Source organism: uncultured Bradyrhizobium sp. (genome assembly GCF_936943645.1).
Lineage (GTDB): Bacteria > Pseudomonadota > Alphaproteobacteria > Rhizobiales > Xanthobacteraceae > Bradyrhizobium.
Genome location: NZ_CAKZJO010000051.1, coordinates 1 through 230686, shown reverse-complemented (window position 1 = coordinate 230686; position 230686 = coordinate 1). Strand labels below are relative to the sequence as shown.

Below are 230686 nucleotides of genomic sequence, written 5' to 3'. Positions count from 1 at the left end.
CGTCGCCAGCACGCGCAGCGAGGGCGAGGACAGGCCGCGCTCGATCTGGCTGAGGAAGCCGATCGACAGATCCGTGCGCGCCGCGACCGTCTCCAGCGAGAATTGCCTGACGCGCCGGAGATCCCGGATGCGGCGCCCGACCGCGACGTCCATCGCGGGCTCTGCCCGCTTGGTGACGGCTTTGGACTTCGCTCGCTTCGCCGGCTTGCTTGCCGCCGGTTTGCGCATTCTTTTGCCACCGCTCACGTCAAACCGCTTCCTTCATGTGCATGAAAACCGCTTGCATCGTCCGCGAAAGTGTGACCAAATTTTCATATTGGTGAAAATAGGCCGAAACGGCGCGGCCCGCAACGTCTGATCACGACAGCGCGGCGCCGACATCGGCCAGACCCAAAGGGGGATGCGATGAAGCGTATTGTTCGGGCCGCTATGGCGGCACTCGCGATTGCAGCGGTGACGCCGGCCTCGGCGCAACAGGTGCTGAAGGTGGGCTCGACGCCGACGGGCATTCCCTTCACCTTCCTCGACACCAAGACCAACACCATCCAGGGCATCATGGTCGATCTCATCACCGAGGTCGGCAAGGATGCCGGCTTCAACGTGCAGATCGAACCGATGCAATTCTCGGCACTGATCCCCTCGCTGACCTCGAGCAAGATCGACATCATTGCCGCCGCGATGTTCATCACGGCGCCGCGCAAGGAGGTCGTCGACTTCTCCGACCCGATCTACACCTATGGCGAGGGCCTCGTCGTGCCGAAGGCCGACACCAAGGCCTATGCCACACAGGACGATTTGAAGGGTGAGACCGTCGGCGCCCAGGTCGGCACCGCCTTCGTCGACGCGCTGAAGAAGTCCGGCCTGTTCGCCGACGTCAAGGCCTACGACACCATTCCGGACATCCTGCGCGATGTGAACACCGGCCGTCTCAAGGCCGGCTATGCCGACTATCCGATCCTGGCCTACAATCTGAAGCAGGGCGGCTTTCCCGAGGTGCGTCTCGTCGATGGCTACAAGCCCGTTACCGTCGGCTCGGTCGGCATCGGCGTGCGCAAGGGCGAGGCCGCACTGCTCAGCAAGATCAACGCCTCGCTGACCAAGCTGAAGGCCAACGGCACCATCGACAAGATCCTCGATAAATGGGGCCTGAAGGCTCAGGGCTGATCGAGAGAAGCTGATCGAAGAAGTGTTTCGATGAAGGCTTGCCGATGAAAGGCTTCTGGCACGACGCTGCCGAGTTCTTCCCGATCCTGATGAACGGCGTCGCGCTGACGATCGTCGTCACCATCGGCTCGCTGCTGCTCTCGACGGTGCTCGGCCTGATCTGGGCGATGATGCGGGTCTCCGGCATCAGGGCGCTGTCGATGATCAGCGCCAGCCTGATCAACGTGATCCGCGGCATCCCGATCATCGTCCTCTTGTTCTACCTCTACTTCGTGATGCCTGATCTCGGCGTCACGCTGTCGGCACTGCAGGCCGCCATCCTCGGGCTCGGCATTGCCTATTCGGCCTATCAGGCGGAAAATTTCCGCGCCGGCATCGAGGCGATCGACAAGGGCCAGATCGAGGCCGCGCAGTCGATCGGCATGGGCTGGTGGCTGACCATGCGCCGCGTGGTGCTGCCGCAGGCGGTGCGCATCGTGCTGCCGCCTTACGGCAACGTCATGATCATGATGTTGAAGGATTCCTCGCAGGCCTCCACGATCACGGTCGCCGAGCTCGCGCTGCAGGGCAAGCTGATCGCGTCCTCGACCTTCAAGAACACCAACGTGTTCACGTTGGTGGCGCTGATGTATCTCACCATGAGCATCCCGCTGATCCTGCTGGTCCGTCACTTCGAGAAGCGGGCGGGCAAGAAATGATCGAGCTCAGCGACGTCCACAAGAGCTTTGGCCAAAACGAGGTGCTCAAGGGCATCACGGCCTCCGTCGAGAAGGGCGAGGTGGTCTGCATCGTCGGTCCCTCCGGCTCGGGCAAATCCACCATCCTGCGCTGTATCAACGGGCTCGAAAGCTACGACCGCGGCGAGATCAGCATCGAAGGCCTCAAGGTCGACCGCGACACGCCGTCGATCGTGAACATTCGCACTCAGGTCTCGATGGTGTTCCAGCGCTTCAACCTGTTCCCACACCGCACCGCGCTGGAGAACGTGATCGAAGGACCGCTCTATGTGAAGAAGGAGCCGCGTGCCCAGGCGTTGGAGCGCGGCCGTGCGCTGCTCGCCCAGGTCGGGCTCGCCGAGAAGGCCGACGCGCATCCGCCACAGCTCTCCGGCGGCCAGCAGCAGCGCGTCGCCATCGCGCGGGCGCTGGCGATGCAGCCCAAGGCGATCCTGTTCGACGAGCCGACCTCGGCGCTCGATCCCGAGCTCGTCGGCGACGTCCTCGGCGTGATGCGCAAACTCGCCGACGACGGCATGACCATGGTCGTCGTCACCCACGAAATGGGCTTTGCCCGCGACGTCGCCGACCGCGTGCTCTTCATCGACGGCGGCGTCATCGTCGAGCAGGGTCCGGCCAAGGCGCTGCTCAACCAACCCCAGCATCCGCGCACGCAGGACTTTCTACGCCGCGTGCTGCATCCGCTCTGACCGGTCTTCGCCATGACGCGCCTGCCACTGCCGCCCTCGCTCTACGCCGACACCGCCGTCGCGCCGGTCGAGACGCCGCCGCTCGACGTCGACAAGAATGTCTCCGTCGCCATCGTCGGCGGCGGCTACACCGGCCTCTCCACCGCGCTGCATCTGGCGGAGCAGGGCGTCGAGGCGCTGGTGCTGGAGGCGCAGGAGCCGGGCTGGGGCGCGTCGGGCAACAATGGCGGCCACACCAATCCCGGCCTGAAGCACGACCCTGATCAGATCGAGGCGGATTTCGGCGCTGAGCTCGGCCGCCGCATGATCGACTTCGCCTACGGCACCACTGACTTCACGCATGAGCTGATCCGTCGCTACCAGATCCCCTGCGAGGCGCGGCAGAACGGCACGCTGCGTGCGGCGTACAACGAGGCCAGCGCCGCCGCGATCGAGAAGACCGCGCAGCAATGCATCCGCCGCGGCATGCCGGTGTCCTATCTGAACCGCGAGCAGTTGCGCGAGATGACCGGCAGCGATCGCTATATCGGCGCCATGCTGGACGCGCGCGGCGGCGATCTGCATCCTCTCAGCTACGCCCGCGGCCTTGCGCGCGCCGCGATCTCGGCGGGCGCGAAGGTGCATGGCGAGACGCCGGCGCTGTCGCTGCGCCGCGACGGCAATCGCTGGCGTATCGAGACCTCGCGCGCGGTGGTGCATGCCGACAAGGTCCTGCTCGCCACCAACGGCTTTACCGACGATCTCTGGCCGGCGCTCCGCCGCACCATCGTGCCGGTGTTCTCCTCGATCGCCGCCACCGCGCCGCTCTCGGATGCCGTTGCGCGTTCGATCATGCCGACGCGTCCGGTGCTCTACGAGAGCGGCCACATCACCGTCTATTACCGCATCGATCAGCAGAATCGCTTGTTGATGGGCGGCCGCGGCCCGATGCGCTGGATCAAGTCGCCGCACGACGTCGCCTATCTCATGAGGTATGCCGAGCGGCTATGGCCGCAGCTTAGGGGCGTTGCCTGGACGCACGGCTGGAACAGCCGGCTCGCCATCACCGCGGATCATTACCCGCATCTCCATGAGCCCGCCGAGGGCATCCTGATCTCGCTCGGCTGCAACGGCCGCGGTGTCGCGCTCGCGACCGCGATGGGCGCGCAGCTCGCTCGACGGATGATCGGCGGCGCCAAGGCCGAGATCGACATGCCCGTGACCGGCATCAAGCCGATCCCGATGCATGCGTTCTGGCCGGTGGGCGTGACGACCGCCGTGGTCGCGGGCCGCGTGCGCGACCGGCTCGGAATGTAGCTTCAGCCTTCCGCCACCGCATCCGCCCAGGGCTGGAAGATCTCGACCGCGCCGGAATTGACGTCGCCCTCGCGCATCACCACGCTCGGGCAGGCGAATTTCTGCGGCAGGGCTTGCACGCGGCTCTCTTCATAGTCGAAGCGCGTGGCCAGCGCCTTGCGCACGTCCGCCGGCAGGCGGGCGTCACCGATCACCACTGCGCCCTCGCTGGCGTCGATGCGCGGCTGGTGGATGGCGGCGTCGAGGTCCATGCCGTAATCCATCGCGAAGGAAACGAGCTGCATCACCGACGGCAGGATGCGGCGTCCGCCGGAGGCGCCGACGGCGAGTCGCCTGCCGTCCTTGGTCTCGGCGATCACAGGCGTGTAGTTGCAAAGGCAGCGCTTGCCCGACGCCAGCGAGTTGGTGGTGCCCGGCGTCGGGTCGAACCACATGATGCCGTTGTTCATGGTGATGCCGGTGTGCGGCGTCACGTAGCGCGAGCCGAACGACGAGAGCAGCGTCTGCGTCACGGCGGCGATGTTGCCGTGACGGTCGACCACCGAGAAATGCGTGGTGCAGGCGGGCGCCAGATATTCGGCGCCGAGCGAGCGCTTGCCGTCGGCATCGCCCATGTCCTTGAGCCGCTCGCGGAAGGCTGCCTGCAAGGCGAGTGCATATTCGACATAGGCGCCGGCATCCGGCGCGCCCGTGGGCGTCAGGCTCTGCTGCAACAGGCGCAGCGCATGCGCCATCGTCGGTCCCGCCGTGAGCTCCGGCGTCGCATACACCTTGCCCTCGCGATAGGGGATCGCCAGCGGCGCGCGCAGATGGGCGCGGAAGGCGGCGAGGTCCTCGACCGACAGCGAGCCGCCGTCGGCCTTGATGTCGGAGGCGATGCTCCTGGCGAGATCGCCCTGGTAGAAATCGCGGGGGCCAGCCTCGGCGAGATGCGAGAGCGTCGCCTTCAGGGTGTCCTGCGGCAGCCGCGTCTCGGCCTTGACGCCCCAGGGCGGGGTCGGCGGCAGGCCGTCCTTCAGGTAGGCGGCCGCGCTTGCCGGATAGCGCCGGAGATCGGCGGCCGAGCCGGAGATCGTCACCGTGGTCCACCAATCGACCAGCAGGCCTTCGCCGGCGAGCACGGCAGATGGTGCCACCAGATCCTTCCACGGCATTCTTGCGTAGCGGCGATGCGCCTCTTCCATGCCGGCGACGACGCCGGGAACGGCAATCGAGCCGGGGCCATGGACGTTGCGGTCGTCCTTCACGCGCGGCCAGGGAAACAGGTCGGAGGCGGCGCCGGCGCCGCTGAGCGGATAGTCCGCAGGGCGCAGGCTCTGCGGCGCGCACATGCCGTAGTCGATCACCTCGGTGCGATTTTCCTTCGCGCGGTAAAGCACCATCGCACCGCCGCCGCCGATACCGCTATTCCAGGGCTCCAGCACGTTCAGGGCAAACGTGGTCGCGACGATCGCGTCGACGCAGTCGCCACCCGCGGCCAGCACCTGCGCCCCGATCTCAGCCGCCCGTCGCGATTGCGAGGCGACGATGCCGCCCTTGGACGTGACGGCGGGTTTGCGGACGGTTTGGTTGAGGCTGAACTGATGAGGCATGATGTCGTCTTGATCTCTGGATTCAGTTGCGTCGTTGCAACCGAGGTTGAAGCGCCGCAATTGGCGAAGCCCGCGGACAATGGCACATTGCAGCCAACGAGAACATCGAAAGGGAGACGCGGCATGGCTGGTGTGAAACAGGCGCGGGATGGCGCCGTCGGGATATTGACGCTCGACGAACCGGCAAGCCTCAACGCGATGACGCCGGACCTGCTCGGCGCATTGGCCGGCGCTGTCACAGAGATGACCGCGGACGACAATATCCGCGCGCTGATCCTCACCGGCGCCGGGCGCGGATTTTGCTCAGGACAGAATTTGAAGGCATCGGAAGCGCTCGGCGAGGACATCGCGGCCGGTGTGATGCGCTTCTACTGGCCGGCCTTCAAGGCGCTACGCGATTGCGCCGTGCCCGTGGTCGTCGCGGTGAACGGGGTGGCGGCCGGCGGCGGTTTCAGCCTCGCCATGGCCGGCGACATGATCGTCGCGGCGCGGTCGGCGAGCTTCATCCAGGTGTTCAGCCGCATCGCGCTGGTGCCGGATCTCGGCTCGACCTGGCTGTTGCCCCGGCTGATCGGGCGGCAGCGCGCGCTCGAGCTGATGCTGCTCAACGAGCCGCTGACGGCAGAACGCGCCCAGGAGATCGGCCTGGTGCGGCAGGTCGTCGCCGATGGCAAGCTGATGGACGAAGCGCTCGCCCTGGCGCGGCGCCTGGCCGAAGGGCCGACGCGGGCTTTGGTGGCAACGCGCCTGCTGGTCGAGGAGAGCGAGCACGCCACCTATGAGGCCCAGTTCCGCCGCGAGATCGAGCTCCAGGCCACGGTCCGCAAGAGCGCCGACGCCATCGAAGGCCGCAATGCCTTCGTGGAGAAACGCAAGGCGAGTTTTACGGGGAAGTGAGGTAGGGCACGTTACCTCCCCGTCAACGTTCTCAGTCGTGGCCAGAAACGTGGATGCCCGGGACGAGCCCGGGCATGACGAGTGGAGAGACCGTTGGAAATCTGCGAAGCGCTCAGAGCCCGCGGTTCAGCCGGCTGGCCTGATACTTGGCGCGCCATTTCGGGCCGGGCCCGCGCATATAGTGAAGCTCGGGACGGTAGGGGTCACCTGCGACCCGGATCAGCGTCTGCCATTTGGCGGCGACGAAGCTCAGGGGCTGGCGGAAGAGGCTGAGGGAAGCGATCAACATGGCATCACCTCAATGCGGCTTGCCGAGCATGGCGGTGAAGGGAAGGTCGAAAATCTCTTCGCCATCGTCGTCGCTGACATGGATCACCCAGTCGCGCCAGTCTTCGTTGCTCGGCGTCAGGATCATCGACCGCATGATCTGGGACGCACGGTCGCGGGCCTCGGTGAGGTTGGACACGGCGGCGCCGTAGCGGTCGATCAGCGTGCCCTCGGTGTTGGAGCAGTGAAAATAGACCTGGACCATGTGCGTCTCCTATCGGGAGCAACTGGGATGGCAAATCGATACCACCCGAAGCCTTCGCGAAACATTCGGGTCGAACCCGGTAAGGGAATGTACGGATATTGGTCGGCTCGAAGATCGTTACAGGTTTAATCACAGGCGAGTGATGTTCTGCTGGACGGCGTTTTCCCGGCATGAAACAGCTTTTCGCGGAAAATCCGGGAGGCCGCCGTGAGCTACTTCACATCTGGGCGCGAACGCCGAAGGCTGCGCGCATGTGCGGGCGTCTTGGTGCCGGTCTTGGTGTCGGTCTTGGCGGTCGTGCCCGGGCTCACCTCAGCGGCGTCATCGGAGCCGCTTCGCCTGAGCGGCTATGCGATTGGCGGGGACACCTGCGGCAGCGGGGATCTCGCTTTTCCCCGGATCCAGATCGACATGAAGGCCGGATTTTGCGCCGGGCTCGTCGCCAGCGAGGCGGATCGCCTCAAGTTTCCGCGCGCGATCGTCCAGGTGCCGGGGCGCGACCTGTTCGTGGTGGCCGACATGGGCGGCTGGGGCCACGCCGACGGACGGCTGCTGCTGCTCGATCCGCGCGCGCCGCAGGGCGGGCGACTCAAGGAGCTTCTGGCGGGGGTCGAATATCCGTTCGGTCTCGCGATCGGTCCGGACAGGAAGCTCTACGCTTCGACTGCCGAGACCATCTTCCGGTTCGATCCGCTCGCCGACAATCCGCGCGCTACGGTCGAGACCATCATCCGTCACATGCCCGGCCGCCGGATCACGCTGCCTGACGGCACCAGGGTCGAGGAGAGCGCGCATCCGCTCAAGCCATTCGTCTTCGACAGGAAGGGACGGCTGTTCGTCAATGTCGGCTCGCACAGCGACGATTGCATCACGCCGGCGCCGATCACGAAGCCTTGCGCGGCCGCCGAGGGCGCGTCCGCCATGGCGTCGATCTGGCTGTTCACGCCGCCCGCGAGCGGCGTCTTCCCGGCGTTGAATCCGAATGACCCGGATCCGCCGCACACCGTCTATGCGCGCGGCTTGCGCAACTCGATGGCGCTGGTGCTGCATCCGAATTTTCCCGATGCCGGCTACGCCTTCCTGCAGGGCGAGAACAGCCGTGACTTGCCCGACATTTTCAAGCCGAACGAGGAGATCAACGCGATCGAGCAGGGCAGGCATTACGGCTGGCCCTATTGTTACGATCTGTCGACGCCGAGCCCCGAATTCAGGAACGTGCTGCAAGGCGGGGTCTACAAGTCGCTCTGCACGGCCGGCGCGCTCTACAAGCCGCCGCTCTCGCTGATGCCGCCGCACGGTGCTCCGCTGGGGATGCTGTATTATCACGGCAGCAAGTTTCCGGAGCTGGAGGGCAAGCTGCTGGTCGGCCTGCACGGCTATCGCCCGACCGGCAGCCGCGTGCTGGTCTACGACGTCGATGACCACGGCTTCCCCAGGCCTGTTACGGCACCGGTGCGTTATCGCGTCAGTTGCGCGGCCGAGCCGTCGCGCAGCTTTCGGACCGACGCCGGCGAGGTGGCGGCGGCGCCGTTCGACGAGCTGATCGCAGGCTGGCACCGCGTCAACGGCGCGCGGCCGCAAGGCGCCCCCGTCGGCATGACGGTCGCGGAGGACGGCGCGATCTGGCTGGTCGAGGACAAGAACCAGACGGTGATCCGCATCGATCGTGCCGCGGGCGATCCGCCGCCGCCGCTGCCCTGCGACATGCGCAGCCAGGCGATGATCGACCAACTCGCCACCTTCGTCGCGGCAGATGCGCAGGGCAGCGCCCGGTTGACCACGCTGCGCAAGGGCCTCGTCGAGAGGCACTGCGTCGGTTGCCATTCCGATTTCGGCTTGAAGAGCGGCCAATCGGACGCGGAGAAGGACAGGGCAGTGCTCCGCTTCATGCTCGCGCAGGACGGCTGGATTTATCCGGGGGATCCTTCGTCCGGCAAGCTGCGCACCCGCCTGCGCGGCATCGGTGCCGAGAAGCTGATGCCGCCGGGCGGCGAGAGCCTGCCGAAGACCGAGCCCGGTTACACGCGCCTGCTCGACACCATGGATCTACTCGTCGCGAAGATGGTTCCGGGCACGCGGATGCGGATCAAGCCCGGTCCGCCCCAGCGCAAGTTCTTTGGCAAAGCCGCCAGGGAATGCGGCGAAATACCGGCCGCAAAGGTCGTTGTCGTGACACAAAGGAGCGCTGTAGACAAACCCGGCTTCAGCCGATTCTTCCGGCCGGCCGATCCCTATCTGAATGGCGAGTGCACCGACGACGATGGCTATTACATCCGGCAGGAATTTCTGGTGCCTGTGCAGTAGCATCCTGCTTGTCGCGACGCCGCTGGCCGCCGCCGACACCAAGCTGTTCGACAGTGTGCAGGTGACGCCCGCAAGCGAATATACCTTCGGCATCGAAGGGCCTGCCGCCGATCTCGATGGCAATCTGTTCGTCGTCAATCTCGGCAAGCCCGGCACCATCGGCAAATTGCCCGCGGGCGGCGCCGCCTCGGAGCTGTTCACGACCCTGCCCGAGGGCAGTGTCGGCAACGCCATCCGCTTCGATCGCAGCGGCACCATGTTCATCGCCGACTACAAGAAGCACAACATCCTCGCGATCCCGAAGGGATCGACGGAGCCGTCCCTCTGGTTTCACTCCGACGAGATGAACCAGCCCAACGACATCACGATCGCCCGCGACGGCACGATCTATGCGAGCGATCCGAACTGGAAGGGCAGGGAAGGCCACATCTGGCGGATTGCGAAAGCCGCCGACGGCACGGTGCAGGGCCAGGTGATGGCGTCACCGCGCGCGATGGGCACCACCAACGGCATCGATCTCAGCCCCGACGGCAAGACGCTCTATGTCGGGGAATCCAGCAGCGGCCAGATCTGGTCCTATGCCATCAACGGCAACGAGCTGACGGCTGCAAAGCTGGTCAAGGCATTTCAGCCCGACACCGTCGACGGGCTGCGCACCGACGTGGCCGGCCGTCTCTATGTCGCCCGCATCCTCAAGGGCACCGTTGCGCTGATGAAGCCCAATGGCGCGGTCGAGCGCGAGATCGCGCTGAAAGCCAAGGAGCCGACCAACCTCGCCTTCGGCGGCAGCGACGGCAAGAGCGTCTTCGTCACCCAGCGTCAGGGCGGCTTCATCGAATCCTTCCGCACCGATCAGCAGGGCCGCGAGCACTGCCTCCAGCGCGGGCGCTGCTGAACGGCGCAGGCGCTCTGCTTCCGGTGCAGGGCAGTCGAGACGGCATTCTTCTTGCTTGCATCCAGCGACCGCAGCGATCAAGACTCTGCGGCAAAGCCTGAACAGCGTTTTCGAGCGAAGTGGATGCCGGTTCGCGTGAAGAAAATGCGTCAAAACCAGAGCATGCGAGCACGGAGTGTTTGAGTGAAAGCCGTCCATACCGAACTGCACCGCAGCCACGATCCGCAATTCTTCCTGGTCCGCGGCGTCGTCAAGCGCACCACCGAGCAGCCCGAGCGCGCCGACCGGCTGCTCAAGGGGCTGAAGGACGGCAAGCACCAGCTGGTCGAGCCGACCACGTTCGGGCAGGGGCCTCGCGCGCGCATTCACAGCCCGGAATATCTGTCGTTCCTGAGCGAAGCCTGGGATGCCTGGACGGCGCTCGGTGATGCCGGCCCGGAGATGATCGGCAACATCCACCCGGTCCGGCATGCCGCGACCTATCCGACCCACATCGTCGGCAAGCTCGGCTGGCACACCGCCGACACCGCGGCGCCGATCGGTCCGGGCACCTGGGCCGCGGCCTGCGCCGCCACCGACGTTGCGGTCACTGCCGCGCAGATGGTGATGGACGGTGAGGACGCGGTCTATGCGCTCTGCCGTCCGCCCGGTCATCACGCCTATCGCGACATGGCCGGCGGCTTCTGCTTCCTCAACAACAGCGCGATCGCCGCGGCGCATCTGCGGCAGAAGCACGAGCGCGTCGTCATCCTCGACGTCGATGTCCACCACGGCAACGGCACGCAGGGCATCTTCTACGCCCGGCCGGACGTCTACACGATCTCGATCCATGCCGATCCCGTCGCGTATTATCCCTATGTTTGGGGCTATGCGCCTGAGCGGGGCGAGGGTCCGGGCCTCGGCACCAATCTCAACATTCCCTTGGCGATCGGCACCGGCGATGACGGCTACATGCAGGCGATGGAGGTCGCGCGCAAGGCCATCGAGTCCTTTGCCCCCGGCGCGCTCGTCATCGCGCTCGGCCTCGACGCGTCCGAACATGATCCGCTCAAGGGGCTCGCCGTCACCACGCCCGGCTTCCGCCGCATCGGCCAGGCCCTTGCCAGGCTGGGCCTGCCGACCGTGCTTGTGCAGGAGGGCGGCTATCTCTCGGATATTCTGGGCGCGAACCTGACCTCGGTGCTGGCAGGATTCGAAGAGGCGAGGTGATCTTTCACCTCCCTCCGTAAGAACGGGGAGAGGGAGTAGCGCGGCGCACTATTCAGCCGCTTGCTGCAGCGGCCAGGCATTCCGGCTGATGGGAAGGCCACCGCCCGCACGGGAGCCGTCGGCGATCGCGAGACGATGCGATGGCGATGGCGAGCACAGCGAGAAGCGCCAGCCATCGGGATCGTCGGCGATATCGGGCTTGAAGCTGATCTCGATGGCCTCGCGCGACACCTGCATCGCGAAGGCGTCGAGCGGCAGATTGAGGCCAAAGCCCCTGGCCTTCAGATAGGCCTCCTTGAGCGTCCAGTAGTCGAAGAAGCGCTCGGTGGCGGCGGGCTCCGGCAGTCCGCGCAACGTTTCGACCTCCTCCGGCGCAAAGAAGCGAAGCGCGGTGGACAGCGGCGCCACCCGTCGCGACACGGTTTCGACGTCGATGCCGACGGTCTCGTGCCGCGATACCACGCAGGCGACGCAGCCATCGGCGTGAGACAGGCTGAAATGCAGCGCGGTCGAGGTCTCGGGCGCCGCGACGAACGGCCGCCCGTAGCGACCGGCTCCAAAGGACCAGTCGGACGGCGCGACGTTGGGGGCGACCTGCGACAGCGCCAGGCGCAGCATGGCATGCGCGAAAATATACTGCCGCCGATGCCGCTCGAACATGAAGCGGTCGGCCCGGAGCCGTTCGTCGACCGAGAGCAGCCGCCGGCACGTCTCGACCGCGCCCGGCGCGTCAATGGACTCGATCAGTCCGACAAAGAGTTCGATTCTGTCGTCCGCCATCAATTGGGCCTTTTGCGTCAGGCCGAGGGCAAATCCCGGTCCCGACGGAAGAAACAACTGAGCAAGAATCAACCAACCAGACCGGTTCTACCGATCCACTCAGGCGAATTCTTGTCGATTTGCCGGCCGGTTTACAGGCGCAAGCTTGTGCGAGACCTCAACTCGGCGCGCGAGTGGTCTTTGGAAACGTGAAGCTTGACGATTCGTACGGCGCCCCGGCCGATGAAGCCTACTTTTTCTCGGCGACCAGCAAGTCTTGCAGGTCCTTGCGACCCTCGTCGCTCAACGAGGTACCCCCAAAAAATTCGATCACACCCATAACGACCCCCCAGTCGAAAAATATTCGTCCAAATCAAAACGCAGGAACAATCTTGCGCGGTGGCGCCAAATAATCAAGCTGCAACTGGGTCATTCACAGCTTTGGCGAGTGAACCCGTATTCGTCCGTGATGGCTGACGAGCTCGCTCCAGGCGGGCATGGTCCTCCCTGCCGGATGGCTAACGCTTCGTTTCATTTTACCTTGATTCCGTTTGTGAGTTTCCCCGGTCTCGCCGCGCGGATATGAGTGCGGCCTGATGGCCATTCGAGCGCGCTTCCCATGCATTCCGTTGCCCTGCTGACTGCCAGCTACGCCAAGGATATCGAACGCTTTTCGCTGCTCAGCGAGAGCATCGACACCTGGCTTTCGGGATACACGCGGCATTATGTTCTCGTTAACGATGAGGACGTGCCGCTGTTCGATCGCTTCGCGTCCGACAAGCGGGTCATCGTTCCGGCCTCGCGGTACTTGCCGAAATGGCTGTTCGCGCTGCCGCCGGCGCTTCAGTTCATCAGCAAGCGGCGCGTCTGGCTGTCGCTGCTGTCGTCTCCCGTCCACGGCTGGCACATCCAGCAGATTCTCAAGATCGCCGGCGTGCTCGACGCGCCCGAGCAGCGCGTCTGCATCCTGGATTCGGACAATTTGTTCTTCCGCGAATTCGATGTCGGCCAATATGCCGGGGCCGAGAAGACGCCGCTGTTCGTCACGCCGAAGGACATCGGCGCCGACCACCCCTTGCATGGGCTGTGGCTGCGCACCGTCGATCAGCTGCTTGGCATCAAGGAGCGCACCTTCCCCGCCGACGATTACGTCGGTAATGCCCTGGTCTGGGACAAGGACACCGCGCGTGCGATGACCGCGCAAATCAAGTCGGCGACGGGTTTGAACTGGGTCCTGGCGCTGTGCCGGAAGAAGAAGTTCTCGGAATATCTGATGTACGGCCATTTCGTCGCGAGCTCGCCCGCGCATCTGGCGACCCATCGGGTCACGGAGGACAGCATCGCGGTCTCGCATTGGGACGACACGCCGCTCGATCGTCCAGCCATCGAAGCGATGATGCGCGCCGCGTCGCCCGAGCAGGTCGCGCTCTGCATCCAGTCCTATTCGTCGACCTCCGTCGACGACATCCGCGACGTGTTTCGCCTCAATTCGCGCGATCGCCGGGCGCCGAGCCTTGTACCCGACCACGTGGACGCGGCGGCCGAATCCGTCGCGCCGGAGGCGCGCTGAGATCCAGCGCCCTCAAGCGTCCTTCGTGAACTTGCTGATCACGTCCAGGAACGGCTTCGGCTTGAACTCGCCGTCGAGCGGCAGCGGCCGGTTCGGCTGCTTGTCGGCGCGGGCGAAGACGCCGTTGATCCAGCTATAGCGGTCCGACAGTCCCCAGGTCAGGATCGAGCGCACCGGGCCGCTGGTCGAGATCGCGGTCAGGAGATCGTCGACGCGCTTGGCGACGATGGCGTCGCGCTGCGCAGGAGTTCCGCTCAGCTTCTGGTCGTCGACATCGAGCTCGGTGACGAGCACTTCGAGGCCCCAGGAGCGCAGCTCGGTGACGAACTCGGCGAGCCCGTGGGTGTCGATCTCGAGCTCGGCATGCAGATGCGATTGCAAGCCGACGGCGTGCAGCGGGACGCCCTGGTCGAGCAGGTCCATGATCAAATTGCGATAGGCCGCGCGCTTGGCGATGAACGAGTCCTTGGCGGACTCGATGTCATATTCGTTGATCGCGAGCTTGACGAAGGGATCGGCCGCAGCCGCCGTGCGGAACGCCAGCGGGATCCAGCTCTGGCCGAGATGCTGGGTCCAGAACGTATCGCGTCGATCCTTCGGGCTGCGGGGATTGTCCGGGATTGGTTCGTTGACGACGTCCCACGAGGTCAGCTTGTCCTTGTAGTAGGAGACGACAGTGCCGATGTGGTCGACATAGGCGCGCTCGACGCCGCGGGCGTCCTTGATCTGCTTGGTCCAGTCGGGAATGTCGTGATACCAGGCCAGCGCGTGGCCGCGCATCGTCAGGTCGTTGTCACGCGCAAAATCCAGGATCGCGTCGGCGCGCTCGAAATTGAACGTGTGCGCATTCGGCCGCAGCATCGGCCATTTCAGCTCGAGCACCGGCACCACCTGCGTGCAATAGGTGCTGATGGCTTCGCCGAGCCGCGGGTCGGCCTGCAGATCCCAGAGCGTTGCGGCCGCGCCGAAACCCGGACGGCGCTGGGCGAGCTTTGAAGCCGGTGCCGCCGACGCAGACGCGCCCACCGCGAGGGCTGCGGCGCCGCCAAGAAGGAATTCGCGTCTATCGAGCCTGGTCACGACGATCCTTTTCGAGCCAACGCAGCATCGTACCAAGCGGCGCCTTGCGACGCCGGGGTTTCGCGGTGTTGGGTTAACCTCCGCCGCCCGCAGGCCATTGTCTCCTTTCGTGATTGCGCCTGACTGTTCGAGGAAGGGCAAATTTAACGCTAATGCGCAAAAGCGGCTGCGAAGCCGCATTCGCGGCCCGATCTGCAGACTTATGTGACACTCTTCAGCGATGCTGCGGCGTAGTTCCTTCGCCCGGCCAAGGTCGCATTGATTAACCGCCGTCATATTCGCAAGACCGCTGCCGGTCCCGTGCTCGCATGCTGAACCGCCATTTCTCGATCTATCTGATCGCCTATATCCTGCCTGCGGCGGTGGGCTTCTTTGCCGTCACGGCCTATACGCGGCTGCTGACGCCGGCGGAGTATGGCGTCTATGTCGTCGGCCTCAGCCTCGCCGGCATCCTGGGCGCGATCTTCTTCGCCTGGATCAAGCTCTCGGTGTCGCGCTATCAGGCGATGTCGGCGGAGGTGGATTTTCGCGGCACGGCGATGGTCGCCTTCGGCCTGACCGTCGCGGTGCTCTGCGCCACCACGCCGCTGGTGTTCCTGTTCCGCAGCGACGTCAGCGTCGAGCTGCTGCTCGCCAGCATGTTCGTCGCGATCATGGCCAATGCGGTCGATGTCGGCCAGGAGTTCGAACGCGCCAAGTTGCGTCCCTACCGGTTTGCCGCGATCTCGATCGTGCGCAGCGTGTCCAGTGTCGGATTCGGCCTCGTCGGCATCTGGCTCGGCTGGGGCGGATTGGGGCTGCTCGCGGCGTTCGGCCTGGGGTCCCTCACCGGGATCATCCTCAATCTCGTCGGCGACCGCACCAGGATCGCGCGCTTCGAGCGCAGCCAGTTCATGCAGCTGGCGCGCTACGGCCTGCCGCTGACGCTCGCCGGCCTCTCCGTTGCGGTCTATTCGGCCTGCGACCGGCTCATCGTCGCTTACCTGCTCGGCAAGGACGCCGCCGGCATTTTTGGCGTTGCTGCCGACTTGCCGCGCCAGTTCATGGTCATGATCGCATCCAGCGTCGCCGCGGCCACCGTGCCGCTGGTGTTCCGGTCCTTGTCCGAGAATAACAGGGAGACGACGCGGGAGCGGCTGACCGAGAGCCTCGAGCTTCTGCTCGTCGTCGTCACGCCCGTTGCGGTCTGGCTCGCGCTGGCGGCGGATCAGGTCGCCGGCACGCTCGTCGGCGTCGACTTCCGCGCCGGCGTGTCAGCGCTGCTTCCGACCCTGGTGCTCGCCCGCTTCTTCGGGATCGCCAATCAGTTCTACGTCCAGATCAGCTTCCAGCTCGCCGAGCGCCCCTTCATGCTGGCGGCGCAGTCCTTCGCCACGCTGGTCGTCAGCGTGGTCCTGATGGTCGCGCTGGTCGCCGGCTACGGCATCTATGGTGCGGCGCTGGCAACGCTGGCGACCGAGGCGATCGGTCTCGTCGTTGCCGTCGTCCTGATGCACCGCGCTCATCCCGTGCCGTTCGATGTCAACCGGCTTGCCGGGGTTGCCGTTTCGGCCGCGGCGATGGCGGCCGCCATTCTGGTTGCGCGTTCGCAGGTCAGCGGCACCGGCCTTGTCGCGCTCGTCATCGTCAGTCTCGCCGGCGGCCTCGCTTATGCCGCGACGGCCTGGCTCCTCAACGTCGCAAATATCCGGACGCTGTCGCTGCGGTTCCTGCGGGGCTTCAACTCCCGAGGCACTGGGCGCCTGACGGGCGCGTCCTCGCCGGCAGAGGCGGACATTCTGCCGCAGTGACCGCCGCCAGCTTCGGACCAGCCCGGGCTGCAACCGACCTTCCGCCGGCTCAGGCCGTCGTATATGAGGGGTTTACCGCCGGGCCGTGCCGAATATCGCCACAGACGGAACGTAAGGCGGCTGCGATTTCTTAATTCAATGATCGCAATCTGATACATGATCGGCACGAGCGGGCCGGCATTTCGACCGAGGATGGCATGAAAAACCTGATGACGACGGCGCAACCCACCAAGGCGATGCGGCGTCGGGGGCCTCCCGGAATTGTGACATTGGCGGCGATGGCGGTTTCTGCGGCGGTGCTGGCGTCAGTCGCGCCGGCGAGCGCGGCCAAGCAGGCGCGCCAGCCGGCCGAGGCGGTGGCCCCGCGCCAGGCCGGCGAACCGATCATGGCGATCGTCTCGATCAAGAGCCAGCAGGTCACTTTCTACGACGCCGATGGCTGGATCCTGCGGGCGCCGGTGTCCACCGGCACTACGGGACGCGAGACGCCGGCCGGCGTCTTCGCCATCGTCGAGAAGGACAAGGACCATCGCTCGACCATGTATGACGATGCCTGGATGCCGAACATGCAGCGCATCACCTGGAACGGCATCGCTCTGCATGGCGGACCGCTACCCGGCTACGCCGCCTCACACGGCTGCGTACGCATGCCGTTTGGCTTCGCCGAGAACCTGTTCGACAAGACCTATATCGGGATGCGCGTCATCATCTCGCCCCACGATTCAGTCCCGACCGAGATATCTCACCCCTCGCTGTTCGTACCGAAGCCGGAAGCCATCGCCGCGGCCCCGAGCCGGGCAAACGAGCTCTCCGCCGAGGCCGCCGAGGCGACAAGGGCTGCGGACGAGGCCAAGAAGGCTGCTTCCGTCGCCGCAAAAGAAGCTTCATCGCTCCCCGCTTTGCTGCGCAAGCTGGAGCAGCAGAAGGCCCGCGCTGACGCCGAGCTCGCCTTCGCCGACAAGACGCTTGCGAATGCCAAAACCGATCAGGCCCGCGCCAAGGCCGAGGAGCTGAAGCAGAAGACCGCGACCAAGGCCGCTGACGCGGCGACGCAGCTCGACGCCGCCAAGGCTGCCGCGCAGCCGAAGCGCGATGCCGTGGCTGCGACGAAGGACGCCGCCAAGGCCGCGGCGGCCAGGAAGGCCGATGCCGTCAAGGCCGCAACCGACGCAAAGCTCGCGGGCGAGCCGGTCTCGGTCTACATCAGCCGTTCGACGCAGAAGCTCTATGTGCGGCGAAACACGCACAAGCCGGCCCCCGATGGCGGCGGCGAGGTGTTCGACACCAGCATCGAGGTCCCCGTCACGATCCGCAATCCCGAGCAGCCGCTCGGCACCCATATCTTCACGGCGATGGCCAAGACCGACACGGGGCTGCGCTGGAGCGTGGTCACGATCGAGAACGGCGACGAGGCCCGCAATGCGCTCGACCGCATCACCATCCCGCAAGACGTGTGGGACCGCATCGGGCCGACCGCATTGCCGCGCTCCTCGATCATCATCTCGGACGAGCCGCTGAGCGCCGAGACCAATTACCGGACCGAGTTCGTCGCGGTGCTGAGCGATCAGCCGCAAGGCGGCTTCATCACGCGCAAGCCGACCGCGCCTGCCATGATCGCCAGCGATGACGGCTGGGACAATGGCGGCAACGGCTTCGGCTTCTTCTTCCAGCAGCGCGATCCCTACGTCCAGCAGGCCAATCCGCGCCGGCAGCGTGGCCAGTACCAGTATTATCAGTCGACGCAGCCGATGCAGCGGAGCTGGTGGTAGCTATCGGCCCGCCAAGGCAGGCCGAGGTAACCTCTACGCCCGCGCTTCGATCACGATCGCCTGGATCTTGCCGTCGACCGCCCCGGATCCATGCCGGGTTCGGAGCGCCTCGGCGACGAGGTCGGTTGCAGCCTGAAGCTTGCTGGCGTCCCTTGCCTCGATCTCGCTGCGTAGCGGCGTGCCCTGGCACAGCGCGGTCGCAGCATATTCGGCCGACGGTGCGCGGCTGATTTCGGACAGCGTTTCGATCGTGATGTCGCGGAAGCCCGCGCGTTCGAGGTCGGATCGGATCAGCGCCTTGTCGTGATAGCCGTGCGGCGTCCGGGTCATGAAACGCGGCGGATCGTCGGGAAACATCCTGGCGAGTGCGGTCGTCGCCTCGTGCGTGACGACGTTGTCCTCGATGCGGTCCCAGACGTTGAACACGAACGTGCCGCCGCCCCTGAGCACGCGCTTCACCTCGCCATACGCCTTGACGCGGTCCGGAAAGAACATCGCGCCGAACTGGCAGCAGACCACATCGAACCCGGCGTCGCCGAAGGGCAGCGCCATCCCGTCCGCCTGTCGGAAGGTGATGCGATCATCGTCCGCCTGCCTCTGCGCGGCGACGGCGAGCATCGGCTCGTTGAGATCGGTCGCGACATAACGTACGCCGCGCGGCAGCGCCGCCGCCACCGCGCGCGTCACTGCGCCGGTGCCCGCGGCAATCTCGAGCAGCGTCGAGGGAGCGCGTGCCGCGACGCGTCTGGCGATGTCCTCCGCATAGACGGAGAAGATCATCGGGACGAGATACTCGTCATAGAGCTTTGGGATCGAGCCGGCGAAAACCTTGTCAGTGCTGGACATGCTTGCCTCGCTGAAGGTTCGGACGCGAGGCCTATGCTAGCACAGCTCGCCGCCTACCGCGCCAGCAACGACGTGAACCCCGCCGGCTCCTGCATCGCCTTGCGCGCTTCCAGCGACATCGGCTCGAAGCGGCTGCCGCTGGAGATGCTGAGCCGGCTTTCAATGCCGTTCGAACCGGTGTAGCAGCCCTCCGGCGTGTAGCTGACATAGCCGTCATCGCCGAATCCGATCGCAGTGAGAAGCACGCGCCGCTCGGCGATGTCCCACACCTTGATGGTCTTGTCCTCGCTCGCCGAGATCAGCCGCGTGCCGCCCGGGAAGAACGCGACCGCCTCGACATCCTCCTGATGGCCCGCGAAGCTGGCGAGCAATCGGCCGCTGTCGGCGTCCCACAGATTCACCGATTTGTCGCGCCCGCCGCCGCCGGTCACGATGCGCTTGCTGTCCGCGGACCAGCTCGCCGACACCACATAATCCCGATGGCCGGCGAGGAGCCGCGATGCGCCGCTCCTGACGTCCCATACCTTTGCCGAGCCGAGCTCCGCATCCGAGCCGGCGGTGACCACGCGCAAGCCGTTGGGCGAATAGGCCACGCGCAGCGCCTTGCGGCCATAGGCGTCCTTTGCGTCGATGGCACCGCTGGTGCGATAGAACCTGATCTTGCCGTCATAGCCGGCCGAGACGAATTCACCCGAGCCGGAGGGCGCATAGCTCAAGGAGCGAACCGCGGCGCGCGCGGGATCGCCGCTCTGGTGATCGAGCTTGCTCTTGGCGAGCTCGCGGGTCGCGAGGTTCCAGATCCGCACGACGCCATCCTCGCCGGCCGAGGCCAGGTATTTGAGCGATGGCTCCGGCGCGAAGGCGACGGCGAACTGCTTTGCGCCGGCGTCGAAGCTCAAGCTGCGACCGTCGCTTCCGAGGTCCCATACCCTCACCTTGCCGTCCCACCCGGCGGAGGCAAGTTGTTTGCCGTCGGTCCAGTAGTCGAGCGCATAGACCGCCCCGGCGTGTCCCCGCAGCACCCGCGTCAGTCGAAATGAGGCGGCGTCCCAGAGCCGGATCACGCCGTCGTCGCCCGCGGTGGCGACCTCCCGGCCGTTCGGCGATACCGCGATCGTGCGCACGCTCGCGCCCTCGACATTCGGCTTGATCGAGACCGGAATGAACGGGCCGCCGACAGCATCGTTGCCGCGGCGCGCGGTTCGCGTGGTGCAAGTCGAGACCGGCACGGCGGCAACGCTCTTCGTCTCGCCTGCCGGGACGCCCGTGAGCGCGAGCGGGACGACGGTGGCCGGAGCAGCCGCCATTTTGGGTGCAGCCATGGGCTTTGCGGCCTCCGGCTGCGGCGGCAGGACAGGTGAGGTCTGCACCTTCTTCGGCTCGTTCTCCGCCATGGCCGGAGGCGTGCGGGGCGTTGCCGCGGCGAGCTTGTTGCGCTGAACCTTTGCCAGATCTGTGTAGAACCCGCTCGGATGCGCCGCGATGTAGAGATCCCAGGCCTCCGCGGTCCCGACGCGCTCGGCAAATTCATAGTCGCGCGATGCGCTCGCATCGCCGGAGCCCGCGGACGCGGCCGGCGGCGAAGCAATCGCAGCCGCAGGCGCCAGTACGACGTCGTCGCCGCCGAGCGAGCCGTAGATGAACGGCTCCTGCCTGTTGGTCGTGGCCTGCAGCACCTCGTCGCGGACGTAGCCGAACGCCTTGCGCAGATCGAGGCCGGGCGTTGCGAGGTGATGCGCCAGCGCGGTGGCGAAGGGGCTGTTCCTGCCGTCGCCGTCGAGCGCCGTGAGCCCGGCCTTGGCGGCAAAGGCCACCAGCGTGTTCGGGCTCGACGGTTCGACCTTGGCAAGGCCGCGCGCGACCGCCCGCGATGCCATCGTCCGCTTCATGTTCTTGGCGAACGGATTGTCGCGGCAGGCATCGAGAATGACGAGGCGCAGCCGCTTCGCCGGCTCGATGGCGATCAGCACGCGGTCGAGGCCGATGGTCTCGTCATAGACATCGGTGTCGTTCTCGAGCTGGGCATCGACGGGAACGAGATAATTGTTGCCGTCGATCTCGATGCCGTGGCCGGCATAGTAGATCACGGCGATGTCGGCGCCACGTGCCTTCGCGCCGAAATCGCGCAAGGTGCGGCGCATGTCCTGTGCGGAAAGATCGTTGCGTGCTTCGACGACGGTGAAGCCGGCCTTCTTGAAGGTTTCGACCAGGAGGCCCGCGTCGTTGGTGGCATTGGCGAGCTTGGGCGCGCGCTGATAGGCCGAATTGCCCATCACCAGCGCCATGCGCTGGTCGGCGAGTGCTGCGGCGGGCTCCAGGACAAGCGCCAATGTGCCGAGAATAAAGAGAAAAAGAAATTTCATCACGGCCCCCAAAAGCCGGGATCTGCAATGCTGCGAGAATAGCCGACCCTCGCCGCAAAACAAACTCTATTTGGGCTTGTCCGGCGATTGCGGCGTTTGCGCCGCTCTGAGGCAGGCCAGCAATCGCTTGCCGGTCCGGAGGATCGGGCCCGACTGCTGGCGAAGCCGTTGTTCGGACAGACGTCCTGCGACCACCGTGCGTGCGCCTTCCCAGTCTTCCTGCGTGTCGCTGAAGTAAGGTGCCAGCTTGTTGCGGCCGTTGCCGAAAAAGAATGCGAAGGTCGCCCGGGCATCGATGCTGGCGTTGAACAGCAGGTCTGGTTCGTCAGCGAGCGGCTCGCCGATCAGCGCTCCTATCTCCTGGTATCCCTCGCGGCGGGACAGCTGCACGAAGCCCCTGCCACGATAGAGCCCGCCTGCTGCCGTCCTGTTGCCCGCGTATTCGGACAGCACCCTGAAATCCAGAGTCTCGTACGCCGCGGTCGCAAGGACATAGGCGAGCTGTCGGAGATCGGTGATCTCCGGATGGCGATCCCACTCCTTCACCAGCGCTTGCAGCGAGCGGATCTGGAACAGCTTGACCGGGAGGGCGGACCCGTCGGCATAGCAGCGGCTGATTGCCCGCATGTCGAGACGCGATGGAGCATCCTGGCGGGCATCTCCGAGCTCGCGGTAATGGTTCGCGATGGCGATCTCGTGCGCGGCCTGGTCGACCGTGTCGTTCAGTTCGCGCGCGAGCAGCACCTGGATGCAATCGGCCGTCGCGCCGCTGGGATCGTCCTGGGTGAAATCCCGTTTCGCTTCACAGTCCCAGAAACGCCCGCTCTGCTTGTCGATGATCTCGCGGGTCTTGTCCGACATGGTCCAGCCGAGCGGCAGCGGATAATAGGGATTCGTCAGCGTGGCGAGGCGGAGATCCCTGACCGTGCTGATCTCCTGCGTGCCGTGGACCTCGTTGACGAGCGATCGTGAGGGCATTGCGCGCGCGGCGCGATTGATCGCGATGTAGCCGCGGGAATCGCGGGTATTCAGCAGGGCGTTGATCGGCTCGAGGATCTCCCCGAATCCGAACGAGCCGCGCTCGGGATAGCTGCCGCCGCCGAGCACGATCAACTTGATCGAGACATGCGCCTGCTGTTTCGTCTCGGTGTTCTGCGCATCGTCGATGGACTTGTTGATCTCGGCAACGGTTCCTCGCAGCGCGTCGATCAGGTCCATCGCGGTGTCGACGCCCGAGTTCTCGAAATAGCCGCCGTCGACGAGCCGCATCTTGTTCGCGCGCGGCGACAAAGGGTCCGTGGCAAGAACAGTCGCGGCCGGCGAGACCCACGGAAACCGCGCGCTGACGAAGGCGGCGGTGCTCAGGCGGACGTTGATGGGGATGGAGCTCGCTTGCCCACTGTCCGAGGATTTGAGCGATTGAAAGAACGAGAGGGAATCGACGTTGCCTCCGCTCGTTTCGGTCCCGAAGGTGAACGGAGAAAACACCACGCGTCGCCCGCTAGCCGCATCGGTCGAGTTGAGGAGCAGCGCCGGCCTGCTGCCGTTCGCCTGCCAGTGCGACATGAAAGGCTGCTCCAGCGGTCCAGGCATCGCGCCGGATCGTGCCGCACTTTCGAGCGAGAGTTCGAGGGCGCGGGCGCGGTCGAACGGCCCTATGGGGTGGAAGATGAAGCGCTGAAGGAAGTCGCCGAACAGCGTCGATGCAAGAAGAGGCGACAGCAGATCGGCGGACAGGACGTTCCGAACGTACTGCTCATTCGGTCCGGGCTCCTCAAGCCCCGCGTTCAGAGCGGACTTCTGATCGAGATAGGCGGCAATCTTCGGGCATGCCGTCGTGCCGGCCTCTTTCTGCGGGACGGTGGCCAGCGCCGACGAGAGCACCGAAGCGCCGATGCTGCCGCCGGAGACGCCGCTGATGGCGAAGAGGTGATGACGAAAGGCCGGACAGAGGTCTTGCAGCCGGGCCAGGAAGATCGCGCTTTGATAGGCGGCATAGATGCCGCCGCCGCGAGCGGCCACGACGTAGACCGGATAGTCCTGCTTGAACTGGTCACGGTCGGGCCGAAGGGAGAGCCATCGCGTGAATTCGGACGTCGCCGAATCCAGCCCGGATGCCGGCGGCGGCCCGTCCAGTGTCCGGATGGTGTGATTGTCGTTGCAGTCGATCCAGGACAGCACGATGGCGAGGCCGATCAGCAGCGGCATCCAGGGCAGGCGCGAACGAACGGTCAGCAGGCTTGCATAAGTGCAGGACGCGGTGACGCAGACCGCGAAGAGAGCGAGGATGACGAAGGGCCCGAGATGCCCGGCGAGGCTCGCCGGACCGGCAGCGAAGATCACGGTGGTCGCAACGATCAGGCCGATCGTGACGAACAGAAATCGCCGGCCGCGAAAGCGTTGAACGTAGGAGGGGTTCTTCGCGTATTGCCTGGCCACGAAGTACCAGCACCAGGCAGCAAGAACGGTGAGAATGAGGACGATGAAGCCGCTCCAGCGCAGCCATTGCCCCACCGAGATCGCGAGCGAGGCGTCGAACTTGTCGAAGGCGCTTCCCGGCGCATTGTAGATCTCGCTCAGCCTGGCGTCGGCTTCGCCGAGCCGCAACGGGATTGCGCTGAAATGTCCGGCGACACTTGCGATCAGCGGGAGCACCCCCAGCACGATCGGCGCGAACCTGGCGGTCCGGTCGAACGCTCTGGTCGGTTCGGCGGCGAGCCGGGCCCGGGTCTCCAGAGCCACCATGGCGGACCCGAACCATGTCAGGCTGCCGATGAAAAGGAGCGTCAGCCACAGCAAGGCGAGGTTCAGGAACTTCAGATCGGCGTAGCTGATGCGATAAAGCTCGACGATCTGCGCCGGCAGCGACAGGATCGCGGAAAAGACCAGGCTGAGGACCACGAACCATTTGAGATTGCGGAGCAACCCAAAGACCTGGTCTCGGCTCATCTTGCGCCCCTGATGATATCCCCGTCGGGCCGTCTCCGGCCCGCGCGTTTTCAATCAGCAGACCCTACCACACAGCTGTGCAAGTGCCGCGCCGGCCTTGCCGGCTACGATTTCGCCCCGCCGACCTCGCGGATCGGCCGCGTGCCGTCCCAGCTCATCGCGGCTTGCCGGACCTTCTCGAAGAACGGCCCCTTGGTGCCGCTGATGTCCGAGATCTCGATCACCGTGCCCGGATGGGTCTGCGTGTCAAAATAGGCAAAGCGCCCCTTGTCGCCGCCGATCTGCCCCTCATGCCCGATCCTGTAGCCGAGCCCGATCGCCTTGTCGTACAGCGCCTGGTAGTCGTGGCTCCAGTAGGACATGTGCTGCAGGCCTTCGTGGCCGGCATCGAGGAACTCCTTGTACAGCGAGGGCGCGTCGTTGCGCTGCTGGATCAATTCGATCTGGAGATCGCCGGAATTGGCGAGCGCAATGCTCATCTCGACGGACGAGTCCTGCCCGCGATGACGGAACCAGTCGGTCTTGACGCGATCCATGTAGTACCAGGGGCCGACACCCATCACCTCGATCCAGTGCGTCATCGCGGCCTGGATGTCCCGCACCACATATCCGTTCTGGCGTACCGCGCCGAAGATGCGGCTCATGCCCGCGCTCCCTTGCTCAACTTGCTCACTTGACCTCGATGCCCGCATCCTTGGCAACCTGCTTCCAGGCCAGTATGTCGCGGGCGTTGATGTCGCGCTGCTCCTCGCCCGGGACGAATTGCGGCGTGATGCCGAGCTTCAGTAGCTTCTCCTTGACCTCGGCATCGCCAAGCGCGTCCTTCAACGCGGCCGACAGCTTCTGCGCAATCGGCGGCGCAAGGCCCGCGGGCGCATACATCGCCCAGGACAGGCTGCGGTCGAACGGCACGCCCTGTTCCGCGTAGCTTGCGACATCGGGCAGGCTTGGCGAACGCTCGCCGCAGGCGGCCAGCGCCTTGATCGAGCCGTCCTTCACCAGCGGCGTCGCGGTCGCGACGTCGAGCGTTGCGAGCGAAATGTGGCCGCCGAGCAGGTCGCCCGCAAGCTTGGCAATGCCGTTGAACGGCACATGCTCGATCTTGATGCCGGTCTGCTGCATCAGGATCTCCGCGCAGAACTGGCCGGTGGAGCCGATGCCCCAGCTGCCATACTGGATCGGCTCGCCCTTCTTGGCGAGCGCGATCAGGCTCCTGATGTCGTTGGCGGCAAAATCCTTGGTCGCCACCAGGATGATCGAGGAGACGCCGACGCGGCCGATCGTCGTGAAGTCCTTGATCGAATCATAGGGCAGTTTCGGATAGATCGCCGGGGCCAGCACGTGGGTGGTCATGCCGCCGACGGTGATGGTGTAGCCGTCATTCGCTGATGTCGCGACCATCTGCGTGCCCAGCGTGCCGGCAGCGCCCGTGTGGTTCTCGATATAGATGCTCTGCCCCAGCGTCTTGCCCATCCTGTCCGCGAGCAGCCGGCCGACCACGTCGCCGCCGCCGCCGGCCGCGTAAGGCAGCAGCATCTTGATCTTGCGGGAAGGATAGGCGGCGGGCTCTTCGGCGCGCGCCGCGGGCGCGGCCGAGAGCAATGCAAGAAGCGAAAGCGTGATGGTGCGCAGCATCATGATGGCATTCCCTAATCTGTGAAACGAAATCTGTAGGCATCGCCGTGCCTGACAACGTGGCCCGCGGTCGGCGCCGGAAAATGGCCGGTCAGCAGATAGCTCGGCGTGTCCGCGAGCTCCTCCAGCAGTGCCATCCGCGTTGCAACCGCCGCGGCCGGGTCGACATCGGCGGCATTCGAGAGCCACGGTGCCGCGCACTGGATGGGATGATGGATGACGTCGCCGGACATCACCGCGTGATCGCGGCCGCCGTTGAGATGGATCTGCATGTTGCCGGCGGTGTGGCCCGGCGCCGGCGCAAAGCGCAAGGCTGCGTCGCGATCGTCAAACAGGCGGTGGTTGGTTTCGACCAGCTCGGCAAGGCCCGCTGCGACCACCGGGAGCACGGAATCCTCGAACGAGCCGTGGTTGACCGGGTTCTTTGGCGCTGCGTCATGCGCGGCCTCGAAATGCCGGTACTCCTCCCGTCCCATCAGGTAGCGCGCGTTGGGGAAGGTCGGCACCCAGCGGCCGTCGAGCAGGCGCGTGTTCCAGCCGACGTGATCGACGTGAAGATGGGTGCACATCACGAAGTCGACCTGCTCTGGCGCGACGCCCAACGCCTGCAGATTCTCCAGATAGGGCTGGTTGAGATCGTTCCAGACAGGCACGCGCGGCCGCTTCTTGTGGTTGCCGCAGCAGGTGTCGACGATCGCGGTCCAACGCGGCGTGCGGACCAGATAGGAGTGGTGGCTGAGAATGAAGCGGCCGGTCTCAGGCTCGATATAGCGATGATCGAGCCAGCTCCGGTTCTCCAAAATCACCTCGTCGGTGACATTGGCGAACAGCCAGGTCTTGTCGAAGGCAAGCGCGGGGATTTCGCTGACGAGATCCACCCGCATGCTGCCGATTTGCACCTGTCGCATGCTCTAGTTCTTCAGGAGATCGCCGAACGGCACCCAGCGCGTGCCGTCGAAGCGGATCAGCTGCAGGCTCGTCATCGGCGTGTAATGCTCCGGTGAGTTGTTCACCGCGGTGCCGTTGATCAGCATCGGCAGCTTGACATCCTTCAGGCTCGTCGCCTGCTTCATCACATTGGCGCGGGTGAGGTCGTTGCCGGAGGCTTTCAGCACCGTCACCAGCGTCTGCGCGATGGTGTAGCCATAGACGTTGAGCCAGTCGCTCTTGTTGGCGTCGGGCAGGTACTTGTCCATGAAGGCAAGCCATTCCTTGTAGCCGGCGTCATCCTTGTTGGCGGGATCAGTGGCGTCCTTCAGATACTGGCTGGAGATGACGCCGGTGGAATTGTCCTTGCCGGCCGGCTCGAGCACGCCGCTGATCGAGGCCGAGACGTTGGAGATGATGGTCACGGGCTTCCAGCCGATCTCGCCGATCTTGCGGATTGCCTGCGCGGCGAATTTCGGCGTTGCCGCGACCAGAACCACGTCGGAGCCCGCTGTCTTCAACTGCAGGATCTGGGTATCGACTGTGGGCGCCGAGGTCTCATAGGCGGTGCGCGCGACAATGGCTTCGCCGCTGCCGAGACCTTCTTCCAGCGCCTTCAGATAGTCCTTGCCGAGATCGTCGTTCTGGTAGAGCACGCCGATCTTGGCGTTGGCGTGGCTGGCCTTGATGTACCGGGCGTAGGCGATCGCCTCGTCGCGATAGGTCGGCTGCCAGCCGACGGTCCATGGAAAATTCCTGGGGTCGTCCCACTTCGCAGCGCCTGAGCCGAGGAAGAGCTGCGGCACCTTGCGATCGTTGAGATATTTGTGCACGGCGCTGTTGGTGGGCGTGCCGACGCCGCCGAAGATCAGCAGCACCTCTTCGCTTTCGACCAACTTGCGCGTCTGCTCCACCGTTTTCGGCGGGCTGTAGGCGTCGTCTGCGATGATCATCTGGATGCGCCGGCCGTTGACGCCGCCGTCGTCATTCACCTTCCGGAAATAGGCCTCGGCAGACTTGGCGATCTGCGCGAAGGCCGAGACCGGGCCGCTCAGCGGCGCGGTGGTGCCGATCTTGATGGTCTTGTCGTCGGCGCCGGGGTCGTACTTGCTTTGGGCGGAGGCGGTGCTGGCCGCGAGCAGCGGCAACAGGATGCTGGTCGCAACTACGCGAAGGCGGACAAAGCGCGCCATGAGGTGGTCTCCCCAAAATTGCTCTCCGCCTCTCGATGGAGCGGAGTTGAAACGCGAGAACCGCGCCCGAAGCAGGCTTGCGGGCCGCGACCGCTGCCGCCAGACTGGCAAACGAACGATCGTTCGTACGGTTGACTAGCGAACGATCGTTCGTTAGTCAAGTCGCCATGGCTGTCCACACCTCCAGCGCAGCGGAAGCGGCTGCGCCCACGACGCGCGAGCGCATCCTCACCGAAGCGCTCGATTTGTTCGCACAGAGCGGCTATGGCGGCGCCTCGATGCGCGAACTCGCGCGCCGCGTCGGCATTCGCGAGAGCAGCCTCTACAATCATTTCCCCGGCAAGGCCGCGATCCTGGAAGCGATCGTCAGCGAGCATGGCCCCGCGAGTTCTGCGAGCCGCCTCGAAGAGCCGCGCTACAAGCAGCTCGCGCGCCAGCCCGCCGCGTTCTGCCGGCAGTTCGCATTGGACCTCGTCGAACAATGGTCCGATCCGCGCGAGCATCAGTTCCAGAAGGTCATCACTGCCGAGCGTAACCGCGTGCCCGGCATCCGCGCCAAATTCGCCGATCATTTCTACGCGCGCGAGCAGAGCATGATGACGGACTATTTTCGCGGTTTTGCGCTGGCGGGGCTCGTCAAGACGCCCGATCCGCGCGAGACCGCCCGGCTGTTCGCCGCCGGCCTCATCTATATCCGCCTCGAGCATTACGTGATGGGCGCGGCGCCCTCGCCGCGGCCGAAGGTGATCGAGGCGATCGACCGCTATCTTGCCTTCTTCCTGTCGCTGATCGCGGCGGGGAATGACGACGACAACAAGAAACGAAAAGCAAAGGGAGAGAATCGTGGCAAGGCTGCCCCTGATTGATCCGGAGACGACGAGCGGCGACATCCGCGCCTCGTTCGACCGCATGCCGGTCAAGCTCAACATCTTCCGCATGATGGCCCATGCCGAGGCCAACATGATCCCGGCGATGCGGCTCGGCAATTCGATTCTGCACAAGCAGAAGCTCTCCGCCGTCAACCGCGAGCTGCTGATTCTCCAGGCGGCCCAGCTCGAGGGCGGCGCCTATGAATGGCGCCAGCACGTGCCGATCGCGCTCGGCGTCGGCTGTACGCAGGCGCAGGTCGATGCGGTCGAGCGCGGCGACTACGATGCCGCCGGCTTGGGCGAGGCCGAGCGCGCGCTGCTCAAGTTCGGGCGCGAGGTCGTCGAGAACGTCCGCGTTCCCGAGGCGACCTTCGCGGCAGCACGCAAGCACTTCAGCGACCAGGAGATCGTCGAATCGATCGTCGCGCTCGGCTTCTACATGATGATGGCGCGGCTGACCGAAGCCACCGAGACAGATCTCGACCCCGCCGCCGGCATGAAGGTCTATGACGGCGGCAAGAAATAGGTGGCCGCGATGAGCGAGACCGATACCAAGCCGGAACGCTACGTCCGCCCGCCGAGCGCGGAGTCACTGGGCGAAGCGCCGGGCAGGGGGCGTCTGAAGGGGCGCCGCATCCTCATCGTCGGCGGTGGGCAGCGGGTGTTCGACGCTGCCACCGATCCGATCGGCAACGGCCGCGCCATGAGCATCTTGTGTGCACGCGAGGGCGCCAGTGTCGCGGTCGCCGATCTCAACCGCAGCTCTGCCGAGCAGACAGTCAAGCGCATCACCGACGAAGGCGGCGAGGCCTTTGCGATTGCCGCCGACATCACGTCCGAAGCCGATATTATCCGGATGATCGAGGAAGCACATCGCGCCATGGGCGGTCTCGACGGCATGGTGCTGAACGTCGGCACTTTCGGCAAGACCGGGCTCGACAATGTCAGCCCCGAAGAGTGGAACAGGATCTACGACGTCAATGTTCGCGGCCCGATGCTGTGCTGCCGCGCCGCGCTGCCGAAATTCGGCGATGGCGGTGCCATTGTCTTCATCTCCTCGATCGCCGCGCTGAAGGCGGGTTCGCAGATGGCGGTGTATGATTCCTCGAAGGCCGCACTCGGGGGCCTGATGCGCAACATCGCCCATTTCGGATCGCGCCGCGGCATCCGCGCCAATCTCGTCTATCCCGGCCTGGTCGACACCCCCAACGGCCGAGAAGCCGGCGCCGGCCGTCCCAATCGCGGCAAGGGCCACGTGCCGTTCGGCCGCCAGGCCACGGCATGGGAAATCGCCTATGCCGTGCTGTTCTTCCTGTCGGACGAAAGCGTCTATGTCACCGCGCAGACGCTCGCCGTTGATAGCGGTCTGAGCGGGATGTGACCTCCAACCAGGCTACTGCTGACCACGCCCACAACCGTCATCCTGAGGTGTTCACCTTGTGATGCGATAGCATCGCAAGGTGAGCCTCGAAGGATGGGCCACAAGCGCTCGCGGCCCATCCTTCGAGGCGCGCAAGGGCGCGCACCTCAGGATGACGGCGTGCTTGTGGATCGATAAGATCGCGCGTCTATCGCGCGGACGATCGCGCGCGACAGATGAGGTGGTCGAGCGAGATGTTGCCGGGGCCGTAGGCCATGATGCCGAGTGCCATCGCCGCCCAGGTGAGATGAATCGGCCATCCGTCGGGCACCGTGAGCTCGACGATGACGGTCATGAACAGAAGTCCGAGCCCTGCGAACCGTGTGCCGAGCCCCAGCACCAGCAGGATCGGAAACATGATCTCGCCGCAGCCCGACAGGAACGCCATCAGCATCGGCGCCGGAAAGTGATAGGGCCCGCCCGGCAGATGCAGCATGAACTCGTCGCTGAACAGCGTCACGGCGGTGTCGTTCAGCCTCAGGAAGCCGTCCCATTTGAGCATGCCCGAGCGCCAGAACGGCACCGCCAGTGCGAAGCGCAGCACGAGCTGCACCAGCGAAGGGGTGGCAATCAGCTGCACCAGGCGATTGGCCCGGTCGACGAGCAACCAGGGCGACGGCAGGCCGTTTCCGGTGGTCATGTGCTGGTCCGTGATCATGATGGGTCTCCGCAGGCGAGCGAGATGAAGGCACCGGCTTCGATCAGCCCGGCGAGGTTCGCGGCAAGGTCGAACCCGGGCCCAGCGTCCAACGCTGAAGCCGCGGCCTCGCCGAGCGACTGTCCCGACATCAGGCTGTCGGCGAAGACGGCTCCGCCGGGCGGAAGGCGGTGCACGGTGACGTCGAATTCGGGCCGCGTGATCAGTGCGTCTTCCGGCGTCGAGGCATCGATGCGCATGACCGATGCATCGTCGCGATTGGCCGCAAAGATCGTCACGGCCGCGTATTGTGAACGAAGACAGCGCGCGGCTGGATGTGGAACGAACACCACATCGGCCAGACGATCGGGCGGCACCGCCGAGAGGCGGGCCGGCGACAGCGGCGAGGCATCGGCGGCATGATAGGCATCGAGCCAGGCCCGCTCGATGTGCGCGACATCGGCAAGCCAGGGCATATCCTGCGCATGCTCATAGGTTTCGATGAACGCCGGAAATTCGCGGCCATATTCGAACAGCAGCGGCGAGGTCGGTGGATTGCTGCGCACGTGGACGCGCGCCATGGCGCGAAAGAACTCGGTGCCGGTGATGCGCTGTACCGCCGGATAGACCGCGGCCAACGCGTCGATCAGGCTGACCGTGACGTTGTTGCGGTAGACGTCGTAGCGCCGGTTGGCGGATTTGCCGTTCGGGCCCGTCACGATCGCAGGCGTGCTGCGCGCGGGATCCAGCAGCGCCGGCGCAAACGCAGCCGCAAAGGACAGACCGGGTTCAGGCCGCATGACGTTCCTCCGCAAACGCAGTGGCCTGATGACGATCGAGGATCGCCTGCGCGGCCGCGGCTTCCGCTTGCAGCACCGGCCAGTTGGGGATCTTGCTGTCCCACTCGATCAGCGTCGGCACCGCGCCGCGGCGCTGGATGACGATCTCGTACAGCTTCCAGACGGCGTCTGCGACCGGGCCATCATGGCTGTCGATCAACAGCGCCTCGCCTTCGTCGTCGGCCTGTTCGGCATGGCCGGCAAGATGGATTTCCTGGACACGCGACAGCGGGAAATCGGCGAGGTAGTCGAGCGCCGAAGTGCCGTGATTGGTCGCGGAGACGAACACATTGTTGACGTCGAGCAGCAGCCCGCAGCCGGTACGCTCGGCAATGGCGCGGATGAACTCCGTCTCGCGCATCGCGGTTTCGCGGAAGGCGACATAGGTCGAGGGGTTTTCCAGCAGCAGCGGGCGGCGGATCGCCTCCTGCACCTGGTCGATGTGGTCGCAGACGCAAGCCAGCGTCGCCTCGGTGTAGGGCAGCGGCAGCAGATCGTTGAAGAAGCTGGTCTCATGCGTGGACCAGGCGAGATGCTCGGACACCAGCGCGGGCTGATAGCGCGCGACGAGCCCGCGGAAGCGTGCCAGATGCGCCTTGTCGAGCGGCCGCGGGCCGCCGATCGACATGCAGACGCCGTGCAGGGACAGCGGATGGTCGCGGCGGATCGCCTCCAGCGCACGATGCGGCGGGCCGCCATCGCCCATGTAGTTCTCGGCGTGGACCTCGAAGAAGCCACGCCGAGGTCCGGCCTCGAGGATATCAGCCAGATGCTCCGGCTTGAAACTCGTCCCGGCGACGCCGCCGATGGGCACTGCGAAGCGAAGCGGCATGGCTGCTGGTCCGGTCGGCTTGAACACCGTACTCATCGTGCTGCTCCGTTTCGTGCTGGCTGGCGGCGTCGCGCCGGCGGTCAGACCGGCTTGAGTGAACCCTTCTTGCCGTTCGGCAGGTCGATGCTGGTGCAGGTGCCGCCCTGCACGAATTTCCAGGCGTTGCCCTGGAAGTCGACCGTCGAGGTGCCCTGGCAGGTCGTGCCCGGTCCGGCCGCGCAATCGTTCTGGCCTTTCAGCGCGACGCCGAAGCACTTCTCCTTCTTGGCGGCCATGGCAGCTTCGCCTTCGGCCTTGGTCAGGGGGCCGGCGGCGGCGAGGGTGGCGAGCGCGGTCGACACGGCGCCGGCGAGGACGAGCGAGGTGACGGCATGTTTGGCAGACATCGAGATTCTCCTGTTCGAGATGGCATCCCCTGGCAGGCGATGCGCGCATGGTCTCCTTCGATGCGCGCGCAGCCCGCGTTACAAGAGGCTGCTCACGAACCCGTGAGACCTGATTGGATCAGGCGCACCGCCGGTGCGCTTGGGCCGGCATTAGCGGCCAAACCTCCGCTCAAGGCCAATGCCTAGGGTCTATCGAGACGGTAGCCATCGGGCATTGGCGGCAGGTATCCGTTTGCTGCCAGAGGTAACGGGCGAGCGCCGGCGGCGTAGAGCATGTCAGTGGCTCCAGCGGGCCGGCAGGCGGAAACAGCGATGAACGTGGATCCCGGACGGCAGTTTCGCGAAATTGCAAGGCTGACGGTCAGCATCCGTCTTGCGGTATCCGCGCTGGTCCTGGCGGCGATCCTGCTGACGGCCGCGCTCTCCAGCCTGCTGTGGTGGCGCACGGCGGAGGCGACCAGCCGGCAGCTCGCCTCGACCATCAACGAGCAGATCGTGGCGGCGGTGCGCAAGGAGGTCTCGGCCATCGTCGACGAGGCGCGCGCCGCGCATACCGCGATTCGCACGCTGTTCCTGCAGAACGTGCTCGACACCCGCGAGGCCGACAAGCGCGAGTTCGTGTTCCTGTCGCAATTGCAGTCGCAGGCGACGATCTCCTGGGTCGCCTTCGGCTGGCCCGACGGCTCCTTCTTCGCCGCGCACAAGCTCGGCGATCGGCGCCTCGAGATGATGGAGATCTCGCTGACGGATCATCCGGGCGAGCGCCGCGTCGATGAATACGACGTGGTGCCCGGCGACATCGAGTTCGCCAATCGCCGCTTCGAGCCGACCTCATTCCGCGTTGCCGATCAGGCCTGGTTCAAGGCGGGGCTCAGCGCGGACGATCCGCAATGGTTCAGGGTGATGGATCATGCCACCGGCGAGCGGCCCTCGATCGCCTTCGCAGGGCCGATCGACGTCTATCAGGAGCGCCAAGGCGTTCTGGCCGTCATCATCGAATATACCAGGCTTGCGCGCTTCCTGTCGCAGCTCGAGGTCGGGCGCACGGGGACTGCCTTCATCGTCGACGGCAGCGGCGAGCTCGTCGCGGCGCCGGACAAGGAGGCCGACGAGCTCCACCCCGCGCGCGGCGATACGAGGCTGCTGCCGCTGGCACGCCTTGCGCTCGACAAGGCCGGCGAGGCCGGCCGCAAGGAGGCCTGGCGAAGCCGGCTAACGTCGGGCGGCGCGGCCTACGAGGTCGCGCTGACGCCGCTGCCGTTTCCCGGCTGGTCACTCGCCACCGTGATTCCGGAGGCCGAGTTCCTCGGGCCCGTCGAGACGACGCTGCGGCGCCTGATCCTTGGCCTTGCCGTCGGCGCGGTGCTCGCAGCGCTGGCCTCGGCGATGCTGGCGCGCACCGTCATCGCCGCGCCGCTGTCGCGCGTGGTCGGCGAGCTCAGGCATGTCGAAGCCTTCGCGCTGGAGCAGGTGCGCCGCCACCCCTCGCGGCTCAAGGAGATCGCGAGCCTGTCGGGCGCGATCGCCGAGATGGCGTCCGGCCTGTCCGCGTTCCGCAAGTTCATCCCGGCCGATCTCGTCCGTGGCCTGCTGCGGCAGGGCGTCGAGGCGAGGCCCGGCGGCAGCGTCCAGGAGCTCAGCGTGATGTTCATCGACATTGCCGGCTTCACCGGCCTGTCCGAGCGGCTGGGCGATCGTGTCGTGCCGCTGCTGTCGCGCTATCTCGACGTCACCTCGGAGATCATCGTCGCCAATGGCGGCACCATCGACAAGTTCATCGGTGACGCCGTGATGGCGTTCTGGGGCGCGCCGCAGCCGCAGGACGATCACGCCGCGCGCTGCTGCCGGGCCGCGCTCGCCTGTCGCAAGGCCGTGCAAGAATCTGGCCTGGTCGACGATCTCGGTCAGCCGCTCCAGATCCGGATCGGCATCAATTCCGGCCGCATGCTGGTTGGCAATATCGGCTCGGAGTTGCGGCTGAACTACACCGTGATCGGCGATGCCGTGAACGTCGCCAGCCGGCTCGAAGGCGCCAACAAGTCCTATGGCACGCAGATCCTGGTCGGCGAGACGACCGAGCGCCTGGCGCGCGGCACCGTCGTCACGCGCGAGGTCGACAGCATCGCGGTCTATGGACGGGAGGAGGGATTGTCCGTTCACGAGCTGATCGGGATGGCGGGTGAGGGCACCATCGAGGGCGAGACGATTGGCTGGATCGCCGATTACGAGCGCGGCCTTGCCGCCTATCGCGCGCGGCGGTTCGCCGATGCGCTGGCCGATTTCGAGACGGTGTTGCAACGGCGCGGCCATGATCGTCCCGCCGAGCTGATGCGCGACCGCTGCCGGCAGCTCGCATCGGTTGAACCCGACCCCATGTGGCGGCCGGTAGCGGCATTGGCGACCAAATAGCGGCGTCGACCGGACGCCGCGCGGCCGGCAGATTCAGATTGCACGCGATAGCCAATCCGCCTAATAAAATTGTACAAATGAACAAATGGCATGGTCGAGCACCCGAAAGCTGCGGCCGTGGGAGAGAAAGCCGTCTTGCGGTTGGGCAGGCGGTCTGAGGATGGAAGCGCAGCATGCCGCAAGCGGATGGTTTTGGTTTGGCGGGCGTCATCGGCATGCCGGTTGCGCATTCGCGCTCGCCGGTCATTCATAATTACTGGCTGAAGGCGCACGGCATTCGCGGCGCCTATGTGCCGCTCGCGGTCAAGCCGGAGCGGCTGGAGGACGCGCTCGACGGCCTGATCGCGCTCGGTTTCCGCGGCTGCAACGTCACCATGCCGCACAAGCAGACGGCGATGCCGCTGCTCGACCGCGTCAACGAGACCGCAAAGCGCATCGGCGCGGTCAACACTGTCGTCGTCGAGGAGGACGGCACGCTTTCCGGCTTCAACAATGACGGCAACGGCTTTGTGCAGAGCCTGCGCGATGCCAGGGCGGATTGGCGCGGCGATGCCGGGCCGATCCTGCTGCTGGGCGCGGGCGGGGCCTCGCGCGCGGTGGTGGTGGCGCTGCTGGAGAACGGCGCGCGCGAGATCCGCATCGCCAACCGCACGGCGGAGAAAGCACAGGCGATCGCGGCCGAATTCGGGTCCGCGATCCGCACCGTCGCGTGGGACCACCGCAGCGCGGCGCTCGCCGATGTCGCGCTTCTCGTCAACTGCACCGATCGCGGCATGGTCGGCAAGGGCGCGCTGGAGATCGATTTGTCGCGCCTGCGGCCGGAGACGCTGGTCGCGGACCTGATCTACACGCCGTTGGAGACGCCTTTCCTGGCCGCGGCGCGCGCGCGCGGCTGCGTGACGGTGAACGGGCTCGGCCTGCTGCTCAATCAGGCCCGGCTCGCCTTCAAGGCCTGGTTCGGTGTCATGCCCGAGGTGACGCCCGAGCTGATCAAGGCGATCGAAGCGACATTCTGAACAGCCGGGGAGCTTTGCGCCATGACGCTGCCGGTGTCCCCCAGGATCGATTGCCACATCCACGCCATCGATCCCGTTCGCTTTCCCTATTCGGACGACACGCCGTACAGGCCGACCGGGCAGGAGATCGCGCCCGCGGCGCAGCTCCTTCGCGTGTTCGACGCCTTCGACGTTCGCCACGCGCTCGTCGTCGCCACCAACACCGGTTACGGCAGCGATAGCCGCATCCTGCTCGACACGCTCGCGCAGGGCGCCGGCCGCTTCAGGGGCGTTGCGGTGGTCGAGAACGACGTCGGCATCGGCGAGCTCGAACGCCTGAAGGCCGCCGGCGTGATCGGCGTTGCCTTCAACGTGCCGTTCCACGGCGCCGGCCATTACCTCGCGGCTGCACCGTTGCTGGAGAAGCTGGTCAGCCTCGGCCTGTTCCTGCAGATCCAGGTCGAGCACGACCAGTTGCTTGACCTGCTGCCGCTGATCGAAAAGTCCGACGTGCGCCTGGTGATCGACCATTGCGGCCGCCCGTCGGTCGCGCAGGGCGTGAGCGGCAGGGCATTTCAGACGCTGCTGGCGATCGGTCGCGAGCGCGACGCGCATGTCAAGCTGTCCGGCTATTACAAGTTCTCGCAAGTCCCGCATCCGTACGAAGACGTTTGGCCCTTCATTGCCGCGCTGGTCGAAGCCTTCACGCTCGATCGCTGCGTCTGGGGCTCGGACTATCCGTTCCTGCGCGCGACAGAAAGGCTCGACTACGGGCCGCTGCTCGCGGTGCTCTCACGATTGTTTCCGGATCCCGGCGATCAGCATCGCCTGCTTTGGCGAACGCCGGCACGGCTGCTCGGCATCGACGGCAGGACCGATCAAGCAAGATAACAACAGAGCAAAGTGGGAGGGAGTACGTCATGAGGCAGTTCGCAGGGCCGGCCGGCATCGCACTCGCGGTATCGCTATGGCTGAACGTCGCGCAGGCGCAGAATACGGTCTACGTCCCCGATGTCATCGAGCTGTCCGGGCCCGGCGCGGTTTCCGGCACCAATTGGCGCGACGGCGTCGCGCTCGCGGTCGACGAGATCAACAATGCCGGCGGCATTCTCGGGCGGAAAATCCAGACCGAGCATCTCGATACCCAGAGCAATCCCGGCGTCTCGCGCGCGCAGGTGCAGAAGGTCCTGGACAAGGATCCCTACGTCGTGCTCGGGCCGATCTATTCCGGCTCGGTCAAGGTCAACATGGCGCTGACACAGGCCGCCGAGGTGCCGCAGATCGTCGGTGCCGAAGCTGCGGACATCACCACGCAAGGCAACCCGTTCGTGTTCCGCACCGCCTTCGGCCAGCAATTCTCGATGCCCAAGATCGCCAACTACCTGCACGACAAGCTGAAGGTGAAGTCGGTCGCGGTTCTCTGGGTCAACAATGATTTCGGCAAGGGCGGTCACGATAATTTCCTGAAGGAAATGAAGACACGCGGCATCGAGATCGCCGCCGACATTTCCACCGAGCAGGGTCAGGTCGATTTCGGCTCCGACGTCATCAAGCTGAAGGGTGCCAAGGCCGATGCGATCTTCGTCTACACCAACGAGGAGGAGAGCGCCCGCTTCCTGATCGAGGCGAAGCGGCAGGGCCTTTCAGCGCCGTTGTTCGGCGAGACCACGCTGCTCAGCCAAAAGGTGGTCGAGCTCGCCGGCCCCGCCGCCAACGGTGTCCGCGGCCATGTCGGCCTGTCCGCCGACGCGCCGATTGCCGCCATCGAGGACTTCACCAGGAAGTTCACCGAGCGCTACAAGTACCGGCCCGATCACAACGGCATCAAGGGCTATACCGCGGTCTATCTCGTCAAATACGTCACCGAGAAGATCGGCAAGTTCGACAGCAAGGCCTTTGGCGCCGCCATGAAAGGCCTGACGCTGACGCCCGACAAGGTGCCGGGCATGCTGATGGAAGCAAGCTGGGACCAGAACGGCGACATCGACCGCGCCAGCTTCCTGGCCGAGATCGTCGATGGGAAGCAGAGGATCGTCGAGACTCTGCCGAAGCTGAAGAGCGGCAAGAGCGAGTGACGCGAACGCGTGACAGGCGCGAGTGAGAGTTGCGTGAATCCGGGTGGCAAAGTTGACCCAACCCGCGCATGATGGCGGGCCATGTCGACCACATGCCTTCCTGGACCGCCTCAGACCATGAAAACCACGCTGCTCAAATCCGAGACCTATACCCGCTCGCCCTGGAAGAACGGCGGCGGCATCTTCACCGACATTGCGGGCGCCTGGCGCGCCGACGCGGTGGCGAAGGATTGGAGCAGCCTGCTCTGGCGCCTCGCGTCGACGCCGATCGTGGCGCCCGGTCCGTTCTCTCATATGCCCGGCATCGACCGGCTCCAGATGGTCGTCGGCGGGCGCGGGCTGGTGCTGAAGTCGCCGACGCAGGAGTTCGACGAGCGTGAACCTTTCACGACGGTGCGCTTCACCGGCGAAATGGAGATCGTGACCGCGCTTGAAGACGGCCCCGTCGAAGTCGTCAATTTGATGGCCCGGCGCGGCGCGGCGGAGATCGAGCTCGTGGCGCTCCGCGAGCCCGGCGCGCGGCAGCTCAATGCCGGCACTCATCTGGTCTATGCCGCGCGCGGCGATTGCCGCGTCCGCCTCGATGGCGAGGAGTTTTCACTGTCGCACGAAGACACGCTGAAGGTGGAACTCGTCGCGGCCTCGCAGCTCGTGCTGGTGTCGGGGCTGGCGGTGCTGGGCTCGATCCGGCTGGTCGGCTAAAGCATGATCCGGAAAAGTGCGCAGCGGCTTTCCGAAAAGATCATGCTTAAACAACAACCTAAAGCGCGATGACGATTCAGCCTAATCGTATTGCGCTTTAGCGCCCTCACTCCTTGCGCACAATCCGGGCAACTGGCCAGGTTGACGGCGCGCGGCCGGAGTACGATATGTGCTGCGATGCAAACCGCCGCTGAAGGGCAAGCGATGACCGCGCCACCGACCAACAATGCCCCCACGCAGGCCGACGGCGTCATCGACTGGCTGACCAACGGGACGCGCGACGAACGCTTCATCGACAACATCTTCGCCCAGATGTGCATCCGCCTGCAGCAGGCCGGCGTTCCGCTCAAGCGGTCGACGCTTCACGTCCAGATCAATCATCCGCAATGGCTGGGCGCCCGGATGTTCTGGTCCGACGGAATGCAGGGATCGGAGATCGCGCGGGTGGATTACGACGTCCGCGAGCGATCCGAGTACATCGGAAGTCCCGCCAGCGAGATCATCGAGGGCGCCGACGAGCTGCGCGAAAATCTCGAGCGTGATCCCTCGCTCGGCCGAAAGCACGCGATCTATGGCGAGATGCGGGCCAACGGCTTGACCGACTATGTCGCCTGGCCGCTGTACCACACCCTCGGCAAGCAGCACGTCGTCACCTTCGCGACCGATCGGCCCGGCGGTTTCGATGCCGCGCATATCGCCGCCCTCAGGAAGGTCCTGCCGGTGCTGGCGCTGGTCAGCGAAATCCGCATCAAGAACCGCCTGGCGCGAACCCTGCTGGAGACCTATGTCGGCTCCCATGCCGGCGAGCTCATTTTGGCCGGGGCTACAAGGCGTGGCACCGGCACGACGGTGCGTGCCGCGATCATGATCTGCGACCTCAGGGATTTCACCAAGATCTCCGACAACTGGCCGCGCGACGACGTCATCGACCTGCTCAACGATTATTTCGACGCCATGTCGGAGCCGATCGCGCGGCACGGCGGCGAGATCCTGAAATTCATCGGCGACGGCCTGCTCGCGATCTTTCCGCTGCAAGCGCCCAACGCCTGCGCAAACCTGCTTCTCGCCGTATCAGAGGCGCGTGGGGCCATGGCGGCCTTGAACGAGCGGAACAATGGCACGGGCCGTGCGCCGCTGAACTACGGCATCGGTGTCCATGTCGGCGACGTCATGTACGGCAATATCGGATCGACCAGCCGGCTCGACTTCACCGTGATCGGGCCCGCCGTCAACATGGCCTCGCGCCTCGAGACCCTCACCAAGACATTGGGACGGACAGTGCTGCTGTCGCGCGACTTTGCCGAGCTGGTGGAAGGCAAGTGCGAGCTGGAGCGCGTCGGCAAGCACGAGGTGCGCGGCTTCAGTGATCCGATCGAGCTGTTCGCATATCACGGGTGAGGCGCTTCAAAGGCGGGACGGCGGAAGCTGCGGGCCAAAGGCAGGCGTCCCCACCCATGCTTGCCTTGTTGCCAATGTGGGAATGGGTGACTACGCTTCGGCCCAGCTCGTGCCCATGGTCCTTCGATTGCCTGCAGCGACATGCCCAAATTCCTACGCATCGGAGTTCATCAGTCGAACGTATCCGGATACACGTCGAAGGCGTGGTGTGTCAGGCGCGTAGGTTCGGCTGTCTTCCTGAAGTGGGGCGCCGTGGAGGTCCAGGGTGCCGGCGATGGGCGCAAGGTCTACTGGACGCGGCTGCCGCAGGAGAAGACCGTCCGTTGCGGCACGGCGCAGCGTGCCCAGGACTATGCCAAAGCCGCGATCGCCCGGCGTCGTAGCCATCGCTATGAGCCGCTCTCCGGATCAATCGCGCCCCGCCGCAGGACGGTGGAGGGTGGCGCCGAGCTCAAGCAAGTGCTGGCCACGATCCTGATCGTCGACATCGTCGGCTCCACGGCAAAAGCCGCCAAGCTCGGCGATGCGCGCTGGACCAAGGTCATGGGTCATTATTACGCCGCCGTGCGCAAGGAGCTGAAGAGTTCGCGCGGCAAGGAAGTCGTGACGACCGGCGACGGCATCCTGGCGACGTTCAAGGTGCCGGCGGCTGGAATCAATTGTGCGACTGCGATCCAGAAGGCCGTGCGCACGCTGGGGCTCGACATCAGGGTCGGGCTGCATGCCGGCGAATACAAGGTGAGCGGCGGCGAGATGGTGGGTCTTGCCTTTCACATCGGTACGCGCGTCGCCGCCAAGGCGCGGGCCGGCGAGGTGCTGGTGTCGAGCGCGGTCAGGGACCTCGTGGCAAAATCCGAGATCCGCTTCAGGGATCACGGCGTGCACCAGCTCAAGGGCGTGCCGGCGCGATGGCGGCTGTACCGGGTGGAGCATTGAGCAGGGAGATCGCGCCGAGGCGATGCATCCGTGGTTCCCCAGGCGGAACGCATGAAGGGCGCGGAACTCATTGACGGGACTGGCTTCTTTGAAGGCGTAACGGTCCCGTTAAGGTCGAAGACACCAAGCGCTTTTACGTGTCCTTCGCCTCTCTGTCCTAGCCTTTGAAGCGGCCGGGACAATCTTGATGAGCTTCTTCGCGCGGGTTCGTGACGCATTCGAGGTCGGTGACACGACCGACCCACTCGGCCGTTCGCTGCTCGTCGAGCAATTCCGGGTGCTGCGCGAGCAGGTGCCGGTTCTCTACGCCGTTCTTCTGGTCGACAGCATCAGCGTCGGCCTGGTCCTGCCGGATACGGTGTCGGCATGGCTGAGATTTGCCTTGCCGGGCGCGCTCCTTGCGATCTGTCTGTTTCGGCTGGCGCAGTGGCTGCGGCTGAAGAAGGCCGACTTCACCGCCGAGGAATCCTATCGCGAGCTTGCAAGAGCGCGTCTCGCCACCGTGGTGATCTGCTCCAGCTTCGTGATCTGGATCCTTGCGTTGTTCATGGCCGTCGATCCCGGCCTGCGCGCACCGATTGCGCTTCTCATCTTCATGGGATGCGTCGGAACCGCCTACTGCCTCGGCAGCTTCCCGCCGGCGTCGCGACTGACGATGCTGATCGCCGGTGCGCCGGTCGCCACGCTCCTGCTGCTCTCCGGCGACGGGATGATGATCTCGGTCGGCATCAATCTGATGGCGCTGCTGGCCCTGCTCGCCCGGATGATCAACACCAATTTCCGCTCCTTCGTGAAAATGGTCGAGACCCACGAACGGCTGGCCCTGGAAGGCGATCGCGCGCGGGCCGCGGAGCAGACTGCGACCGCGTTCGCGGAGCGCTTCGACCGGGCGCTCAACAACATGTCCCAGGGTCTGTGCTTCTTCGACGCCGATCAGCGCCTGATCGTCTGCAACCGGCAATATCTCGAGATTTACGATCTCGATCCGAAGCTGGTGCGACCGGGTATGAAGCTGAACGACATCGTCGACTTGCGCTATTCGATCGGCAGCGCACCGAAGATGGAGAAGACGGATTATCTGGTCTGGCGCAATAGCGTCCCGGTGGTTGCCAGCGATTCAGATACGACCGTGGAGCTGACCAACGGCCGGATCGTGCGGATCCGGCATCGTCCGATGGAGGACAACGGCTGGGTCGCCACCCACGAGGACATCACGGAGCGGCATCGAACCGCGATGGCTCTTGCGGAAGCGGAAGCCTCTTTCCGTCTCCTGTTCGAAGAGAACCCGCTTCCGATGTGGGTGGTCGATGCGAAGACGCGTCAGCTCATCGCCGTGAACGGGGCGATGTGCAGGCACTACGGCTATTCCCGCCAGGATCTTCTCGCCATGTCGGAGCATCAGCTCGCCTATGGCGAGCCGCAAGCCGGCGCCGAACGCGACTGCGAATTGCACAGGACCGCCGATGGCGAGGTGATCGAGGTGGTGATCGATTCCCGGCCGCTCGCTTATGAGGGGCAGTCCGCCCATGTCCGCGTCGCCTTCGACGTGACCGAACGGAACCGGGCACAGCAGAGGGTCAGCTACCTCGCGTGTCACGACGCGCTGACTGAGCTGCCCAACAGGGCCGCCCTCGACGAGCACCTCGGCGCCGCGATCGAGCGCGCGGAGATCACGGACAGCGCCTTCGCCGTGCTCTGCATCGATCTCGACCACTTCAAGGAGGTCAACGACCGGTTCGGCCATGCGGTCGGCGACGCCGTGCTGCGCGAGGCCTCGCGACGCCTGCAGAAAGCCGCGCAGGGATCTTACGTGGCGCGCGTCGGCGGCGACGAATTCATCGGCATCACCGATCAGTCGCCGCTGCCGGCGACCGCGGAGCTGCTCGCCTCGAGGATACGGGCTCAATTCGAGCAGCCGATCGAGGCCGATGGCCATGTGCTGAAGATCGATCTCTGCGTCGGTGTCGCGCTCTATCCGCGGGACGCCGACAATCCGGTGTCGCTGCTGGCGAATGCGGATGCCGCGCTGTATCGCGCCAAGCACGAGGGCAGAGGCGCCATCCGCTTGTTCACCAGCGCGATGGACCAGCAGCTGCGGGACCGCCGCGCGCTGGAGCACGATTTGCGGACGGCCGTCGAGCGGGGCGAGCTCTATCTGGAGTACCAGCCGCAACAGCACCGCGACGGCACGCTGAAGGCGTACGAGGCGCTGGTGCGCTGGCGGCATCCGGTGCGCGGGATCATCCCTCCGGGCGAGTTCATTCCGATCGCGGAGCAGAGCGGCTCCATTGCGCAGATCGACGATTGGGTGCTGATGGAGGCGTGTAGGGAAGCGGCATCATGGGATCAGCCGCTGCGGGTGGCCGTCAACGTCTCGGCGGCGCAGTTCCGCCGGGAAAATCTCGACCGTCAGGTCCGCCGGGCGCTGCGCGACAGCGGGCTTGCGGCCGCACGTCTCGAGCTTGAAATCACCGAGGGCGTCCTGATCGAGGATATGCCGCGCGCCAAGAGGACGATGCAGTCGCTCAAGGCGCTCGGCATCCTGATCGCACTCGACGATTTCGGAACGGGATACTCGTCGCTGTCATATCTCGAAGCGTTTCCACTGGACCGGATCAAGATCGATCGCTCCTTCGTCGCCTCGCTCGGCCAGAGCGAGCGATCGCTCGCTATCGTACGGGCCGTGATCGGCCTCGCCCATGGTCTCGGAGTGCCCGTCCTCGCGGAAGGCATCGAGACCGAGGCCCAGATGTCGCTGCTGGTGCAGGAGGGCTGCGACGAGATGCAGGGATATCTGATCGGGCGGCCGCGCAGCCTCGAGCCCTCCAGGTCAGGCAAGAGCGCTTCCAGACGCGCGGCATCCTGAACGGCGGACGGGGGCCGAGTGCCTAGCTGGCTGCACCGGTCCGGTCGCATTTGGGGCATCGGCCGTCCGCGGCGCGTGCAAGCTGACGGCCGATCTCGTCCCTGAGCGCGTCGGCCTCGAAGGCCGTTCCATCGCTCTTCACGATGCGCTTGACGCGTTCGTAGGCGTGGCTTTCGGCGGCATCGTCACACACGCGGATGATCACCTCGCCGTGGAAAGGGCAGACGGTGGTCGCACGGGTCGTCTCGAGCGCGTAGCGCACGGCCGCAGAGAGATCGTCGAGGTTGGCGGACATCATGGCTGCTCTCCTGATCGAGGCGGTCCAGATGGTGGCCTGTTGCCGGCGACGCACGGTCACCAAACCCAGTGTTCCGAAGCGGCGCCCGGAGTGCCTAGGAGTCCGGGCTCCGCTTCGTCCGGCACCGGACAGCGCGCCCGATCCCAGAGAGAGCATAGGCGCGGGAAGGCGGTTCGCCTTTGACCCATCGCAAACCTGGGAAAGGTCCGTAAGGGATCGTCCGCAATTTCGCCGGCCGCCGTTCGGGCGCATGTAAGGAGCATGCACCGGCAAATCCTATTCAGGTGCCCGCGCACCGGCATGAACGTCCAGCATCGGATCGATGATGAGCGGCCCGAGAGTTCCGAGCCGGCGGATAGCTATGTGCCGGTGAGATGCCCGGCCTGCATGTCGCTGCACTTCGTCAACACGACCACGGGCAAGCTGTTGAGCGAGCGAACCGGGCAGTCCGCCTCCAGATCGCGTTCTGCCTGATTTTTTCGCGTCGATCGTCCTGCGAAGTATCGACGGGAGCCGTCAGTGGATCGCCGCGTACATGATGGCCTCCTCCGTCGCCTCCAGCGCCGAGAACTCCTCGACCACCTTGCCTTGCCTGCAGACCAGGATGCGGTCCGACAGCGCCATGATCTCGGGCAGGTAGGAAGAGATCACGACCACCGCCTTGCCTTTGTCGGCCAGCGAATTGATCAGCTCGTGAATCTCGACGATGGCGCCGACATCGACGCCGCGCGTCGGCTCGTCGAAGATGATCAGCTCCGGATCCTGGATCAGCGATTTGGCGATCACGACTTTCTGCTGGTTGCCGCCGGACAATTCGACGACCTTGGCCTCGTCGCCGATGGCGCGCACCTTGAGGCGCTCGATCCAGGACTTTCCGGTCGACGTGCTTTCACGCCGTGACAGCCAGGCCCGTCCCCTCGGAAACTTGGCGAGCAGGCCGAGATAGATGTTGCGCGCAATGGACGCCGTCTCGAAGAATCCTTCGACCTTGCGATCCTCGGTCACGTAGGCGATGCCCGCCTGCACGGCCGGCGCGGGGACGCGGTAGCGGACCGGCTTGTCGTCGAGGATCACCTCGCCGCCATGGAAGAAGTCGCGCTTCATGACGCCCGCGACGATCTTGAACGTCTCGGTGCGCCCGGCGCCGACCAGGCCGAACACGCCGGTGATCTGGCCCGCGAACACCGACAGCGAATTGTTCTTCACCATCGGCGCCATCTTCAGGTTCTGCACCGTCAGCACCCGCTTGCCCGAGGGGCGCACCGTCGCCTTGCGCGCGCCATAGAGCGTGTTGGAGAGGTCCCGCCCCACCATGGCCTGCACGATGCGCGCCCGGTCGAAGCGTGCGGCGTCGTCGGTCACGACATGCTTGCCGTCGCGCAGCACCGTGATGCGGTCGGCGAGCAGCAGCGCCTCTTCGAGCGCGTGCGAGATGAAGATGATGGAGACGCCGCGCCGCTTCAGGTCCTTGACCAGATCGAAGAAGTATTTCTTCTCCTCCGGCGTCAGCGTCGCCGTCGGCTCGTCGAAGATGATCACCTTCGCCTTGTGCAGGACGGCGCGGGCGATCTCGACCATCTGCTTCTTGGCCGCGCCGAGCCCGCCGACCGTCGCCGTCGGCGTCACGTCGAAATTGAGCGATTGCAGGAACTGCTGGGCCGCGATGTAGATGCCGCGCAGGCGGTTGTAGAATTTCTCCTGGCCGAGGAACAGGTTCTGCGCCACCGTCATGGTCGGCACCAGGCTGTTCTCCTGGAACACCATGGCGATGCCGAGGTTGCGCGCTTCCAGCGGCGTCTTCGGGGTGACGTCGACGCCGTCGACCGTCATGCCGCCTGAGGTCAGCGTCACGACGCCGGCCATGACCTTGGTCAGCGTGGATTTCCCCGCGCCGTTCTCGCCGACGAGGGCGTGGATCTCGCCGCGCCTGAGGTCGAAATCGACGCCGTCGATGGCAGGCACGCCGGCGTAGAGCTTGGTCGCCTTCGACAGCGACAGGACGAGGTCGTTCATGCGAGGCCCTCCCCGCCGAGGGAGGCCAGCGGCAGCCTGATGACGCGGCCGGGTCCCTTTGCGATCATGACGAGGTCGTCGCCGTATTCTATGGCGGCGACGATGCCGTGGTTGACGCCATCCGCCCGGCTGTGCAGCGAATAGCGCGGCAGACCGTCGGCCCCAAGCCGGATGACGAGACCATACGACCGCGGCGGCGCCCAGGGCTTCATCACGCCCATGGTCTTGATGTGCGCGCCCTGCAGCGGCTCCTTGAAGGAATGGCCGGACCGCAGCCGCGGCGCGACCCAGAACTCCGGGTCGATCTCCGCGATCATGCGGCGGCGATAGGCCGGCTCGCGCAGCACGAATTCGACGAGCTGGGTGCGCGCGGTGAAGGCGGTGAGCCAGAAGCCGCCGCCGTTCGCCGGCGACAGCCGGGACGGGTAGACGGGCAGGTGGCGTAGCACATCCTTGCGGCTTCCGTCCGGCGCGATGGACACCACGCGATGCCGCCAGCTTTCGCTGACGAGCACGTTGCCGTTGCTCGCGATCGTGCCGAACGCATAGCCGAGCCCGCTGGCAAGCTGCGTGACCGCGCCGCTCTTCGGATCGAGCCGCAGCACCCGGCCGGTCTTGCCCAGCTCCATCAGATCGCGCGCCCAGTCGTCGACGCCGCGCAACGACGATCCGTCGGTTGCGATCAGCGTGCCGTCGGGTGCGGGCGCGAGCGCGTTGACGGCGCGCAGGCCTTGCGAGAACGTGGCCGCCGGCGTTTCGGCCGTAGCGTTGTCGTAGAGCCGAACTTCCGTGCCGCCCAGCGCGACGGCAAGGGCTCCGCCCGGCAGGGACGCGAGCGCTGAGATCGGCCGCTCGAAGCTGCGAACAATCGTTGCCGTACCTCCGCTCAGGCGTAGCAGCCGCACGCCGTCGGCAAGGAACAGCGACGTGCCGTCCGTCGCGAGATCCTCCGGCGCCTCGCAGGCGAGCAGGATCTCCGCCTGCTCGAGCGCCTGGTTGGGCTTTAACGCCCCGTCGAACGACGGGACGGTGATGGCCGCCTCGCCGCGGCCGAGGAAGCGGTTGGCGAATTCGCTGATGGCGGCGATCACGACGACTTCCCCCAGCGCCTGTCGTATTGCACGAAGTCGGGATCGGCATTGTCGAGCTTGAAGCGGCCGATCCGGTTGTTGGCGATGCCGCCGAGATAGAGATAGCCGCGATGCTCGCGCATCGAGGTGATCATGGGATGATTGAGGCCCTTGAGGTCCCAGAACGATTCCAGGATCTTGCCCTGCTCGTTGAACTTGACGACGCAACCGGTGTTGATGTTCGGGAACAGCCATTCGTCGACCGGTACGCGCTTGGCCATGCGCCGGCGGAAGCCGGGCATCTTCCAGGCGAGATCGAGCGAGGGGCTGCGCATGCCGACGAGCGCCAGCCAGTAATTGCCGTCCGAGGCGAGGTTGATGTTGTCGGGGTAACCCGGCAGATTGTCCATGACGATTTCGACGTCGCCTTTCTTCGGGCCTGCGAACCAGTAGCGCTTGATCGAGCAGCCGAAGGTCTCCGCGAACAGGATCGATTGCCCGTCGCTGGCGACCGCAACGCCATTCGGGAATTTGAGGCCGCGCAGCGCGGTGTGGGTCGCGCCCGTCTTGGTGTCGTAGCAGATGATGCGGCCGTTGCCGCGCGCTTCCAGCCCGTCGACCGGCCATTCGTCCATCTCGTAGCGCACGGTGGCCTCGGAGAAGAAGATCAGCCCGTCGTCGGTGATGTCGAGGTCGTCGGCAAGCCGCAGGCGGCTGTCGTCGTTCACCGAGTAGATGCTGCGGTTGGTTTCGTCGGTCGCCTTCTCCACGGTGCCGTCCGGCTTGATGCGATAGAGGCCCATGCCGCCGATGCAGACATAAAGGTTGTCCTCCTTGTCGAACGCCATGCCGAGCGGCTGGCCGCCGATATGGGCGAACACCTCCATCCGCTCGTAGTCCGGCGGAAAGAAGCGGATGATGTCGCCGTGCCGCGATCCCGCATAGAGCACGTCGTTGCGATCGAGGATGACGTCCTCGGGCGCCTCGATCCGGCCGAGCCCGATCAGCGAGACCTCGCGCAGCCTGTCGTTCTGCTCGAACGGCCCGCCCTGGCCGATCTCGGTCGGCGGCGGTGGCGGCAGTGCATGGTAGGTCGGGGCGACATAGACCTTGCTGATGATGCGGGTGCGGTTCTTCTGCCAGCGGATGTCGACCATCGCGGCGACCAGCAGGATCGACGCCAGCGCCATGCGGTTGACGCCGCCGCGCGCGTTCATGGCGGTCAGCCCGTTGGTGACGAGGAGAACGATGAGTACGCCGACCATGGACTTGACGACCGATCCCTTGCCGCCGCCGAGCGTGATGCCGCCGAGCACCGTTGCCGTCAGCACGATCACCTCGAGGCCGACGCCGATGTCGCCGCCGACCGTGCCGAGCCGTGCTGCGAAGAACAGCGCGCCGATGCTGGTCAGGACGCCACTCGCGACATAGCAGAGCGCGATGGTGCGGCGGACGGGAATGCCGGAATTGTAGGCCGAGCGCCGCGATCCGCCGATCGCGGTGATGTGCCAGCCGGGTCGCAGGCGCGTCAGGAAGATATGGCCGAAGATCGCGATCACGATGTAGACCAGCGCGACGCTGGGGATGCCGAGCACATCGCCGCCGCCGATGAAGTTCCAGGAGGGGATGTCGGGAAAGGCCGAGGCGATGGCGTTGGAATAGCGCTGGATCAGGAGATCGTAGGCCGAGCGGTAGATGATCAACGTGATCAGCGTGGTGATGAAGGCGCGCAGCCTGAGATAGCCGATCAGCACGCCGTTCACGGCGCCGAGCAGCCCGCCGACGATCATGGTGACGACCACGACGGCGGGGACCGGCCAGTTGAGCACGTCGAGCAGATAGAGCGCGCAGAAATCCGTCAGCGCAAAGATCGAGCCGACCGACAGGTCGATGCCGCCGACGATGACGACCAGCGCCATGCCGAGCCCGATGAAGCCGATCTCGCCGGCCTGCCGCGCGGTGTCGGCGAGGCTCGCCGGGGAGAGGAAGTGCTCGAGCGAGCGGCTGAGCGCGAAGCCGACGATCAGGAGCAGGATCACCGGAATGGCGGTTTCGGTCCAGCGTTTGGACAGGATCTCGCCAAGGAGATGGTCCGGCCAGTAGCGATATCGGAGCCTCGTCAGTGTCTCGCGCATCTGCCTTCCGCTGATTTATGTGCAAGGTTGCGCGTTCCGCAGGCGCGGAACGCGCAGCTTTCGTTGCGATCACTTCTTGAGGTCGGAGAGATTCCAGCACGCCGTCTGAGTGTCGGCGTTTTCCTTGGTGATCGGGATCAGCGTGGTGTATTCCGAGCCCTTGACCGAGCCCGGCTTGGCACCCGACGACAGCAGCCATTTGATGGTGCCGGCCATCTGGGCTGCCTGCGTCGGCACGTCGTAGCTCATGTCGAGATCGAACGAGCCGTTCTTGACGAGCTCGCAGGCGCCCTTGCGCTCGCCGCCGCCCGACGTTGCCAGGAACACCTTGCCGGTCAGGCCGGCTTCCTTGATCGCGGCGGCGGTGCCGATGTCCATGCCGTCCCAGAAGCCGACGATGCCGCAGAGGTCAGGGTTCTGCTTCAGCACGGTCTGGGTGATCGCCTTGGCCTTGGCGGCGTCCCAATCGGCGGCCTGGCTGGAGACGACCTTGATCTCGGGGTGCTTGGCGAGGACGTTCTCGACGCCCTTGAGCGTGTAGGCGCTGGCCGCCGCGGAGAGCGCGCCCTGGATGATCGCGATCTTGTTCGACTTGCCCTGGCAGGCCTTCACCACGCCCTCGGTCTGGCGCTCGCCGATCTCGATCCAGTTGGCGCCGACGAAGGCCGAGCTGCGATAGGCCGAGCCCATGTTGATCTGGATGACGTAGATGCCTTCGTTCTCGGCGCGCTGCAGCAGTTTGGCGTAGGTCTGGACGTCCGGATTGTGGATCACCATCACCGCCGGCTTCTCGGAGATCAGCGACGTCACGGCCTGCGCGCCCGCATTCGTATTCCAGTTGGGATCGCGAATGACGAACTTGACGCCGAACGGCTCGAGCTCCTTCTTGAGGCCCGCATACCAGCCTTCCGTCAGGTCGAAGTTCATCGCGACCGGCACATAGGCGACGGTCTTGCCGGCAAGTGCTTCCCGGAAGGTCTTCTGGAACGGCTCGTCGAGCCCCTGCTGGGCGAGGGCCGGAACGGTGCCGGCTGAAAGCGTGAGTGCGGCGATACTCGCGAGCGCGAACTTTTGCATGCAAGCCATTGTCTTCCTCCTTGTTGGACAGGCGTATTCTTCTGGCAAATCAGATGTCGCCCTGTTGGGCCGTTTCTTCGTTGCGCGGATTGAGGAACGTGTCGGTGATGACGGCGACCAGGAGCACGAGGCCCTTGATGAGGTTCTGGCCGGCATAGGGGATGTTCAGGATCGTCATGCCGTTCAGCATCGTTCCGATCAGCAGCGTGCCGATGATGACGTTGACGACACCGCCGCGTCCGCCCGACAGGCCGATGCCGCCGAGCACGACGACGAGGATGACGTCGTAGATCAGCGTGGAGTTGAAGATGCGGGTCGGCATGGAGTTGACGGACGCGGCCATCACGAGGCCGGCAAAGCAGCCGATCAGCGCGGCGACGACATATTGCAGAACGATGATGGGGCGCGACGGGATGCCGGTCACGCGCGCCGCGAACGGGTTGTCGCCGATCGCGTAGATGTAGGCGCCCCAGCGCGTCTTGCGCAGCAGGACGAACACCACGACGCAGGCGATCGCGAACATCACGATCGAGGTGGGGATGCCGAGGATGCTGCCCTGGCCGAGCCGCTCGAAGCCGGCCATGCCATCGCTCCATTGCACGACGTCGAGCTGGAACAGGGCGGCCTGGCCGAGACCGGCGACGAACAGGCCGCTCGCCAGCGTCGCGAACAAGGGCGGCACCTCCGCATAGGCGATCAGCCAGCCGTTGACGAGGCCGACCGCGATCGCGAGCAGGCCGGCCGCAACCAGCGAGGCCGGCAGCGAATGTCCGTTCTGCACCATCTGCAGCACGAGGCCGCCGGGGACCGCGAGCGCCGCGATCAGCGACAGGTCGATGCCGCGGCCGATCACGACGATCGCCATGCCGAGCCCGAGGATGCCGAGCACTGCCACGTTCTGCAGCAATGTCAGCATGTTGTCGGCGGAGAGAAAGCCGTTCAGGAAGATCGAGAAGCTCAGGAAGAGGGCGGCGAAGACCGCAAACACGATCTCCTGTTGGCTGATCCGAACGCGCTTCATCGCTTGCCATCCCCGAAGGATCGGCATTGCGCGTGCGGGATCGCCGTCTCCCCGCGCGCGCTTGCCTCCCCCCGTCCCAAGATTCGTTTTCAGCTTGATAGGCGAGAGACCTCGATGTGACTTGCGTCAACGCGCAAACCTTTTGCGCTGGCGCGCAAAGTGTCTTGCGCGAAGCTGACGGGAACCTAAGATCATCAGGCACGCTTTTGTGCGCTGCACAGACAACCTCGCTGCAACGGGCCGCCGATGGATCTGGTGTTCACGACCGAGGAGCTCGATCCCGCCAAACGCTTCGCGGCCTGGCAGGATGCGATCTGCGATCACTATGTCCATGTCGACGTGAACGCGGTGAAGCCGGCCGACTATCAGGGCTTTATCCGCGAGGCGCAATTTGGCCCTGTGACGATGAGCGACGTCTTCCTGTCGGAGCAGCGCATCTCGCGGCGCGAGCGGCACATCGCCAGGCTCGACAAGGATTGTTACTACGTTCAGTTCCTGCAACAGGGCAGCATGGACGTGCTCCAGGCCGGCCAGACGCTCGCGACCAGCCCGGGCATCGGCGCGATCTTCTCAGCCTCCGACGCCTACGATCTGGAGTGCTCGAACCAATTCCGGTCGTTGTATCTTGAAATTCCGCGCAAGGAATTTTCGTCGCGCTTCGCCGAAGGCAAGATGCCGCTGGCGGCGACGATCGCGACGGGCCGGGGCCTGGGGCGGATCGCCGCCGAATTCTGCGCGCTGCTGGCCTCGGAGGCCTCGAGCCTCGACGACACGGCGCGGGGCAAGCTCGGCCACGAGCTGATGGACGTTCTGGCGCTCGCCCTCGACATGGGTGACAAGGACGAGTTCTCGGAGGATGCCACCGCCCGGAACGCGCGGCTGCGCTCCGTCAAGGCCTGGATCGAGGAGCACATCACCGAGCCCGACCTGTCGCTGGAGAAGATCGCCCGGAGCAACGGCGTCTCGCTCCGGCATCTGCATTATCTGTTTCGGTCCACCGAGATGTCGGTGTCTGAATGGATTTTGAACCGCCGCCTGCAGCGCTGCTACGACGCGCTGATGCGCCCGGAGCTGCGTGCGCTCTCGGTGACCGAGATCGCCTATCGCCTCGGCTTCAGCAGCTCATCGCATTTCAGCACGGTGTTCCGCAGGAAGTTCGGCCACAGCCCGTCCGAGCTGCGCAGGCGGCAGACGATCGCGATGGAGTAGGGCGGCAGCTGGTTCATGGCCTGCCGACCGCCTTGCGTCTGCCGCTGCGGGCGAGAAGAAATGATGTCATGTCCGCTCCCTGCCAGGGGGCAGGCGGCCTCGGCGCTGGTCAGGGGGCTGGGACTTCGCGCCGAGGCCGCCATGTGCCGGGGTTCTGACACCCCGACGCGGCCCAATGCCCGACGCGGCGGCTCCGTTCCTATTTCTTGCTGTGACGCCAGACGGGCGTCACGCCGACCAGCGATCCTGCTCTTCCCGGTGAGCTTGCTCGTTCAGCCGATCGGCCAGCTCGTCCGCGATCTCTGCGGACTCCGCCGAGGCCACCGGCTCTCCCTTGTGCGTCCTGAGCTTGTCCTTGTCGGCCTCGAGCGGGAAGTCGTCGGGTGTCAGTCCGGCATCCTTCGCGTTAGGCTAGGTCATGGCGCGCCTCGCTAAATTCCTCTCTCCCCGGGAACAACACGCGACGAGGCCAATCGTTGCCTCGACGATGACGTCCCGGTCGAAAGGCTCCAGGCCGGGTATGACCCCGCCGCGAGACGAGGACCTCATCCTGAGGGCCCGCCGCAGGCGGGCGTCTCGAAGGATGCACCGCGGGCGAGATCTCAGTCGCGCCGTCCGGGCCGAGCTACTTCTCGACTGCGCCCGTCCAGTCCTTGAAGCCGCCGAGATTGTAGACCTTCTCGTAGCCCATATCCTTCAAGAGCTTGCCGGCCAGCGCCGAGCGGCCGCCGGACGCGCAGTAGAGAATGACGCTCTTGCTCTTGTCGAACGCCTTGTCGTGGGAGGGCAGCTCCGGGTCGGCGCGAAACTCCAGCATCCCGCGCGAGACGTGCACGGCGCCGGCGATCTTGCCGCTGGCGGCGATCTCGGGCGCGTCGCGCACGTCGACGACCAGCGCGTTGCCGCTTCTGATCATCTCGGCGGCCTGGTCCGAGGTGATCTTGGGGACGGCCGCGTTGGCGGCTTCGATCATTTGCTTGACGCTGATGGGCATGGGGTGTCTCCGTGACTGCTTTCCGGGCGGAGGATAGCATAGCGGCCGTGCCCCGCGTCATCCAATCGGATGAAGCTTCGCATGCGAAATAATGCATTTCGCCGAGCCCCTTCACGGCTTCAGCCGGGACATGCAGAGCTTCTTGTCCTGCTCCTTGTGCTGGAAGCCATAGTTGATGCAGGCCCGGTCTTCGTCCGGCGTATGCTTGGCAATCTCCAGATAGATGCGGGATGGCTTGCCCTCGCCATAATGGAGATCTCCCGAGACGTTGACCGTCCCGTCGCCGATGAACTGATGCCGATAGAACTCGCCGTCTTCCTTCACTGACCCGAAGCAGCCGCGGACGAGATTGAGCAGCCTGTCCGTGCGCTCCTCGAGCTCGCGGCGGTTGGTCTTGTCGTATCGCCAGTCGCAGGCATAGGTCGGCACGATGCGAACTGTGATGTCCTTGTCGGTGCCGACCTTGATGGCGCATTCCGGCTTGGATGCGAGAAAGTCCTGGGAGACGGTGATCGGCGTGGCGTATTCGTCGATCGCGACCATGTCGCTGATCTTGATGCCCTTGCTGCCGAGCGTGCCCGGTTCGATGAACCAAGTCTCCTTCTTTTCCTTCGTGATGGCGGCGAACAGGTTTGGCGCGTGGCCCGTCACGGCGCGGATCTGATCGCAGAACGGGGCGTTCTTCTGGCTGGCATCGACGGTCTTGACGGCCGGGGTGGACTTCTCCTCCTTGGCGAGCTTGTCGGCCTGGATCTCCTTCAGCTGCTTGACCGTCTGCGCCAGATATTCGAGATCCGCCTTTGCGCAGGCCTTGGCCTTGCGCGCCTCGCCTTCCTTCAGCCAGCCGACATACATCTTGTCGACGGGGGGCTTTTGGCAACCGGCCTCGATCAGCTTGGTCTGCTCGGTGTAGTAGGCCTGCTGATCCTTCAGATTGTTGTCGGCGTCGATGCAGTCGAGCGCGTCGTCCCGCTGTTTGGTGAGGCGATTGTACTCGTCGCGATCAATCTCCCGTTTGTCGAACTTCTCCCTGATCGGCGCCATGGTGGCGTATTTCAGGTCCTCGATGGCGGCGCGCTCGCGGGCGTTGAGATTGAGGGCGGCCTTCTGCTCGGCGTCCAGACGGTTCTCCACGCTGAAGTCCGGCGGACAGCGCTTGGCTGCGCGGGCCGTCGCTGGGGCGAGGCAGGCGGCGACGGCGAGAATGAGGCAGCAGGCGTGGACGCGCATGGAAATGTCCTTGGTTGAGGCAATGCGGTCAGAATAGCGGGGCGGTGCGGACTGGCAAGGCGGGGTGAGGCGCAAACCTCGGCAATCCCAGGTGATCAATCTCGTGTCGTAGCTGACATGATACTTGCGGGGCCTGCGAGGCGATGGGCAATATATTGGGGCGAAGATAATCGAGCTTTGAATGACCCATATGGGTCATGTTGATCCGGCCGCCGTCAATGAATGATCCGATGCAAGCCCGCCCGGTAGAGCGCCGACGTCGCCCGCAATCCGCAGCAGGAGATGACGATGACTTGCTCCATATCGACCGGTCGGCCCTGCGAGCACTGTCGTCCGCCCGCTGAGATCGAGCCGCTCGGCTTCCAGGCCGACTTTACTCCCGCCGAGCATGAACGGATCCTGCGCGGCTTCCAGCCAGACGAGATGGAGCAGAAGTGGTCCGTCTGCTGCGACGGCGACTGGGTGTATTTCTGCCGGAGCTGGACCAGGTACATGATATTTGCGCTTCGCCTGGAACGAACCGCATCCGGTGCGCGCGTTGCCGATTCCCTGGTCAGCAGGGATATCACCCAGTATCGCTCGACGGACCTCGATCACGATCGCCGCCTCGTCCGCGAGCTCATCGACGGATGGTTGCTTTGTCCCGATTGATGCCGGGCCTGGCTGGCGGACAAGTCTGCGGTAAGGGCACAAGATGCAAAGATGCCAAAATCGCACTTTTCTTCACAGGCCATGTCGGAACCCGGGCCGGCCGTTCGTCTTGAGTCCAAGCCGCCTCGAACCGGAGTTCTGCGTAAATGGCCCCGCGCGCCAATTGGAAAGGCTTCCTGAGACTGTCGCTCGTCACCTGTCCGGTGGCGCTCTTTCCGGCCACGTCCGAAAGCGAGAAGATCTCGTTCAACCAGCTCAACCGGCAGACCGGCCACCGCGTCAAATATCTGAAGGTGGACGCCGAGACCGGCGACGAGGTGCCGAACGAGGACATCGTCAAGGGCTATGAGCTGGACAAGGGCCAGTACATCGAGGTGTCCAAGGAAGAGCTCGAGGAGATCGCGCTGGAGTCCACGCGCACCATCGAGATCGACGAGTTCGTCGCAAGGTCGGACATCGACCCGCGCTACCTGATCCGTCCCTATTACATCCGCCCCGACGGCAAGGTCGGCCATGACGCCTTCGCGGTGATCCGCGAGACCATCCGCGAGATGGACAAGGTCGCGATCGGGCGGGTGGTCCTGACCAACCGCGAGCACATCATCGCGCTGGAGCCGATGGACAAGGGCCTCGTCGGCACGCTTCTGCGCTACCCCTACGAGGTGCGCAGCGAGCAGGACTATTTTGACGACATCCAGGACGTGAAGGTCACGAAGGACATGCTCGATCTCGCCCGGCACATCGTCAACCAGAAGGCCGGACGCTTCGAGCCCGAGAAGTTCGAGGACCATTACGAGAGCGCGCTGGTCGAGCTGATCAACGAAAAGCGCGCCGGCAAGGTGATCCGGCCGAAGGAGCGGCCGAAGGGCGAGAACGTCGTCGACCTCATGGAGGCGCTGCGACGCAGCGTCGGCAAGGAGGCCGGGAAAGAACTCAAGCAGGAGGCCGCGCCTGCGAAGGCCGGCAAGCCGGCGAAGAAGCCAAGGAAGGCGGCGGCCGGCCAGAAGGAGATGCTGATGCCGATCGCGGGCAAGAAGCAAGCGAAGGAAGCGGCGGCGAAAAAGCCGGCGACGGGAGCGCGGCGGAAATCGGCTTGAGCGTGAAACATCCGGTCACGCCGGACGGTCGATACTTCGTCGTGCGCGGACGGCTGTGGCGGATGGCGAACCCGCATCTGGGCGAGCGGGAAAGGTCGGAACTGGTCAAGCGCCTGATGACGGCGCGGCGCGCGGTCCGCGATGCCAAGGCGGCCGCCGATGCGGAGGCCGAAGCGGCGGGCCATCGCGCGGTCGACGACGCGAAGCGCGCCCTCGGCGAGCGCGGCCCGGTATGGTGGCCGGACGGCGCCCCGGACCTCAACCGGCACATGGCGAAGAACACGCCCTACGCCGAATGGTACGCCGAGGTGCAGCGGCGGAGAGGGGCCGCCAAGGACTAGTGATCGAATGGAAGCCGGCGGCTCGGATATCGCGATCGGTGCCGCGTCAGCAATCTCCGTCCGGGCATTCCGGACATCTGTCTCCGATGGAATCGAGGACGTCGCGTATCTCCGCGGTCGCCTCATCGGGAGAAACCCCGGCCGGCGGCTCCTCGCGGGCGAGATCGATGGCGCGTGCGCGACCGTGAGGATCGGCCCGGTCCTTTGCCCAGCCATGCTCCTCGCATTCGTGGATGGCGCCGGCGTCCTGCAGCACGCTGAGCGCCCATCCACGCAGCGTGCGGATCGCCGGCCGTCTGTCCCTGGTCATCAGCATCGAGATCGCTCCTCGCCGGGACGAATCCGCGCCGCCCCCAAATCGTTCCGCGCGTTAGCACGGATTAGGGATCCGGGTGCGCAGGGTAGTGCTGTCCTTGCAGGGGGTGGACATTATATGGTACATGTTCATTGTAAGGGACAGAAATGGCGGGTAGCGGCCCTCGCAAGGTACTCGTCGTGTTTTACCGCACGCAGGGCGGGGCCGAGGTCGTGCGGGACTGGTTGCGAAGTTTGGACGAAGCCGATCGCCGGGCCGTGGGTCTCGACCTCATGCGTGTTCAATACCGGTGGCCCGTGGGCATGCCGCTTTGCCGCGCACTGGGCGACGGCTTATGGGAGGTGCGCACGTCGTTGCCGAGCAACCGGATCGCCCGCGTCCTGTTCAGCGTGCAGCAGGGCCGCATTTTGGTCCTCCACGGGTTCATCAAGAAGACCCAGAGAACCCCGCCGGACGACTTGGCCCTTGCGCGCCGCAGAAGTCGTGAGTTCGAGAGATGAAGGAGGCCTATATGGCCGGCAAGAAGACCGTGACGAAGAAGAAGGCCGTTCGTTCCACCGCCAAGCTCACCACGCTCGATGACTTCCTCGGGGAGGAAGGCAAGCGCGACGAGTTCGAGGCCATCGCCGTCAAGGAAGTGCTCGCCTGGCAGATCGAGCAGGCGATGAAGGAGAACAACATATCCCGCAACAATCTGGCCCAGCGCATGAAGACCTCGCGCAGCCAGATCGGCCGCCTGCTCGATCCGAAGGACGGCAATGTCACCCTGGCCACGCTGCAGCGCGCGGCGCGGATGGTGGGGCGGTCGCTGAGGCTGGAGCTGGTTTGAGCGAGAGGCTGGTCGTTGGAATTGTGCTGACAGCGAGCGTTTCGCTAACCGTGGAGCGGCGGAAGTGACATTGAGTGCACTCTCACCGTAATCCAGCCTTCCATATCGACCACAAGTTACCAATAGCCAGAGGTGGTCTTCATCACCTCGAAAATTTTGTTCTTGCCTATATGCCCCGCAACCAAGAGAAACGTGCAAAGACTATCGGCGAGTATCGTGAATGGCGCCGGGATCGTGGTCTGTCAGTCAAGTTTTAGTCAGCAGAACCGCCGGTCTCTTTGAAGGTCTGCTTGTGCCTATACGCGGCGCGCGGCGGTAGCCAGTCGGCGAAAGTAGGGACTCTCCGCAAGATGCGGCGCAACTTGGCGGACCTGGTCCAACGCGTCAGCCAAATCTGTCGGAATGACAGAGGTCTCTGCGTCCCCAATGGTCAAATGTAGCAAGCGCAAAAACGCCTCAGCCTTCTCAGGGTCGTTGATATTCGCGAGCTTTGGCTCACCCATCTCATCGCCGTACAAGCCATAGTCAATCATCGACCAGCATTCAAACGGTACCAAGAACCGCTCAATAACATTCACCGCGTCGGCAAATGCATTTCGTGCTGTTGCTGGCAGGTCAGCCAATGCTCTGCTCACACCAGGTGTGGAGAGTGATCGCTCCTGCGGCCATACCTGCCTTAGAAAGGGCTTGGCCGCTCGTTCAAAAACACCCTCGGGGGTTGGCAGAGGTGACCGCTTGCTACTCGACATATCGCGAACGTACTGCTGAATAGTCCCAGCAGCGTGGGAACGAACTTCATCTTCGATTGATCGGATGAGCTGTTGAATTTGAGCGTACTGAACCTCCGGGGAGCGGTCGTCGTAGAATGAGTGCAAACATTCGACGACCAAACTGAAAACAAGTGATTGGCGAGTTTCACGGTCTAGCCTTGCATCGTTGGCGCGTCCGATCATGGCCCCACCGATAAACTCTAAGACCTCCTTGAAATGAAGCTTTCGCGCCACGGCCCGCCAGAGTGGCAGAGCATCGTCCTGCTCTGACATGAGCGGAGGGATGAGATATTGCTTTGTCCAGCTTGCATCAGCCAGAAGAAAATAAGACAGGTGTTCAATCAAACGATGCTTGACGATTAGGCCAGAGCGCCCCGGTGCAATGACGATTGTATCGCGCATTTCGCGAAGAAAATTATCCGACGAAAACGGCTTTTCGTTCGGTTTTATGCGCGGGCATCTTTCTAAGAATACACCCACGAGCTTTCCGGCGGGTGTGTTCAGTGTATCAAGGTCCATAGGCTGTTGCCCATTAGGGGAACTAGCCACGGTTTCCAAGTTCAGCTGTTGATCCTCCTCTGATTGGGTTGCATTGGTTGCGGTGACGGCAATAGGCCAAACTCTTCGCCAAACAACTTGCCCTTCTTCGAGGGTCAGTAACTGCGCTTGCCAGCGAGAAAGCCAATTACTGAGACCTTCGATGATCTCGCTTAGAACCTCGTCAGGTAGCTTGACGACTTGCAATAGCACCCGCTGGGCCATCGACTTGTCGCGAAGCTTTCCAGCATCGTCTTGCCCAGTTGGTGAATGGTCCCAGCCGAACCTGTTCCAGACGTTCAGAAACGTTGTCCCTCCATCATCCAAAGACTCTATGTCTTCTAGGAGTTTATGCTGGTTCTCTGCTTGTCCGATCCATTGAGATGCACGTCCAGCCGGATCGTCGTCCCAGCCGCGACGACTGGAAGACAATGCGGCTTCAAGTGCTCGTAGTCGCTCTAATCCAACTAAGTCATTGTACTTCGTATCCGGATTTGGTGCGATCCATCGGACAAACGGCCCTCCCATAAACCCATCGTGCACACTTGACATTTGTGCTAGGTCGGGAAAATCGTTCAAACTCATTTTTAGCCATTTGTCCTCGCGGCTTGGTAGGATGCCTCCCGCAAGCTCGATACGTCGAAGCTCTCTCGCTAGCCAAAAGTTGCGGGCGCTGTTAATTTGATCCTTCTCCGCGCCCTTTGGCCAAAGAGTTCGAGGTGGAAGCTTCCTCAAACGTTGAAGCGTGGCATTCTGGTCTTCGGAGGAAAATTCTGCGAAACGTAGTGCGCGAACCTCAGCAACCTCTGGAGCGCGGTTTTGATCCCAGAAGAGTTTGTCGCTCATTGAAGATAGGAATGCGGCGACGTCGCTCGCGTCAGTAACGCGCTTGTCGCGAGACATTGCGGCCCAAAGTCGGATGAACACCTCGGCACTGCTTTGCTTCCATTGTCGAACAAACGTAACTGCGAGTGGAGTATCAAGGTCAACAAGACGCGACACGACAAAATACAAAAGCTTCACAGAGGGGGCAATTCCTGAAAGGTACTCGTCAGGCTCACTCTCGTCTTCAGCGCGTTGGTTTTTAGGTACGTAATAGACGCGGCGAAGTTGCCCCATGCGCCAAGATTGATGGTTTTCCCATCCCAAACGCCGGGAAGTATCTAGTGCGTACGTGGTTGCCGCACTGAGAGCATGAGCTAACTCTACGAGGAACGTTGGTTCCTCAATTCTATTTAGGCCGAGATCATGTGGGTTCTGAACCTTGCTGCTTGTTAGGCTAATAGAACACACTTTATCGACTGATCTTGTCTGACCTGAGCGCTTTCTTACGCGGGCATTTGAAGCCATCGCTATCTTGAGTCGCGGCTTAACGAGATCAGTTATATCAGCAATGATGTTGCCGGATCGCTCCCCCTTTTTTATTCGCTCCGCAATGCGATAAGTTTGGGTAAGTGAGCGATCATCTGTTGGCGGCGCTTTCCAACTTTCCTCGATCAATCGCCAGATTGTTTGCCACGGTTCGCCGATTTTAGTTCCTTCTAGTCCATCAAGTAGGTCTAGCAAGGCGGCCTGCTTTACCCGATCGTGTTTTCCTGCCTGCAGTGCCCATTCAACTGTTGCGGCATCCTCCAATCTCGTGCGTAGAAATGCGACTGTTACGCGATAGGTCTTTCGCTCAAGGTCATTGAGAGTTGCCCAACGCGGCATCATCGGCGCCGCTCCTGTTCCGCATCCATCGCGATTGCCATGATCGCGTCGAGCCAACCAGTATCTGCGCCGCTGATCGACGCGACGGTGGATAGTCTGTCGCGTTCATTTGTGTCGGATCGTCGAATGAGATGATCGAATAGATCGCGGTCGGCATCATTTGATGCGGCTCTGCTCTTTTTGACGATGCGTTTGATCTCCGCGTCTATGCGACTGCGCTTGCCATTTACGGCTGATAACTCCGCCCAGCGTGCGAGTGTCCGGTCCAGCGAAAGATGATTGCTTGCTGAGTCATAGTGAATAGGGGTTATGCCTCTGCCTTTCCAATCTTCAAGGGCAATAGGGTCGAGTTCGTTAGCTCCAATAAAGGTAAATCGTTCTTTCAGGTCATCAAATCGAGTACCGTCAGCGGCCACTGCATTCAGTAGGTAGCGCATGGGCGGATCATTCGCGCTATAGCCGACAAGAACGAGATTAAACAATCTGGCGGCATCGTAGATGAAGTCGGGCACGGACTGCCTTCGCAGATAGAACTCTCCAAAGTCTTGATCAGAGACGATCAAGTCTGAGTCTCTTGATGGGTCACGATCTAGGGCGCCGTGTATATGAAGAACGCCTGCAAAATCGAGGCGTCGTCCGGGGCGAGGTATGCTGCCTAGGGCGTAGCTTTGAACTTTGGGACGTGCCGCCTTAGCCGCGACCTCCAACAACAGGTCGAAGTTTGTAGTCACGATCGTTTGAACGCCGCCGCGGTCCGCGAGGCGCATAAGTGACCGATGAATGGATGCGGGCTTCGCGGCTCGGCGCAGTTTCTGAGCAATGGTGCGTCTAACGCTGGTTGCGCCATGGCCGTGGCCGTCCATCCTGCGTTCAAGCATTCCTAGAACTACGTCATAGTCTCCATTGATGAAGCGCCGCACTTCAGCGGATTGGTTGTTGTTTAGGTGCGAAAGATCAACGGTCCACAGATTGCAAGCGCTTCGAGGTATCTTCGACATTACAAAATGGGCGCCAGCGTCAAGCTCCTCGTAAACTTGAAGAACAAGCTCACGAAAATCGGGCAGGTTCGCCGGACGAGAAATGCCGGCGCCTGCAATAAACAGAACCTCACCTCTTGAGTGAGCAAGGAGTAGCCGTTCTGGGATCGCAGCCAGACCGTTTCCTAAAGAAACAATTCGATCATTTACCTGGGAAGCCAACACGAGGATCCGACTTTTATTTCAAGTGCGATAGATGAAACAATTTTACGCGCATTTGAATAATGGTGGGCCCGGCAGGACTCGAACCTGCAACCAGACCGTTATGAGCGGCCGGCTCTAACCATTGAGCTACAGGCCCCGCCGCGAGGCAGCTCGCGGGAACGCGGCCGGCAACGGTGCGCGGTTCGTTTACAGGGATGGAGGCGGGGGTGCAATGCTGGCCCGAGCGGACGAGAACGCCGGCGCGGCATCGCCGGCGATTTCTAGATAACCGAAATTAGCGATGATGCCTGTATACCCTGTTTTGCCCGACGAAGCAAAACGACCTCGTCGAGGCCCGTTTTTCGAGCCCGCTAACCCATTGAAAAGACTGGCCTCGTCTACTGTGCATGGGGTTGTTTTGCGACTTTTGAGAGGAGGGGCCCTCCTGAACCCCTCCTGATGTCGAGCCGCCAGGCCCTTCGCTAATCCACCGAGACCCCGGCGAACTCCACCACCTTGCGCCACTTCTCGGTCTCGTCCGCGACCAGCTTGCCGAACTCGGCCGGCGTCATCGGCCTGGGGAGGCCGCCGACTTCGGTGAGGCGGGCGACCACCTTCGGGTCCTTCAGCACGTCGCCGACGGCCTTGTTGAGGGTCTCGATCACCTCGCCCGGCGTGCCCTTCGGCGCGGAGATGCCGTAGAAGCCGACCGATTCGAAGCCCGGCACGGTCTCGGCGATCGCGGGCACGTCAGGCACGCTCGGCCAGCGCTTCGGCGAGGTCACGCCCAGCGCGCGGACATTGCCGCCCTTGGCCTGCTCGAGCGCGGAGGGCAAATTGTCGAAGATCAGCTGCACCTTGTTGGAGATGATGTCGGGGAAGGCGATCGCCGAGCCCCGATAAGGCACGTGGATCATGTCGCACTTCGTCATCGCCTTGAACAGCTCGGCCGACATGTGCACCGAGGTGCCGTTGCCGGAGGAGGCATAGGAGATCTTGCCGGGATTGGCCTTGCAATAGTCGATGAACTCCTGAACCGACTTGGCCGGGAACGCGTTGGAGACGACCAGCATGTTGGTGAGCTGCATGATGCTCGCCACCGGCGCGGTGTCGCGGATGAAGTCGAACGGCAGCTTCTTGTAGAGCGAGGTCGAGATCGCGTTGTTGGGCGCGACGAACAGCAGCGTGTAGCCGTCGGGCGGCGAATTGATCGCGGCCGCGGCGGCGATGTTGCCGCCGGAGCCGGCCTTGTTCTCGACGATGAACTGCTGGCCGAGCTTGTCCGACAGCGCCTGCGCCATGATCCGCGCCACGATGTCGACCGGGCCGCCGGCGGCGAAGCCGATGAACCAGTGCACGGGGCGGTCGGGATAGGCGGCGGAAGCCGGAGGTGTCGTGCTGAAAAGACCCAAGACAACCGCGAGCCCGAAAACACCCCGACGCAAAATTCGCAACATGACGCCTCCCATTGTTCTTTTGTGGTTGGGGGCATGCTTTCACAAAATCGGCGCCCTGCCTACATCGCAGCAAGTCGGTGTTGACGCAGGCCGCACGGACATCACCATGAGATTCGCCATCATCGTTCTCGCAGCAGTGCTGCTCGCCGGCCCCGCTGCTGCCCAAACCGGAGGCACGGCCATTTCGACCACGATCAGTCTTGGCACCGCGACACCCGGCGGCGGCTTTCCGCTCTATGGCAATGCCTTTGCCGAGGTGATGAACGCGGCCGATCCGCAACTCGCCATCGCGCCGCGCAACACCAAGGGCAGCAACGAGAACATCCCGCTGCTGGAGAAGGGCGAGCTCGATCTCGCGCTGGTCGCGGGCGAGCCGGCCTATGAGGCCTTTGCCGGCATCGGCCGCGCGCCCGTGCGGCTGAAGATCTTGACGGCGATCTATTCCAACCCCGGCATGTTCGTGGTGCGCGCCGATAGCCCCTATAAGACCATTCGCGATCTCGTCGGCCAGCCTGTCGCGTTCGGCGCCAGGGGCTCCGGCCTGCCGATCCTGGCGCGCTATGTGCTCGATGGGCTCGGGCTCAAGCAGGACGAGGACTTCAAGGCGGTTTATCTCGACCGCGCCGGCGACGGCCCCGCGATGGTCGAGGACGGCCGCGTCGCCGCGCTGTGGGGCGCCGGCATCGGCTGGCCCGGCTTTGCCGCGGTGGCCTCGAGCGCTTCGGGTGCGCGCTTCATCGCGCCTGATGCCGACGAGATCACGCGCATCCGCGCCAAGCATGCCTTCCTGAAGCCGCTGCTGGTCCCCGCGCACAGCTATCCGAAGCAGGACGCGCCGATCGCCTCGCTGGGTTCGTGGAGTTTTGTCCTCACGCGCGAAGATCTGCCCGATGACGTCGCCTATCGCCTGGCGAAGACGCTGCACGGCGTCGAAGCGACCTTCTGCAAGAAGCTCGCCCAGGCCTGCGAGACCACGGCGTCGAACACGGTCGCGGCGGCGCCGAGGGCGGAGCTGATCCATCCCGGCGTCGCAAAGTACTTCCGCGAGATTGGCGTGATGAAATAGGACGCGGCTGCACCCACAGCCGTCATGGCCGGGCTTGACCCGGTCATCCACGCGTCACCGCGATCGAGGAAAGACGTGGATGCCCGGGTCAAGCCCGGGCATGACGACGCCGATGGATTTGGCGGTATCCTATTTCTTCACCAGCGAACACGCCGGGTCGGGCGGGCCGAACGCCTTGTCGCCGGAGATCGTGGTGAGGATCTTGTAATAGTCCCACGGATATTTGCTCTCCTCCGGCGTCTTGACCTGCACCAGCCAGAGGTCGTGCACCATCAGATTGTCCTCGCGCAGTCTGCCGTTGCGGGCGAAGAAATCCTCGATCGGCTTTTCGCGCATCTTGGCGGCCACCTTGAGCGGATCGTCGGTGCCGGTTTCCTTGATGGCGTTGAGATAGTGCATCACGCTGGAATAGACGCCGGCCTGCCACATCGACGGCATCTTGTTCATCTTGGCGTAATAGCGCTTCGACCATTCGCGGGTCTTGTCGTCCATGTCCCAGTAGAACGAGGTGGTCAGCAACAGGCCTTGCGCGGCCTGCAAACCGAGGCCGTGGATGTCGGTGATCAGCGCCAGCAGCGCCGCCATCTGCTGGCCGCCCTTGAACACGCCGAACTCCGAGCCGGTCTTGATCTCGTTCATGTTGTTGGGGGGACCTGCCGCAATGCCGATGATCTTGGCCTTGGAGGCCTGCGCCTGCAGCACGAAGGAGGAGAGGTCGGGCGTTGCCAGCGGCGGCCGCACCGAGCCCAGCACCTTGCCGCCATTGGCGGTGACGACGGCGGAGGCATCGCGCTCCAGCGAATGGCCGAAGGCGTAATCGTCGGTGATGAAGAACCAGCTGTCGCCGCCGCGCTTGACCACCGCGTCCGCGGTGCCGACCGCGAGCGCGCGGGTGTCGAACACCCACTGGATCGCGTAAGGCGAGCAGAACTTGCCGTGGAAATCCGCGGTGCCGGTGGAGTGGGTGATGAACAGCCGCTTCTTCTCGTTGGCGATGTTCTGCACCGCCAGGCCGACCGCCGAGACCGGCACGTCGACGATCAGGTCGACCTGCTCGACGTCGTACCAGCGCCGCGCGAGCGAGGCGCCGATGTCGGCCTTGAGCTGATGGTCGCCGACCACGACGCTGATCGGCTTGCCGAGCACCTTGCCGCCAAAATCGTCGATCGCCATCTGCGCGGCCGTCACCGAGCCCTGGCCGGTCGGCGCGGAGGCCGGGCCGTTCATGTCGGTGAGCACGCCGATCTTGACGACGTCGTCGGAAAGCTGGGCCATTGCGGCGCCCGACATCAGCGTCGCCGCCAGCGCGGCCGCGACCGGTAGTCCAAATCTCGTTGGATTCACGCTTGTCCTCCCCTGATCCGGCGCGTTGGCCGGTGTTGCCCCGGGTGTGCCCCCGGCTGAATTGGTTTCTTTTGCAACTATTTGGGGGCGGGCGTCAATGTCAGGCTGCGAAGCGGATCTGGCCAGCGGGCGAGGGATCGTAGCCGGTCAGCTCCTCGGCGCGCTGCCGCAGCCGTCTTTCGCCGAGAAACCGGAGCAGGGCCTGCATGGCGGGGCGGAAATAGCTGCGCTGCCGCATCGCAAGGTCGAAGTTTTCCCAGACCAGCGGCACGAAATCGAGGCCGGCGGAGCGCGCGGTGGCGCGCGTCGCGATGCCGCAATCGGCCTGTCCGGCGCGAACCAGTTCGGCAAGGTCCGGACCGGTCAGGCACGGAGCCTCGGCCCGGCGCAAATCGCGTGTCGAAGCGCCCGCGCGCTTCAAGAGCACGTCGAGCAGCATCTGCGCGCCCGTGCCCTGCTGCCGCATCGCCATCCTGGCGCCAAGCGCGAGCACGTCGGTCAGGCCGTGCAGATGCTTAGGATTGCCTTGCGGCAGCACGAGACCCTGCTCGCGGCGCACGAACGCGACCAGCACCGCATCATGCAGGTCGGGAGCTGCGCGCAGCGCTTCGACACTGGCATCGCCGGCGAGATCATCGGTTGCGTCGAGGCTGTGGAAGTGCACCGCCGCCGCCATCACCTCGTTACGCTGCAGGCGCTCGAGCCCGCGCACGCTGCCCTCGCTCATCGATCCCAGGCCCGAGCCGGATTCGCGCAAGGCCCAGTCCAGCAATTCGTCCTGGCTGCCGCCGACGACCGGCGGCGGCTCCGCGATCAGCATGCCGGCCGGACGCGCGAGGCCCGACAGCACCCAGAGATCGAGTTCGTGCCGCGGGAAGAGCCACTTCCCGGTCACCTTGGTGCAGGGGATCGCGCCGGTGGTGACGAGTTCGTAGAGCTTGCGTTCGCCGAGCCGAAGATAGTCGGCGGCTTCGCTGGTCGTCAGGAATTCCATCCTGCATTCCTATGCAAATTCTTGCTTCTTTTTGACGTTCGACGCAGGTGGAATTCTGCATTTCAATTCTCGTCCGTCAGGACCATGCCTGATGATCTCGTTGCTTTGCAACACATCCGCACGCGCGATTTTTGCTTTGGTGAACGATCTTGCAGCACGCGTTTGGTGCGCGCGATTGCGATCGGTATGCCGATCCGCGTTGCCGAAATTTCCCGAGTGTCACGATGGCGGCCACGCGGCGAAGTCCGCCGCCGGTAGTGGCTTGGCTTGCGCTCTATCTGTTGTTGTCCGCTTCACGCGCCGCGGCGCGCAAATGCGCAAAGGCGTCACGAGTGCGGCGCAATCGATGATCATCATGATCATGTCATAGCCAATGGGAACCTGATCATGGGCCGCCTGTCCGTTGCATTCGCGCTCTTCTGCGGCCTCACCGCAGGCGTTGCGGCCTCATCCGCGGAAGATCGCGACATCGTCCTCGCCACGACGACCGCGACACAGGAGTCCGGGCTGCTCGATGATCTGCTGCCGATCTTCCACGACAAGACCGGCATCGAGGTGACGGTGATCGCTCGGCGCGCTGATGAGGTGCTGAACGGGCCGCGCAGGGGCGAGGCCGACGTCGTGCTGATGCATGCCCGGCCGCAGGAGGAGAAGTTCGTCGCCGACGGATTGGGCGTGAAGCGCTTCGACGTGATGTACAACGACTATGTGCTGATCGGGCCGAAGAGCGATCCCGCGGCCGTGAAGGGCAAGGACATCGCGACGGCGTTGAAGGCGATCGAAGCCAAGGGCGCGCCGTTCGTGACGCGCGGCGACCGCTCCGGCACTCACGCCGCGGAGCTCGCGCTCTGGATCGTCGCCGGCATCGACATCGCGACCGCCAAGGGCGCCTGGTACCGCGAGGCCGGCCAGGGCATGGCCTCGGCTCTCGACGCCGCGCGCGCCGCCCATGCCTATGTCCTGTCGGATCGCGGCAGCTGGATCGCCTTCCGCGACCGCGGCGATCTCGACATCGTCGTCGAAGGCGACAAGCGGCTGCTCAATCAGTACGGCGTCATGCTGGTCAATCCGGAGAAATTTCCGAACGTGAAAAGAGAGCTGGCGCAAACCTTCATCGACTGGCTGATCTCGCCGGAAGGGCAGGCGGCGATCGCAGGCTACAAGGTCGACGGAGAGCAGCTGTTCTTCCCCAATGCGGGCAAGTCCGGCGGTTGACGTCCTCACCGCCAGCGGTTGCCAAACCGTGCGATGCATGGTCCATCATGGCGCATGACCCAGCCCCTGCCGCCATCGCTGACACCGCTCGACACTGCGCTCGCCGCCTTGCTGCACGGACTTGAGCCGCTTGCACCGATGGATTTGGTGCTGACCGACGCGGCCGGTTGCATCGCCGCGGGCACCCCGCTGCTTGCGGCCTATCCGCCGCACGACATTGCCGCCGCGGACGGCTGGGCGCTCTGCGCCAATGATCTCGTCGGCGCGTCCTCCTATTCGCCGTTGCCTTTGACGAAGCTGCCGGCATGGGTCGAGGCTGGCGACGCGATGCCGGCGGGATGCGACTGTGTGCTCGACGCTGACGCCGTGGAGGTGTCGGGGCCGCTCGTGCAGGTGTTGGCCGAAGGCGTGCCGGGACAAGGCGTCAGGCGTACCGGCAGCGACATCGCGGAACGCACGCCTGCTGCGACAGACGGCTATCCGGTCGGTACGGCTGATCTGCTGCTCGCACGCGTTGCCGGTTTGGAGCAACTCGGCGTGCGGCGGCCCCGGCTGCGCATCGTGAACGTGCCCGGCGCGACGGCGACGATGCATCTGATCGCCGGTCTCGCTCGTACAGAGGGAGCGGACGTGGACACGCGTCAAGCCGGTGCGCGCGATGAAGCCTCGATTGCCGAGGCGCTTGATGCGTCCGCTTGCGATCTCCTGCTGACGGTCGGCGGCAGCGGCGTCGGCCAACGGGATGCGGCCGTTGCGGCCCTGGCCCGGCGCGGCCAAGTGATGGCGCACGGCCTTGCGCTCCAGCCCGGACGTACCGCGGCGGTGGGCCGGCTCGGACGGGTTCCCGTGGTCGCCTTGCCTGGCTCGCCTGATCCGGCGCTCGCAGCCTGGTTCGCGCTCGTGCTTCCGCTCGTCGATCGCCTGTCGGCGCGGCAACCGCGCCGGCAGATCGCCCTGCCGCTGTCGCGCAAGATCGCCTCCAGCGTCGGCATCGCCGAGATCGTGCTGCTGGCTGAGGAACATAAGACATGGACGCCGCTTGCCGTGGGCGAATGGCCGCTTCAGGCGATTGCTCGTGCGGACGCATGGCTGCTCATTCCCGGTAATCACGAGGGATTTGCAGCAGGTGAGCTGGTCGATGCTTATCTGATGCGGGAGTGATATGGGTTCCGCATGACGATGATCCCGAAACCGCCAGAGCGCAGCGCGCTCGAACAGGAGCAATTCCTCAAAATCCTCTCGCGCGAGGAGGCGCTGGCGCGCTTCGAGGCCGCGCTGTTCCCGCGTGCGCTTCCGTCCGAAACGCGCAGGCTCGGTGCCGCGCTCGGCGCAGCGCTCGCGGAAAACATCACGGCGCCGATCGACGTTCCCCCGTTCGACCGTTCCAATGTCGATGGCTTTGCCGTGCGCTCTGCCGATCTTTCCGCGGCTGGCGAGGGTGCTCCTCGGTGCCTCCAGCTGAACGGCGAGACCATCCACTGCGGCACCGCGCCGGCGCTGCAAGTCGCGGCGGGGACCGCAACGGCAATCGCCACCGGCGGTCCGGTGCCGCGCGGTGCCGACGCCGTCGTCATGGTCGAGCACACCCAGCCGTCGGGCCCTGAATCAATCGACGTTCGGCGCGCCGTCTCGCCGGGACAATTCGTGTCCTATGCCGGATCCGACATTGCGCGTGGCGAGGCGCTGCTGCGCGCCGGCACGATCATCGGCTCGCGCGAGATCGGCATGCTCGCCGCTTGCGGCATTGCCGAGGTGACCGTCGCGCGCAAGCCGCGCGTGGCCGTGATTTCCACCGGCGATGAGCTGGTTCAGCCCGGCGGGACCCTTCCGCCCGCCGCGATCTACGACACCAACGGCGCAATCGTCGCCGCCGCGATCGACGAGAACGGCGGCGAGGCGGTTTTCCTCGGCGCCATCGCCGACGACGAAGCCAGGCTCGAGGCCGCCATGCGCAGCGCGCTGGCCGAGGCCGATATGCTCGTGCTGTCCGGCGGCACATCGAAGGGCGCGGGCGACCTGTCTCATCGCATCATCGGCCGGCTTGGCAAGCCCGGCATCATCGCGCATGGTGTTGCACTCAAACCCGGCAAGCCGCTGTGCCTTGCGGTGTGCGACGGCAAGCCGGTGGTGATCCTGCCGGGCTTTCCGACCTCGGCGATGTTCACCTTCCACGACATGATCGTGCCGGTGCTGCGCAGGCTGGCCGGCCTGCCGCCGCGCTCCGACGCCAAGGTGAGCGCGACCGTGCCGGTGCGCATTGCTTCCGAGCTCGGCCGCACCGAATTCGTCATGGTCTCGCTGGTCGCGGGCAAGGATGGCCTGATCGCCTATCCCTCCGGCAAGGGGTCCGGCGCGATCACGTCTTTCGCGCAGGCGGATGGCTTCCTGCGCATCGATGCGCTCGCCGACCAGATGCCGGCGGGGACCGAAACCGAGGTGACGCTGTTCACGCCGCATGTGCGCGTGCCCGATCTCGTCATCGTCGGCAGCCATTGCACCGGCCTCGATCTCGTCACCGCGCAGCTTGCCCATGCCGGCGTCACCGTGCGCTCGATTGCGGTCGGCAGCCTCGGCGGCCTCGCGGCGGCCAAGCGCGGCGAATGCGATCTTGCGCCGATCCATCTGTTCGACGACAAGACCGAAACCTACAACACGCCCTATCTCGCCGATGGGCTCGAGCTCGTGCCGGGCTGGCGGCGGATGCAGGGCATTGTCTTCCGCAAGGGCGACAAGCGTTTCGAAGGCCTTGATGCGAAGGACGCCGTCGCTGCGGCGCTCACTGACGCCGCCTGTATCATCGTCAACCGCAACCAGGGCGCCGGCACGCGCATCCTGATCGACCGGCTGCTCGGCGGTGCGCGCCCGGAAGGTTACTGGAACCAGCCGCGCTCGCACAATGCCGTGGCGGCGGCCGTCGCGCAGCACCGTGCCGATTGGGGCATGACCATTGCGCCGGTCGCCCATGCGGCCGGCCTTGGTTTCATTCCGCTGGCGGAGGAGCATTATGACTTCGCGCTGGTGACGGCGCGCAAGGGGAGGCCGGCCGTGCGGGCGTTTCTCGAGGCCCTCGGCTCGGACGAGGCGCGTGGCGCGCTGGCGCGGGCCGGCTTCCGGCCTGCGTAAGGGCAGACGACGACGCGGCGTTCAAGCCGCGCGACAGGGTGGGGACGCGATGGCAAGGCCGCTTTCGGTTGCGATCGTTGGTGCCGGCATGGGTGGGCTTGCGACCGCCGCGGCCCTCAGGCGCGTCGGCGTCGACGTCATGGTCTACGAGCAGGCCTCCCGATTTGCCCGCATCGGCGCCGGCATCCAGATCGGCTGCAACGCCATGAAGGTGCTGCGTGCGCTGGGCCTGGAGGCGCGGATGCGCGAGCATTCGTTCTATCCGCGCTCCTGGAACAATCGCGACTGGAAGAGCGGCGACATCAAGTTCGACATGATCTTCGGCGAGAGCGCGGAAGAAAAATTCGGTGCGCCCTATCTGCTTGCCCATCGCGGCGATCTGCATGCGGCACTGGCAAGCGTCGTTCCCTCCGAATTGGTCAAGCTCAATCACAAGCTGGTCGGTCTCGACGAGACCGGCGAGGGCGTCAGGCTGAGCTTTGCCGACGGCAGCAGAGCCGTTGCCGATGCCGTGGTTGGCGCGGACGGCGTCCATTCGATGGTGCGCGATATCCTGTTCGACACCGCACCGGCCAAATTCACCGGCCGCATCGCCTATCGCACCACCTATCCCGCGACGCTGCTCGGCGGGCAGACAATCGACGATTGCACGAAGTGGTGGGGCGAGGACCGCCACATCGTGGTCTATTACGTCAAGCCCGATCGCAGCGAGGTCTATCTCGTCACCAGCCAGCCCGAGCCCGACTTCCGCATCGAGTCGTGGTCGGCGAAGGGCGACGTGCGCGATCTCAGAGCTTCTTTCGAGGGCTTTCACCCCGAGGTCGGCAAGGTGCTCGCGGCGTGTCCCGACGTCCACAAATGGGCGATCATGGACCGCGAGGCACTCGACCGTTGGGCCGTCGGCAAGGTGACCTTGCTCGGCGATGCCTGTCACCCCATGACGCCCTACATGGCCCAGGGCGCGGCGATGGCGATCGAGGACGCAGCCGTGCTGTCACGCTGCCTCGAGGGTGTCGACCGCGATGGCGCCGCAAATGCATTCAGCCGCTTCGAGGCCACGCGCAAGGCGCGCACGACCCGGGTGCAGGAAACCTCGCGTGCCAATATCTGGCTGAGGGAGCGCAGCGATACCAGCTGGGTCTACGGCTACGATGCCTGGTCGGTGCCGCTCGCGGCGTAGCGGTCAGGAGGCGTCGGTCAGCGCCCGGCGCTGCTCGGCTTCCGCGAGTGCTCGCTCGGCGGCGGGGGGCAACGTCTTGGGATCGGCAGGCACGTCGACGAGCTTGTCGCTGCCGGTCGCTTGGGCGGCCAGGCGTTTGGCGTTGTTTGGGAAGAACACGAAATCCAGAAGCTCGGCGATCAACCGGAACACGAGGAGGACAAAGCCCCAGATGATCTCGACCAGGATGCTGATGAGGAGTTCGACCATGGTGAATCGGCTGTGAGATTGCCCGCGATCACCGTTAGTCGCACCCCGGCTTCAGCCGGTTCATGGGAGGGTCTACCGCCCGCCGGCCTCATCCAGCGCCGCCAACCGGTCAGCCTCCGCGATGTCGTCCATGGTATTGGCATTGAAGAAGGGATCGAGCGGCGTGGTCGGCCAGGTCACGGTGGCGAGCTTATATCGGGCGGTCCAGCGGTCGATTTTCCTGATGTCCTCCACGACCAGCGCGTGGCGGAGTTCGTCGCGCAGCGCGACGCTCCACAGGCCGATCACGGGATGCGATTGGCCGTCGGAGGCGGCGACGGCGAGCTGGGCGTTCTCATCGGTGAGCGCGCGATGCAGCCGCGCTACCAGATCACGCGGCAGGAACGGGCAGTCGGCGGCGGCACTGAGCACCAGCGGCACGTTCGGGCGATTGGCGGCCACCCAGTCGAGCGCAGCGAGGATGCCGGCCAGCGGGCCCGGAAAATCCGCGACGCCATCGGCGATCACGGGCAGGCCGAACGCGGCGAAGCGCGCGGGATCGCCATTGGCATTGAGCAGTAGCTCGGTGCATTGCGGCTTGAGGCGCATGATCACGCGCTCCAGGATAGTGCGCCCGCCGATGGTGCGCATCGGCTTGTCGCCGCCGCCCATGCGGCGGGCGAGACCGCCGGCGAGCAGCACGGCAGGGATTTCAGTCGTCACTCGCTTCACCCTTGCGCTTGTGCTTCGCCGATTCCTCCTCGACGTAAGCGAGATCCTGGTCGTAGACGATGCGTTCCTCGCCCGCGAGCGCGATGAAGCGCTTGCCGCGGGTACGGCCGACCAGCGTCAGGCCCACTTGCCTTGCGAGATCGACGCCCCAGGCGGTGAAGCCGGAGCGCGACACCAGGATCGGGATGCCCATGCGAACCGTCTTGATCACCATCTCCGAGGTGAGACGCCCGGTGGTGTAGAGGATCTTGTCGCCGGGATCGACGCCGTGGCGGTACATCCACCCCGCGATCTTGTCGACGGCGTTGTGGCGCCCGACATCCTCGGTATAGCAGAGCGGGCTGCCTTCCTTGCACAGCACGCAGCCATGGATGGCGCCGGCCTCGAGATAGAGCGAGGGCATGGTGTTGATGGTCTGCGTCATCTGGTAGAGCCAGGAGGTGCGCAGCTCCGCCTTCGGCAGCGCGACGCTCTCGACGGCTTCGAGCAGGTCGCCGAAGGCGGTGCCCTGCGCGCAGCCCGAGGTCTGCGTGCGCTTCTTCAGCTTGGCCTCGAAATTGGTGTGATGTGAGGTGCGCACCACCACCACCTGGAGATCGTCGTCGTATTCGACCTCGGTGACCGCGTCATTATATTTCAGCATGTTCTGGTTCAGCAAATAGCCGAGCGCCAGATATTCCGGATAGTCGCCGATCGTCATCATGGTGACGATCTCCTGCGCATTCAGATAGAGCGTCAGCGGCCGCTCCATCGGCACCTTGATCTCGACCCTGGCGCCGGTCTGGTCGGTGCCGGTCACGCTCTGGGTCAGGCGCGGATCGTCCGGATTGGGGATGATCAGGGGCACCGGAGCTTTGTCGATCTTCATCATGGCCGCGAGGTTAGCATGACATTCGGGTCAAGCCGATATAAGCATGTCGGCGAATGGGCAAAATGCCTCCATTCGTCATTGCGAGCGCAGCGAAGCAATCCAGAACTATATCAGCAGCGGCAGTCTGGATTGCTTCGCTGCGCTCGCAATGACGGGGAGGGAGCGGTGGTTCCACCGCAGATCATGCGGCTTGCCGAGACGGAGCTGGAATGAAAGTCATCGGCCTTGCAGGCTGGAGCGGTGCGGGCAAGACCACGTTGTTGACGCGGCTAATCCCGCATTTCAACGCGCAAGGTCTGCGCGTCTCGGTCATCAAGCATGCGCATCATCAGTTCGACGTCGACGTGCCGGGCAAGGATTCCTGGCGGCATCGCGAGGCCGGCGCGGCCGAGGTGCTGGTCGCCTCGTCAAACCGCTGGGCGCTGATGCACGAGCTGCGCGGTGCGGCGGAGCCGCGGCTGCCGGAACTTTTGGGCAAGCTGTCCGCTGTCGATCTCGTCGTGGTCGAGGGATTCAAGCGCGAGCCGCATCGCAAGATCGAGGTGCATCGCGCGGCGAACGGCAAGCCGCTGCTGTTTCCCGACGATCCCGGGATTGCCGGGATCGCGGCCGATACCGCCATTGACACGGCGCTGCCGACTGTCCATCTCGACGACATCGCGGCGGCCGCGGCCTTGCTGCTGCGCGCGGCGATGCCGGTCGAGGAAGCCGTGGCGAAGAGCGCCGCGATACGTTGACGAGGCTCCATGGCGCAACTCTCTGACGATTGCTTTGCCTTCGGCGGCCCGATGATGTCGGTCGACGAGGCCGTTGGTCTCATCACGACGCGCGTCAACGCCATCGCCGATCTGGAGACAGTGACGCTCACCGGCGCAGACGGCCGCGTGCTGGCGCGCGACGTCGCGGCGCCACTGCCGCTACCGCCCTTCACCAACTCGGCCGTCGACGGCTACGCCGTGCGTACCGCCGATCTTCCAAATCGTGCGGAGCAGGCGTTCCCGCTCGACGGGCGTATCCAGGCCGGCGGCCTTGCCCAGTCACCGATCAAGCCCGGCCACACCGCGCGCATCTTCACGGGCGCGCCGATGCCGCCGGGTGCCGAAACCGTCTTCATGCAGGAAGATGTCCGCGTCGATGCTTCGGGCAGGATCGTGCTGCCGCCGGGGCTGAAGCCTGGGGCCAATGTCCGGCCCGCGGGCGAGGACATCCCCCGAGGACAGGTCGCGCTGCGCGCCGGCCAGCGCCTGCGGCCGCAGCACGTCGCGCTTGCCGCCGCGTTCGGGCTTGTCAGTCTCGACGTCGTCAGGCGCATTCGCGTTGCGGTGTTCTCGACCGGCGACGAGCTGGCGTCTCCCGGCGAGCCGCGCGCCGCCTCGCAGCTGTTCGATTCCAACCGCTTCATGCTGATGGCGATGCTGCGCCGCCTCGGCTGCGAGGTTAGCGATCTCGGCATTCTCCGCGACGAGCGGACCTCGCTTGCGAACGGGCTGAAGCAGGTGGCGGGGCAGCACGATCTGATCCTCACCACCGGCGGGGTCTCGACCGGCGAGGAGGATCACGTCAAGGCCGCGGTCGAGAGCATCGGCTCGCTGGTGCTGTGGCGGATGGCGATCAAGCCCGGCCGGCCCGTTGCGATGGGCATCATCGACGGCACGCCGCTGATCGGACTGCCCGGCAATCCCGTCGCGAGTTTCGTGACCTTCGTCCATGTGGTGCGGCCGACGGTGCTGGCGCTGGCAGGTGGCTTGCCGGAGCCGCTGACGCCGATCCCGTTGCGCGCGGCGTTCACCTACAAGAAGAAGGCTGGGCGGCGCGAATATGTCCGCGTCTCCTTGCGGCGCGGGCAAGATGGCGGGCTCGAAGCCGTCAAGTTTCCGCGCGAAGGCGCGGGGCTGTTGTCCTCGCTGGTCGAGACCGACGGCCTCGTCGAGCTCGGTGAAGAGGTGACGCAGGTCGAGCCGGGGCAGAGCGTAGGCTTTCTGTCCTATGCGTGCGTGCTCTAGGGCCGCTGCGTTGACGCCATCACTTCGTCCCGCCATGTTGCGCCCATGACCAGAACGACGCTTGATCTCACCGGGCTGAAATGCCCGCTGCCCGCCCTGAAGACGCGCAAGGCGCTGAAACCGTTACAGCCGGGCGATCAGCTCGAGGTGCACTGCACTGATCCCCTGTCGGTGATTGACATTCCGAACCTGATCCGCGAGACGGGCGACACGGTGGAGATCACCGAGCGCAACGATGCGCGCATCGTGTTCTTGATAGAAAAAGCCAATGGTTCGATAGACGGTGCAAATGGTGCGCTGCGTTCTTGAGACGCGTTACTCCGCTGATACCGACCTTTTGTCTATCGACATCGATCACGGCTTCTGCCCCAATTGACTTTCTCCGTGCGGGCGCGGAGGTTGAGTCTTGTCTGCGATACGCGGATCAAACGGGCCACTCACGAAGCCTGCACGTCGTATCGGGCATAGCGCCCCGCGCGAGGGGTTAACAATTTCGGATGCGCGTGACGATCCTGGCGCGCGTCAGAAGATTGTGCGGAGCAGCAGGGACATTCGTCTGCACCGCAACGAGCTGAGGAACAGGATAGTAGCGGCAGGCTGCTCAGAAGGGCGGCTGAGGGGAGGAATGTATGGCTACAATCGAAGGCGCTGGACCCGTTTCAGGCGCTGGCGCGGGAATCTTTGATCGCGAACATACGGTGGCGAAGGCCGGCTTCAATCGCTGGCTGGTTCCGCCGGCGGCGCTGTGCATCCATCTTTGCATCGGCATGGCCTACGGCTTCTCGGTGTTCTGGCTGCCGCTGTCCCGCGCGATCGGCATCACGCAGAGCAAAGCCTGCCCTGACATGTCGCTGTGGCAGGAGCTGTTCACCACGACCTGCGACTGGAAGGTCGCGAGCCTCGGGTGGATGTACACGCTGTTCTTCGTTCTGCTCGGCGTCTCCGCCGCGATCTGGGGCGGCTGGCTCGAGCGGGCCGGGCCGCGCAAGGCAGGCGCCGTCGCCGCCTGCTGCTGGGGCGGCGGTCTTCTGATCGGCGCGTTCGGCGTCTACGTTCACCAGCTCTGGATCATGTGGCTTGGTTGCGGCGTGATCGGCGGCGTCGGTCTCGGCCTCGGCTACATCTCGCCGGTGTCGACATTGGTGAAGTGGTTCCCCGACCGCCGTGGCATGGCGACCGGCATGGCCATCATGGGCTTCGGCGGCGGCGCCATGATCGGCGCACCGCTCGCCAACCTCCTGATCAACTATTTCAAGACGCCGACCTCGGTCGGCGTCTGGGAGACGTTCGTCGCGATGGGCGTCATCTACTTCGTCTTCATGATGATCGGCGCCTTCGCCTATCGCGTGATCCCGGTCGGCTGGCAGCCCGAGGGCTGGACGCCGCCGAGCGAAAAGAAGTCGATGATCACCGAGCACCACGTTCATCTCAACAACGCGCACAAGACGCCGCAGTTCTGGCTGATCTGGTGGGTGCTGTGCCTCAACGTGTCGGCGGGCATCGGCGTGATCGGCATGGCTTCGCCGATGTTGCAGGAGATCTTCGCCGGCAAGCTGATCGGTCTGCCCGACGTGAGCTTCAGCCAGCTCTCGACCGAGCAGAAGACCGTCATCGCCGGCATCGCCGCAGGGTTCGCCGGTCTGTTGTCGCTGTTCAACATCGCCGGCAGGTTCTTCTGGGCCTCGCTGTCCGACTATATGGGCCGCAAGAACACCTATTACACGTTCTTCCTGCTCGGCATCGCACTCTACGCGCTGGCGCCGACCTTCGCGGCGATGGGCTCGAAGCTGCTGTTCGTGGTCGGCTTCGGCATCATCCTGTCGATGTATGGCGGCGGCTTCGCGACGGTGCCGGCCTATCTCGCCGACATGTTCGGAACCCAGTTCGTCGGCGCCATCCACGGCCGGTTGCTGACGGCCTGGTCGACGGCCGGCATCATCGGCCCCGTGGTGGTCAACTACATCCGCGAGTTCCAGCTCGCGGCCGGCGTGCCACGCGATCAGCTCTACAACACGACGATGTACATCCTCTGCGCAATGCTGATTGCTGGCTTGATCTGCAACTACATGATCAAGCCGGTCGACCCGAAGTGGAATATGAGCCCCGAGGAGGTTGCCCGATTGCAGGCGGCCAGCGCCAAGAGCGAGGCGTCGATCCAGCACGGCTCGTTCGGCATCGGCAAGGGCGGTCTGGATGCCAAGGCGGCGATGTTCTGGGCCTTCGTCGGCGTGCCGCTGGCCTGGGGCGTCTGGAAGACGCTCGAGAGCGCGGTGAAGATCTTCTGATCGCAAATCCACACCGGCGCGGGATGTCGTTGCTCGGCATCCCGCGCTGCTCGTCTTTCAAGTCACAGGATCTAGGGGGATTCCTATGCTTCGCACCCGTATCTGCCTCGCCGCCATGCTGCTGGCCGCAGGCCTTCACACCGCGTCGGCACAGACTGCCGCAACCACAGAAGCCAAGCCTGGCAAGATCAAGCTTTCCATGCAGAAGCTGAAGGACATGAAGGCCAAATGGGCCGCCAACAAGCCGAAGCTGAAGGCCTGCCGGGCCGAGGTGAAGTCCAAGGGCCTCGCCGGCGATGACCGCTGGTTCTACATTGAGGAGTGCATGAACAAGAGTTGAGGCGAAGTTCCGCCGGCGTTTGTTCGGAGGCGTGGCGGGGCAACTGCCCGCCTCCTAAATCATTATAGAGACGTTCTAAATTTACTTGCCCCTCTGGTATACCAGAGACTAGAGTTGAGCGGAATGAGGCTCGATTCAGGGCCGCGAAGAGCGCGCGGTTCCATCTGTTGAGCCTGGAAATGAAGGCAGGTCGCAGTGGCGATCCGGTCTGAAACCATCGCGGATGTAGGGAGAACGCGACGTTTCCATGAGCAGCAACGACGACGTTCACAAGGTCAGAGACTTCGAGCATCCGGGCGAGGGGCGCCGGCGCGCCAAGGCCACGCCCAAGGGCCGTCAGGTCGATCCCACCGCCGCGCATGAGATCGAGCAATTGCTCGGCGATCGCCCGCGGCGGCGCGATCTGTTGATCGAATATCTGCACCTGATCCAGGACAAATATCATCAGATCTCGGCCGCGCATTTGGCGGCGCTTGCCGACGAGATGAAGCTTGCCTTCGCCGAAGTGTTCGAGACCGCGACCTTCTACGCGCATTTCGACGTGGTGAAGGAGGGCGAGCCGAGCATCCCGCCGCTGACGATCCGCGTCTGCGACTCTCTCACCTGCGCAATGCTTGGCGGCGAGAAGCTGCTGGAAGATCTGCAGAGTTCATCGGGCCCCGGCATCCGCGTCGTGCGCGCGCCTTGCGTCGGCCGCTGCGACACCGCGCCGGCTGCGGAGGTCGGGCACAACTTCGTCGACCATGCGACCGTCGCCAAAGTGATGGCGGCGGCCAAGGGCGGTGACACCCACGCGCATCTGCCCAAATACATCGATTACGACGCCTATGTCGTGGGCGGCGGTTACAAGCTGCTGGGTCGCGTGCGCTCGGGTGAGCTGTCGACGGACGATCTGCTCAAGGGCCTCGATGACGCTTCGCTGCGCGGTCTCGGCGGCGCAGGCTTCCCGACGGGACGCAAATGGCGCGCCGTGCTCGGCGAGCCCGGTCCGCGGCTGATGGCGATCAACGGCGACGAGGGCGAGCCCGGCACGTTCAAGGACCGGGTCTATCTCGAGAGCGATCCGCACCGCTTCCTCGAAGGCATGCTGATCGGCGCGCATGTGGTGCAGGCCTCGGACGTCTACATCTACCTGCGCGACGAATATCCGGCCTCGCGCGAGATCCTGGAGCGCGAGATCGCAAAGCTGCCGCCGGGTGGTCCGACCCTGCATATGCGCCGCGGCGCCGGCGCCTATATCTGCGGCGAGGAATCCTCGCTGCTGGAAAGCATCGAAGGCAAGCGCGGCCTGCCCCGGCACAAGCCGCCTTACCCGTTCCAGGTCGGCCTGTTCGGCCTGCCGACGCTGATCAACAACATCGAGACGCTGTGGTGGGTGCGCGACATCGTCGAGAAGGGCGCCGACTGGTGGAAGGGTCACGGCCGGCATGAGCGGCACGGCCTGCGCAGCTTCTCGGTCTCGGGCCGCGTGAAGAATCCCGGCATGAAGCTGGCGCCGTCAGGCATCACCGTGCGCGAATTGATCGACGAATATTGCGGCGGCATGGCCGACGGCCACCAGTTCTACGCCTATCTTCCGGGCGGCGCGTCCGGCGGCATCCTGCCGGCGTCGATGGACGACATCCCGCTCGATTTCGGCACGCTGGAGAAATACGGCTGCTTCATCGGCTCGGCGGCGATCGTGATCCTGTCGCAGAAGGACAGCGTGCGCGCGGCTGCGCTCAACCTGATGAAGTTCTTCGAGGACGAGAGCTGCGGCCAGTGCACGCCGTGCCGGGTCGGAACCCAGAAGGCGGCGCAGCTGATGCAGAAACCGGTCTGGAACCGTGCTCTGCTGGAAGAATTGAGCCAGGCGATGCGCGATGCCTCGATCTGCGGGCTCGGACAGGCGGCATCGAATCCGCTGGCCACCGTGATCAAATATTTCCCTGACGAGTTCAAGGAAGCGGCCGAATGACCAAGATTACGTTCGAACTCGACGGCAAGCAGGTCGAAGCAAAACCCGGCGAGACGATCTGGCAGGTCGCCAAGCGGCAGGGCCGCGAGATCCCGCATCTCTGTTATTCGCCCGCGCCCGATTATCGCCCCGACGGCAATTGCCGCGCCTGCATGGTCGAGATCGAAGGCGAGCGCGTGCTGGCCGCGTCCTGCAAGCGCACGCCGTCGGTCGGCATGAAGGTGAAGACCGAATCCGCGCGCGCCGTCTCTGCGCAGAAGATGGTGATGGAGCTGCTGGTTGCCGACCAGCCGGCGCGCGAGACCAGCCACGATCCGGATTCGAAATTCTGGCACTGGGCGGAGACCACTGGCGTCACCGAGAGCCGCTTTCCCGCGGCCGAGCGCTGGGAGACCGACGCCAGCCATCCGGCGATGCGCGTCAACCTCGATGCCTGCATCCAGTGCGGCCTTTGCGTGCGCGCCTGCCGCGAGGTCCAGGTCAACGACGTCATCGGCATGGCCTATCGCAGCCATGGCTCGAAGATCGTATTCGACTTCGACGATCCCATGGGCGAATCCACCTGCGTTGCCTGCGGCGAATGCGTGCAGGCCTGCCCGACCGGCGCCTTGATGCCGGCCGTGATGCTCGACGACAAGCAGACCCGCGTGACTTACGCGGACAAGAAGGTGGATTCGCTCTGCCCGTTCTGCGGTGTCGGCTGCCAGGTGACTTACGAGGTCAAGGACGAGAAGGTGATCTATGCCGAGGGCCGCGACGGCCCCGCCAATCACAACCGTCTTTGCGTCAAGGGCCGTTTCGGCTTCGACTATATCCATCACCCGCATCGCCTGACCAAGCCGCTGGTGCGGCTGCCGAACGCGAAGAAGGATGCCAACGACCAGGTCGATCCCGCCAATCCGTTCACCCATTTCCGGGAAGCGAGCTGGGAAGAAGCGCTCGATATCGCCGCCAAGGGCCTCGTCAAGATTCGCGACGAGAAGGGCGTGAAGGCGCTGGCCGGCTTCGGCTCGGCCAAGGGCTCCAACGAAGAGGCCTATCTGTTCCAGAAGCTGGTGCGCACCGGCTTCGGCTCCAACAACGTCGACCACTGCACCCGTCTGTGCCACGCCTCGTCGGTGGCGGCGCTGTTCGAAGGCCTGAGCTCGGGCGCGGTGTCCGCGCCGTTTGCTGCCGCGATGGATGCCGAGGTCATCATCGTGATCGGCGCCAACCCGACCGTGAACCATCCGGTCGCCGCGACCTTCATCAAGAACGCGGTCAAGCAGAATGGCGCCAAGCTGTTCGTGATGGATCCGCGCCGGCAGACGCTGTCGCGCCACGCCACCAAGCATCTGCAGTTCAAGCCGGGCTCCGACGTCGCCATGCTGAACGCGATGATCAACACGATCATCACCGAAGGCCTCACCGACGACCAGTACATCGCCGGCTACACCGAGGGCTTCGAGGATCTCAAGGAAAAGATCAAGGAGTTCACCCCTGAAAAGATGGAGGCGATCTGCGGCATCCCCGCCCAGACGCTGCGCGAGGTCGCACGCACCTACGCGCGCGCAAAGTCGTCGATCATCTTCTGGGGCATGGGCATCAGCCAGCACGTCCACGGCACCGACAATGCGCGCTGCCTGATCGCGCTGGCGCTGATCACCGGACAGGTCGGTCGTCCCGGCACCGGCCTGCATCCGCTGCGCGGCCAGAACAACGTGCAAGGCGCCTCCGACGCCGGCCTGATCCCGATGTTCCTGCCGGATTACCAGCCGGTCAGCCGCGACGATCTGCGCGGCAATTTCGAGAAGATGTGGGGTGAGGACCTCGATCCCGTCCGCGGCCTGACCGTGGTCGAGATCATGAACGCGATCCATGCCGGCGAGATCACGGGCATGTATATCGAGGGCGAGAACCCCGCGATGTCCGACCCCGATCTGCAGCATGCGCGTCAGGCGCTCGCGATGCTCGACCATCTCGTGGTGCAGGATCTCTTCGTCACCGAGACCGCGTTCCACGCCGACGTCATCCTGCCGGCCTCGGCCTTCGCGGAGAAGGACGGCTCCTTCACCAACACCGATCGCCGCGTGCAGCTCGCCCGCCAGGTGATCAAGCCGCCGGGCGATGCGCGGCAGGATCTCTGGATCATCCAGGAGATCGGCAAGCGCATGGGCCTGCCGTGGAATTATGCCGGTCCCGGCGACGTCTTTACCGAGATGGCGGAGCTGATGCCGTCGCTGAAGAACATCACCTGGGAGCGGCTCGTGCGCGAAGGCGCGGTGACCTATCCGGTCGACGATCCGAACAAGCCCGGCAACGAGATCATCTTCACCACGGGTTTCCCGACCGCGAGCGGCCGCGGCAAGATCGTGCCGGCCAAGGTGATCCCGCCGGACGAGATCCCGGACGACGAATATCCCATGGTGCTGTCGACCGGCCGCGTGCTGGAGCACTGGCACACCGGCTCGATGACGCGCCGCGCCCAGGTGCTCGACCAGATCGAGCCCGAGGCAGTCGCGTTCATGTCGCCGAAGGACATGCGGAAGAAGAAGCTTGCGCCGGGCGATTTCATTCGCCTGGAGACCCGCCGTGGCGCCATCGAGGTCAAGGTTCGCTCCGATCGCGACGTGCCGGAGAACATGGTGTTCATGCCGTTCTGCTACGCGGAGGCGGCGGCGAACCTGTTGACCAACCCGGCGCTCGATCCGTTCGGCAAGATCCCGGAATTCAAGTTCTGCGCGGCGAGAGCCGAGCGCGCGGAGATGCGGGACGCGGCGGAGTAGGGTGAGGCGGGTTTCGGCGGTGCGTGGCCAAGCCACCGCCGTCGTCCCTGCGAAAGCAGGGACCCATACCGCGTGATCTCTCGATGGTTGGCGGTCGTAGTCCCGAACTGCCAGCCTTCGCGAAACCCCTCCCTGTGGTTATGGGTCCCCGCGTTCGCGGGGACGACAGCTGTGTATGTGGTTGGCGTCTGCCCCTACAATCGTCATTGCGAGCGAAGCAATCCAGAATCCCTCCGCGGAAAGAGCCTGGATTGCTTCGTCGCTTCGCTCCTCGCAATGACGGTGGTAGATACCATCCATGTCCAAAGTCACCCCCGCCACCCGCGCGCTGACGACCGCTCGCGTTGCCTTCACCGTCCACGGCTACGACTACGATCCCGACGCCGAAAGCATCGGGCTGCAGGCCGCTGCCGCACTCGGTGAAGACCCCGCGCGCGTGTTGAAGACGCTGATGGCCCAGGTCGACGGCAAGCCCGTCTGCGTGGTCGTGCCGTCCGATCAGGAGGTGTCGATGAAGAAGCTCGCCGCAGCCGCGGGCGGCAAGTCGGCGCAGATGATGAAGCCGCCCGAAGCCGAACGCGTCACCGGCTACAAGGTCGGCGGCATCAGCCCGTTCGGCCAGCGCAAGCAGGTGCCGACCGTGATCGAGCAGAGTGCGCTGACCCATGACCTCGTCTATCTCAATGGCGGACAGCGCGGCTTGCAGGTGCGGCTGAAGCCCGCCGACGTGCGCGATGTCCTCAAGGCGGTCGCCGCCGATGTGCTGGCGTGAGAGCGATGGAGCGCAATCATGATCCGGCCGCAGCTCCTGTGGCTCGCGGTTCTGCTCGGACTTGGCCTGCCGGCTGAGGCGCATCAGGTCAACCTTGTGACGGCCCGCGTGGCGCTGGCCGGAGATCGCATGGTGAGCGTCGAGTTGGGGCTGAAGGGCAGCGACATCGATCGCCTGATCGGCGCCAAGGTGTACGATGCGCGGCAGGACACGGTCGATCCGGCCGCGGTCGAAGCGGCCAAAGCCGCAATCCTCGCCTATCTCGACAAGCATCTGGCCGTCACGAGCGGCGGAATGCCCTGCCCGCGGAGCGTTGCCGCGATCCTGCCCGACGGCGACGGCGTTGTCTATCGCAGCAGCTTTGCCTGCGCCAACATCGCCGGCGACATTGTCTATCGCTCCAGCGTGCTGACCGAGACGGATCCGACCGGACGCCAGGTCGTGCTGATCGCGCGGGGCCAGTCCGAAACGCAAGCTTTGCTCGACGCGGGCCACACGACGGTGACGCTTTCGGCGACGCCGTCGTCGTGGTCGACCATCCAGCGCTATCTCCTCACCGGCATCGAGCACATCTTCCTTGGCTACGATCACATTGCCTTCCTGATCGCCGTGATGCTGTGGGCCCGCCGGCTGGTCCCCGTCATCAAGATCGTCACCGCTTTCACGATCGCGCACTCGATCACCTTGTCGCTGGCCGCGCTGGATCTCGTCGTCGTCACGGGCCGCATCGTGGAGCCGGCGATCGCAGCGTCGATCGTCTTCGTTTCCGTCGAAAATTTTGTCTCGCGCGACATCGACAGGCGCTGGCGCGTCGCCTTCCTGTTCGGACTGGTTCACGGATTTGGCTTTGCCGGCGTGCTTCGCGAGGTCGGCTTGCCGCCGAATGCGGTGGTGCCCGCTCTCGCTGCATTCAACGTCGGCGTCGAGATCGGGCAGATCGCGATCGTCGCGGTCGTGGTGCCGGTGCTGGCGTTGCTGGACCGGCTCACCATGGCCGGGCGCGGCGAACCGGTGAGGTCGGCAAGCCTGGTGTATGCGGTATCCGCGGCAATCAGCCTGCTCGGCAGCTGTTGGTTGATCATGCGCGTCTTCGAGGCTTGATCGCGCGCCACGCATTCGGCTCCAAATTCGATCGTTCGAGCGTCCGGCCTCTTGCCGTCCGCGGGCACCCAATTCCCATGGCGGTCGTGGCACTTGAGTTCACTCGCGAGCCCTGTATAGATCCTGATTAGAAATAGAATATCGTTCTATCCAATAGAACGATGGCCTTTGAGGGACGAAACGATGGAATCCGAACGCGTTCGTCGAGACACCGATCCACCGGTGCAGTTCACACCTGAGGCCGTGATCGCGGCCTTCAAGGAGATTCCCGATCTGTTGGCGGGCGACGCGGCGTTGACCGCGCGTGGCCGGTGGCTGGACGTCGACTGTCTGCTCGGGCCAAGCACGCAGCCCTTCCACGTCGCGATCCGCGCCGGACAGATCGTCGATATGATTCCGGCGCCGGTGCTGATGCGCTCATGGCGCTTCGCCTACCGTGCGACGCCCGCCGCGTTCGCCGCCTATTGGCAGACGATGCCGCCGGCCGGCTGGCATGACCTTCTGGCGTTGACCAAGCGCGGGCAGGCGACGCTCGAAGGCGAGATCCATCCCTTCATGACTCATCTCCAATATTTCAAGGATCTGCTTGCTCTGCCGCGCCGGAACGGCTTTGGAGGTGCGTCATGAGCGGCTTCATCGAGCCGATCATCGGCCGCTACGTCCATGTCGAGATCGACGGCGAGACCAACCGGATCTATTTCGAGGAGAACGGCAGCGGCATTCCCCTGGTCTGCCTGCACACCGCCGGCTCCGACGCGCGGCAGTGGCGCCATCTGCTGGCGGACGATGAATTCACCAAACATTTCCGCGTCATCGCCTTCGACATGCCCTGGCATGGCAAGTCCAACCCGCCCGATAGCCAATATGGCAGCGAATACCGGCTGACCACGGCCAGCTACACCGCGACCATCCGCGCGTTCTGCAAGGCGCTCGGGCTGGACAGGCCGGTAGTGATGGGTTGCTCGATCGGCGGCCGCATCGTCCTCAATCTCGCCATCGCGCATGCCAGCGAATTCCGCGCCTTGATCGGGCTCGAAGCCGCCGACTTCCAGCAACCCTGGTACGACACGGCGTGGCTGAATCGGCCCGACGTGCATGGCGGCGAGGTCTGCGCAGCCCTGGTGTCGGGATTGATCGCGCCGAACGGCCCCGAGGCCGCGCGCAACGAAACGCTGTGGGGCTACAAGCAGGGCGGTCCCGGTATCTTCAAGGGCGACCTCTATTTCTATCGCGTCGACGGCGATCTGCGCGGTCGCACCGGCAACATCGATGTCAACGCGTGCCCGCTCTACCTCCTGACCGGCGAATACGACTTCTCCTGTACGCCGGAGGACACGTTGCGCACCGCCGCCGGCATCCCCGGCGCGAAGGCGACCGTGATGGAGCGGCTCGGTCATTTTCCGATGAGCGAAAACCCGGATCAGTTCCGCCGCTACATCGCGCCGGTGCTGCAAGACATCCTCGATAAGCAAAGATTGTAAACGGGAGGCGTATGTTATGAAGTTGCGTTGGATGATGGCGGCCGTTCTGGCCGCGCAGGCGGGTGCCGCATTTGCAGCCGACAACGTCATCAGGATCGGCGTTCTCAACGACCAGTCCGGCGTATTCGCGGACAATGGCGGACGCGGCTCGGTCGCGGCCGCAAAGCTTGCCGCCGAAGATTTCGGCAACGAACTGCTCGGCAAGAAGATCGAGATCATCTCGGCCGATCACCAGAACAAGCCGGACATCGCTTCGGCCACGGCGCGAAAGTGGTTCGACAATGAAGGCGTCGACATGATCGCGGACGGCGCGGCATCGTCCGCCGGCTTTGCCATCCTCGAGGTCGCCAAGCAGAAGAACAAGATCTTCGTCATCTCCGGCCCCGGCTCGTCCGACTTCACGGGCAAGTCGTGCTCGCCCGTCAGCTTCCACTTCAATTACGACACCTATGCGCTGTCGAAGCTGACCAGCGACGCGATCACGCGGGCCGGCGGCAAGACCTGGTATTTCGTCACGGCCGATTATGCCTTCGGCCACGCGCTGCAGCGCGACGCCACGAAGTTCATCGAGGCGGCCGGCGGCAAGGTGATCGGCTCGGCCGCGCATCCGCTCGGCACCGCCGACTTCGCCTCCTTCCTGCTGCAAGCGCAGGGCTCCAAGGCCGACGTCGTTGGGCTCGCGACATCAGGCGCCGACGTGCAAACCGCAATCAAGCAGGCCGGTGAGTTCGGCGTCGTCGAGGGTGGCCAGAAGCTCGCCGGCCTGCTCGTCTTCATCACCGACGTGAATTCGCTCGGCCTGAAGGTCACGCAAGGCCTGCAGGTGACGACCTCGTTCTACTGGGATCTCGACGAGCAGACCCGCGCCTGGTCGAAGCGCTACGCTGGCCTGATGGACGGCAAGGTTGCCAGCATGGTGCAGGCCGGTGTCTACAGCGGCGTCCATCACTACCTTGCCGCCGTGAAGGCCGCCGGCACGACCGACACGACGGCCGTTGCCGCCAAGATGCACGAGCTGAAGGTCAACGACATGTACAACAAGGATGTCGCGATCCGCCCCGACGGGCGCGTGCTACTCACCATGTACCTGGTCCAGGTGAAAAAGCCGGAGGAGTCCAAGTACAAGTTCGACTACTACCGGATCGTCAGCTCCAAGGCGGGCGAAGAGGTGTTCCGGCCGATGAGCGAAGGCGGTTGCCCGCTGGTCAAGTAGCTGTGCCGGCCGGGCGGGATCAATTCTCGCCCGGCCGCGGGATTTCGAGGGAGAGTACGGAATGTCTGGTTCGATCGGGTTCATCGGTCTCGGTGTCATGGGCGAGCCGATCTGCCGCAACCTGTTGCGCAAGAGCGGGCGAACGGTGCTTGCGTTCGACCTTGCCGCGGAGCCGCTGGCGCGGATCGCTGCTGACGGTGCGGTCGCGGCGAAGTCGATCGCTGATGTCGTCGGCGGCAGCGAGACGATCTTCCTGTGCCTGCCCAGCGCCAGGCACGTGATGTCGGTATTCGCCGGGCTGTTGCCGGCGATCAGAAGCTGTCAGACCGTGATCGATCTCGGCACCTCCGATGTCGGTCAGACGCGCGCCTTCGCAAAACAGCTCTCCGACAAGGGCGCGCTCTGGATCGACGCGCCGATCGCGCGCACCCGGCAGGCGGCGCAGGACGGCACGCTCAGCGTCATGGTCGGCGCGACGCCCGCGCAGTTCGCCGTGGTCGAGCCGCTGATCCGGCATTTCGCCACCGATGTCACGCTCTGCGGCGGGACCGGTGCGGGGCAGGTGACGAAGATCCTGAACAACATGGTGCTGTTCGAGACGGTCAACGCGCTGGCCGAAGCCGTCGCGCTCGCCAAGCACAGCGGCGTCGAGCCGAAGCTGCTGCTGGAGACGCTGTCGAAGGGATCGGCGGACAGTTTTGCCCTGCGCAACCATGGCATGAAAGCGATCGTCGCCAAGGAGTTTCCGCTGCGGGCCTTCTCGACCGAATATGCCATGAAGGATCTGTCTTACGCGCTGGAGCTGGGCGCACAGGCTGGTCTGAGCCTTCGCGGCGCCGCGCTGATGCGCGAGATCTTCCAGGAGACGATCGACAAGGGCATGGGCGATGCGTACTTTCCTGTCATCGCCAAGCTGATCGATCCCTCCGGATTCCCGAACTAGGAGACCGCATGCCTTCGCCCGGTGTTGCCGCCGTCGACCGCGCCCTGAGCATTTTGGCGGCCTTCGAGGATGCGCCGGAGCCGATGACGCTGGCCGAGCTTGCCCGGCGCACGAAGATGTACAAGAGCACGCTGCTGCGGCTGATGGCATCGCTGCAGGAGTTCGGCTATCTCATTCAGCTTGCCGACGGCCGCTACCATCTCGGCCCGACGCCGTTCCGGCTCGGCGCGGTCTACCAGCGCAGCAACAACCTCCATGACCGTGTGATGCCGCTGCTGCGGCAGCTCGTGGCGGACGGGACCGAGAGTCCTTCGTTCCACGTGCGGCACGATGCCAGGCGCCGGCTGTGCGTCTTCCGCGTGGATTCCCAGCATTCGACGCTGGACCGCGTGGAAGCCGGCATGCTGCTGCCGCTCGATCGCGGCGCCGCCGGCCGGGTCATCCTCGCCTTCGACGGCGAGAGGGGCGACAGCTACGACGAGATTCGTGAAGACTGCATCGCCGTCTCCTTCGGCGAGCGCGATCCCGATTGCGCCGGGCTGGCCTGTCCGGTGTTCGGTCCCGGCGGCAAATGCGTCGGCGCGCTCTCGCTCTCGGGGCCGAAGCCGCGCTTCACGCGCGACAACATCAAGACGATGACGTCGCAACTGGTGAAGGCCGCCCTCCGCCTGACGCGCGCGCTGGGCGGGCCGACCGATCGGCTCGACGCCGCCTTGGCTGATACGGCCGAGGACGCGCGGCCCGCGCGCCGGGCACGGCGATAGAAGATTACTGCTTCTGCAGGAGCTTGAGCCGGCAGCGCAGTGCCTCGCGGATGTGGGCCCGCGCGAGTTGCTCGGCCTTGTCGCCATCACGCGCGGCGATGGCGGCGACGATGGCCTGATGCTCGTCATGGCTGGTCGAGGGACGTCCTGCGACCGTAAAGGTGGTTGGGCCGAGCAGGGCGATCCAGTCCTGCAATTCGCGCGAGGCGTTGTCGAGATAGCGGTTGCGCGCGGCGCGGCAGATCGCTTCGTGGAAGGCGCGGTTCAGCCTTGCCATGTCTCCTGCCGTCTCGGGGGTATCGGTCGCGGAGGCCGCGACGAAGGCCTGCTCGATGTCCCCGAGCGCTTCGATCTCGGTGGACGAGGCGTGCTCGGCGGCCAGCCGCGCGGCGGCGCCTTCCATGATCTCGCGCATGGCGTAGAGCTCGAGCACCTCCGAGATGTCGAGATTGCGCACGATCAGGCCGCGGCCGGCGGCGGGCTCGACGAAGCCGCGTGCCGCGAGGCGGCCCAACGCCTCGCGCACCGGCGTGCGGCTGACCTTCAGCCGCTGGGCGACCTCTTCCTCGCGCAGCCGATCGCCGGCACGATAGCTGCCGGCCTGCAACGCCTCGCAGAGCGAGCGGAACACGGCTTCTCCCAGCGCAACGCCACTGCTGCGCGCAATCGATCCGCCTGTCTTCGCCGGCCGTCTGGCCATGTTCCCTCGAGGCGCATCCTGCCCATGCAGAGATGCCGCTTGCACGATCTTTGTATATCTTTGTATACAAACGTGCGCAATGGCTGCCGGGCTTGACCGGGGCGGTCGGCGGGCAGAAAGTTTCCAATCTCGTCGCATCGGACAGACGGCATGAGCAGCAAGTACGACGTGCTGGTGATCGGGGGCGGCAATGCGGCGCTGTGCGCGGCGATCGCGGCGCGCCGCGGCGGTGCCTCGGTGCTGGTCCTGGAAGGCGCGCCGAAATTCTATCGCGGCGGCAACACGCGCCACACCCGCAACATGCGCTGCGCCCACGACGCCGCCACCGAAATCCTGACCGGCCCCTACGCCGAGGAGGAGTTCTGGGAGGATCTGCTGCGCGTCACCGGCGGCAAGACCGACGAGGTGCTCGCGCGGCACATGATCCGCGAGTCCAAGGACATCCTGAACTGGATCGTGGAGCAGGGCGTGCGCTGGCAGCCTTCGCTCGGCGGTACGCTGAGCCTCGGCCGGACCAACTCGTTCTTCCTCGGCGGCGGCCGCGCGATGCTGAACGCGCTCTATCTCACCGCCGAGCGACTCGGTGTTGACGTCGAATACGATGCCGAGGTCACCGACCTCGTGATCGAGGACGGCATGTTCCTCGCCGCGCGCCTGAAGCGGCCGGTGAATGGCGAGACCGAGATCCGTGCCACCTCATTGGTGGCCGCCGCCGGCGGGTTCGAGGCCAACATCGAATGGCTGAAGCAATATTGGGGCGAGGCCGCCGACAACTTCCTGATCCGCGGCACGCCCTATAACCGCGGCTCTATTCTCAAAATGTTGCTGGACAAGGGCGTGCAGCAGGTCGGCGATCCCACCCAGTGCCATGCGGTCGCGATCGACGCCCGCGCGCCGAAATTCGACGGCGGCATCATCACGCGGCATGACTCGGTCGTGTTCGGCATCGTCGTCAACAAGCATGCCCAGCGCTTCTACGACGAGGGCGAGGACATCTGGCCGAAGCGCTACGCCATCTGGGGCCGGCTGGTCGCGGCGCAGCCCGACCAGATCGCCTACATCATCTTCGATTCCACCGTCGTCACCAGCTTCATGCCGACGCTGTTCCCGCCGATCGCGGGGCAGACCGTCGCTGAGCTTGCCGGCAAGCTCGAGCTCGATCCGGCCGCGCTGGAGAAGACCATCGCCGAATTCAATGCCGCGGTACGCCCCGGCACCTTCGACCACACCGTCCTGGATGACTGCGTGACCGAGGGCATCATGCCGCCGAAGACGCACTGGGCGCGCAGGATCGAGACGCCGCCTTATCTCGCTTACCCGGTGCGGCCCGGTATCACCTTCACCTATCTCGGCACGCGCGTGAACAGGGAGGCGCGGATGCTGATGGCCGACGGCAAGCCGTCCGGCAACATGTTCGCGGCCGGCGAGATCATGGCCGGCAACGTGCTCGGCAAGGGTTACGCCGCCGGCATGGGCATGACCATCGGCAGCGTGTTCGGACGGATCGCAGGGCGGGAAGCGGCGAAACATGCACGGAACTAGGATTCTCGACGAGGCCGACCGTCTGATGACGGTCTGCAATTCCTGCCGCTACTGCGAGGGCCTGTGCGCGGTGTTTCCCGCCATGGAGATGCGGCGCGCCTTCTCCGACGGCGATCTCAACTATCTCGCCAATCTCTGCCATTCCTGCGGCGCTTGCTATGTCGACTGCCAGTTCTCGCCGCCGCACGAGTTCAACGTCAACGTTCCCAAGACACTCGCCGTCGCGCGCGCCGAGTCCTACGCGGCCTATGCCTGGCCGGGCGCGCTGTCCGGCGCCTTCGCGCGCAACGGCCTCGTCATCAGCATCGTCGCCGCGCTCAGCATGGCGGGTTTCATCCTCGGCTTTGCTGCCCTGCACGACCGCAGCGTGCTGTTTGGCGTGCACACCGGTCCCGGCGCCTTCTACAAGCTGATGCCGCACAATGCGATGGCCGCCTTGTTCAGCGCCGCATTCCTCTACGCCGTCCTGGCGCTGGTCATGAGCGTGCGCGCCTTCTGGCGCGACATCGGCCCCGCCGTCAGTGGCCGCGCCGACGGCGGCTCGATCTTCCAGGCGATCCGCGATGCCGGCGAGCTGCGCTATCTCCATGGCGGCGGCGTCGGCTGCTATAACGAGGACGACAAGCCGACCGACCGGCGCAGGCTGTATCACCACCTGACTTTCTACGGCTTCATCCTGTGCTTCGCCGCGACGTCGGTGGCGACGCTCTATCACTATCTGCTCGCGCGCGAGGCGCCGTATCCGTGGTGGGACCTGCCCGTCGTGCTCGGCACGCTCGGCGGCATTGGCCTCGTCGTGGGACCGGCCGGGCTGTTCTTGGCGAAGCTGCGCAGGGCGCCGGAATTGCTCGACGATAACAGCTACGGCATGGATGTCGGCTTCATTGCCATGCTGTTCCTGACCGGTCTCACGGGCATGCTGCTGCTGTTCATGCGCGAGACCGCCGCGATGGGGCCGCTGCTGGCGCTGCATCTCGGGGCGGTGTTCGCGCTGTTCATCACCATGCCCTATGGCAAGTTCGTGCACGGCATCTATCGTTTCGTCGCCCTGGTTCGCTATGCGCAGGAGCGCCGTACGGCATCGTGACGGCTACCCGGGCTTGAAGCGGCCGTCGTGCAGGAAGGCGATGGTCTGGTCGATCACGGTGGCATGACGCGGCAGCCCGGTATGGGACACCTTCACGACGATATGGTCGGCCATGCCTGAAAGCATCGCGCTTTGCACCGAGACACGTCCGTCATTCGGCTTCGGCAGAACCAGCAGGCCGGCGACGGGGTCGATGAAGCGGCTTCCCGCGATCACGCCGACGGGATAGTCCACGGCGGGCAGCGAGTCGGACCGAGAGCCCGTCGTGAGCTCGAGCCCTGCGGGCCCATAGAAGGCGCGGTAGACACGGGATCCGCTCAGGAGATCGGCGACTTCGCTGCCGTTGTTCGGCGTGCCCAGCATCACGACGCCGGCAAGCCGGTCCGGTCTGTATTTCGCGATATAGGCGCGCGCCACGAGGCCGCCCATCGAATGCGCAACGAAGTGCAGCGGCGCGTCACGTTGGGCAAAGCCGTCAACGGCTTCGTGAATGTCGCCCGCGAGCGCTGCGATCGGCTTTTTGCGGCTGGGATAGTCGATGTTGAGTGTCTTGAACCCGCTGGCCCGGAGCGCGCGTTCCAACTTCGTCAGGGATGCCGAGGTTCGCGCGATGCCGTGAAGCAGAACCACTCCCGGGCATCGCGCGTCGCCTGATCGAGGCACCTCGTGCATTCGTCTTACGCCACCTCGCGCTCCGGCGCGGAAGCCTGCTCGCGGGCCATCGTCGTTGCCGTGACATAGTCGGTCTTGCCGGTGCCGAGCAGCGGCACCTTGTCGATCACCATGATCGCCGCGGGAACGGTGAGCTCGCTTGCGCCGACCACCTTGGCCTGGGCCTGCATCGCGCTGCGCTCGGCGGTCTTCTCCGTCGTCAGCAGCACGATGCGCTCGCCCTTGCGCTGGTCGGGGATCGACACGGCGACCGAGCCGGCCTGCGGCCACAGCGCCGTCGCGATGGCCTCGACCGCCGACAGCGAGACCATTTCGCCCGCGATCTTGGCAAAGCGCTTGGCGCGACCCTTGATCGTGATGAAGCCGGCGGCGTCGATCGCCACGATGTCGCCGGTGTCGTGCCAGCCCTCGGGGAGCTTTTCGAGCACACCAGGATTTTCGGCCCTGAGGTAACCGAGCATCACGTTCGGGCCGCGCACGGAGAGACGCCCGCCTTCCTCGATGCCGGGAACCGGATCGAGGCGGCTTTCCATCAGCGGCGAGAGGCGGCCGACGGTGCCGGGGCGGTTGGCCATCGGCGTGTTCATCGCCAGCACCGGTGCCGTCTCGGTCACGCCATAACCTTCGAGGATGCGGATGCCGTAGCGCTCCATGAACACCTGCCGCGTGCGGTCCTTGACCGCCTCGGCGCCGGCAATCACGAGCCGCAGGGTGCGGAAGTCGTAGGCATGCGCCGAGCGGGCGTAACCGGTGAGGAACGTATCGGTACCGAACAGGATCGTGGCGCCGGTCTGGTAGATCAGCTCGGGCACGATCCGGTAATGCAGCGGCGAGGGGTACATGTAGATCGGGATGCCCGCCAGCATCGGCATCATCATGCCACCGGTCAGTCCGAACGAGTGGAACACCGGCAGCACGTTGAACACCTTGTCATTGGCATTGGCATCGACCCGCGCCAGCGCCTGCGCCGCGTTGGCGAGGATGTTGCGATGGGACAGCGCCACGCCCTTGGGCGTACCTTCCGAACCCGAGGTGAACAGCACCACGGCCGGATCGCTCGCCTGGCGAATGACGCGCGGCGTCGTGCCGGCGAGCAGGCCCTTGATCTTGTCGGCCACGCCGATCGAGGCGCGGACGTCTTCGAGGTAGACGACGCGCGCCTCCGTGGAGATCGCGGCCATCAGCTTGTCGAGCTTGCCCTTCTCGATGAAGGCCTTCGATGTCAGCACGGTCTTGACCTGCGCGGCCTTCATGGCGGCGAGGACGTTGACCGGGCCGGCCGAGAAGTTGAGCATCGCCGGCACCCGGCCGATGTTCTGCAGCGCCATGAAGACGACGGCGACGCCCGCGGAGTTCGGCAGCAGCACGCCGACATTCTCGCCGACGTCGGTGCCGATCTCGAGCTTGCGGCTGAGAACCTGCGCGCCGAGGATCAGCTTGCGATAGGTCAGCTTGGTGCCGAGCGCGTCCTCGATGATGACCTTGCCGGTGTCGCGGTCGCGATAGGCGTGCCCGAGCGCTTCGAACAGCGAGTGATCGAGCATGGCGTTCTTCACCAGGGCGTCGATCATCACGTCCTGGAGCGCAGCGCCTGCGGCATTGCGGCGTGCCTTGCCCTTCAGCGCGGCATCGACCGGCAGCTTCACAGGCGGCAGGATGGTGACCGTCACCCGCGGAAACCACGAGCGCTTGATCTGGCTGGAGTTGAGGTAGCTGAGATGCGAACGCTGCGCGCCTTCGATGCGCACGGGCACGACCACGGCGTCGGCCTTGTCCGCGATCATCGCGGTGCCGTCATAGACCTTCATCAGCGAACCGGAGACGGTGATGCGTCCCTCCGGGAAGATCACGACAGGCTCGCCGGCGGCGACCAGCTTGATCAGGTCGCGCGCGGCCAGCGGCTTGGTCGGGTCCATGGTGTAGTGCTTGACGACACGCAGGAACGGCTTGGCCCACCAGGCCTTGGCGATGCCGGTATCGACCGCGAAGCTCGCGTCGATCGGCAGCACGGCGTGCAGCAGCGGGCCGTCGATCAGGCTGACATGGTTTGGCGCGATCAGCATGCGCGTGCCCGGAGGCGGCAGGTTTTCGAGGCCACGGACCTCGGTGCGGAACAGCGCGCGGAACAGGAGGCCGCCGAAATCGCGCACGCCTTCCTTGCCCCACTTGGTCAGCACGAACCACACCGCGCCGAAGCTGGCGACGCCGAGGCCGAAGAAGATCCAGCCGACATGAACTCCGCCGGCCTGCAGCAGCGCGACGAACAGCGAGCCGACCACCATGAAGGCGGCCTGCAGCACGTTGCCGGCCGCGATGATGCGGGCGCGCTCGTTCGGCGCCGACCAGGCTTGCACGGCGGCGAAGGACGGAACGACGAACAGGCCGCCGCCGAATGCGAAGGCGACGAAGTCGACCAGCATGCGCAAGCCCGCGAACGATGTCGCGAAGTCGAGCGCGGCGATGTCCTGGCCCTTGGCGGTCACGGCGATGGCCCAGGCGAGATCGAGGCCGGCAAAGCCCATGATGATGGCGCCGATCGGCACCAGCGCAAGGTTGGGGCGAACGTGGCTGAGGCTCGCGGCGAACAGCGAGCCGATCGCGATGCCGATCGCGAAGACCGCAAGGCACAGCGTCACCACGCCCTCGGTGCCGCCGACGACCTCCTTGACCAGCGCCGGCAGCAGCGACAGCACGATGGCGCCGACCAGCCAGAACCAGGACACGATCACGGTGCCGTCCCACAGGCGGTGGTCGGCGTGCAGGGTCTTGAGAAGGCTGACCGTCGAGGTCCAGGGATTGGCATCGACGGGCAGGTCGGGCGCCGACGGTGTCGTCTGCGGAATGCGCGAAGCAAAGGCCCAGGACAGCAGGGCCAGCACGACCACCGCGGATGCAACCCAGCCCATATGCGCGGAGCCGGCCACGAACTGGCCGCCGGCGACGGTGCCGAGCAGGATGGCCATGAAGGTCGCGCCTTCCACCAGCGCGTTGCCGGTCGCGAGCTCGCCGAGCTCGAGCTGGTCCGGAAGCATGGCGTATTTCACGGGGCCGAACAGGGCGGCGATGACGCCGAACAGCGCGAGCGCTGCGAACAGCAGCGGCACCGAGTGCAGGAAGAAGCCGGCTGCGGCAAAGCCCGCGGCGAAGATCTCGGCGAATTTGAGCCGCCTTGCAACGACGGATTTGACGTATTTGTCGGCGAGTTGGCCGCCGAGCCCGGACAGGATGAAATAGGGGAAGATGAAGACGGCGCCTGCCACCGTGACCAGCGCATCGCCGTGGCCGGTCGCGGCGCTGTAAAGCAGGATGATGACGAGCGCGTTCTTGAGCACGTTGTCATTGAGCGCCGAGAAGAATTGCGCCCAGAACAGTGGCGCAAAGCGGCGTGACGACATCAATTCCCTGATCATGACTAGTCCTGTTTTGGAAAGGCAGCCTGAGGTTGTTACGTTGTCTGTGAAACCTCACGACCGGAAGCGCATGGGGAGAACGATTGCACGGCGAAGATGTTGCCGGCCTGCTCCGTCCCCTGGGTTCCTCCGATCCTGTTGGTCTCCAACTGGTCTCGTTAGGTTCGCAAATATCTGATCGCGGCCGCGTCAGCCGCGCTTAATCCGGATATGGCCCGGACGATGAGGAAACCTGAACCACCTTGCGGAGGCCAGCGGGTTCGACCTCGAATGTCCGGACATGGTGAGTCCTTCGTTGCAACCGGATCCGGGATTCGGGCCGCATCTGAGGGGCACGGCCACACTCAGCTCAGGTCAGATGGGAGAGATGGCGAAAGGGCGAGAAGCGGCCGAGAACGCTGAACCTGCGGCCTTCGAGGCGTGCACGATCGCGGCTCGCCCGCCACATCCGGAAGGTCGCGCGCCGTTCGGCGAGCACGCCGGCGACGTCGCAGGCATTGGCGATACGATTGATCGGCGCCATGGCGATCCGCAGCAGGGCCTTGCCAAATCCGGTCACGAGGGCGGCGGCGTCGTCGATGAAGGTGGTGGCGATATCAACAGCGAGGGTTTGCATTTTGGTCGTCTCCAGGTTAATTTGAACAATGTTCACATGAGTAGCTTGAAAATGAACAATGTTCAAGAAGAATCGCTGCGGGACCAGAAAAAAAATCGGCGGCGTCTCCAGATCCTGGAGATCGCGCGCGGCATCATCGCGGCTAAGGGATTGAGATCGTTGAAGGTTCGCGACGTTGCGGAGGCCGCCGGCTGTTCCGTCGGGAGCGTCTATAACGAGTTCGGGGACTTCGACGGGGTGATCCTGACCGTCAATCGGGAAACGGTGCAGGCCCTTACAGCCCGGCTGCGCGGGGTTCCGGCTGATGATCCGGTGCGCCAGCTCTACGGGCTCGCCGCGACCTACCTCGAATTCTTCGCCGAACACGCCAATCTGCTGCGCTCGCTGTTCGAGCACCGCATGGAGGACGACCGTCCCTATCCCGACGACATCCTGCAGATGGTGATGGATGCTTTCGCGCTGATGCATCCGCCCCTGGTGCGACTGCTGCCGGATGCGGACGACGTGAAGATCGCGCTGCTGTCACGCACCCTGTTTTCCGCCGTGCACGGCATCATTTCGCTCGGCCTTGAAGAGCGCATGGTCGCCGTGCCGCCGCAGATGCTGCGTCAGCAGGTCGAACAGTTCGTCGACACCCATCTCGCGGGTCTCGGGATTTTGCCTTTGCAGTGAACAGTGCGGGCGACCTCAGGCCCGTGCAGCTTCGCGCGGCCGTGTTGCAACGACGATGACATCAGGCCTTCCGCCGTCGACCTGAACACGGTTGCGTCCCTTATCCTTGGCGCGATAGCAGGCGGCATCCGCGCGCCGCATCGCGTCCTCGAGCGTGGTGTCGCGGTCGGCGATGCAGGCGACACCGATGCTGGCGGTCACTGCAAAGCAGCGATCGTCCCAGGCGAAGGTGAACATCTCCAGCGCGCGCCGCAGCCGTTCGGCGATATCGACCGCGCTCGCGGGCGAGCACTGCGGCAGGATCAGGCCGAATTCGTCGCCGCCGAGGCGCGCCACCAGGTCGTACGGGCGCCGTTCCTGTTGCAGGAGGCGCGAGATCTGGCAGAGAAGGCGATCGCCAGCGAGGTGCCCGCAGGTGTCGTTGACGTTCTTGAACTGATCGAGATCGAGCAGGATCAGGCTCAGCGAACCTGCCGCGGCAACGTCCAGCTCGCTTTGCAGTCGCGCCTCGAACGCGCGGCGGTTGGACAGGCCGGTCAGCCAGTCGTGCGACGCCTGGAAGGCCAGGCGTTCCTTCTCGGCATGCAGGGCGTCTTCGAACGCCTGTCGTTGCAGCACCAATCGTCTGGTGTGCCAGACCAGGAGCAGAACGAGCGTGATGGCGGTGACGATGTTGATGCCGGTCAGCGTCAGCTTGATGGCGCGGGAGCCCTCGCCGAGGACGGTCGAGAACCGGTTGGCATGGACCGTGAACTGGGCGTTGAGCTCGGAGAGCCGTGACGACAGCACTTGCAGGCGGCGTGCGTCCTGAACAGGACCGTTCTCCCACTCGGAGCGGATGACCTCGCCGAAGATGCTCAGCTCCAGCAGCATGGGGTCGGTAGCGGCCCACTCGCGGATCGCTTCCTGCAGGAAGCTGACGCGGTTGAAGTATCGAAACAGCCAGATCAGTCCCGGAACGTCGTCGGGATGATTGCCGCCTTGCAGAAAGCCGATGCGGGCCGCCTCGACGTCGACCGGATCGCGCTCGAGTGCCCAGCGCGCGAACTCGTCGCCGATGGGAACGGCGAGCGAGGCCTGGTATTGCACGAACTGGCTGGCCTCACCCGAATGCAGATAGAGATTGAGGAAATAGACGGCATTCTTCTGCGAGCGCGACCACATCGCCTCGCCCGCGACATAGGCGCGGACCGAAGACATCACCTCGAGACTGAATCCCGCGACCGTCGCCTGCAGCACGACGACCATCACGAAAGGCGAGACGAGCTTGATGACGTGAAGGAAGCTGCGTTCCTTCATCGACGTCGCTGTTCTGCGAAACACCCTGCGTTCCCCAAATCGCGCCATGCCCCCAGCGGAGCGATGCGACTGCAACGCGAAGTAGATGCGATGGTTGCTTAACTCCAGCTGAAATGCATGCAGGACCGCATCGCAGGGTGAAAGCGTCGTGAAACGATTGGGCGCAGATTGCTTCAAATGCCGGGGAAATGGGCGAACCCGCGCGTCACGTTTGCCGCACGCACCTTACTCGACGAAGAGACCCGGGTGCGCGGCTAGACCAGCACCGGCTTGCGCACGCGGCCGGCGTCGCCGAACACGCGCAGGTACCGCTCGATCTCCGAGGGCATGCCGGTCGCCTTCTCCGGATTGTCGGAGAGCTTGACGGCGGGATGGCCGTCGACCGACGACACCTTGCAGACCAGCGAAATCGGATCGAGATTGAACGAGCCGTCCGGCGTGCAGCCGACGAAGTCGTTGGTGAGGTTGGTGCCCCAGCCGAAGGAGAGCCGCACCCGGCCGGCAAAGTGATGATAGGTCTCCTCGATCGAGCCGACATCCATCGCGTCGGAAAAGACGAGCAGCTTGTCCTTGGGATTGCGACCCTTCTTCTCCCACCAGGCGATGATCTCCTCGCCGGCCTGGATCGGCGGCGCGCTGTCGGGCCGGAAGCCTGTCCAGTCGGCGACCCATTCCGGCGCATCGCGCAGGAAGGCCTTGGTGCCGAAGGCATCGGGCAGTGCGATCAGAAGGTTGCCGCCATAGGTCTGGCGCCACTGGTCGAGAATGCGATAGGGCGCCCAGCGCAATTCCTCGTCGTCCTTGGCGAGCGCGGCCGCGACCATCGGCAGCTCATGCGCATTGGTGCCGATGGCTTCGAGATCGTTGTCCATTGCGAGCAGCACGTTGGAGGTGCCGATGAAGGACGAGCCGAGGCCCTCCTTCACCGCCTCCACGCACCAGCGCTGCCAGAGGAAGCCGTGCCGGCGGCGGGTGCCGAAGTCGGACAGGCGCAGATTTTCCAGCTTGCGCAGCCGCTCCACCTTGGTCCAGAGCTTGGCCTTGGCGCGGGCGTAGAGCACGTCGAGCTCGAAGCGGCCGCGGCCCTTGATCGCCGCGCGCGAGCGCAGCTCGTTGAGGATTGCAAGCGCCGGGATCTCCCACATCGAGGTGTGAGTCCACGGTCCGTGGAAATGCAATTCGTACTGGCCCTCGACCTTGCGCAGCTCGTATTCGGGAAGGCGGAATTCGGCCAGCCAACGGATGAAGTCCGCCGAGAACATGTGGGTCTTGCCGTAGAACGTATTACCGGCAAGCCAGATCAGCTCTTTCTTGCTGAAGCGGATGGTGCGGGCGTGATCGAGCTGGGCCCGCAGCTCGCCCTCGTCGATGATCTCGGCAAGCCGGACATGGCGCGAGCGGTTGATCACCGAGAACGTCACCTGCTGATCCGGGTAGTCCTCCCGAATCATTTGCAACATCAATAGCTTGTAGAAGTCGGTATCAAGCAGGCTGCGGATGATGGGATCCAGCCGCCAGCTGTGATTGTAGGTCCGGCTTGCAATATCGGTCACTGTCATGGGGCGATTTTAGCGCGGCTCCCTTTGCGCAACCAGTGGGTTTGGCGAGGGGTGGTCTTCCGGAAGACGGTATCGGCCATCAAGCTTTGGCGGCCGTCGCCGCCACCGTCTCGAGCTGGCTCCTGACCCAACGATGGGCCGGGTCTTTCTGGTAGCGCTGGTGCCAGACCATGAACATCGGCAGCTCGGCCAGCGTCTGGGTCCGGGAGGCCAGCGGAATCCGCGTTTGCGCGAAACCGCGCATGATCCCGGACGCCAGCAGGCTCGGCATGCTCGCCAGCATCTGCGAGCCGCGAAGGAAGGACGGCACGCCGGAGAAGCTCGGCACCGAGATCGCGATGTCGCGGTGAAGACCGTTGGCCGCAAGCCGGCGGTCGAAGTCGAGCCGCTCGTTGTCGGTGTAGACCACCGTGATGTGCCGCGCCGCGAGATAGGCACCGCGGCCGGTCGGGGCGGTGCGCATCTTGGGATCGAAGTAGCAGACGTAATGATCGCTCAAGAGGCGCTTCTGCACGATATCGACACCGGATGGCGGCAGCGGCGTGATCAGGACGTCGCAGCGGTTTTCGCGCAGCATCGCAGGCGAGGGCGACTGCGAGGGGATCACGCGCAGGTTCAGGCCTTTCACTTGAGCTGCGACATGAGCGAAGAAACGCGGCAGCAGCAGATCGCGCTGGAAGTCGTTGGCGGCGATCGTCAGCGAAAGCTGCGCGCGGGCCGGCTCGAACGTGACACCACCGGCAAAGCTCCGCATCTCGTCGATCAGCGCCCGTGCCTTCGCAGCGAGGGCCTGGGCATGCGCGGTGGCGACGATGCCGCGGCCGGATTTCGCGAACAGCGGATCGCCGGCGATCCGCCGCAGCTTGTTCAGCCCGTGGCTGACGGCGGATTGCGTCAGGCCGAGCCGCGTCGCCGCCGCGGTGACCGATCCCTCCTCCAGCACGGCGAGGAACAGTTCGAGGGCGTGGCCGTCCAGGGTCAAATGATCGATTTCTTTCATGCAATATATTATAATCGATCTATTTATCCGTGGAATAGTCCGCACCATGATCTCCCGATAAGTCGCGCGTCCGGACCGGGCGCCTCAGGGAGAGACACGATGAATGCCCAGGCGTCAGCCTTGCGGGATCCCCGCCTCAACCGTCCCGAGCCATTGACGCCGCCGCTCGGCGATGGCGGCTTCTTTCAGCGCGATCGCGCCATCCATCCGCCCGCACATGCGCCCGGCTACAAATCCTCGGTGCTGCGCTCGCCGCGGCAGGCATTGTTGTCGCTGGAGAATTCGATTTCGGAGATCACCGGGCCGGTGTTCGGCCACAACGATCTCGGCCCGCTCGACAACGATTTGATCCGCAACTACGCCAAGGACGGGGATCCCGTCGGCGAGCGCATCATCGTCCATGGCCGCGTGGTCGACGAGACCGGCCGGGGCGTGCCGAACGCGCTGGTCGAGTTCTGGCAGGCCAATGCCGGCGGCCGCTACCGGCACAAGAAGGACACCTATCTGGCGCCGATCGATCCGAATTTCGGCGGCTGCGGCCGCGCGCTGACCGACGACACCGGCTATTACTATTTCCGGACCGTGAAGCCGGGACCCTATCCCTGGCGCAACTACGTCAACTCCTGGCGTCCCGCCCACATCCATTTCTCGGTGTTCGGCTCGGGCTTTGCGCAGCGGCTGATCACGCAGATGTATTTCGAGGGCGATCCGCTGATCCCGATCTGTCCGATCCTGACGACGATCCCGGACAAGGATGCGCTCGATCGCCTCGTGGCACCGCTCGACCTCAACGCCTCGACGCCGTTCGACTCGCTGGCTTACCGCTTCGACATCGTGCTGCGCGGCCAGCGTTCCACCTATTTTGAAAATCGCACCGCGGGGAACTGAGTCCATGCCGCAGCCGCTCAACTATCTCAAGGAAACCGCCTCGCAGACGGCCGGGCCTTACGTCCATATCGGACTGATCCCCGCCATGGCCGGCTTCGACATTTTCGAGAAGAATTTTTCCAACGTGCTGGTGACGCCGGATACCGAGGGCGAGCGCATCACGCTGGAGGGCAAGGTGCTCGACGGCACCGGTACGCCGCTGCGCGACGTGCTGCTCGAGATCTGGCAGGCCAATGCCAGCGGCCGCTACAATCATCCGGCCGATCGTTCGGCCGGCGCGTTGGAGCAGGAGTTTCGCGGCTGGGGCCGCGCCGGCTCCGACTTCGAGAGCGGTCTCGTGACCTTCGAGACCATCAAGCCCGGCGCGATCACCGACAAGGCGGGCCGCGCATGCGCGCCGCACGTCAACGTCTGGATCGTCGCACGCGGCATCAACATCGGCCTCAACACCCGGCTCTATTTCTCGGACGAAGAGGCGGCCAACGCCGCCGACCCCGTGCTCAACCTGATCGAGCAGCCGTCCCGGCGCTCGACCCTGATCGCCAAGCGCGGCGAGCGTGCCGGCAAGGTCGTGTATTCCTTCACGATCAATCTGCAGGGGCCCGAGGAGACCGTATTCTTCGACGTGTGAGGCTTCAGGTCTCTTCGCCATGGAGCTGCGCGCGGAAGGCGCGCGGTGACACGCCCGTGGCTGCGGCATAGACGCGGCTGAAATAGGCGGGGTCCTCGAAGCCGAGCGTGTAGGCGATCGTCGAGACCGGCAGATTGGTGTAGACGAGGTTGCGCCGCGCCTCGCGGATCAGCCGGTTGAGGATCAGGTGCGAGGCGGTGTCGCCGGTCGCGGCCCGTGTGATCCGGTTGAGATGCGTCGGGGTGACGGCCAGCGCCTCGGCGTAGTCGGCGACGCTCCAGCGCTCCAGATGATGCTGCTCCAGCAGCGCCTCGAAGCGGCGGAACAGGCTGGACTCGACCGTGCCGGCGCCGCCGCTCTCGCTCGTGAGTGCGCGCGCCACCAGCCCGATCATGGCGGACGACAAGGCGCGCAGCACATGGGCGCGGCCGAAATCGCGCGCGGCGTGTTCGGCGAAGATCTGCTTCATGGTAGCGCGGATCTGCGGCGTGCCGCGCACCACGGCCGAACGAGCCAGCGCACCGCGCAGGCCCTCGGCGGCAAGCAGCGCTTCGTCCAGGATCTCCGCGGCGATCGTCAGCACCCATCCTTGCGTGTCGGGCACGAAGCGGAAACCGTGAACGTGGCCGACCGGCACGTTGACGACCTGCATCGGCTTCAGCGGCACCACGCGGCCATCCAGCGTCGCTTCGCCGCCGCCGCGCTCGATCAGCAGAACCTGGTGCAGCCGGGCATGGCGGTGCACGGCCAGCGTCCAGTCGTGCAACACCGAGCGGGACGCGATGGTCTCGCAATGCACGACGTCGGGCAGATCGCCGGACTCGCCGAACAGATTGTAGATCCGGATCGCGGGGGCTGCACTTCTCATGTTCGAATAGTACAAGACAATGGCGAAAGCCTCCATCGGTCTGCGGCATCAAATCTGCAAAAAAGTGCCGACGGGAGGACGCAAGAATGAAAGTTCAGGTCTGTATCATCGGCGGCGGGCCGTCCGGGCTGTTGTTGTCGCAGCTCCTGCACCTCAAGGGCATCGACACGATCGTGCTGGAAAAGTACAGCCGCGACCATGTGCTCGCCCGCATCCGCGCCGGCGTGCTCGAGCACGGCTTCGCCAAGTTGATGCGCGAGGCGCAGTGCGGCGAGCGGATGGACCGCGAGGGCGAGATCCACACCGGCTTCGAGATCGCCCATGACGGCGTGTTGTCCAAGATCGATCTGCACAAGCATTCCGGCGGCAACTCCGTGCTGGTCTACGGCCAGACCGAGCTGACGCGCGACCTCTACGAGGCGCGCGACCGCGTCAGTGGCAAGGTCGTGCATAATGCCGAGGACGTGACGCCGCACGATCTGACGTCGGACCGGCCCTACGTGACCTACCGGTCGAACGGCGAGACCGTCCGTGTCGACTGCGACTATATCGTCGGTGCTGATGGCTTCCACGGCGTCAGCCGCAAGTCGATCCCGAAGGACGTGCTGCGCGAATACGAGAAGGTCTATCCGTTCGGCTGGCTGGGCGTGCTGTCGCGCACCAAGCCGGTGTCGCCGGAGCTGATCTATGTGAAGCACGAGCGCGGCTTTGCGCTTTGTTCTTTGCGCTCGCAGGTGCTGAGCCGCTACTATGTCCAGGTGCCGCTGACCGACAAGGTCGAGGATTGGTCGGACGAGGCGTTCTGGGCCGAGCTGAAGCGCCGCCTGCCGGACCAGGTCGCCGGCAATTTGATCACGGGGCCGTCGATCGAGAAGAGCATCGCGCCGCTGCGCAGCTTCGTCGCCGAGCCGATGAGCTATGGCCGGCTGTTCCTCGCCGGCGATGCCGCGCACATCGTGCCGCCGACGGGCGCGCGCGGGTTGAACAGTGCCGCCTCCGACATCTATTATCTCTACCACGCCATGCTCGCGCATTATCAGAGCGGCGATGATTCCGGCCTCAAGGGCTATTCGGCCAAGGCGCTGGCGCGGATCTGGAAGGCGCAGCGCTTTTCCTGGTGGATGACGATGCTCTTGCATCGCTTTCCCGACCGCCTCGACTACGAGGATCGTCTGCAGCAGACGGAGCTGGAGTACCTGCTCTCGTCCGAGACCGCGCAGCGCCTGCTTGCGGAGAATTACGTGGGGCTGCCGTTCTAGGGGAATGCCCACTTCACCCTCCCCTGGAAGGGGAGGGTAAGAGGTTGCTACTTTCCTTCCAGCGTATTCACGGCTGTCCAATCCGGCGGCGGTGGATTTGCGGTGAATGCCCGCGCGCGCCTCGCAAACTGCGCCGACGCCGGATCGGTGTCCGCCATCTGTCCGAACGCGTTGGCCGCCTCGGCAAAATCCCGCGCGCGCCAGCGGGCGAGGCCCTCCGCATAGGCGGCAGCCACTTTCGTCTGACCGGCGCTCTCCGCCCCCGTTTCCGCCAGCGGCTCGAACACCCTGATCGCCTCACCGCGGCCGAGCACCCGGATCGCGTCGAGCTCGCGCCAGGCGAAAGCATCGCCGGTCTGTGCCATCGTGGTTTCGGAGGCCATGATCGCGGTGCCGTAATATTTGTTGGCGCCCTCGAGCCGCGAGGCGACGTTCACGGTGTCGCTCATCACCGTGTAGTTGAAGCGCCGGCGCGAACCGATATTGCCGACCACGGCCTCGCCGCTGTTCAGCCCGATACGGTGCGACAGGCGATGGCCGGCGAAGGCGGGGTGATGGGCGTTGAGCTCCGCCAGCTTCTTGTGGCACGTCAGCGCGGCGCGAACCGCGTTGGTTGCGTGTGCGGGATCGTCGGCCGGCGCGCCGAACATGGCGACGATGGAATCGCCGATATATTTGTCGACATAGCCGCCATGGCTTTCGATGATGTCGGTCATGGCGGACAGATATTCGTTCATCAGCGTCACCAGCTCGTCCGGCGTCATGGTCTCGGCAATCGACGAGAAGCCGCTGAGGTCGGAGAAGAACATGGTGACGCTCCGCATCTCGCCGCCGAGTGCGGGCATCTTGCCCGACGCCACCATGGAGTTGATGACCTCGGGGGCGAGATAGAGGGCAAAGCTCTTGCGCAGGAACCGCTCGTCACGGTCGGCCAGCACGAAGCGGTAGCCGATCATCGATGCGAGAGCCGTAAGGCCCGCGAGCGTCGGCTCGGTCAGCGGCAGTGCGAGGGCGTGTATGAAAGCTGCGACCGCAATCGCCGCATAGACGGCGGTGGATGCGAGCCAGACGATCGCGGCGGTGGTCGGTGCGAAGGCGCAGGCCGCGCAGGCGATGATCGCGGCAAATGCGATCGTGAGAATGGTGCGCAGGGGAAAGCCGAGCTCCGTGACCGCGTCGTGCTCGATCAGGTTTCGCACCACGGTGGCGTGCACGAAGACACCCGCGACGTCGCTGCGGGCTTTCTGCGGCGTGCTTGCCGGCGCGGGCAGGGCGCACCGCTCTGCCGGCGTTCCATCATGGCCGCCGGACAGGCGCATCGAGGTGAGCTTGCGGTCCTCGAAATTCAGGATCGTGCCGAGCAGCACGACCTTGCCGTCGAAAGCGCGGCGAAAGAAGTCGCGATCACCCTTCTCGACGCAGGCGCGCAAATCGGCGAAGGAGTAGGTCGGGATGTCGCGCCCGAGCCCGCGGAAGTTGAGCGCCACTGTGTTGGGGACGGCGCTCGGGATCGCGTAGCCGGACAATTCGGTCGCGCCAGACGGTGCAATCTGCAGCTTTGCGCCCGTCGCGCGCGCAGCAAGCTCGACCGCCATCGCAGGCACCGGCCGTCCCTCGATGGCAAAGCTCAGCGGCATTCGCCGGATGACGTCGTCGTGGTCGGTGTGGACATTGAGCGCCCGGACGGTGTTGCGCACCGCCACCTGCTGGGCGCGATAGGGCACTTCCGGATGGTCGTTGCTGAGGATTTCGCCGAGCACCAGTTTGCCGCCGTCGGAAATCTGCCGCAGCGCGATCAGATAATCCCGGTCGAAACCTTTCACGCGGCCGCCAAGGGCGGTGTCGCCGAAGGGAATTTCCGACTGCTCGATCGAATTCTTGAAGATGACGTCGAAGCCGATGACCTTGGCGCCGCCCTCGGTGATGCTGCCGAGCACCCGGCCGATCTCGCGCGTCCAGGTTTGCGTCGGCGATCCCTGGAAAGGTGGGGTCTCGTACGTTTCCCCGTCGATCGCCACGACGACGACGGGTGACGTCGCGGGATCGCGGCGGTCGCCGATCAACTTGCCGCGCAGGGCGGTGAGGATGTCGAGCGAGAGGCCTTGCAGCGTCTGCAGCGGTGGAGACGTGAAGATCGCGCCCGCAACGAGCGCAATCAGGATCGCTGCAACGATGTCCCGTCCCCCGATCCGCCGCATCGCCCCGTCGCCAAACCCGCTTATTCAAGTCCGCTTATTCGAGCCGCAGCAGGCGGCCGATGATCGGGGTCGGCGCGGCGGTGGCGCTGGCATCGACCTGGAAGGTGTAACGCTTGCTGCCGATGCTCGCGAGATAGCTGCCGCCCGGGGTCAGCGACTTCCCGGCTTTGGCGAAATCATAGAACTTGCCGCGGGTCATGACGTCGTTCTTGAGCGCCACGCTGATCGTGGGCTCCTTGCCGTCGGTGCGCTCGATCACCAGCGTGCCGCCGCTCCTGGCCTGGACGATGGGCGCCACGCCGTAGATCGTCGTCAGCTTCGACGGAGCGGCCTTGGTGTCGGACCGCATGGTCCGGAACGTGGTGGCGGCACTCTGGTTCGCCTCGCGCTCGGAGAGCTGCGCCGCCTTGGTGTCACAGGGCACCTTGGCACGCTGCACGTCGCCGAGCTGCACGGTGCTTTGCTCGGCGCCGACGAGCACGACGCCTTCGCTGATCGTCTCGCGCAGGCACGATTTGAGATAGCTGAGCGTGATGCTGGCCTTCGGTCCGAGCTTGATGATCTTGCCCGCAGCGACGTAGTCCATGAACTCGACGCCATCGACCTTGCCTTGCACATCCTCGACGATCGCGGCCGGCGTCTCTGCCAAGGCGGGGGCCACAGTACACAACGCGCCGACGACAGCGCCGATCAGGCTTTTCATGGGTCTTCTCATTCCATTCGACCGATACTTTGCCGGTCCCCGTCCCGGAGCGATGCTTAGCAGCGGACCGCCCCGGGCAAGTGTGACCGGAATCACTCTTTGATATTGGTGCACTTTATCAGGAAGAGGTTCAAATCGGCGACCGGAGAAAAATCAAGTCGCGGCAAAGCGTTGGCGGATAGATGATGTCAGGCGGCCGGGATGGGCTGGTCGTTGACCGGGCGATTCTCAGCGGCACTCTCCAAAGCGGGAGCGAGAGGGGCCTCGGCTTTGTGAAACGGCGTCGTCCGCCGACCGGTGGCGATCTCGATCACCTCGTCCCAGCGCGACAGGAAGGCTTCGACGCAGGTCGGATCGAACTGCCGGCCCTTGTTTTCGGCCAGGTAATTGCGCGCCACCTCGAGCGGCATCGGCTCCTTATACGGCCGCCGCGTCGTCAGGGCGTCGAACACGTCGGCGACCGCAACCACGCGCGCCGCGACCGGGATTTCATCTGCCTTAAGGCCGCCCGGATAGCCCGCGCCGTCCCAGCGCTCGTGATGGCCTGCGGCAATTTGCGCGCCGAGCCGGATCAGCTCGCAGCTGGAGTCGGCCAGGATGCGCTCGCCGATCTTCGCATGCGTCCGAATCACCGCCATCTCCTCGTCGGTGAGCTTGCCGGGCTTGAGCAGGATATTGTCGGGAATGGCGACCTTGCCGACGTCGTGCAGGGGTGCGGCGAGATAGATGTCGCGGCAGAGCCGGGCCGGCAGGCCGAGCTGCTCGGCGATGATGCGGCTGTATCTGGCGACCCGCAGCGTGTGTTCGCCGGTATCGCTGTCGCGGAATTCGACCGCGAGCGCGAGCCGCAGGATGATCTCCTCCTCCCGCTCGCCGAGCTTTCGCGTCGCGGCCTCGACTTCGCTGGCGAGATGGGCCGCACGGTCGTTGAGCTTGCGCACGGCTGCACCAAGCTGAATCAAATTCCGCAGACGCACCGTCATCTCGACGCTTTGCGGCTGCTTGGGCAGGAAGTCGGTTGCACCGGCCTGCAGCGCTTCCATCTTGACGTCGTCGGTCTGCCGCGAGGTGATCATGGCGATCGGGATGTCGGCGCAGCCGGAGAGGTTGCGCAGAGCACGGATGAAGCTGATGCCGTCCATATGCGGCATCTCGTAGTCAACCAGCACGAGGTCGAAGGCGCGCTCCCGTGCACAGGCCAGCGCCTCCACCGGATCGAGGAAGGTGGTGGCCTCGACCAGACCTTCAGCCTCGATGTGGCGTTTCAGGAAGTTGAGGACAGAGCGGCTGTCGTCAACCAGGAGCGCTTGGGTCAGCATCGATGGCCGGGCTCGTTCGGATGGCGAGGCATGGCATCGATAACTAGCTCGTTCGATTTAACGTCAGGCAAACGTTTCGCCGGCGGCAGACTGCCCCATGACTGCGCTCAACGCATGAGATTTGGGCGGGCCATGCACGTTTGCATACATACGCGAAGTTTTTCGGTTTGTGACCCGTAGTTGTACGGGGGAGCCCATTAGGGGTTTGAACACTCTCCATACCGAATAGTCGTCGCGCGGGATTCGCGCCATGCGTGCAGCGAACCCCGAGGAAATTTGGGGGACGAATGTCGTCTAATGTCACGGAGCCGAAGTGGTCCCTACGGCTGCCTGCGGACTGCAGCATTGCTGCGATACGTAACGTCTATGACCTGATCCGCGAGGCTTTCGGCCGGCAAGACCGCCTTGAGATCGACTGTTCGAATGTCGACAAGGCCGACGTGACCTCGATCCAGCTTCTGCTGTCGACCGCCAAGACCGGCGCGGCCCAGGGCCGCCCGGTGGTGCTCACGTCATTCTCCCAGTCTCTGCGCAACACCCTTCGCCGCGCCGGCTTCGCTAGCGAGGCGATGATCGATCAGCATTTCCCGCAAAAGAAAGATGGCATCTGATGGCCACGATTCTCACGGTCGACGATTCCCCGAGCATCCGGCAGATGATCAAGGTCGTGCTCGAGCCGGCCGGTCACAACGTGATCGAGGCCGGCGACGGTGCGCAGGGGCTCGCCAAGGCGCAGGCCGGCAAGCTCGACCTCGTGATCACCGACCTCAACATGCCCGTCATGAACGGGCTGGAGTTGATCCGCGCGCTGCGCAAGCTGCCGAGCGCGGTCGGCATGCCCATCGTCTTCCTGACGACCGAATCCAACGACACGGTGAAGCAGGAAGCCAAGAGCGCCGGCGCCACCGGCTGGATCACCAAGCCCTTCAAGCCCGAGCAACTGCTCGCCGTCGTCGGCAAGCTGGTGCGCACATGAGCGCGATGGACCCGACCGAGGTCTTTCGTCAGGAAGCCGCCGAGCTCTTCGAAGTGCTTGAAGGGGCCCTGCTCGACCTCGGCCAGCGTCCCGACGACCGCGAACTCGTCGATTCCGCCTTCCGCGCCCTGCATACGATCAAGGGATCGGGCGCCATGTTCGGCTTCGACAAGGTCGCTTCCTTCACCCACGAGTTCGAGACCGCCTTTGACCGCGTCCGCAAGGGCGAGATCAAGCCGACCCAGGAGCTGATCTCGGTCGCGCTCGCCGCCAAGGACTACATCCGGGCGCTGATCGAAGATCCCCAGTCGACCGACGACATCATCGGCGAGGCCATCCTCGATGACCTCAAGCGTTTCGTCTCGGCCGACCAGCCCGCCGCCGTGGTCGTCGAGATCGCCGAGGCGCCCGCGCTGGCTCCGGCCGAGAGCAAGCAGGCCGGTTGGCACCTCAATCTGGAATTCGAATCCCACATCCTGCGCAATGGCTCGAACCCGCTCGACCTGCTGGAAGATCTCTGCAAGCTCGGTCCGTGCTTCGTCGTGCCGATCACCGACGGCGTTCCGTTCCTCGACGAGATGGAGCCGGAAGACTGCTATCTAAAGTGGGACGTCAAGCTGCATGCGGCCTGCGACAAGGACGCGATCGACGACGTCTTCATGTTCGTGCAGGACGAGATGAAGCTGACGCTCTCGCCCCTGGAGCATGCCGAAGCGCCTGCGCAGGCACCGCTGTTCCAGCTGCTCGACGAGGAGCTTGCCCCCGCGGCCGAAATGCCTGCGCCGGTGCTCGAGGCTGCTGCCGCGTCCGCGTCCGTCGCCGGGCAGCCCGTCGCCAAGGCGGAGCCGAAATCCGAATCGAAGCCTGAACCGAAGTCCGAGGCCAAGCGCGACGATCGCGGCATCGCCACCGTCCGCGTCCAGGCCGAGCGCCTCGACGAGCTGATGGACCGCGTCGGCGAGCTCGTCATCGCCCAGGCACGGTTGACCCAGCTCGCCGCCTCCGGCTCCGACCTCTCGATCAAGATGATCGCCGAGGAAATCGAGCGTCTCGCCTCGTCCTTGCGCGACACTACGATGGGCGCGCGCATGGTGCCGATCGGCTCGCTGTTCGGCCGTTTCCGCCGCCTCGTGCATGACCTGTCACGCGATCTGTCCAAGCCCGTCGAGTTCGTCACCTCGGGCGAAGATACCGAGCTCGACAAGACCATGATCGAGTGCCTGGCCGATCCGCTGGTGCACCTGATCCGCAACGCGATCGACCACGGCATCGAGGACACCGCGACGCGCACGGCCAACGGCAAGACCGAGCAGGGCCGCATCGAGCTCGCCGCCGTTCACTCCGGCGCGCAGGTGCTCGTCACCGTGAAGGACAATGGCGGCGGCCTCAACACCGCGCGCATCCGCGCGAAGGCGGAAGAGCAGGGTCTGATCGCGGCGGGCGCCGTGCTGACCGATCACGAAATCCACCAGTTCCTGTTCCATCCCGGCTTCTCGACCGCGCAGACCATCTCGGCACTTTCGGGCCGCGGCGTCGGCATGGACGTCGTCAAGCGCACCATCGAGAACATGCGCGGCACGATCGACCTGTCGACCCGGCCGGGCCAGGGCACCACCGTGACGCTGCGCCTGCCGTTGACGCTCGCGATCATCGAGGGCCTGCTGATCCGCGTCGGCGAGGGCCGCTACATCATCCCGCTCTCCGCGGTCGAGGAGTGCATTGAGCTGACCGCCGAGGACGAACGTTCCCGTGGTCGCAATTTCCTCAACGTACGCGGCAATCTCGTGCCCTTCCTCCGGTTGCGCGAGATCATGACCGCATCAGGCACGCCCGACCGGCACCAGAAGACGATCATCATCTCGACCGGAGAGACCCATGTCGGTCTCGTCGCCGACCAGATCATCGGCAACCACCAGACCGTGATCAAGTCGCTCTCCAAGCTGCACTCGGACGTCACGATCTTCTCGGGCGCGACGATCCTGGGTGACGGCACGGCGGCGCTGATCCTCGACGTCGCGCAGCTCGTCGCATTGGCGCAGTCGAAGGTCGAAAAGCAGCACATCAGCGAGGCGGCGTGATGAACGAGGGCTTGACTGCCGAACATCAGTCGGGGGCGATGCAGGTCGTAATGATCGGTCTCGGGGAGGAGAAGTTCGCACTCGATGCGGGCCTCGTGCGCGAGATCATCGATCCCGTTCCCGTGACCAAGGTCGCGGGTGCGCGCGCCTTCGTTCCCAGCGTGATCAACGTGCGCGGCAACGTCATTCCGCTCGCGGACCTGCGCATCCGCTTCGGCATGCCGCAGCTCGACGATTCCGCGGATACGCGCATCGTCGTCATCGAGCTCGAGCTCGACGGCGAGCCGGTCCTGGTCGGTGTTACCGCGGACAAGGTCTACGAGGTCACCGAGATCTCGCAGACCGACGTGCAGCAGACGCCGCGGGTCGGCATGCACTGGAAGCCGGAGTTCATTCGCTTCATTGCGAAGTGGCGTGAAGAGTTCGTCATCGTTCCGAACATGGAACGCATCCTGAATTGAAACGTGGTCTCGGGCGAGACCGGGTAGGGGCTGGGAAATGAGATTTACGGTCAAGGCGAAACTTGCCAGCGCGTTTGGCGTGGTCCTGTTGCTTTCCCTGGCGGCGGGCGGCCTCGCTTATGTGAAGCTCAGCGAAATGATCGACACCGCTGACAATCTGGTGTCGCGTGCCGGCCGGATGGACCACGCGTCCGAGATCGAGAAGGGGATTCTGACCCAGGTTCGGTCTGAGAAGAATCTGCTTCTGGCGCCCGATGGCGAAGCGGATGGCTTCGTCGCCGAGATTGCAAAGCAGCGCGAGGCGCTTCTCAAGCTGAAAGAAGAGATTCACGCCGCAGCCTCGCCGGAAGGCAAGAAGCTGATCGAGAATTTCGGCGCCGCCTATGCCCGGATGAATGCCGTTCAGGATGACGCGCTCAAGATGGCCCGGACGAACAGGCCGAAGGCCATCGAGCAGTCCTCAGTCGAGGTTCGCAAGGCGGTCCGCGAGGCGATCGACGCCGCCAACGTCTATGTCACCAACGTCAAGAAGAACATGGCGGACCGGGCCGCCTTGGCGCATGAGGACGGCAATCGCGCCCACGTCATGCTGATCTCGGCGGTGGTCGCATCGCTCGTGATCGGCCTGATCGCCGCGATCTGGATCTCTCTCAGTATCTCCCGCGGGCTCGGCCGTGCGGTCGGCCTCGCCGGTGCCGTGGCGGGCGGTGATCTGACCCAGACCATCAATATTTCCAGCAACGACGAGATCGGTGATCTCGTCAAGTCGCTGAACACCATGGTGGGCAAGCTCCGCCAGGTGGTCGAGGAGGCTCTCACCGCTGCCAGCAACGTCTCCGCCGGGAGCCAGGAGCTTTCCGCCAGCGCCGAGCAGCTCTCGCAGGGCGCGACCGAGCAGGCTTCGTCGGCCGAGGAAGCCTCGTCCTCGATGGAGGAAATGGCCTCGAACGTGAAGCAGAACGCCGACAACGCCAATCAGACCGAGAAGATTGCAGGCCAGTCGGCCAAGGATGCCGAGGCCAGCGGCGTCGCCGTCAGCCGCGCGGTCGAGGCAATGCAGACCATTGCCGAGAAGATCACCATCGTGCAGGAGATCGCGCGCCAGACCGACCTGCTCGCGCTCAACGCGGCCGTCGAAGCCGCCCGCGCAGGCGAGCACGGCAAGGGCTTTGCAGTGGTTGCCTCCGAAGTGCGCAAGCTTGCCGAGCGCAGCCAGGCGGCTGCGGCGGACATCGGCACGCTCTCGACCGAAAGCGTCAAGGTCGCGCAGGAGGCGGGCCAGATGCTGTCCAAGCTCGTGCCCGACATCAAGAAGACCGCGGAGCTGGTTCAGGAGATCACCGCAGCCTGCCGCGAGCAGGACGTCGGCTCGGCCCAGATCAACCAGGCGATCCAGCAGCTCGACAAGGTCGGCCAGCAGAACGCCAGCGCGTCCGAGCAGGTGTCGTCGACCTCGGAGGAACTTGCCTCGCAGGCGGAGCAGCTCCAGTCCACCATCTCGTTCTTCCGTATCGAAGACAGTGCACGCAAGCAGAAGGCCGCGGCCGAGCCGATCGACCGCGCCGTCGGTCAGCTCCGGGCCAAAGCGGCCACGATGGCGGCGGCTGATCGCGGCACGAAGAAGCCGGCACCCGTCCGCAAGCCGGCACGTGCGATGAAGGTCGCCGGTGGCGGCGGCTTTGCCTTCGACATGAACGACGGCGAAGACGATCGCGACGCCGAGTTCCAACGCTGATCAACCGGTCCGGCCTCGCGCCGGACCGCACTCGTTTCCAAACCTTCGGAACCTCGGACTGCATCATGGCCGCAACCTCGCAATATCTGACGCTCGGGCTCGCCGGCGAGACGTTCGGCATCAGCATCCGTAACGTCCGCGAAATCCTGGACATGCGGCCGATCTCGCGGCTTCCCCATGCGCCGGAATTTCTTCTCGGCATGATCGACGTGCGCGGTAGCGGCTATCCGATCGTCGATCTCCGCACCAAGCTCGGCCTGCCGGCCGTGAGCGCCACCGAAGCGACCCGCATCATCATCCTCGACGTGCCGATGAAGGATCGTCTGGTCGGCGTCGGCTTCGTCGCCGATTGCGTATTCGAGGTTACCGACATCGACGAGCAGGCGATCGAGCCGGTGCCCGAAGTCGGCGGCAAGTGGCAATCGGACTACGCCGCCGGCATCGGCCGCAAGGGCGAGAAATTCGTCGTCATCTTCGATCTCGCCAAGCTGATGGCGAACGACAAGATCCCGGAAGCGCGCGATGCCGGCATGGACGCGCCTCGCGCCGCCTGAGTTTGTAAGAGTGAAGCGTGGTCAAGCGTAAGCACCCCCAATTCGAAATTGAAATAACGAGACTGACATGAGATTTACCGTCAAAGCCAAGCTTGCGAGCGCTTTTGGAGCCGTCATCGTTCTGTTCATGGTGGCAGGTGCCGTCAGCTACATGAAGTTGTCCGACATGGCCGCGACCGCGGAGTCCATGGTGCTTCGCGCCAAGCGCATGGAAAAGGCAGCCGAGGTCGAAAAGATCATCTACCAGCAGCTCAGGGCGGAAAAGAACGCCATCCTGGGAACGCCGGCCGAGGCCGACGAGTTCGCCGCGAACGCGGCCAAGCTCCGCGACGAGGCCACGAAGACCAAGGATGAGGTCTATGCGATGGCGAGCGAAGGCGGCAAGAAGCTGCTCGACAATTTCGCGAGCGCTTATGCCCGGATGAACGCCTATCAGGAAGAGACGATCAGGCTGGCGAAAACGGACAAGACGAAGGCGACCGAGCGGTCGATGGGTGATGGCCGCAAGGTCGTCGCCGACGCGGTGGAAACGATGGGTGCCTATGTCTCGAATACCAAGAGGCAGATGGCGGAACAGGCCGCCCAATCTCAGGAAGACAGCCGTCGTGCCCAGCTGATCCTCATCGTCCTGGTCGTGGTTTCGTTGATCGTTGCTGTCATTGGCGCGGTCTGGATTTCCCTCAATATCAGCCGGTCGCTCGCCAAGGCAGTCGGTCTGGCGGATGCCGTCGCGATCGGCGATCTCAGCCAGAAGATCGACGGCGTCGCCAACGACGAGATCGGCGATCTGGTCAAGTCCCTGAATGCGATGACGGCCAATCTGAACGCCACCGCAGCGATCGCCAACGAGATCGCGCATGGTAACCTCACGGTCGAAGCCAAGCCGCTGTCGGAGAAAGATACGCTCGGCCTCGCGCTCGAGCGCATGGTGGAGAAGCTGCGCCAGATCGTGTCTGAAGCCCTGACCGCCGCGCAGAACGTCTCGGCGGGCAGCCAGGAACTCTCCGCCAGCGCCGAGCAGCTCTCGCAGGGTGCGACCGAGCAGGCCTCGTCCGCGGAGGAAGCCTCCTCCTCGATGGAGGAAATGGCCTCGAACGTGAAGCAGAACGCCGACAACGCCAACCAGACCGAGAAGATCGCCGCGCAGTCGGCCAAGGATGCCGAAGCCAGCGGCGCCGCGGTCGGCCGCGCCGTGGACGCGATGCAGACCATCGCCGAGAAGATCACGATCGTGCAGGAGATCGCCCGCCAGACCGATCTGCTGGCGCTCAACGCGGCGGTCGAGGCCGCCCGCGCTGGCGAGCACGGCAAGGGCTTTGCGGTGGTCGCCTCCGAGGTGCGCAAGCTGGCCGAACGCAGCCAGGCTGCTGCGGCGGAGATCGGGTCGCTTTCGTCGGAGACGGTGAAGGTCGCGCAGGAGGCGGGCTCCATGCTCGCCAAGCTCGTTCCCGATATCAAGAAGACCGCGGAGCTGGTCGAGGAGATCACCGCGGCCTGCCGCGAGCAGGACGTGGGATCGGCCCAGATCAACCAGGCCATCCAGCAGCTCGACAAGGTCGGCCAGCAGAACGCCAGCGCCTCCGAGCAGGTGTCCTCGACGTCGGAGGAGCTTGCCTCGCAGGCCGAGCAACTCCAGTCCACGATTGCCTATTTCCGCATCGAGCAGGCTACGAAGAGCCAGGCGTCGGCGCCAATCGACCGGGCCGTCAGCCAGTTGCGCGCGAAGGCGGCCACCATGGCGGTCGCGGAGCGTCCGGCCAAGAAGGTCGTGCAGGTCAGGCCGGCGCGCGCCGTGAAGGCGGCAGGCGGCGGTGGCTTTGCTTTCGACATGAACGATGGCGAGGACGATCGGGACGCCGAGTTCCAGCGCTAATGTGTCTCGACGGATCGGCCCGCCGTCGATGCGCGCCGATCCGTCCCCAACTCGTCCAATAGAAGCGTAGGATTGAAGATGGCCAGGATGGCCCGACATTCAGTGCAGGTGGCCATTCCCGACCGGGGCTGGCATCGATGATGCCCGCCGTGCAGGATACGGCCGTCCATTTGTCGGACCGTCACTTCCGGACCATCGCCGAATTGATCGAAGGCCAGGTCGGCATCAAGCTGCCACAGGGCAAGCGGCTGATGCTGGAGGGACGGCTGCACAAGCGCGTGCGTGCGCTCAATTTCTCCGATCTCAACGAATATGTCGAGAACCTGTTCGAGGCGGACCATTTCGACACCGAGCTCACCCATCTCATCGACGTGGTGACGACCAACAAGACCGATTTCTTCCGCGAGCCGCAGCACTTCGCCTTCATGCGTGACGTCGCGATTCCCGCCCTGCTGAAGTCGCACGGCCGCAAAAACGCGAACCTGAAGATCTGGAGCTCGGCGAGCTCCACCGGCATGGAGGCCTACACGACCGCGATGGTGCTGGACGACATGACGCGGAGCGGCTCGCGTTTCCAGTACCGCATCCTCGGGACCGACATCTCGACTGCGGTGCTGCGTCTTGCCAAGACAGCGATCTACACCCGCGACGTGCTCGCTCCCGTGCCGGACCATTTCGTGAAGCGATATTTTTCGTCGTCGCGGGACAAGTCGCGCGGTGAGGTGCGGGTCGTGCCCGAGTTGCGGCGCACCACTCATTTCATGAGGATGAACCTCATGGACAAATCCTACCCCGTCGATCGAGACGTCGACATCATCTTCTGCCGCAACGTCCTGATCTATTTCGAGCGCGAGACCCAGCGCAAGGTGGTCGAGCAATTGTGCAGCCATTTGCGTCCGGGCGGTTACCTTCTGGTCGGGCATTCGGAATCGATGATCCACAGTGCAGTACCCGGTCTGAAGCAAGTTCAGCCAACCATTTTTCAGGTCTAGCCGGAGCGCCGCCCAAATGCCGAAGCAGAAAGTTCGCGTGCTGATCGTGGACGATTCGGCGTCGGTGCGCCAAATCCTTCTGACGATCCTGTCCGAAGACCCTGACATCGAGGTGATGGGAACGGCCTCGGATCCGTTCGTGGCAGCGAAGCGTCTGCAGGATGAGATTCCCGACGTCATGGTCCTCGATCTCGAAATGCCGCGCATGGACGGCATGACGTTCCTGCGAAAGATCATGGCGCAGCGTCCGATTCCGGTGATCATCTGCTCGTCGCTGACTGAAGAGGGCTCGAACGTGATGTTCGAGGCGTTCGAGGCGGGCGCGGTCGATATCGTGCCGAAGCCGAAGATCGACACGCGGCAGGCACTGCTCGAATGCTCGACGCGGCTGCGCGAGGCCGTGAAGTCGGCTGCGCGCGCGCGGGTTCGCCCGCGTACGGAACGGCGGGCGGTCGAGAAGAAGCTGACCGCCGACGCCATCATCCCGCCGCCGGTGCAGGGCAGGGTTCGGCCGACGACGGAGCGCATCGTTTGCATCGGTGCCTCGACGGGCGGGACTGAAGCGCTCAACGACGTCCTCGAGATGCTGCCGGCGCATTGTCCGCCGATCGTGATCGTCCAGCACATGCCGGCCGGATTCACCGCGGCCTTCGCCAAACGGCTCGATGGCGTCTGCCAGATCAGGGTCAAGGAGGCCGAGGATGGCGAGCCGGTGCTGCCGGGCTGCGCCTATATCGCGCCCGGCGCCCGGCACATGCTGCTCCAGCGTATCGGCCTGCGCTACCAGATCGCGATCAAGGACGGTCCGCCGGTGTCGCGGCATCGTCCCTCCGTCGACGTGCTGTTCCGCTCGGCGGCCCAGCATGCCGGCGCCAACGCGCTCGCTGTGATCATGACCGGCATGGGCGACGACGGCGCACGCGGGATGCTGGAAATGCGCAAGCTCGGCGCCGCGACGCGGGCGCAGGACGAAGAGAGCTGCGTGGTATTCGGCATGCCCAAGGAAGCCATCGCCCATGGCGGTGTCGAGAAAGTCGTTTCGCTGCACCATATCCCGCGCGAGATCATGCACTGGTACCAGGCCGGGCACGCTGCGGTGGCGGGTTGATGGTCATGTCGGTCGTTCCGGCCAGCACGCTCGCTGAGGCAATCGCCGCGACCGAGGACGTCTCCTCGCGGATCGAGGACGTCTTCGCGCGCGTCGGCAACGAGCTCGGACGCGGCCATCTCATCTTCAAGGAGCTGAACCAGGGCCTGGCGACGCTTTCGGGCGAGCTCTCCGGTGCCGAGATCGAGGGCGCCGCAACGGCGCTAAAGGAGATTGCCGCGCGGTTGAGCGAGCTGGCGCAGGCGCTGCCGGCGGAAAGCGCGCTGCTGGAGACGATCGGCAAGAGCACGGTGGAGGCGTCTTCGCTGCTCAAGCCGCTGTTCAAGCATATCGGGATGATCACCATCATCGCGCGCAGTGCGCGGATCGAGGCGGCTTCGCTCGACGGCGACCGCGAGGGCTTTCTCGCCTTCACCCAGGAGGCCTACGATCTCGGCCGGGCCGTGCAGCGCTCGATCGAGGACTGCGCGCGGGACCAGCAGCGCCTGTCCGAGGCGGTCGCAACCGCCTCCGGCCGGCAGAGGGAATTCGAGAGCCGCTACCGGGCGCAGCTGATGTCGGAGAGCGCCGAGCTCGGTGCCGCCTATGCGGGCCTGCGCGACCAGCGCAGCAAGAGCGGGCATCTCGCCGACCGTGCCGGTTCCAGCACGAGGAAGATCGCCGAGGCCGTCGGCAGCGCGATCATCTCGCTGCAGGCGGGCGACAGCACGCGTCAGCGTCTCGAACACGTGGCCCACGGCCTCGGCCGCGTGTCGCAATCGGTGCCGAGCCTCGTCCCCGAACCTGTTCCGGGCGATGAAGGCGTGCGCGCGATTTGCCAGTTGCAGGCGGCCCAGCTCAGGGATGCCCAGCGCGAGTTCGGCGGCGATGTCGGCCAGATCGTCCGCGCGCTGACCGCCATCTTGCACGATGCAGGCAGCGTCGCCGGCGATGGTCGTGCGCTGTTCGGCGGCGAGGAGGGCGGCTCCTCGTCGTTCCTGGCACGCATCAAGCAGACCCTGGCGCACGCCTCGAACCTGATCGCCACCTGCGAGGGTGCGGGCCGCTCGGTCGACGAAGCGCTCGCGATCGTCGAGGACACGCTGGCAAAATTTCGCCAGGCGATCGCCGGGCTTGCCGAGGCCACCGTCGACATCACGCTGATCGGAATGAATGCCGGCCTCAAGGCGAGCCATCTCGGCAGCCGCGGCAGTGCCTTCGTCGTCATCGCCAACGAGCTCAAGGCGACCGCCGACCAGGTCTCGGCGGGGGCCGGCCGCCTGAGACCCGTGCTCGACGGTATCGAGCGCTCGGCGCGGGAGCTGAAGGAGCTTCGCGTGCAGGGAGATCCCACGCAGCTTGCCAATCTCGAGCCGCAGATCCTCCTGGCGCTGCGCGAGGTCGAGGCCGGCAATGAACGGCTCGGCAAGCTGATGAGCCGGCTCGTGACCGAAGGCGCAGAGTTCGAGAGGCTGATGAATTCGGCGCAAGGGCAGATGACCACGCTCGGCGAAAGCTCCGCGGCGCTGCCCGCCGTCGCCACGCGGCTCGAGACCGCGAGCGGGGGCGCGCAGCGGCTCCAGCCGGAGATGCAGGATCAGGCGATCCTCGACGACCTCTACGCACGCTACACGATGGAGCGTGAGCGGGACGTTCATCGCGACGTCCTGCAAGCGCTCGGACTTCAGTCGACCGCCGCCGCGCGGCGGGTCGAGGCGGTCGAGACCGCGGACGACGGTATCGAATTGTTCTGACGACGCCGCCTCGGCGGCAATTTGACGGGTCGGCTTTGCAGGGCGTTAACCGTGGCGGAATGCTCGCCACCACGGTCATTGTCGCGCCCCAGAGTTGGTTGCAAGTACCAGTGAATTTTACGACGGGTGTTTCCATGATGAGAGAAGGCAAATACGCGGCCTGGTTCAGGACGCCGCGCGCCCAGGGCACCGGCATCGTGCATCTGGCGGAAGGACGCATCTCCGGCGGCGACAGCTTCTTCACCTATGGCGGCTCCTATCAATTCGACGACGAGCAGCGCTTCACGGCCGTCCTGACGACGCGGCGCCATGCCGAGGGGCCGCCGACCGTGTTCGGTCTGGACGAAGTCGAGGTCAACCTCGCGGGCGTGTGCAGCGGTGTGACGGCGAGGTGCTCGGGGACGGCGAAGCAGGCGCCCGAGGTGATGTTCGAGGTGACGCTGATCTACAGCCAGGACGATGCGCGGGCTGCGGAGGCGCGCTGCGCGGTCGTGAAGCTCAATGACAAATTGCCGAAGGGCATCGACAGCCGTTCGCGGCCGCGCCATTTCCCGGCACCTCCGCGGCCTCCCGCATCTTAGTCTTGCGTTGACGCTGTCGCGGTGAAACGGGCTGCGACCGCGGCGCGGCAACGGTGCATTCAGGCACTGACGGCTAGGGATGAGGCCGCTTGTAAAAGGGACGGACGGGAACATGCCTCAGATCTGGATGACATACGACGAACTTGCGACGCTCAGCGGCTGCACGCCGGCGGAAGCCAGACTACGGGCCATGCATTTGTCGCTCGACCGCCGCAAGAGCCGCGACGGCGCGACGCGGGTCAAGCTCGACCTCGCGCTGACCGCCAAGTTCTTCGCATCGATCCGCGAAGCGGATTTCGATCTCGACGGCGCCATCGCCGCGTTGCAGAGCACGCACAGGCACATGGCCGAACTGCTGGAGCCAACCGGGTTCCGCGAACGCGGGGCCGCCTAGGCACTCGCCTTCCACGCTCGGGCGCACCTGGACATCCGATAGGTTTTCGCGAATCAGGCATAGTCTCGTCTTCCGGAAGATTTGGCCGGAGCCGGGGTTTCAACCGAGACGGGTCATAGAGCCCGCAGGAGAATGCCATGAGGAAAGCCAACTATCGGGTCGGGGTGACTTTGTTGGGAGCGGCGGTGCTTGGCGGGCTGCTGACCGTCACGACCGCGCCATCACGTGCGGAGGTCGTCAAGCTGCGGGCCGATCTCAAGGGCAGCAATGAAGTGCCGCCCAACAGCTCCAGCGGTTCAGGCAAAGCCGAGGCCGCGTTCGACACCGAGACGAAAGTCCTGACCTATACGGTCACCTATGCCGATCTGACAGGGCCGGCGATGGGGGCTCATTTCCATGGTCCGGGCGAAGCGGGCAAGAACGCCGGCATCGCGCTGCCGTTCAAGTCGGTGCAAAGCCCGATCCAGGGCAATGCCACGTTGACGGACACTCAGGCGGCCGATCTGTTGGCCGGAAAGTGGTATGCGAACATCCACACGGCCGCAAATCCAGGCGGCGAGCTGCGCGGGCAGATGATGAAGTAGGAGGACTGCGGCGCTGGACAAATTGTCAGCGCCGTGGGTTTCAGGCGGGCGGCCGGGGCAGGAAGGCCAGGATCGTCTGGGCGAGGATGACGCCGACGGTCCCGCCCGCCGCCTTTTGCAGCACGTCCAGAAAGCCCGGATCGCGATCGGGGGTCAGCGCCTGCAGGACTTCGAGCCCCGTTGCGACTGCTAGGACGAGCGAGCAGGCCAAGACCAGCCGGCCGGGCAACAGGAAGGCCAGAAGAAAACCCAGCAGGCCGTAGGCGCTGAAGCGCTCGATGACGACGATCCAGTAGGCCTCGCTATGCCCCATGAGCGCCGGCCGTCCCGCCAGTCTCGCCAGGGTGGCGTAGACAATGAGAGCGAGGCAGATCGCCGCGGCAGCGATGAGGTGATTTCGACGCATGGCCCAGCATAGCCGCTTGGCTGCCGCCCCGCTTTGAAAGACGAAAATATCGTTAAAGCATCCCGCCGTCGTTCGGGCACGAACGGCCAAAAGCCAGCTGCCGCCGGGGCATCGGAGCCGCGGGGCTCGCGTGGCGTACGGCGAGATGTCCTTTCGGCGCAGCCGGTCAGGCGACCAGGACATCGCCGGAGGGCGCGGCGACCGCGGCGTTGCGGCGCGACTCGACGAGCTCGCTGAATTTGGCAAACGGCAGCGGTGCGGCGACGAGATAGCCCTGGCCTTCCTCGACGCCGGACGCGATCAGGGCGCGGCGCTGCTCCTCCGTCTCGATACCTTCGGCGACGACCGTCATCCGGAAGTCCTTGGCGAGCGCGACCAGCATCTCGACGATCGTGGTCGTCGATGCGTCCACGGTGATGGTGTCGACGAAGAACTTGTCGATCTTGATCGCGGTGGCACCGAGCCCCTTCAGCCGCGACAGCCCGCTATGGCCGACGCCGACGTCGTCGATAGCGACGCGGAAGCCGTGGTCGCGCAGCTCGGCCACCACGGCTGCTGCGTGGGTGAGATCGTCGAGCTCGTCGCGTTCGGTCACTTCGACCACGATCTGGCGCGCGGAGATTCTGGCCGCCAGGACCGTGCGGCGCAGCGTTTCGACGAAGCCGGCGCTCAGCAGATGCTTGGGCACGACATTCACGGACATCTTGAAGCTCTTGTCCGCCCTCAAGACGGTCTGCAGGTCGGAGAGCGCCGATCTCAGGAGCTGCCAGGTCATGACCTGGATGCGCCCGCTGGATTCGGCCAGCGGGATGAAGTTCATGGGCGGCACCACCGCGCCGTCCCGACGAACCCAGCGCGCCAGAACCTCGCAGCCCGTGATCCGGCCCGTCCTGAGCTCGAAGATGGGCTGGTAGTACGGCTTGAATTCGCCGGTTGCGAGGGCGCGATCGAGATCTGCGACCGGCCCTTCCATCCGGCGGCTGCGTGCCAGCAGGATGCCGAAGAGTGCACCAAGTCCAAGGGCGAGTGCGAGCGCCGGCCAATACGACTCGCTGTTCCAGCTGGAAAGAACCGCACGCTCGAGCCGGATGGTGGCGTGAAGCGGGAAGCGCGTGGAGTGCCTGTCGAAGCTGATCGGCCCTGGCAGCGGCCTGTCGGCATCAAGCCGGAATGCGCCGAGCTTCTCGCCATTGCTCAAGGCGAGGACCACTTCACTGTGTGCGCGCAGCTCCGCGGGCATGAGATCGAACAGGCCGGCGTTGATGCCGACAATGGCGACCAAGGCCGAGTTCCGGTTGACGTCCCTGAGCACGCCCAATGCGTCGCCGCCGAACTGCTCGACGCGGAACAGCGAGAGCTTCCTGTCGTGCGAGGGCAGCATGTCACGGCGATCCACCCATCCCTTGTCGAACTCGAGCGTCTCGGAATAGGCCGAGCAGATCACCGATCCGTCCGGATTGACGAGGCGGACGTCCTTGATCGCCGAGCGCTGGTAGACATGCAGGCGGACGGCTTGCAGCGCTGCCGGCGCGCAGCTGGCGAGATCACGCTTCGCGAGCTCGTCGAGGCTGGCCACGGCAAAATCGACGGCCAATTCGGAGCGGCGCAGGACGACCTCGGTGAGCTCGTTGAGCTGGTGCACCTGCTGGTGGCGGATGACGGCCTCTGCCGCGAAATGGCCCGCCAGCCCAAACGCCATCGTGCTCGCAAGCACGAGCGCCACAAATGGAAGGTTCGGTCGCAGAAGTCTCATCCGGTCCGGGCGGAATTCAGGAGAGGCTGGGGACTGATCTTGCGAATGATCCTAGCCAGAGGGGGCTAAGATAGGGTTTAACGGCCAGACCGGCGCCCGAAGGCCCGATCCCGGCGGTCGCCTGACGAATGGTCTTGCGGCCTCAAGCATGGAAAGTTGAGCAGTATGACCAGAACGGTAAGCCTATTTCTCCTCGCGTTGGCTCTCGCGAGTTCCGCGGCCTCGGCGCAAGGGACCAAAGACCAGCCGGCGGGCAATCAGCCCACCACCCGCAGCGGGACCGCGACGAATTCCGGTTCGGACAGCATGGGCGGAGCTTTCAAGGGGACGGGGACACCCAATTACGGAACCAGCCCAGGGATGGGGTCCCAGAAGAAAACGCGCAACTAGGTCTGAATGGGCCGACTGGACTGAAAGGCAGGAGGCTTCGTCGCGCTCACCGAGGGTGGGCGTGGACGACGTCCCGATAAGGTCTGCCTGATCTGTCGATATGGGGCGCGGCCGGATCACGGGCAGCCCGCAGCCGAAGCACCACGAAAGCGATGTTGATCGCCAGCCAAATCAACATTGCGGAAATGGCAAAATGGACCACTGCCAGACCTCACTGCGAAGTCTGGATAACACTCGAGGGTTGCTTTGGTTCCTGCATGGCGAAAAGCCGCGCGGTTCGAAGGACGTGTTGCCGCGATGGTGAGCGGGACGTGTCCTGCGCGACAGACTGTTGCCAGGGCTAGACCTTCTTGCCCGGCTTCGACTTCAACGAAAGACCAAGCCGCAGGGCCATGCGCTTGATCGCATCGGGTGAGCGTCCGAGAACCTTCGCCGCCTCTTCCAGCGAAGCCGAAGACTTGGCCAGCTCCATGAGCCGGCGATCTTCCTTGAACGACCAGGGCTTGCGCGCCATAACCGAAATGATCCTCTTCGACACAATAACAAAGCCGCCAAGCGACCCATGTTCGCTCGACGGCTTTGCTTGGGTGGGGCCAGGCTTGGGGGAGCCTGGTGCGAAGATGGATATGCGTTTCGTGAGACTGCGCAACACACAACGCGGATTAAGCTAACCTCTCAACCTTACCGCGAGGAAGTCGCTGCGCGATGCTCCGTATAACCACGGTATTTCCAGAGGGAATCCGATGCGCACCGTTCGATGAACGTGATCGCAGCCGGCGAAGTTGTGCCGGCGACCCCGTCGCCATGAGCAGTCGCGCCGGCCAATGTTTGAAGCACCGGATGAACGAGGGTTCATAGTGTTGGCGGGTCGAGTTCTGGTAAAAAGAACTGGAGCCTCTTCACCGCACTTCGTGCTCTGACGTGCCGACCAATCTTCGAGCACCATGTTGCACAAACTTCATCTTCGTCTGACAAAAGTTTCGGCGCTGCCGATCTTGAAGTCGACGCAACGAAAAGATGAAATGAGCGCGGGAGGAACGTTCCGGCAAATGTGGGAACATTCCAGATGCTGGCTGTCTTGGTTTTGATTTCGATTTTCGCAGCGGGCTTTGGCTGCGGCTATGCCGTACGGGCGTGGCGTTCGCGGAAGCGATCGGCGCGATATCGTCTTTATGCGCCTTACACCCCCGCCGCGATGGAGACCGGTCGGCCCCCGCGGCCGTCGTGATCGCAAGGCGCGCATCGCCCCACCGAATGGTCGTTGGCGAAGTCGAAATAACCATGTGCGGTTAGGTTAATCCGTCGCCGCCCTTGAGCGCTCGGGAAAGGCGACCTAAGACGGAACAATTGGTGGCGAGCTTGGGCCTTCGATTTTTAAGGCCGCGCGGGTAGGCGTGGATGACGTGGCTGATTGCGTTGCTGGGCGCGACGATTTGTGCCCTCATTTTGATTGCGTTTGTTTGTGGCTATGGCCGGCATCTCAGGGATCTCCCAGGTCCTTGGATCATGAACGAGGGTCATTCAAATGATTGATCAACGGCACAATGCGCCGCGCAGGTATTTCGTCGACGCGCAGGGACACCGTGTTCTGATCGGGCTCTCGTTGAAGGAGACGGCGGAATTCGAAGCGCTGGATCTGGCCTCGACCGAGGCCGTGCAGATCATGACCGGGATCGGCATGGGCAAGGTCGCCACGGTTGACGACGTTCGATGGCTTGAGTTGTATTCCAAGCACGAGGGCGCCTGGCGGGTGTGGATCGCACAAAGCCAGGCAGGGCGGACGCAGGATTCAGGCTTTATTAACTATGTCTGACCGATGGTGGCGGCTTAGATCTCGATAATGGGGATGGCCCACATGTTTCAGCTGTTCCTGAGAGCGCGCGCGCACAACCTCCTCGGCTCCCGCCGTGAGGACAAGGGCTTCAAGGCCCGCTCCGCCGAGCGTGACGCGGAGACCGATCGCGCAAGGATCGGCGCCGTCATGGCTGCGATCGACACAGCCCTGCGAGATGCGGAGAGGGAGCAAGTCGGGCTCAACCGACGTGTCGACGATGCGCTTGCGCGTGCTTCCGTCACCTTCGGAAACGGCACCGACGAGTACCTCGAGCGCGAGGCGCTCGACAATCATCACCAGGATCTGTTCGCTGCCGACATCTCCAACGGCCAGCGCCGGCTCAAGGAATTGGCAAGCAGCATTGCGCATTTGAAGTTCGTCAAGACCGCAATGCTGACGCGCTTTCCGGACTTCAAGCCGCCGCAGCTCAACAGCTGAAGCGGATTGGTTCGGGGGCGACCGGTGCAAGTCGAGAGGCCAGAACCGCTCGGCCTTCTTGGCTCAATCACGCAGCGTCTGCGGCGCGCAGCCGATGGCCGCGAGGTCGCCGCCACTCACCGCGACGGGAGCTTGCTGGCGCGACGGAGAACCATCCAGACTGCTTAGGCCTAGATATCGAGGGAAGACTGTTCGTCGTCTTGCTTATCTTGGCTCCATCCATTCAAGGGCTGGCGGCAATCTCGGGCCGTCCTCAGGTGTCTACGGAGACGGCCCTAGCAGTGGCGCAACCACCTTCAGCCGCCGGAATATTCAGTCCTCACGAAGTTTGCGGACCCAGCCCGGGATTCTTTACATAGGCGCTTCGCTTGATACTTTGATCAGACAAAATAATGCGCCGCACAAATGACCGACGGTGCAGGCGCGTGGCCCCGCCAATAAGTGTGATCGCTCGACATAGGTGGTGTTTACCTCTCGGCACAATCTGATTGATTGTTAGAAATTTGCGTGATCAACTCGATTCGGGAGCTAAATGGGAAGAGGGGCCGATGCGTTCCGTGCGTTGCGCGGTGGTCGTTGCTTGTACGCTGTGGCTCGGAGCTTGCACCACAGAGCCGTACAAAGAGTCGATCAGTACCTTTGCGAAAGGGGTCATCGCGAGCCAGTCGGCACTCGCCAAGCTCGATGAACGCAACAATGAGATAAAGCGCAGAATCCAGATCCGAGCGCGGCTCGACGATCTTAGGATTGGGACTTGCGAAATAGGAAGAGGCTGCACCTTCGAAGGGCTTACGCCACCGAAGTCGACCATTCCAAATGCTCTTCTCTACATGGCGCAAGTGACAGCTTACAGCAACGGGCTTGCGGAGCTGGCTGCTGCCAAAGATACCGAAGCGATTCAGAAGGCCGTAGGAAAAATCGACTCCGCGGCGCGAGCAGGCGTCAAATCATTCGGATCGCAAGTCCGGCAGTCCGCCACAGTGCTTGCGGCGCTAGATCTTGTAGGATTTGTAGCAAGCGAGGTTATTGAGGCGCAACGTGTCGAGGCTTTAAGAGCCGCGATCATCAGAAACCGATATCGCATCGAGAATGCGATAACGTCCTTGGGAGCTACGTCTTATCAGCTTCAAGGTATCGTTATCGGTGTTGAGAGGGGGTATCTTCAAGAGCAGGCCGAAGCCCTTAGGAGATCGACGGATCCTGCCGAGCAGGCTCGATTGACCAACGAGCTAAGCCTTCAAGAGAAAAGCCTGAACGAATTGGCGACGGCGGATTCGCGCGTCCCGTTCCGAGCTCTTCTTTTGGCTCACAGAGCCGTCGTCCGCGCGGCTAAGGATCCGACATATTCGTTTACCGATGCTGCCGGTCTGCTGCTCGACTTTCTTGAGAAAGCACAGACGCTCGACGCGGCCGTGAAGAAGGGCGCTTGATGATGGCAAACAGCCAGCAATTCGCGCAAGCCGGAGCTCTGATCATTCCGAGCCTGCAGAACTATATAAATGTGCTCGAGGCGGATTACCAAAACCAGACCGCGGCGCCGCCCGAGACAAGGGCGGCAATGGCAACAGCCATAAGGCGGCTCCGCGAGTATCTGTTCGGACTGCAGAACGCCCAACTTCAGGCCGCCGATGAATCGGAAGAGCTCAAACGGGCAATTGCCGACCTCAAATCAGCAAATGCGGATATCCGAAGCGAGATCAATTCTGCGAAAGAGTTCCAGGAGAACGTCGAGGCGGCAGCAGCGATTGCCGACATCATTCAACGAGCCATTGGTCTAGCGCTTGCGTAGGAGATATTTATGCCGGCCCCAATTCAGTCGTCTGATACCGGGTTAGATCGATTTAGCAAAATGTTGCCTGCCGACGTGACTGCGGCATTCATCAGCACCAAAGCCAGTTTGGTGAGTGCTTTCCAAACACCCCAGCAACAGGTTTATCCGGTTGTCATTGGCTTCTTTATCATTCTTTGCCTTAGCCCCTTCTATTTTCGGTACGTGACCAAGATTGCGAATCGTTGGCATCGCTATTTTTTGGTGGGTACCTCTGCCGTGTTCGCGATCTCGCTTGCCAACGTCCAGCTGGCATCATTCTTGATCGACGCGATTGCCGCTCTCAAACTTCCCACCGAAGCCGTCAATCCAGCCGTGTTGGCTATGTCGGCCGTTCTTCCTATTCTATGGACCCTCTTGATCTCGCAGATCGCGTTGAGCGCCTTGAGCGACAAGGCCGTGGACCCAGGAGCGCAAGCATGAAGAGGTGCGTGATCCTTGTGTCGTTCCTTCTTGCATTGTGTTCCGAAGCTTGGGGTGAATGTTTATCTTCGCCAAAGCCGATCGAGGATGCGAGAGCGGTGAGCCTGGGAACGCTGTTATTGAGCGCCTCTGGACGCTATTACGTCCTTGATCCTTGCGTGAGAATCAGCCGACGTCAGTTCGGCTCGAGGCTCAAGCTCGGCTTTATGAACAATTTCGAGAAAGCCGATACGGAAGCCTCCTTTTATTCAGCAAAATCGAAGCGCACGCTTACCCTAGATCAAACCACTCATGTCTCTCTGGTGCGAACGCCGGGATGGTTCGGCTATTTGACGACTTCGGATAAAGAGGTCCAGTCGATCCCAGAGATAAGAGGAGATCCCTTCCGGGGGACCATTGAACAGTGGAATAGCGCGCATGCACCCGATTCGGGTCCGAAGGAGCTTCGAAACATCCCGGGCCTTATTCGCCCTTGGCACGCATTTGTTGACCAAGGACAGTCGCTGGCATCGAGCGTCGACCCGCAATTCTGGCAGATCGACGCGGCCGACATGACCTCGAAGACAATAGTCACGAACTATATCATCCGGTTCACGCCCGCGCCAACTAACTCATTTCTGGACTTCGACATCTACATCCAGGATGGAGTGAAAAGTGTCGATTTGACCACCGCTTCTCAGATTGAGGCATTTTCTGGGGTTCGCACTTTCATCATAGTCCCTTAGCGATGCCGACTGTCCGTCGTCCGACAAGCCGTGCCGCGATGCGAAGTCGGTGATCCCGACTTGCGTCTCCAGATGTGGTTCTTGCTACCCGCGACCTTTCCTTATCTTACGAATCCCCAAGGGCGACGCGGATTTTACGGCAGGTGCCGTCGAATGCTTTCGATGAGCAAGACTGACCGCGTGACAATTCGGCGCCGCTTTGCGGTTTGGCGCTTCGATCCTTTTTGCTATGGTCCCGGCAAGCATTCATGGTTTGAAGGAGCAACGACGTGCCGGTCAGAGATATGCGAAGGTTGATTGGATTGGCATGTGTGCTGACATTGGCTGCGCCGGTGACGGCGTCGGCCATTACCGCCGAAGTGGCGCGCGCATGCGACGCGGCGGTCGCCAAGGCCTATCCGCCGAAGCAAATTGGCAACCCGGCGGCCGGCAGTCTCAAGGGCACCGCCAAGGACAAGCGCGAATACTTCCAGAAATGCGTCGCGAACAACGGCAAGGTCGACGACGCTCCGGCGGAGCCGTCCAAGGACAGCAAGCCGTCGAAATAAGAAACCGGAGCTCGGCTAGCGTCGCGGCGGCGGGCAGGGGGAATAGAACGCCCCGTTCGCCGCGTTGATGCGTTCGACGCATTGGTTGGGATCGGTGACGGTCCCGGCCACGGTGAAATCGTAGCCCATGCCTTTGACGACGACGACGTAGCGTCCGGGCGACAGCGTGAAGTCGTCCTGCTCCGGTTGCAGCAGCAGCATCCTCTGCTGATCTTCGACCGGCCCCACCTTGTAGGGATAGGACATGCTGCGAATGACCCAGGAATCGCCCGCGCTGACCATGGCCGCCTTGCCGGAGGCATCAACGCCCATCGACCGCGACACCTTCGCGACGACGCGAACTTCGGTCACGCTCGCCTCGATGCTTCCGTCGGGTCTGAACACGATGAATCTGACGTCCCCGCTCGTCAGCGTCGTTGCGCTCGGCGTGTTGATGGCCGCCGAGATCGCGACGCGGCGGTCGGGAATCTTTCCGGGGACGGGCTTCAGCTCCTGCAATTGCCCTTCGTTCAACGCGTAGACGCCGAAAGTCGTCGGCAAAGGCATCGCGGGTTGTGCTGTGGGCGCCGGCTCCTTTGCGGTGTCGGGCGACCGCTCGACAGGCTCGCTCTCCGTTGGGAGCGCCGTGGCGGCCGGCCGGGGCTCGGAGCTGGTCGGCACCGGCGCGGATGGCTGCGACGATTGTGACAGTGCGGCCACCTGGGTCTTCAAACGCGGCCATAGGATCACCGCGGCGCTTGCTCCGGCCATGAGCAAGAGAATGCCGGCCAGTCGAATAAGAAAGGTGAAGGTGCCGCGCCGCTTGGGCTGATCGAGCGATGGCGGGGGTGCCACGGCACGGCGCGAGGCTCCCGCATCCTTCGAAACAGGGGACGCAGCCGAAACGGGGGATGCCGGAATGGGTGGGGGAGCAGGGCTGGCGACCGGTGGGGGGACTGAAACGGCGGCTGCCGCGTCCGCCTTTGACGCCTCCGCCGCAGCGCTGCGCGCGAAGGTACGTTCGACCTCCTTGATGGCACGTTCGAGAACCTGCTGCAGCTCGCGCGATTCCCGCGCTTCGGCGTGTGTGAACTGCTCCATCAGCTTGATGCGCGCCAGCTCATAGACGATCTCCCGCATCTGGTGGGGATCGTCGGATACGGCGCGAATTCGGCTCGACAGGAGACGGATAAACCCGGCTTTGATCTGTTGCGTCGAGGGGGCGTTGGCCGCTGTTTCACCGGAGTCGGTCATCAAGGCCGATCAAGTAGCCCGGATGAGGCCATTTCGCTAGATTTTTCCACCGCAGACGCAGCTGCCAGGGCTGCTGGTGGTCTTTCGAAGATGCTTGCTTTTAGGGGAAAACCTGTGACATTTCGCGAAAGCTCCTCATTCCGGTGTTCGACCATGCGCGGCTTACTGGCAGTTCTCTCGGTTCTGACGTTCCTGGCTTCGCCTGCGCTCGCGCAAGGGATCAAGGACCAGGCCAACACCACAAGCTCGAGCATCATCACGACGCCTACGAAGAAGGCACAGACCAATCAGGCGGCCTCGCGGCCGACCGCCGTTCGGAACCTGTCGGGCAGCCTGCCTGCCGGAAAGTCGGCCCAGGGCGTCTGGCGCGATGGCAAGCTGGTCGCCGTTCCCCGCTGAGGCCGCCGCCCAACGAACCGTGAAGGAACGGTGATCGCCTCCCTGACGTTCTTGCTCGGGAGATATCGGATGAAACGACCAGTTCTGATCGCCATTGCGTTGCTTATGCCGGCTGCCGCCTGGGCCCAGGGGGTCAACGACCCTTCGACGCCCAATCGCAACGTGACCATTGTCAATCCGTCGCAGCCTGCGCCGCCCAACGCGACGCGCAATATCCCGAGCCGGATCGAACCGCCTGTGACGACACGGGGACACGCGCAGCCCTACCGAGGGAACAGAACCCGGGGCAGCGGGTCGAGCCGTCGCTAGTCCTCCGGGATCCTTTGAGGCGCCTTGAGACGAGCTATTGAGGGTTGACCTCGACCTCCAGGGTCGACGTCCCCGCATCGTGGCGGTTCTTGCCCGAGATCAACAGCGTGAACTTGTCGGCCTTGGGCGTCTCGTTCTCGGCCGAATAACGGAAGCCGGAGCCGACCACGGCCAATTGCCCGCGTGTGGGTCCGCTCACGACCGATACGTTGAAGATCTGCATATACGACCAGCGCAGGCCCTGGATGCACTCCGCGCCGGGCGCGATCGACATCGTCCATTTCACCGTGTCCTGGGACAAGGCGAACGGCGTCCGCTCCTTGATGCAGAGCGGGCTGGCCTGCGCAGCAGGGCTGGACGCGGCGAAAGCCGCGACGGCAACACCTGACAGCAATAATGGTCTTGCACGCATGCTCGGCAACTCCGGGAGTGATGCCGGAAGATAGCAAAAATGATCTAACGAGGTCTTAGAAGGGCCGCTGTCCGGAGACGGCGATGCACCCGGAACTTGGGTTGACCGGATGACCGTAGACCCAACTCGGAACCATGCATTCCGCTACATGTTTTGCCCGACGTCTCCTGCATTTCGGAAAGGCGTAAGTCATTGATTTGGTTGGGGCCGTCTACTGTGCATGGGGTTGTTTTTCAATTTTTGTGGGCGGCCACCGAAGCTTCCATGGAGCCACGCGGCTGACTGCGCATCCACCTTCTTGCAATCGGGAACCTGATGAGCTGAAGTTGCCGCGCCTCTGGCTGATGTCGGCCTTCCTTGGAGTCTTCGGAGTGCAATCCATTCGTCGCAAGTTCGTATCCCGTCGCCGGCTGCTGCAGAAAGCGCCAATCAAGGCGATCGTGGCCGCGGCTGTCGGATTTGCCGTCTATGTTGCCTGTCCGCTCTCCTGTCAGGCTCAGAGCGAACCGGAGCCCTCGCTCAGCGACTATCTTCCACCCAGCGAGCCGGAAGTGACGCGCGACGAATGGCGGCAACGCATCGAGGATGCGCGGCGTCGCGCCAAGGAGGCCTCGCGCGAACGGCGGGAGCATCCGGAGCTCTACAAGCCGGTGCCCGAAGATCCCGACCTCGTCGCGACCGAACGTCTGCTCCGCGACGACAGCCTGCAGCGGGGCGACATCGTCACGACCAAGAAGGGCATGTTCGTCTATCAGGGCCGACCCGATCAGCCGCGCCGCGACCAGGACTTCGTCCCGGTCAACCCTAAATCGGTGCGCTGAGGCTTTAGTACCGCCGCAGGATCTCGTTGAACTTGGGATCGGTGACCTTCGTGGTCTCGAGCAGCAGCGACTTGCCTTCCGGCGTTGCCTGCACATAGGCCGCGATCAGCAGCGGCTCGTAACGGGAGCGATTGGCCAGCGCCGAGCGGATGTCGGATTGCGCCAGCAGCTTGATCTCTTCGTCCGTTGCGGCGGCACTGGAGGTCACGGTCCGGACGCGCGAGAAGGCGACGTCAATCGGCACCGATCCGGTCAGGTAGGACATCTTCACCGCCGGCGTTGCCGCTTCGCCGGCCTGGGCCTGCAGCGTGCCGAGTGTGAGCCAGAGTGCGGGCCTGATCGGCGAGACCTTCAGGGCCGTGACGACGGCGGTCTGGGCCGCCTTGTTCTCGCTCGCCCGCCCGCCGGCATCGGAGGAAGGACGATGGAGAACGTCGGCGGCCCTCGCCGCCGCGTAATTCGCGAGCAGGTCCCCATCCAGCGAAACCGATGCCAGGACACCGCCGGCCGCCACCTTGGCCTTCTCGGGCGGGATCTCGCCCGAGAACAAGTCGCTCGCGCGAAAATCCGGGCGGACGAGATCGCCGTAGAACGCCATGCCGGCATGAAGCGCCAGCAGGATCGCGGTGCAGATGCCGATGAGGCGAAGCAGGAACAAGCGGTTCATGATGAAATCGACGTGGCCTGTGAGGGCGAAGCGAGCACGGGATTGAAACGAGAGCAGGGCTCTTAAATTGCCATCAGACTATCGCCCTGGATCGTCAGCAGCGTCAAGTTTCCGGTCGCGTAGGCGCCGGTGTCGATGTTGATGCGGTTCGGACGAATGTCGGGCACGCTGACCGGCGTATGACCGTGCACGATGTATTTGCCGAAGCGCTCCTCGGACGCCAGGAATTCCTCGCGGATCCAGAGCAGGTCCTCGTCCTTCTGCCGCTCGAGCGGGACGCCGGGCTTGACGCCGGCATGCACGAAGAAGAAGTCACCGCAGGTGAACGACGACGGCAATTGCTGCAGGAAGGCCAGGTGCTCTGGCGGCATCGCGCGCTTCAATCCTTCGATCAGCTCGACCTGCTGCTCCGCCGTCGGGTTCATGGTCGGCGTGATGCCGTAGGAGACCAGCGTCAGCAGGCCGCCATAGTGGCGCCACTCCTGCAGGCGGGTCGGATCCTTGAGGACCTCGAGCAGGAAGATCTCGTGGTTGCCTTTGAGGCAAACCGTCTCGTGCGATGTCGAGCGTGCGATCAAGAGATCAAGAACGGCGCGTGAGTCCGGACCGCGATCGACATAGTCGCCGAGGAAGACCTGGATGGCGCGTTCGGGAGCCGAGCGGGCAAGATCCGCGTCGATCACGGTTAACAGCGATTGAAGCAAATCGGCGCGGCCGTGCACATCGCCGATGGCATAGACGCGAACGCCGTCGGGAAGCCGCGGCTTGGTCTTCTTTCGAAAGCGTCTGGAAAGGCCCATCAGGTAGGTCGAATCGCTTCTAGCGTCACGAGCGGAACGTTGTGACCGCTCTTAGCAGAACAAGTCACACATCGGTATTCTTAATTGTTTCCGACCGAGTAGCCCGCATTTTGATTAAAGGATCGCGCGGCCTTTGAGCCGTATTTCAAGACGTCTCGCGTAGCGTCTCCCCAACAAAAACGGGGAGCGCGACATGCGCAAAGTTGTAAAGTTCCTGGCGGCCGTGGCCGCCATCGTCGTTGCTGCGGGGGTGCAGCAGCGCGCACAAGCCGCTTTCGTCGGTGCGCCGATGGGGCTGCGCGGGGCCATCCAGTACATCAAGTTCGAGCAACCGACGCTGGCGCCAATGGCGTTCACGCTGTTTTGCCTGAAGTACAAGGACGAGTGCAAACCGCGGCCGCAGCAGATCGTCTTCCGGGGCGGCCGTCTGAAGCTGACCGCCGAGCGGCTGGGGCAGATGCAAGAGGTCAACCGGCAGGTCAATACCGCCATCCGTCCCGAGGCCAATCTGGAAGGCCTGCGCGGCGAGAAATGGCTGCTGCATCCCGTGAGCGGCGACTGCAACGACTACGCTGTGACAAAACGCCACGAGCTGATCGCCAAGGGCTTTCCGGCGCGCTCGGTGCTGCTGAGCGAGGTCGTGACCACCTGGGGCGAGCACCATCTCGTCGTCGTGGTGCGCACCTTCTCCGGCGATCTCGTGCTGGACAATCTCTCCGGCCACATCCTGCCGTGGTCGAAGAAGCCCTATCGCTGGGTCCGCATCCAGTCGCCGAAGAACCCGAACTACTGGGCTTCGCTGGGCGACCGCGCGGTGTGATGTGATCGGCGCTCTATCGTGACGAGGATTGGCTGACGCTCTGCGACAGCCCCAAACCTGCGATCACCGACAGACAAAGGATTGCTGCGGGATGCAGCAGTCCTGGCCCTGCGAAGCTCTGGACCAGCGCAAAGAGAAGACAGGCCGCGGCGGCCGCTGGGAAGAACGAGTCGCGTCCGCGCTGCAAAGCGCCGAAGAACAGACGCACCAAAGCGATCAGGCCTGCCAGCACCGAGCAAACGAGACCGATCACTCCCATACCGGCGAAGATCGCTGTTGCCGTCGACGGCGCCGTCAGGGCCGCGCCGGCATCGCTCTGATAGATCCTGCCGACGGCAGCAAAGGTTCCGGCGCCCGCGCCGAACCAGCGCGTGTCCGCCAGCATCCGTTCCAGCGCCGCGCGCGTCTCCGCCCCGATATCGGGGGTGAGCCGCATGAGGACCGGGCCGGAGCTCTGTTCGAACAGGAAGGTCAGGACAATCGCCGCCCCGATCAGCGCGGCGAGGGCTAGCGCGCCCGCGGCCAACGGCGACAGATCGAGCCGGCGGATGACGAGGATCAGCAGGATCAACACAATACCGAAGCCCGCCGCGACCGCATTGTTGGTCCCGGACAAGCCAAAGACCGCAGTCGCGCTGATCAAGGCTCCCGCAAGGCCGAGCAGGCCAAGCACGATCGAGCGAAGCAGCGAATGACGCGTTTCGGCCCGCTCGGCGGCAAGCTGCATGATCGCCAGGTTCAGGACGAGGCCGAAGCCGGCCAGGGTCGTCGCGAAATCGGGGGTTGTGGCGGCCCCTGCAACGGCCGGCGCGAGCCGATGCAGATCCAGGGTCAGGGCGGCGACGGCGGTGACGCCAGCGAGGACAAACAGCACCAGCTCGGCGCGGCCGCGATCGCGGACGACCACAATGGTCACGCCGAGCAGGGCGGTCGCCGCCAGCGCCAGCATCAGCGCGTTCAAGGTCAAGCCGAGATCGGCGGTGACAGGCCCAAGCGAGAGGCCGCCAAGGACGTCGCGCGCGCTCGCCCAGATCGGATGCCCAGAGCCTGGCGGGAGCGGCACCAGTTGAGCCGCAACCAACAGCGGAATGGCGATCAGGATCCAGCGGCCCCAGGAGGTCGCGCGCACATAGTGGTCGTAATCGGCCCTTCGCGCGCTTAGCGTAGCTGCGAGCAGGCTGAGCGCGGCAGCCATCGTCCCGAGCTGTGCACCGAACTTGGCGCCGGCGATTTCGAGAGCGGAAGCGGAAACGATGGAAACGATGAGGGCAAAATAAGCGAGGGACAAACGGCGCGCTCGACGAGGAATCCTGAAACGATCAGGTCACCATACAAGCCGCAGGTCCGTTTTCAAGCAAAGGCCGGTCCGGGCCAACAGCTTGCCCGTCATCCCAGCGCATGCGCGCGAAAGATTGATCGCAAAGAGAGATCAGCGCGCGCTCTTGACCGGCCGGGCGAACACGCGCGCGGCGCGGGCGGCGGCAAGGCTGAAGCGGGCGGCCGAGCCGAACAGGTAGCCGGCCTGGAGCGCAATGGCGGCAAAGGCCGCGGCCTTCAGGCCTTCGAGCACGCCAAGGCTTGTCATCAGGCTGACCGGCAGCACGGTGAGCACCAGGGCGAATGTGACCGGGAGCAGCACCAGGACGCGAAAGCGTTGGCCGAGCACGGCACCTACCAGAAAGCTGAAAATCAAAAGCGCGGTCATCCGAAACACTCCGTGTCTCGGACCCTAGGTTCCCCACCCTAAAAAGACCCTTAAGTCGTATGGCTAAATTTGGCCTATTGGCCGCAATTCGCGAGCAAAGAGTTGTAGGCCTCCCGCAGCCCGTTCAGGGCCACCACGCCTTTGATCTCGCTGTCGCCTTCCCTAACCGCCAGGGACAGCGAGGCCGTCGTCTGCCATTTGCCGGCGGCAAAGGCAGAGACCTCGTCGGGTAGCAGCACCGCGGCGCCCGCGGCCGCCATGCTGGCCTCGACGCTCAGCGTGGCGCCGCCGCTGGCGGCGATGGTGACCTTGGGATGGCTTCGCGGCGGAAAGGGCCGGATCAGGGCCACCAGCACATCGATCTTGCCCTTGGGTGCACAGCGCACGATGAGACCGGCGAAATCGGGGTCGGATTGGGTGGTGTCCGCAGTCTTGGTGATGGCCGCGAAGCTCTCACCCTCTTTGCCCCCTTGGGTGCGGCTGAACTTCCAGACTGAGGAGGAGGTGGCTACCTCCACGACCGGGGCATGCGGGCACGCGGACCGCGCGCAAGAGGTAGCCGGTTCTAGGAGGCGGTCGCCGCCGCCAAGGAGCGATCCTGCCAGAAGGGCGAACAGAAGGAGGCCAGACACGAGGGATTCCTATCTTGATGGTTCCAGTCTTAGCAGGCGGACGAGGGGGCAAGAAGGCTGGCGCTCGGGTTCCCCGCCCTTGGCTTGGGCGGGTTGCTCTCCGACCGGGCACAGGAAATACAACAAATAGTCACAAAGGGTTAAACCAAGCCTGAAAGCGTGGCCCGCACGCAACAGTTGCCCGCTGATCGCATCGTTAACCATTCAGGAACCCTTGTCGCACCGCCCGCTCCGCCGTACCAATCGAGTTAATTGGGGTCTCCTGGGGCGCGATTCATGCATTCCTTTGCCAAAACTTATGTATTCACGCCGGCATTTCTGGCCGCCGCTTTGGCGCTCGGAGCCTGCTCGACCAATCCCGGCTCCGGTCCGCTGACCGATGACGTTAACAACAAGATTCAGACGGAAAGCGCGCCGGCCTATGAGCTGGTGCCGCTCAATCCGGCCACTGTGAAGATCCTGCACACGCATGAGCCCAAGGGGCTCGCCGGCGTGTTCACCGATCGCCGTCCGCCCGCCAGCATCGTTTTCGGCATCGGCGACGTCGTCAGCGTTACCATCTTCGAAGCCGCGGCAGGCGGCCTGTTCATCCCGGCGGAAGCCGGCGTCCGTCCCGGTAACTATGTGACGATCCCGGATCAGTCGGTCGACAACGACGGCTTCATCACGGTGCCCTATGCCGGCCAGATCAAGGCTGCGGGCCGCACGGCGGTGGAGATCCAGCGCTCGATCATCGAGAAGATCGGTAACCGTGCCATCGAGCCGCAGGCGGTCGTGGCGATGTCATCGCAGCGCACCCAGCTCATCAGCGTGCTCGGCGAAGTCAATTCGCCGGCGCGTTACCCGGCGAGCGCGGCGGGCGCCAAGGACAAGGTGCTCGATGCGATCACCCGCGCCGGCGGCATCAAGGGCCAGGGCTTCGAGACCTGGGTCATGCTGGAGCGTGGCGGACGGCGGGCCACCGTGCCGTTCGAAAATCTCGTGATGGCGCCCGAGAACAACGTCTATGTGCGTCCCGACGACAGCATCTACGTCTATCGCGAGCAGCAGAAGTTCATGGCGTTCGGCGCCAGCGGCCAGAGCGGCGAGTTCAACTTCGATGCCTGGCGCATCAACCTCGGCGAAGCCGTCGGCAAGGCCGGTGGCCTGCTCGATGGTCAGGCCGATCCCGCTGCCGTTTATCTCTATCGCCGCGAGCCGCGCGACGTTGCGGCCCAGCTCGGCATCGACGTGAGCAAGTACACCTCGGAGACGATCCCGGTCATCTTCAACGTCAACTTCCGCGATCCGGGCGGCTTCTTCCTGGCCACCAAGGTCATGATGAAGAACGGCGACATCATCTACGTCTCGAACTCGCGCAACGTCGAAGTTGCCAAGTTCCTGAACTACATGCGGGTGATCATGGCGACCGGCAGCGATGCCGTGAACCTCAGCAACGATGCGCTGATCTTCCGCAACAACATCAAGCTGGCGCCGTAAGACGGGGCCAACCTGATCGAACACAGTCGATGGCACCGGGGCTTTGTCCCGGTGCCATTTTCGTTTAGCGATCCGATCGGTATTATCGGGCTTGCGGGGCCCTGCCGGGATCGCGGCGCCACTCGGCAAGGCGCTGGCCATCCATCACCCCCGCTGTGTTGCAAGGGGCTACATGCGCTTTCGAACAGTTGGGCGAATCCCGGCGCTCGTCTTGCTCGCCCTCGGGCTTGCACCGGCCGGGACGGCTCTCGGCGCGGCCGCGGAGCTGGGCGTTCGCCACCGCATCGACGTAATGGTCTCGGCCGAGCCCGATGCCCCGATCCTGTCGCGCCTGAAGGGGGGCAAGGGCGAGCTGTCCTTCACGGTCCGGCTGTCGGCGAACTCCAAAGAGAGCAAGTTCTTTGGAATGCTGCGTCCGTCCTTCCCTGACATCGTCGTTCCCGACGGCGCGGGCAAGCCACTGGTTCAGCAGACCAAGCTCTGGGAGGAGGAGGTCTGCCATCAGCGCCGCGGCCTGCCGAAGGTCACGGTGACGCAGCTGGGCGGGCATTTTGGCGAGGGGGACGGGCGGATCGAGATTTCGGCCATCAACCGCCACATCGGCGTGCTGGTGCCGCCCGACGAATTAACCCCTGGAATAAAACTCGATCAGGGGAGTGATAGCTTTGGGCTATTCTACGCATTCCGGGCCCAGACCCGGAACAGCCGCCTCAATGTCGACCTGAAGATCTATCCGATCGACTGCTTCCTCTAAGCCAGAGCAAAGCTCGCAAGAAAAGCTCGCAAGACACGACGATGCGCCTTTGGCCTCCCACCATAAGCTGGTCCAATTTTCGCTGGTCGTGGAGTCTGCCGGCTGTCTTCATCCTGCTCTTCGTGGTGGCCGGTGCGCCGTTCCCGTTCGGCTCGACCAATGATCTGTCGATCGCCTTCTGGTGCCTGTGCCTCGGGATCGCGGTGATCTTCGCACCGACGCGCGATTTGCGAGCGCCGCATCTATGGCTGCTCGCCGGCATCGGCGTCATCGTTGCCGCTTATGGCTTCGTGCTGCACGAGCAGCTTTCCGACCATCCCTTCCTCGCGCCGTTCCAGCCGATCTGGAAGCAGGCCTCGGACCTGCTCGGGGTGCCGATCGCGCCCTCTGCGTCCATCGTGAAGAACGAGGCGTTCTTCGCGCTTGGTGCGCCGCTCGCCAACATCCTCGCCATCGTGCTCGGCATCACCGTCGGTGCGAACCGCGAGCGCGCGCGCCGCATGCTGTGGGTGATCGCGATCTCGGGGGCGGCCTACGCGCTCTACGGCGTGCTCTCGTTCCTGATCGAGCCCACCATGATCTTGTGGCGGGACAAGACGGCCTATCTCGGCAGTGTCACCGGCACCTTCATCAACCGCAACACGGCGGCGGCCTATTTCGGCTCGGCTGCGGTGATCTGGATGCTGCTGATCCTGGAAGACGTCCGCCGCCGCTTGCCCGAGCGGCACATCGAATGGCGGCGCTTGTCGCTGGATCTGCGCACGATCCCGCCGCGAGAGATCCTGCCGCAGCTCGGCTGCCTCTTGATCTGCTTGATGGCGATGTTCATGACGACGTCGCGCGCCGGCGTCGGCCTGTCGCTGCTCGCGATGATCGTCTCGTTCACCCTGTTCCTGCGGAAAGACCTGCCGCCACGCACCGGCATCTGGATCTCGCTCGGCTCCGGCATCGCGGTCGCGCTCGGCCTCTTGCAGCTCCTGGGCGGCCGCGTCTCGAGCCGCTTCGACAGCCAGGGCCTGGTCGACGAGGGCCGCGTTGAGGCCTGGAAATCGACGCTTCGGATCATCGGCGACAATCCCTGGTTCGGCACCGGCATGGGCACCTTCCAATGGGCCTTTCCGCCGTACCGCAGCCCCAACATCTCGATTCGCGGCGTCTGGGATGCCGCGCATTCGACGCCGCTGGAGCTTGCCTCCGAGGTGGGCATCCCCATGGCGCTGCTGGTGGCGCTGGGCTGGGCGATCATGCTGCTGGTGCTGGCGCGGGGCGTGTTCACCCGGCGGCGCGACGCCATCATCCCGCTGGCGGCCGCGGCGACCGCGACGCTGTCGCTCTTGCATTCGTGCCTCGACTTCACGCTGCAGGTGCCCGGCTACAGCATTCCATTCTTTGCGCTTTTCGGCGCGGGCCTGTCGCAGTCCTTCCGCACGCAGGAAAGCCGCCCCGCTACGGAGGCGGGCGCCACCAGCCGGCGAGGCGAGGGGCGCCGGACAACCGCAGCCGAGGCCCCGAGCCGGGTGCCCCAGCTTCACAAAAGTGTCTAGATTTGAAGCAGTTGCGCCGTTTACGAAGTCTTTAGAATAAGTGGACAGCCCTTTTCTCTTCGGATAAATTCCTGCAACGAGCACAGCCATTTGCCCGGGCCGAGGAAGCACATCGGGGCAGCTGATTTTTGGAGGTTTGTTTATGAGCGTTATCAAGATTGCGCTTCGCATGGCTGCCGCCGCGGCCCTCGCCGCGACCATCAGCACGGCCGCCAGCGCCGCCGTTTACCCGCCGCAGCGCCAGCTGCCGGCCACCGTCATTTCCGACTTCAAGGCCGCGCCCAGCAGCCTGTTGCAGCAATATCCGACCGGCGGCCCGCAGCTGATCTCGCGCGTGCGCGACCTCGGCGCCTCCGATCCGACCACGCTTCCCGGCCTGATCGCGCTCCTGAAGGATCCCGCGACCACCAAGGACCAGATGCGCGGCATCGTCGCCGGCCTCGCCCAGGTCGCCCGCATGGCCGCTTCGTCCGACCAGGCCTATGCCAATGAGATCCAGGCCGCGATCGCCGGCACCGGCAACGCCGACGTGATCGCCGCCTACCAGGCCGCGACCGGCGACGTCCAGATCGCCGCGACCGGCGGCGGCGCGGGCGGCGGTGGCACCGGCGCAGGCGGACCGACCGGCAACGGCTTCCCCACCGGCGGCGGCGGCGGTGGCACAGTCGTGTTCGGCAACAACACGACCGGTAACAACGCGCCCAACGGCGGCAGCGGCGGCGTTGGCGGCACCACCAACAGCGTCAGCCCGCGCTGATCGGAACCGGCCTCGCGGCCGGCTCATGACATCTCTCACGGCAGCGGCGCCAGCAGGCGCCGCTTTGCGTTGCGCCGTTAAGCTTCCTGCAAAATGTCGCGCAAAGCGCGCGTTGCACTGCATCGAACGCGTTCAATTGCAGGCAGGTTTGTGCTAGTGTAGTGCGCAGCGCGTTACCCAGGCATGCGGTTTGCTCCGGAGAGCCGGCAGGCTTCTGGCCCAGCATTGATCCCAAGACGACAGATCGATCCATTTTCAGGAATTTCTAGATGTTGCAGGTGAACAAGCCGACCTCGGAGATCAACCGTGATTTCGCCGAGGCCGACGGCCCCCCGTCGCAAACGCTGGCCTCCTATGTCGAGATCGCTCGCCGCCAATTCCCGACCATCGTCGCGATCGTCTCGGCGTGCATGATCCTGGCGCTGCTGTATCTCTTCACTACTGCACCTCAATTCACCTCCACCGCCTCGATGGTAATCGACACCCGCAAGGTGCAACTATTCCAGCAGCAGTCGTTACTTGGCGACGTTGCCGTCGATTCCGCGACCGTGGAAACGCAGGTCGAAATCCTGAAATCCGAAAATATTAGCCTCGCCGTGATCCGTGACCTCCATTTGATTGAGGACCCGGAGTTCTCCGGGAGTGGTGGCGGCTTGCTTGGCGCCGTGATCGATTTTGTCGGGAATCTGTTCTCCGACGGACATGCACCGTCAGAATTCGAGCAGACACGCAAGGCGCTGGAGCGATTCGAAAAGAACCGGACGATCAAGCGTATCGGACTGACCTATGTGATGGAGATCGGCTACACCTCCAAGGATCCGGTTAAGGCGGCGCGCATCGCCAATGCGATCGCTGATACCTATATCGTCGATCAACTCGAGGCGAAGTATCAGGCGACCCGACGCGCCAGCGTCTGGCTTCAAGACCGCATCAAGGAGCTTCGCACCCAAGCCTCCGCTGCCCAAAAGTCCGTTGTCGATTTCAAGACCGCCAACAACATCGTGGATACCGGCGGTCGGCTGATGAACGAGCAGCAACTCGCCGAGGTCAATAGTCAGCTGGTGATGGCTCATGCGGCCACAGCAGAGGCCAAGGCCCGGCTCGATAGGATGAACGACATCCTCAAGCAGGATATTCCGGATGCCAACGTCGCGGACGCACTGAAGAATGAGACCATCGTCAAGTTGCGCGCGCAATATGTCGACATGGCGTCCAAGGAATCGATCTGGGCTCTGAAATACGGTGCGGACCACCTTGCCGCTGTAAACCTGCGCCGCCAAATGGCAGAGATCAAGAAGAACATCACGGACGAACTGAAGCGCATTCAGCAATCCTACAAGAGCGATTACGACATTGCGGTCACCCGTGAGGAGAGCATCAAGTCGAGTCTGAACAACGCCGTGTCCGAATCCCAGCTGACGAACCAGGCTCAAATCCAGCTCCGAGAACTCGAAAGCAACGCGCAGTCGTACCAGGCGATGTACGATAATTTCCTGCAGCGCTACATGGAAAGCGTGCAGCAGCAATCGTTCCCGATCACCGAGGCTCGCGTGATCAGCGCAGCAACGACCCCGCTGGTTAAGAGCTACCCGAAGTCGCTGGTCATTTTGGCGGCGAGCCTTTTCGGCGGATTGTTGCTCAGCTTTGGCGCGGCTATGGCGCGCGAGTTCAGCGACAATGTTTTTCGCACGACCGCACAAGTGGAGCAGGTGCTGGGTGCAAATTGCATTGCCTTCCTGCCCGCGCTCGGTGGATCGAGCTCCTCTGTTGGGTTGGGTAGCAAGCTTACTCGAAAGGCCAACCCTCAGCCGGACTTGTTGCGCTATGTCGTGGACAATCCGCTGTCACGCTTTTCGGAGGCAATTCGCTCGCTGAAGGTTGCGGTCGATCTTAACTCGATTGTGCGCGAAAACCGCGTTCTTGCGACCACTTCAACGTTGCCGAACGAAGGCAAGAGTACAGTATCTACGAATTTGGCGCAGCTTATGGCGCATTCTGGAGCCAAGGTGATTTTGGTCGATGCCGACTTGCGCAATCCTTCGCTTTCTCGCGCTCTGCTTCCAGATGCGCAAGTAGGCCTCGTCGATGTTATTGCGCAGAAAGCGCGCCTTGAAGAAGTGCTGTCGATTGATCCTACCACGGGCCTAGCGATTCTGCCCGCCGGCACCACTTCAAAGCTGCTGCATACAAACGAAATACTTGCATCAAAGGCAATGCATGAGCTCGTCTCCCAGCTGCGCGCGAAGTTCGACTATGTAGTCCTGGATATGCCGCCGATGGCGCCAGTGGTTGACGTGCGCGTCACCTCCTCTTTCGTGGATTCCTATATGTTCGTCGTAGAGTGGGGGCGTACGAAGACGGACGTGGTTCAGCATATTTTGCGAAACGCACCCGAGATTTTTGACAAATTGCTCGGTGTTGTGCTGAACAAGGCCGACACGAAGGTGCTAGCTCGGTACGAGTCTTATCACGGCCGCTACTATTACCAGAAATACTACGCTCGGTACGGGTATGTGGAGTAGCGCGGTAAGCCCGCTGAGCGCGCTCGGCGTGCGTTTTCTGCTCTTGCTCCTGGGTCTCATCGGCGGACTTTGGTCGAATTCAACGCTGCCGACGTTCCGGTCATTGTTGGCCGTGCGCGAAGTCATTGATCGGATTGTGGTCGAAGACCGTTTCAAGCCGGGCGTGTTAACGAACATTCAGGTGTGGTTGGACGCGCTGTCGGTGCCACTCGTTCAGCATCCTGACGTTGCGCGCGCCAAAGCTCTTGTTGCAGTACGCAAAAGCCAAGAGACGATGGCGCATGACGGCGCAGTAGGGGCCGACCTTTTAGTCGAGGTTGGCGAACAGCGAGTTAGATCGACACTGGCACAAAGCCCAGCTGACTCTTTTCTTTGGCAGACGCTCTATTCGGTGGCTACCTTTCGCGGTGGGTTTGCGGAGAGCAACATCCAGTTTTTGGAACTTTCCTATGCAGCGGGACCCTTTGAAGGCTGGATCGCATCGCGACGGAGCCGGCTGGCGTTGGCGTCCTTTCCCATGCTCAGCAGTCGGCTGCAAGGACGCGTGATCGCTGAGTTCGCTGCCCTGGTAGACTCCGATTTTATTGAAGTTGCAGTGAACAACCTTGAGACCGTCGGCTGGGCGCAGCGGGAAAGCCTACTTAGTGGTCTCAAGACGGTTGACATGGAATCCAAGGAGCGATTGTCGAGGCGACTTTCCGCCGACGGCATCAATGTAAAAGTTCCTGATATTGAATTTGACGAGAGGCCATGGCGATGACGCGCGGCTGCGCTTTTTGGGTGATGACGATAGCTTTGCTTGGTGTTGTGCCAACCGCGCAAGGGCAATCCAGCTCCGGTACATCGAGTATCACGATGCAGGGCCCGGCAGAACAATCCCGTGCGGGCGTCATAAGAGATGCTTTCGGGCGGCCATGTCTTGACATTGAAGCTGCAGCCCGCCGGGAGACGGTTAATCCCGATATGCTCGACCATATCGTTAGCATCAAGAATAATTGCCCAAAGCTGATCAAGGTCAAGGTCTGCTATTTCAACTCAGATCAATGCAAAGACGTCGAGCTGCAGGCTTACAAGCGTGTCGATACGTTCTTGGGAGCTATGCGAGGAGTCAACTTCTTTAGGTACTCGATTATTCAGAAATGATTGAGCGACCTTTCTCAATGAAAACATCCGGTGTTCAGTCCCGCGGGACCTCTCATTTGCGCACGCGTAAGCTCGCGGTGATAAGCTTTCAGATTGCAACAAGCCGTAAGCGTACCAGCTTTCATTTTATCGCTGAAGGCCTTCGAAATGCGGGATGGGAGGTGAAATTTATCACAGTCGGAATTTCGTCGCTCGATAGACTTCAAGGTACGGAACGCTGGCGTGATGCCCAATCGCATGGACTGAACCTACTCCGAGAAAACGGTGACGGGTTTCTGTCTTATATCCATTGTCCAATGATTCATCCCAAGGCGACATCAAAGTCTGTCTTGAGGGGTTTACTCGGCTTTGCAACCGAGCCGTACCGGCGCTCCTTAGCGCATGCTGTTTGCCCGATCATCGAGGACGTAGATGCCGTTTTGCTAGAGAGTTGCGATGGAGTGCTTCTACTCAGTGAAGCGCTCGGATGTTTGAATAAAAAGATCATCGTCTATCGTCCATCAGATCTACTGTCGGCGGTCGGTATTCATCCAAGCGTAGTTGCATCCTTTATGGCAACTCGCGATCGAATAGATCGCATTCTGCTGCCTAGCAGGCTGATGCTAGGTTCACCGGAATTGAGCGGTATCGATCCCAGTAGAATTTCGATCGTGCCGCACGGGGTGTCTCGCGAAATTCTGGATTGTCAGACCGGAGAAACGTGGAACCCATACAATTTCTCGCGCGGGGAACTGAATGTTATGACGGTAGGCGGGATGGCATTTGATTCCGATTTTGTTTCTTCAGTGATTCCCAAGATTACCGAGTACAAGTTTCACTTTTTCGGTCAGATCCCCGGGATACCCAAATCTTCAAATATCATCCTCCACGGGGAGCAGCCTTATGCAGACATAGTCCAGCAAGCGACTTCGGCCGACATAGGCGCTGCCTTCTACAGGAGCGATAGTCCGTCATATCTCTTAGAGAGCAGCAATAAGATCCGAATGTTCCTGTCTCTCGGCAAGCCAGTAGTCTGTCCATTCTCCTTAGACAAAGATGCCGAGCAGAGAGGACTGTATTCGTATTCTCCCAATTCTGTCGAGAGCTTCGTCCAGGCCCTCGAAAGAGCCAGGCGGTTTGGGGTGCCAAACCCCACCCCCAGCCGCCCTTGGACGGCGGTGTGTGCTGAAATCGACAACATCATCAGTCTAGACATAGCGCGAAGGCTTGCATGACCGGCGTACCTTGCACCGTCTTAATGATCCACGATGGAGCGTCAGCCTATGGCGAGATTGCGCGGCGACAAGCATCAGTGGCCGGCTTTCAAATTTTAAACCTGCATGATCTGTCTGAATTTGGAGATGATGACTGGCACTTATTCGAGCGTCACTACAGGCATACCTCGACGAACTCCGTTCTCTTCGAAAAGGCTTGCTTCAAACGATATTTTCGAGCGCGAGAGTATGTGAATCGCATGGGAATCGATGAGTTCGTCATGATCGATACGGACCTCATGCTCTTTCCGTCGGCTCTAAATGCTGGAAACGAGATCTTTTCGATTATGCGCGCCAAGAGAAACTTGGCGGGCGTGAGTGTATGCGTGGGGCCCGCTGATTATTGGCATGCGTCTCCGCACTGCTCGTTCTGGACAAGGCATGGCTTGAATTGTTTCGTTACATATCTCAGGCGCATTGTCGAAGAAGAGAAGCTGCTTTCTGCGATTGAGGCGGAAGGGAGAAGATATCCGAACTACACTGGATTCTCAGACATGATAGCCTTGGGCGCTTGGATGAAGGAAGACGAGCGCGTTCTTGATATCTTGACTCTAGAGAAAGATGGCTTGTGGGATCACAATGTTACGCTTGGATGGCAAGGCGAGCGCAAGTTTCTGAACGTTTTTGGTTCGAAATTGCTGGGCTCGATCGAAGGGCAACCCTGCGTATTCGAGATTGGCGCAGGGTGGGCTACAAATAGAGTAAGGGTTCATTCGCTGCACATGCAAGGACGTGCCAAAGTCGCGATGCAGAGCGTGGAGCAGGGGAAGTTCACGATAGCCAGTATTATGTTGATGCTTTTGGCCGGCCTCAAGTTCTCACGGCGCGTCTGGCGAAATATCACTAGCTCCCGTTCGCCCAAAAGCTCGCTGCAAAATTAGAGCCTTGCATATGTTGAATGGAGCTCATTCGGTAGGGCGTTTCGATGTTGCCGGGGCGGGGGCAGTAAAATCGATGCGGATTGCGCTATCCGCAAATTTTGTAAAACCGGGCAGGGTGGGAGGCGTCGAGCAAGCGTTTTATAACCTAGCGCTTGGTCTGCTTGATTGTGGCGCCGACGTCACAATCGTCGCTGCTACGCCTTCGCGGCTCCCCGAAGCAGCAAGGTCATCCCTGATCTCTCAGGGAGCAAAAATAGAATATGTAGGAGGCTTAGAAAATCGCTTCTTGGCAGAAGAATATTTTGCGGCGTCGTGCAGAGGTGGCTTCGATGCTACGATATTTCCGAATTACTACCTTCCGTTGGCGACGAATAGCAGGCTTGGTAAGAAAATCGTCATCATCCACGATCTGCAGCATCTTCATTATCCAAACAACTTCAGCCTGAAGAAAAAACTGTGGCTGAGGTACAACTTGGCTCGATCGTTGAACGGTAGCGATGCGGTGGTTTGCATTTCAGACGCGACGCATCGCGACATTCAAACTCATTACACGGGCTTGAACTCTCCCTTAGTAACTATTCACAATGCGGTAGACTGGTCGCGTTTCGATGTTGCTCCGGGTGATCGTGCTGAGGGCTTCGACGGGCCCTACATCTTGTCTGTAGCGCATCACTTTCCGCATAAGAACTTAGAAACGCTGATATCAGCCACTGCGAAGCTTGCTCGAAACTTCCCGAATCTAAGACTGGTTCTAGTTGGCCAGGCCTCCACTAAGCTTGGATCAGGCAATTATACAGGTGAGCTGAAGGCAATCATTAACGAGCTTGGCGTTGACGATATCGTCAAGTTTACGGGTCACATAGATGACGCAACTTTGGGGAGCCTCTATAGATCAGCTTCAGTCTTTTGTTTCCCTTCGTTGTTCGAGGGGTTTGGATTGCCGCCAGTCGAAGCTATGGGTCTTGGGACAAGTACAATCGTGAGCGATATTGCGGCCCTTCGCGAGGTCACACTGGGACGCGCAAAGTATGTATCGGATCCGCTTTCAGTGGACGAGTGGGTTGAGCAGATCCATGCAGTTCTTTCTGGTCCGCGTTCTCTCGTTGGCAGCACCTCAATCGCTGAAACGATACGCGAGGCATACTCAAGACGCGCAATCGCTGAAAAATATCTTGAACTGATACACGCGCTGGTGGTTCGTTGACGGCCGAGAATGAAAGGTTTCGGGCTAAGGGAGGCGGTAGGAGCTCTGGCGTACCCCGGAGCCTTCTCCAGTTCATCGTAAGCAATATAGGTGCCCAGGGGCTCTCATTTGCTGCAGCACTCGTTCTTGGCCGCCTTGTTACAACTTCGTCATTTGGACGATACGGCATATTTTTGGCTGCAACATCCATAGGTGCAGCGCTCTTACTATCGCGGCTGGACACTGCGGTCGCTCTGTCGAAGGATGCAGCTGAAATTGAAGGAAATACCGTTGCATCAATTGCCTTCGTTTTGATATTTGGTGGCATCTTGATGCCGCTACCGGTTTGTGCGGCTATTCTTTCTGGTCTTTTTCCCGTCAGCTCTGTGGATGCGTTGGCTGCCTATGCAACAATAGTATGCGCATCAATCTATCAGATACTGCTAATGCTGGCTGTAAATGTTCAGCGCGCGGCGATTTATAGCGTTGGGCGCGTACTAAATATCCTTGTTATCATTTCGATCCAAGTAAGTTGTATCTTTGTTCTCGACGACTCGACGCTCGCTCTCGGACATTCTGTCGGTCAGGCGGTTTCGACCGTTGTGATGTGCATATTGATGTGGCCAACGCTAAGAACGTTTAGCGGATTCTTCTCAATCAAAGAGATTCTTCAAAGTTGCAAGAAGCTGTCTGCTTATCTGTTTTGGGGTGGAGCTACGGCAGGCGTGAACATACTGGCTCAGCGCGAGGTCCTGGTTCTTGTTGTTGCATCTCTGTACGGTAACGGCCCTGCTGGCCTCATTTCTTTCTCGCTTCGAACAACGAACGGCGCGCTTGGTGCGATCTCTATCGCGCTGACCCACTTCATTGCTCCGCAAGTCGGTGCAGCCGTCCATCGTGGCCAAACCAAAAATTTGTTCTGGAGCTATGCGCCCTGGATACTCGGGACTGGCGTACTGATACTGGTGCCGTTTCTTCTATTTAGCAGAGAGCTGTATGGATTCGTATTCGGCCCGCAATGGTCTGACGCCGGCAGCTACGTCCGATCACTTTCCCCTATTTTCATCTGCCAGTTCGTAATCTCACCCTTCTCAACCTCGATGTTCGCCCGCAATCAGCACATCACCGTCCTAATCTGGGATATTGCGAGAATAGTTGTCGTGGGCGTGCTGGCGTGGTTTGCGTATCGGGAGCAAGTTTCGGTATTTCCATTTCTCGCGGCAGTGTCGCTTGCTTACTCGGCCTTCTATTTATGGCTTCTCTGGCGATCTCTGTAAGACAAAATCGCATCAATCTCGAAGGGCTGCTGAATATGCACGAAGAAAATGTGAAGAGACGAAGTTCAGAGTTGGACCGCACGTTACGCAGGTTGAGATTGTGGCGCCGGCTTCAGCCGATGTTCAACCTAACTGGTGCTCTCCATAGCAGAGAGACGTTTTTTCAAGGCATGATTCATCAAAGCGCTTCGGCGATGGATCTGCGTCTACCCCCTCTCTACCCAGTTCAATCCGCCGCAAACTACGGTTTGCTCTATATTTTAATGAGAGCCATTACCGAGATGGGCTGTTCTAGGGTTTTGGAATTGGGGGCAGGGCAGACAACCCGATTTCTAGGTGCGCTTCAACTGCAAAGGCCTGAATTGCAGGTGACTACGCTGGAAAGCGACAAGGAATGGCACGAAAGGGTGTCCAAGATAGTTTCGCACACCGTTGTTCACCGCCGTCTCATTCGAAGAAGGATCGAGGGAATAGAGGTTGATGCCTACGTCGATATCGAACCTTTGAAGGACCAAAAATTTGATCTAATCCTAATCGATGGCCCCCATGGATCGAGGCGTAACTCGCGCTGGACGAGTTTGGAGATTCTGTCGGATCATCTTGCGGATGAATTTTTGGTTATCTTCGACGACGCTGAACGAATTGGAGAGCAGGACACAATTCGCCGCTTCATGCAATCTCGTGGCTTAGATGTTGAGTTTAGCAGCGCTAAGGGCATGAAATGTCAGTTTTTGGCTTTTTCGCCTGCATTTCAAGCAGCGAAGTTTCTGTAAGTTTCTTTGCAACTGTGCCTGCTCTTGAGTAAAGGGCGGCCCGGAGACCAATCCTTATGATAAACAGGAGAAATGCGCTTCGCTTCGGTGCATCGTCTATTCTCGGAGCAAGCGCCCTTTTGAGTGGACTGCGCGTTCTGGCAGCGCCTCCGCAAACCCGTGCTCGGGGACGCGCCGAGTGGATGTCGGGCCGATGGGGTATCATGGTGCATTGGATCGCGCCCGGGCCGGCTCCCGAGGTTGGCACCAGAGTCCGTAATCTAGAGATTGCTGTTAACAATTTCAACTTGGCGCGCTTCGTTGATGATCTGCGTGAATCCGGCGCCTCGTGGGTCATTTTTACTCTGGGACAGAACACCGGATTGTATGTCGGCCGGAACAAGTATCTGGAGCAAAAGGGGTTTGGCCAACTCCAGTCTGGCCGAGATCTAGTACTCGAAATGGCTGAGGCAATTAAGGCTGAGGACCGGCGGTTTATTGCTTATCTGCCGGGAGAAGTCGGCAACTCTCGCAAAGTACAACCGTTATTCAGTTGGGATGAACCCAATAGGGAAGAATTTGAGAAGGCATATCTGCCGTTCGTAAAGGCCTATTCGGACCATCTCGGTAGAAGCTGTGACGGCTGGTGGTTTGATGGTTGTTACGATTCTAAGACTTATCCCTGGGCTTCACGCAACTGGCGCGATTGGGCAGAAGCGGCCAGAAGCGGGAATCCCGAACGGGTAATAGCTTTCAACGATGGGTCCTTTCTGTCGCGAAAGCTAGCGCCGACGAGTACCGAGCAGGATTTCTTGGCAGGTGAGTGTGGGAAAATTGTCGATGGACGAGCAGCGTTTGGACGCGATCCGGGTCAGTCGTTTCAACCAAGCCAAGCGATGGTTGCGAACACCAATTGCTTATATCACGTCTTAACGCCGATCGACTGCAACGGGAAATGGGGTCACGAAATGCCCGGTCCGATGCCTCCCCCGGCTTATGAAGACGATCAGTTAATTACTTTTGTGAGAAATTGGGTGAAAATTGGAGCGGCCGTGACGTTAAATGTTGGGATCTATCAGGAAGGTCATTTATCGCCCGCGACCGTTGCCCAACTCAAGCGCTTGAAAGCTGCAACGTAACATGCCTTTGCGGGAAAGCTCGATCGCAAGTTTTGGGCGACGGAGCCAACCAGGATAGCGAATAAGCAGATCCAATGGATTACAAAGAACATCGACTGCCTTGGCTGGCAACGCCATATGCGGCGGTCACTTTCTTTAGCGTCGTAACGCTCATTCCATATCTTCTAGCGGAAGATAATATCATTTTTACGCTTGGGCGCGTGGTGGGGCCGCTAGAGCACTTCCTAGTTGCAGGTCTGATCGTAGCTGTATTGTTTTGCGTCACTCATGCTGGATATAAGAGAATTGGTCGTAGGAGCTTCTTTCCACTGAGAGCTTTCACGTCTCATCGAGGCCGAAGTAGGTTCGCGGAGTGGGCGCCAGGCTTCGCGCGTGCAACATTATGGGCATGCGCTTTCATAAGCGTGATTGTTGCAGCTTACACGTTCGTTGCATACCGGTCTGGAAGTTTCCTAACAGCGCGTGCGGCCTTGGAATTCCAGGGCGTTGGCGTGTTAGTCCGACTGTATATTGTTGCGTTGCCTGTGTACTTGGTCTCGATCGGCCGAATAACGAGAGAGAGTGTGCTTGCAGTCTTGGTGCTGTTTGTCAGTATATTTGTTCGAGCCGTTGCCTTAAGTGAGAGGTCCGCAGTACTTGAATTTCTTATTGTTGTCTCAATCTGCTATCAAGGGATAACTCGCCGCTCGTTGTTTAGGTACGTTCTCGCGGCTCTCCCAATCCTGCCGCTCTACATGGGTTTGGCATTGCGAGATCGACTGGTGACGCAAGGTGTACGCCTGACCGGCGATACGCTTAGTGCGATCTATTTTGAGCTGAACAGTACGCTCATCTATTACGCCGATACGATAAACAAACTATACGCTGGTCTCTTCGAAGGGTTCACTTCCGATATTTGGTACTTCGCTGATCCTTTCTATAAGCTGCTCGGTGCTGGAAAGACCACGGATGTAGGCGTTGGGACCAAGGCTCTGCTCGTCGAACTTCATTCTGCGGGCTTTACCGACCCAGGTTTGAGCAATCCCGGCGGTCTTTTCCAGGACTTCAATGACTTTAGCTATTTCTTCATTCCGATTGTGATCGCGAAGTTCTATATTTTTGGCCGCTTGGGTCGGTTGTTCTCAGAAGAAGATCCCATTGGCGTTTGTTTGTATCCCATCAGCTTCGTGGCAATTTTTGAATTCGCTCGATTTAACTATTTCTACAATGGATATGGGTTTCTGCTCGGTCTAACGTTTATTTTGTTTGCCATTGTTGTTCGCGTCTCTGGACGTCGAACGGGCCAACGGCATTCTTTTCAGCAGGTGATGCCAATTGGGAGTCGTGCAGAACGACGAAAACGTGCGACTCTCAGTATGCAGAGGTCTGACGAAATGAGACCGTGATCGTCCTAAGGATGATTAGTAGGTCGACACCCACGCTCCAGTTATTAATATACCACAGATCATACTCCACGCGCTTCTGCATCAGGTCGAGCGTGCGGGTTTCTCCGCGGTAACCATTAACCTGGGCCCAGCCGGTGATGCCGGGCTTGACGTGGTGGCGGAAGGCGTAGTTGCCGATGATCTGCTCATATTCGGTGTTGTGGGCGGCCGCGTGCGGGCGGGGGCCGACCAGCGACATGTCGCCCTTGAGCACGTTGAAGAGCTGCGGCAGCTCGTCGATCGAGGTCTTGCGCAGCCATTTGCCGATCGGCGTGACGCGCGGGTCGTTCTTCTGCGCCTGCTTGATCTTCGGGCCGTCCTCCAGCACGCGCATGGTGCGGAACTTGAAGATCTTGAACGCGCGCCCGCCAAAACCGTGGCGGGTCTGGCGGAAGAACACCGGGCCCTTCGAGCTCAGCTTGATCAGCAGCGCCGTCACCAGCATCACCGGCGCGAACACGACCAGCGCCGCGCTGGCGCCAGCGAGGTCCAGCGCGCGCTTCAAGGCGCGCTCTTTCCAGGACAGCGGCGCGCGGCGCAGCTCGGCGGTGAAGGTGCTGCCGGTGCCCTGGAGCGGATAGCGCAGAAAGCGCGCCGTGTTGGGGTCCGGCACCAGATGCACCGGGACGGGCAGGATCTTCAGGACGTCCAGAATGCTCTCGATCGCATGCTGCCGGCTCCAGTTGATCAGCAGGAAGACGTGCTCGATCCGCTCCTCGCGCGCGAAATTGATCAGCTCCTCGAACCGCGGCGCCAGCGAGGAGAGCAGCAGGGGCGAGGCAAGCTCCTTGGCCGGGATCTCCATCACCCGCATCAGGCGGTAGCCGTGCTGGCCGAGGTCGTCGACCGCGTTGGACGAGGTGGCAAGGCCGAACTCGGCGATCAGCAGCGCCCGCCCGTTGGCGAAGGCGCCAGTGCGCAGACCATGCGCGGTCCAGCGCGCCGCCGCCGTCTTCCAGGCGAGCAGGGCGGTGAGGCCGACCAGGTAGAACGAGATCGTGGTGCCGCGCGAGAACTCGTCGCTGACCTTCATCGTGAACGCGATCGCCAGCAGCGCCCCGAAAAGCCCGGTCCAGGTCGTCAGCGTCATCCGGAACATGCGCGGCAGGTTGGTGATGTTCTTCAGGCGGTAGCCGTGCTGCACCGTCGTCAGCAGCGCGAAATTGATCGCCACCAGCACGCTCGCCGCCGCATAGACATCGGTCTTGCCCAGCGTGCCCGCGGTGGCGATGTGATAGCCGACCGCGCAGCCGATGCCGCTGACCACGACCAGCACTGCATCGACCACAGCCATCGCCCGCTCGACAACCGCAGGGCGCATCCAGCTGGACGCAAAGCCATTCGTGGAAGCCGGAGTCGACTCGACCACGCCAGTTTTCGCCTTGGAATCAGCGACAGGTACCGGCCGTGTGGAAAGAATCGTCATTCTACCAAGCCCATTGACGCAAAATTCATTGACCCGAACAAGCCGTGCTATCGGTCAAAATCGCTGTTAAAACAAGGCGAAGGGAAAATTAACCTTACCCCATAAGCTCCATTGTAACCCATCTCGCCCCGCCTGATATGTTAAATTTCACAGCCTGTTAGGAAGATCTCGTTGCCTCGAATTCAGTCCCGGCGGCGAACCCGGTCGAGAGGGAAGCGCACCCTCGCCATTGGCCTTGCCGCCTTGGCCTTGGTCGGAACCGCGCTTCTCCTTCTTCGCCCCGATGTGACGCCCTTGAGGGCGCCGACAGTCGCCAACGCCGTTGCGGTCAAGCTCCTCGTGGATGGTCCGTATGGCGCTCGCTTTGCCGGCGAGCTCGCTGCATCGAGGCAGAAATATTTCTCCTCCCGTATCGAGCTGGCCGCTCAACCGGATCCGGACTTCGTCCAGACCATCGCACGTCAACATGCCATCGGCGTGACGAGTGGCCAGAAGTTCCTGCTGGCAACCTGGCGCGGCGTTCCCGTCACGGCCTTTGCCGCAAGCTTCCTCGATACCTCCGTCGCGATCTTCACGCTCGAAAGCTCGGGTTTGCGGCGGCCGGTTGATCTGGTCGGAAAGCGGGTCGGGTATCGCCGGGCGAGCGAGGGCGACGTCGTTTTCGATGCCATGATGGCGCAGCTCGGACTTCCTCGAAGCCAGATCACCAAGGTGCCCGACCGCGACAGCTTCGAAGCCCTGCGGGCCGGTGAGGTGGATGCCATCATTGCCGCAATCGACGAGCAACCGGATCCCACCAGTTCGGCTTTTGTGAAGCTGAATGTCATCAAACCGCAAGACTACGGTATCCATGTTCCTGGCTTGGTCTACTTCGCGAGCAACGCTCTCGTCCATGAACAGCCATCCATGATTGCCGATGTCCTTCAGGGCCTCATACGGGGGTGGCAATTCACCTACGCGGACTATGCACGGAGCGTGCCCGTTCTCGCCGGGGCCGGACCAGCCGCGCTGAACCCTGAGCGGCTCAAATTCGAGCTGCAGCAACAGCGCCCGCTGGTGCTGCCGACGGGCGGCCGCATCGGCGACTACGACGAAAGCCGCTGGCGGACGCTCCGGGATATCCTTCTCTTCGCTAAGCTCGGGGAGGAAGACGTGCCCCTGGCTCAGGCGGTCAACTACCAGTTCCTTCGGGATGTCTACCGCCGATCGCCAGATCTCGCCGCCCCGGGCGCCTGGAGCGAGGAAAAATAGGACCAAGAAGCCACACTTGCGCGCCATATCGTCCCAAGAGGCCCTCGGATGCCTGGGCGTCTGTTGCATTTGCGTCGTCGGCCTTGGTAAAGTTCGGTTCACTATTTGGGCTAGTCGCGGAGTGCCTTTCGAAACGGCGACGTCGGTCGGCTGGGATCTGGCGAACACGGTCGGGGACTAACTCCGCAAGGGGCGAGGAGCTATTTTGGATGTTTAAGACGTTGATGCGAGCTGGCCTTTTGGCCGCAACTGCTACGCTTTGCGCAGCGAGCGGAGCGAACGCCGCGATGCAGATGCCGGCACCGGCCGCGCTGCTCGCGGGCGAAAGCCAGGCGACGCCCGTGACGTTCTGGGCGCAGCCCTATCCGTACCGCTATGCGCCGTGGCGCCGTTGCCCGCTGGTGCGGGTCGAGACGCCCTATGGCTGGTATATGGACCGGGTCTGCGCGCCTGTCGGTCCAGTCCTGCGCCGGGCGTACTGAGCTTGAGCTGACCAAGCGGCTGCTGCTGCTTTCATCGATCTTTCAAGGCAGCCGCTCGGCCGATGCGGCTGCCTTGCTCGTTTTTGCTTCATGGTGTGCTGACCATTTGTGCGCGCAGCGCGGGTTCACCATGAATATCTTTGCCTGACCGGGACAGGCTGCCGCATGGTGAAGATTGTGTTAGCTGTCTGGCGGGGCTGCATCGGCAGCGTAATTGCTTAATGCGGTGGTCGCTGGAACTCACAGAGGTGATGATCCGGCTAACCGGACGCTGGTAGAGGATAGTGATGACAGGGGCTTCAACCTACGATCTCACGGGCAAACGTGTCTTCGTCGCGGGACACCGTGGCATGGTCGGATCGGCTGTCGTTCGTAGACTCGCGTCAGAGAATTGCACCGTGCTGACGGCGGATCGGCGTGAGGTGGACCTCACGAAAGAAGAGCCCACGCTGAAATGGCTCGAGGCCAATCGTCCCGAGGTCGTGGTTCACGCCGCTGCAAAGGTCGGCGGTATTGCAGCCAACAACAATTTCCCCGTCGACTTTCTCTGCGACAACCTCGCGCTGGAATTGAGCGTGATCCGCGCAAGTCACGCAGTTGGCGTGCAGCGGCTGCTGTTCCTCGGCTCTTCCTGCATCTATCCCAAGCACGCCAAGCAGCCGATGGCCGAAAGCGAACTGCTGACCGGGCCGCTTGAGCCCACCAACGAATGGTACGCCATCGCCAAGATTGCCGGCCTCAAGATGTGCCAGGCGTATCGCCGGCAATATGGCGATGACTTCATCTCGGCCATGCCGACCAATCTCTACGGCCGCGGCGACAATTATCATCCGGACCATAGTCACGTGCCGGCTGCACTGATCCGGCGCTTCCACGAGGCCAAGCTTGCCAAGGCGCCGACAGTCACCGTGTGGGGCACGGGCACGCCGCTCCGCGAATTTCTCTGCGTCGAGGATTTTGCGGACGCCTGCGTTTTCCTTCTCAAGAATTATTCGAGCGACCTCCCGATAAATGTCGGCAGTGGCGATGAAGTCTCGATCGCAGAGTTCGCTGCGGCCGTAGCGGATGTTGTCGGGTACGAAGGCAAGTTGGTCTTCGATACGTCCAAGCCGGATGGGACGCCGCGCAAGCTCCTGGATAGTTCGCGTCTTCGCGCGCTGGGCTGGCGTGCCACCACTTCGCTACGCGCGGGAATCGCTGCGGCGTATGATGACTTCCTTCAGGGGCATGGCCGCCATTTGGAGGTTAGCCGGGCGAGCTGAGCAGCTCACGACTTCGATTGAATGAATTTTTGATCTTGAATAGCAAGCTGGATTCCGTTGATGCGTATTCTGCTGGTCGGCATCAATTATGCGCCCGATCTCATTGGCGTGGCGAAGTACAATACGGAGCTGTGCGAGAGCCTCGTCGACGAAGGTCACGAAGTACGGGTGATCACCGCGCCGCCATATTATCCCGCCTGGAAGATCCCGCCTGGCTTTGGTGCGTCCTATTTCAGGGCTAAGGATATCAATGGCGTCCGCGTTACGCGCACTCCGATCTATGTGCCTGCGCAGCCATCGGGCGGGAAGCGCTTGGTTCATCACGCGTCCTTTGCGTTGAGCAGCATGTTACCTGTCGTGAAGGAGGCCCTCAGCTGGCGTCCTGATATCATGCTCTCCGCCGCCCCTTCGTTGATGTCCGCTGCATTCGTCTCATTTGTTGCGCGGCGGATTGGAGCCAAGTCCTGGCTCCACGTACAGGACTTCGAAGTCGATGCGGCTTTCGATCTCGGCTTGCTCCAGAACGAGAAATTGCGCTCGGTGATGTTGAAGACCGAGGCGGCCATCCTTCGCTCGTTTGACAAGGTTTCTTCAATCTCACCGCAGATGGTCGATCGCCTGCGCGGCAAGGGGCTGGACGCAGAACGCACGACCGAGGTGAGGAACTGGATCGATACGAGCGCAATCCATCCCGCATCCAGGCAGACCAGATACCGTCAAGAGCTCGGTATTCCCAACACTGCGATCGTCGGTCTCTATTCAGGCACGATGTCGAACAAGCAGGGGCTGGACCTCGCAATCGATACGGCTGCCGCTCTGGAAGATAGTCGCCCGGACATTCATTTCATCCTCGCGGGCGAGGGCCCTCACAAGTCAAAGCTGGTTGAGATGGCGGCCGGCCGTTCGAGAGTCCATTTCCTGGGCTTGCAGCCTATCGAGAGCTTCAACGAATTGATGGCGACGGCCGACTTTCATCTCATTCCTCAGAAAGCGGAGGCCGCCGATCTGGTTCTGCCCTCAAAGCTCGGGGCGGTTCTCGCATCCGGGCGACCCGTTATTGCCATGGCGAGCCAAGGCACCGGCCTTGCCGCTGAAGTTGAGGGTGCCGGGCTGGTCATTCCACCAGGCGATACACCGGCGCTCGCCGCAGCAATCGAGAGCCTAAGTGAGGACCCCGCGCTTTGCGAAAAGCTGGGTGCAGAGGGCCGAAGGCGCTCCGTCGAGCGTTGGGATCGTCGTACGATTGTCCGGCGCTGGGTCGAGGACATGGCAGCCTTGAAGGTGCCAAAGCCTGCTTTGTCGCCCACATCCGTCTCAATTCCAGTGAAGGATGCCGTTCCCCAGCCCTGACGAACATCAGTCGACGCGACAACTCGCAAATTGAAAAGGGCGGGAGAGCATTCAGCTTCCCGCCCTTCTGCTTCTACGCTTGCCGTCGCTCACTCGTGGCGCGGATAATATCTGAAGCCGTGCTGCTTGATGAGCTCGTCCCGTTTTGCGGATTCGAGATCTTCCTTCATCATTTCTCGAACCAGGCTTTCGAACGACGTCTTCGGCTCCCAGCCGAGCTTCTGCTTGGCCTTCGACGGATCACCAAGAAGCGTCGCGACTTCGGTGGGACGGAAATAGCGCGGATCGACCGAAACAATGCACTTTCCGGTCTTGGCGTCGTATCCCTTTTCCTCGACGTCGCTTCCTTCCCAACGAACTGTCATGCCGACTTCGTTCGCCGCGACATTCACGAAATCCCGGACGGAATGCTGCACGCCGGTCGCAATCACGAAATCCTCCGGCTTGTCTTGCTGCAGCATCAGCCACTGCATTTCGACATAGTCACGCGCGTGCCCCCAATCGCGCAGGGCGTCCAGATTGCCGAGATAAAGCCGTTCCTGCAGTCCCAAATGGATGCGTGCCAAAGCACGCGTGATCTTTCGGGTCACGAAGGTTTCGCCCCGGACCGGAGATTCGTGGTTGAAGAGAATGCCGTTGCAGGCATACATGCCATAGGCTTCGCGGTAGTTGACCGTAATCCAGTAGGCGTAAAGCTTGGCAACGGCGTACGGTGATCGAGGATAGAACGGCGTGGTTTCCTTTTGGGGGATCTCCTGGACCAAGCCGTAGAGCTCAGACGTCGAAGCTTGGTAGAACCGCGCTTTTCTTTCCAAGCCGGTGATGCGCATAGCTTCCAGAATGCGCAACGCGCCGAGGGCGTCGGAGTTCGCTGTGTATTCCGGCTCTTCGAACGAAACCGCGACATGGCTCTGCGCTGCGAGGTTGTAGATCTCGTCTGGCTGGACTTGGCCGACGATCCGGATCAGGCTCGAGGAGTCAGTCAAATCGCCGTAGTGAAGCTTGAAGGGCGGATCGGGCTCGTGCGGGTCGAGATACAGATGATCGATGCGATCGGTGTTGAAGAGCGAAGTCCGGCGCTTGATGCCGTGGACCTCATATCCCTTCTGCAAAAGAAGTTCGGCCAAATAGGCGCCATCCTGGCCGGTAACGCCAGTAATCAGAGCTCGTTTCTTTGTCATATCAATCCCAAATTTGAGACTTGTGCTTACATGAAATTGAGTTGGTTAGGGAGGGTGAAATCGCCCGAAAGTCGAGCTTAGATTAACGGCCTTCTTGCCGCTTTCGGAGGCGCTGGAAACCGCGCTATGGTTACTTTTAGAACGGCTTGCCAAGAAGCAATATGCTGGTGGAGCATTTGGTGCCGCGGATCGGTCAACGGCTAGAACGCCGCGACCTCTCGTGTCCAGCGCTGGGGTTCCGCACCCGACTCCGCCCGCACGATAGTGAAGCGTTCCAGCGCATCCACCAGCGGCGTGACCACCGGGCTCAGGTTGTCGAGCACCAGCACCGCCTTTCCCTCGCGCACGAGCAGCACAAGGTGATGCTCACCGGTTGCTCGGATGACGACCTCCGCGAGGAGGAGCGCTGCGCTGGGCCAGCCCGATCGCAGCAGCAGATGCCGCTTGGTGACGGCGTAGTCGCCGCAATTGCCTTCGTCAGGGAATATCTGCCACTCCGCGTCACGCCGGCTTGCGGGCGGATTCTTTGGCGCGATGCCGAAATTCACCGTTGCATTGATCTGGGCAAGCTCTCGCCAACGCTGAATCGAGGAGCGAAAATCCCGGATCCTGCGGTCGTCGTGGCGCTGGCAGTCCTCTGGGTACTGAATACAGAACTGCGAGAAGGATAACGGTGGTGTCACCGCTTGGGATTCGTAGCTCGAATAGGCGGGCGGGCCGCAAACGCAATACATTGTGGCCAGCATGCGGAGCGCATGTCTGATCATCGAAAGTTCGCCTGACATTTCTGATTGCTAGACGAAGTATATTGCGATGCGGTGGAAGCGCTATGACAATTGTAGGGCAATTCGTGCCCAATCGTGGAGCAAGGCGAGTGCTCGCTATGGCGTCGGGTCTATGAAGGACGAGCGCTAATGCTTCCCGGTTCGCAAGTCCTGGTGCAAAGCAGACGTTCGAGCCGAAGTGAGAAAAAGGGTGAAGCGCGGCGGGGTGTAAGCCTCAAGCCCTCGTCGCCAGCACGACACTCGCGAGCGTGAACAGCAGGGCCGCGATCTTGCCCGCGCCGAGCGGTTCGTGCAGGGTCACCGCGGATGCCACCACGCCGACGATGGGAACGCCGATCGTGCCGATCGAGGCGATCGAGGCTGGAAGCCGGGCCAGCGCCGCGAACCAGCTCACATAGGCGACGCAATATTGCATGATCGTCACATAGACGATCAGGATCCAGCCGAGCTGCGTGATGGCGAAAACGTCGGTGGTCTCGATCGCAAGTCCGATCAAAGTGATCGGAAGACAGCCGATCAGGATCTGCCAGGCAGCCGACGAGAGCGGCGGCATCTGGATCGGCAGTTTCTTCGCAAAGACGGTGCCGAATGCGAAGCCGATCGCACCGCCCAAGGCCAGCACGATTCCCGGAAGCTTTTCCCAGCTCGCGGAGATGCCGTTGCCGCCCATGATGGTCGCGAGCCCGGCGAGCGCCATGAACAGCGCCGTCGTGCGCAATACGGTCGGCTTTTCGCCGAGCACCGGCCAGGCAATGATCGCGGCCCACACCGGCATGGTATAGCCGATCAGCGCGACTTCGCTGGCGGGCAGCCAGAGCAGCGCAAACCCGATCAGGATCATCCAGCAGGTCACGTTGAAGGTCGCTGACAGGATGATGCGGCCCCACATGCCCTCGGGCACGCGCAGGCTTTGGCCACGAAGCCCGGCCAAACTGGCGAGCAGCGCCGCACCGACGAGGCCCATGACACCTCGGTAGGTCAGCGGTGGAAGCTGGCCCAGAAGATATTTGGTTGCGGGCCAGTTGCTGCCCCAGCCGATCGACGTGATCACGAGGAATGCGAGGCCCGCTGGCGCAATCTGCGCTGTCTGCTTCGATTTGGGCTCGTGCATGGGATCACCGGGAGAGCGAGTTGCGCAAGTCCGATCCAACTTTCGGCTCTCGTCTCAGTACTTGAGCGGAAGGCGAGCCGTCTCCGGTGCCGCAAGCACGGACACCAGCGTGAGCACGGAAAGCGCGATGATGAACACGGAGATTGCCCAGGCCCCGCCCGTCCAGACCAGCAGCGCGGTTGCGATCAGTGGTGACAGACCGCCGCTGAGCGCGGCTGCGATATTGGCGCCGAGCGAGGCGCCGCTGTAGCGCATTCTCGTGCCGAACAATTCCGGCATGTACGCGGCCTTCGGTCCGAACAGCAGGGCATGAGTCAGCGTCATCGTGACAATCAGCGCGAGCGTCAAGATGGTGGCATCCTTGGTGTCGAGCAGCCAGAACAGGGGAAAGGCCATGACGATGGAAGCGACGGCGCCGGCCAGGTAAAGCGTCTTCCTGCCATAGATGTCGGACAGCCACCCTGCCAGCGGCAACGTCACGAATTCGACCAGCGCCGCATAGACCACGGCATTAAGGATGGTCTGCCGCGGCATCCCGAGCTTCGTCGTCGAATAGGTGATGACGAATACGGTGAGGAGATAGGCGAGGCCGACCTCGGACACCGTGATGCCAATCGCGAGCAGGAGGTTGCGCCAGTCGCGCCGGAAGATCTCGAAGATCGGTTGGCTTACGACGTCCTTTCGCTCGAGAACCTGTCTGAACTCCGGCGTTTCGGTCAGGCTATATCTGGCGAACAGCCCCACCAAGACCAGAACGATACTGAGAAGGAAGGGCACGCGCCAACCCCAGCTCAGAAAGCTCGCTTCGGGTAGCTGCGTAACGAGCGCAAAGATCCCTGTCGATGCGGCCACACCCATGGGAAAGCCGACCTGCACCAGGCTGCCCCAGAATCCGCGCCGCTTGCCAGCGTGCTCGATCATCATCGTCACCGCGCCGCTCCATTCGCCGCCGATGCCGATACCCTGAATGAAGCGAAGCGCCACCAGCATGATGGGCGCCCAGATGCCCACCTGATCATAGGTGGGTAGGCAGCCGATCAGGAACGTGCCGATGCCCATCAACAGCAAAGTCGCGACCAGCATCGATTTGCGGCCGACGCGGTCGCCAAAGTGGCCGATGATCGCGCCGCCGATCGGGCGGGCGACGAACCCGACGGCATATGTGCTGAAGGCGGCCACGGTGCCGATCAAAGGGTCGAATGCCGGGAAGAACAGTTTGTTGAATACAAGCGCCGCGGCGGTTCCATAAATAAGGAAGTCGTACCACTCGATCGCGGTCCCCAGCACACTCGCCCACGCCACCTTTGCGATCGAAGGAGTTCGCGCGGACCATTGGTCCGCGACGTTGTCGGTGATGATCGTCAAGGTTGATCCCCTGCTCAGACCGCGCCACAATCCCTACGCGAATTGAAATCCAAGCCGAGCGCACAGGCAAGCGAAATCTCGATCGGATCGGCAAATCGGTGGAGTGAGCTTTCAACTGTCCGAAGGAAGGCCGTGTTCAATTGCCTGAAAGCGAACCGGCGCGAGAACGGAGGCCTGCTCCCACCAATCGGCGACTTGCTCGTCCAGCTCGGTCTCGCCGCGTCCCTTGCAGGGGAATATCTCGACACGCCTAACCGCTTCCGCGTGAAAGCCATCAACTTTTCGCGTGACCTTCACGATTGTTCCTTCGCGGTTGTGTTTGGTCAGTGGCACCAGGAGCCGTCCGTCAAGGCGAAGCGACTGCAGCCAGAGCGGGTGGGGGTGCGTGAAGCCGGCGTGAACCACGATGACGTCCGCCGGTTCCCCGACATTGCGGCACGCATCGGTGCATAAGGCGCGGACATTCCTGTAGCCGCGTAGGTTCGCTCTTGCTTGGGCGACAAACTCCTTTTCGCAGTCGATCGCGAGGACCTTGCCATGCGGGCCGACAAGTTCGGACAGGATCGCCGAGAAATAGCCGAGACCGCACCCGATTTGGACAACCCGCTCGCCGGCCTTGATATCGAGAATTTCGAACAGATTGGCCCAGAGGCTGGGAAGGCCGGTGTGCAGCCTTCGGCTTTCGTCGATCGCGACCAGCACGTCATCGTAGAGATGGACCGGATCGGCGTCTGGCGTCGTCTGATATTCGCGACCTTCCGAGGCCCGCACCCGCCAAGGCCCAGGGCCAGCAAAGTGTTCGCGCGAAACAGATGCGAACGCATCAAGCAATCGCGACGAGGAAACTCGTCCGCGCTTCTTGATCTGCGCGACGTAACGTTTTCGCGTAGCGGCGATGTCGCTCATCTTGCTTCTTCCAATCACTGACGATATCGTCGTGCACGATAGCTCAGGCCCAGAAAAAAGGCATCACCTTGGCCGCTCGAGTCTCATCGTCGCAGCGATCCCCGGTGGATCGAGAAGCGTTCTCCAGCATTGCTGGTCTACTCGCGTTTTATGCACGGACGACTCCCGCGCAAAACGCTATCATGGATTCGGCTGGAAATTCTGTCAGTTACGCCGAGCTCTGGGTTTGTGCGGAGCGCGTCCGCCGACAGCTGCGGCAGTTTGGCGTTGCCAGTCATCATCGCGTTGCGGTTGTGCTTCCGCGTGGTGCTGATAACGCTCTTGCACTGGTTGTGATAGCCGCTGCGGCCGTTTGTGTTCCAATCAATCCGGATTTTACGCCTGACGAACTGCAGCGCTACTTTGCCGATTTGAGACTGGCAGCGCTCGTCACCAGCGGCGACGCGAAGCCCGCGAGCCGAAATGTTGCGCAGTCGTTGGGAATTCCGGTTCTCGACGTTGGTTTGCAAGTCAGGGCGGCCGATTTTGAGCTAACGGGCAGCACTCGCACTGCAGGAGTAGCAACTGGAGAAATCGGCCCCGATGACGATGCTTTCGTTCTTCTCACCTCCGGCACTGCCGCGCGTCCCAAGATGGTGCCGCTCACCCAAGCAAGCGTCTGTCTTTCAGCCGTCAATGCGGGAGCCGTTTTGTCTCTCACGGCGGCCGACCGCCTCTTGAACGTCCTTCCGCTCTTTCATGCGCACGGCTTGATCTCGGGGCTTTTGACTGCACTTGCCGCCGGATCGAGCGTCATATGCACGAAAAGCTTCGACGGAGCCTCCTTCTTCGGTTGGTTGAGGGAATTGCAGCCGACCTGGTATACGGCCGTGCCGACGATCCATCGCGCGGTCCTGGCGGCTGCGCTTGCGGATGATCGCGCCGCAGAGCCGAGTTCCTTGCGCATCATCCGCTCGGCGTCGGCCTCGCTCGCTCCCGCAACGCTGGAGCGGCTTGAAGCGCTGTTTGCAGTGCCCGTCGTCGAGACCTACGGCATGACGGAAGCCGCATCCCAGATCGCCGCCAATCCGCGTCATCGGCGCAAGTCCGGTTCGGTCGGCGTGGCTGCCGGTCCTGATATCGCGATCATGGATGGCAACGGACGCGAGCAGGCGAGCGGCCAGCATGGCGAGATCGTGCTGCGAGGGCCGACGATCACGCGCGGTTACGACAATGATCAGCAGGCGACGGATGCCGCATTCCGGGACGGCTGGTTGCGCACCGGCGATCTCGGTTTTCTCGACGAGGACGGCTATCTCTTCATCGTCGGCCGCATCAAGGACGTCATCAATCGGGGCGGGCAGAAGGTCTCGCCGCTCGAGGTCGAGGAAACCCTGCTGACCCATCCCGACGTGCTGGAGGCCGGAGCGTTCGGTGTTCCGCACGACAAGCTCGGCGAGAACGTTGCAGCAGTCGTGGTGCTGAGGCCAGGCGCCAGCGTCACCCCGCAGCAGGTGCGGCAACTGGCGGCAAGTCGGCTTGCCGCCTACAAGGTGCCGAGCCTGATCCACATCGTCGATGAAATTCCCAAGGGCGCCAGCGGGAAGATCACGCGAAGCGCGCTCCCCGGCCTGATTGCGTCGGGGGCCACGGTGCCGGCCGTCGCGCCTCGCTCGAAGCTGGAAGCCCAGCTCGCTGCGATCTGGTCGAAGGTCCTGGAAGTGGACGGGATCGGCGTCGATCAGGATTTCTTTGCGCTCGGCGCCGATTCCCTTGCGGTCACGCAGGTGCTGTCGCGCTTGCGCGAACAGTTCGGAGTCGATCTCACGTTCGGCGATGTGTTTGATGCCGGCACGATCGCAGCGTTGGCGGTCCGGCTGCAGGCCTCGTCAGCGCGCCACGGTGACGCGGCGCCCAAATGGCATCGTGCCGCAAGCGGTGGCGGTGCCGTAGCGCTCTCGTTCCAGCAGCAGAGGATGTACATCCTCAGCAAGCTGGATTCGACCAAATACAATTACAATGTCGTCGAAGTGGCGAGGTTGTCGGGCCGGCTCGACGTGGAGGCACTCGAGGCGGCCATCGCGGCCGTCGCGCGGCGTCATCAGATCCTGAGATCCACCTTTGCAGAGGCCGATGGGGAGCCGGTGCAGAAGGTCGGTCGCCTTTCTCCGCGGCTCGAACAGATCAGGCTGGCCGGCTATGTCGCCGGGAAGCGGTCAGGCGCAATCCGGCGCGAGGCCATGAAGGTTGCTCACTATTGTTTCGATCTCGAACGAGAGCCGCCGTTCAAGGCAACGCTGTTGCGGTTTGATTCAAAAGATCACGCTCTGATCGTCACTCTGCATCACATCGCGACAGACGGCTGGTCGCAGCGGCTATTGTGGCAGGAGCTTGCAGAACACTATTCGGCCGCTCGACGCGGCAAGCGGTCGCCGGTCCGCGGCCCGGCGCATCAGTATCATGACTATGTCGGCTGGCAGCAGGCATGGGCGCAGACGCAGGCGGCGAGCAACCAGCTCGACTTTTGGCGCAAGCAGCTTGATGGTGTGACGACGCTGCCGCTTCGCACGGACCGCCCGCGTGGCGAGAGCTGGACGGGTCGCGGTGCCAGGCACTACATCAAAATTCCGCGTGTATTGTCGGCAGCGGTCAAGGCGCTTGGCCAGCAGCACAGCGTCACGCCGTTCATGATGCTGCTGGCCGCGTTCCAGTGTCTGCTCTGTCGATACACGGGCCATGAGGACGTGGCGACGGGCTCGCTGATCGCCAATCGCAACCAGATTGAGGCCGAGCCGCTGATCGGCATATTCGCCAACAGCGTGATCATGCGGACGGATCTCTCAGGCGATCCGAGTTTCAGCGAACTGCTGCAACGCGTGCGCCGAGTCACGCTCGATGCCTATCGCAACCAGGATATTCCCATCGAAGCGGTTTTGCGCGCGCTCCAGGCGTCGCGCCGGGACGGCAGTCCACCGTTTCAGATCATGTTCATCCTGCAAAACCCCGCCGTCGAGGCCGGCCATTTCCCTGGCTTGTCGACGCACCGGATCGAGATCGACCCGGCGGTCGCGCGGTTCGATATCACCCTCGAACTCCTTGAGACCAACGGACAGTTCTCGGGATTCTTCGAATACGCCACCGATCTGTTCGACGCGGACACGATTGCCCGGATGGCGGGACACTTCCAATCGCTGCTCCAGGGCATTGCGACCGATCCCGACACGAAAATATCCCGCCTGCCTTTGATCGAGTCGGTGGAGCGCCATCGCTTGCTCGAAGAATGGAAGGGAGCAAGTCTTCCCCGACGTGGCAATTTCATCGAGCGCTTTGATCGTCGGGTGGCGCGTGATCCCAGGACGACGGCTGCTAGCGACAGCTCCGGCAAATCGAGCTACCGCGAACTCGCCAGCCGAAGCCTTGCCATCGCGCAGCGGCTGGCCCGGGAGGGCGTCGGAGAGGACATGATCGTCGCGCTCCTCGCCGAGCGGAGCGTCGACCTGGTTGCGGCAATGATCGCGGTCCAGCGTGCGGGCGCGGCGTTTCTCTGTTTGGACCCGGCGCAGCCTGCCGTGCGGCTTGCCGCAATCCTCCAGTCGGCGCAACCCCGACTGCTCTTGAGTTCGCGCGGCTGCGCCAGCCGGCTCGATGAGATATTTTCGGCCTCTTCGGCTGCTCGTCTGCCCTGCGCGATGCTCGACGACATCAAAGGGCGCGGCCAGCGCAAGCCGATGAAAGCAAGAGCGCCATCGGGCCTTGCCTACCTCATCTACACGTCCGGCTCGACGGGCGCGCCGAAGGGCGTGATGATCGAGCAGCGCGGTCTGACAAATCACCTGGCTTCGCTGGTGTCCGAGCTCGCCCTCTCAAATAGGGACGTGATCGCTCAGACGGCGCCACAGAGCTTCGTCATCTCGGTCTGGCAGTTCCTCGCCGGATTGACCGCTGGCGCCCGTGTCCACATCTGCGCAGACGCGGTGGTTCAGGATCCCCTGTCGCTTGCACAGGAGATGCACCGTGAAGGCGTCACGGTCCTGCAGATCGTTCCATCGCTCCTCAGGTTGATCCTCGAGCGGGTGAATGAGACCGCAATTTACCGTGCCTTTGCGGGCCTTCGGTTGTTGATCTCGACAGGCGAACCGCTCCCGGCCGATGTCTGCCGGAGCTGGTTCCAGCACTTTCCAGGCGTGCCGGTGATCAATGCCTACGGCGCATCGGAATGCTCCGACGATGTTTCGCTGCATCGCTTGGTTGCGGCGCCAACTGGGTCCGTCGTGTCCGTCGGTCGCCCGCTCCCGAATGTCCAACTCTATGTTCTTGACGGCGGGTTGCGGCCATTGCCCATCGGCGTGACCGGCGAGCTATATGTCGGCGGCGACGGCGTGGGCCGCGGCTACATTGGAGACAACGAGCAGACCAGCGCGCGTTTTCAGCGCGATCCTTTCAGTGATCGTGCACATGCGCGGCTCTATCGTACGGGTGACCTTGCGCGCTGGCGCGTGGATGGAACCCTGGAGTGTCTCGGTCGGGCTGATCAGCAGGTCAAGGTCCGCGGCTATCGCGTCGAGCTCAAGGAAATCGAGCATGTCCTCCTGGATCATCCACGGATCGGCGCCGCGGTGATCGAGCCGCGCCGTGAGGCAAGCGGCGATATCAAGCTGATTGCCCATGTCGTTGCCACGGGCGCGCATCAACCGAGCGCGACCGAACTGCGCGAATTTCTCAAAGCCAGGCTGCCAAGCCAAGCGGTGCCGTCGGTCTTCCTGTTTTTGGAGCGCATGCCCCTCAATGGGCACGGCAAGGTCGATCGCGCAGCCATCGCAGCGTCTCCGCGATCGGAACCGATTATCGTGCCTCCGGCGGTCGAGCCGTCCCGTTCCACCGAGAAGGCCATCCGCGAGATCTGGGCTGACCTGCTGAAAGTGAGCGATATCAAGGTCTCCGACGATTTCTTCGATCTCGGCGGTCATTCCTTGCTGGCGGGCCGTGCGATGGCTCGCATCAAGCAGGCATTCGGAGTGACGCTGCCGATCCGCACGATCTTCGATCTGCCAACGATCGAAGCACTCGCCAAACGCGTCGACGAGGCCCGCGGTGTAGAGGTGATCACTGAAGCTGCATTGCTTCCAAAAGATGAGCAAAGTAGTCCGGCCGCACTATCGTTTGCGCGGGACGAAATGACGGCCGAGCAGGAAGACGATGTGAGGAACCTGCTCGCACGCCGTAAGCGCGAGCTTCAGGAGGCTATTCGCAATGCGGGAACAGGCATCGGCTCGCCGGTCGCGCAGTCCGGCAAGTTAAAGGCGAAAGCCGGCAGGAAGAAAGCGATCGAGCAGATGCCGGATGCTTAGGATTAGGCGTTTGGGGCGGGAGCATGGCGCACGAACGGATCGGCCTCGATAGCGGAGCGCTCGATGTTCTCGAATCCCGACGAGTTCGGAGCGTATGCGCGGGATCCTGCCGCCGGCGCAGCCGGATCGCGCGGCGCGGTTCGCGTTCGACGCTTCTCGCCGCGCGGTCCAGGAGCGCCTAGATGAACAATGCAAGGCTTCGCGTCTTTCCCGCCATTTCGCGCAATCGGGACCCCGGCAAATATGTCGACGAATTGATGCACGTCGCGCGTTTTGCGGATCTCCATGGTCTCGCGGGACTCCTGCTGTTCGAAGGCAATGACGTGTTCGTCCAGCCTTGGGCGATGGCGCAGCACATCGTGGCCCAGACAAAGCGCAGCTCGCCGTTGATCGCAGTCAACCCCGTCTACATGCATCCTTTCACCGCGGCCAAGTTGGTGTCGTCCTTTGCGCAGCTTTATGGGCGCAAACTGTATCTGAATATGATCACCGGTACCGCTGTGAGCGACTTGCAGGCGCTGGGCGACCAATGTGCGCACGCTGACCGGTATGTCAGGCTGGGCGAGTTCATCAAACTGGTCCGCCTGCTGCTTGAAAGCTCCCGCCCGATCGATTTTCGCGGAAACTTCTACACGGCGTCCGGCCTGCATCTTCACTACCGGCCTCCGGCCGACCTGCTGCCTGAATTCCTGATCGCCGGCCAATCCGACGCCGCCCAGCGCATTGCCGCTGAAGCCGGCTGCATCAAGATGCAGATGCTGCCGCCGGATCACGACCGCGGCATCAGCGCACCCGGCTTGAACTTCGGGATCTTTGCAAGGCAGGGCCGTGACGCCGCGCGTCGGGCCGCGCGTGAGCGCTTCAGCGACAGTGCAGAAGGTCGCGAACTGCTCACGCTTACGATGGAGAACACGGATTCGGTGTGGAAGCGGCGGCTTTTTGAGGGACAGACGGCCGAGATGCAACACAACGGGTATTGGCTATTGCCGTTTCTCACATTCCAGGCGGATTGTCCTTATCTGGTCGGCAGCTATGCGGAGATCGGTGAAAAGCTCAGAACTTTCGCCGCCCAGGGCCTGACGACGATCATGCTCGACATGATCGCTGACGAAGCCGAGATGCGGCATGTGGGTAAGGCGCTGCAAGCAAGCGGCTTGTTCTGAGCCGAAGAGCACGCCTTCGTTCGGACAATCAGCGTGAACTGCGAGTGATGTCGGATATCCATTCTCCACCCCTCGAACTGACGGATCCTCCGCCACTGACAGTGCGCTCGCCGGGCAGTCGGGTGCCGCTGTCCCACGCGCAGGAAGGGCTATGGTTCCTCGAGCAGCTTGGGCTGGTGGGCGCGGCTTACAACATGCCCTGGATGCTGCAACTCGAAGGGGCGTTGGATGTCGTTGCTCTGGAGCTGAGTTTCGGAGACGTCGTGCGACGTCACGAAAGCCTCCGCACCAAGTTCGAGACAGTGGACGGCCGCGGCTTTCAGGTGGTCGACGAGGCCGGAGCTTTCCGCCTCGACGCGGTCGATCTCTCCACGCTTGGGGACGACGAGCAGCGGGCGGCGACCGGGCGTTTGATGTCGGAGGATGGACGGCGCTTGTTTGACCTGTCGGCCGGGCCGCTCTTCCGCGTCACGCTGCTTCGATTGACCCAGAACCGGCATATCGTGCTCGTCAACATGCATCACATCATATCGGATGCTTGGTCGATCGGCGTGATGTTTGCTGAGGTGACGGCGCTCTATGCAGCCCGAGTGGAGGGACGAGTGTCGCCTCTGGAGAGCCTGCCGGTTCAATACGCGGATTACGCGCTTTGGCAACGCGAATGGCTTCGGGGCGACGTGCAGACGCGGCAGCTGGCGTACTGGAAGCGGCAGCTGGCAGGCGCGCCGCAGGCACTGGCGCTGCCGACCGATCGCACCCGGCCTCAGATGCAGAGTTTTCGAGGAGCAAGCCGCGGCTTCAGCCTGACGCCACAGCTTTCATCCGACCTGCGCGTCCTCGCGCGTCGAGAGAAGGCGACACCGTATATGGTGTTCCTGGCGGCGTTTTCGGTGCTGCTGGCGCGCTATAGCGGGCAACGGGACATTCTTGTTGGCTCTCCCTTCGCTGGTCGCGGGCTGCCGGAGCTGGAAGCCATGGTGGGTTGCTTCGTGAACATGCTCGTCATGCGTACGGATGTGTCGGACGATCCCAGCTTTCGCGAATTGCTGCGGCGGGTGAAGGAAACGACACTTTCCGCCTATGAAAACCAGGATGTGCCGCTCGAAAGGCTGGTGGAGGCGCTGCAGCCTCACCGCGATTTGTCCCGCCAGCCGCTGTTCCAGGTCGCCTTGATCCTGCTGAACGTCCCCCCGGCGCAGCTCGATCTTCCAGGACTGCGAGTAAGCCAGGTCGCCACCGAGCACGTCACGACAAGGTTCGACCTGTCATTGACCTTGTACGAAGTCCCTTCCGGGGTCCGCGGATGGCTGGAATATGCGTCGGATTTGTTCGACGACGATACGATCGCACGTCTGGTGGGCCACTTCGAGAATTTGTTGGGCGCAATCGTTGCCGATCCGGACCAGCGCGTCTCGGAGCTTAAGCTTCTGAATGCGCTCGAGCACAGTCACCTGATCACCGAATGGAACGCAACGACGGTCGACTATCCTGCTGGTAAGTGTGTTGGCGAGTTGTTCGTGGAGCAGGTGGGGCGTACGCCGCATGCGGTGGCTGTCGCCAGCGGAGCTCACGAGTTGACGTATCGTGAGCTGAACGTGCGGTCGAACTGCCTCGCTCATCACCTGCGCGGACTTGGCGTCAAGCCGGATGATCGCGTTGCGATTTGTGCCCGGCGCGGTGTCGAGATGCTGGTGGCGCTGCTCGCAGTTCTCAAGGCGGGTGGGGCTTACGTCCCAATGGACCCCGCCTTTCCCATCAAGCGGCTGGCGGACATGATGGCGGACTGCGCACCACGCGCAATACTGTCGGATGCGGAGACGATGGAAATCCTGGAGGGTCACACGGGGGACCTCCCGGTGATTGATCTCGCCAATGAGACGCTTTGGACGAATGGTCACCGCAGCAATATTCGGCCCGAAGGGGTCGGATTGCGACCCGAAAGTCTCGCCTACGTCATCTACACGTCGGGCTCGACCGGACGGCCCAAAGGCGTCATGGTCGAGCATCGGTCGCTGGTGAATCTCCTGACATCCATGAGTGAGCTCGTCGGCATGAATCCGGCTGATCGCTTGCTGTCGGTGACCACTGTATCGTTCGATATCGCGGGCCTCGAGCTGCTGATGCCTTTGCTCGTCGGCGCCAGAGTTGTCATTGCCGACCGTCAGACGAGCAGCGATCCACGACGCATGATGGATTTGCTGCTGCGGGAGCAGATCACGGTCTTGCAGGCAACTCCCGCGAGCTGGCGGGCTCTGATCGAGAGCGGTTGGGTGGGAGAGCCACGTCTCCGCGCACTGTGCGGCGGCGAGGCCATGACGGCCGATCTTGCCGACCAGCTGCTCCGGCGAACCTCGGCATGCTGGAATGTTTATGGGCCCACCGAGACAACAATCTGGTCGTCGGCTCACGCGATCGAGGAAACGGCGTATCCGTCATCCGTCGTCCCGATCGGCCGACCAATCTCGAACACGAGAATCTATGTCCTCGACGAGCACCGTGCTCCCGTCCCCATCGGAGTCGTTGGCGAAATCTACATCGCCGGCACAGGGGTGGCGCGCGGCTATCTCAATCGACCCGAGCTGACCGGGGAACGGTTTGTCACTGAGCCTTTCGCTACCGACCCGGACGCGCGAATGTATCGGACCGGCGATTTGGGGCGTTTGCTGCCAGATGGAAGTATCGAATATCTCGGGCGAAACGATTTTCAGGTGAAGCTGCGCGGTTATCGCATTGAGCTCGGTGAAATCGAGGCGGCATTGATGGGCCATGCGTCGGTGCGGCAGGCGGTGGTCGTCGCGCGCCAGGATCGTGCCGATGATCCTCGCTTGGTGGCCTATGTGGTGGAAAACGACGGGACATCTGCCGGGCGGCAGGGAGGGCGCGAGAGGCGTTCGACAGCGATGAGCACGTTGTCGGACGACTTGCGAACTCATCTCCAGAACCATCTGCCGGACTACATGGTGCCGTCGACCTTTGTTGTGCTCGACGCGCTGCCGCTGACCCTCAACGGGAAACTGGACCGGGGCAGCTTGCCCGCGCCTTCAGGCCATTCGCGTACATCCCGCGCCTACGAGGCTCCGCGTGGAAGGCTGGAGAAGATGTTGGCGCAGACTTGGAGCGAGTTCCTGGAGATTGATCGCGTCGGACGTGACGACAATTTTTTCGAGCTTGGTGGCCACTCGCTGTTGGCCGTGCGTTTGGTCAACGAATTGGGTCGTCGCGGCACCGACATCTCGCTGGCCAGGTTGTTTGCAAGCCCGACAATAGCGCTGCTCGCACGCGAACAGGCGGGCATTGATAACCGGTCGAGGGACGGCGCTGCAATGACTCTTCGTGCAGAGGGGAGTGGTGCTCCGCTATTCCTCGCGCCGGATCTCTTTAATCAGATGATCTATGGTCCGATCCTTACCCGGCACCTTCGCGGCGGCTTCCCCGTGTATGGCTTGACGATGAGCCAGGTAGGGACCGCGTCGGCACGAACGATCGAGGCGATCGCCGGGAGCCTGGTCCGGACAATACGGTCCATTCACCCGTGCGGGCCATACCGTCTGGCGGGCTGGTCGTTCGGCGGAATATTGGCCTACGAGATTACAAGGCAGCTCGTCGATGAAAAGGAGACCGTACAGTTCTTGGGATTGATCGACGCGCTGTATGGGCGGCCGAGCTCTCCGTCGAAGACGTCAGACGTCGCATTCCTGCGGAACTATATCGGCAGCCGGACGGGCGGCCGAATGCTCCAGTCAGACTTTCGCTCGATGGTTCTAGAATGTCGTGAGAGGGCTTTGTTGCCCTGGTCGTCTACGGAAGAAGACGTTCGCTACATGATTGCGCAATCGCGGACGCGCGAGCGCGCGGGCAGCAAATACATCGGGGCGGCTATTCCGATCGCCCTCCAGCTTTTCACGGCGGCGGAAAATCCCCTGGATGACCGGCTCTATGGCTGGGATCGAATTGTTCAGGCGCCCCGGATCCACAAGACCGTTGTTCAGGGGACGCATCATTCGATGCTGCAGAGCCCTTACGTCGCGTCGCTGGGCAAGGTGTTTTCGGACGCTATCTTGCTGCCGGCGGGATAGAGCTGTCAGCTTTGGTCGCCTGCTCGCTTGGCTTCTGGCTGCCTTGGCAAGCCCGCCGCCGTCCAGTGGCAGGAGCGGCGGTGCACGTTAATGAAGATCGATGAAGTCGGATCGCGCCCAGCCGATCGATCAGGCCGTTCACCGATCGCAGCAACATCCGACCAGAGAAAAAGGCGCCGCCTAGCCCATTTGGGGGAGGCGCCCCCCCCCGGGAAGCTGGCTTATCGCCTAGATGGCTCTTCGTTCAGAGGCCGCTTCTTGGGCGCGGATGGGACAAAAAGTCGGTGGATCCCTCAACAGGCACATGACGTCAAACCGATTGGACGCCAATTTGTTGGGTTTGGACGGCTTCTCATTCTACGAGTTCGAGATGTGCAAGCGTTCGCGGAGCTGGGAGTGGAGTGTCGGCTCGCGCGGCGGAAAGGCCATCATGCGAGGACGCGCGAGGAAACGCGTGGTGGCGAGATATCAGGCGACGAGCGCGTTGTTTCTCTTGCTGATGAACGTATCCACGGCGGCTCCGAGCCGTAACTGAAGAATCGCTGAGGAGGCGTGGTCTTTCGTTTGTGCCGAGGCGAAACTTGCGGCCGCTGCTCGAGACAAGCCGAATATCACCCCAGCTGCGAAACCAGCGTGACCAGCTCCGATTGCCGATGAACGCCCGTCTTCGAGAAAATCGACTTGAGGTGGTTGCGCGCCGTTTCGCGCGAGATGCGCAGGTGCTCGGCGGCGCCGGCGATCGATGTGCCGGTTGCGAGCAGGGCGGCCAGGCGGGACTCCGCCGGAGTGAGATCGAAGGCCTGGCCGATCAGCGCCGGGTCCGGCGCCGGGCGCGGCGCAAGATTTGACAGGATCAGCATGGCGCGCGCGCCGAGGAAGACGGAGCGGGCCGCGCCGTCCACCGGCAGCAGCCGCAGCACGACCGGCGGCTTGGTCGTCCGGCGAATGAGAATCGGAGAGGCGGGGATGGCGACGGCATCCGGCGTCGCCCGGATCATGCCGATCAGCTGATCGAACCGTGTCATCGCTTGCTTGTCGCGGAGAACGAGACGCCTCTCCCTGATGCGGATCTCTTCGTCGAAGCCGCGATCGGCCGCCTGGTTCGTACGCAGCACCATTCCTTCCCGATTGATGACGAGGGCGGGTTGGCGAACCCGGTCGAGGACGTCGGTCATCGAGGTCAGCACAGCGCGTCCAATCGCTGTGGCGAGCGTGGCCGTTTCGGTCAGGCGCGGCGCCAATTGAGCAAGCACCTCTTTGTCACGTGCCTCGAAGGTGCCTTCGCGCCCCGTTCGTTGGATCGTCAACGCCCACGCCGCGCTTTCGGCCCAGAAGCCGATGCCGGCAAACCAGCGGTACCCGGACGGAAACAGCAGCTCGTTGTACATGGGATCGGCGCGGATCTGCTCTGCGCTCATCACGTCGAGATCGGTCACGACCTCGCCGGCCATCATGCGCGGAAAGCCCTTGGCGCGCGGGTCCCTCAAATGCCAGTTGTTCCTGAAGTAGAGATCGGTGGCTTCAGAGATCGACGCGGTGCGGGGAACGTCGGGGGTCCGGACGTCGCTCTGTAGCAGCAGGGCCGCCGACGCTCCCACTGCCCTGCAGATGTCGTCCATGATGTCGTGCCAGGCTGCCGGATTCACGGCGGCCTCGCCAAGTCGATTGAGAACCTTCGACAGCTCCTCATGGTCGATCCGATTGGCTTTCACGAGCGGTCCTCCCTCCGCTGAGCCCTGGTCATTCGCTGCTGGCCGGCGTGCCTATCCGCCGCATGCCGTGCAGACGCTCCCTTCAGTCGGGCTTTTTGGTACGTTTCCCTGACCCGTCATGCTTCGTGAGGAGGCGGCATGACGCAAGCCCCTTGCCGTTTTTTCCTGAAAAGTGGCGGTAGACCAAAGTCTAACAGATAATGCCCGTCGAGCCGCCGCCGGCAGGCGCCGGGTGACCCATTCGGGTCATGCGGTGAGACGTGCCAGCGCTATTCCATGGAGAAGGAATAGTCTTCGTTTCGGGAATCGAGATGACGTTGCTCTGCGCGAGCCAGAAAGGCTTCGGTATTGCTGCCCCGCCCCCGTCGATCCGCGGAGGGACCTGGTTGCGGCAGAATGTCGCAGTGACCCGAGCGGAGGGAGGCGGGAGCAGCATACCGGCGCCATCAGTGGTGGTGGCCCGCTGGATTGGCAGCCTGGGCGATCTCGTCACGCTGGATTCCGCGCTAAGCCCGATTGCTTGGTTTCAGCCCTTATTGTGCTGGGGTCCTGCGAAGCTTCGATGCGCCGGCTTACCGAAACCGCGCGCGACCGCAAGTCGGAGGCATGCACGTTCGCAGTTGCACCGTTCGGTCCACACCCTGCTTAAGGTTAGCCGCTGTGCTGTCTTGACGCAGTCACGCAACAGTGGAAACAATTTGCAATTATCAGAAAAGTCTTTTCGACGGTCGGAAATTGCAATTTCGAGAACTCGGGCGACGCCGGGCAACGAGGCAAGGCGTCGAACAATAACAAGACCACATCATTTCAAACTCACGCCGTTGGGCTGACGGCGAATCTGAAAAACCAAGAAGATTACGGGAGGGGCTCACCATGAGCGACCGCACGATGTCACGCGTCGCGTCCAGACCGCGTTCTGCTTTCGACGATTGAACATTTCTCCATCCGCTCAACGCAGGCCGCTTCCGCGCGCGTGCGAGCAATGCCTATTGCCCCATTGAGAAAGATGAATCGCCATGATCATTAACGGCACCAACGCAAACGATCAGATCACCGGCACCAGCTCGTCTGACATCATCAATGCAAGGAACGGCGACGATGTCGTCGGCGCCGGGGCGGGCAATGATCTCATCCAGGGCGGCAACGGCAACGACAACATCAACGCGGGCTCGGGCAACGACATCATCGACGCCGGCAATGGCAACGACACGGTGGATGGCGGCACCGGCAACGACATCATTTTCGGCGGCAACGGCAACGATACGCTGCTCGGCGGGGCGGGCAACGACCTGATCTCCGGCGACAACGGCGACGATATCATCGACGCCGGCGCCGGCTGCGACCTCGTCAGCGGCGGCAACGGCAACGACGTCCTGATCTATCGTGCTTCGGAGAATGTGGGCTCGGTCGATATCTACGACGGCGGCAAGGGCCAGGACACGCTTCGCCTCGTCGTGACGCAGACGATGGCGAACTCGGCTTCGTTCAGGTCCGATATTGCGGCCATCCAGGCCCTCATCGCGCGCTATGGCAGCGCAGACTACGCGTTCAGGAGCTTCGACCTCGTCGTCGGCTCGATCGAAAAGGTCGAAATCGTCATCGAAGGCCCGACCAATCATGCGCCGGTCGCGGTCGCGGATATCGCCTCCGTCAGAGAGGACGTGACGACGATTGCCAGCGGCAATCTGCTCGCCAACGACACCGACGCCGATGCCGGCGATACCCACACCGTGTCGGCCGTGGCGGGAGGCACGGACAACGGCACCACGATCACCGTGGTCGGTACCTATGGAACGCTGGTGGTCACGAAGGCGACCGGCGCCTACAGCTACACGCTCAACAATGCCAGCGCCGCCGTGCAAGCGCTCGCCGCAGGCCAGCAAGCGACGGAGCAGTTCACCTACACGAATGCCGACAACCACGGCGGAACGGGCTCGTCGACGCTCACGGTGACTGTCACCGGCAGCAACGACCCGGCCACGATCACGGTGTCGGGGAGCCAGGATACGTCAGTGACCGAGGCCGGCAGCGTAGCCGGCGATCCCAGCGCGTCGGGCCAGCTCGCAGTGCAGGACGTCGACAGCGGCCAAGCCCATTTCGCAGTGCCGGCCTCGCTGGCCGGCACCTATGGCAACTTCACCTTCAATGCGGCGTCGGGCGCCTGGACCTATACGCTCGATCCCGCGAAGTCGAACCCGCTCACCGCAGGGCAGCAGGTCACCGACACGCTGACGGTCACTTCAGTCGACGGCACCGCCACCCGCGATATCGTGGTGAACATCACGGGCACCAACGACGCAGCCGTGATCGGCAATCTCGGTCAACACGACGTCACCGAGGACGGCGTCCTGACGGCGTCCGGCACGCTGTCGATCAACGATGTCGACCAGAACCAGAATTCGTTCCAGACCGTCGTCGCCTCGCCCCCTGGCAATCTCGGGACGCTGACGATCGGCCCCAACGGTGCTTACAGCTATTCGGTCGCCAACGGCCTCGTTCAATATCTCGGCCAGGGTGAGACTCGCGACGAGACCTTCACCGTCAAGGCCCTGGACGGCACGACCAAGGACGTGACGTTCACGATCCACGGCGTCAACGACGCCGCCGCCATCGGCGATCCCGGCCAGCACGACGTCACCGAGGACGGCCAACTGACGGCATCCGGCCAGCTGACCATCAGCGATGCGGACCAGAACCAGGCCGCATTCCAGCCTGGCCAGATCACGGCATCCGGAAATCTCGGCGCGGTGACGCTGCAGGCCGATGGCCATTACACCTATTCGGTCGACAATGCGGCGATCCAGTATCTCGGCGCCAACGACGTCAAGACGGAGACGTTCACGGTCACGTCGGTCGACGGCACGACCAAGAGCATCAGCTTCGACATCCACGGCGCGCAGGACGCGCCGACGCTGAGCGTTCAGGACTCCTCGGGTAGCGCCGATCAGAATATCACGCTGCATATTGCCGCAAGCAAGATTGACCTCGGCAGCACCCTGTCGGTGAAGATCGAGGGCGTGCCATCGAGCTTCACCGTCCAGAACGGCAATGCGATCGGCGACGGCACCTGGCTTGTGACCGGCAACTCGATCCCGAACGTCATCCTGGTCCCGAACCACGCTGTCGGCAGTCCCGATCCGTTCACGCTGCACGTCACCGCCATCTCCGACGACGGCGTTCATCAAGCCGTGAGCACGGCCGATCTTGCGCTGACGGTGAATTCAGGTGCCAACGAGATCAACGCGCTTGATATCGACGGCTATATCGGCGGCGCGACCGTCTTTGCCGACGCCAACAACAACGGGATACTCGACGCCGGCGAGGCGTTCACGACCACGCGCGCCGATGGCAGCTTCACGCTGGCGGGCGGATCCGGCCCGCTCGTGAGCATCGGCGGCGTCGATATCTCGACGGGATTGCAGGTGGCGGGGGTGCTCAGGGCCCCCGAGGGATCGACCGTCATCACTCCCCTGACCACGTTGATCGCCGCCCTGGTTGACAGCACGGCGAGCGACGAGCACCCACTGACGGCGGACCAGGCCATGAGCGCCGTGGCGGCTGCCTTCAACCTCGATCTCAGCGGAGGTATCGACCTGAGATCGTTCGATCCGGTGCCCGATGCGGTGAATAACGATGCTACCGCGACGGCAGTGCTCGCGGCGGCCATCCAGGTTCAAAGCACGGTCGCTCAGGTGTCGGCCGTCGGCGTTGCGCCGGATATGGTGATAGCCGCGATTGCGGATGCGGTTGCAACCGCTCAGGCCGATCCGGACCATCCGTTGGCCTTCGATCTTGGCTCGCAGGAGACGGTCCAGAGCGTAGTCACCTCTTCCGGCGTTGGCGCTGCGGCCGCCGCGACGGTTATCGAGGTCGTTGCTGCCGCGAATGGCAGCATTCAGGCCGCTACGAACGTCACGGAGCTGGCACAGGCCGGCCAGGTCGCCCAAGGCGCAGCGGCCGATCAGCTGGCTACGACCGATTTTACGGATCAACAATCCATCGATCAGCTTACGGACCGCTTTGTCGACAATCTCGATACTGAGGTTTCGAATGCCGTGCTGACCCCGATCGGAAGCACCTTGTTCGGCTCGCTCGGCGATGATGTGCTCTCCGGCGGCAGCGGCAATGATCTGATCGACGGCCAGGACGGCAACGATCGCATCAGCGGCAGCGACGGCAACGACATCCTGTTCGGCGGGGCCGGCAAGGACTACCTCACCGGCGGCTCCGGCGACGATATTCTCGACGGCGGCCCGGGCTTCGACCGCGCCGTCTATACCGACGCGACCGGCGGCGTCACGATCAGCCTCGCACAGGGGACGGCATCCGGCGCAGGCGTCGGAACAGACACGCTCGTCAACATCGAGGCTGCCATCGGCAGCGATTTCGCCGACACGTTCAACGCAGTCGGCTTTACCGGCGATGCACACGTCCCGGGTAGCCCGGTCGGCTACAACGAGTTCGAAGGCAAAGGCGGCGATGACACCATCATCAGCGACACCAACAGCCAGGGAGCCGAGCTGACGCGCGTCTCCTATGTCAGCGCCACCGGGGCGGTGACGGTGGATCTCGCAGCCGGTTATGCGCAGGGTGATGCGTCGGTAGGCCATGACACGCTCGTCGGCTCCGGCTTCAACGGCGTCTGGGGCTCCGCCTACAACGATACGATTCTGGGCAGCAACAATCCGATGTTCACCGCGGAGGTGTATTCGGGCTTCGCTGGCAACGACTATATCGACGGCCGCGGCGGCTATGACCGCGTGGATTACAACGTCGATCCCAACACAACGACGGGAATTACGGTCAATCTCGCCGCCGGCTCCGTGACAGGCGATGCGACCATCGGCACCGACACGTTGCGCGGGATCGAGGCGATCCGCGGCACCAACTTCGCCGATACCTACAATGCCACCGGCTTCGGCTCGGGCAGCGTCAATGCCGGCTCGAACGGAACGTTCAACGAATTCACCGGCAACGGCGGCAACGACGTCATCATCGGCAACGGCTTCACGCGGCTCGGTTTCAACAACGCGACGGGCGGCGTCAACGTCGACTTCGTCACCGGCATTGCCACCGGCGATTCATCCGTCGGCACCGATCAATTCACTGGGGTCAACGCCGTCCAGGCTTCGATGTTCGACGACACGCTGCTTGGCGGTGCGACCAACGACACGTTCACCGGTCTTGCCGGAAACGATTACATCGACGGCCGCAGCGGCTTCGACGTCTCGTCCTACAACAACATCTTCTTCATCACGGGAAGCATCACCGTCGATATGGCGGCCGGCATCGTTACCGGAGATGCGTCGAACGGCACGGATACACTTCGGTCGATCGAAGGCATTCAAGGCACCAATTTTGCCGATACCTACGACGCCACCGGCTACGGCGTGACCGGCGCCAATGTCGGCAACAACGGTACGTTCAACCAGTTCGAGGGGCTCGGTGGCGACGACGTCATCACCGGCAACGGCAATACGCGCCTTATCTTCGTCAACGCGACCGGCGGCGTGACCATCAATCTGGCAGGCGGCACCGCCACCGGCGACGGCTCGACCGGCCAGGACAGCTTCACGGGCGTCAACAGCGCGTTCGGCGGCAATTTTGCCGACGTCTACGACGCGACGGGTTTCACCGGTCCCAACGCGAATTTCAATTCGTTCCAGGGCAATGCCGGGAACGACATCATCACCGGCAACGGCAATACCCAGATCCAGTTCGGCAATGCGACCGGCGGCGTGACCGTGAACCTCACTGCCGGCACGGTCGATGGCGACGGCTCGGTCGGCCACGACACCATCACCGGTGGCGTATTCAATGTGGCGGGGTCCAACTTCAACGACACCATCATCGGCAGCGCCGGCAACGACAGTCTCTCCGGTAACGTCGGCAACGACACCCTTGATGGTCATGCCGGCAACGACTCCCTCAACGGCGGCGCCGGTGCTGATACCTTCGTCTATGCAACTGGCGGCGGCTTCGACTTCATCCAGGACTTCGTCCATGGCCAGGACAAGATCGATCTGACCGGCATCTACGGCATCTACAGCCTTGCCGATCTGCAATCGCATGCCGTGCAGAGCGGCCCCAACACCGTCATCACGTTCAGCGCGACTGAGGGCCTCACGCTTCAGAACGTCAATCTGAGCAGCCTGACGGCCAGCGACTTCCTGTTCGGCACGCCGGCCGCGCCGATCGTCGGCGACGAGAATGCGAATACGCTCGTTGGCACGGCGAACGCCGAAACCATCAGCGGCCTCGGAGGCAATGATCGGCTTCAGGGTCTGGGCGGTAGTGATTATCTGGATGGCGGTCTGGGCTTCGACCGAGCGGTTTATGCCGACGCGACCGGTAGTGTTTCCGTTAATCTTACAGCAGGCACGGCGTCTGGACCGGGCGTCGGAACGGACACGCTCGTCAACATCGAAGGCGCGGTCGGCAGCGATTTCGCTGATGCGTTTGATGCTACCGGGTTTGTGGGCGACAGCGGGATTCCGGGAGCCGCAATCGGCTTGGCCGAGTTCGAGGGCAGGGGCGGAGACGACACGATCATCGGCTCGGTCAATGCGTCCGGTGAGATCCTGGGGCGGGTATCCTATGCCAGTGCCACGGCGGGCGTGACGGTCGACATCGCTGCGGGAACCGCCGACGGCGATGCTTCGGTCGGACACGATACGTTCAGCGCCATCAACGCGATCGTCGGCTCGGCCTATGCCGACATTCTGCGCGGCAGCGACAATCCGAGCGGCACTTACGAGCAGTACGATGCCCGCGGCGGCAATGATCTGATCGACGGCCGCGGTGGCTACGATTTTGCGTCCTATAATAACGACCTGACGACGACATCGGGCATTACGGTCAACCTCGCCGCCGGCACTGTCACGGGTGATAGCTCGGTCGGTACCGACACATTGCGTTCGGTCGAGGCCGTGCGCGGCACCAATTTCGCCGACACCTACAGCGCCGTCGGTTTCAGCGGCGTGAGCACCAACGCCGGCTCGTTCGGCACTTTCAATAACTTCGAAGGTATGGGCGGCGACGATACGATCACCGGAAACGGCGCGACCCGGGTCCAGTACACCCTGGCGCTCGACGGCGTGACGGTCGATCTCGCCCTGGGAACGGCCCACGGTACCGCGGCTGGCGACATCGCGCAGGTCGGTACCGATCATTTCACGGGCGTCAATGCGGTGATGGGATCGCTGTTTGGCGACGTCATCAGCGGAAGCAATGCCAGCGAAGTCTTTATGGGCCTCGCCGGAAACGATCAGATCGACGGTGGCGCCGGGTTCGACACCGCGCAATACAGCAACCTGACCTTCGTCACGGGTGGCGTCAACGTCAGCATGGCGAGCGGCACGGTCACCGGCGACGCTTCGACGGGCACCGACAGCCTGCGCTCGATCGAGGGCGTTCAGGGCACAATATTCGCCGATTCCTATGATGCGACGGGCTTTGGTCAGGCCGGCGCACTCAACGTCGGCAATAGCGGCGCTTCCAACAATTTCGAAGGCCTCGGCGGAGATGATGTCGTCACGGGCAACGGCAGCACGAGGCTGATCTACGGCAGCGCCACGGGCGGCGTGACCATCAACATGAGTGCCGGCACGGTCACGGGCGATGTGTCCGTCGGCCATGACAGCTTCACCAATGTCAACGCCGTCAACGGCAGCAATTTCGCCGATCTTTACGACGCGACCGGATTTGTCGGCCCGAACAACAATTTCAATATATTCCAGGGCCTGGGTGGCGACGATCAGGTCATCGGCAATGGCAACACTCAAATTCAGTATGGCAATGCCACCACCTCGGGCGTGACGATCTATTTGGCGGCGGGCACTGCGAGCGGTGACGGTAGCGTCGGCCATGATACCTTCACCGGCGTCAACCAGGTTGTCGGCAGCAACTTTGCCGACGTTTACGACGCAACCGGCTTCAACAGCGTCTACGGAACGTTCAATAACTTCATGGGTGGTGCCGGCAACGACACCATCACCGGCAACGGCGATACGCAGATTACGTTCGGCAATCCGACGGGTGGTGTGGTCGTCAACCTTGCTGCAGGAACCGTCGACGGCGATGCGTCGGTGGGGCATGACACGATCATTGGCGGCGTCAGGGCTGTCCAGGGCACGATATTCAATGACATCCTTGCCAGTGGCGGAGGTGACAACAGCCTGTTCGGCAATGCCGGCAATGACGTCCTCGCTGGCGGTGCCGGGAACGACTATTTGAGTGGCGGCACCGGTGCCGATACCTTCATCTTCGCGACCGGCGATGGTTCGGACTATGTCCAGGACTTCCTCCATAGCGATGGTGACAAGATCGATCTGGCCGGCGTCAACGGGGTGTTCAGCCTTGCCGACGTGCAGGCTCATGCGACGCAAATCGGTTCAGACACGAGGCTCGACTTCGGGGGCGGCAATACGCTGTATTTGCAGAACGTCAATCTCGGCTCTCTCAGCGCGAGCGACTTCGTGTTCGGAACGCCGATCGTGGGAGACGACAATCCGAATACGCTGGTCGGTACGTCGCACAACGACACGATCGTTGCCCTCGGGGGTAACGACATGCTTGAGGGCGGCGACGGCCTCGACCTTCTCGACGGTGGATCTGGCTTCGACCGGGCCATCTATGCCGCGGCAACGGGCGGCATCATCGTCAACCTCGCGGCCGGCACCGCGTCGGGGCCGGGCGTCGGAACGGACACGCTCGTCAACATCGAGGGCGCGATCGGCAGCGATTTTGCCGACACGTTCAATGCGGCCGGCTTCATCGGCTCGACCGGTCTGCCCGGCGTAGCCACCGGCCAGAGCGAGTTCGAAGGGCGCGGCGGCAACGACATCGTCGTCGGCGACATCAATGCCCTGGGCCAGATCGTGACCCGGCTGTCCTATCTGAGCGCGACCAGCGCAGTCACCGTCGACATCGGCGCAGGGACCGCGGACGGCGACGCCTCCGTCGGGCACGACACCTTCTCCAACGTCTCGACGATCTGGGGCTCGGCCTCCAACGACACGATCTACGGCAGCGACAATGCGGCCTTCACCTACGAGACCTATGAAGGTCGCGGCGGCGACGACTACATCGATGGTCGCGGCGGCTACGACCAGGTCACCTACAATTCCGATCCGACGACAACGTCAGGCATCTATGTTCACCTCGCCGCTGGTACCGTGAACGGTGACGCAACCGTCGGGACCGACACGATCCGCAGCGTCGAGGCCGCGCGCGGCACCAATTTCGACGACACGTTCGATGCGACCGGGTTCGGCCAGGTTGGAGCAACCAACGTCGGCTCCTCCGGCACCTTCAACGACTTCGCCGGCGCCGGCGGTAACGACACGGTCATCGGCAACGGCTTCACCCGCCTGAACTACCAGATCGCCGCCTCGAGCGTCAGCGTCGACCTCGAGACCAGCGCCGTCGGGACGACCAACTCGATTACGGTGGCCGGCAGCGCCACTGGTGCGACCGAAGGCACCGATACCTTCACCGGCGTCAACGCGGTGCAGGGCTCGACGTTCTCCGACACCCTGCTCGGCAGCAGCTTCAACAACAACTTCACCGGTCTTGGCGGCGACGATTACATCGACGGTCGCGGCGGCTTCGACACCGCGATCTACAACAGCCTCAGCACGGTCACGGGCGGCGTCACCGTCGACATGGCGGCGGGCACCGCGACCGGCGATGCGTCGATCGGAACGGATACGCTGCGCTCGATCGAAGGCGTTCAAGGCACGGGCTATGCCGACACTTATGTGGCGACGGGCTACGGTACGACCGGGGCCAATGTCGGCAACAACGGCACCTTCAACCAGTTCGAGGGCCTCGGCGGTGACGACCAGATCACCGGCAACGGCAACACGCGACTGCTCTATACGAATGCCACCAGCGGTGTCACCGTCAATCTGAGCGCGGGCGCGGTCACGGGCGATGCCTCGGTCGGTCACGACAGCTTCACCGGCGTCAACAGCGCCTATGGCAGCAATTATGCGGACACTTACGATGCGACGGGCTTCATCGGGTTCAATTCCTTCCAGGGCCAGGGCGGCAACGATCTCATCACCGGCAACGGCAGCACGCAGCTGATGTTCGCCAACGCCACCTCTGGCGTGATCGTCAGCCTCGCGAACGGCACCGTAGATGGCGATGGTTCCGTGGGGCACGACACCATCACGGGAGGCGTGACCAACGTTTCGGGCTCGAACTTCGACGACACGATCACCGGTTCTGCCGGCAACGACCAGCTGTTCGGCAACAGCGGCAACGACCTGCTCAGCGGCGGTGCCGGCAACGACGCCCTGAACGGCGGCACAGGTGCCGACACCTTCGTCTACGCCGCCGGCGGCGGCACCGACACCATCGTCGACTTCCTGCAGGCGAACGCCGACAAGATCGATCTCACGGGAATCCCCGGTGTCTCGACCCTCGCCGACATTCAGGCGATTGCCACCCAACAGGGGCCGAACACGGTCATCGATTTCGGCAATGGCGACACGCTCACGCTGCTGAACGTGACGCTGCAGAACCTCACGGCTGCCGACTTCATCCTGGGGCAAGGCGTGCACCTCACCGGCGACGCGAACGCAAACACGCTGGTCGGAACCGCCTACGCGGACAATCTGAGTGGTCTTGCCGGCAACGATCGCCTCAAGGGCCTCGACGGCAACGATCTGCTCGATGGCGGCCTCGGCTTCGACCGCGCCGATTATGTCGCGGCAACGGGAGGTATCACGGCAAATCTCGCGGCAGGCTCCGTGACGGGCCCAGGCGTCGGCACGGACACGCTGGTGAATGTCGAGGGCATCGTGGGCGGCGACTATGCCGACACGTTCGACGCGACCGGCTTCACCGGCGATACCGGGATCGCCGGCACCAATGCGGGCTTCAACGAGTTCGAAGGCCGCGGCGGCAACGACAGCATCACGGGAGCGACCAACAGCCTGGGTGCGCTCCTGACGCGCATCTCCTACGTCAGCGCAACGGGTGGCGTGACCGTCGATCTGGCGGCCCATTCGGCGACCGGGGATAGTTCGGTCGGCACCGATACCCTGGTGGGCTCGGGCTTCGGAGGCGTTGTCGGCTCCGGATTTGCCGACCAGCTGCTCGGCAGCGCCAATGGCCCCGGCACCGTTGAAATCTTCGAAGGCCGCGCAGGCGACGACCTCATCGACGGACGGGCCGGCTTCGACCGGGCGGACTACGCGCTCGATCCGGCCGCAGTGGGCGGGATCAATGTTCAGCTCGCCTCGGGAATCGTGACGGGTGATGCCGCCACCGTCGGCACCGATACGCTGCGATCGGTCGAATCCGTGCGCGGCTCGAACGCCGTGGACGTCTTCAACGCCAGCGGCTTCGGCGGATCCAGCCAGAATGCGGGTTCCAACGGGACCTTCAATGAATTCATCGGCATGGGAGGCAACGACAGCATCACCGGCAACGGCAATACCCGCGTGTCCTTCACCAACGCCACCGGCGCGGTGATTGTCGATCTGCTGGCCGGCACCGCAAGCGGTGACGCATCCACGGGCAGTGATACGTTCACAGGCGTCAATGCCGTGATGGCGTCGATGTTCGGCGATACCCTCCGCGGCAGCAACATCACGACGGCGACCGAGACGTTCACCGGCCTTGCCGGCGATGATTTCATCGACGGCCGCGGCGGCTTCGACATCGTCAGCTACAACAACATCTACTTCTCCACCGGCCCTGTCACCATCGACTTCACGGCAGGCATCGCGACCGGAGACGCTTCGATTGGCACGGATACGCTCCGCGGGATCGAGGGAGCCCAGGGCACTACCTTCAACGACGTCTTCACGGCCACGAATTTCGGCGCCGTCGGCTTCCAGAACGGCGCGACCAACAACGTCGGCAACAACGGCAATTTCAACCAGTTCGAAGGCCTGGCCGGCAACGATACGATCACCGGCAACGGCAACACCCGCATCATCTATTCCAGCGCGACCGATGCGGTGACCGTCAACCTGCAGGCGGGGACTGCAACCGGCGGCAGCTCGATCGGTACCGACACCTATGTCGGCGTCAACAGTGCGACCGGCAGCAACCTGAACGACGTCTACGATGCCACCGGCTTCACCGGCGTCACCTCGGCCGGCTCGTTCGGCACCTTCAACCTGTTCGAAGGCCTGCTCGGCAACGACACCATCACCGGGAACGGCAATACGCGGGTCTCGTATTCCCAGGCGAGCGGGGGCGGCGTTTCCGTCGACCTCTCAACGGGAATCGTGAGCGGTGCGGCCGGCGCCGACGTCATCACCGGCGGCGTCAACAGCGTCCAGGGTTCGAACCAGGCCGACCTGCTTGTCGGCGGCTCGAACAACGAGTTCTTCTTCGGCGGCGGTGCTGGCGACACGATCAATGCCGGCGGCGGCAACGACGGCATTACCGGCCAGGGCGGCGACGATACGATCGACGGTGGCGCCGGAACCGACATGGCGATCTTCACGGGCACGCAATCGCAGTACACGGTCACGACGTCAGGGACGATCCAGGTTCAAGACAATGTTTCGAACCGTGACGGCACCGACACCCTGAGCAACGTCGAAGTGCTGCAGTTCAGCGATGCCATCCTGTTGCAATCGCCGGGCACGTCGGGAAGCCCGATCGATCTCTCGACGCAGCAGTTCTCCAACTCGGCGACCGTGATCGGAACGGCCGGAGACGATTATCTCCGCGTCGGATCCAATATCTTCGGACATGCGCTCAATCTGGGTGCGGGGACCGGCGACACCGTCCTTCTCAACGCCACCTTCGGCAACGGCTACACGCTCAATCTCGCCGGCGTCGAGAACGTGGTCGGAACCGGCGCCGACGAATTCGTTAATCTCACGGCGAACGCCAACGGACTGGTCGTCGATCTCGGTGGCGGCAATGACCAACTCAGCCTCGCGGGCGGCGCCAACACGCTCAGCCTGATTGGCGTCGAGGGAATCGGCGGATCCGATTACGGCGCGACGCCCGGCGTCAACGACGTGCTCACGCTGTCGACGACGGTCACGGGCCTGAACATCAGCCTCGGCAACGGCGACAACACGATGTACCTCGCTGCCGGCGCAAACTCGTTCGTGAACATCTACGACGTCAACCACGTCAACGGAACGACGAGCGACGACACCCTGACCGTCACCGGTGCAATCGCGGCGGCCAACGGCGTCGCGATCGATCTCGGCGACGGCCAGGACACGGTCGTCCTCAATGGAAACTTCGCCACATTCGCCGCGACCGGTATCGAGCACATCAACGGCAATTCAGGCGACAATCAGCTCACCTTGACGAACGACATCAACGGAATCGCCATCGATATGGGTGGTGGAAGCGACTGGGTGTGGCTCGCCAACGGCGTCAATTCGCTCAGCATCAGTGGCGTCGAAAACCTCAACGGCAGCGACTTCACCGGCAATCTCAATCCGTCGGACGATACGGTCACGCTGCTGAACACCGTGTCCGGCGTTTCCGTCAATCTCGGAGAAGGAACGGCCAACGTCCTCAATCTCGCCGCGGGCAGCAATTCGTTCGACAATCTGTGGAACGTGAACCTGCTCAACGGCAGCTCGTCCGACGATGTTCTGACGCTGCAGGGCAGCCCGGCGAACGTGATCGATCTCGGCGACGGCAACGACACCCTGAACATCAACATGAATGTCTTCGACATCACGGTGACGAACGTCGAAACCGTCAACGGCTCCGCCAATTTCGACCGCATCACGATCGGCAATACGGCGGGCAATACCACGATCACGGCCGGGACGGGGGCGGACGAGATCTACGCCAGCGCAGGCCATGACAACTTCCGCTTCGTCAGCACCGCGGATTCCGCCGCCGGTGCTGCCGATACCATTCACAATTTCGACGCGGCCAATGACAGCTTCACGTTCTCGGGCATCAACGTCGCCGGCGGTCACATCGAATATGTGGATGGGGCAGCTTTGCTCGGCGGCAACCAGGCTTCGGCCCATCTGCAGAACTTCGGGCCGGGCAACGACTATCTCCAGATCGATATCGATGGTGACGGAACGAGCGACATGGATGTGAGCCTGCAGAATGCGAGCGGTACGCTGCACAATGGCAACTTCCTGTTGACCTGAGAGGGGAATCGGCTTCGGAGGAGGCGTCGGCCGCCTGCCTCCGGAGTCGTCGTCCGGGCAACTGGCCTCGACCGCTGGCTTCCGATCGGATTGATCGACCGAAAGGACTTGGCGTGCGGTCCCCAAAAAAAGACCGCCGCCACCTTCGGGTGGATCGGCGGTCTGTGGTCGAAGGCGGCTAGGCGCTCAGGCCTCTGTCCGGACAAGCGCTCCCGCGCTCAGCGGACGTACCAATAGCCCCACCAGCGCTGGGACACCGGACGCGCCTGCGCTTTCATCGCCGCGACTTCCTCGACGGAGCGAACCTGCGGGCCGTAGATCGCGGGCGGGTAGACGTCATCCCACAGCACGACCCCGGTCTGGACGTAGGCCGCCCGATGATGCGCCGGTGCAAGCGCGAGCTCGGCCGCTGGGGCGACAGAGGCGGTCAAGGCGAGGCCGAGAGCGGACAGCGCAATGGATGGAATAACAGCGCGGAAGTTCATTGGATTGAATCCCTGGTCAAATGAGATGTGAAATAATGCGACGGGGCCCGGATGGTTGCAAGGGCATGGGCCGGCCGGCGGACCCGAAATTTTCGCCTCGAGGGCAGGCGCGACAGCTGCGCTCGATGGCAACAGGCCGGGAAGGTGCCCGCCTGCGAGGCATCTATATATAAAGAGTAGATCCCATAGAATGATCGTGAACGTTGTAGTCGATGCAAGCGTGATTGCGCGGCATGCACGCGAGCGATCGGCTTGAACAATCTTTCAGCGTCGAGACTCGGCTTGAATCATGATGTCGACACACTGCTCGCTAGTGATGAGTCCCGGACTATCCAGGACGACTCTCATGACTTCTACATTCGTCTCAGCTTTCATCTTCAGCTCGGGTATCATCTTGGGATACGCGCTGCGTGCTTGGCGCGTCCAGCGAAGTCCTGCAAACTCATCCCGTGGCGCCTTGCATCGAGCGGCCGGGGCGACTCCTACCTCGACCTTCGGCCACGCCCGACGAGCCTTCTAGAGGCGGCGTCCTGGCGGTACCGGGGATCTCACCATACGAATGGGGCATGACGAGATGAGCGAACCCAGGAAGGACGCGCCGCGTCGCTACATCGTCGATGGCGCCGGACAACGCGTGCTTGTCGGGCTGACGATCTCGGAGACGATCGAGTTCGAAGCCCTCGACAATCCGGGCGCCCGCCTTGGCGTCGATTTGCTTGTCGAGCCGCCTCATGTCCGTCAGGACAGGCAGGGGAAGCGTTGGCTGGAGCTCTACGTCAAGCACGAGCGGGCCTGGCACGATTGGATGGCCGAGACGCGCGCGCGGCTGGAGAAGCCCTGCTTGCTCAACTGAGCGCAGCGCTTGACCAGCCGCGGGCAACCTCCCCCACCTCACACCGCGAGCATGCGGCTGCCCTGGATGCTCATCAAGGTAAGGTTGCCGGTCGCATAGGCGCCGGTGTCGATGTTGACGCGGTTCGTCAGGAATTCGGCATTGCGGACCGGCGTATGGCCGTGCACGATATATTTGCCGAACTGCTCTTCGCTCCGCAGGAATTCTTCGCGAATCCAGAGCAGGTCGCGCTCCGTCTGGTCGGCCAGGGGAACGCCCGGGCGAACGCCGGCGTGAACGAAGAAGAAGTCCCCGCAACTGAAGCTCAGCCGTAGATTGTCCAGGAATTCCAGATGCTCGGTCGGCATCGCCCGAATCAAATCGCGCAAGATGGATGCCGGCTCGTCGCGCTTCAGGTCCGGTGGTGCGAGCCCGTAGGACATCAACGTCTGGGTCCCGCCGACGGCAATCCAATCCTCGAACAATGAAGGGTCCTCGAACACCCTCACCAGAAATGCCTCGTGGTTTCCCTTGAGGAAGACCGCGTTTCCCCGGCGACTGCGCTCGACCAGGACGTCGAGCGTGGAGCGCGTATCCGGACCGCGGTCGATGTAATCGCCCATGAAGACCTCGACCGCATAGCGCGGCCGGCTGCAGGCGACGTCGGCGTCGATCACCCGCAACATGGGTTGGAGCAGATGCGCGCATCCGTGAATGTCCGAGATTGCATAGATGCGGACTCCCTCCGGTAGTTGCGGCTTGGGAGTCGAGCGGCGTGGTCGGGTGAGAGATATCATGGTGCTCATCGATCGGGTGGTCGAAAAAAATTTCCCCAAGTCACCGGCACCGGAGAGCTTCCCTCTCACACCAACGAGGCGAATTCGGTGAAGGGAGCGCGCTTGTTCTCCGGTTAGATCACGCCGAAAGAAGGGCGCTGCACTTTTTGCCTACCTGATGATGCGATGGAAGCGAGGACTGGTCCCCGGGAATTGCATCGATGATCGCGAGAGCGCGGCAAAGATGCATGCCTTGGCGAAGTTCTGCAACGCACGCAAAGATAGAAATCCGAAGTAATTCTCGTAAACGATCCGCGACGAGTCGTCGGAGCATCGCATCGCCTGAAAGATGAGCGAAGATGCGCTCGTGCGACGATCAAACAGCTCGCCGAATGTGGAACTTGATTCAAAATAGGGCAGCGCGTTCGCTCATATGTCATCACTGTGACGAGATTTTCAGCGCGAAGAATTTCGCTGCGCATTTCAACGCGGCGCATGATGATTGCGCCGCAAAAGTTTTGCGTGCGGCGCCACAATGTCGCTGCGATCACGCAACACCTTCCGCGCGGGGAAGTGACGAGTCTTCAGCATCACGATGAGCGTCAGGCACTCTCTCGATAGGCAGAGGTTCGAATGGCTGTTGCAACTTATGGTTCTGAAAACGCTCACACGCTGTCGTCGACACGCGGTAACGCTCTTCAGAGGCCATTCCAGATCGTGGTCATGGCTGCTGACTTTCTGCTGATCCTGTTGAGCTATGCTGCCGGGGCTTCGCTGTACGGAGCGGCCGTCGCTTCGCCCGACAGTGCTTCGGTGGGAGCCGGGTTGTTCGTCGGCGTGGTGTTCGTCGCGGTCGCCTATTTCCGCGACGTCTACGCCACGCATCGCCTGCTCAACGTCGTCTGGCAGCTTCGAAAGGCGGTGTTGATCTGGCTGACGTCGCTGACGATCCTGGCCGTTGCGGCCTTTCTGCTGAAATCGACGGACAATCTGTCCCGCGGCACCGTCATCGTCTTCGCCGTGATCGGCGGAGTTGGCCTGATCAGCCTCCGCTTCGTCTGGCAGGCTGTGTTCGGCACCAGCTTTGCGCGAAGCCGGCTGGTCGATCGCAAGGTGATCCTGCTCAGCCTCAAGCCGCTCGACTTCACCTCCAGCCGCTTCAAGGACCTGCGGCGGAACGGCTTCGATGTCATGCGCCATTTCGTGCTCGGCGCCGAGCGGGACGACGGCCACTGGGAGCGGCAGATTCGCGATGTCATCCGTCAGTCGCGCTCGGCCGACGTTGATGAATATCTGCTTGCGATCGACTGGAACGAGTTGCCCATGCTCCGCAAGCTGAGCCCATATTTGCGCGCCGTCCCGCAGCCGATACGCCTGCTGCCGGACGATTCGGTCGCGGATCTGGTGGCCCGTCCGTTTCTGCCGGTCAGTGGAACCGTCGCGGTCGAAATCCAGCGGCCGCCCCTCACCATTCTCGAGCGGTTCCAGAAGCGCTGTCTCGACGTTGGCGTGGCCGTGTTCGCACTCGTGATGCTGACGCCGCTGCTGCTGACGGTTGCTTTGCTGATCAAGCTGGATTCCCCGGGAGCCGTCATATTCCGGCAGTCGCGGCGTGGCTTCAACGGCCGGCCGTTCGAGATCTGGAAGTTCCGCAGCATGACCGTCTGCGAGAACGGAGAAACGATTGCCCAGGCGACCAAAAGGGATGCCCGGGTCACCAAGATCGGGCGTTTCCTGCGCATGACCAGCATCGACGAGCTGCCGCAGCTCTGGAACGTGCTGCGCGGAGACATGTCACTGGTTGGTCCACGTCCCCATGCGCTGGCCCACGACAATTACTATGACGAGCTCATCAGCAAATACGTCTACCGGCATCACATGAAGCCGGGCCTGACCGGCTGGGCCCAGGTGAACGGGTTCAGGGGGGAAACGCCCACGATCGATCTGATGGAGAAGCGGGTCGAATACGACGTCTGGTACGTCAGCAATTGGAGCATCTGGCTCGACCTGAAGATCATGGCCCGCACGGCGTCCGCCGTGATGTTCCAGGAAGCCTATTAGCCGCTCAATTTTCCACGATCTGGAACCGCAGGATCGAGAGATCAGGTTCCATCTCGTGATGATCTGCCGAAGAGCCGCATGACTGCATCGCGCAAGGCGAGCAGCGGCGGCACCAGTACGAAGAAAGCCCCCATCGCTACGGAGACGATGACCTGACGAACCGAGAACGGTTCGTCCTGCTCGATGTCACGCCGGCTGGGGTCGATCGGCGCGGGCGAAAGGGTCGTCGCCATCGACTGCCGACGCGGCTTGCGTGGGGGCACGACGACCAACACGAACAGGATGTTGAGCAGAACCCAAACAGTCAAAATCGTCAGGACGATCAGCATTCCGAGCCCGCCGGAAAAGAACTACAAATATCAGCCGAGGTTAGCCTCAGTGAACCCAGAAGGAAAGATGCCCAAAGTTTCGGCATTTTGAGGCGTCAAGGCTCGGATTGTCTCGTCTGATCGACAGATGGTTGCCAATAGGCGCACTGTCCTCGCGGCCGTCGCCTCCGTCAATCCTTGCTTTTGGCTAGAGCAAGAACTGCAAGTTGTGGATTCCGGACGAATACGGAGGCCCGAGCGGTCCGGTAGCTTGGCGCAATCCCGGCTTTGCGCGCGATGGCGCACTCGATCGCCTTCAACGGACAGTTCCGCAAGACACGAAAAGGCCCGCTGCCAGATGGTAGCGGGCCCGTGGTCGTTCCAGTTCGGTTGGGGCGGCGCCGCGCCTCTGCCTGAACTAGGCGTGCTCGACGTAGTAGCTGTTGTGGTGCTTGCCCTTGTACGCCTCGATGCGCTTGAGCATCTTCGGGTTGGCGCGGTTGAGCACGGCGCCGAGCAGTTTCTTCTGCAGGACTTCCGATCCGGAGACCGACTCCTGAAGCGCGCTTCGCGTCGTCTGGCCCCATTCGATCACGTAGACCATGGCGTCGATCAGGAGGCTGACGGCCTTGGAGTCCGCCACCGGCATCACCGGCGCAAGGTCGATGACGATGTACTCGTAGTGCTCTCTCAGCACCTTGAGCAGCTCGGCCATCGCCTTCGATCCGATGACATCGGCCGAATTGACCATGCGGGAAGCGACGACGGACGGCAGGAAATCCAGGCCCGTCTCCTTGCTCCGCTGCACATGATAGCCGAGGCTGGAGGGGTCGCCGAGGGCCTCCACCAGTCCGCTCTTGGCGTCGGGTGCGAGTTCCCGGGTCAGCGAGCGGGTGTGGAGGTCGCCGTCGATCAGGACCACGCGATGTCCGGTGAGCGCGATCAACTGCGCGAAGTTGGCGGCCACCGTCGTCTTTCCTTCCTTGGGAAGGGACGACACGATGCCGATCACCTTGATCTCGCGGGTCAGGCGCGCAACGTCGATCGACACCTTGATGTTGCGCAACGTCTCGGCAAACCGCGAGAACGGATGATCGACGACATAGCGGGACAGATCTGCTGGGCTCGCCTTGGCTGAGCTCGAAAGCAGCGCTCCGGTCGTCGTTGGCGAACCGATGTCGGGCAGGACGCCGAGGCACTTCACGCCGAGCTCATCCTCGACCTCGCCGGGGGTCCGCAGGACATCGCTGAGCATCTCACGCCCGAATGCGACGCCAAAGCCGAGGCAGAGACCGCCGACCAGGCCGCCCACCAGCGCCAGCATCGTGCGCGGCGAGCTCTTGCGATCCGGCTTGGTGGCGGTGCTGATCAGGCGCGACTCGCTGAGCGGAAAGCTCTGGTTCTGCGTCGCGCTCTGCAGCTTCTCGAGGAAGTTGTTGTAGAGGTTGCGATAGGTGTCCGCGGCGCTTTCGAGGTCGCGCAATTTGACCTCGGCCTGGCCGGTGTGGCCGGCCTGGGCGACGAGATCCTTGACGCTCTTGTCGAGAGAAGCTTCCCGGCTCTTCGCGATCTCGTAGTCGCTGCGATAGGCGTCTCCGATCCGATGCAGCTCGTCCGCCATGTTCTTGCGGATTTCCTCCATCTTGTTGGCCAGATTGACCGCAGCAAGATGGGTCTTGCCGTAACGCTTTGACCAGTCGGCATACTGGGCCGCGAGATCGAGATATTGCGCGCGCAGACGGGTAATGACCGAGTTGTTGAGCGCGTCGGTCACCGTCGATTGCGCGACATCCTGGTCCGAAATCGCGTTGATGCGGTCGAGCCGGGCCTTGGCTTCGGCCGTCGCCGCCCGCGCTTGAACCAGCTGCGTGTTCAGGTCCGACAATTGCTGTTCGGACATCAGGCCGCGGCTGGTCCCGACGATGTTGTGTTCGGCCTTGAACGTCTGCACGGCGCGGTCGCTGGCCGAGGCCTGTTCGCTCAGCTCGATGCTGCGCTGCTGAAGCCATTCGGTTGCCCGCTTGGTGGACTCGTATTTGGCTTCCAGGGCGCCGACGAGATAGGCCTTGGCGATGGCATTGGCGATCTTGGCGGCCTTGTCGGGGGTCCGTGCGCGATAGTTCAGTGACAGGACGTAGGTCGTCAGGACGCGTTCCGTTCTCAGGTTCCTCTGAACCTGCTCGACCACCGCGTGTTCGAGCTGATCCTGCGACGCAGGTTCGCGGGAGCTGAACGGGGACGTCACCTTGCCGAGGATGACGGAGAGGAGGCCCGGCTTGGAGCCGTTGAATTCGGGATCTTCAGTCAACTTCAGGCGACGGACGACCGAGAGAATCAGGTCATCCGAATTGATGACCTCGACCTGGCTGTCGACATAGCCGGTGTCGATGAGGGCGCTATTGGCGTTGCTGTCCTTGTCCAGCACCTGCGCCTGACGCGTATCCATCATGATCCGGGCATTCGCCGTGTACATGGGTTGCGCCGTGACCAGATAGACGATCACCAGGGCCAGCGCGGCGCCGGTGCACGCTGCGACGATCGGCCATTGCCGGCGCAGGACGTCGGCCACCCGCTCGAAGCTGAGGACGGCTCCGCCGAACTCGATGCCGAATCTGTGGCCCGACTGGAAATGTTCTCTGGGCTGATACATTGTCTAATTGCTGCCTCTTGATGATCGCAGATCAATTCGGAAGGGGGACGGGCTTGAACGGGTTGGCCAGCTTGGTCTTCCACTCGCCCTCGAGCAGCGCGCCGCCGCGCGCCGGTTGCGCCGGGCCCTTGGCTTGCGATTGAGCCTGGATGCCGGAGGTGTCGTCACCCGCGGCCGAATAACCTGCCTGCACGTTGAGATCGCCGATCCGCTGCACGAAGTCCTTGATCTTGCGCGCCGCGTCCGGCTTCGTGGACGTGCACCGCCCCTCGGCAATCTTCAGCGCGGCGCCGATGGCCGAACGATCGGTTGAGGCCGAGGCGGAGATCAGCGTCTGCACGGACGGCAACACCGAGGGATTGGTGGCGATATAGGTGGCGAGCCGGAATCTCAGCTTCTCCTTGTCATTGCGCAGCCGCTCCAGGAGCGAGGAGGGCGATTTGACGAACGTGTCGAGCTCGAGCTGCGAGGCACGATCCGAAAATTCGACGCACTGAGCGCGGCAGGCATCGATGCTCGACACGATCAAGGCAGAACTTGCCAAGACGATCGGTAGCCATCGTGCCCTTGCATGACGATATGTTAGTCCGCGGCCCATCCGTGTCCCTTTGCTCCCTGTTGCAATCGGAGAACACGCGAAACCTGACAGGTAACTGTGTCAAATTTTGTGCGACGCAAAAGTTGAGTTCATGTTGTCAGTGACAACGTTGCATTGCTTCTTCCACTCGGTTGCAAAATGAAGAAATACAATGCCTGAGAGATCGGCATCTTTCGCCTAGGAATGTTGCAACTTGAAAACATAACAGGCGTTTGCATGCGCTTGCATCGCAAGCCGTGGTCGCAAAACCGACACAAGTCGCCGACGAGCCTTTAGTTCCCTGCGCGAGAAAATTATCAGTGCGGCATTTGCTCCAGTGAAATCAGTGCTCCGGCGCGCTTCAATCTTGATCGCAACAGCGCCGGATTTCGCGCACACTTTGTACGCAAATGCTCGCAATCATCGCGCGCGAATTGATTTGCGCGCTGACGTGCGGTGTCTCTGGCAAAAAGTGGCGTGAACTTGGCGCTCGCATGTCCGAATGACTGCGAGCGTTGAAATTATCGTCGATCGTCATGCGTCGAATGCGAGTCCGCGATCGCAGAGATTGAACGCGCGCAAATCGTGATACACACTGCTGCGGTGCAATAGCTGGGAATGTTGATGTGACGGAGTTGGTTCATCGTGAGAAGGCGCATGTCCTGCCGCTCGACAGCATCCGGGGCGTCGCCGCGACATCGGTGGTGATTCATCATTTGCTGCTGATGCCGACCTTTCTCGCCGTGTTTCCACACAACGCGTGGATCAATTGCTCGTTCTTCAGAAGCTCCTGGCTGCTGGTCGATCTGTTCTTCGTTCTCAGTGGCATCGTCATGTCGCTCAGCTACGTCGAGAGCGACTTCGGGCGCTTTTCGCTGCGTGAGTTCATGGTGCGGCGTCTGGCGCGGGTCTATCCGCTGCACATCGTCATGCTGATGGCGAATCTGCTTTTCCGCCTCCTGCGCATCAGCTTGGTCATGGCGGGAGTCGTCGTGGCGGCGCCTGCGGCGTTCGAAGTGAACAACGCCTATTCCTTCGTTCTCAACGTCCTGCTGCTGCACTCGATGGGGTTCGTCGACTATCTCAGCTGGAATGCGCCGAGCTGGAGCATCAGCGTCGAGTTCTACACCTATCTGGTGTTTGGCCTGATCGTCCTGTTTGCCCAGCGCATGCGCTCCCTGTTGTGGTTCTACGTCCTCTGCGGCGCGCTTGCGGTGGCAAGTCTGGTCTTCATCATCTTCGTGCTCGACAAGAGGAGCCTCGGGCTTCAGACCGATTTCGGCATCCTGCGCTGCTTCGTGAGCTTCTTTCTGGGCGTGCTGACGGTCAGGATCGTCGATCGCCTGCCGGCCAAGCCGGGTCCTGCCGTTCAGGGCATGCTGCAATTCGTCGCCATGATCGCCAGCATCGTCCTGGTGTCGCTGGCGGAGACCAGCCCTGCGTCGACCTTCCTTGCGCCGGTGACGTTTGCGATCTTCCTCGGCAGCCTGCTCGCCTTTCCGGATGCGCTGCTGGTGCCGCGGATTCTCGTGGCCAAGCCGCTGGTCTGGCTCGGGAAACGTTCCTACTCGATCTATATGGTGCACGCGCTCGTGGTGCTGCTTGCCGAATATTTCGTACGGGCCGTCGGGGCAGGGCGGATCGCCGCACTCGACTCGGTCTGGGCCGGTCTGCCGGCCTCGCTGAATCTCGTGGTCTCATTGACCGCCGTGCTGGCGGTCTCCCACTTCACCTATCTCTACGTCGAAATCCCCGGCGGCAGGCTCATGCGGAACGCGCTTGGAAGCCGCTCCGATTTCTCGGCGTCCCCCGCACGGCAGACGAACTGAGCCTGATATGACGAGTCTCGCGCTGCATCGACCCCAGATGACGCTGATCAGCCTCAACATCGAGGCGATCGCGCTCGGGGCCTATCTGGTCCGCGACGCCTTCGGCGGCGTGATTCGCTATTACACCAGCATCTATCACCTGAACGCGCTTTGGTACGTGCCCGACGCCATTGCGGTTCTGTGCCTCATCCAGTTCTTCGTCCATTGCATCCTGCGCAATCGCAGCACGCTGGCCCTGCTGGTGTTGGTGCAGATCATGCTGTCGCTCGTGCTCGGCTATTTCATGCTGGGTACGGTCAACGCGGCGGTCTCATCGTTCAAGATGATGCTGCCGGTGTTCGTCGGATTCTGCTTCTGCGATTCGAGCCTCGGCTCTTACAAGAAGCTTCTGTCGGTCATCGCCGTGACCTTCTACCTGTCCGTCATCGGCGTTCTCCTGACGAAGTTCTACCTGATGCCCTGGGTGGGCTACAAATACGAGTCCTTTGGCGCGGTGCGCGAGGCCGGCCGGTTGTGGTGGGCGTATGGCGGCGACGACCAGCGCCTCATGGGGTTTGCGGCCGACAACACCATGGCTGCCTTCTTCATCCTGGTGTCGTTCGCGATCACGTCGATTCGCATGAGCACCACCTGGTGTCTGCTGCTCGGTTCGATCGCGATCTATGCCATCAAGCTGACCACGAGCAAGACGACCATGATCGTGCTCGTGCTGTACCTGATCCTGCTGGTGTTGGTGCGGATGCTGCCGGAGAGGTCGCGCTTTCCCGCGATCCGGACCATCGCGTTGTGGTCGTATGCGTCGATCTTCGTCCCGTTCTTCATGATCGTGGTTGCTTCCGGCACCGCGGCGGTGCCGCATTCGACCCTGTTCAGCATCCTCGATCGTATCAACAACAGCTGGCAGAAGCCGTTCATCTACCTGACCCAGCTCATGCCGATCGGCCTCGTGACCGGCTGTGGTGCAGGTTGCTTCAACTATCCCCAGCAGCTGTTCTCGCCGCTCGCGGCGTTTTGGGTGCCCGTCGATAATTTCTACATCGGGACCTACCTTATGTTCGGCCTCCCGTTCGTGGCATTCATGGTGATGGTGTTTCGCGCGACGTTCGGCGCGACCGACGTCTACAAGCTGACGCTGATCTTCGTCGTCAATCTGTTCACGATCACGGTGTTGAATTACGGGCCGGCGTCCGGTCTGTTGATCATCGCACTGAGCTTCAGCGAAGTGTTCTCGCGCCGTGCGGCCTCCGCACGCGCCGGCGACGCCGTACCGATCGTCATGCGGCCGCCGGTGCCGTCATTGGAAGGCTTCCGCCCGGACATGCCGGCGGCGAGCGGAAGCAGGTGAGAACGAATGATGCATAAGAGACTCGCATTCATCGATACGCTGCGCGGCATCGCCGTGTTGTCGGTCCTGGTCCAGCATGTCTTCGAGATCATCGTCGAGAAGCACCCGACGGGTGCGTTCTACTGGCCGATCCACGATGTGTTCGGCTACTACATGAACTTTGGCCGGTTCGGCGTCGTGCTGTTCTTCTTCGTCAGCGGCTTCGTCATTCCGTTCAGCTTTCCCGACAGCGCCACGCCCGTGCGCGATTTCGCGATCAGCCGCTTCTTCCGGCTCTACCCGGCCTATTGGACCTCGCTCGTGGTCGGGCTGGTGACGATGCAGCTGATGGAGTCGAAGATCTATCCGCTGGGGCAGATCGCCGCGAACGTCACGATGCTGCAGACCTTCGTGAACGTCCCGAATCTCTGGGTGTTCTACTGGACGCTTGCAATCGAGCTGTTGTTCTATGTCGGCTGCACCATCCTCTTTGCGATGGGACTGCTGAACCGGCGCTTCACGGCGGTGACGATCGTCATTGCGGCCGCGCTGGTCGGAACAAGCGCTGCGCTCCTGGTCGAGAACCGGACCGTTTCCTCGGTGATGGAGGTCGGGTTGAACCTGTCGGCGATGTTCCTGGGCAAGATCATCCGCGATACCGTCATCGGCGGAAAGCTGCGATGGACCCACGTGGCGGTCTGCACGCTGCTGTATGCGATTTTCGCCATCACCCTGTCTGATCGTCGGTTCGGCGGCGTGTATCACGAGAATTTCTTCCACAGCTATTCGATCGGATCGGCCTATGTCTGCGCGGCGCTGGTCTTCATCGGCTTTGCCGTGTTCGGCGAGAGGATGGCGTGGCGCCCGATGGCGTTCGTCGGCGTGATCAGCTACTCGGTCTACCTGATGTCGCCGTTCGTGATCGTCTTCATCCATCGTCTCGCCTGGTTCGGCGACGGTCCGCTGGGATGGTCGATCTTCCTGGCTCTGATCCTGGCGCTGTCGCTTCTCGTCAGCTGGATGACGTTCACTTTCGTGGAGAAGCCCAGCATTGCCTTTGGCCAGCGATTCCGCTCGGCGCGACGAAAGAAGGTGGTTCTCGATCCCGCGCTCAGCACGCAAGGCGCCGCCGAGTGACCAGGATTCCGCACCAGCCAGGCACGGCCTATGACGGATCGTTCGTTCCGTCCGTGCAGGGACTGCGCGGCATTGCCGCGCTCAGCGTGCTGATGGACCATTTCTACGACATGCCGAAGGGCGGCATGTACGACATTCCAGATCCCGGCTTCCTGCCTCCGCTCTGGTCGTGGCTGCAATCGGTGATCAATGTCGGCGGGCATGGTGTCGAGCTGTTCTTCATGATCAGCGGCTTCCTGATCCCGGCGAGCCTGGTGCGGCACGGGTCGCTGCCGCGCTTCTTCTTCGATCGCGTCCTGCGCATCATGCCGGTGTTCGTCGTCCTGCATCTCGCCCTGTTCGCGATCGGCCCGATTGTCGCCTACAAGTTCTTCCGCGGCATCGATCTGACCAGCTATCTCGGGATCTTCGCGGCCAATCTGTTCTTCGTGCAGGACGCGCTCGGCCTGCCCATTGCCCAGCAGAATGCCTGGACGTTGACCTATGAATGGGCATTTTACATCTGGTTCGCGGCGACGTTTTCGATGTGGCGCGGCGGGGGCAGGCTGCTGGCGGCGCCGCTGATCCTGCTGGGGATCGCGTGCCTGATGCATTGGCCCATCACGGCCTTCTTCTGCATCGGTATGCTCTACAGCGCGACCGGATTTCGCATCTCCATTCCCGGACCCGTCGGGTTGCTCGCGGGGCTCGCCTGCGGGGCCGCTCTTTATGCGAGCCTGGTGCTGCTTCATCCGTTCGTGGGACTGCTTCCCGGTTTCCTGCTGTTCGGCATGGTGCTCGCCCCGGAATCAGGCCTCGGCAAGGCTCTGAGTGCGCCGGCTCTGCAATATGTCGGCAAGATCAGTTACAGCCTCTATCTGGTGCACCCCTTCGTGCTCTTCCCCTTGCAGGTGATCGGCCTGAAGCTGGTCGCTGCCGGCGTCGATCGCTGGCTGCTGTGGGCGGCCTTCATCGGGCTCGGGCTGGTGATGTCATTGGTCGCAAGCGCGATCAGCTATGAATTGATCGAGGTCCGGCTGCGGCGCCTGCTCGACGGCGCGATCCGCGGCATGTTCTTTCGACCGCAGATCGAGCAATCGGTCTGAGGGACCGCTATCGCAGTCAACTCACGGTACGGCCGGCGAGCCTGTGATAGGAGCCCAGCAGCCCTTCCGCGATGCGATCCCAGTTCAAGATGCCCGCCGCGGTTTGTCGCGCGCCCTCGGTCAATGTCGCGGCAAGCGGCTTCGAGGTCAGCACACGTTCGAGCGCATCGGCCAGGGCAGTCGCATCGCCCGGAGGGACGAGCAGCCCGTTGACGCCGTCGGTGACAACATCGGGAATGCCGCCGGTGGCGCTGGCAACGACGGGACGAAAGTTTCCGTAAGCCGATGCAAGCACGCCGCTCTGCGTTGCATCCTTGTAGGGCAGGGCGACGACGGTGGCGGATTGAAACAGCTGGCCGGTATCCGCTGGCGAAATGTAGGCATTGATGGTCTTGACCGTCGGCATCGCCTCCATCCGCGCGCCGAGCCGCGTCATCTCGGGGCCGCGGCCTGCGACGATAGCCTCATGCGCCACGCCGCGCCGGGCCAGCATGTCGATCGCATCGATGAACACGTCCAGCCCCTTGTAGGCCCACATCCGTCCAAAGAAGAGGATCCTTGCGGATTCGGGCGCGGTCAGCGCGCCCTTCGTCGGGGGAACCATGAGCACGCCATGCATGCTGGAGACCGTCTCGCCCTTGAAGTCCGGCGATGCACGACGAAAATCGGTAATGCAACTCTCGCCATGCGTGGTGATGACCGATGCGGCTGCGCGCATGCGCCCGCGCCACGCATCCTCACGTGCCGAGGTGCCCGAGCCGCCTTCCGAATGCGGAATCGCATCGTGAACCGTCAGCACCAGCGGAATGCCGAACGGGCGAAGCAGCTGGATCAGCTTGGATGTGTAGATCTCCGGAACTTCGTGACAATGAATCACGTCCGGACGAAACGATATTATGTCCATGAAGGATGCGGGGATGCCGAACGCGCCGCCGCGGCGCAGGCTCAGGTCGCGAATGCGTGTCTCGAAGGGCGCGGCCACGGCGATGTCGTCAAGTTCCCATTGCTGGTTCGCGTCCTTGGCGTTGAGCACGAGGCGGACGTCGCAATGATGCGCCAATCCGGATGCCAGGCGATAAGAATATTCCGCAAAATGCGGTGCGTAGATCGCCACGCGCAAACGCCTGGAATTACGCAGAGAACGCCGGGCGGACGAATTCATCAAGGCATCCATTTTGCATCACATCGCAAAGGTCGATTGAAGTGTAGTCCACGATTTGAACTCACTTCCACTCTAAATCGGAATCGTGACGGCGCTCATCTGATTGCCATCACTCTGCCGTAGTGTCGCGAGCAATCACTGCTCCATCGTGATCGGAGACGGTGACGACGTGGCAGCACCGTGTGCCCAATCGTCTAGTCTGCGATTGTGGTTGGATTTGTCGGAATTGGGTCGAATTGTTGATGAACGTCTCGCAGGGCAAGCAACATCAGGTCGTGGTGGCTCTGTTCTGGTCGCTTGCCCAGAATTGGGGCGGCCGGGTGCTGTCATTCGTCCTGTTCCTGGTTTTGGCCCGGCTGCTCAGCCCTGCGGATTTCGGTCTCGCTGCGCTGGTTGCCTTCATCCTGTTGCTGCTCAGCTCGATCGCGGAATTCGGCTTCGGTGATGCGCTGATCCAGCGACGCACGCTCGAGCCCGCCGACGTGACGCTGCCCTTTTTCTGCTCATTCGCAGCCTCTGTGCTCCTCGCCGTCCTGATTGCGCTGTTGGCGACGCATATCGAGCATTGGCTGGACGTGAAGGGTCTTGCGCCGCTGCTCACGGCCGCAAGCCTCTCCCTTCCGATCGGGACTGCGACGCTGTTCCAGGAGGCGCTCTACAAGCGCCAGATGGATTTTCGCGTGCTTGCGGTCAGGACCATGGTGGCGACCGCCATCTCCGGCATCGTCGGCATCGCCTGCGCCTATGCCGGTTTCGGCGCTCTCAGCCTCGTGATCCAGGTGGTCGTCCAGAGTGCGATCAGCGGCTTGTGGCTCTGGAGCCAGCCGCGATGGCTGCCGATGCGCGGCTACGATCGCAAGAGCTTTCGCGAGCTCTCCGGCTACAGCATCCACGTCGTGCTGAACAGGCTGCTGGACTTCGCCATCGTGCGGACGATCGACATGATCATCCTGTCACTGTACGGCGTCGCGGCGCTCGGCATCTACACGGTCGGAGCGAGGGTCTACCTCATCCTGATGCAGTTGCTCACCCAGGCGGTCATGGACGTCGCGCTGAGCGCATTGTCCAAGATCGCACATGAGCGGGACCGCATCGCCGGGGCCTACTTGCGCAGCGTCAGCCTCGGTGCGCTGATCGGATCGCCGGTCTTCGTGCTGCTGGCGGCGATCGCGCCGGAGTTCTCCCTGCTGCTGTTCGGCGCGAAGTGGAGCGGCAGTGAAGCGGTGATGCAGCCGCTGATGCTGATCGGCGCGGTCCAGACCGTGCAATTCGTCAACAGCGCCTATTTTGGCGCGCTGGGCAAGCCCAACTACGTCTTCCTGCTCAACATCCTCAAATTCTGCACGGTCGTGCCGGCCATGTTCCTGCTGCCGTCGCGCGACATCGGCCAGCTGGCCACGATCTTCGCATTCTCGCAACTGGTGGTGACGCCCGCGACCTTCGCGCTGGCGCTCCGCTTGCTGGGCCTCAGCTGGCGCCAGTTTCTGCGCCCCATTGCAGGCTGCCTTTGCGCCATCGTTCTCGCCTACGGCGCGGTCGTGCTGTGCCGGGAGGCGACGCCGGGCATGAACCCTTATTTGCGGATCGGACTGCTGTCGTCCTGCTTCGGCGTGACCTATCTGACGGGCCTTCTGCTGTTCTGGCGCAAGCAGGTCCTTTCCCTGATTGATTTCGTCATGAAGCGCGGTGCGACCGCCTGATGAAGACGAGGAGGATATCGTGAAGCAGTTGATCCCTGTTCCCGTACGCAGGCAGCTCCGAGGCTGGCTCAACAGTGCGAAGAACACGCCGCTGGCGCTCGATCTGCTCGAGCTGCGCAGGTGGCAAATCGCGCGCAAGGACGTCGGCGTCAACGGCGCACCGCGCAACAATCCGCGCCGGCTGGTCGTGTTGCCGTCCGATCCCTGGAGCGTTCATCAGTCGCGCGGCGACGAGGCCATGATCGAAGCCGCCACCGGCGAGATGAAGCGTGCCTATCCGGATCTCGAGGTCTACATCGTCACCGCGACCCCGGCGGCCAGCGAGGACGTGCGCGCGATGGGCTTCAAGCCGCTCGAGCTCTGGCGACAGCCGTTCTCCTACGAGACGGTGGCGCAGGAGCTGTCGCTCACGCGGCCGGATTTCGGGCTGGTGCTCGGCGCCGACGTGCTCGACGGCTACTATTCTCCGGTCGATGCCGCACGCATGCTGCTGGTTGCAGACTTGATGGCTGCGTTCGGCGCCAAGGTCAGCGTGCTCGGCTTCAGCTTCAACTCGCGTCCGGCGAAGGCGCTGCGGGAGGTGTTCCGCCTGCTGGACCCGGGCGTGGTCCTGAACCTGCGCGATGCGATATCCCTGCAGCGGTTCGACGATTTCGCCCGCAAGCGTGCTCATCTCGTCGCCGACGCGGCGTTCATGCTGACGCCGCAGCCGGATACGGCCGCCGTGAAGCGGATCGCGGCCGCGATCGCCGAGCAGCGCGCGCAGGGCCGCAAGGTCTTCGTCTTCAACATCCACCCGATGCTGTTCAAGAAGCCGGAGCCGGCCAAGCTGCGGCAGATGATCGGGCTTGCGGCCGGCGCCATGGAGCGGCTGTCGCGCGAGCACAATGCGAGCTGGGTGCTGCTGGCGCACGATTACCGTCCCGAGATCGCTGACGACAACTGCCTGCGACCGCTCGCCGAGCGTCTCGAGCCCCTGCTGGGCGAATGCGTGCATCATGTCGACCAGCCTCTTTCGGCTGGCGCGATCAAGGCCGTTGTCGGTCTGGTCGACGGCGTGATCACTGGCCGCATGCATCTGGCGATCGCGGCGCTGGGGCAGGGGACGCCCGTTGCGGCGATCACCTATCAGGACAAGTTCCAGGGCCTGTTCGCGCATTTCGGCGTCAGCGAGTCCCTCTTGCTGTCGCCGTCGCAGTTCCTCCTCGGTGACAGCTTCGAGGAGTTTCTGCTGCACTTCCTCGGTACGCACGAATCCGTCGGCGCACAGGTCCGCCAGGCGCTGCCCGGTGTCATGGACTTGTCCCGCGCCAACATCGCGCCCCTGTTGGGCGAGAGCGCGATGCGGATCGTGCCGGAGGCCGGCGGCAAGGTCGCCTGAGATCGTCTCAGATCATCGGCAGAGCGGTCAGTTGACCGCCCGCTCGGTGTTGTCGAATCGCATCGGTGTCTCGGCGGCGGCCTTGATCGTCCGCGAGGACGGCGCAGCGGCATCCGCCCAGCGGTTGATCAGACGCCGCGCCGGATTCTCGAAATAGGCGTAGGTGCGGTCCGCGACGATGGTGAGGACCGCGCAACACGCCAGCGCGTACAGGCCGAACTGATCGGGGCGCAAGCCGAGCCAGCTCCACAGCGGCTTGAACACGGCGATGAGGATGGCGTCGTGCAGCATGTAGATCGCATATGAGGTGTTGCCGAGCCGGCCGAGCAGGCGGGCGCCCGGAAACGCCTTGAAGGCGCTTTCGCCGACCGCCGTGAGCAGGATCGCGCAGGAGAACAGCACAATCGCCAGATCCGGCTTGGCGAAGACGTTGAGGACGAGCACGGAGAGGCCGAACAGGCCGATGCCGGCGACGATCATCCGCTTGTGCCGGTAAGGATGCGACATCCGGAAGAGAATCGCGAGCAGGATGCCGTTCAGGAAGCTCGGCAGCGCGCGCAGCATCCCATAGTCGAAATTGGCACCGTACATCTGCGACCGCTCCTGCCAGATCGGCAGATGGCCGTGGGCCAGCAGCAGGTAAAGCGCTGCCACGATGACGCCGAGCACGACCGGCTGGACCTTGCGCGCAAGGAGCATCAGGAGCGGAAAGATCAGATAGCAGAAGAACTCGGCGCTGATCGACCAGGACGGCGAGTTGAAGCTGAGATGGTCGGTGACGCCCCAAGCCTGGAGCAGCAGCAAATTGTAGACGAAGTCCAGCGAGGTCGAGCGTGCGGTGCGTTCCAGCCCGGCGCCGATCAGCGCCACGAAGACGAGCAGGCTCAAGAGGTGCAGCGGATAGATGCGCGCGATGCGCCGGATCATGAAGCGGGAATAGGCGGCCACGCCGCGCGCGTCGGACGGATAGGAATAGGAGATCACGAAGCCGGACAGGATGAAGAACATGTCCACGAACAGGCCATAGGACCCGTTCCACGCCGGCGAAATGCCGGTGTCGATCAGCTTCAGGTGGAAGATGAAGACCCCGAGCGCGGCGACGAAGCGGTAGAAATCGAGAACGACAAAACGTCTTGCTTCACTGGCGTCCATCGGGCCTCGGAGTCCTTGCGCGGTTCGTCTCTGTTCTAGAGGCGAATTGTGACGCAAGTTCGCAAGCGCGTGGGCGATGCGGCGCAATCGCGGCGGTCCGTCCGAATTCATGGGCTCATTCAATTGCGTATGGCAGCCAGGTTCCCGCTCATCAATGAGGCAGGCGCCCAACAAACGAACGGGGCCGGGACCCTGCATGGTCCCGGCCCCGGCTATGCTGGCGCGCGTCTGAGCAGCAAATCCTCAGACGAACACGAAGTCGTGGCTCGTCAGGCTGGAGACATAGACGTTCTTCAGCAGGATCGAGTCATTGGCCGAGAACGTGATCAGCGCATTCGTGCCGGATTGCGTGATCTGCAGGTGGCTGTAGTCAGCGGCGAGCAGCTTGGAGATCTGAACCACGTCGTGCGTCGTGCCATCGCCGGCCTGGAAGTTGAGGATCTGGTCCTGGCCATGGTCGTAAGCCACCGTCGTCGAGTTCGGCGCGGCCGAGAACACGTCGTTGCCCGCTCCGCCCTGGATCGTGACGCCGCTGGCGACGGCCGTGACGTTGTGGCTGCCGTCGGTCTTGGTCTGGTCGAAGAACTGCAGCGCGTTGGCGCTGTTGTAGTTTTCGTGCTGGGTGGTGCCGGCCTGTCCGTTGAAGTTGAACAGGAAGACGTCCTTGGAGCCGTCGGTGTTGTTGGCGATCTCCTGGGTCTTGGTGCCGGCGCTGTCATAGATATCGGTGAGCTTGCTGCCGTCGGCATGGATGACCTGGGTGTAGTCCAGCGTGCCGTCGGCATGGGTCCGGGTGAGCTCAAGCAGCTTGCCCGCGGCATCGAGGTGCTGATGCTGGGTGGTGTAGGACTGCCCGGTGACGTTGTAGTTCCAATTGTCCGACGTGCCGTCGGCATTCTTGATGTAGGCCGCGGTCTTCACACCGCCCGTGTAGACGGTCGTGGAGTTGTAGCCATCGCTCTTGGTCGTCACCTCGCTGGTGATGATACCGTTGGCGTCGTACCAGTCGGAAGTCTTGGTGCCGTCGGCGCTCTGCGTCAGCGTGAAAGCCAGGCTGTCGTCGGCGTGGGTGCGCACGATGTGGGTGAGGAAGCCGGTCGTATCGTAGGTGTCGTGCTCGTTGGTGTAGGTCTGGCCGACCACGTTGAACTGGAAGACGTCCTTCGACCCGTCGGCGTGGTAGTCGGTCTCCGTCTTCTTGACGCCTGATGCATCGTAGTTGGTGACCACGCTGCTGCCGTCGCTGTTGATGACCTGGGTGTAGTCGAGCGAGTTGTCCGCATGCCAGCGGGTCACCTCCGTCGTCCGGCCTGAGGGGTCGAGGTGCTGATACTGCGTGGTGTAGCTCTGGCCGGTGATGTTGTAGCTGTAATTGTCGTGGCTCTGGTCGGCATTGGTGATGTAGGCCGCCGTCTTCACGCCGTTGGTGTAGACCGTGGTCGAGTTGTAGCCGCTCGGCTTCTGGAACACCTCGCTGGTGAGGACGCCGCTGGCGTCGTACCAGTCGGTGGTCTTGGTCCCGTCCGCGCTCTGCACCAGCTTGAACGCCATGCTGCCGTCGGCGTGCTTGCGGATCAGCGTGGTGAGGAATCCGGTCGCATCGTAGATATCGTGCTCGGTCGTGTAGTCCTGGCCGGTGATGTTGAACAGGAAGACGTCCTTGCTGCCGTCGGCATGGAAGTCGCTTTCCTTGGTCCGCGTCCCCGCGGCATCGTAATTGGTGACGACGCTGCTGCCGTCGCTGTTGATCACCTGGGTATAGTCGAGCCTGCCGTCGGCGTGCTTGCGCGTGACTGCGGTGACCTTGCCCGTGGGATCGACGTGCTGGATCAGCGTGGTGTAGCTCTGGCCGGTGATCCCGTAGGCAGTATTATCCTGGCTGCCGTCGGCGTTCTTCACATAGGCGTTGGTCTTGACGCCGTTGCTGTAGAGCGTTGTCGAGCTGTAACCGTCGGCCTTCTGGATCACCTCGCTGGTGAGGCTGCCGGCGGCATTGTACCAGTCGGTCGTCTTGGTGCCGTCGGTCGTCTGAGTGAGCTTGAAGGCGAGGCTGCCGTCGGCGTGCAGGCGCGTCAGGCCGGTGAGAAAGCCGGTGGTGTTGTAGACGTCGTGTTCGGTGGTGTAGGTCTGGCCCGTGATGTTGTAGGTCCAGACGTCCTTGCTGTGATCGGCGTGATACGCGGTCTCGACAAGCTTGACGCCGGTGGCGCTATAGGTGGTGATCACGCTGCTGCCGTCGCTGTTGTAGACCTGCGTCGAGTCCAGCGAGCCGTCGGCATGGCTGCGGGTCACCGAGGTGACCTTTCCGGAGGCGTCGAGATGCTGCACCTGGGTGGTGAAGCTCTTGCCCGTGATGCCGTAGGTGTAATTGTCCTGCGAACCGTCGGCGTTCTTGACGTAGGCGGCGGTCTTCACGCCGTTCGTATAGAGCGTCGTGGAGTAATAGCCGTCGGACTTCTGGACGACTTCGCTCAGAAGGGTGCCGGCCGTGTTGTAGGTGTCGGTGGTCCGCGTTGCGTCGGTGCCGACGTGAACGGACTTCGTCTTCACGCCATTGGTGTAGCTGATCAGGTCCTGGGAGCCGTCGGTGTCGGCGATGGTGGTCGAGGTCGGCTGCCCGCTGGAATTCAGGCCGGTATCGGACTTCGAGAGCAGCTTGCCGGTCGAATCGTAGGTCTTGGTGTTGATCCAGGTCGCGGCCGAGTTCGTCACCGAGAAGGAGTAGCCGCCCTGGATCTTGGCGAGGGCGCTACCGTAATGGGCGATCATGTAGTCCATGGTCGCCTTGGAGGCGACCGGCAGGACGTGCGAGTCGGTCAGCGTGATGGTCTGCAGCGCCGTCGAGGTGGTGAGGTCGGACAGTTGCGGCACGATCTCGGCGGCCGTTCCGCTGACGGTGGTACGGGTGTCCGGCGGTGTCGAAGAGGTTGGGGGCGCATCGATCTCGATGATCAGCGGATGGTCGCTGACCGGAATCGTGATCGTGCTGACGTCGGTGTAGCTGGCGATCGCCGTGGTTCCCGTCAGCGTGTCATAGACCTTCACCGAATGATGGACGCCGCCGAGGTTCACCGTGACGGTCTGGGCCGTATTGGACACCTCGGTGTCGGTCGAATCGTTCCAGAGCTTCGGCTCCGCCCACACCACGAGCTCATAGGCGCCGTTGCTCTTGCCGAGCACCATGCTGCTGCCGGTGGCCGGCATGTTGCTCAGCGTGTAGTTCAGCGGATCAGTCGGCTGCAGGCCGCCCGTGCCGTCGTCGGCCAGAATGGTGGTCAGGTTGTGGATCGCCGTCGCGGCGAGCTTCGGCGTTCCGTCGGAATTGAACAGTCCGAAATTCGCTTCGGGATTGGTATTGCTGGCGGCGGAGTCGCGATCGAACAGCTCGTAAAGATAGGTCGCGCTGACGCCGGCCTTGTAGGCATCCACCAGCGTGTTCAGGATCGATTTGGCCTGCACCGTTTCGTTGACGCCGAGATATTGGGTATTGGCCTGAGTGGTGTAGCCGGTCTCGGTGATGACGACGGGCTTGCCCGGGGCCGCGGTCATGACGGCGCTCAGCGTTGCCGCAATCGAGCTGCTGGTCGTCAGGCTGGTGCTGACATAGGCATGGGCGTTGGCGTAATCGACCGAGCCCGACATATTGCCGAGCTGGCTGTAGCCTTGCGGGTCGTTGTAGGCCAATGACAGATTGTAGACGGGGATGCTGCCGAGCGTGGCGTTGGCGTTGACAGCCTGATAGAGCGCGCTCTGGAACTGGGCCGCGGCAGTGAGGCTCGAGCTACCATTATAGCTGAAGGGCTGGTGGTTCGCTTCGTTGAGCCCTTCGATGGCGCTGATGCTGCCCGGATGGCTCGTCGCGAACTTCTGCAGCGAGGCGATGTAGTTCTGTAGCCCGGTCGTGCCGGTCTGGGGCAGCGCGGACGACACCAGGAAGTCGAACTTGTAGCCGGCGGCGGCAAGACCGTCGACGACGGGTTGCGCAGCCGGGCTGGTCCCCATCGCGTCGCGCAGGTGGGTGACGCCGAGATACTTGAGGTCGTCGACCATCAGCGCGAGATTGTTGTAGCCGGTCCATCCGAAGCCGGCATGCGTGTTGACGCCAATGGAGTTGATGAAGCCGCTGGCGGACAGGATGGTCTGGTCTGACATTGCACACTCGAATTTCAACGCGAACGAAATTGCTCGCAGGATTTGCGTTCAAGCTTCTCTGTCGAGTGTGAATTTCAGATAAAAATCGAAGCTACAAATCGCGAGCGAAACGAGGTTCCTTGTGCAGGAACAGACGCGCTCGGTTGCAGCGGAATAGGAACGCAATGCCGGGCCAGCATGGCGTGAGGAAGGCGCTTTCGAGATATTCTCGACTTGCGCTGCTGAATGTATGCGCAGGTTGCGCGGACTTGCATTCGTCTGTCGGTTGTCGAAGAGCGCGATGCGTCGCCCCGTGTCCACCGTTCGGAGTATCTTGGTCTCTTCGCTCGTGCAGTCCACTCGCTCTTTTGCACGGGAAGTTCGCAGATGCCGCTTCCATGGGCGGTTAAGTCAATGGATGTACAGCTCTTGGTTGTGTGTGCTTATGAATGAAGCAGGCGCTCGTAGCTGAGGATGGCCGGCACGAGAGAGTTCCGCGCTGGAACCGACGCCTTGTCACAAACTGCCGATGCGACGAATCAACCGCGGCGGGCGAGCATCAGAAAGTCTCCGCGCCATCCGATGATCGCCGTTGCGATCGCGGCGAGCACGATCTTGCCGGCGAGCCACGTCGCGGGCTCCGTCGGCATCGCGCCGAGCGAACCGATCAGGATTGCGGCCAGAAAGGCCTGCATGACCAGGGGCCAGCGCGGAAAAGCCTCGAACCGCAGGGTCGGACCGAGTGCGACCAGGATGGTGGCGAGCGTGGCGGCCGCGGCACAACCGACTGCCCCTCGGGGCGAGACGCCGAGCGACGTCGCGACCAGCGCGAAGCAGACGACGAGGGCAAGCTGGCCGGCTGCGACGACGACGAGCCTGGTCGCCAGCTTCTCGAGGTGGGGGACGACCGCGATCGTCGCCTGCAAATGGGTGTGCAGGAAGTAAAACGCGGCAACGGTTGGCGCCGTCTCCAGGAAGCCGTCCAGGCTCGCCTGCGGCACCAGGATACGGGCTGCATCCGGAATGAACCCGATCAGCCCGCCGAGCAGCACGAGGGTCGTGCAGATCATGAATTCGAACATCCGCCGCGCCGATTGAGCCGATTGCGCGCTGCTGCCGTTTTCGAAGTCGTTGACAACCTCGGGATAGCTCACGGTGTGGATCGCGGCATTGAGCACCCAGAAAGGACGTTGCAGGAGATCGAGAGCGATGGAAAATCCGGCCCCCGCTCCGGTCGCACCCAGCCGGCCGATGACGATGACACGGAGCAGCACCGGCACCGACAAATGAATGACGGATGCGCCCGCGGCCAGCATGCCGTAGCGGGAGAAGTCCTTCCAATCGGCCAGCATCGTCTGGAACGAGGTACGCTCCATCGGTGTGCGATAAGCGGCGAGGCCGGCAAGAAGGCCAAGAGCGTGGCCCGTCGCAATGCCCAGCAGCGTCGCCTCGGCCGTTCCCGAGATCACGCCTCCTGCAACGGCTCCGGCGAGGAGGGCGGTGGCGCGCAATGCAAGAAGAGAGGACGCGATGCCGAGCCGGTCGGATAGACGCACCGACAGGAAATAGAGGTCCGTCAGGCCCTGCAGGACGGAGATGCCGAGGCCCAGCGCGATGATCCCCCTCGGGAGCGCGCTGGCCAGCGACGCGCAACTTCCGACCACGACGAGCACGGCCGCACTCGACAGGCCGGCTGCAAAGAGCGACCACCTCAGCCGGGCGGTGTCGTTCTCCCTGGCTGCCGCCAGAAAGCGCAGTCCGGCGAGCTGCAGCCACTCGAACATCAGGACGCAAAGGAGTTGGCTCGAGGCCAGCGCGAGGGAGAAGTTGGTGTAGTCGGCGGCGGGCAGCAGATGGCTGATCGCGAAGATCAGGATGATCGCCGCGGCGCTCTGATAGACGTAGCCCGCCATCGCGAGGAGGCGTGTCATGGCCGGCGTGTCATCGCGGAATGAGGCGCTCCTTGCCGACCGTCCGTCCCTGTGGCGCCTCGCTCGTTGCCGCGCGCATGCGCGACATCCGCTGCTCGCGCAATTGCTCGTACAGGTTTTTGTACGAGGACAGCACGTCGGCAAAGATCCACTTGTTGGTGTCGGCGACGAGGCGCCGGCTGATCTCGTCGATCTTGTGCGGATCGGACGCGACCGCCAGCATGCTCTTGGCCAGGGATTGCGGATCGGCTTCGGTCAGCCAGCCCGTCACGCCGTGCTCGATGACCTCGGGCATGCCACCAAAGCGCGTTCCGAGCAATGGCCGGCCGGCCGCCTTGGCATCTGCGACGACGAGGGGGCCGGGGTCGTGCCAGATGGAGGGGGCGACCACGACGTCGACCTGCTTGTAGAAATCGTCCGGTGCGACGAAGCCCATGAACTCGATGCGCGCATCGGGCGCCAGCGTCCTGAGCCGTCGCTGTTCCTCGTCGCTGACCCGGCCGGCGATCATCATGCGGATGCGATCCCGGGGCAGCAGCGCCAGGGCCCGCATCAGGTTCTCGATGCCTTTTTCCTCCGTGAGGCGGCCGATGAATCCGAACGTCACCTCGGTGGTGCAGATCGGACGCGGATAGGGCGCATGCGGCGGCTCGGTCGAGGCGTTGCGGATCACGGTGCGGATCGGCGTCTCCGAGAACATGCCCATGTCGGTGTGAATGGACAGAACGCGCTCGCTGACGCCGACCACGGCGCTGAGCCAGTGCGTGGCACGCTTGCGATGGAAGGTCAGGATGTTGCAGCTCGTGCAGGTGCGCTCGCAGGAGCACCCCTTGTCGAAGCGCGAGCAGCGCGGGCAGGTCAGATAATAGTCATGGAGCGTGTGGAGCACGGGAACGCCGAGCTGCGCGGCCACGCGCCAGATCGCGGTGGTGAGGCCGGAGAGGTTGTTGGAGTGCAGCACGTCGGGCTTGAAAGCCCGGATGCGCTCGGCGATCAGGGGGGCCTGCATCTGCCAGTCGTCGATCGCGTGCCACATGCTGCGCAGTGCGACGTTCTTCTGCTCGGTGAAGGGCCGATAGATGTTTTGCACCGGCGCGGAATAGACGTTGATGCCGTCGCAGGTCTCCAGGGCTTGCCCTGGGACGGATTCGGCCCGGATCACTTCCACCTCGTCACCGCGCTGCGCCAGCCCTTCGGCGAAACGGCGGGCGAAGATCTCCGCGCCGCCGACGATCTTTGGGGCCTGAGGCGTCGGGTAAAGCGTGGACGTCAAAAGAACTTTCATCGCGTCAACCTCATGTCTGCAAAAAAAGCCTCTACCGCGCCGGCCTGATCTCCAGGGCGGGAACGGCACTGTCATTGGCTGCAATCAGAACCGGGGTGCTCGAGACGGGAATCCAGACCCCGGACGCGGGCTTGGCCGCTTGGTCGCACGGCATCGCAAAGCTTGCGCCTTGTTGATCGCCCTTGAGCCGGATTTCATAGCGTCGGTCTGGAGTCTCGGACCAGACCGCAAGTCTGCTCCCCGAAGCCGTGGTGGCATTGATCGACACGACGCCGCTGGCGAGCTCGCGCCGCTCGGCGCTCAGGCTGGAGCGAATGAAGGCCCAGGCGCCCTGGGCGGCACAGGCGACCGGCTTCGGCGAATTGTCGAAACGATAGAGTCCGAAATTGTCCTCCAGCTCCGATGGATTCTTGCCGCTGTCCTTGAGCTCGTAGAGCCACATGCCCTTGAGCCAGCGTGTCGCGGTCGACGCCCACAGGATGAGTTGCGCCGTATTGTCGGCCTGGGCCTGTTCGTTGACGCCGCATTTGTTGCTGGCGGTGGTCCAGCCCGTCTCCGTGACATAGATCGGGTAGTCCGGGTTTCCGCTCGCCTGGCCGACGAGGCGGTGAAACGCCGTGAGTCGGTCGATGATCTCGGCCGAGGTGCGTTTGCTCGGGCCCATGCAGAAATTGTAGAGGTGGATCGATGCGCCATCCGCATATTGAAGGATGCCGGTGCGCAGCATCTTCTCCGTCCAGGTCCAACCCGGATCGTCGCCGAGCGCGCCGACCAGGAACGGCGCATTCGGGGCAACCCGTTTGACCGCCGGCCGCGCAGCTTGGGCAAGCGCCAGATAGTTCTCAGGCGAGAACGCGGCATCCTTCTTCGATGCCAGATTCCATTCGTTCCAGAGCTCGAAGAGTGGATGCTGCGCCACCACCGATTGCGCCGCCGCCGCAGCGTAGTCGGCAAACCGCTGCCGCGCCTCGTCGGTGGTCGGTGGCGAGGAATTCGGAACCAGATGATGACCGAACGCCAGGATTAGCAGCGGGCGCGCGACGCCTGACTTGACCTGCGTTTCGAGCCTCCCCAGCCGGGGCGTGAACCCCATCCGGCGTCCCCCGACCTCGAAGTCGGACCACGGAAAATCGTCGCGGAAGGCGTTGAGGCCGAGTTGCTTGATCTGCGCGACGTTCTCCGCAGGCACGTATCCGCGTGCGCTCACCGGCCCGCCCAGCCCCTGATGGGTGCCGACACCCAGCAGGAAGCGGGCATCGAGCGGCTGAGCGCAGGCGGGCACCGCCAGGGCAATCGACGTGATGAGGCCCGCGAGACGGAGGAGATTGCCGCGAACCAAGGTGCGTGAGCGTCTCTCCATCAGAAATTCTTGGAGAGATCCGATTGCAGCGCTGCCTTCGTTGCGACCGGTGCCTTGTCGTCCTGCACAAGCTCGAGATAGACCTGCTGCAGCTGGCCATGCGTCTTCTGGACGTCATAGAGCTGCTTGAACCGGTCGTAGCCGCGCTGCCCCAACACCTTGAGATCGAAATCGAGCGCGCGCCGAAAGCCGTCCACGAGCGGCTGAACGGCGACGGGCTCGCAAAGCACGCCGGTGACGCCGTCGACGACGATCTCGGGCAGGGCGCCACTGCGGAACGCCAGGATGGGCTTGGCCGCACGCATCGCTTCCAGCGCGACGAGGCCGAAGGCCTCCCATCGCGACGGAATCACGACGAGATCGGCAGCTTCCAGCTGGGTCTCGATGGTCGGGCGGTCGAGCCAGCCCAGCAGGGACACGTTGGGCGGGACGCTCGGACCTTCGTATTTGTTGACGACGGAGGCACCGATCATGCGGATATCAAGCACATCCTCGAGCGCGCGCGCGGCCTCCATCAGGAGATCGAATCCCTTCTGGCGGTCCAGGCGCCCGATGAACAGGACCTTGACCTTGTCGGAGGTCCAGTCCGCGGCGACGGGCTGCGGCGAGCGCGTCTTCGAGATGCCGTTGTGAACGAGGGTGAGGCGGTCGGCCGGAATTCCCGCGCGAACCGCTTCGTTGAACTCGTCGCCGGAGATGCAGATGATTCGATCCGACGTGCGCGCGAGAAGATTCTCCGCCGCCTTCGTCACCACATGACTGAGACGGCCGGTCTCGCGCGAGAATGCCCAGCCGTGCGGGCAATAGACCACGCGCGGTCCGTCCGAGCGGGCCGCAAGCGCGGGGCGGAGCACGAGGCCCGCAAACGAGGAATGCAAATGCACGACATCGGGACGGAAGGCATCGAGCGCCTGCATGCTCGCACGCAGCATCTGGAATAGGCCGGCGATGCTGCGGCCGGGCCGTTCGAACGTCGTAATCTGGCTGTCATCGATTCCAGGGAGATCGCGACGATGATCCGAGGGCACGACGTAGTGCACGTTCTCCGCGCCGAAGCTTGCCTGCTGCTGTGGATGCAACTCGTTCAGGTAGCTCGCAATCCCGCCCCGAATCGTCTCGGCGACGTGCAGCACTTTCATCGGTTGCCTTGCATAGAGCTGCGTCGGAGAGCCGGACATCGTGTATCCCTGTTCTGATTTCGCTAGTGCGAAACACAGTTCCCCGAATACGTAGCGATAATGGGGCAGCGATGTGGTGATGTTGCGCCAAGCTCTTTGCGCGCACGATTGTCACGAAAACATCTTGTGGAACCACGTGCAGATGCGCGAGTTGCAGCCAGTTGCAAATTGTTTGTGCGAAAACCGATGCGCGCGATGGGCGAAGCGCGTCGAACTTCAAGCAGCGCTGGCAATGTCCGCTGCCGGCGCGAGATGGTCGAGCAACGACTTTGCCGACTTCTGCCACGAAAAGAACGCAACACGCTCCTGCTGCCGTCGGCGTTCCTGATCGGAGATGGCGCCGATTGCCAGTCTTTCGAGCATGAGTTGCTTCAACGCTTCGGCATCATTGGCGCTAAAATACGCAGCCGCGTCGGCGCACGTCTCCACGACGGCGTCGGCCGTCGAGGCGATGACCGGGCAACCGAAGATCATGGCTTCGAGCGGCGGCACGCCAAAGCCCTCATAGAGCGAGGGAAACACGAATGCCGACGCATGCGCATAGAGCGCGGCAATCTCGCTGTCCGTCAAACGTCCGGCCAGCAACAGGCCGGAAGCCCCGTCGCCCGAATTGTCCTGAAACACCTTGCTGTTATCTCCTCCGACGATGACCAGCGGCACGTCGGCCCGATCGAGCAACTGGACCGCGCGGATCGCGACGGAGAGATTCTTGTTCTTGGTCCTCGAGCCCACGTAGAGAAAGAATTTCTGCGGCTGAACCCCAAGTCTGGCAACGATGCCGGGATCGGGCTTCGTCCTGGCGAAGTGTTCTGCGCTGTTGGGAAACACCGGGATCGCATTTGCCGGCAGATTGAGCACCTCGGCAAGCTCATTGCGCGAAAAGGCCGACACGGTTGCGATCCTTCCGTGTCGGGCGAGCAGCCGGCCCATCGTTCGGTGAACTGCCAGATAGCGCCAGTTGAAGAAGTCGGGCCTGCGAAAGACCTGTGCGTCGTGGATCACGACAATGTGGTCGCGATGGAACACCGGGCCGGCATTGGCCAGGCTGATCAGGCGGCCTCCTGCAGCGGCGCGCGCCAGATCGATTTGATCCCAGGCGTGCCCGCGCAAGCGACCGACGGTGCGAATTTTGATTCGCTCGAGATGAAGGTCTTCGCTTGCATCCACGGGCGTCAGCAGCTGCCAGTCCGCGTTCCGCAAGCTGGCAGGCGTTTGCTCCGAGGCCAAGAGCACGTCGATCGCCTTGACGATTTCAGCGGCATAACGCTGAACGCCGGTGAGCTTTTGCGACAGAAAGCGGCCGTTGATGAAGAATTTCAATTGGCTACCACGATGGTTGAACGAAGTCCGGACCGGTCCTGCGGGACGCAGGCAGTGGACGGGGTGCAAGGGAGCAACTGTTTGGGTACGGAAATATGACGCGGCCCTGCACGGGGGAGACGCTCCATCTGCATGGCTGGCGCCGCCTTGCTGCGTGCGGGGGCGCGGTGTAGATCTCGGCCATGAGTGACGATACCCACACGCTCCGCGGCGGCTCCCTCACTGCGACCATCAAGGCGCACGGCGCCGAGCTGTGCTCGCTCAAGGACGACGTCACCGAATTCGTCTGGCAGGCGGGGGCGGAATGGCCGCGCCATGCGCCGTTGCTGTTTCCGATCGTCGGGCGTCTCGCCGGAGACGAATTGCGGCACCGGGGCAAGACCTACCGGATGACCCAGCACGGCTTTGCGCGCGACAGCCGCTTTGCGTGGACAGAACGCGGCGAGCGTCGCTGCGCGCTGGTGCTCGAAGACAACGAGACGACGCGTGCGCTCTATCCGTTCGCGTTCCGGCTGACCGCGATCTATGCGCTCGACGATGCCGGCCTCGATCTGACGCTCGTGATCGCCAACACCGGCAAGGAGACGTTACCGGCTTCGATCGGTGGTCATCCCGCGTTCAACTGGCCGCTCCAGCCGGGACTTGCCAAGGAGAGCTACGCGCTGACCTTTGCGAGCGCGGAGCAGTCTCCCGTCCGCCGCCTCGATGGCGGATTGCTGCGCGCGGCAGCGGAGCCGAGCCCGGTGAAAGGCAGCGTGCTCGCCTTGTCCGAATCCCTGTTCGCCGACGACGCCGTCATCTTCGACAAGATCGAGAGCAATGCCGTCCGCTATGCCGCGGCCACCGGCCCCTGGCTCAAGATGTCCTGGCGCGGCTTTCGCGAACTCGGTGTCTGGTCGAAACCGTCGGGCGCGCCATTCCTCTGCATCGAGCCCTGGCGCGGCTATGCCAGTCCAGCCGGCTTCGACGGCGAGTTCAGCGACAAGCCGGGCCTCATGCACATCGCAGCGGGTACGGAAGAGCAGCTGTCGTTCCGGATCGAGGTCGGACCGTCCTGAACGCGAAGGCGGGCTGATCGAAGGTCCTCAAACCTCGATCCGCGTGAGATCCTCGCCCATCACGACAGGACCCGCATAGTCTTTCCTGACATCCGCGAGCAGCGCGTCCAGCATGGCATCGTCGGCGCGCGGGCGATGATGGGTCAGCGCGAGCTTCCCGACGCCGGCCTTGGCCGCGACCTTCCCGACGGTGTCGCCGCAGGCGATCGTGAATTTCGCGAGGCGGCGGAGGTGCTCGTTGGTGATCTCCGGTGTCGCGAGGAAGCAGCATTGCACGAGCAGGTCGGCTCCCTGCGCCAGCCGCTCGAGCCCGGCGCAAGGGACCGTGTCGCCGGAAATAGCAATCACCTTGCCTTCAGCTTCGAAGCGGTAGCCGAGGCACATCCATCGCGCCAGGAAGGCCGGTGGCATGTCGAGGCCGTCGCCATGCGAGACCAGCTCGGCGCTGATCTTCCAGCGTCCGGTGTCCATAACGGGCCCCGGCATGATGTCGGTTGCGACGACGGGCTTCCAACCGCCGAAGCTCGGCTCGCCCTTGTCGCGCCAGGTGATGTCCTTGTCGTAGACCTGCGTGATCAGCGTGTCGACGAGCCGCCCGGTGTCCGGTGGACCATAGATTCGCAAGGCGTCCTCGCGCCCGGACATCCACGAATTCAGCATCACGTCGTAGAGGTCGCCGATGTGGTCGAAATGATGGTGCGTGAGGAAGACCGTGTTGATCGCGCCGAGCGGAACGCCGGCCTTGGTCAGCTGCAACACGACGCCGCGGCCTGCGTCGAACAGGATATTCTCGTCGCCGAGCCTGATCAGCGTGGTCGTCGCCATGCGGCGGGGGTCCGGGCGCGGGCCGCCGGTGCCGAGCAGTATGACCTCCATGGTGCCCACTCCATCCGTGAAGAGCCTCCACAGTAGATTAGAAGGCGAGCAGTGAAGCAAGCCGCTTCAGGTCGGCGGAGGCGGAGCAGGGGCGTTCAGCGCATGCCGGCTGCGGTGGCGGCGACGGCCGGCTGGAGGCTTGACCGGTCTGGTCCCGCAATTGTCAGGCGATGCGCGAGGTCCTGCGCGCGCCGCTCGACCAGATGCCATGTCGCGCGTGCGACGAGATAGCTCAGCGCGGCGGTGACGACATAGGCGACGAGCAGCGAGACCAGCCCGTCCGCGAGCGGCCAGAGCTGGCGCAGGCCGTAGATCACCGCGAAGTGCGACAGGTACATCGAATAGGAATTGCGGCCGAGCGCCTCCAGGGGCTGGAAGCGGATGGCAAGCTTGATGCAACCGACGACCAGTGCGCCGAGCACGAGGTTGATCATGAGATAGTTGAACTCATGCGAGCCGGTGGCGCGGTTGGCGATGAAGGACAGCGCGATGAAGACGGCGTAGATCGCGGCATCCGACCTGGCGAAGCCGTCGCGCAGCGAAAAGAACAGCGCGCATCCGATCAGGAACACCGGAAGCTGGTTCAGGAAGCTGATGTGCAGCGAGGTCCAGACGAACGCCGCGTGGGCCTGGCCGTAATAGGCCGAGAACAGCGCGAAGGCCCAGGGCTTGAACAGGCAGACATTGACGAGATGCAGCACGATCGCGAGCGCGAGATAGAGATGGCGGCGCGATCCGAACGCGGTGATCAAGAGCGGGAAGACGAGATAGAAGGTCATCTCCGCCGCGATCGACCAGTCGCCGGGCACCACGCTGTTGACGCTGTCCGGCCAGAAGCCGTGCAGGAACGTCGCGGTCAGGATCACTTGAAGCGGCCCGATGCCGTAAGGCGCGTTGTCGCCCGGCCCGGTGCCGTTGATGGCGAGGTAAACCGGGATCGCCAGCCAGAACAGCGGCGCGATGCGCAAGGCACGGCGGATGTAGAATTTGCGGGTCGGATTCGTCTCGCCGCTGCGCTGCGTCCACATCAGGCACATCGTCATGGCGCTGACGAAGTAGAACACGTTGACGCCGGTCCAGCCGCACATGAAGGCGAAATCGACGGCGTGGATGTTCGACGGAAAGGATTGCGAGACGTGGATCGCCATGACGCCGGCGATGGCGAGACCGCGCAGGACGTCGAGCGTGTGCGAACGAGCGAACGGCACTGCGCCCTGTCCGGTTCGACCGGCAGCCAACCGGGTCTGCCCCTGCATCACACCTGCTCCGTGGTTCTTATTATGCAGGCGGGACAATAGAGGCGCGGCCGGGCTTTCCGAAGCCGAAGGCCTTTTTTACGTTAACCAGGCCTTGAGTCCGAAGCCGAATGTGCGGATCGATGGCCAGGGGGCGATCCATGGCCGCCGCAAAGGCCGTCCGGCGCATTGATGCGCAGAATGAGAATTGTGGGCCAATTCATACTTAATACGTCAAAGGCCATGAGCAATATTGTTTGCGCGTCGCATCGCGCCTAATATTCCGGCGGCTAATCTCGGGGGCTCGAACAAGTCGTGAATGTCCGTTCACATGACAGCGCATTGCGCAGCGGCTTGAATATGCAGGTCGGGCCGCAGGCAAACAGGACACCCAAGACCGTGGTTGATTCCGCACTTCGGGAAGTGCGTCCCGCCGGCCGCGAGCGGCTGATCGTCGTCGAGGACGATCCGGTGACGCGGACCATGCTGGTCGGTTATTTCAGCGAGAACAATTTCGACGTGGTCGGCGCCGGCTCCTGCGCGGAATGCCGCCAGGCGCTGCGTGCGCGCACCGATCTCGTCTTTCTCGACCTGCAATTGCCCGACGGCGACGGCTTCGAGCTCGCCAAGGAGATCCAGGCGACCAGCAATGCCGGCATCATCTTCGTGACGCGTCGCGACACCGATGTCGATCGCATCCTCGGCCTCGAAATCGCCGGCGACCACTACGTCACCAAGCCGATCAATCTGCGCGACCTGCTCGCGCGCGCACGCAGTGTGCTGCGGCGGCGCTCGATCGACCGCAAGGCGGCGCGCAATCACAATTCGATCGCCTTCGGCGACTGGATCATCGACCTGACGCGGCGTGAATTGCTCGGCAGCGACGGCAAGCCGGTGGCGCTGACGCGCGCCGAGTTCGATCTGCTCGCGGCGCTCGTCGGCGCCGATGGACGGCCGCTCAGCCGCGACTATCTGATCGAGGTGGTGAGCAATCGCCAGGCCGAGGTCGACATCCGCACGGTCGACGCGCTGGTGGCGCGGCTGCGCCGCAAGCTCGTCGGCAGCGGCACGCCCGTGATCGCAACCGTCACCGGCGTCGGCTACAAGCTCGCGCTCAGCGAGCGGCTCTAAGATATCATCGTCAGCGCGATGCGACGCGCTTCCATCGTGCTTCGATGCGGGCCTTGATGCGGCTGACCCGAGCCTCGTGAGCTGCCCAATAGGCGCGGCTGGCCGCTGCGGTGCCCTGTCGATAACGGGCGTAAACGGCCTTGGGCTGTACGGAGACCTTCGACCGGATCACCGGTTTGGCCGGAGCCGCTGCCACCGCAACAGCCGCAGCCGGGGGCGCTGATTCGGGAGCTGCCGCCGCTTCGGTCGACAGCGCCTTCGAATTCATGGCGGCAAGACGGTTGCGCGCCCGGTTGCAATAGACCTGCGACCGCGCGGTCATTGCTTCCTCGCCATGCCCGGCCCGGTATTTCATTAGGGCGCGGCAAATATCTCCGCCGGCCAGCCGCCAGGCCTGGCTGAGATAAAGCACCCCGTAATGGATGTTGATGTCGGGCTCGGCGAGCTCCGCCTCGCTCCCCCGGAAGCCCAGCATCGCTGCCGTCTCGGGCCGGACCTGCATCAGGCCGATCTCGCCAGCGTTGCCGATGACGGCCGAATTGTAACCGCTTTCGACGAAGACGACGGCTTCAGCGACATCGGCCGGCAGATTGGTGCGTGCAGTTTCGCGCTCGATGATCTTCCGGATCAAGGCCCGGGACGACGGCGTTTCGCCTGCACCGAGTTCGTTGTTGCCGTCTCCGGCGTGCGCGGAGAGCGGGGCCGACAACAATAGGACGAGCACCGCGTGCCTCCACGTGGCGCCAAGATTGAAGCGTGCCAGATCCCACAGCATGGAGTTCGTCATAGAGTGCCGGAGTTAACAAACCAGCCCTCGGCGCGCAGTTCCTATCGGGCGCGAGCGCTCTGATCGGTGGGTGTCGCCTGCGATGGCCCGGCGAGGCGATCGTCGATCGCATAGAGCGTGCAGGTCGGCGACCATTTCATGCAGGCCGCCAGCGAGTCACGCTGGGCCTCGTCGGCCGTGACGCGTCCGGCGCGCCAGCCATAGCCGCCGTTCGGCGACACCGCGAACGCCTTGTGCGGCAGCGTGCTGGCGAGATAGCGCGCGAACTCGGCCCGCGCAGCCTCGTTGAGCTGGCGCGGCGGCGGCAGCGGATCGGGCAGACCCAGAATGTCGCGGCCGATAAGGCCGCGCTCGCGCAGGAAGGCGTCGACATAGGGTGTCCATTGCGGGCGGCTCGTCACCGAATAGAGATAGTGGCCGTCATCGCCGAAGGGCGGCGCCGCGATGAATGTCGCGTTGCCGCCAGCGGCGCGAAATCCGTCGTGGAGGCGGCGCGCCAGATCGGGGCCGAAATAGGAATCGTTGGCCGCGTAGACCCACAGCGTGGGCAGCCGCGAGGTCTTGCCGAAGGCGGCGAAGGCCTGCACCAGTCCGTCCGCATTGCAGACGTCGTCATCGTCGCGCGAGCCGCGGCCGCCGGCGAAGTTGATCGCGGCGACGAGACCGGGCGGGGCCTGCGCGGCGAGCGCGATCGTCGCGAGCCCGCCGGCGGAGTGGCCGGCCGCGATCATGCCTGATGTCGTGACGTCGGCCCGGCGCGTCATCGCGTCGATCGCGGCGCGCAAATCGGCCACCGCGACCGCGGCCGCGGGCAAATAGGCGGCTTTCGCGCAACCGCCGACGCTGTCGACGCGGCCGCCGGGCGAGGTGCCATAGCCGCGCCGCATCAGGATCAGCGCCGCGAAGCCGCGCCGGGCGTATTCGAGCGCGATGCCGTAATATCTGTGCGCGGACATGGTGGCGCGGTCGTCGAAGCTGCGCGGCGAGCCGTGGCTGAGCAGCGCGAGCGGATAACGCTTCGTTCCCGCCGGGCGCACCAGGAATGCCTCCAGCCCCTGCGGACCGGCCTCCGCCATGGGGATGCGAAGGTCCTCGGTGTAGAACTCCGCGCCGCGCGCCGGTGCACCGGTCATGACGAGGCCGGCGATCAGCAGAAGCAGCTTGCGCGAAAGAGCCATGGGACGATTCGACCGGGCCTCGATGGCGGGAAGCATAGCATGATCTCCTTACTTGACCGTGACCCCGCAGCTATCGCCGCCGTCCCCGGGGATGACGGGACGGGCGCCGGTCTGTGTCGCCCTCTGTCAATCCATGCGCATAAAAATATTCCACTTTACCGAAATTCGGTTTTGACGTATGTGTCGGTCATCCCGGCTCACCAAGAGGGGCGATCTCGAGGTCGTCTTGATCGCGAGCCGGGCTTGCGGTGGACGCGGCAGCGTCGGCGCGAGAGGTGCGGGCAGGGCGGGTAGTCCCTGTGAGCTCGTGGCCGCGTGCGGACGAACGGCGCTGTCAGGCTTCGTCTCGCCCTGCAAGTTTCCGGCTCCGTCGACAGGGCCGGGAATACTGCGGCGACATGGCGGGCCGTGCGTACGGCAAAACCGTGTGGTCCTGGCCGTCGTTGCTACGGTCAAGCCTTTCGCGGAGATGTGCGCGAGCCCAACCGGGCAGACGGCATCATTTCAATTCGCGGGGCGAGGGAGGCCAGAAGGAAAGTTCGGCTCCCGGGAGATCACGGCATAAGCCGTCCGACCACCGCGCAGGGAAGGCCGAGTGATCGGCACCACCTGTATGCTGCTGTGCGGTTCTTC

Annotated in this window: 188 protein-coding genes, 1 tRNA gene and 1 pseudogene (1 of these 190 cut by a window edge); 109 read left to right on the top strand and 81 right to left on the bottom strand. The window is 63.3% G+C overall.

What is annotated here, in order from left to right; all coding sequences use genetic code 11:
• On the bottom strand, positions 1-228 hold the start of the coding sequence (locus Q0743_RS10750) for a helix-turn-helix domain-containing protein (RefSeq protein ID WP_298241501.1). The gene continues 414 nt to the left of window position 1, outside the view; 228 of the gene's 642 nt are visible here — the first part of the coding sequence; its start codon is at positions 226-228; the stop codon falls past the left edge of the window.
• A 177-nt stretch (positions 229-405) separates the two neighbouring features.
• On the opposite strand from Q0743_RS10750, the gene Q0743_RS10745 reads away from it, so the two are divergent.
• From Q0743_RS10745 to Q0743_RS10730, 4 genes are read left to right on the top strand one after another with little or no spacing between them, the layout of a single operon-like run.
• On the top strand, positions 406-1164 hold the full coding sequence (locus Q0743_RS10745; RefSeq protein ID WP_298241500.1) for an ABC transporter substrate-binding protein: 759 nt from the start codon (positions 406-408) through the stop codon (positions 1162-1164).
• A gap of 44 nt (positions 1165-1208) precedes the next feature.
• On the top strand, positions 1209-1862 hold the full coding sequence (locus tag Q0743_RS10740; RefSeq protein WP_298241499.1) for an amino acid ABC transporter permease: 654 nt from the start codon (positions 1209-1211) through the stop codon (positions 1860-1862).
• Positions 1859-2590 carry an amino acid ABC transporter ATP-binding protein gene (locus Q0743_RS10735; protein ID WP_298241498.1) on the top strand — a complete coding sequence of 244 codons (732 nt, stop codon included), beginning with the start codon at positions 1859-1861 and terminating at the stop codon, positions 2588-2590. Before Q0743_RS10740 ends, Q0743_RS10735 begins: the two co-directional genes overlap by 4 nt.
• A gap of 12 nt (positions 2591-2602) precedes the next feature.
• Complete coding sequence (locus tag Q0743_RS10730; protein WP_298241497.1) at positions 2603-3886, top strand: FAD-binding oxidoreductase; 1284 nt, start codon at positions 2603-2605, stop codon at positions 3884-3886.
• A gap of 2 nt (positions 3887-3888) precedes the next feature.
• On the opposite strand, the gene Q0743_RS10725 is transcribed toward Q0743_RS10730, so the two are convergent.
• Positions 3889-5478, bottom strand: a complete 1590-nt coding sequence (locus tag Q0743_RS10725) for a gamma-glutamyltransferase family protein (protein WP_298241496.1) — start codon at positions 5476-5478, stop codon at positions 3889-3891.
• A 123-nt stretch (positions 5479-5601) separates the two neighbouring features.
• Here Q0743_RS10725 and Q0743_RS10720 point away from each other — a divergent pair, with 123 nt between their 5' ends.
• Entirely contained in the window at positions 5602-6375 is a 774-nt protein-coding gene (locus tag Q0743_RS10720; protein WP_298241495.1) for an enoyl-CoA hydratase-related protein, read from the top strand.
• Positions 6376-6487: 112 nt separating this feature from the next.
• Here the strand turns inward: Q0743_RS10720 and Q0743_RS10715 are convergent, their stop codons facing one another.
• Both Q0743_RS10715 and Q0743_RS10710 read right to left on the bottom strand, forming a co-directional pair.
• Positions 6488-6664 (bottom strand): hypothetical protein, encoded by a 177-nt coding sequence (locus Q0743_RS10715; protein WP_298241494.1) that lies wholly within the window; start codon positions 6662-6664, stop codon positions 6488-6490.
• 9 nt (positions 6665-6673) lie between these two features.
• Positions 6674-6907 carry a hypothetical protein gene (locus Q0743_RS10710; protein WP_094973683.1) on the bottom strand — a complete coding sequence of 78 codons (234 nt, stop codon included), beginning with the start codon at positions 6905-6907 and terminating at the stop codon, positions 6674-6676.
• A gap of 267 nt (positions 6908-7174) precedes the next feature.
• Between Q0743_RS10710 and Q0743_RS10705 the strand changes: the two genes are divergently transcribed.
• The 3 genes from Q0743_RS10705 (at position 7175) to Q0743_RS10695 (ending at position 11315) form a co-directional block, all read left to right on the top strand.
• A complete protein-coding gene (locus tag Q0743_RS10705) occupies positions 7175-9211 on the top strand; it encodes a PQQ-dependent sugar dehydrogenase (protein ID WP_298241493.1) in 2037 nt (678 codons plus the stop codon).
• Complete coding sequence (locus Q0743_RS10700; RefSeq protein ID WP_298241492.1) at positions 9168-10106, top strand: SMP-30/gluconolactonase/LRE family protein; 939 nt, start codon at positions 9168-9170, stop codon at positions 10104-10106. The genes Q0743_RS10705 and Q0743_RS10700 overlap by 44 nt, the downstream gene beginning before the upstream one ends.
• 183 nt (positions 10107-10289) lie before the next feature.
• Complete coding sequence (locus tag Q0743_RS10695) at positions 10290-11315, top strand: histone deacetylase family protein (RefSeq protein WP_298241491.1); 1026 nt, start codon at positions 10290-10292, stop codon at positions 11313-11315.
• 48 nt (positions 11316-11363) lie between these two features.
• On the opposite strand, the gene Q0743_RS10690 is transcribed toward Q0743_RS10695, so the two are convergent.
• Positions 11364-12095: a 4'-phosphopantetheinyl transferase superfamily protein gene (locus Q0743_RS10690; RefSeq protein WP_298241490.1), complete on the bottom strand. Its 732-nt coding sequence runs from the start codon at positions 12093-12095 to the stop codon at positions 11364-11366.
• A 598-nt stretch (positions 12096-12693) separates the two neighbouring features.
• Here Q0743_RS10690 and Q0743_RS10685 point away from each other — a divergent pair.
• Positions 12694-13644, top strand: coding sequence for a DUF6492 family protein (locus tag Q0743_RS10685; protein ID WP_298241489.1), 951 nt, complete (start codon positions 12694-12696; stop codon positions 13642-13644).
• 12 nt (positions 13645-13656) lie between these two features.
• On the opposite strand, the gene Q0743_RS10680 is transcribed toward Q0743_RS10685, so the two are convergent.
• Complete coding sequence (locus tag Q0743_RS10680) at positions 13657-14724, bottom strand: endo-1,4-beta-xylanase (protein WP_298241488.1); 1068 nt, start codon at positions 14722-14724, stop codon at positions 13657-13659.
• 308 nt (positions 14725-15032) lie between these two features.
• Here Q0743_RS10680 and Q0743_RS10675 point away from each other — a divergent pair, with 308 nt between their 5' ends.
• The gene (locus tag Q0743_RS10675) at positions 15033-16514 is read left to right on the top strand and encodes a lipopolysaccharide biosynthesis protein (protein ID WP_298241487.1); all 1482 of its coding nucleotides are present in this window, start codon (positions 15033-15035) and stop codon (positions 16512-16514) included.
• 197 nt (positions 16515-16711) lie between these two features.
• Positions 16712-18283, top strand: a complete 1572-nt coding sequence (locus Q0743_RS10670) for a L,D-transpeptidase (protein WP_298241486.1) — start codon at positions 16712-16714, stop codon at positions 18281-18283.
• Between the two features lie 33 nt (positions 18284-18316).
• Here Q0743_RS10670 and Q0743_RS10665 read toward each other — a convergent pair whose 3' ends face one another.
• From Q0743_RS10665 to Q0743_RS10630, 8 genes and pseudogenes are all read right to left on the bottom strand, one after another.
• Entirely contained in the window at positions 18317-19129 is an 813-nt protein-coding gene (locus tag Q0743_RS10665; protein WP_298241485.1) for a class I SAM-dependent methyltransferase, read from the bottom strand.
• A 53-nt stretch (positions 19130-19182) separates the two neighbouring features.
• Complete coding sequence (locus Q0743_RS10660; protein WP_298241529.1) at positions 19183-20436, bottom strand: WD40 repeat domain-containing protein; 1254 nt, start codon at positions 20434-20436, stop codon at positions 19183-19185.
• A 111-nt stretch (positions 20437-20547) separates the two neighbouring features.
• Positions 20548-21492: pseudogene (locus tag Q0743_RS10655) on the bottom strand (caspase domain-containing protein); the annotation flags it as partial.
• 66 nt (positions 21493-21558) lie between these two features.
• Entirely contained in the window at positions 21559-24441 is a 2883-nt protein-coding gene (locus Q0743_RS10650) for a patatin-like phospholipase family protein (RefSeq protein ID WP_298241484.1), read from the bottom strand.
• 104 nt (positions 24442-24545) lie between these two features.
• Entirely contained in the window at positions 24546-25085 is a 540-nt protein-coding gene (locus Q0743_RS10645) for a VOC family protein (RefSeq protein WP_298241483.1), read from the bottom strand.
• A gap of 25 nt (positions 25086-25110) precedes the next feature.
• Complete coding sequence (locus Q0743_RS10640; RefSeq protein ID WP_298241482.1) at positions 25111-26079, bottom strand: tripartite tricarboxylate transporter substrate binding protein; 969 nt, start codon at positions 26077-26079, stop codon at positions 25111-25113.
• 11 nt (positions 26080-26090) lie between these two features.
• Positions 26091-26984 (bottom strand): MBL fold metallo-hydrolase, encoded by an 894-nt coding sequence (locus tag Q0743_RS10635; protein ID WP_298241481.1) that lies wholly within the window; start codon positions 26982-26984, stop codon positions 26091-26093.
• A gap of 3 nt (positions 26985-26987) precedes the next feature.
• Positions 26988-28196: an ABC transporter substrate-binding protein gene (locus tag Q0743_RS10630; RefSeq protein WP_298241480.1), complete on the bottom strand. Its 1209-nt coding sequence runs from the start codon at positions 28194-28196 to the stop codon at positions 26988-26990.
• A gap of 167 nt (positions 28197-28363) precedes the next feature.
• Between Q0743_RS10630 and Q0743_RS10625 the strand changes: the two genes are divergently transcribed.
• The 3 genes from Q0743_RS10625 to Q0743_RS10615 are packed head-to-tail and all read left to right on the top strand — an operon-like array spanning position 28364 to position 30446.
• Positions 28364-29062 carry a TetR/AcrR family transcriptional regulator gene (locus Q0743_RS10625; protein ID WP_298241479.1) on the top strand — a complete coding sequence of 233 codons (699 nt, stop codon included), beginning with the start codon at positions 28364-28366 and terminating at the stop codon, positions 29060-29062.
• Positions 29040-29591 (top strand): carboxymuconolactone decarboxylase family protein, encoded by a 552-nt coding sequence (locus Q0743_RS10620; protein ID WP_298241478.1) that lies wholly within the window; start codon positions 29040-29042, stop codon positions 29589-29591. Before Q0743_RS10625 ends, Q0743_RS10620 begins: the two co-directional genes overlap by 23 nt.
• Before the next feature lie 9 nt (positions 29592-29600).
• Complete coding sequence (locus Q0743_RS10615) at positions 29601-30446, top strand: SDR family NAD(P)-dependent oxidoreductase (RefSeq protein WP_298241477.1); 846 nt, start codon at positions 29601-29603, stop codon at positions 30444-30446.
• Positions 30447-30633: 187 nt separating this feature from the next.
• Here the strand turns inward: Q0743_RS10615 and Q0743_RS10610 are convergent, their stop codons facing one another.
• Genes Q0743_RS10610 through Q0743_RS10595 form a run of 4 tightly spaced genes read right to left on the bottom strand, consistent with a single transcriptional unit; the run spans position 30634 to position 33179 of the window.
• Entirely contained in the window at positions 30634-31143 is a 510-nt protein-coding gene (locus Q0743_RS10610) for a DoxX family protein (protein ID WP_298241476.1), read from the bottom strand.
• Positions 31140-31922 (bottom strand): DUF2063 domain-containing protein, encoded by a 783-nt coding sequence (locus tag Q0743_RS10605; protein ID WP_298241475.1) that lies wholly within the window; start codon positions 31920-31922, stop codon positions 31140-31142. Before Q0743_RS10605 ends, Q0743_RS10610 begins: the two co-directional genes overlap by 4 nt.
• Positions 31912-32829 (bottom strand): DUF692 domain-containing protein, encoded by a 918-nt coding sequence (locus tag Q0743_RS10600; RefSeq protein WP_298241474.1) that lies wholly within the window; start codon positions 32827-32829, stop codon positions 31912-31914. Before Q0743_RS10600 ends, Q0743_RS10605 begins: the two co-directional genes overlap by 11 nt.
• Positions 32830-32873: 44 nt before the next feature.
• Complete coding sequence (locus tag Q0743_RS10595) at positions 32874-33179, bottom strand: DUF2282 domain-containing protein (protein ID WP_298241473.1); 306 nt, start codon at positions 33177-33179, stop codon at positions 32874-32876.
• Positions 33180-33491: 312 nt separating this feature from the next.
• Between Q0743_RS10595 and Q0743_RS10590 the strand changes: the two genes are divergently transcribed.
• From Q0743_RS10590 to Q0743_RS10555, 8 genes are all read left to right on the top strand, one after another.
• The gene (locus Q0743_RS10590) at positions 33492-35588 is read left to right on the top strand and encodes an adenylate/guanylate cyclase domain-containing protein (protein WP_298241472.1); all 2097 of its coding nucleotides are present in this window, start codon (positions 33492-33494) and stop codon (positions 35586-35588) included.
• Between the two features lie 173 nt (positions 35589-35761).
• A complete protein-coding gene (locus tag Q0743_RS10585; RefSeq protein WP_298241471.1) occupies positions 35762-36604 on the top strand; it encodes a shikimate dehydrogenase in 843 nt (280 codons plus the stop codon).
• A 21-nt stretch (positions 36605-36625) separates the two neighbouring features.
• Positions 36626-37474 (top strand): amidohydrolase, encoded by an 849-nt coding sequence (locus Q0743_RS10580; protein WP_298241470.1) that lies wholly within the window; start codon positions 36626-36628, stop codon positions 37472-37474.
• A 29-nt stretch (positions 37475-37503) separates the two neighbouring features.
• Complete coding sequence (locus Q0743_RS10575; RefSeq protein ID WP_298241469.1) at positions 37504-38658, top strand: ABC transporter substrate-binding protein; 1155 nt, start codon at positions 37504-37506, stop codon at positions 38656-38658.
• A gap of 117 nt (positions 38659-38775) precedes the next feature.
• Positions 38776-39360, top strand: coding sequence for a HutD family protein (locus Q0743_RS10570; protein WP_298241468.1), 585 nt, complete (start codon positions 38776-38778; stop codon positions 39358-39360).
• 204 nt (positions 39361-39564) lie between these two features.
• On the top strand, positions 39565-40758 hold the full coding sequence (locus Q0743_RS10565; RefSeq protein ID WP_298241467.1) for an adenylate/guanylate cyclase domain-containing protein: 1194 nt from the start codon (positions 39565-39567) through the stop codon (positions 40756-40758).
• Between the two features lie 141 nt (positions 40759-40899).
• Positions 40900-41694, top strand: coding sequence for an adenylate/guanylate cyclase domain-containing protein (locus Q0743_RS10560; protein ID WP_298241466.1), 795 nt, complete (start codon positions 40900-40902; stop codon positions 41692-41694).
• A gap of 187 nt (positions 41695-41881) precedes the next feature.
• Positions 41882-44560 carry an EAL domain-containing protein gene (locus tag Q0743_RS10555; protein WP_298241465.1) on the top strand — a complete coding sequence of 893 codons (2679 nt, stop codon included), beginning with the start codon at positions 41882-41884 and terminating at the stop codon, positions 44558-44560.
• A 22-nt stretch (positions 44561-44582) separates the two neighbouring features.
• On the opposite strand, the gene Q0743_RS10550 is transcribed toward Q0743_RS10555, so the two are convergent.
• The 6 genes from Q0743_RS10550 to Q0743_RS10520 all read right to left on the bottom strand — a co-directional run bounded on the left by Q0743_RS10550 (position 44583) and on the right by Q0743_RS10520 (position 52174).
• Complete coding sequence (locus Q0743_RS10550; protein WP_298241464.1) at positions 44583-44858, bottom strand: hypothetical protein; 276 nt, start codon at positions 44856-44858, stop codon at positions 44583-44585.
• A 516-nt stretch (positions 44859-45374) separates the two neighbouring features.
• Positions 45375-46871, bottom strand: coding sequence for a sugar ABC transporter ATP-binding protein (locus Q0743_RS10540; RefSeq protein WP_298241462.1), 1497 nt, complete (start codon positions 46869-46871; stop codon positions 45375-45377).
• Entirely contained in the window at positions 46868-47962 is a 1095-nt protein-coding gene (locus tag Q0743_RS10535; protein ID WP_298241461.1) for a hypothetical protein, read from the bottom strand. Before Q0743_RS10535 ends, Q0743_RS10540 begins: the two co-directional genes overlap by 4 nt.
• Entirely contained in the window at positions 47959-50076 is a 2118-nt protein-coding gene (locus Q0743_RS10530) for an SMP-30/gluconolactonase/LRE family protein (RefSeq protein ID WP_298241460.1), read from the bottom strand. The genes Q0743_RS10535 and Q0743_RS10530 overlap by 4 nt, the downstream gene beginning before the upstream one ends.
• 69 nt (positions 50077-50145) lie before the next feature.
• Positions 50146-51153 carry a sugar ABC transporter substrate-binding protein gene (locus Q0743_RS10525; RefSeq protein WP_367184881.1) on the bottom strand — a complete coding sequence of 336 codons (1008 nt, stop codon included), beginning with the start codon at positions 51151-51153 and terminating at the stop codon, positions 50146-50148.
• A 49-nt stretch (positions 51154-51202) separates the two neighbouring features.
• Positions 51203-52174, bottom strand: coding sequence for an ABC transporter permease (locus Q0743_RS10520; RefSeq protein ID WP_298241458.1), 972 nt, complete (start codon positions 52172-52174; stop codon positions 51203-51205).
• A gap of 246 nt (positions 52175-52420) precedes the next feature.
• Between Q0743_RS10520 and Q0743_RS10515 the strand changes: the two genes are divergently transcribed.
• Positions 52421-53383, top strand: coding sequence for a helix-turn-helix domain-containing protein (locus tag Q0743_RS10515; protein ID WP_298241457.1), 963 nt, complete (start codon positions 52421-52423; stop codon positions 53381-53383).
• 625 nt (positions 53384-54008) lie between these two features.
• On the opposite strand, the gene Q0743_RS10510 is transcribed toward Q0743_RS10515, so the two are convergent.
• Together Q0743_RS10510 and Q0743_RS10505 are read right to left on the bottom strand one after the other, a co-directional pair.
• On the bottom strand, positions 54009-54377 hold the full coding sequence (locus Q0743_RS10510) for a rhodanese-like domain-containing protein (protein ID WP_298241456.1): 369 nt from the start codon (positions 54375-54377) through the stop codon (positions 54009-54011).
• A gap of 111 nt (positions 54378-54488) precedes the next feature.
• Positions 54489-55607: a hypothetical protein gene (locus Q0743_RS10505; protein ID WP_298241455.1), complete on the bottom strand. Its 1119-nt coding sequence runs from the start codon at positions 55605-55607 to the stop codon at positions 54489-54491.
• A gap of 288 nt (positions 55608-55895) precedes the next feature.
• Between Q0743_RS10505 and Q0743_RS10500 the strand changes: the two genes are divergently transcribed.
• The 3 genes from Q0743_RS10500 to Q0743_RS10490 all read left to right on the top strand — a co-directional run bounded on the left by Q0743_RS10500 (position 55896) and on the right by Q0743_RS10490 (position 57696).
• Entirely contained in the window at positions 55896-56258 is a 363-nt protein-coding gene (locus Q0743_RS10500; RefSeq protein ID WP_298241454.1) for a hypothetical protein, read from the top strand.
• A 146-nt stretch (positions 56259-56404) separates the two neighbouring features.
• On the top strand, positions 56405-57355 hold the full coding sequence (locus tag Q0743_RS10495; protein ID WP_298241453.1) for a Ku protein: 951 nt from the start codon (positions 56405-56407) through the stop codon (positions 57353-57355).
• Between the two features lie 2 nt (positions 57356-57357).
• Entirely contained in the window at positions 57358-57696 is a 339-nt protein-coding gene (locus tag Q0743_RS10490; protein ID WP_298241528.1) for a hypothetical protein, read from the top strand.
• Between the two features lie 46 nt (positions 57697-57742).
• On the opposite strand, the gene Q0743_RS10485 is transcribed toward Q0743_RS10490, so the two are convergent.
• Positions 57743-58012 (bottom strand): hypothetical protein, encoded by a 270-nt coding sequence (locus Q0743_RS10485; RefSeq protein ID WP_298241452.1) that lies wholly within the window; start codon positions 58010-58012, stop codon positions 57743-57745.
• 179 nt (positions 58013-58191) lie between these two features.
• Here Q0743_RS10485 and Q0743_RS10480 point away from each other — a divergent pair, with 179 nt between their 5' ends.
• Positions 58192-58512, top strand: a complete 321-nt coding sequence (locus Q0743_RS10480; protein ID WP_298241451.1) for a type II toxin-antitoxin system RelE/ParE family toxin — start codon at positions 58192-58194, stop codon at positions 58510-58512.
• Positions 58509-58841: a helix-turn-helix domain-containing protein gene (locus Q0743_RS10475; protein WP_298241450.1), complete on the top strand. Its 333-nt coding sequence runs from the start codon at positions 58509-58511 to the stop codon at positions 58839-58841. The genes Q0743_RS10480 and Q0743_RS10475 overlap by 4 nt, the downstream gene beginning before the upstream one ends.
• A gap of 296 nt (positions 58842-59137) precedes the next feature.
• On the opposite strand, the gene Q0743_RS10470 is transcribed toward Q0743_RS10475, so the two are convergent.
• From Q0743_RS10470 to Q0743_RS10455, 4 genes are all read right to left on the bottom strand, one after another.
• Positions 59138-61861, bottom strand: coding sequence for a hypothetical protein (locus tag Q0743_RS10470; protein WP_298241449.1), 2724 nt, complete (start codon positions 61859-61861; stop codon positions 59138-59140).
• A complete protein-coding gene (locus Q0743_RS10465; RefSeq protein ID WP_298241448.1) occupies positions 61858-63057 on the bottom strand; it encodes an SIR2 family protein in 1200 nt (399 codons plus the stop codon). The genes Q0743_RS10470 and Q0743_RS10465 overlap by 4 nt, the downstream gene beginning before the upstream one ends.
• 63 nt (positions 63058-63120) lie before the next feature.
• Positions 63121-63196 (bottom strand) — tRNA-Ile (locus tag Q0743_RS10460).
• A 325-nt stretch (positions 63197-63521) separates the two neighbouring features.
• A complete protein-coding gene (locus Q0743_RS10455; protein ID WP_298241447.1) occupies positions 63522-64496 on the bottom strand; it encodes a tripartite tricarboxylate transporter substrate binding protein in 975 nt (324 codons plus the stop codon).
• Between the two features lie 106 nt (positions 64497-64602).
• On the opposite strand from Q0743_RS10455, the gene Q0743_RS10450 reads away from it, so the two are divergent.
• Positions 64603-65562, top strand: coding sequence for a TAXI family TRAP transporter solute-binding subunit (locus Q0743_RS10450; RefSeq protein WP_298241446.1), 960 nt, complete (start codon positions 64603-64605; stop codon positions 65560-65562).
• Positions 65563-65691: 129 nt separating this feature from the next.
• On the opposite strand, the gene Q0743_RS10445 is transcribed toward Q0743_RS10450, so the two are convergent.
• Both Q0743_RS10445 and Q0743_RS10440 read right to left on the bottom strand, forming a co-directional pair.
• Positions 65692-66906: an ABC transporter substrate-binding protein gene (locus Q0743_RS10445; RefSeq protein ID WP_298241445.1), complete on the bottom strand. Its 1215-nt coding sequence runs from the start codon at positions 66904-66906 to the stop codon at positions 65692-65694.
• A 100-nt stretch (positions 66907-67006) separates the two neighbouring features.
• Positions 67007-67900, bottom strand: a complete 894-nt coding sequence (locus tag Q0743_RS10440) for a helix-turn-helix transcriptional regulator (RefSeq protein ID WP_298241444.1) — start codon at positions 67898-67900, stop codon at positions 67007-67009.
• 91 nt (positions 67901-67991) lie between these two features.
• On the opposite strand from Q0743_RS10440, the gene Q0743_RS10435 reads away from it, so the two are divergent.
• Genes Q0743_RS10435 through Q0743_RS10415 form a run of 5 tightly spaced genes read left to right on the top strand, consistent with a single transcriptional unit; the run spans position 67992 to position 73418 of the window.
• Positions 67992-68270 (top strand): hypothetical protein, encoded by a 279-nt coding sequence (locus Q0743_RS10435; RefSeq protein WP_298241530.1) that lies wholly within the window; start codon positions 67992-67994, stop codon positions 68268-68270.
• A gap of 11 nt (positions 68271-68281) precedes the next feature.
• Positions 68282-69115 (top strand): substrate-binding domain-containing protein, encoded by an 834-nt coding sequence (locus Q0743_RS10430; protein WP_298241527.1) that lies wholly within the window; start codon positions 68282-68284, stop codon positions 69113-69115.
• 54 nt (positions 69116-69169) lie between these two features.
• Positions 69170-70276 carry a molybdopterin-binding protein gene (locus Q0743_RS10425; RefSeq protein ID WP_298241443.1) on the top strand — a complete coding sequence of 369 codons (1107 nt, stop codon included), beginning with the start codon at positions 69170-69172 and terminating at the stop codon, positions 70274-70276.
• Positions 70277-70288: 12 nt separating this feature from the next.
• On the top strand, positions 70289-72238 hold the full coding sequence (locus Q0743_RS10420) for a molybdopterin biosynthesis protein (protein WP_298241442.1): 1950 nt from the start codon (positions 70289-70291) through the stop codon (positions 72236-72238).
• A gap of 49 nt (positions 72239-72287) precedes the next feature.
• On the top strand, positions 72288-73418 hold the full coding sequence (locus tag Q0743_RS10415) for an FAD-dependent monooxygenase (RefSeq protein WP_298241441.1): 1131 nt from the start codon (positions 72288-72290) through the stop codon (positions 73416-73418).
• Positions 73419-73421: 3 nt separating this feature from the next.
• Here the strand turns inward: Q0743_RS10415 and Q0743_RS10410 are convergent, their stop codons facing one another.
• The 3 genes from Q0743_RS10410 to Q0743_RS10400 all read right to left on the bottom strand — a co-directional run bounded on the left by Q0743_RS10410 (position 73422) and on the right by Q0743_RS10400 (position 75249).
• The gene (locus tag Q0743_RS10410) at positions 73422-73667 is read right to left on the bottom strand and encodes a hypothetical protein (protein ID WP_298241440.1); all 246 of its coding nucleotides are present in this window, start codon (positions 73665-73667) and stop codon (positions 73422-73424) included.
• 72 nt (positions 73668-73739) lie between these two features.
• Positions 73740-74378 (bottom strand): molybdenum cofactor guanylyltransferase MobA, encoded by a 639-nt coding sequence (gene mobA / locus Q0743_RS10405; protein WP_298241439.1) that lies wholly within the window; start codon positions 74376-74378, stop codon positions 73740-73742.
• A complete protein-coding gene (locus Q0743_RS10400) occupies positions 74359-75249 on the bottom strand; it encodes a formate dehydrogenase accessory sulfurtransferase FdhD (protein WP_298241438.1) in 891 nt (296 codons plus the stop codon). Before Q0743_RS10400 ends, mobA begins: the two co-directional genes overlap by 20 nt.
• 209 nt (positions 75250-75458) lie before the next feature.
• Between Q0743_RS10400 and mobB the strand changes: the two genes are divergently transcribed.
• The 14 genes from mobB to Q0743_RS10330 all read left to right on the top strand — a co-directional run bounded on the left by mobB (position 75459) and on the right by Q0743_RS10330 (position 90873).
• A complete protein-coding gene (gene mobB, locus Q0743_RS10395) occupies positions 75459-75986 on the top strand; it encodes a molybdopterin-guanine dinucleotide biosynthesis protein B (protein WP_298241437.1) in 528 nt (175 codons plus the stop codon).
• A 9-nt stretch (positions 75987-75995) separates the two neighbouring features.
• Positions 75996-77252 (top strand): gephyrin-like molybdotransferase Glp, encoded by a 1257-nt coding sequence (gene glp, locus Q0743_RS10390; RefSeq protein WP_298241436.1) that lies wholly within the window; start codon positions 75996-75998, stop codon positions 77250-77252.
• Between the two features lie 45 nt (positions 77253-77297).
• The gene (locus Q0743_RS10385) at positions 77298-77561 is read left to right on the top strand and encodes a sulfurtransferase TusA family protein (protein WP_298241435.1); all 264 of its coding nucleotides are present in this window, start codon (positions 77298-77300) and stop codon (positions 77559-77561) included.
• Positions 77562-77881: 320 nt separating this feature from the next.
• Positions 77882-79537, top strand: coding sequence for an OFA family MFS transporter (locus Q0743_RS10380; RefSeq protein ID WP_298241434.1), 1656 nt, complete (start codon positions 77882-77884; stop codon positions 79535-79537).
• Positions 79538-79622: 85 nt separating this feature from the next.
• On the top strand, positions 79623-79877 hold the full coding sequence (locus tag Q0743_RS10375) for a hypothetical protein (protein WP_298241433.1): 255 nt from the start codon (positions 79623-79625) through the stop codon (positions 79875-79877).
• 247 nt (positions 79878-80124) lie between these two features.
• Positions 80125-81834 carry an NADH-ubiquinone oxidoreductase-F iron-sulfur binding region domain-containing protein gene (locus Q0743_RS10370; protein WP_298241432.1) on the top strand — a complete coding sequence of 570 codons (1710 nt, stop codon included), beginning with the start codon at positions 80125-80127 and terminating at the stop codon, positions 81832-81834.
• Positions 81831-84599: a formate dehydrogenase subunit alpha gene (fdhF, locus tag Q0743_RS10365; RefSeq protein WP_298241431.1), complete on the top strand. Its 2769-nt coding sequence runs from the start codon at positions 81831-81833 to the stop codon at positions 84597-84599. The genes Q0743_RS10370 and fdhF overlap by 4 nt, the downstream gene beginning before the upstream one ends.
• Before the next feature lie 298 nt (positions 84600-84897).
• Entirely contained in the window at positions 84898-85371 is a 474-nt protein-coding gene (ybaK, locus tag Q0743_RS10360) for a Cys-tRNA(Pro) deacylase (protein ID WP_298241430.1), read from the top strand.
• 18 nt (positions 85372-85389) lie between these two features.
• On the top strand, positions 85390-86472 hold the full coding sequence (locus Q0743_RS10355) for a HupE/UreJ family protein (protein ID WP_298241429.1): 1083 nt from the start codon (positions 85390-85392) through the stop codon (positions 86470-86472).
• A gap of 243 nt (positions 86473-86715) precedes the next feature.
• Complete coding sequence (locus Q0743_RS10350; protein WP_298241428.1) at positions 86716-87099, top strand: hypothetical protein; 384 nt, start codon at positions 86716-86718, stop codon at positions 87097-87099.
• On the top strand, positions 87096-87953 hold the full coding sequence (locus Q0743_RS10345; RefSeq protein ID WP_298241427.1) for an alpha/beta hydrolase: 858 nt from the start codon (positions 87096-87098) through the stop codon (positions 87951-87953). The genes Q0743_RS10350 and Q0743_RS10345 overlap by 4 nt, the downstream gene beginning before the upstream one ends.
• Before the next feature lie 16 nt (positions 87954-87969).
• Positions 87970-89166 carry an ABC transporter substrate-binding protein gene (locus tag Q0743_RS10340; RefSeq protein WP_298241426.1) on the top strand — a complete coding sequence of 399 codons (1197 nt, stop codon included), beginning with the start codon at positions 87970-87972 and terminating at the stop codon, positions 89164-89166.
• A 61-nt stretch (positions 89167-89227) separates the two neighbouring features.
• Entirely contained in the window at positions 89228-90109 is an 882-nt protein-coding gene (locus Q0743_RS10335; RefSeq protein WP_298241425.1) for an NAD(P)-dependent oxidoreductase, read from the top strand.
• Between the two features lie 8 nt (positions 90110-90117).
• Positions 90118-90873, top strand: a complete 756-nt coding sequence (locus Q0743_RS10330; RefSeq protein ID WP_298241424.1) for an IclR family transcriptional regulator — start codon at positions 90118-90120, stop codon at positions 90871-90873.
• A gap of 4 nt (positions 90874-90877) precedes the next feature.
• On the opposite strand, the gene Q0743_RS10325 is transcribed toward Q0743_RS10330, so the two are convergent.
• Positions 90878-91573 (bottom strand): GntR family transcriptional regulator, encoded by a 696-nt coding sequence (locus Q0743_RS10325; protein ID WP_298241423.1) that lies wholly within the window; start codon positions 91571-91573, stop codon positions 90878-90880.
• A gap of 150 nt (positions 91574-91723) precedes the next feature.
• Between Q0743_RS10325 and tcuA the strand changes: the two genes are divergently transcribed.
• Both tcuA and tcuB read left to right on the top strand, forming a co-directional pair.
• Entirely contained in the window at positions 91724-93115 is a 1392-nt protein-coding gene (gene tcuA / locus Q0743_RS10320) for an FAD-dependent tricarballylate dehydrogenase TcuA (RefSeq protein WP_298241422.1), read from the top strand.
• On the top strand, positions 93102-94202 hold the full coding sequence (tcuB, locus tag Q0743_RS10315; RefSeq protein WP_298241421.1) for a tricarballylate utilization 4Fe-4S protein TcuB: 1101 nt from the start codon (positions 93102-93104) through the stop codon (positions 94200-94202). Before tcuA ends, tcuB begins: the two co-directional genes overlap by 14 nt.
• A gap of 3 nt (positions 94203-94205) precedes the next feature.
• Here tcuB and Q0743_RS10310 read toward each other — a convergent pair whose 3' ends face one another.
• The 3 genes from Q0743_RS10310 to Q0743_RS10300 form a co-directional block, all read right to left on the bottom strand.
• Positions 94206-94874 (bottom strand): alpha/beta fold hydrolase, encoded by a 669-nt coding sequence (locus Q0743_RS10310; protein ID WP_298241420.1) that lies wholly within the window; start codon positions 94872-94874, stop codon positions 94206-94208.
• Positions 94875-94879: 5 nt separating this feature from the next.
• Entirely contained in the window at positions 94880-98284 is a 3405-nt protein-coding gene (locus Q0743_RS10305; protein WP_298241419.1) for an acyl-[ACP]--phospholipid O-acyltransferase, read from the bottom strand.
• Positions 98285-98633: 349 nt separating this feature from the next.
• The gene (locus Q0743_RS10300; protein WP_298241526.1) at positions 98634-98900 is read right to left on the bottom strand and encodes a hypothetical protein; all 267 of its coding nucleotides are present in this window, start codon (positions 98898-98900) and stop codon (positions 98634-98636) included.
• A gap of 51 nt (positions 98901-98951) precedes the next feature.
• Here Q0743_RS10300 and Q0743_RS10295 point away from each other — a divergent pair, with 51 nt between their 5' ends.
• Complete coding sequence (locus tag Q0743_RS10295) at positions 98952-99572, top strand: TetR/AcrR family transcriptional regulator (protein ID WP_298241525.1); 621 nt, start codon at positions 98952-98954, stop codon at positions 99570-99572.
• 15 nt (positions 99573-99587) lie between these two features.
• Here Q0743_RS10295 and Q0743_RS10290 read toward each other — a convergent pair whose 3' ends face one another.
• The 3 genes from Q0743_RS10290 to Q0743_RS10280 form a co-directional block, all read right to left on the bottom strand.
• Positions 99588-100895, bottom strand: a complete 1308-nt coding sequence (locus tag Q0743_RS10290; protein WP_298241418.1) for a GGDEF domain-containing protein — start codon at positions 100893-100895, stop codon at positions 99588-99590.
• A gap of 230 nt (positions 100896-101125) precedes the next feature.
• Positions 101126-102430 (bottom strand): nicotinate phosphoribosyltransferase, encoded by a 1305-nt coding sequence (gene pncB / locus Q0743_RS10285; RefSeq protein WP_298241417.1) that lies wholly within the window; start codon positions 102428-102430, stop codon positions 101126-101128.
• A gap of 79 nt (positions 102431-102509) precedes the next feature.
• Positions 102510-103430, bottom strand: coding sequence for a LysR family transcriptional regulator (locus tag Q0743_RS10280; protein WP_298241416.1), 921 nt, complete (start codon positions 103428-103430; stop codon positions 102510-102512).
• A 99-nt stretch (positions 103431-103529) separates the two neighbouring features.
• Between Q0743_RS10280 and pcaH the strand changes: the two genes are divergently transcribed.
• The gene (gene pcaH, locus Q0743_RS10275) at positions 103530-104318 is read left to right on the top strand and encodes a protocatechuate 3,4-dioxygenase subunit beta (RefSeq protein ID WP_298241415.1); all 789 of its coding nucleotides are present in this window, start codon (positions 103530-103532) and stop codon (positions 104316-104318) included.
• Between the two features lie 4 nt (positions 104319-104322).
• Complete coding sequence (gene pcaG / locus Q0743_RS10270; RefSeq protein WP_298241414.1) at positions 104323-104949, top strand: protocatechuate 3,4-dioxygenase subunit alpha; 627 nt, start codon at positions 104323-104325, stop codon at positions 104947-104949.
• A gap of 4 nt (positions 104950-104953) precedes the next feature.
• Here pcaG and Q0743_RS10265 read toward each other — a convergent pair whose 3' ends face one another.
• Positions 104954-105853 (bottom strand): helix-turn-helix domain-containing protein, encoded by a 900-nt coding sequence (locus tag Q0743_RS10265; protein WP_298241413.1) that lies wholly within the window; start codon positions 105851-105853, stop codon positions 104954-104956.
• A gap of 50 nt (positions 105854-105903) precedes the next feature.
• Here Q0743_RS10265 and pobA point away from each other — a divergent pair, with 50 nt between their 5' ends.
• A complete protein-coding gene (gene pobA, locus Q0743_RS10260; protein WP_298241412.1) occupies positions 105904-107076 on the top strand; it encodes a 4-hydroxybenzoate 3-monooxygenase in 1173 nt (390 codons plus the stop codon).
• Between the two features lie 47 nt (positions 107077-107123).
• Here pobA and Q0743_RS10255 read toward each other — a convergent pair whose 3' ends face one another.
• The 3 genes from Q0743_RS10255 to Q0743_RS10245 all read right to left on the bottom strand — a co-directional run bounded on the left by Q0743_RS10255 (position 107124) and on the right by Q0743_RS10245 (position 111296).
• On the bottom strand, positions 107124-109274 hold the full coding sequence (locus Q0743_RS10255) for an adenylate/guanylate cyclase domain-containing protein (protein WP_298241411.1): 2151 nt from the start codon (positions 109272-109274) through the stop codon (positions 107124-107126).
• Between the two features lie 34 nt (positions 109275-109308).
• Entirely contained in the window at positions 109309-109977 is a 669-nt protein-coding gene (locus Q0743_RS10250; protein WP_298241410.1) for a hypothetical protein, read from the bottom strand.
• A 188-nt stretch (positions 109978-110165) separates the two neighbouring features.
• Entirely contained in the window at positions 110166-111296 is a 1131-nt protein-coding gene (locus tag Q0743_RS10245; protein WP_298241409.1) for an HD domain-containing phosphohydrolase, read from the bottom strand.
• Positions 111297-111583: 287 nt separating this feature from the next.
• Here Q0743_RS10245 and Q0743_RS10240 point away from each other — a divergent pair, with 287 nt between their 5' ends.
• The 13 genes from Q0743_RS10240 to Q0743_RS10180 all read left to right on the top strand — a co-directional run bounded on the left by Q0743_RS10240 (position 111584) and on the right by Q0743_RS10180 (position 124365).
• Positions 111584-111907, top strand: coding sequence for an STAS domain-containing protein (locus tag Q0743_RS10240; RefSeq protein WP_298241408.1), 324 nt, complete (start codon positions 111584-111586; stop codon positions 111905-111907).
• Positions 111907-112272 (top strand): response regulator, encoded by a 366-nt coding sequence (locus tag Q0743_RS10235; RefSeq protein WP_100231554.1) that lies wholly within the window; start codon positions 111907-111909, stop codon positions 112270-112272. The genes Q0743_RS10240 and Q0743_RS10235 overlap by 1 nt, the downstream gene beginning before the upstream one ends.
• Positions 112269-114350: a chemotaxis protein CheA gene (locus Q0743_RS10230; RefSeq protein ID WP_298241407.1), complete on the top strand. Its 2082-nt coding sequence runs from the start codon at positions 112269-112271 to the stop codon at positions 114348-114350. Before Q0743_RS10235 ends, Q0743_RS10230 begins: the two co-directional genes overlap by 4 nt.
• Positions 114350-114811, top strand: a complete 462-nt coding sequence (locus Q0743_RS10225) for a chemotaxis protein CheW (protein ID WP_298241406.1) — start codon at positions 114350-114352, stop codon at positions 114809-114811. Before Q0743_RS10230 ends, Q0743_RS10225 begins: the two co-directional genes overlap by 1 nt.
• Before the next feature lie 37 nt (positions 114812-114848).
• Complete coding sequence (locus Q0743_RS10220) at positions 114849-116546, top strand: methyl-accepting chemotaxis protein (protein ID WP_298241405.1); 1698 nt, start codon at positions 114849-114851, stop codon at positions 116544-116546.
• Between the two features lie 65 nt (positions 116547-116611).
• The gene (locus tag Q0743_RS10215; RefSeq protein ID WP_298241404.1) at positions 116612-117100 is read left to right on the top strand and encodes a chemotaxis protein CheW; all 489 of its coding nucleotides are present in this window, start codon (positions 116612-116614) and stop codon (positions 117098-117100) included.
• Between the two features lie 67 nt (positions 117101-117167).
• A complete protein-coding gene (locus Q0743_RS10210) occupies positions 117168-118973 on the top strand; it encodes a methyl-accepting chemotaxis protein (RefSeq protein ID WP_298241403.1) in 1806 nt (601 codons plus the stop codon).
• Positions 118974-119110: 137 nt separating this feature from the next.
• The gene (locus Q0743_RS10205) at positions 119111-119965 is read left to right on the top strand and encodes a CheR family methyltransferase (RefSeq protein ID WP_298241402.1); all 855 of its coding nucleotides are present in this window, start codon (positions 119111-119113) and stop codon (positions 119963-119965) included.
• Between the two features lie 16 nt (positions 119966-119981).
• A complete protein-coding gene (locus Q0743_RS10200) occupies positions 119982-121073 on the top strand; it encodes a chemotaxis response regulator protein-glutamate methylesterase (protein ID WP_298241401.1) in 1092 nt (363 codons plus the stop codon).
• Positions 121074-121078: 5 nt separating this feature from the next.
• Entirely contained in the window at positions 121079-122806 is a 1728-nt protein-coding gene (locus tag Q0743_RS10195) for a chemotaxis protein (RefSeq protein ID WP_298241400.1), read from the top strand.
• A 134-nt stretch (positions 122807-122940) separates the two neighbouring features.
• Positions 122941-123387 (top strand): hypothetical protein, encoded by a 447-nt coding sequence (locus Q0743_RS10190; protein ID WP_298241399.1) that lies wholly within the window; start codon positions 122941-122943, stop codon positions 123385-123387.
• Positions 123388-123499: 112 nt separating this feature from the next.
• Positions 123500-123781: a hypothetical protein gene (locus tag Q0743_RS10185; RefSeq protein WP_097662859.1), complete on the top strand. Its 282-nt coding sequence runs from the start codon at positions 123500-123502 to the stop codon at positions 123779-123781.
• Between the two features lie 137 nt (positions 123782-123918).
• Positions 123919-124365 (top strand): CHRD domain-containing protein, encoded by a 447-nt coding sequence (locus Q0743_RS10180; protein ID WP_298241398.1) that lies wholly within the window; start codon positions 123919-123921, stop codon positions 124363-124365.
• A 40-nt stretch (positions 124366-124405) separates the two neighbouring features.
• Here the strand turns inward: Q0743_RS10180 and Q0743_RS10175 are convergent, their stop codons facing one another.
• The 3 genes from Q0743_RS10175 to Q0743_RS10165 form a co-directional block, all read right to left on the bottom strand.
• Complete coding sequence (locus Q0743_RS10175; RefSeq protein WP_097662768.1) at positions 124406-124771, bottom strand: antibiotic resistance protein VanZ; 366 nt, start codon at positions 124769-124771, stop codon at positions 124406-124408.
• A gap of 166 nt (positions 124772-124937) precedes the next feature.
• Positions 124938-126470 (bottom strand): EAL domain-containing protein, encoded by a 1533-nt coding sequence (locus Q0743_RS10170; RefSeq protein WP_298241397.1) that lies wholly within the window; start codon positions 126468-126470, stop codon positions 124938-124940.
• A 784-nt stretch (positions 126471-127254) separates the two neighbouring features.
• Positions 127255-127428, bottom strand: a complete 174-nt coding sequence (locus tag Q0743_RS10165) for a hypothetical protein (protein ID WP_298241396.1) — start codon at positions 127426-127428, stop codon at positions 127255-127257.
• A gap of 1011 nt (positions 127429-128439) precedes the next feature.
• Here Q0743_RS10165 and Q0743_RS10160 point away from each other — a divergent pair.
• The 7 genes from Q0743_RS10160 to Q0743_RS10130 all read left to right on the top strand — a co-directional run bounded on the left by Q0743_RS10160 (position 128440) and on the right by Q0743_RS10130 (position 132710).
• Complete coding sequence (locus Q0743_RS10160; RefSeq protein WP_298241395.1) at positions 128440-128727, top strand: hypothetical protein; 288 nt, start codon at positions 128440-128442, stop codon at positions 128725-128727.
• Positions 128728-128769: 42 nt separating this feature from the next.
• A complete protein-coding gene (locus Q0743_RS10155; RefSeq protein ID WP_100181471.1) occupies positions 128770-129186 on the top strand; it encodes a hypothetical protein in 417 nt (138 codons plus the stop codon).
• Positions 129187-129734: 548 nt separating this feature from the next.
• The gene (locus Q0743_RS10150; RefSeq protein ID WP_298241394.1) at positions 129735-130616 is read left to right on the top strand and encodes a hypothetical protein; all 882 of its coding nucleotides are present in this window, start codon (positions 129735-129737) and stop codon (positions 130614-130616) included.
• Positions 130616-130975, top strand: a complete 360-nt coding sequence (locus Q0743_RS10145; RefSeq protein WP_298241393.1) for a hypothetical protein — start codon at positions 130616-130618, stop codon at positions 130973-130975. Before Q0743_RS10150 ends, Q0743_RS10145 begins: the two co-directional genes overlap by 1 nt.
• A 9-nt stretch (positions 130976-130984) precedes the next feature.
• Positions 130985-131437 carry a hypothetical protein gene (locus Q0743_RS10140; RefSeq protein WP_298241392.1) on the top strand — a complete coding sequence of 151 codons (453 nt, stop codon included), beginning with the start codon at positions 130985-130987 and terminating at the stop codon, positions 131435-131437.
• Positions 131434-132162, top strand: a complete 729-nt coding sequence (locus Q0743_RS10135) for a hypothetical protein (protein ID WP_298241391.1) — start codon at positions 131434-131436, stop codon at positions 132160-132162. Before Q0743_RS10140 ends, Q0743_RS10135 begins: the two co-directional genes overlap by 4 nt.
• Positions 132163-132473: 311 nt before the next feature.
• Complete coding sequence (locus tag Q0743_RS10130; protein ID WP_298241390.1) at positions 132474-132710, top strand: hypothetical protein; 237 nt, start codon at positions 132474-132476, stop codon at positions 132708-132710.
• A gap of 15 nt (positions 132711-132725) precedes the next feature.
• Here the strand turns inward: Q0743_RS10130 and Q0743_RS10125 are convergent, their stop codons facing one another.
• Positions 132726-133943 (bottom strand): hypothetical protein, encoded by a 1218-nt coding sequence (locus tag Q0743_RS10125; protein ID WP_298241389.1) that lies wholly within the window; start codon positions 133941-133943, stop codon positions 132726-132728.
• A 153-nt stretch (positions 133944-134096) separates the two neighbouring features.
• Between Q0743_RS10125 and Q0743_RS10120 the strand changes: the two genes are divergently transcribed.
• Positions 134097-134342, top strand: a complete 246-nt coding sequence (locus tag Q0743_RS10120) for a hypothetical protein (RefSeq protein ID WP_298241388.1) — start codon at positions 134097-134099, stop codon at positions 134340-134342.
• Positions 134343-134685: 343 nt separating this feature from the next.
• Here Q0743_RS10120 and Q0743_RS10115 read toward each other — a convergent pair whose 3' ends face one another.
• Positions 134686-135063 carry a hypothetical protein gene (locus Q0743_RS10115; RefSeq protein ID WP_298241387.1) on the bottom strand — a complete coding sequence of 126 codons (378 nt, stop codon included), beginning with the start codon at positions 135061-135063 and terminating at the stop codon, positions 134686-134688.
• Positions 135064-135434: 371 nt separating this feature from the next.
• On the opposite strand from Q0743_RS10115, the gene Q0743_RS10110 reads away from it, so the two are divergent.
• A complete protein-coding gene (locus tag Q0743_RS10110) occupies positions 135435-135884 on the top strand; it encodes a hypothetical protein (protein ID WP_298241386.1) in 450 nt (149 codons plus the stop codon).
• Positions 135885-135888: 4 nt separating this feature from the next.
• Here the strand turns inward: Q0743_RS10110 and Q0743_RS10105 are convergent, their stop codons facing one another.
• Positions 135889-136551 carry a hypothetical protein gene (locus Q0743_RS10105; protein ID WP_298241385.1) on the bottom strand — a complete coding sequence of 221 codons (663 nt, stop codon included), beginning with the start codon at positions 136549-136551 and terminating at the stop codon, positions 135889-135891.
• Between the two features lie 62 nt (positions 136552-136613).
• Positions 136614-137351 carry a metallophosphoesterase family protein gene (locus Q0743_RS10100; RefSeq protein WP_298241384.1) on the bottom strand — a complete coding sequence of 246 codons (738 nt, stop codon included), beginning with the start codon at positions 137349-137351 and terminating at the stop codon, positions 136614-136616.
• A 193-nt stretch (positions 137352-137544) separates the two neighbouring features.
• Here Q0743_RS10100 and Q0743_RS10095 point away from each other — a divergent pair, with 193 nt between their 5' ends.
• Complete coding sequence (locus Q0743_RS10095) at positions 137545-138171, top strand: transglutaminase-like cysteine peptidase (RefSeq protein WP_298241383.1); 627 nt, start codon at positions 137545-137547, stop codon at positions 138169-138171.
• A 13-nt stretch (positions 138172-138184) separates the two neighbouring features.
• Here Q0743_RS10095 and Q0743_RS10090 read toward each other — a convergent pair whose 3' ends face one another.
• The 3 genes from Q0743_RS10090 to Q0743_RS10080 all read right to left on the bottom strand — a co-directional run bounded on the left by Q0743_RS10090 (position 138185) and on the right by Q0743_RS10080 (position 140394).
• Complete coding sequence (locus Q0743_RS10090) at positions 138185-139459, bottom strand: hypothetical protein (protein ID WP_298241382.1); 1275 nt, start codon at positions 139457-139459, stop codon at positions 138185-138187.
• A gap of 141 nt (positions 139460-139600) precedes the next feature.
• Positions 139601-139876 carry a hypothetical protein gene (locus tag Q0743_RS10085; RefSeq protein ID WP_298241381.1) on the bottom strand — a complete coding sequence of 92 codons (276 nt, stop codon included), beginning with the start codon at positions 139874-139876 and terminating at the stop codon, positions 139601-139603.
• A 74-nt stretch (positions 139877-139950) separates the two neighbouring features.
• Positions 139951-140394 (bottom strand): hypothetical protein, encoded by a 444-nt coding sequence (locus Q0743_RS10080; RefSeq protein ID WP_298241380.1) that lies wholly within the window; start codon positions 140392-140394, stop codon positions 139951-139953.
• 390 nt (positions 140395-140784) lie between these two features.
• On the opposite strand from Q0743_RS10080, the gene Q0743_RS10075 reads away from it, so the two are divergent.
• From Q0743_RS10075 to Q0743_RS10010, 14 genes are all read left to right on the top strand, one after another.
• Positions 140785-141987 carry a polysaccharide biosynthesis/export family protein gene (locus Q0743_RS10075; RefSeq protein ID WP_298241379.1) on the top strand — a complete coding sequence of 401 codons (1203 nt, stop codon included), beginning with the start codon at positions 140785-140787 and terminating at the stop codon, positions 141985-141987.
• 211 nt (positions 141988-142198) lie between these two features.
• Positions 142199-142741: a hypothetical protein gene (locus Q0743_RS10070; protein WP_298241378.1), complete on the top strand. Its 543-nt coding sequence runs from the start codon at positions 142199-142201 to the stop codon at positions 142739-142741.
• A 41-nt stretch (positions 142742-142782) separates the two neighbouring features.
• Positions 142783-144285 (top strand): O-antigen ligase, encoded by a 1503-nt coding sequence (locus Q0743_RS10065; RefSeq protein WP_298241377.1) that lies wholly within the window; start codon positions 142783-142785, stop codon positions 144283-144285.
• A 142-nt stretch (positions 144286-144427) separates the two neighbouring features.
• Positions 144428-145042, top strand: coding sequence for a hypothetical protein (locus Q0743_RS10060; RefSeq protein WP_298241376.1), 615 nt, complete (start codon positions 144428-144430; stop codon positions 145040-145042).
• 269 nt (positions 145043-145311) lie between these two features.
• Positions 145312-147564 (top strand): polysaccharide biosynthesis tyrosine autokinase, encoded by a 2253-nt coding sequence (locus Q0743_RS10055; protein WP_298241375.1) that lies wholly within the window; start codon positions 145312-145314, stop codon positions 147562-147564.
• A 28-nt stretch (positions 147565-147592) separates the two neighbouring features.
• Positions 147593-148324 (top strand): hypothetical protein, encoded by a 732-nt coding sequence (locus tag Q0743_RS10050; protein ID WP_298241374.1) that lies wholly within the window; start codon positions 147593-147595, stop codon positions 148322-148324.
• Complete coding sequence (locus tag Q0743_RS10045) at positions 148315-148707, top strand: hypothetical protein (protein ID WP_298241373.1); 393 nt, start codon at positions 148315-148317, stop codon at positions 148705-148707. Before Q0743_RS10050 ends, Q0743_RS10045 begins: the two co-directional genes overlap by 10 nt.
• A 56-nt stretch (positions 148708-148763) precedes the next feature.
• Positions 148764-149921 (top strand): hypothetical protein, encoded by a 1158-nt coding sequence (locus tag Q0743_RS10040; RefSeq protein WP_298241372.1) that lies wholly within the window; start codon positions 148764-148766, stop codon positions 149919-149921.
• Complete coding sequence (locus Q0743_RS10035) at positions 149918-150841, top strand: hypothetical protein (RefSeq protein ID WP_298241371.1); 924 nt, start codon at positions 149918-149920, stop codon at positions 150839-150841. The genes Q0743_RS10040 and Q0743_RS10035 overlap by 4 nt, the downstream gene beginning before the upstream one ends.
• Before the next feature lie 10 nt (positions 150842-150851).
• Positions 150852-152045, top strand: a complete 1194-nt coding sequence (locus Q0743_RS10030; protein WP_298241370.1) for a glycosyltransferase family 1 protein — start codon at positions 150852-150854, stop codon at positions 152043-152045.
• A 173-nt stretch (positions 152046-152218) separates the two neighbouring features.
• Positions 152219-153301: a hypothetical protein gene (locus Q0743_RS10025; RefSeq protein ID WP_298241369.1), complete on the top strand. Its 1083-nt coding sequence runs from the start codon at positions 152219-152221 to the stop codon at positions 153299-153301.
• The gene (locus tag Q0743_RS10020; RefSeq protein WP_298241368.1) at positions 153277-154074 is read left to right on the top strand and encodes a class I SAM-dependent methyltransferase; all 798 of its coding nucleotides are present in this window, start codon (positions 153277-153279) and stop codon (positions 154072-154074) included. Before Q0743_RS10025 ends, Q0743_RS10020 begins: the two co-directional genes overlap by 25 nt.
• Positions 154075-154277: 203 nt before the next feature.
• Positions 154278-155192 carry a hypothetical protein gene (locus tag Q0743_RS10015; RefSeq protein WP_298241367.1) on the top strand — a complete coding sequence of 305 codons (915 nt, stop codon included), beginning with the start codon at positions 154278-154280 and terminating at the stop codon, positions 155190-155192.
• 74 nt (positions 155193-155266) lie between these two features.
• A complete protein-coding gene (locus Q0743_RS10010; protein ID WP_298241366.1) occupies positions 155267-156577 on the top strand; it encodes a hypothetical protein in 1311 nt (436 codons plus the stop codon).
• On the opposite strand, the gene Q0743_RS10005 is transcribed toward Q0743_RS10010, so the two are convergent.
• Positions 156543-157910, bottom strand: a complete 1368-nt coding sequence (locus Q0743_RS10005; protein ID WP_298241365.1) for an undecaprenyl-phosphate glucose phosphotransferase — start codon at positions 157908-157910, stop codon at positions 156543-156545. The two genes, Q0743_RS10010 and Q0743_RS10005, sit on opposite strands and share 35 nt — an antisense overlap.
• A gap of 303 nt (positions 157911-158213) precedes the next feature.
• Here Q0743_RS10005 and Q0743_RS10000 point away from each other — a divergent pair, with 303 nt between their 5' ends.
• From Q0743_RS10000 to Q0743_RS09985, 4 genes are all read left to right on the top strand, one after another.
• On the top strand, positions 158214-159293 hold the full coding sequence (locus tag Q0743_RS10000) for an ABC transporter substrate-binding protein (protein ID WP_298241364.1): 1080 nt from the start codon (positions 158214-158216) through the stop codon (positions 159291-159293).
• Between the two features lie 209 nt (positions 159294-159502).
• Positions 159503-159775: a hypothetical protein gene (locus Q0743_RS09995; RefSeq protein WP_298241363.1), complete on the top strand. Its 273-nt coding sequence runs from the start codon at positions 159503-159505 to the stop codon at positions 159773-159775.
• A 287-nt stretch (positions 159776-160062) separates the two neighbouring features.
• Complete coding sequence (locus Q0743_RS09990) at positions 160063-161037, top strand: GDP-L-fucose synthase (protein WP_298241362.1); 975 nt, start codon at positions 160063-160065, stop codon at positions 161035-161037.
• A gap of 60 nt (positions 161038-161097) precedes the next feature.
• The gene (locus Q0743_RS09985; RefSeq protein ID WP_298241361.1) at positions 161098-162387 is read left to right on the top strand and encodes a WcaI family glycosyltransferase; all 1290 of its coding nucleotides are present in this window, start codon (positions 161098-161100) and stop codon (positions 162385-162387) included.
• 89 nt (positions 162388-162476) lie between these two features.
• Here Q0743_RS09985 and gmd read toward each other — a convergent pair whose 3' ends face one another.
• The 5 genes from gmd to Q0743_RS09960 all read right to left on the bottom strand — a co-directional run bounded on the left by gmd (position 162477) and on the right by Q0743_RS09960 (position 167735).
• Complete coding sequence (gene gmd, locus Q0743_RS09980; protein ID WP_298241360.1) at positions 162477-163568, bottom strand: GDP-mannose 4,6-dehydratase; 1092 nt, start codon at positions 163566-163568, stop codon at positions 162477-162479.
• 200 nt (positions 163569-163768) lie between these two features.
• On the bottom strand, positions 163769-164335 hold the full coding sequence (locus tag Q0743_RS09975; protein ID WP_298241359.1) for a transglutaminase-like cysteine peptidase: 567 nt from the start codon (positions 164333-164335) through the stop codon (positions 163769-163771).
• Between the two features lie 232 nt (positions 164336-164567).
• On the bottom strand, positions 164568-165464 hold the full coding sequence (locus Q0743_RS09970) for a DMT family transporter (RefSeq protein WP_298241358.1): 897 nt from the start codon (positions 165462-165464) through the stop codon (positions 164568-164570).
• A gap of 54 nt (positions 165465-165518) precedes the next feature.
• Complete coding sequence (locus Q0743_RS09965) at positions 165519-166820, bottom strand: MFS transporter (protein ID WP_298241524.1); 1302 nt, start codon at positions 166818-166820, stop codon at positions 165519-165521.
• 120 nt (positions 166821-166940) lie between these two features.
• On the bottom strand, positions 166941-167735 hold the full coding sequence (locus Q0743_RS09960) for a methyltransferase domain-containing protein (protein WP_298241357.1): 795 nt from the start codon (positions 167733-167735) through the stop codon (positions 166941-166943).
• Positions 167736-167839: 104 nt separating this feature from the next.
• Between Q0743_RS09960 and Q0743_RS09955 the strand changes: the two genes are divergently transcribed.
• From Q0743_RS09955 to Q0743_RS09945, 3 genes are all read left to right on the top strand, one after another.
• Entirely contained in the window at positions 167840-173062 is a 5223-nt protein-coding gene (locus Q0743_RS09955) for an amino acid adenylation domain-containing protein (RefSeq protein ID WP_367184874.1), read from the top strand.
• Positions 173063-173244: 182 nt separating this feature from the next.
• Entirely contained in the window at positions 173245-174225 is a 981-nt protein-coding gene (locus Q0743_RS09950) for an LLM class flavin-dependent oxidoreductase (RefSeq protein ID WP_298241356.1), read from the top strand.
• 47 nt (positions 174226-174272) lie between these two features.
• On the top strand, positions 174273-178301 hold the full coding sequence (locus tag Q0743_RS09945) for an amino acid adenylation domain-containing protein (RefSeq protein ID WP_298241355.1): 4029 nt from the start codon (positions 174273-174275) through the stop codon (positions 178299-178301).
• A gap of 611 nt (positions 178302-178912) precedes the next feature.
• Here Q0743_RS09945 and Q0743_RS09940 read toward each other — a convergent pair.
• Positions 178913-180013 carry a LuxR C-terminal-related transcriptional regulator gene (locus tag Q0743_RS09940; protein ID WP_298241354.1) on the bottom strand — a complete coding sequence of 367 codons (1101 nt, stop codon included), beginning with the start codon at positions 180011-180013 and terminating at the stop codon, positions 178913-178915.
• A 1016-nt stretch (positions 180014-181029) separates the two neighbouring features.
• On the opposite strand from Q0743_RS09940, the gene Q0743_RS09935 reads away from it, so the two are divergent.
• On the top strand, positions 181030-194124 hold the full coding sequence (locus tag Q0743_RS09935) for a VCBS domain-containing protein (protein ID WP_298241353.1): 13095 nt from the start codon (positions 181030-181032) through the stop codon (positions 194122-194124).
• A 218-nt stretch (positions 194125-194342) separates the two neighbouring features.
• Here Q0743_RS09935 and Q0743_RS09930 read toward each other — a convergent pair whose 3' ends face one another.
• Complete coding sequence (locus Q0743_RS09930) at positions 194343-194609, bottom strand: hypothetical protein (protein WP_298241352.1); 267 nt, start codon at positions 194607-194609, stop codon at positions 194343-194345.
• A 574-nt stretch (positions 194610-195183) separates the two neighbouring features.
• Between Q0743_RS09930 and Q0743_RS09925 the strand changes: the two genes are divergently transcribed.
• Positions 195184-195462, top strand: coding sequence for a hypothetical protein (locus tag Q0743_RS09925; protein ID WP_298241351.1), 279 nt, complete (start codon positions 195184-195186; stop codon positions 195460-195462).
• A gap of 38 nt (positions 195463-195500) precedes the next feature.
• Here Q0743_RS09925 and Q0743_RS09920 read toward each other — a convergent pair whose 3' ends face one another.
• Positions 195501-196238, bottom strand: coding sequence for a metallophosphoesterase family protein (locus Q0743_RS09920; RefSeq protein WP_298241523.1), 738 nt, complete (start codon positions 196236-196238; stop codon positions 195501-195503).
• 612 nt (positions 196239-196850) lie between these two features.
• On the opposite strand from Q0743_RS09920, the gene Q0743_RS09915 reads away from it, so the two are divergent.
• Complete coding sequence (locus Q0743_RS09915) at positions 196851-198278, top strand: undecaprenyl-phosphate glucose phosphotransferase (RefSeq protein WP_367184873.1); 1428 nt, start codon at positions 196851-196853, stop codon at positions 198276-198278.
• A gap of 41 nt (positions 198279-198319) precedes the next feature.
• On the opposite strand, the gene Q0743_RS09910 is transcribed toward Q0743_RS09915, so the two are convergent.
• The 3 genes from Q0743_RS09910 to Q0743_RS09900 all read right to left on the bottom strand — a co-directional run bounded on the left by Q0743_RS09910 (position 198320) and on the right by Q0743_RS09900 (position 201780).
• The gene (locus tag Q0743_RS09910; protein WP_298241349.1) at positions 198320-198607 is read right to left on the bottom strand and encodes a hypothetical protein; all 288 of its coding nucleotides are present in this window, start codon (positions 198605-198607) and stop codon (positions 198320-198322) included.
• Positions 198608-199004: 397 nt separating this feature from the next.
• Positions 199005-201236 carry a Wzz/FepE/Etk N-terminal domain-containing protein gene (locus tag Q0743_RS09905; RefSeq protein ID WP_298241348.1) on the bottom strand — a complete coding sequence of 744 codons (2232 nt, stop codon included), beginning with the start codon at positions 201234-201236 and terminating at the stop codon, positions 199005-199007.
• Positions 201237-201267: 31 nt separating this feature from the next.
• A complete protein-coding gene (locus Q0743_RS09900) occupies positions 201268-201780 on the bottom strand; it encodes a hypothetical protein (RefSeq protein ID WP_298241347.1) in 513 nt (170 codons plus the stop codon).
• A 659-nt stretch (positions 201781-202439) separates the two neighbouring features.
• Between Q0743_RS09900 and Q0743_RS09895 the strand changes: the two genes are divergently transcribed.
• From Q0743_RS09895 to Q0743_RS09880, 4 genes are read left to right on the top strand one after another with little or no spacing between them, the layout of a single operon-like run.
• Entirely contained in the window at positions 202440-203642 is a 1203-nt protein-coding gene (locus tag Q0743_RS09895) for an acyltransferase (protein WP_298241346.1), read from the top strand.
• Between the two features lie 7 nt (positions 203643-203649).
• Positions 203650-204987, top strand: a complete 1338-nt coding sequence (locus Q0743_RS09890; protein ID WP_298241345.1) for a hypothetical protein — start codon at positions 203650-203652, stop codon at positions 204985-204987.
• Positions 204988-204993: 6 nt separating this feature from the next.
• A complete protein-coding gene (locus Q0743_RS09885) occupies positions 204994-206103 on the top strand; it encodes an acyltransferase (RefSeq protein ID WP_298241344.1) in 1110 nt (369 codons plus the stop codon).
• On the top strand, positions 206100-207188 hold the full coding sequence (locus tag Q0743_RS09880) for an acyltransferase (RefSeq protein ID WP_298241343.1): 1089 nt from the start codon (positions 206100-206102) through the stop codon (positions 207186-207188). Before Q0743_RS09885 ends, Q0743_RS09880 begins: the two co-directional genes overlap by 4 nt.
• 16 nt (positions 207189-207204) lie before the next feature.
• Here the strand turns inward: Q0743_RS09880 and Q0743_RS09875 are convergent, their stop codons facing one another.
• The gene (locus Q0743_RS09875) at positions 207205-208302 is read right to left on the bottom strand and encodes a glycosyltransferase (RefSeq protein ID WP_298241342.1); all 1098 of its coding nucleotides are present in this window, start codon (positions 208300-208302) and stop codon (positions 207205-207207) included.
• Between the two features lie 290 nt (positions 208303-208592).
• Between Q0743_RS09875 and Q0743_RS09870 the strand changes: the two genes are divergently transcribed.
• Together Q0743_RS09870 and Q0743_RS09865 are read left to right on the top strand one after the other, a co-directional pair.
• Entirely contained in the window at positions 208593-210050 is a 1458-nt protein-coding gene (locus Q0743_RS09870; RefSeq protein ID WP_298241341.1) for a lipopolysaccharide biosynthesis protein, read from the top strand.
• 19 nt (positions 210051-210069) lie between these two features.
• Positions 210070-211431, top strand: coding sequence for a polysaccharide pyruvyl transferase family protein (locus Q0743_RS09865; RefSeq protein ID WP_298241340.1), 1362 nt, complete (start codon positions 210070-210072; stop codon positions 211429-211431).
• Between the two features lie 27 nt (positions 211432-211458).
• Here the strand turns inward: Q0743_RS09865 and Q0743_RS09860 are convergent, their stop codons facing one another.
• The 7 genes from Q0743_RS09860 to Q0743_RS09830 form a co-directional block, all read right to left on the bottom strand.
• On the bottom strand, positions 211459-212583 hold the full coding sequence (locus Q0743_RS09860) for an acyltransferase (RefSeq protein WP_298241339.1): 1125 nt from the start codon (positions 212581-212583) through the stop codon (positions 211459-211461).
• A gap of 243 nt (positions 212584-212826) precedes the next feature.
• A complete protein-coding gene (locus Q0743_RS09855; protein ID WP_298241338.1) occupies positions 212827-216735 on the bottom strand; it encodes an RHS repeat protein in 3909 nt (1302 codons plus the stop codon).
• Between the two features lie 518 nt (positions 216736-217253).
• Positions 217254-218645: a hypothetical protein gene (locus tag Q0743_RS09850; protein WP_298241337.1), complete on the bottom strand. Its 1392-nt coding sequence runs from the start codon at positions 218643-218645 to the stop codon at positions 217254-217256.
• A gap of 10 nt (positions 218646-218655) precedes the next feature.
• On the bottom strand, positions 218656-219930 hold the full coding sequence (locus tag Q0743_RS09845) for a glycosyltransferase family 4 protein (RefSeq protein WP_298241336.1): 1275 nt from the start codon (positions 219928-219930) through the stop codon (positions 218656-218658).
• A 31-nt stretch (positions 219931-219961) separates the two neighbouring features.
• Positions 219962-221290: a cellulase family glycosylhydrolase gene (locus Q0743_RS09840; RefSeq protein ID WP_298241335.1), complete on the bottom strand. Its 1329-nt coding sequence runs from the start codon at positions 221288-221290 to the stop codon at positions 219962-219964.
• Positions 221290-222468, bottom strand: coding sequence for a glycosyltransferase (locus Q0743_RS09835; RefSeq protein WP_298241334.1), 1179 nt, complete (start codon positions 222466-222468; stop codon positions 221290-221292). Before Q0743_RS09835 ends, Q0743_RS09840 begins: the two co-directional genes overlap by 1 nt.
• 216 nt (positions 222469-222684) lie before the next feature.
• The gene (locus Q0743_RS09830; protein WP_298241333.1) at positions 222685-223788 is read right to left on the bottom strand and encodes a glycosyltransferase family 1 protein; all 1104 of its coding nucleotides are present in this window, start codon (positions 223786-223788) and stop codon (positions 222685-222687) included.
• Positions 223789-223970: 182 nt separating this feature from the next.
• Here Q0743_RS09830 and Q0743_RS09825 point away from each other — a divergent pair, with 182 nt between their 5' ends.
• Positions 223971-224846 carry an aldose 1-epimerase family protein gene (locus Q0743_RS09825; RefSeq protein WP_298241332.1) on the top strand — a complete coding sequence of 292 codons (876 nt, stop codon included), beginning with the start codon at positions 223971-223973 and terminating at the stop codon, positions 224844-224846.
• 27 nt (positions 224847-224873) lie between these two features.
• On the opposite strand, the gene Q0743_RS09820 is transcribed toward Q0743_RS09825, so the two are convergent.
• Together Q0743_RS09820 and Q0743_RS09815 are read right to left on the bottom strand one after the other, a co-directional pair.
• Positions 224874-225722 carry an MBL fold metallo-hydrolase gene (locus tag Q0743_RS09820; RefSeq protein WP_298241331.1) on the bottom strand — a complete coding sequence of 283 codons (849 nt, stop codon included), beginning with the start codon at positions 225720-225722 and terminating at the stop codon, positions 224874-224876.
• 95 nt (positions 225723-225817) lie between these two features.
• Positions 225818-226978 carry an acyltransferase gene (locus Q0743_RS09815; protein ID WP_298241330.1) on the bottom strand — a complete coding sequence of 387 codons (1161 nt, stop codon included), beginning with the start codon at positions 226976-226978 and terminating at the stop codon, positions 225818-225820.
• 294 nt (positions 226979-227272) lie between these two features.
• Between Q0743_RS09815 and Q0743_RS09810 the strand changes: the two genes are divergently transcribed.
• Positions 227273-228088 (top strand): response regulator transcription factor, encoded by an 816-nt coding sequence (locus Q0743_RS09810; protein WP_298241329.1) that lies wholly within the window; start codon positions 227273-227275, stop codon positions 228086-228088.
• Positions 228089-228098: 10 nt separating this feature from the next.
• On the opposite strand, the gene Q0743_RS09805 is transcribed toward Q0743_RS09810, so the two are convergent.
• Both Q0743_RS09805 and Q0743_RS09800 read right to left on the bottom strand, forming a co-directional pair.
• Positions 228099-228863 carry a transglycosylase SLT domain-containing protein gene (locus Q0743_RS09805; protein ID WP_298241328.1) on the bottom strand — a complete coding sequence of 255 codons (765 nt, stop codon included), beginning with the start codon at positions 228861-228863 and terminating at the stop codon, positions 228099-228101.
• Positions 228864-228916: 53 nt separating this feature from the next.
• On the bottom strand, positions 228917-230053 hold the full coding sequence (locus Q0743_RS09800) for an alpha/beta hydrolase (RefSeq protein WP_298241327.1): 1137 nt from the start codon (positions 230051-230053) through the stop codon (positions 228917-228919).
• Between the last annotated feature and the right edge of the window lie 633 nt (positions 230054-230686).

Coding starts and splice junctions, on each gene's coding strand:
- Q0743_RS10600 (WP_298241474.1), bottom strand. CDS start 32,829: ATGAGTACGGTGTTCAAGCCGACCGGACCAGCAGCCATGCCGCTTCGC.
- Q0743_RS10595 (WP_298241473.1), bottom strand. CDS start 33,179: ATGTCTGCCAAACATGCCGTCACCTCGCTCGTCCTCGCCGGCGCCGTG.
- Q0743_RS10510 (WP_298241456.1), bottom strand. CDS start 54,377: ATGCCCATCAGCGTCAAGCAAATGATCGAAGCCGCCAACGCGGCCGTC.
- Q0743_RS10235 (WP_100231554.1), top strand. CDS start 111,907: ATGGCCACGATTCTCACGGTCGACGATTCCCCGAGCATCCGGCAGATG.
- Q0743_RS09825 (WP_298241332.1), top strand. CDS start 223,971: ATGAGTGACGATACCCACACGCTCCGCGGCGGCTCCCTCACTGCGACC.
- Q0743_RS10170 (WP_298241397.1), bottom strand. CDS start 126,470: ATGGCGTTTGGGCTGGCGGGCCATTTCGCGGCAGAGGCCGTCATCCGC.
- Q0743_RS09805 (WP_298241328.1), bottom strand. CDS start 228,863: ATGCTGTGGGATCTGGCACGCTTCAATCTTGGCGCCACGTGGAGGCAC.
- Q0743_RS10740 (WP_298241499.1), top strand. CDS start 1,209: ATGAAAGGCTTCTGGCACGACGCTGCCGAGTTCTTCCCGATCCTGATG.
- glp (WP_298241436.1), top strand. CDS start 75,996: ATGGCGCAACTCTCTGACGATTGCTTTGCCTTCGGCGGCCCGATGATG.
- Q0743_RS10495 (WP_298241453.1), top strand. CDS start 56,405: ATGGCCCCGCGCGCCAATTGGAAAGGCTTCCTGAGACTGTCGCTCGTC.
- Q0743_RS10440 (WP_298241444.1), bottom strand. CDS start 67,900: ATGGAATTCCTGACGACCAGCGAAGCCGCCGACTATCTTCGGCTCGGC.
- Q0743_RS10200 (WP_298241401.1), top strand. CDS start 119,982: ATGCCGAAGCAGAAAGTTCGCGTGCTGATCGTGGACGATTCGGCGTCG.
- Q0743_RS10340 (WP_298241426.1), top strand. CDS start 87,970: ATGAAGTTGCGTTGGATGATGGCGGCCGTTCTGGCCGCGCAGGCGGGT.
- Q0743_RS10205 (WP_298241402.1), top strand. CDS start 119,111: ATGATGCCCGCCGTGCAGGATACGGCCGTCCATTTGTCGGACCGTCAC.
- Q0743_RS10100 (WP_298241384.1), bottom strand. CDS start 137,351: ATGGGCCTTTCCAGACGCTTTCGAAAGAAGACCAAGCCGCGGCTTCCC.
- Q0743_RS09930 (WP_298241352.1), bottom strand. CDS start 194,609: ATGAACTTCCGCGCTGTTATTCCATCCATTGCGCTGTCCGCTCTCGGC.
- Q0743_RS10565 (WP_298241467.1), top strand. CDS start 39,565: ATGACCGCGCCACCGACCAACAATGCCCCCACGCAGGCCGACGGCGTC.
- Q0743_RS10295 (WP_298241525.1), top strand. CDS start 98,952: ATGAACAATGTTCAAGAAGAATCGCTGCGGGACCAGAAAAAAAATCGG.
- Q0743_RS10725 (WP_298241496.1), bottom strand. CDS start 5,478: ATGCCTCATCAGTTCAGCCTCAACCAAACCGTCCGCAAACCCGCCGTC.
- Q0743_RS10515 (WP_298241457.1), top strand. CDS start 52,421: ATGGATCTGGTGTTCACGACCGAGGAGCTCGATCCCGCCAAACGCTTC.
- Q0743_RS10175 (WP_097662768.1), bottom strand. CDS start 124,771: ATGCGTCGAAATCACCTCATCGCTGCCGCGGCGATCTGCCTCGCTCTC.
- Q0743_RS10520 (WP_298241458.1), bottom strand. CDS start 52,174: ATGAAGCGCGTTCGGATCAGCCAACAGGAGATCGTGTTTGCGGTCTTC.
- Q0743_RS10500 (WP_298241454.1), top strand. CDS start 55,896: ATGACTTGCTCCATATCGACCGGTCGGCCCTGCGAGCACTGTCGTCCG.
- Q0743_RS10150 (WP_298241394.1), top strand. CDS start 129,735: ATGCGTTCCGTGCGTTGCGCGGTGGTCGTTGCTTGTACGCTGTGGCTC.
- Q0743_RS09800 (WP_298241327.1), bottom strand. CDS start 230,053: ATGGCTCTTTCGCGCAAGCTGCTTCTGCTGATCGCCGGCCTCGTCATG.
- Q0743_RS10605 (WP_298241475.1), bottom strand. CDS start 31,922: ATGCGGCCTGAACCCGGTCTGTCCTTTGCGGCTGCGTTTGCGCCGGCG.
- Q0743_RS10325 (WP_298241423.1), bottom strand. CDS start 91,573: ATGGCCAGACGGCCGGCGAAGACAGGCGGATCGATTGCGCGCAGCAGT.
- Q0743_RS10075 (WP_298241379.1), top strand. CDS start 140,785: ATGCATTCCTTTGCCAAAACTTATGTATTCACGCCGGCATTTCTGGCC.
- Q0743_RS10730 (WP_298241497.1), top strand. CDS start 2,603: ATGACGCGCCTGCCACTGCCGCCCTCGCTCTACGCCGACACCGCCGTC.
- Q0743_RS10615 (WP_298241477.1), top strand. CDS start 29,601: ATGAGCGAGACCGATACCAAGCCGGAACGCTACGTCCGCCCGCCGAGC.
- Q0743_RS09935 (WP_298241353.1), top strand. CDS start 181,030: ATGATCATTAACGGCACCAACGCAAACGATCAGATCACCGGCACCAGC.
- Q0743_RS10590 (WP_298241472.1), top strand. CDS start 33,492: ATGAACGTGGATCCCGGACGGCAGTTTCGCGAAATTGCAAGGCTGACG.
- Q0743_RS10335 (WP_298241425.1), top strand. CDS start 89,228: ATGTCTGGTTCGATCGGGTTCATCGGTCTCGGTGTCATGGGCGAGCCG.
- Q0743_RS10570 (WP_298241468.1), top strand. CDS start 38,776: ATGAAAACCACGCTGCTCAAATCCGAGACCTATACCCGCTCGCCCTGG.
- Q0743_RS10720 (WP_298241495.1), top strand. CDS start 5,602: ATGGCTGGTGTGAAACAGGCGCGGGATGGCGCCGTCGGGATATTGACG.
- Q0743_RS09870 (WP_298241341.1), top strand. CDS start 208,593: ATGAACGTCTCGCAGGGCAAGCAACATCAGGTCGTGGTGGCTCTGTTC.
- Q0743_RS10250 (WP_298241410.1), bottom strand. CDS start 109,977: ATGAAAAGCCTGATCGGCGCTGTCGTCGGCGCGTTGTGTACTGTGGCC.
- Q0743_RS09855 (WP_298241338.1), bottom strand. CDS start 216,735: ATGTCAGACCAGACCATCCTGTCCGCCAGCGGCTTCATCAACTCCATT.
- Q0743_RS10155 (WP_100181471.1), top strand. CDS start 128,770: ATGTTTCAGCTGTTCCTGAGAGCGCGCGCGCACAACCTCCTCGGCTCC.
- Q0743_RS10555 (WP_298241465.1), top strand. CDS start 41,882: ATGAGCTTCTTCGCGCGGGTTCGTGACGCATTCGAGGTCGGTGACACG.
- Q0743_RS10410 (WP_298241440.1), bottom strand. CDS start 73,667: ATGGTCGAACTCCTCATCAGCATCCTGGTCGAGATCATCTGGGGCTTT.
- Q0743_RS10450 (WP_298241446.1), top strand. CDS start 64,603: ATGAGATTCGCCATCATCGTTCTCGCAGCAGTGCTGCTCGCCGGCCCC.
- Q0743_RS09885 (WP_298241344.1), top strand. CDS start 204,994: ATGATGCATAAGAGACTCGCATTCATCGATACGCTGCGCGGCATCGCC.
- Q0743_RS10005 (WP_298241365.1), bottom strand. CDS start 157,910: ATGGCTGTGGTCGATGCAGTGCTGGTCGTGGTCAGCGGCATCGGCTGC.
- Q0743_RS10300 (WP_298241526.1), bottom strand. CDS start 98,900: ATGCAAACCCTCGCTGTTGATATCGCCACCACCTTCATCGACGACGCC.
- Q0743_RS10455 (WP_298241447.1), bottom strand. CDS start 64,496: ATGTTGCGAATTTTGCGTCGGGGTGTTTTCGGGCTCGCGGTTGTCTTG.
- Q0743_RS10560 (WP_298241466.1), top strand. CDS start 40,900: ATGCCCAAATTCCTACGCATCGGAGTTCATCAGTCGAACGTATCCGGA.
- Q0743_RS10195 (WP_298241400.1), top strand. CDS start 121,079: ATGTCGGTCGTTCCGGCCAGCACGCTCGCTGAGGCAATCGCCGCGACC.
- Q0743_RS09905 (WP_298241348.1), bottom strand. CDS start 201,236: ATGTATCAGCCCAGAGAACATTTCCAGTCGGGCCACAGATTCGGCATC.
- Q0743_RS10095 (WP_298241383.1), top strand. CDS start 137,545: ATGCGCAAAGTTGTAAAGTTCCTGGCGGCCGTGGCCGCCATCGTCGTT.
- tcuA (WP_298241422.1), top strand. CDS start 91,724: ATGAGCAGCAAGTACGACGTGCTGGTGATCGGGGGCGGCAATGCGGCG.
- pcaH (WP_298241415.1), top strand. CDS start 103,530: ATGAATGCCCAGGCGTCAGCCTTGCGGGATCCCCGCCTCAACCGTCCC.
- Q0743_RS10635 (WP_298241481.1), bottom strand. CDS start 26,984: ATGCGACAGGTGCAAATCGGCAGCATGCGGGTGGATCTCGTCAGCGAA.
- Q0743_RS10060 (WP_298241376.1), top strand. CDS start 144,428: ATGAGCGTTATCAAGATTGCGCTTCGCATGGCTGCCGCCGCGGCCCTC.
- Q0743_RS10675 (WP_298241487.1), top strand. CDS start 15,033: ATGCTGAACCGCCATTTCTCGATCTATCTGATCGCCTATATCCTGCCT.
- Q0743_RS10035 (WP_298241371.1), top strand. CDS start 149,918: ATGACCGGCGTACCTTGCACCGTCTTAATGATCCACGATGGAGCGTCA.
- Q0743_RS09840 (WP_298241335.1), bottom strand. CDS start 221,290: ATGGAGAGACGCTCACGCACCTTGGTTCGCGGCAATCTCCTCCGTCTC.
- Q0743_RS10625 (WP_298241479.1), top strand. CDS start 28,364: ATGGCTGTCCACACCTCCAGCGCAGCGGAAGCGGCTGCGCCCACGACG.
- Q0743_RS09990 (WP_298241362.1), top strand. CDS start 160,063: ATGACAGGGGCTTCAACCTACGATCTCACGGGCAAACGTGTCTTCGTC.
- Q0743_RS10530 (WP_298241460.1), bottom strand. CDS start 50,076: ATGCGCGAGACACTGACGAGGCTCCGATATCGCTACTGGCCGGACCAT.
- Q0743_RS10735 (WP_298241498.1), top strand. CDS start 1,859: ATGATCGAGCTCAGCGACGTCCACAAGAGCTTTGGCCAAAACGAGGTG.
- Q0743_RS10425 (WP_298241443.1), top strand. CDS start 69,170: ATGACCCAGCCCCTGCCGCCATCGCTGACACCGCTCGACACTGCGCTC.
- Q0743_RS10045 (WP_298241373.1), top strand. CDS start 148,315: ATGGCGATGACGCGCGGCTGCGCTTTTTGGGTGATGACGATAGCTTTG.
- Q0743_RS10670 (WP_298241486.1), top strand. CDS start 16,712: ATGAAAAACCTGATGACGACGGCGCAACCCACCAAGGCGATGCGGCGT.
- Q0743_RS10215 (WP_298241404.1), top strand. CDS start 116,612: ATGGCCGCAACCTCGCAATATCTGACGCTCGGGCTCGCCGGCGAGACG.
- Q0743_RS10230 (WP_298241407.1), top strand. CDS start 112,269: ATGAGCGCGATGGACCCGACCGAGGTCTTTCGTCAGGAAGCCGCCGAG.
- Q0743_RS10375 (WP_298241433.1), top strand. CDS start 79,623: ATGCTTCGCACCCGTATCTGCCTCGCCGCCATGCTGCTGGCCGCAGGC.
- Q0743_RS09845 (WP_298241336.1), bottom strand. CDS start 219,930: ATGAAAGTTCTTTTGACGTCCACGCTTTACCCGACGCCTCAGGCCCCA.
- Q0743_RS09850 (WP_298241337.1), bottom strand. CDS start 218,645: ATGACACGCCTCCTCGCGATGGCGGGCTACGTCTATCAGAGCGCCGCG.
- Q0743_RS10280 (WP_298241416.1), bottom strand. CDS start 103,430: ATGAAAGAAATCGATCATTTGACCCTGGACGGCCACGCCCTCGAACTG.
- Q0743_RS10745 (WP_298241500.1), top strand. CDS start 406: ATGAAGCGTATTGTTCGGGCCGCTATGGCGGCACTCGCGATTGCAGCG.
- Q0743_RS10145 (WP_298241393.1), top strand. CDS start 130,616: ATGATGGCAAACAGCCAGCAATTCGCGCAAGCCGGAGCTCTGATCATT.
- Q0743_RS10710 (WP_094973683.1), bottom strand. CDS start 6,907: ATGGTCCAGGTCTATTTTCACTGCTCCAACACCGAGGGCACGCTGATC.
- Q0743_RS10685 (WP_298241489.1), top strand. CDS start 12,694: ATGCATTCCGTTGCCCTGCTGACTGCCAGCTACGCCAAGGATATCGAA.
- Q0743_RS10585 (WP_298241471.1), top strand. CDS start 35,762: ATGCCGCAAGCGGATGGTTTTGGTTTGGCGGGCGTCATCGGCATGCCG.
- Q0743_RS10115 (WP_298241387.1), bottom strand. CDS start 135,063: ATGCGTGCAAGACCATTATTGCTGTCAGGTGTTGCCGTCGCGGCTTTC.
- fdhF (WP_298241431.1), top strand. CDS start 81,831: ATGACCAAGATTACGTTCGAACTCGACGGCAAGCAGGTCGAAGCAAAA.
- Q0743_RS09815 (WP_298241330.1), bottom strand. CDS start 226,978: ATGCAGGGGCAGACCCGGTTGGCTGCCGGTCGAACCGGACAGGGCGCA.
- Q0743_RS10715 (WP_298241494.1), bottom strand. CDS start 6,664: ATGTTGATCGCTTCCCTCAGCCTCTTCCGCCAGCCCCTGAGCTTCGTC.
- Q0743_RS09925 (WP_298241351.1), top strand. CDS start 195,184: ATGAGCGAACCCAGGAAGGACGCGCCGCGTCGCTACATCGTCGATGGC.
- Q0743_RS10435 (WP_298241530.1), top strand. CDS start 67,992: ATGATCTCGTTGCTTTGCAACACATCCGCACGCGCGATTTTTGCTTTG.
- Q0743_RS10185 (WP_097662859.1), top strand. CDS start 123,500: ATGCCTCAGATCTGGATGACATACGACGAACTTGCGACGCTCAGCGGC.
- Q0743_RS10370 (WP_298241432.1), top strand. CDS start 80,125: ATGAGCAGCAACGACGACGTTCACAAGGTCAGAGACTTCGAGCATCCG.
- Q0743_RS10525 (WP_367184881.1), bottom strand. CDS start 51,153: ATGCAAAAGTTCGCGCTCGCGAGTATCGCCGCACTCACGCTTTCAGCC.
- Q0743_RS10190 (WP_298241399.1), top strand. CDS start 122,941: ATGATGAGAGAAGGCAAATACGCGGCCTGGTTCAGGACGCCGCGCGCC.
- Q0743_RS09985 (WP_298241361.1), top strand. CDS start 161,098: ATGCGTATTCTGCTGGTCGGCATCAATTATGCGCCCGATCTCATTGGC.
- Q0743_RS09960 (WP_298241357.1), bottom strand. CDS start 167,735: ATGAGCGACATCGCCGCTACGCGAAAACGTTACGTCGCGCAGATCAAG.
- Q0743_RS10610 (WP_298241476.1), bottom strand. CDS start 31,143: ATGATCACGGACCAGCACATGACCACCGGAAACGGCCTGCCGTCGCCC.
- Q0743_RS10085 (WP_298241381.1), bottom strand. CDS start 139,876: ATGACCGCGCTTTTGATTTTCAGCTTTCTGGTAGGTGCCGTGCTCGGC.
- Q0743_RS10700 (WP_298241492.1), top strand. CDS start 9,168: ATGGCTATTACATCCGGCAGGAATTTCTGGTGCCTGTGCAGTAGCATC.
- Q0743_RS10265 (WP_298241413.1), bottom strand. CDS start 105,853: ATGGAGGCTTTCGCCATTGTCTTGTACTATTCGAACATGAGAAGTGCA.
- Q0743_RS10660 (WP_298241529.1), bottom strand. CDS start 20,436: ATGGCGGCTGCTCCGGCCACCGTCGTCCCGCTCGCGCTCACGGGCGTC.
- Q0743_RS10485 (WP_298241452.1), bottom strand. CDS start 58,012: ATGCTGATGACCAGGGACAGACGGCCGGCGATCCGCACGCTGCGTGGA.
- Q0743_RS10310 (WP_298241420.1), bottom strand. CDS start 94,874: ATGCACGAGGTGCCTCGATCAGGCGACGCGCGATGCCCGGGAGTGGTT.
- Q0743_RS10135 (WP_298241391.1), top strand. CDS start 131,434: ATGAAGAGGTGCGTGATCCTTGTGTCGTTCCTTCTTGCATTGTGTTCC.
- Q0743_RS10015 (WP_298241367.1), top strand. CDS start 154,278: ATGGTGCATTGGATCGCGCCCGGGCCGGCTCCCGAGGTTGGCACCAGA.
- Q0743_RS10380 (WP_298241434.1), top strand. CDS start 77,882: ATGGCTACAATCGAAGGCGCTGGACCCGTTTCAGGCGCTGGCGCGGGA.
- Q0743_RS10420 (WP_298241442.1), top strand. CDS start 70,289: ATGACGATGATCCCGAAACCGCCAGAGCGCAGCGCGCTCGAACAGGAG.
- Q0743_RS10580 (WP_298241470.1), top strand. CDS start 36,626: ATGACGCTGCCGGTGTCCCCCAGGATCGATTGCCACATCCACGCCATC.
- Q0743_RS10010 (WP_298241366.1), top strand. CDS start 155,267: ATGGATTACAAAGAACATCGACTGCCTTGGCTGGCAACGCCATATGCG.
- Q0743_RS09975 (WP_298241359.1), bottom strand. CDS start 164,335: ATGATCAGACATGCGCTCCGCATGCTGGCCACAATGTATTGCGTTTGC.
- Q0743_RS10120 (WP_298241388.1), top strand. CDS start 134,097: ATGCGCGGCTTACTGGCAGTTCTCTCGGTTCTGACGTTCCTGGCTTCG.
- pncB (WP_298241417.1), bottom strand. CDS start 102,430: ATGACAGTGACCGATATTGCAAGCCGGACCTACAATCACAGCTGGCGG.
- Q0743_RS10020 (WP_298241368.1), top strand. CDS start 153,277: ATGGCTTCTCTGGCGATCTCTGTAAGACAAAATCGCATCAATCTCGAA.
- Q0743_RS10165 (WP_298241396.1), bottom strand. CDS start 127,428: ATGGCGCGCAAGCCCTGGTCGTTCAAGGAAGATCGCCGGCTCATGGAG.
- Q0743_RS09860 (WP_298241339.1), bottom strand. CDS start 212,583: ATGGACGCCAGTGAAGCAAGACGTTTTGTCGTTCTCGATTTCTACCGC.
- Q0743_RS10475 (WP_298241450.1), top strand. CDS start 58,509: ATGAAGGAGGCCTATATGGCCGGCAAGAAGACCGTGACGAAGAAGAAG.
- Q0743_RS10125 (WP_298241389.1), bottom strand. CDS start 133,943: ATGACCGACTCCGGTGAAACAGCGGCCAACGCCCCCTCGACGCAACAG.
- Q0743_RS10240 (WP_298241408.1), top strand. CDS start 111,584: ATGTCGTCTAATGTCACGGAGCCGAAGTGGTCCCTACGGCTGCCTGCG.
- Q0743_RS09835 (WP_298241334.1), bottom strand. CDS start 222,468: ATGTCCGGCTCTCCGACGCAGCTCTATGCAAGGCAACCGATGAAAGTG.
- Q0743_RS09945 (WP_298241355.1), top strand. CDS start 174,273: ATGTCGGATATCCATTCTCCACCCCTCGAACTGACGGATCCTCCGCCA.
- Q0743_RS10400 (WP_298241438.1), bottom strand. CDS start 75,249: ATGATGAAGATCGACAAAGCTCCGGTGCCCCTGATCATCCCCAATCCG.
- Q0743_RS10415 (WP_298241441.1), top strand. CDS start 72,288: ATGGCAAGGCCGCTTTCGGTTGCGATCGTTGGTGCCGGCATGGGTGGG.
- Q0743_RS10540 (WP_298241462.1), bottom strand. CDS start 46,871: ATGAACGACCTCGTCCTGTCGCTGTCGAAGGCGACCAAGCTCTACGCC.
- Q0743_RS10355 (WP_298241429.1), top strand. CDS start 85,390: ATGATCCGGCCGCAGCTCCTGTGGCTCGCGGTTCTGCTCGGACTTGGC.
- Q0743_RS10245 (WP_298241409.1), bottom strand. CDS start 111,296: ATGCTGACCCAAGCGCTCCTGGTTGACGACAGCCGCTCTGTCCTCAAC.
- Q0743_RS10345 (WP_298241427.1), top strand. CDS start 87,096: ATGAGCGGCTTCATCGAGCCGATCATCGGCCGCTACGTCCATGTCGAG.
- Q0743_RS10330 (WP_298241424.1), top strand. CDS start 90,118: ATGCCTTCGCCCGGTGTTGCCGCCGTCGACCGCGCCCTGAGCATTTTG.
- Q0743_RS10180 (WP_298241398.1), top strand. CDS start 123,919: ATGAGGAAAGCCAACTATCGGGTCGGGGTGACTTTGTTGGGAGCGGCG.
- Q0743_RS10210 (WP_298241403.1), top strand. CDS start 117,168: ATGAGATTTACCGTCAAAGCCAAGCTTGCGAGCGCTTTTGGAGCCGTC.
- Q0743_RS10160 (WP_298241395.1), top strand. CDS start 128,440: ATGATTGATCAACGGCACAATGCGCCGCGCAGGTATTTCGTCGACGCG.
- Q0743_RS09995 (WP_298241363.1), top strand. CDS start 159,503: ATGTTTAAGACGTTGATGCGAGCTGGCCTTTTGGCCGCAACTGCTACG.
- Q0743_RS10065 (WP_298241377.1), top strand. CDS start 142,783: ATGCGCCTTTGGCCTCCCACCATAAGCTGGTCCAATTTTCGCTGGTCG.
- Q0743_RS10575 (WP_298241469.1), top strand. CDS start 37,504: ATGAGGCAGTTCGCAGGGCCGGCCGGCATCGCACTCGCGGTATCGCTA.
- Q0743_RS10305 (WP_298241419.1), bottom strand. CDS start 98,284: ATGATCAGGGAATTGATGTCGTCACGCCGCTTTGCGCCACTGTTCTGG.
- Q0743_RS09915 (WP_367184873.1), top strand. CDS start 196,851: ATGGCTGTTGCAACTTATGGTTCTGAAAACGCTCACACGCTGTCGTCG.
- gmd (WP_298241360.1), bottom strand. CDS start 163,568: ATGACAAAGAAACGAGCTCTGATTACTGGCGTTACCGGCCAGGATGGC.
- Q0743_RS10030 (WP_298241370.1), top strand. CDS start 150,852: ATGTTGAATGGAGCTCATTCGGTAGGGCGTTTCGATGTTGCCGGGGCG.
- Q0743_RS09890 (WP_298241345.1), top strand. CDS start 203,650: ATGACGAGTCTCGCGCTGCATCGACCCCAGATGACGCTGATCAGCCTC.
- Q0743_RS10140 (WP_298241392.1), top strand. CDS start 130,985: ATGCCGGCCCCAATTCAGTCGTCTGATACCGGGTTAGATCGATTTAGC.
- mobB (WP_298241437.1), top strand. CDS start 75,459: ATGAAAGTCATCGGCCTTGCAGGCTGGAGCGGTGCGGGCAAGACCACG.
- Q0743_RS10645 (WP_298241483.1), bottom strand. CDS start 25,085: ATGAGCCGCATCTTCGGCGCGGTACGCCAGAACGGATATGTGGTGCGG.
- Q0743_RS10385 (WP_298241435.1), top strand. CDS start 77,298: ATGACCAGAACGACGCTTGATCTCACCGGGCTGAAATGCCCGCTGCCC.
- Q0743_RS10690 (WP_298241490.1), bottom strand. CDS start 12,095: ATGGCGGACGACAGAATCGAACTCTTTGTCGGACTGATCGAGTCCATT.
- Q0743_RS10220 (WP_298241405.1), top strand. CDS start 114,849: ATGAGATTTACGGTCAAGGCGAAACTTGCCAGCGCGTTTGGCGTGGTC.
- pcaG (WP_298241414.1), top strand. CDS start 104,323: ATGCCGCAGCCGCTCAACTATCTCAAGGAAACCGCCTCGCAGACGGCC.
- Q0743_RS10225 (WP_298241406.1), top strand. CDS start 114,350: ATGAACGAGGGCTTGACTGCCGAACATCAGTCGGGGGCGATGCAGGTC.
- Q0743_RS10105 (WP_298241385.1), bottom strand. CDS start 136,551: ATGAACCGCTTGTTCCTGCTTCGCCTCATCGGCATCTGCACCGCGATC.
- Q0743_RS10630 (WP_298241480.1), bottom strand. CDS start 28,196: ATGGCGCGCTTTGTCCGCCTTCGCGTAGTTGCGACCAGCATCCTGTTG.
- Q0743_RS10470 (WP_298241449.1), bottom strand. CDS start 61,861: ATGATGCCGCGTTGGGCAACTCTCAATGACCTTGAGCGAAAGACCTAT.
- ybaK (WP_298241430.1), top strand. CDS start 84,898: ATGTCCAAAGTCACCCCCGCCACCCGCGCGCTGACGACCGCTCGCGTT.
- Q0743_RS09950 (WP_298241356.1), top strand. CDS start 173,245: ATGAACAATGCAAGGCTTCGCGTCTTTCCCGCCATTTCGCGCAATCGG.
- Q0743_RS10255 (WP_298241411.1), bottom strand. CDS start 109,274: ATGCGGCGGATCGGGGGACGGGACATCGTTGCAGCGATCCTGATTGCG.
- Q0743_RS10055 (WP_298241375.1), top strand. CDS start 145,312: ATGTTGCAGGTGAACAAGCCGACCTCGGAGATCAACCGTGATTTCGCC.
- Q0743_RS09970 (WP_298241358.1), bottom strand. CDS start 165,464: ATGCACGAGCCCAAATCGAAGCAGACAGCGCAGATTGCGCCAGCGGGC.
- Q0743_RS10640 (WP_298241482.1), bottom strand. CDS start 26,079: ATGATGCTGCGCACCATCACGCTTTCGCTTCTTGCATTGCTCTCGGCC.
- tcuB (WP_298241421.1), top strand. CDS start 93,102: ATGCACGGAACTAGGATTCTCGACGAGGCCGACCGTCTGATGACGGTC.
- Q0743_RS09820 (WP_298241331.1), bottom strand. CDS start 225,722: ATGGAGGTCATACTGCTCGGCACCGGCGGCCCGCGCCCGGACCCCCGC.
- pobA (WP_298241412.1), top strand. CDS start 105,904: ATGAAAGTTCAGGTCTGTATCATCGGCGGCGGGCCGTCCGGGCTGTTG.
- Q0743_RS10650 (WP_298241484.1), bottom strand. CDS start 24,441: ATGAGCCGAGACCAGGTCTTTGGGTTGCTCCGCAATCTCAAATGGTTC.
- Q0743_RS09910 (WP_298241349.1), bottom strand. CDS start 198,607: ATGCTGATCGTCCTGACGATTTTGACTGTTTGGGTTCTGCTCAACATC.
- Q0743_RS10505 (WP_298241455.1), bottom strand. CDS start 55,607: ATGCGCGTCCACGCCTGCTGCCTCATTCTCGCCGTCGCCGCCTGCCTC.
- Q0743_RS09920 (WP_298241523.1), bottom strand. CDS start 196,238: ATGATATCTCTCACCCGACCACGCCGCTCGACTCCCAAGCCGCAACTA.
- Q0743_RS10665 (WP_298241485.1), bottom strand. CDS start 19,129: ATGTCCAGCACTGACAAGGTTTTCGCCGGCTCGATCCCAAAGCTCTAT.
- Q0743_RS10550 (WP_298241464.1), bottom strand. CDS start 44,858: ATGATGTCCGCCAACCTCGACGATCTCTCTGCGGCCGTGCGCTACGCG.